Source organism: uncultured Desulfovibrio sp. (assembly GCF_902477725.1).
GTDB lineage: Bacteria > Desulfobacterota > Desulfovibrionia > Desulfovibrionales > Desulfovibrionaceae > Desulfovibrio.
The window spans coordinates 1-230,686 of record NZ_CABSIF010000004.1 but is presented as its reverse complement, the minus strand read 5'-3'; the positions used below and the strand labels follow the sequence as shown (position 1 = coordinate 230,686).

200 protein-coding genes, 6 tRNA genes and 1 riboswitch (1 of these 207 cut by a window edge) are annotated in these 230,686 nt (G+C 58.0%); of the genes, 138 read left to right on the top strand and 68 right to left on the bottom strand.

Annotated elements, in window-relative coordinates; genetic code table 11:
• The 12 genes from RDK48_RS05090 to RDK48_RS05035 all read left to right on the top strand — a co-directional run.
• Positions 1-55 carry the end of a 4Fe-4S dicluster domain-containing protein gene (locus RDK48_RS05090; protein WP_227117586.1) on the top strand. 1,271 nt of this gene lie to the left of the window's left edge, so the window shows 55 of its 1,326 coding nt (coding positions 1,272-1,326); its start codon lies off the left edge, out of view; it ends in the stop codon at positions 53-55.
• A gap of 17 nt (positions 56-72) precedes the next feature.
• The gene (locus RDK48_RS05085) at positions 73-624 is read left to right on the top strand and encodes a BMC domain-containing protein (RefSeq protein ID WP_298992712.1); all 552 of its coding nucleotides are present in this window, start codon (positions 73-75) and stop codon (positions 622-624) included.
• A gap of 138 nt (positions 625-762) precedes the next feature.
• Positions 763-1,110, top strand: a complete 348-nt coding sequence (locus RDK48_RS05080) for a BMC domain-containing protein (protein ID WP_022658518.1) — start codon at positions 763-765, stop codon at positions 1,108-1,110.
• A gap of 7 nt (positions 1,111-1,117) precedes the next feature.
• Entirely contained in the window at positions 1,118-1,549 is a 432-nt protein-coding gene (locus tag RDK48_RS05075) for a EutP/PduV family microcompartment system protein (protein WP_298992713.1), read from the top strand.
• A gap of 834 nt (positions 1,550-2,383) precedes the next feature.
• The gene (locus tag RDK48_RS05070) at positions 2,384-2,860 is read left to right on the top strand and encodes a cytochrome c family protein (RefSeq protein ID WP_298992714.1); all 477 of its coding nucleotides are present in this window, start codon (positions 2,384-2,386) and stop codon (positions 2,858-2,860) included.
• 13 nt (positions 2,861-2,873) lie between these two features.
• On the top strand, positions 2,874-4,916 hold the full coding sequence (locus tag RDK48_RS05065; RefSeq protein ID WP_298992715.1) for a methyl-accepting chemotaxis protein: 2,043 nt from the start codon (positions 2,874-2,876) through the stop codon (positions 4,914-4,916).
• A gap of 144 nt (positions 4,917-5,060) precedes the next feature.
• Entirely contained in the window at positions 5,061-5,411 is a 351-nt protein-coding gene (locus RDK48_RS05060) for a helix-turn-helix transcriptional regulator (protein WP_298992716.1), read from the top strand.
• A 74-nt stretch (positions 5,412-5,485) separates the two neighbouring features.
• Positions 5,486-6,628: a permease gene (locus RDK48_RS05055; protein WP_298992717.1), complete on the top strand. Its 1,143-nt coding sequence runs from the start codon at positions 5,486-5,488 to the stop codon at positions 6,626-6,628.
• Positions 6,629-6,646: 18 nt separating this feature from the next.
• On the top strand, positions 6,647-6,889 hold the full coding sequence (locus RDK48_RS05050; protein WP_298992718.1) for a thioredoxin family protein: 243 nt from the start codon (positions 6,647-6,649) through the stop codon (positions 6,887-6,889).
• A 150-nt stretch (positions 6,890-7,039) separates the two neighbouring features.
• Positions 7,040-8,071 carry an acyltransferase gene (locus tag RDK48_RS05045; RefSeq protein WP_298992719.1) on the top strand — a complete coding sequence of 344 codons (1,032 nt, stop codon included), beginning with the start codon at positions 7,040-7,042 and terminating at the stop codon, positions 8,069-8,071.
• A gap of 97 nt (positions 8,072-8,168) precedes the next feature.
• Positions 8,169-8,738: a hypothetical protein gene (locus tag RDK48_RS05040; protein WP_298992720.1), complete on the top strand. Its 570-nt coding sequence runs from the start codon at positions 8,169-8,171 to the stop codon at positions 8,736-8,738.
• Between the two features lie 186 nt (positions 8,739-8,924).
• On the top strand, positions 8,925-9,149 hold the full coding sequence (locus RDK48_RS05035) for a YgdI/YgdR family lipoprotein (protein ID WP_298992721.1): 225 nt from the start codon (positions 8,925-8,927) through the stop codon (positions 9,147-9,149).
• Between the two features lie 110 nt (positions 9,150-9,259).
• Here RDK48_RS05035 and RDK48_RS05030 read toward each other — a convergent pair whose 3' ends face one another.
• The 3 genes from RDK48_RS05030 to RDK48_RS05020 are packed head-to-tail and all read right to left on the bottom strand — an operon-like array spanning position 9,260 to position 11,760.
• Positions 9,260-10,036 carry a MetQ/NlpA family ABC transporter substrate-binding protein gene (locus tag RDK48_RS05030; protein WP_298992722.1) on the bottom strand — a complete coding sequence of 259 codons (777 nt, stop codon included), beginning with the start codon at positions 10,034-10,036 and terminating at the stop codon, positions 9,260-9,262.
• Between the two features lie 51 nt (positions 10,037-10,087).
• The gene (locus RDK48_RS05025) at positions 10,088-10,783 is read right to left on the bottom strand and encodes a methionine ABC transporter permease (RefSeq protein ID WP_022658505.1); all 696 of its coding nucleotides are present in this window, start codon (positions 10,781-10,783) and stop codon (positions 10,088-10,090) included.
• On the bottom strand, positions 10,780-11,760 hold the full coding sequence (locus tag RDK48_RS05020; protein WP_298992724.1) for a methionine ABC transporter ATP-binding protein: 981 nt from the start codon (positions 11,758-11,760) through the stop codon (positions 10,780-10,782). The genes RDK48_RS05025 and RDK48_RS05020 overlap by 4 nt, the downstream gene beginning before the upstream one ends.
• Positions 11,761-12,124: 364 nt before the next feature.
• Here RDK48_RS05020 and RDK48_RS05015 point away from each other — a divergent pair, with 364 nt between their 5' ends.
• Positions 12,125-13,183, top strand: coding sequence for a 4Fe-4S binding protein (locus tag RDK48_RS05015; protein WP_298992726.1), 1,059 nt, complete (start codon positions 12,125-12,127; stop codon positions 13,181-13,183).
• A 94-nt stretch (positions 13,184-13,277) separates the two neighbouring features.
• On the opposite strand, the gene RDK48_RS05010 is transcribed toward RDK48_RS05015, so the two are convergent.
• From RDK48_RS05010 to RDK48_RS04970, 9 genes are all read right to left on the bottom strand, one after another.
• Positions 13,278-15,347: a cytochrome c3 family protein gene (locus tag RDK48_RS05010; protein WP_298992727.1), complete on the bottom strand. Its 2,070-nt coding sequence runs from the start codon at positions 15,345-15,347 to the stop codon at positions 13,278-13,280.
• A 35-nt stretch (positions 15,348-15,382) separates the two neighbouring features.
• Positions 15,383-15,955 (bottom strand): hypothetical protein, encoded by a 573-nt coding sequence (locus tag RDK48_RS05005; RefSeq protein ID WP_298992728.1) that lies wholly within the window; start codon positions 15,953-15,955, stop codon positions 15,383-15,385.
• A gap of 13 nt (positions 15,956-15,968) precedes the next feature.
• Positions 15,969-16,094, bottom strand: coding sequence for a hypothetical protein (locus RDK48_RS05000; RefSeq protein WP_022658500.1), 126 nt, complete (start codon positions 16,092-16,094; stop codon positions 15,969-15,971).
• A 13-nt stretch (positions 16,095-16,107) separates the two neighbouring features.
• Entirely contained in the window at positions 16,108-17,286 is a 1,179-nt protein-coding gene (gene nrfD / locus RDK48_RS04995) for an NrfD/PsrC family molybdoenzyme membrane anchor subunit (protein WP_298992730.1), read from the bottom strand.
• Positions 17,280-18,290, bottom strand: coding sequence for a sulfate respiration complex iron-sulfur protein HmcB (gene hmcB / locus RDK48_RS04990; protein WP_298992732.1), 1,011 nt, complete (start codon positions 18,288-18,290; stop codon positions 17,280-17,282). The genes nrfD and hmcB overlap by 7 nt, the downstream gene beginning before the upstream one ends.
• 96 nt (positions 18,291-18,386) lie before the next feature.
• A complete protein-coding gene (locus tag RDK48_RS04985) occupies positions 18,387-19,385 on the bottom strand; it encodes a hypothetical protein (RefSeq protein WP_298992734.1) in 999 nt (332 codons plus the stop codon).
• Between the two features lie 13 nt (positions 19,386-19,398).
• Entirely contained in the window at positions 19,399-21,507 is a 2,109-nt protein-coding gene (locus tag RDK48_RS04980; protein WP_215647756.1) for an aldehyde ferredoxin oxidoreductase, read from the bottom strand.
• Between the two features lie 81 nt (positions 21,508-21,588).
• Positions 21,589-22,356, bottom strand: coding sequence for a 4Fe-4S dicluster domain-containing protein (locus RDK48_RS04975; RefSeq protein ID WP_240824696.1), 768 nt, complete (start codon positions 22,354-22,356; stop codon positions 21,589-21,591).
• 31 nt (positions 22,357-22,387) lie between these two features.
• Positions 22,388-23,278 carry a formate dehydrogenase accessory sulfurtransferase FdhD gene (locus RDK48_RS04970; protein ID WP_298992739.1) on the bottom strand — a complete coding sequence of 297 codons (891 nt, stop codon included), beginning with the start codon at positions 23,276-23,278 and terminating at the stop codon, positions 22,388-22,390.
• Positions 23,279-23,820: 542 nt separating this feature from the next.
• Between RDK48_RS04970 and RDK48_RS04965 the strand changes: the two genes are divergently transcribed.
• The 3 genes from RDK48_RS04965 (at position 23,821) to RDK48_RS04955 (ending at position 26,833) form a co-directional block, all read left to right on the top strand.
• Positions 23,821-25,110 (top strand): molybdopterin molybdotransferase MoeA, encoded by a 1,290-nt coding sequence (locus RDK48_RS04965; protein WP_298992741.1) that lies wholly within the window; start codon positions 23,821-23,823, stop codon positions 25,108-25,110.
• 94 nt (positions 25,111-25,204) lie between these two features.
• Positions 25,205-26,092 carry an AraC family transcriptional regulator gene (locus RDK48_RS04960; RefSeq protein WP_298992743.1) on the top strand — a complete coding sequence of 296 codons (888 nt, stop codon included), beginning with the start codon at positions 25,205-25,207 and terminating at the stop codon, positions 26,090-26,092.
• Between the two features lie 27 nt (positions 26,093-26,119).
• Complete coding sequence (locus tag RDK48_RS04955) at positions 26,120-26,833, top strand: LysE family translocator (protein WP_298992745.1); 714 nt, start codon at positions 26,120-26,122, stop codon at positions 26,831-26,833.
• A gap of 34 nt (positions 26,834-26,867) precedes the next feature.
• Here RDK48_RS04955 and RDK48_RS04950 read toward each other — a convergent pair whose 3' ends face one another.
• The 3 genes from RDK48_RS04950 to RDK48_RS04940 all read right to left on the bottom strand — a co-directional run bounded on the left by RDK48_RS04950 (position 26,868) and on the right by RDK48_RS04940 (position 29,326).
• Complete coding sequence (locus RDK48_RS04950) at positions 26,868-28,103, bottom strand: multidrug effflux MFS transporter (protein WP_298992747.1); 1,236 nt, start codon at positions 28,101-28,103, stop codon at positions 26,868-26,870.
• A gap of 8 nt (positions 28,104-28,111) precedes the next feature.
• Positions 28,112-28,714 carry a TetR/AcrR family transcriptional regulator gene (locus RDK48_RS04945; RefSeq protein ID WP_298992749.1) on the bottom strand — a complete coding sequence of 201 codons (603 nt, stop codon included), beginning with the start codon at positions 28,712-28,714 and terminating at the stop codon, positions 28,112-28,114.
• Positions 28,715-28,921: 207 nt separating this feature from the next.
• A complete protein-coding gene (locus RDK48_RS04940) occupies positions 28,922-29,326 on the bottom strand; it encodes a helix-turn-helix domain-containing protein (protein ID WP_298992751.1) in 405 nt (134 codons plus the stop codon).
• Between the two features lie 137 nt (positions 29,327-29,463).
• Here RDK48_RS04940 and RDK48_RS04935 point away from each other — a divergent pair, with 137 nt between their 5' ends.
• Together RDK48_RS04935 and RDK48_RS04930 are read left to right on the top strand one after the other, a co-directional pair.
• Complete coding sequence (locus RDK48_RS04935) at positions 29,464-30,072, top strand: NAD(P)-dependent oxidoreductase (RefSeq protein ID WP_298992753.1); 609 nt, start codon at positions 29,464-29,466, stop codon at positions 30,070-30,072.
• 24 nt (positions 30,073-30,096) lie between these two features.
• Entirely contained in the window at positions 30,097-30,564 is a 468-nt protein-coding gene (locus tag RDK48_RS04930; protein WP_298992756.1) for an ester cyclase, read from the top strand.
• Between the two features lie 118 nt (positions 30,565-30,682).
• Here RDK48_RS04930 and RDK48_RS04925 read toward each other — a convergent pair whose 3' ends face one another.
• The 11 genes from RDK48_RS04925 to RDK48_RS04875 form a co-directional block, all read right to left on the bottom strand.
• Positions 30,683-32,290, bottom strand: a complete 1,608-nt coding sequence (locus RDK48_RS04925; protein WP_298992759.1) for a DUF4139 domain-containing protein — start codon at positions 32,288-32,290, stop codon at positions 30,683-30,685.
• Between the two features lie 68 nt (positions 32,291-32,358).
• Positions 32,359-34,041 (bottom strand): energy-dependent translational throttle protein EttA, encoded by a 1,683-nt coding sequence (gene ettA / locus RDK48_RS04920; RefSeq protein ID WP_298992762.1) that lies wholly within the window; start codon positions 34,039-34,041, stop codon positions 32,359-32,361.
• Between the two features lie 504 nt (positions 34,042-34,545).
• Positions 34,546-35,820: a serine dehydratase subunit alpha family protein gene (locus RDK48_RS04915; protein WP_298992765.1), complete on the bottom strand. Its 1,275-nt coding sequence runs from the start codon at positions 35,818-35,820 to the stop codon at positions 34,546-34,548.
• A 116-nt stretch (positions 35,821-35,936) separates the two neighbouring features.
• Positions 35,937-36,257 (bottom strand): co-chaperone YbbN, encoded by a 321-nt coding sequence (locus RDK48_RS04910; RefSeq protein WP_298992768.1) that lies wholly within the window; start codon positions 36,255-36,257, stop codon positions 35,937-35,939.
• Between the two features lie 91 nt (positions 36,258-36,348).
• Entirely contained in the window at positions 36,349-37,263 is a 915-nt protein-coding gene (trxB, locus tag RDK48_RS04905; RefSeq protein ID WP_298992771.1) for a thioredoxin-disulfide reductase, read from the bottom strand.
• 126 nt (positions 37,264-37,389) lie between these two features.
• On the bottom strand, positions 37,390-37,575 hold the full coding sequence (locus RDK48_RS04900) for a hypothetical protein (protein ID WP_192111416.1): 186 nt from the start codon (positions 37,573-37,575) through the stop codon (positions 37,390-37,392).
• A 17-nt stretch (positions 37,576-37,592) separates the two neighbouring features.
• The gene (locus RDK48_RS04895) at positions 37,593-37,985 is read right to left on the bottom strand and encodes a PPC domain-containing DNA-binding protein (protein WP_192111415.1); all 393 of its coding nucleotides are present in this window, start codon (positions 37,983-37,985) and stop codon (positions 37,593-37,595) included.
• A gap of 49 nt (positions 37,986-38,034) precedes the next feature.
• On the bottom strand, positions 38,035-38,958 hold the full coding sequence (locus RDK48_RS04890) for a dihydrodipicolinate synthase family protein (protein ID WP_022658482.1): 924 nt from the start codon (positions 38,956-38,958) through the stop codon (positions 38,035-38,037).
• Positions 38,959-38,983: 25 nt separating this feature from the next.
• The gene (locus RDK48_RS04885) at positions 38,984-40,969 is read right to left on the bottom strand and encodes a TRAP transporter permease (protein ID WP_298992776.1); all 1,986 of its coding nucleotides are present in this window, start codon (positions 40,967-40,969) and stop codon (positions 38,984-38,986) included.
• On the bottom strand, positions 40,969-41,949 hold the full coding sequence (locus RDK48_RS04880) for a TAXI family TRAP transporter solute-binding subunit (RefSeq protein WP_298992779.1): 981 nt from the start codon (positions 41,947-41,949) through the stop codon (positions 40,969-40,971). Before RDK48_RS04880 ends, RDK48_RS04885 begins: the two co-directional genes overlap by 1 nt.
• A gap of 363 nt (positions 41,950-42,312) precedes the next feature.
• Positions 42,313-43,761 (bottom strand): sigma-54-dependent Fis family transcriptional regulator, encoded by a 1,449-nt coding sequence (locus RDK48_RS04875; protein ID WP_298992782.1) that lies wholly within the window; start codon positions 43,759-43,761, stop codon positions 42,313-42,315.
• A gap of 200 nt (positions 43,762-43,961) precedes the next feature.
• Here RDK48_RS04875 and RDK48_RS04870 point away from each other — a divergent pair, with 200 nt between their 5' ends.
• The 6 genes from RDK48_RS04870 (at position 43,962) to RDK48_RS04845 (ending at position 49,869) form a co-directional block, all read left to right on the top strand.
• Positions 43,962-44,900, top strand: coding sequence for a bile acid:sodium symporter family protein (locus RDK48_RS04870; RefSeq protein ID WP_298992785.1), 939 nt, complete (start codon positions 43,962-43,964; stop codon positions 44,898-44,900).
• 208 nt (positions 44,901-45,108) lie between these two features.
• On the top strand, positions 45,109-45,489 hold the full coding sequence (locus tag RDK48_RS04865; RefSeq protein ID WP_291442291.1) for a RidA family protein: 381 nt from the start codon (positions 45,109-45,111) through the stop codon (positions 45,487-45,489).
• Positions 45,490-45,682: 193 nt separating this feature from the next.
• The gene (locus RDK48_RS04860) at positions 45,683-46,444 is read left to right on the top strand and encodes a class I SAM-dependent methyltransferase (protein ID WP_298992792.1); all 762 of its coding nucleotides are present in this window, start codon (positions 45,683-45,685) and stop codon (positions 46,442-46,444) included.
• Positions 46,441-47,499: a translation initiation factor IF-2 gene (locus tag RDK48_RS04855; protein WP_298992795.1), complete on the top strand. Its 1,059-nt coding sequence runs from the start codon at positions 46,441-46,443 to the stop codon at positions 47,497-47,499. Before RDK48_RS04860 ends, RDK48_RS04855 begins: the two co-directional genes overlap by 4 nt.
• 118 nt (positions 47,500-47,617) lie before the next feature.
• Positions 47,618-48,364: a 6-phosphogluconolactonase gene (gene pgl, locus RDK48_RS04850; protein WP_022658474.1), complete on the top strand. Its 747-nt coding sequence runs from the start codon at positions 47,618-47,620 to the stop codon at positions 48,362-48,364.
• Positions 48,365-48,600: 236 nt separating this feature from the next.
• The gene (locus RDK48_RS04845) at positions 48,601-49,869 is read left to right on the top strand and encodes an MFS transporter (RefSeq protein ID WP_298992799.1); all 1,269 of its coding nucleotides are present in this window, start codon (positions 48,601-48,603) and stop codon (positions 49,867-49,869) included.
• Positions 49,870-49,989: 120 nt separating this feature from the next.
• On the opposite strand, the gene RDK48_RS04840 is transcribed toward RDK48_RS04845, so the two are convergent.
• Entirely contained in the window at positions 49,990-51,105 is a 1,116-nt protein-coding gene (locus tag RDK48_RS04840; protein ID WP_298992802.1) for a M15 family metallopeptidase, read from the bottom strand.
• Between the two features lie 59 nt (positions 51,106-51,164).
• Here RDK48_RS04840 and RDK48_RS04835 point away from each other — a divergent pair, with 59 nt between their 5' ends.
• Complete coding sequence (locus RDK48_RS04835) at positions 51,165-52,637, top strand: MiaB/RimO family radical SAM methylthiotransferase (RefSeq protein ID WP_298992806.1); 1,473 nt, start codon at positions 51,165-51,167, stop codon at positions 52,635-52,637.
• A gap of 126 nt (positions 52,638-52,763) precedes the next feature.
• On the opposite strand, the gene RDK48_RS04830 is transcribed toward RDK48_RS04835, so the two are convergent.
• A complete protein-coding gene (locus tag RDK48_RS04830; protein WP_192111406.1) occupies positions 52,764-53,345 on the bottom strand; it encodes a DJ-1/PfpI family protein in 582 nt (193 codons plus the stop codon).
• A 307-nt stretch (positions 53,346-53,652) separates the two neighbouring features.
• Here RDK48_RS04830 and RDK48_RS04825 point away from each other — a divergent pair, with 307 nt between their 5' ends.
• From RDK48_RS04825 to recJ, 7 genes are all read left to right on the top strand, one after another.
• On the top strand, positions 53,653-53,913 hold the full coding sequence (locus RDK48_RS04825) for a zinc ribbon domain-containing protein (protein ID WP_022658470.1): 261 nt from the start codon (positions 53,653-53,655) through the stop codon (positions 53,911-53,913).
• A gap of 114 nt (positions 53,914-54,027) precedes the next feature.
• Positions 54,028-54,909: a YicC/YloC family endoribonuclease gene (locus tag RDK48_RS04820; RefSeq protein ID WP_022658469.1), complete on the top strand. Its 882-nt coding sequence runs from the start codon at positions 54,028-54,030 to the stop codon at positions 54,907-54,909.
• A gap of 2 nt (positions 54,910-54,911) precedes the next feature.
• Positions 54,912-55,166: a DUF370 domain-containing protein gene (locus RDK48_RS04815; RefSeq protein ID WP_022658468.1), complete on the top strand. Its 255-nt coding sequence runs from the start codon at positions 54,912-54,914 to the stop codon at positions 55,164-55,166.
• Complete coding sequence (gmk, locus tag RDK48_RS04810; protein ID WP_192111403.1) at positions 55,166-55,774, top strand: guanylate kinase; 609 nt, start codon at positions 55,166-55,168, stop codon at positions 55,772-55,774. Before RDK48_RS04815 ends, gmk begins: the two co-directional genes overlap by 1 nt.
• Positions 55,775-55,946: 172 nt before the next feature.
• A complete protein-coding gene (pyrF, locus tag RDK48_RS04805) occupies positions 55,947-56,657 on the top strand; it encodes an orotidine-5'-phosphate decarboxylase (protein ID WP_298992821.1) in 711 nt (236 codons plus the stop codon).
• A gap of 19 nt (positions 56,658-56,676) precedes the next feature.
• A complete protein-coding gene (locus tag RDK48_RS04800; protein ID WP_034605299.1) occupies positions 56,677-57,531 on the top strand; it encodes a tetratricopeptide repeat protein in 855 nt (284 codons plus the stop codon).
• 31 nt (positions 57,532-57,562) lie between these two features.
• The gene (recJ, locus tag RDK48_RS04795; protein ID WP_298992833.1) at positions 57,563-59,269 is read left to right on the top strand and encodes a single-stranded-DNA-specific exonuclease RecJ; all 1,707 of its coding nucleotides are present in this window, start codon (positions 57,563-57,565) and stop codon (positions 59,267-59,269) included.
• 86 nt (positions 59,270-59,355) lie between these two features.
• On the opposite strand, the gene RDK48_RS04790 is transcribed toward recJ, so the two are convergent.
• Entirely contained in the window at positions 59,356-61,452 is a 2,097-nt protein-coding gene (locus tag RDK48_RS04790; protein ID WP_298992838.1) for a methyl-accepting chemotaxis protein, read from the bottom strand.
• 252 nt (positions 61,453-61,704) lie between these two features.
• On the bottom strand, positions 61,705-62,379 hold the full coding sequence (locus RDK48_RS04785) for a tetratricopeptide repeat protein (protein ID WP_298992841.1): 675 nt from the start codon (positions 62,377-62,379) through the stop codon (positions 61,705-61,707).
• A gap of 167 nt (positions 62,380-62,546) precedes the next feature.
• Here RDK48_RS04785 and RDK48_RS04780 point away from each other — a divergent pair, with 167 nt between their 5' ends.
• The 55 genes from RDK48_RS04780 (at position 62,547) to RDK48_RS04510 (ending at position 114,562) form a co-directional block, all read left to right on the top strand.
• Positions 62,547-63,155 (top strand): hypothetical protein, encoded by a 609-nt coding sequence (locus RDK48_RS04780; protein ID WP_298992846.1) that lies wholly within the window; start codon positions 62,547-62,549, stop codon positions 63,153-63,155.
• Positions 63,156-63,176: 21 nt separating this feature from the next.
• Entirely contained in the window at positions 63,177-63,452 is a 276-nt protein-coding gene (locus RDK48_RS04775; protein ID WP_298992851.1) for a GIY-YIG nuclease family protein, read from the top strand.
• Entirely contained in the window at positions 63,446-64,093 is a 648-nt protein-coding gene (locus tag RDK48_RS04770) for a LysE family translocator (RefSeq protein WP_298992855.1), read from the top strand. Before RDK48_RS04775 ends, RDK48_RS04770 begins: the two co-directional genes overlap by 7 nt.
• A gap of 43 nt (positions 64,094-64,136) precedes the next feature.
• Positions 64,137-65,117: a class A beta-lactamase gene (gene bla, locus RDK48_RS04765; protein ID WP_298992858.1), complete on the top strand. Its 981-nt coding sequence runs from the start codon at positions 64,137-64,139 to the stop codon at positions 65,115-65,117.
• 46 nt (positions 65,118-65,163) lie between these two features.
• Entirely contained in the window at positions 65,164-65,733 is a 570-nt protein-coding gene (locus tag RDK48_RS04760; RefSeq protein ID WP_298992862.1) for a DUF177 domain-containing protein, read from the top strand.
• A gap of 107 nt (positions 65,734-65,840) precedes the next feature.
• Positions 65,841-66,023, top strand: a complete 183-nt coding sequence (gene rpmF, locus RDK48_RS04755) for a 50S ribosomal protein L32 (RefSeq protein ID WP_022658456.1) — start codon at positions 65,841-65,843, stop codon at positions 66,021-66,023.
• On the top strand, positions 66,023-67,057 hold the full coding sequence (plsX, locus tag RDK48_RS04750) for a phosphate acyltransferase PlsX (RefSeq protein ID WP_298992866.1): 1,035 nt from the start codon (positions 66,023-66,025) through the stop codon (positions 67,055-67,057). The genes rpmF and plsX overlap by 1 nt, the downstream gene beginning before the upstream one ends.
• 15 nt (positions 67,058-67,072) lie before the next feature.
• Positions 67,073-68,059, top strand: a complete 987-nt coding sequence (locus RDK48_RS04745; RefSeq protein WP_298992869.1) for a beta-ketoacyl-ACP synthase III — start codon at positions 67,073-67,075, stop codon at positions 68,057-68,059.
• A gap of 166 nt (positions 68,060-68,225) precedes the next feature.
• Positions 68,226-68,990, top strand: coding sequence for a 3-oxoacyl-[acyl-carrier-protein] reductase (gene fabG / locus RDK48_RS04740; protein ID WP_298992874.1), 765 nt, complete (start codon positions 68,226-68,228; stop codon positions 68,988-68,990).
• 69 nt (positions 68,991-69,059) lie between these two features.
• Positions 69,060-69,293, top strand: coding sequence for an acyl carrier protein (gene acpP / locus RDK48_RS04735; protein ID WP_022658452.1), 234 nt, complete (start codon positions 69,060-69,062; stop codon positions 69,291-69,293).
• 63 nt (positions 69,294-69,356) lie between these two features.
• Positions 69,357-70,604: a beta-ketoacyl-ACP synthase II gene (fabF, locus tag RDK48_RS04730; protein WP_298992881.1), complete on the top strand. Its 1,248-nt coding sequence runs from the start codon at positions 69,357-69,359 to the stop codon at positions 70,602-70,604.
• Positions 70,605-70,696: 92 nt separating this feature from the next.
• Positions 70,697-71,935, top strand: a complete 1,239-nt coding sequence (gene glyA, locus RDK48_RS04725) for a serine hydroxymethyltransferase (protein ID WP_298992883.1) — start codon at positions 70,697-70,699, stop codon at positions 71,933-71,935.
• A gap of 454 nt (positions 71,936-72,389) precedes the next feature.
• On the top strand, positions 72,390-72,881 hold the full coding sequence (locus RDK48_RS04720; RefSeq protein WP_022658448.1) for a cytidine/deoxycytidylate deaminase family protein: 492 nt from the start codon (positions 72,390-72,392) through the stop codon (positions 72,879-72,881).
• Positions 72,874-74,016 (top strand): bifunctional diaminohydroxyphosphoribosylaminopyrimidine deaminase/5-amino-6-(5-phosphoribosylamino)uracil reductase RibD, encoded by a 1,143-nt coding sequence (gene ribD / locus RDK48_RS04715; protein ID WP_298992888.1) that lies wholly within the window; start codon positions 72,874-72,876, stop codon positions 74,014-74,016. The genes RDK48_RS04720 and ribD overlap by 8 nt, the downstream gene beginning before the upstream one ends.
• 9 nt (positions 74,017-74,025) lie before the next feature.
• Positions 74,026-74,706, top strand: a complete 681-nt coding sequence (locus RDK48_RS04710; RefSeq protein ID WP_298992889.1) for a riboflavin synthase — start codon at positions 74,026-74,028, stop codon at positions 74,704-74,706.
• Positions 74,707-74,780: 74 nt separating this feature from the next.
• Positions 74,781-75,251, top strand: coding sequence for a 6,7-dimethyl-8-ribityllumazine synthase (gene ribE, locus RDK48_RS04705; RefSeq protein ID WP_022658445.1), 471 nt, complete (start codon positions 74,781-74,783; stop codon positions 75,249-75,251).
• A gap of 3 nt (positions 75,252-75,254) precedes the next feature.
• A complete protein-coding gene (nusB, locus tag RDK48_RS04700) occupies positions 75,255-75,752 on the top strand; it encodes a transcription antitermination factor NusB (protein ID WP_298992890.1) in 498 nt (165 codons plus the stop codon).
• Positions 75,753-75,766: 14 nt separating this feature from the next.
• Positions 75,767-78,289: a leucine--tRNA ligase gene (leuS, locus tag RDK48_RS04695; protein WP_298992891.1), complete on the top strand. Its 2,523-nt coding sequence runs from the start codon at positions 75,767-75,769 to the stop codon at positions 78,287-78,289.
• A gap of 234 nt (positions 78,290-78,523) precedes the next feature.
• On the top strand, positions 78,524-79,567 hold the full coding sequence (locus tag RDK48_RS04690; protein ID WP_298992892.1) for a DNA polymerase III subunit delta: 1,044 nt from the start codon (positions 78,524-78,526) through the stop codon (positions 79,565-79,567).
• 186 nt (positions 79,568-79,753) lie between these two features.
• Entirely contained in the window at positions 79,754-80,446 is a 693-nt protein-coding gene (locus RDK48_RS04685) for a RadC family protein (protein WP_298992893.1), read from the top strand.
• A gap of 26 nt (positions 80,447-80,472) precedes the next feature.
• Positions 80,473-83,073, top strand: a complete 2,601-nt coding sequence (gene lon, locus RDK48_RS04680; protein ID WP_374042248.1) for an endopeptidase La — start codon at positions 80,473-80,475, stop codon at positions 83,071-83,073.
• Positions 83,074-83,078: 5 nt separating this feature from the next.
• A complete protein-coding gene (gene prmC, locus RDK48_RS04675; RefSeq protein WP_298992894.1) occupies positions 83,079-83,945 on the top strand; it encodes a peptide chain release factor N(5)-glutamine methyltransferase in 867 nt (288 codons plus the stop codon).
• Between the two features lie 135 nt (positions 83,946-84,080).
• A tRNA-Thr gene (locus tag RDK48_RS04670) sits at positions 84,081-84,156 on the top strand.
• 46 nt (positions 84,157-84,202) lie between these two features.
• Positions 84,203-84,288: transfer RNA gene (locus RDK48_RS04665), tRNA-Tyr, on the top strand.
• 100 nt (positions 84,289-84,388) lie between these two features.
• A tRNA-Gly gene (locus tag RDK48_RS04660) sits at positions 84,389-84,464 on the top strand.
• Positions 84,465-84,677: 213 nt separating this feature from the next.
• On the top strand, positions 84,678-85,871 hold the full coding sequence (gene tuf / locus RDK48_RS04655) for an elongation factor Tu (RefSeq protein ID WP_298992895.1): 1,194 nt from the start codon (positions 84,678-84,680) through the stop codon (positions 85,869-85,871).
• Between the two features lie 3 nt (positions 85,872-85,874).
• Positions 85,875-86,024, top strand: coding sequence for a 50S ribosomal protein L33 (rpmG, locus tag RDK48_RS04650; protein WP_298992896.1), 150 nt, complete (start codon positions 85,875-85,877; stop codon positions 86,022-86,024).
• 43 nt (positions 86,025-86,067) lie between these two features.
• Positions 86,068-86,144, top strand: a tRNA-Trp gene (locus RDK48_RS04645).
• Positions 86,145-86,166: 22 nt separating this feature from the next.
• Complete coding sequence (gene secE, locus RDK48_RS04640) at positions 86,167-86,406, top strand: preprotein translocase subunit SecE (RefSeq protein WP_022658436.1); 240 nt, start codon at positions 86,167-86,169, stop codon at positions 86,404-86,406.
• Positions 86,407-86,414: 8 nt separating this feature from the next.
• A complete protein-coding gene (gene nusG, locus RDK48_RS04635) occupies positions 86,415-86,987 on the top strand; it encodes a transcription termination/antitermination protein NusG (RefSeq protein WP_240824745.1) in 573 nt (190 codons plus the stop codon).
• A gap of 66 nt (positions 86,988-87,053) precedes the next feature.
• A complete protein-coding gene (gene rplK, locus RDK48_RS04630) occupies positions 87,054-87,476 on the top strand; it encodes a 50S ribosomal protein L11 (protein WP_022658434.1) in 423 nt (140 codons plus the stop codon).
• Positions 87,477-87,647: 171 nt separating this feature from the next.
• Complete coding sequence (gene rplA, locus RDK48_RS04625; RefSeq protein WP_298992897.1) at positions 87,648-88,355, top strand: 50S ribosomal protein L1; 708 nt, start codon at positions 87,648-87,650, stop codon at positions 88,353-88,355.
• A gap of 168 nt (positions 88,356-88,523) precedes the next feature.
• On the top strand, positions 88,524-89,048 hold the full coding sequence (gene rplJ, locus RDK48_RS04620; protein ID WP_298992898.1) for a 50S ribosomal protein L10: 525 nt from the start codon (positions 88,524-88,526) through the stop codon (positions 89,046-89,048).
• A gap of 51 nt (positions 89,049-89,099) precedes the next feature.
• Complete coding sequence (gene rplL / locus RDK48_RS04615) at positions 89,100-89,480, top strand: 50S ribosomal protein L7/L12 (RefSeq protein ID WP_298992900.1); 381 nt, start codon at positions 89,100-89,102, stop codon at positions 89,478-89,480.
• Between the two features lie 870 nt (positions 89,481-90,350).
• Positions 90,351-91,241: a formate transporter FocA gene (focA, locus tag RDK48_RS04610; protein ID WP_298992901.1), complete on the top strand. Its 891-nt coding sequence runs from the start codon at positions 90,351-90,353 to the stop codon at positions 91,239-91,241.
• A 183-nt stretch (positions 91,242-91,424) separates the two neighbouring features.
• Positions 91,425-92,054 (top strand): 4Fe-4S dicluster domain-containing protein, encoded by a 630-nt coding sequence (locus RDK48_RS04605; protein WP_298992902.1) that lies wholly within the window; start codon positions 91,425-91,427, stop codon positions 92,052-92,054.
• The gene (gene hyfB, locus RDK48_RS04600; protein ID WP_298992904.1) at positions 92,047-94,083 is read left to right on the top strand and encodes a hydrogenase 4 subunit B; all 2,037 of its coding nucleotides are present in this window, start codon (positions 92,047-92,049) and stop codon (positions 94,081-94,083) included. Before RDK48_RS04605 ends, hyfB begins: the two co-directional genes overlap by 8 nt.
• Positions 94,084-94,091: 8 nt before the next feature.
• A complete protein-coding gene (locus tag RDK48_RS04595; protein WP_298992906.1) occupies positions 94,092-95,069 on the top strand; it encodes a respiratory chain complex I subunit 1 family protein in 978 nt (325 codons plus the stop codon).
• A gap of 18 nt (positions 95,070-95,087) precedes the next feature.
• The gene (locus tag RDK48_RS04590) at positions 95,088-96,584 is read left to right on the top strand and encodes a hydrogenase 4 subunit D (RefSeq protein WP_298992908.1); all 1,497 of its coding nucleotides are present in this window, start codon (positions 95,088-95,090) and stop codon (positions 96,582-96,584) included.
• Positions 96,585-96,586: 2 nt separating this feature from the next.
• The gene (gene hyfE, locus RDK48_RS04585; RefSeq protein WP_227117667.1) at positions 96,587-97,246 is read left to right on the top strand and encodes a hydrogenase 4 membrane subunit; all 660 of its coding nucleotides are present in this window, start codon (positions 96,587-96,589) and stop codon (positions 97,244-97,246) included.
• Between the two features lie 3 nt (positions 97,247-97,249).
• Positions 97,250-98,890 carry a hydrogenase 4 subunit F gene (locus tag RDK48_RS04580; RefSeq protein ID WP_298992910.1) on the top strand — a complete coding sequence of 547 codons (1,641 nt, stop codon included), beginning with the start codon at positions 97,250-97,252 and terminating at the stop codon, positions 98,888-98,890.
• A gap of 1 nt (position 98,891) precedes the next feature.
• Positions 98,892-100,631, top strand: coding sequence for an NADH-quinone oxidoreductase subunit C (locus tag RDK48_RS04575; protein ID WP_298992912.1), 1,740 nt, complete (start codon positions 98,892-98,894; stop codon positions 100,629-100,631).
• Positions 100,632-100,648: 17 nt separating this feature from the next.
• Positions 100,649-100,783, top strand: a complete 135-nt coding sequence (locus tag RDK48_RS04570) for a hypothetical protein (protein ID WP_298992914.1) — start codon at positions 100,649-100,651, stop codon at positions 100,781-100,783.
• Positions 100,777-101,301: a formate hydrogenlyase complex iron-sulfur subunit gene (locus RDK48_RS04565; RefSeq protein ID WP_215647023.1), complete on the top strand. Its 525-nt coding sequence runs from the start codon at positions 100,777-100,779 to the stop codon at positions 101,299-101,301. The genes RDK48_RS04570 and RDK48_RS04565 overlap by 7 nt, the downstream gene beginning before the upstream one ends.
• A 2-nt stretch (positions 101,302-101,303) precedes the next feature.
• On the top strand, positions 101,304-102,122 hold the full coding sequence (locus RDK48_RS04560; RefSeq protein ID WP_240824755.1) for an NADH-quinone oxidoreductase subunit B family protein: 819 nt from the start codon (positions 101,304-101,306) through the stop codon (positions 102,120-102,122).
• The gene (locus RDK48_RS04555) at positions 102,115-102,534 is read left to right on the top strand and encodes a formate hydrogenlyase maturation HycH family protein (protein ID WP_298992918.1); all 420 of its coding nucleotides are present in this window, start codon (positions 102,115-102,117) and stop codon (positions 102,532-102,534) included. The genes RDK48_RS04560 and RDK48_RS04555 overlap by 8 nt, the downstream gene beginning before the upstream one ends.
• The gene (hycI, locus tag RDK48_RS04550) at positions 102,531-103,004 is read left to right on the top strand and encodes a hydrogenase maturation peptidase HycI (protein WP_298992920.1); all 474 of its coding nucleotides are present in this window, start codon (positions 102,531-102,533) and stop codon (positions 103,002-103,004) included. Before RDK48_RS04555 ends, hycI begins: the two co-directional genes overlap by 4 nt.
• 252 nt (positions 103,005-103,256) lie before the next feature.
• Complete coding sequence (locus RDK48_RS04545; RefSeq protein WP_298992922.1) at positions 103,257-103,763, top strand: 4Fe-4S dicluster domain-containing protein; 507 nt, start codon at positions 103,257-103,259, stop codon at positions 103,761-103,763.
• A gap of 108 nt (positions 103,764-103,871) precedes the next feature.
• Positions 103,872-106,070 carry a formate dehydrogenase subunit alpha gene (gene fdhF, locus RDK48_RS04540; RefSeq protein WP_298992925.1) on the top strand — a complete coding sequence of 733 codons (2,199 nt, stop codon included), beginning with the start codon at positions 103,872-103,874 and terminating at the stop codon, positions 106,068-106,070.
• Positions 106,071-106,138: 68 nt separating this feature from the next.
• Positions 106,139-106,852, top strand: coding sequence for a formate dehydrogenase accessory sulfurtransferase FdhD (locus RDK48_RS04535; protein WP_298992928.1), 714 nt, complete (start codon positions 106,139-106,141; stop codon positions 106,850-106,852).
• A gap of 1 nt (position 106,853) precedes the next feature.
• Complete coding sequence (locus tag RDK48_RS04530) at positions 106,854-108,137, top strand: molybdopterin molybdotransferase MoeA (RefSeq protein WP_298992931.1); 1,284 nt, start codon at positions 106,854-106,856, stop codon at positions 108,135-108,137.
• A 62-nt stretch (positions 108,138-108,199) separates the two neighbouring features.
• Complete coding sequence (locus RDK48_RS04525) at positions 108,200-110,431, top strand: sigma 54-interacting transcriptional regulator (RefSeq protein ID WP_298992934.1); 2,232 nt, start codon at positions 108,200-108,202, stop codon at positions 110,429-110,431.
• A 382-nt stretch (positions 110,432-110,813) separates the two neighbouring features.
• Complete coding sequence (locus RDK48_RS04520; protein WP_298992937.1) at positions 110,814-111,644, top strand: c-type cytochrome; 831 nt, start codon at positions 110,814-110,816, stop codon at positions 111,642-111,644.
• A gap of 3 nt (positions 111,645-111,647) precedes the next feature.
• Positions 111,648-113,000, top strand: a complete 1,353-nt coding sequence (locus RDK48_RS04515) for a cytochrome ubiquinol oxidase subunit I (protein WP_298992940.1) — start codon at positions 111,648-111,650, stop codon at positions 112,998-113,000.
• Between the two features lie 2 nt (positions 113,001-113,002).
• Entirely contained in the window at positions 113,003-114,562 is a 1,560-nt protein-coding gene (locus tag RDK48_RS04510; protein WP_298992945.1) for a c-type cytochrome, read from the top strand.
• A gap of 330 nt (positions 114,563-114,892) precedes the next feature.
• Here the strand turns inward: RDK48_RS04510 and RDK48_RS04505 are convergent, their stop codons facing one another.
• Both RDK48_RS04505 and RDK48_RS04500 read right to left on the bottom strand, forming a co-directional pair.
• Entirely contained in the window at positions 114,893-116,179 is a 1,287-nt protein-coding gene (locus tag RDK48_RS04505; RefSeq protein ID WP_298992948.1) for a glycoside hydrolase family 3 protein, read from the bottom strand.
• 11 nt (positions 116,180-116,190) lie between these two features.
• Entirely contained in the window at positions 116,191-116,772 is a 582-nt protein-coding gene (locus tag RDK48_RS04500; RefSeq protein ID WP_308587811.1) for a formylmethanofuran dehydrogenase subunit E family protein, read from the bottom strand.
• A 244-nt stretch (positions 116,773-117,016) separates the two neighbouring features.
• On the opposite strand from RDK48_RS04500, the gene RDK48_RS04495 reads away from it, so the two are divergent.
• The 5 genes from RDK48_RS04495 (at position 117,017) to RDK48_RS04475 (ending at position 121,403) form a co-directional block, all read left to right on the top strand.
• A complete protein-coding gene (locus RDK48_RS04495; RefSeq protein WP_298992950.1) occupies positions 117,017-117,565 on the top strand; it encodes a cysteine hydrolase family protein in 549 nt (182 codons plus the stop codon).
• A 106-nt stretch (positions 117,566-117,671) separates the two neighbouring features.
• Positions 117,672-119,303: a bifunctional UDP-sugar hydrolase/5'-nucleotidase gene (locus tag RDK48_RS04490; RefSeq protein WP_298992955.1), complete on the top strand. Its 1,632-nt coding sequence runs from the start codon at positions 117,672-117,674 to the stop codon at positions 119,301-119,303.
• A 150-nt stretch (positions 119,304-119,453) separates the two neighbouring features.
• Positions 119,454-120,395 (top strand): symporter, encoded by a 942-nt coding sequence (locus RDK48_RS04485; RefSeq protein WP_298992960.1) that lies wholly within the window; start codon positions 119,454-119,456, stop codon positions 120,393-120,395.
• Between the two features lie 65 nt (positions 120,396-120,460).
• Positions 120,461-120,519, top strand: a riboswitch (Fluoride riboswitch).
• Positions 120,520-120,671: 152 nt separating this feature from the next.
• On the top strand, positions 120,672-121,061 hold the full coding sequence (crcB, locus tag RDK48_RS04480) for a fluoride efflux transporter CrcB (RefSeq protein ID WP_298992963.1): 390 nt from the start codon (positions 120,672-120,674) through the stop codon (positions 121,059-121,061).
• Between the two features lie 9 nt (positions 121,062-121,070).
• Positions 121,071-121,403, top strand: a complete 333-nt coding sequence (locus RDK48_RS04475) for a DUF190 domain-containing protein (protein WP_298992967.1) — start codon at positions 121,071-121,073, stop codon at positions 121,401-121,403.
• A 98-nt stretch (positions 121,404-121,501) separates the two neighbouring features.
• On the opposite strand, the gene RDK48_RS04470 is transcribed toward RDK48_RS04475, so the two are convergent.
• Positions 121,502-122,773 carry a competence/damage-inducible protein A gene (locus tag RDK48_RS04470; RefSeq protein ID WP_298992973.1) on the bottom strand — a complete coding sequence of 424 codons (1,272 nt, stop codon included), beginning with the start codon at positions 122,771-122,773 and terminating at the stop codon, positions 121,502-121,504.
• Between the two features lie 235 nt (positions 122,774-123,008).
• On the opposite strand from RDK48_RS04470, the gene RDK48_RS04465 reads away from it, so the two are divergent.
• Positions 123,009-124,292 (top strand): O-acetylhomoserine aminocarboxypropyltransferase/cysteine synthase family protein, encoded by a 1,284-nt coding sequence (locus RDK48_RS04465; protein WP_298992978.1) that lies wholly within the window; start codon positions 123,009-123,011, stop codon positions 124,290-124,292.
• A gap of 238 nt (positions 124,293-124,530) precedes the next feature.
• Complete coding sequence (locus RDK48_RS04460) at positions 124,531-124,986, top strand: hypothetical protein (protein ID WP_298992983.1); 456 nt, start codon at positions 124,531-124,533, stop codon at positions 124,984-124,986.
• A 100-nt stretch (positions 124,987-125,086) separates the two neighbouring features.
• On the opposite strand, the gene RDK48_RS04455 is transcribed toward RDK48_RS04460, so the two are convergent.
• Both RDK48_RS04455 and RDK48_RS04450 read right to left on the bottom strand, forming a co-directional pair.
• Entirely contained in the window at positions 125,087-126,064 is a 978-nt protein-coding gene (locus RDK48_RS04455) for a glycosyltransferase (RefSeq protein ID WP_298992986.1), read from the bottom strand.
• Between the two features lie 49 nt (positions 126,065-126,113).
• A complete protein-coding gene (locus tag RDK48_RS04450; protein ID WP_298992989.1) occupies positions 126,114-126,812 on the bottom strand; it encodes a glutamine amidotransferase in 699 nt (232 codons plus the stop codon).
• Between the two features lie 474 nt (positions 126,813-127,286).
• Between RDK48_RS04450 and RDK48_RS04445 the strand changes: the two genes are divergently transcribed.
• From RDK48_RS04445 to der, 8 genes are all read left to right on the top strand, one after another.
• On the top strand, positions 127,287-128,057 hold the full coding sequence (locus tag RDK48_RS04445; protein ID WP_298992992.1) for a DUF4198 domain-containing protein: 771 nt from the start codon (positions 127,287-127,289) through the stop codon (positions 128,055-128,057).
• 127 nt (positions 128,058-128,184) lie between these two features.
• Positions 128,185-128,796 carry a cobalt transporter CbiM gene (gene cbiM, locus RDK48_RS04440; protein ID WP_298993009.1) on the top strand — a complete coding sequence of 204 codons (612 nt, stop codon included), beginning with the start codon at positions 128,185-128,187 and terminating at the stop codon, positions 128,794-128,796.
• Between the two features lie 17 nt (positions 128,797-128,813).
• Positions 128,814-129,515, top strand: coding sequence for a cobalamin biosynthesis protein CbiL (locus tag RDK48_RS04435; protein ID WP_298993012.1), 702 nt, complete (start codon positions 128,814-128,816; stop codon positions 129,513-129,515).
• Positions 129,516-129,524: 9 nt separating this feature from the next.
• A complete protein-coding gene (gene cbiQ, locus RDK48_RS04430; RefSeq protein WP_298993014.1) occupies positions 129,525-130,286 on the top strand; it encodes a cobalt ECF transporter T component CbiQ in 762 nt (253 codons plus the stop codon).
• Complete coding sequence (locus RDK48_RS04425; protein ID WP_298993016.1) at positions 130,279-131,022, top strand: energy-coupling factor ABC transporter ATP-binding protein; 744 nt, start codon at positions 130,279-130,281, stop codon at positions 131,020-131,022. The genes cbiQ and RDK48_RS04425 overlap by 8 nt, the downstream gene beginning before the upstream one ends.
• A 302-nt stretch (positions 131,023-131,324) precedes the next feature.
• Positions 131,325-132,689: a diguanylate cyclase gene (locus RDK48_RS04420; RefSeq protein ID WP_298993020.1), complete on the top strand. Its 1,365-nt coding sequence runs from the start codon at positions 131,325-131,327 to the stop codon at positions 132,687-132,689.
• Positions 132,690-132,756: 67 nt separating this feature from the next.
• The gene (locus RDK48_RS04415; RefSeq protein ID WP_298993023.1) at positions 132,757-133,932 is read left to right on the top strand and encodes an RluA family pseudouridine synthase; all 1,176 of its coding nucleotides are present in this window, start codon (positions 132,757-132,759) and stop codon (positions 133,930-133,932) included.
• Between the two features lie 186 nt (positions 133,933-134,118).
• The gene (der, locus tag RDK48_RS04410; protein WP_298993027.1) at positions 134,119-135,486 is read left to right on the top strand and encodes a ribosome biogenesis GTPase Der; all 1,368 of its coding nucleotides are present in this window, start codon (positions 134,119-134,121) and stop codon (positions 135,484-135,486) included.
• Between the two features lie 122 nt (positions 135,487-135,608).
• Here der and RDK48_RS04405 read toward each other — a convergent pair.
• Positions 135,609-135,702 (bottom strand) — tRNA-Sec (locus RDK48_RS04405).
• Positions 135,703-136,045: 343 nt separating this feature from the next.
• Between RDK48_RS04405 and ftsH the strand changes: the two genes are divergently transcribed.
• The 16 genes from ftsH to RDK48_RS04325 all read left to right on the top strand — a co-directional run bounded on the left by ftsH (position 136,046) and on the right by RDK48_RS04325 (position 155,302).
• Positions 136,046-138,058 carry an ATP-dependent zinc metalloprotease FtsH gene (gene ftsH, locus RDK48_RS04400; protein ID WP_298993030.1) on the top strand — a complete coding sequence of 671 codons (2,013 nt, stop codon included), beginning with the start codon at positions 136,046-136,048 and terminating at the stop codon, positions 138,056-138,058.
• The gene (gene folP, locus RDK48_RS04395; RefSeq protein ID WP_298993033.1) at positions 138,048-138,926 is read left to right on the top strand and encodes a dihydropteroate synthase; all 879 of its coding nucleotides are present in this window, start codon (positions 138,048-138,050) and stop codon (positions 138,924-138,926) included. The genes ftsH and folP overlap by 11 nt, the downstream gene beginning before the upstream one ends.
• A gap of 116 nt (positions 138,927-139,042) precedes the next feature.
• The gene (locus RDK48_RS04390; protein ID WP_298993036.1) at positions 139,043-140,305 is read left to right on the top strand and encodes a diguanylate cyclase; all 1,263 of its coding nucleotides are present in this window, start codon (positions 139,043-139,045) and stop codon (positions 140,303-140,305) included.
• Between the two features lie 44 nt (positions 140,306-140,349).
• Complete coding sequence (gene cdaA / locus RDK48_RS04385; protein WP_298993039.1) at positions 140,350-141,084, top strand: diadenylate cyclase CdaA; 735 nt, start codon at positions 140,350-140,352, stop codon at positions 141,082-141,084.
• Positions 141,071-142,003, top strand: coding sequence for a YbbR-like domain-containing protein (locus RDK48_RS04380; protein WP_298993042.1), 933 nt, complete (start codon positions 141,071-141,073; stop codon positions 142,001-142,003). The genes cdaA and RDK48_RS04380 overlap by 14 nt, the downstream gene beginning before the upstream one ends.
• A gap of 153 nt (positions 142,004-142,156) precedes the next feature.
• Positions 142,157-143,509, top strand: coding sequence for a phosphoglucosamine mutase (glmM, locus tag RDK48_RS04375; protein ID WP_192111350.1), 1,353 nt, complete (start codon positions 142,157-142,159; stop codon positions 143,507-143,509).
• A 134-nt stretch (positions 143,510-143,643) separates the two neighbouring features.
• Entirely contained in the window at positions 143,644-144,516 is an 873-nt protein-coding gene (galU, locus tag RDK48_RS04370; protein WP_298993046.1) for a UTP--glucose-1-phosphate uridylyltransferase GalU, read from the top strand.
• A 90-nt stretch (positions 144,517-144,606) separates the two neighbouring features.
• The gene (gene priA / locus RDK48_RS04365) at positions 144,607-146,988 is read left to right on the top strand and encodes a primosomal protein N' (protein WP_298993255.1); all 2,382 of its coding nucleotides are present in this window, start codon (positions 144,607-144,609) and stop codon (positions 146,986-146,988) included.
• Between the two features lie 130 nt (positions 146,989-147,118).
• A complete protein-coding gene (locus RDK48_RS04360; RefSeq protein ID WP_298993049.1) occupies positions 147,119-148,390 on the top strand; it encodes an OmpP1/FadL family transporter in 1,272 nt (423 codons plus the stop codon).
• Positions 148,391-148,682: 292 nt separating this feature from the next.
• Positions 148,683-149,360 (top strand): outer membrane protein, encoded by a 678-nt coding sequence (locus RDK48_RS04355; protein WP_298993052.1) that lies wholly within the window; start codon positions 148,683-148,685, stop codon positions 149,358-149,360.
• Between the two features lie 609 nt (positions 149,361-149,969).
• Entirely contained in the window at positions 149,970-151,544 is a 1,575-nt protein-coding gene (locus RDK48_RS04350) for a DnaA ATPase domain-containing protein (RefSeq protein ID WP_298993055.1), read from the top strand.
• A gap of 354 nt (positions 151,545-151,898) precedes the next feature.
• On the top strand, positions 151,899-152,651 hold the full coding sequence (gene modC / locus RDK48_RS04345; RefSeq protein WP_298993058.1) for a molybdenum ABC transporter ATP-binding protein: 753 nt from the start codon (positions 151,899-151,901) through the stop codon (positions 152,649-152,651).
• Positions 152,629-153,381 carry a molybdate ABC transporter substrate-binding protein gene (gene modA / locus RDK48_RS04340; RefSeq protein ID WP_298993061.1) on the top strand — a complete coding sequence of 251 codons (753 nt, stop codon included), beginning with the start codon at positions 152,629-152,631 and terminating at the stop codon, positions 153,379-153,381. The genes modC and modA overlap by 23 nt, the downstream gene beginning before the upstream one ends.
• Before the next feature lie 2 nt (positions 153,382-153,383).
• Positions 153,384-154,091 carry a molybdenum ABC transporter permease gene (locus RDK48_RS04335; RefSeq protein ID WP_298993063.1) on the top strand — a complete coding sequence of 236 codons (708 nt, stop codon included), beginning with the start codon at positions 153,384-153,386 and terminating at the stop codon, positions 154,089-154,091.
• Between the two features lie 115 nt (positions 154,092-154,206).
• Positions 154,207-155,073: a ModD protein gene (modD, locus tag RDK48_RS04330; protein WP_298993066.1), complete on the top strand. Its 867-nt coding sequence runs from the start codon at positions 154,207-154,209 to the stop codon at positions 155,071-155,073.
• Between the two features lie 22 nt (positions 155,074-155,095).
• Positions 155,096-155,302, top strand: coding sequence for a 4-oxalocrotonate tautomerase family protein (locus tag RDK48_RS04325; protein WP_298993069.1), 207 nt, complete (start codon positions 155,096-155,098; stop codon positions 155,300-155,302).
• Between the two features lie 83 nt (positions 155,303-155,385).
• Here the strand turns inward: RDK48_RS04325 and RDK48_RS04320 are convergent, their stop codons facing one another.
• Positions 155,386-156,210, bottom strand: a complete 825-nt coding sequence (locus tag RDK48_RS04320; protein WP_298993072.1) for a nitroreductase family protein — start codon at positions 156,208-156,210, stop codon at positions 155,386-155,388.
• Between the two features lie 572 nt (positions 156,211-156,782).
• Here RDK48_RS04320 and RDK48_RS04315 point away from each other — a divergent pair.
• From RDK48_RS04315 to RDK48_RS04295, 5 genes are all read left to right on the top strand, one after another.
• Entirely contained in the window at positions 156,783-159,203 is a 2,421-nt protein-coding gene (locus RDK48_RS04315; RefSeq protein WP_298993075.1) for a methyl-accepting chemotaxis protein, read from the top strand.
• 303 nt (positions 159,204-159,506) lie between these two features.
• Positions 159,507-160,145 carry a carbonic anhydrase gene (locus RDK48_RS04310; RefSeq protein WP_298993080.1) on the top strand — a complete coding sequence of 213 codons (639 nt, stop codon included), beginning with the start codon at positions 159,507-159,509 and terminating at the stop codon, positions 160,143-160,145.
• Positions 160,146-160,892: 747 nt separating this feature from the next.
• Positions 160,893-162,797 (top strand): response regulator, encoded by a 1,905-nt coding sequence (locus tag RDK48_RS04305; protein WP_298993084.1) that lies wholly within the window; start codon positions 160,893-160,895, stop codon positions 162,795-162,797.
• Between the two features lie 368 nt (positions 162,798-163,165).
• Positions 163,166-163,774: a rhodanese-like domain-containing protein gene (locus tag RDK48_RS04300; RefSeq protein ID WP_298993088.1), complete on the top strand. Its 609-nt coding sequence runs from the start codon at positions 163,166-163,168 to the stop codon at positions 163,772-163,774.
• A gap of 57 nt (positions 163,775-163,831) precedes the next feature.
• Positions 163,832-164,701 carry an MBL fold metallo-hydrolase gene (locus RDK48_RS04295; RefSeq protein WP_298993091.1) on the top strand — a complete coding sequence of 290 codons (870 nt, stop codon included), beginning with the start codon at positions 163,832-163,834 and terminating at the stop codon, positions 164,699-164,701.
• Positions 164,702-164,877: 176 nt separating this feature from the next.
• On the opposite strand, the gene RDK48_RS04290 is transcribed toward RDK48_RS04295, so the two are convergent.
• Positions 164,878-166,179: a serine hydrolase gene (locus RDK48_RS04290; protein ID WP_298993095.1), complete on the bottom strand. Its 1,302-nt coding sequence runs from the start codon at positions 166,177-166,179 to the stop codon at positions 164,878-164,880.
• Positions 166,180-166,333: 154 nt separating this feature from the next.
• Here RDK48_RS04290 and RDK48_RS04285 point away from each other — a divergent pair, with 154 nt between their 5' ends.
• Positions 166,334-167,428 carry an NADH:flavin oxidoreductase/NADH oxidase gene (locus RDK48_RS04285; RefSeq protein ID WP_298993098.1) on the top strand — a complete coding sequence of 365 codons (1,095 nt, stop codon included), beginning with the start codon at positions 166,334-166,336 and terminating at the stop codon, positions 167,426-167,428.
• Between the two features lie 137 nt (positions 167,429-167,565).
• Here the strand turns inward: RDK48_RS04285 and RDK48_RS04280 are convergent, their stop codons facing one another.
• The 15 genes from RDK48_RS04280 to RDK48_RS04210 form a co-directional block, all read right to left on the bottom strand.
• A complete protein-coding gene (locus tag RDK48_RS04280) occupies positions 167,566-168,177 on the bottom strand; it encodes a hypothetical protein (RefSeq protein WP_298993101.1) in 612 nt (203 codons plus the stop codon).
• A 160-nt stretch (positions 168,178-168,337) separates the two neighbouring features.
• Complete coding sequence (locus tag RDK48_RS04275; protein ID WP_298993105.1) at positions 168,338-169,471, bottom strand: sulfite exporter TauE/SafE family protein; 1,134 nt, start codon at positions 169,469-169,471, stop codon at positions 168,338-168,340.
• Positions 169,472-169,545: 74 nt separating this feature from the next.
• A complete protein-coding gene (locus RDK48_RS04270; RefSeq protein WP_298993108.1) occupies positions 169,546-171,054 on the bottom strand; it encodes an NADH-quinone oxidoreductase subunit N in 1,509 nt (502 codons plus the stop codon).
• Between the two features lie 293 nt (positions 171,055-171,347).
• A complete protein-coding gene (locus RDK48_RS04265; protein WP_298993111.1) occupies positions 171,348-172,841 on the bottom strand; it encodes an NADH-quinone oxidoreductase subunit M in 1,494 nt (497 codons plus the stop codon).
• A gap of 18 nt (positions 172,842-172,859) precedes the next feature.
• Positions 172,860-174,788, bottom strand: coding sequence for an NADH-quinone oxidoreductase subunit L (gene nuoL / locus RDK48_RS04260; RefSeq protein WP_308587808.1), 1,929 nt, complete (start codon positions 174,786-174,788; stop codon positions 172,860-172,862).
• Between the two features lie 2 nt (positions 174,789-174,790).
• The gene (gene nuoK, locus RDK48_RS04255) at positions 174,791-175,093 is read right to left on the bottom strand and encodes an NADH-quinone oxidoreductase subunit NuoK (protein ID WP_022658373.1); all 303 of its coding nucleotides are present in this window, start codon (positions 175,091-175,093) and stop codon (positions 174,791-174,793) included.
• Complete coding sequence (locus RDK48_RS04250) at positions 175,090-175,677, bottom strand: NADH-quinone oxidoreductase subunit J (protein ID WP_298993119.1); 588 nt, start codon at positions 175,675-175,677, stop codon at positions 175,090-175,092. Before RDK48_RS04250 ends, nuoK begins: the two co-directional genes overlap by 4 nt.
• A 165-nt stretch (positions 175,678-175,842) precedes the next feature.
• A complete protein-coding gene (gene nuoI / locus RDK48_RS04245; protein WP_298993122.1) occupies positions 175,843-176,532 on the bottom strand; it encodes an NADH-quinone oxidoreductase subunit NuoI in 690 nt (229 codons plus the stop codon).
• A gap of 14 nt (positions 176,533-176,546) precedes the next feature.
• On the bottom strand, positions 176,547-177,515 hold the full coding sequence (gene nuoH / locus RDK48_RS04240; protein ID WP_298993125.1) for an NADH-quinone oxidoreductase subunit NuoH: 969 nt from the start codon (positions 177,513-177,515) through the stop codon (positions 176,547-176,549).
• A 78-nt stretch (positions 177,516-177,593) separates the two neighbouring features.
• Complete coding sequence (nuoD, locus tag RDK48_RS04235) at positions 177,594-178,904, bottom strand: NADH dehydrogenase (quinone) subunit D (protein WP_209817762.1); 1,311 nt, start codon at positions 178,902-178,904, stop codon at positions 177,594-177,596.
• On the bottom strand, positions 178,897-179,457 hold the full coding sequence (locus tag RDK48_RS04230) for an NADH-quinone oxidoreductase subunit C (protein WP_298993131.1): 561 nt from the start codon (positions 179,455-179,457) through the stop codon (positions 178,897-178,899). Before RDK48_RS04230 ends, nuoD begins: the two co-directional genes overlap by 8 nt.
• Complete coding sequence (locus RDK48_RS04225; protein WP_298993134.1) at positions 179,439-179,981, bottom strand: NADH-quinone oxidoreductase subunit B; 543 nt, start codon at positions 179,979-179,981, stop codon at positions 179,439-179,441. Before RDK48_RS04225 ends, RDK48_RS04230 begins: the two co-directional genes overlap by 19 nt.
• Positions 179,969-180,343 carry an NADH-quinone oxidoreductase subunit A gene (locus RDK48_RS04220; RefSeq protein ID WP_209817766.1) on the bottom strand — a complete coding sequence of 125 codons (375 nt, stop codon included), beginning with the start codon at positions 180,341-180,343 and terminating at the stop codon, positions 179,969-179,971. The genes RDK48_RS04225 and RDK48_RS04220 overlap by 13 nt, the downstream gene beginning before the upstream one ends.
• A 163-nt stretch (positions 180,344-180,506) precedes the next feature.
• Positions 180,507-181,013 (bottom strand): 4Fe-4S dicluster domain-containing protein, encoded by a 507-nt coding sequence (locus RDK48_RS04215; protein WP_209817768.1) that lies wholly within the window; start codon positions 181,011-181,013, stop codon positions 180,507-180,509.
• 92 nt (positions 181,014-181,105) lie between these two features.
• Positions 181,106-183,223, bottom strand: a complete 2,118-nt coding sequence (locus tag RDK48_RS04210) for a molybdopterin-dependent oxidoreductase (RefSeq protein WP_298993141.1) — start codon at positions 183,221-183,223, stop codon at positions 181,106-181,108.
• Between the two features lie 515 nt (positions 183,224-183,738).
• On the opposite strand from RDK48_RS04210, the gene RDK48_RS04205 reads away from it, so the two are divergent.
• Positions 183,739-184,890, top strand: a complete 1,152-nt coding sequence (locus RDK48_RS04205) for an HD-GYP domain-containing protein (RefSeq protein ID WP_298993146.1) — start codon at positions 183,739-183,741, stop codon at positions 184,888-184,890.
• A gap of 87 nt (positions 184,891-184,977) precedes the next feature.
• Here the strand turns inward: RDK48_RS04205 and RDK48_RS04200 are convergent, their stop codons facing one another.
• The 4 genes from RDK48_RS04200 to RDK48_RS04185 all read right to left on the bottom strand — a co-directional run bounded on the left by RDK48_RS04200 (position 184,978) and on the right by RDK48_RS04185 (position 208,816).
• Positions 184,978-186,636 (bottom strand): GGDEF domain-containing protein, encoded by a 1,659-nt coding sequence (locus tag RDK48_RS04200; RefSeq protein WP_298993148.1) that lies wholly within the window; start codon positions 186,634-186,636, stop codon positions 184,978-184,980.
• A 70-nt stretch (positions 186,637-186,706) separates the two neighbouring features.
• On the bottom strand, positions 186,707-187,612 hold the full coding sequence (locus RDK48_RS04195) for an HDOD domain-containing protein (RefSeq protein ID WP_298993151.1): 906 nt from the start codon (positions 187,610-187,612) through the stop codon (positions 186,707-186,709).
• A gap of 856 nt (positions 187,613-188,468) precedes the next feature.
• Positions 188,469-192,002, bottom strand: a complete 3,534-nt coding sequence (locus RDK48_RS04190; RefSeq protein ID WP_298993154.1) for an alpha/beta fold hydrolase — start codon at positions 192,000-192,002, stop codon at positions 188,469-188,471.
• Positions 191,999-208,816 (bottom strand): non-ribosomal peptide synthetase, encoded by a 16,818-nt coding sequence (locus tag RDK48_RS04185; RefSeq protein ID WP_298993157.1) that lies wholly within the window; start codon positions 208,814-208,816, stop codon positions 191,999-192,001. Before RDK48_RS04185 ends, RDK48_RS04190 begins: the two co-directional genes overlap by 4 nt.
• A 237-nt stretch (positions 208,817-209,053) precedes the next feature.
• Here RDK48_RS04185 and RDK48_RS04180 point away from each other — a divergent pair, with 237 nt between their 5' ends.
• The 11 genes from RDK48_RS04180 (at position 209,054) to RDK48_RS04130 (ending at position 221,292) form a co-directional block, all read left to right on the top strand.
• Entirely contained in the window at positions 209,054-210,190 is a 1,137-nt protein-coding gene (locus tag RDK48_RS04180) for a KamA family radical SAM protein (RefSeq protein WP_298993160.1), read from the top strand.
• Between the two features lie 9 nt (positions 210,191-210,199).
• Positions 210,200-210,916: a thioesterase II family protein gene (locus tag RDK48_RS04175; RefSeq protein WP_298993165.1), complete on the top strand. Its 717-nt coding sequence runs from the start codon at positions 210,200-210,202 to the stop codon at positions 210,914-210,916.
• Positions 210,917-210,919: 3 nt separating this feature from the next.
• Positions 210,920-211,663, top strand: a complete 744-nt coding sequence (locus RDK48_RS04170) for a 4'-phosphopantetheinyl transferase superfamily protein (RefSeq protein WP_298993170.1) — start codon at positions 210,920-210,922, stop codon at positions 211,661-211,663.
• 278 nt (positions 211,664-211,941) lie between these two features.
• Positions 211,942-213,075 (top strand): ABC transporter substrate-binding protein, encoded by a 1,134-nt coding sequence (locus RDK48_RS04165; RefSeq protein WP_298993174.1) that lies wholly within the window; start codon positions 211,942-211,944, stop codon positions 213,073-213,075.
• 40 nt (positions 213,076-213,115) lie between these two features.
• Entirely contained in the window at positions 213,116-213,739 is a 624-nt protein-coding gene (locus RDK48_RS04160; protein WP_298993177.1) for a YcjF family protein, read from the top strand.
• Positions 213,740-214,022: 283 nt separating this feature from the next.
• On the top strand, positions 214,023-215,705 hold the full coding sequence (locus RDK48_RS04155; protein WP_298993181.1) for an ATP-binding cassette domain-containing protein: 1,683 nt from the start codon (positions 214,023-214,025) through the stop codon (positions 215,703-215,705).
• Complete coding sequence (locus tag RDK48_RS04150; RefSeq protein ID WP_298993184.1) at positions 215,702-216,193, top strand: hypothetical protein; 492 nt, start codon at positions 215,702-215,704, stop codon at positions 216,191-216,193. The genes RDK48_RS04155 and RDK48_RS04150 overlap by 4 nt, the downstream gene beginning before the upstream one ends.
• Positions 216,194-216,252: 59 nt before the next feature.
• Complete coding sequence (locus RDK48_RS04145) at positions 216,253-217,500, top strand: prohibitin family protein (protein WP_298993187.1); 1,248 nt, start codon at positions 216,253-216,255, stop codon at positions 217,498-217,500.
• 12 nt (positions 217,501-217,512) lie between these two features.
• Positions 217,513-217,680 carry a hypothetical protein gene (locus RDK48_RS04140; protein WP_298993190.1) on the top strand — a complete coding sequence of 56 codons (168 nt, stop codon included), beginning with the start codon at positions 217,513-217,515 and terminating at the stop codon, positions 217,678-217,680.
• A gap of 54 nt (positions 217,681-217,734) precedes the next feature.
• A complete protein-coding gene (locus RDK48_RS04135) occupies positions 217,735-218,880 on the top strand; it encodes an ABC transporter substrate binding protein (protein WP_298993193.1) in 1,146 nt (381 codons plus the stop codon).
• A gap of 9 nt (positions 218,881-218,889) precedes the next feature.
• A complete protein-coding gene (locus RDK48_RS04130; protein WP_298993196.1) occupies positions 218,890-221,292 on the top strand; it encodes an MFS transporter in 2,403 nt (800 codons plus the stop codon).
• On the opposite strand, the gene RDK48_RS04125 is transcribed toward RDK48_RS04130, so the two are convergent.
• Both RDK48_RS04125 and RDK48_RS04120 read right to left on the bottom strand, forming a co-directional pair.
• Positions 221,273-222,142 (bottom strand): formyltransferase family protein, encoded by an 870-nt coding sequence (locus RDK48_RS04125; protein ID WP_298993199.1) that lies wholly within the window; start codon positions 222,140-222,142, stop codon positions 221,273-221,275. The two genes, RDK48_RS04130 and RDK48_RS04125, sit on opposite strands and share 20 nt — an antisense overlap.
• A gap of 95 nt (positions 222,143-222,237) precedes the next feature.
• Positions 222,238-222,939 (bottom strand): M15 family metallopeptidase, encoded by a 702-nt coding sequence (locus tag RDK48_RS04120; RefSeq protein WP_298993204.1) that lies wholly within the window; start codon positions 222,937-222,939, stop codon positions 222,238-222,240.
• Between the two features lie 167 nt (positions 222,940-223,106).
• Between RDK48_RS04120 and selD the strand changes: the two genes are divergently transcribed.
• Complete coding sequence (gene selD / locus RDK48_RS04115) at positions 223,107-224,165, top strand: selenide, water dikinase SelD (protein ID WP_298993207.1); 1,059 nt, start codon at positions 223,107-223,109, stop codon at positions 224,163-224,165.
• A 246-nt stretch (positions 224,166-224,411) separates the two neighbouring features.
• Positions 224,412-224,495: transfer RNA gene (locus RDK48_RS04110), tRNA-Leu, on the top strand.
• A 108-nt stretch (positions 224,496-224,603) separates the two neighbouring features.
• Here the strand turns inward: RDK48_RS04110 and RDK48_RS04105 are convergent.
• The 9 genes from RDK48_RS04105 to RDK48_RS04065 all read right to left on the bottom strand — a co-directional run bounded on the left by RDK48_RS04105 (position 224,604) and on the right by RDK48_RS04065 (position 230,159).
• Positions 224,604-225,617, bottom strand: coding sequence for a site-specific integrase (locus RDK48_RS04105; RefSeq protein ID WP_298993210.1), 1,014 nt, complete (start codon positions 225,615-225,617; stop codon positions 224,604-224,606).
• Positions 225,618-226,219: 602 nt separating this feature from the next.
• A complete protein-coding gene (locus RDK48_RS04100; RefSeq protein ID WP_298993213.1) occupies positions 226,220-226,753 on the bottom strand; it encodes an antirestriction protein ArdA in 534 nt (177 codons plus the stop codon).
• A gap of 20 nt (positions 226,754-226,773) precedes the next feature.
• The gene (locus RDK48_RS04095; protein WP_298993216.1) at positions 226,774-227,451 is read right to left on the bottom strand and encodes a hypothetical protein; all 678 of its coding nucleotides are present in this window, start codon (positions 227,449-227,451) and stop codon (positions 226,774-226,776) included.
• Between the two features lie 158 nt (positions 227,452-227,609).
• On the bottom strand, positions 227,610-227,840 hold the full coding sequence (locus RDK48_RS04090) for a hypothetical protein (RefSeq protein ID WP_298993218.1): 231 nt from the start codon (positions 227,838-227,840) through the stop codon (positions 227,610-227,612).
• Between the two features lie 124 nt (positions 227,841-227,964).
• Positions 227,965-228,309, bottom strand: coding sequence for a hypothetical protein (locus RDK48_RS04085; protein WP_308587806.1), 345 nt, complete (start codon positions 228,307-228,309; stop codon positions 227,965-227,967).
• 187 nt (positions 228,310-228,496) lie between these two features.
• Positions 228,497-228,640 carry a hypothetical protein gene (locus RDK48_RS04080; RefSeq protein ID WP_298993221.1) on the bottom strand — a complete coding sequence of 48 codons (144 nt, stop codon included), beginning with the start codon at positions 228,638-228,640 and terminating at the stop codon, positions 228,497-228,499.
• A 50-nt stretch (positions 228,641-228,690) separates the two neighbouring features.
• Positions 228,691-228,882: a hypothetical protein gene (locus tag RDK48_RS04075; protein ID WP_298993224.1), complete on the bottom strand. Its 192-nt coding sequence runs from the start codon at positions 228,880-228,882 to the stop codon at positions 228,691-228,693.
• 263 nt (positions 228,883-229,145) lie between these two features.
• Positions 229,146-229,364, bottom strand: a complete 219-nt coding sequence (locus RDK48_RS04070) for a helix-turn-helix domain-containing protein (protein ID WP_298993227.1) — start codon at positions 229,362-229,364, stop codon at positions 229,146-229,148.
• Between the two features lie 294 nt (positions 229,365-229,658).
• Positions 229,659-230,159: a hypothetical protein gene (locus RDK48_RS04065; protein ID WP_298993230.1), complete on the bottom strand. Its 501-nt coding sequence runs from the start codon at positions 230,157-230,159 to the stop codon at positions 229,659-229,661.
• Positions 230,160-230,686 lie beyond the last annotated feature (527 nt).

Sequence of the window (230,686 nt, the reverse complement as noted above, 5' to 3'; positions counted from 1 at the left end):
CATTGACGGCGTGGTCACTGCCGTTGAAAACGGCATCATAACCATCAAGGCGTGAAGCAACAGGTGAGCGGCATGAAATTACGCACTATAGGCTGTGTGGAACTGAACAGCATCGGCGTGGGCATTCAGACGGCGGACGAAATGGTCAAAGCCGCCAATGTGGAGCTGGTTATCTCCCGCCCCACCTGCCCTGGCCGTTATCTTGTGGTCATCACCGGCGATACCGGAGCCGTGACCAGCTCCGTGCAGACCGGGTTGCACCTGGGAGCGGATCTGGTGGTGGATTCCTTTATCATCCCCAACGTGCACGAAAGCGTTATCCCTGCCATGAACGGCACCGCAATCAGGGAAAAGATCAACGCTCTCGGCATTATTGAAACATACACCGCAGCCTCCTGCGTGCTGGCGGCAGATGCCGCAGCCAAGGCTGGCGATGTGCAGCTTGTGGAGCTGCGCCTTTCTGCGGGCCTGGGCGGCAAAGCCTTTGTGCTCATGACGGGCGAGGTCAGCGCCGTGCAATCTTCTGTGGACGCTGGCGCTGCCAACGTGACGGACGGCGGCCCGGTGGTCAGCAAGATTGTGATCCCCTCGCCCAGCGACGATCTCAAAAAGCAGTTGCTCTAGAAGCAGATGAACTTTGAAATGTGAAGCATTTCAAAGTTGAAATGCTCTAACCAGTTTACTCTCGGGCAACCCCTTGCGCGGGGAGCCAGACTCCCCGCGCAAACATCACATTCCTTCAAGCAAACAGGCAGCCGCACCATGGAAGAAGCGAAACAGCGCGTCATACAGGAGTATGTGCCCGGCAGGCAGATCACTCTGGCGCACCTTATCGCCAGCCCCCAGCGCGACATTCCCCTCAAGCTCGGCCTTGACGAAAGCGCAACAGACGCCATCGGCATCCTCACCATCACGCCCAGCGAAGGCGTGATCATTGCCGCAGATATAGCCACCAAGGCCGCCGATGTGCAGATCGGCTTTCTGGACAGGTTTGGCGGCTCCCTGCTGCTCACCGGCGATGTTGCCAGCGTGGAAGCCGGGCTGCGTGAAGTGCTGCGCTATTTTGGCGATGTGCTCCACTACGACCTGACCGATTGCACCCGGTCATAGGCCTGCCGTGCGCCGCATTATGCTTATGGGCGAACGGGGGGTGGGCAGACGCACTGTTGCCCGCCTGCTGGGCTGCACCGTACCGGATCTGCGGCGTACCATGGCCGTGGAATACGCCGGAGAATTTGTTTTTCCCCCGCCGGAATTTCTGGAAAACCGCCGCTTCTACTGCGCCCTCATCACCCTGGCCACCGAATGCGCGGCCATTCTTTTTGTGCAGGACGCCACCCGCCCAACCTCCGCCTTCCCGCCGGGATTTGCCCGCATATTCAATCGCACCGTCGTTGGCGTCATCAGCAAGACAGACATGGACGCAGCCAACACGGAACGCGCACGGCGCTTTCTGCACAGCGCGGGGACAGCGCAAATTGTTGCGCTGAGCTCCGTCACCCTCGCTGGCGTGGATGAACTACGCGCCGCCCTGCCGTTCAAAGCCTGAATCCTTTAAAATACTGCCCGCCGCAAGTCCCGCGCGATCTGCCATTCCCCTGCATTATCGCCCCCCCGCAATATGCATTAATCCGGTCAATATTCATGAGGAGATTGTTTTCTCCAGCATTAGCTTGGCACGACCACGCACCCCCCTGCACCCATGATTTGAGATTTATACCTGCAACATAAAAAAATGAACAAAATTGACAATCATTTTCTTATTCATCAACAAAAAACATCAGTGTTCAATAAAAATTACATCTAAGACTCATGTATTGAAGTAAAAAAATATATTCAACTGCAACTACTATATACTGTTGCACAGGAGATGACCTTTCCTGTTTTCGTGAGCATATTCACTTTAAAATTTTTTTGTGCTAACCATCGAAATATGTGCCTGTTTTGTGGAAATTTTCGCAAAACAGCCGATACTTATTAAAAAGATATGGTTAATTAATCTTGGGCGCTCCACCTGTAAACAATACTATTATCGTTTTTAACCTATTCATTGCTTGATCAGTGAGTGCAATTCCAAATTTTTTGCGTATAACAACGTCAGGTCACAACTTTATAGAGTGCGTACTGCATCCCATAATTGGCGCGGCATTGGCCTGATCCTCACCCACGAAAGTGAGCAAAACAGCACAAATTCCAAACAAGGCATAATCATTTAATAAAACGTGCCGAAAGGCTCTGCGTTACTGCGGCATTGCCCTGCGAAGGATATAGGGTTTCCGCACTGATTCACGATTCATGGGTTTACGTTTTTTGAAGTGACAAAGTCTCCGTTCCTCACAGGCGCTACAGGCTGGCTACAAAAACAACCATCAAAGAGAACGTGATGATGCTGTATTTATCTAAAAAATGTATTCTTTCAGCCCTACTTTTCACATTTGTTCAGCTATTTTTTGTTCAAGCAGGCAATGCCGACAACTCAAAAACTTACATAGGCTCTAAAAACTGCGCTCCATGCCATGAAGAGCAGTATAATTCTTTTATCAAACACTCCAAAAAAGCCCACTCGTGGGATTCTGTAGCCATCATGAAGCCAAAGCTCAAGGAGCATGAGCTTCAAAAATGCTACGAATGCCACACTACAGGCTACAACAAGGGTGGATTCAAAAGCATAGAAACAACGCCCGAACTGGCCGATGTTGGTTGCGAGACATGCCACGGCCCAGGCAGCGAACATGCGGAAAATCAGGACCCTCAATCCATCAGCAGAAGGCCTGCCGTGGAAACCTGCACGGCATGCCATAATTCCGAGCGGATTCAGGATTTCAAATTCAAGCCACTGATCTTTTCCGGCGCGCACTAGTTCGGGGGTAGCAATGCTTTTATCCAGATCGCTTAATTTCAAGATTACGGTATCTATTGTCACCATTACGTTTCTCGTCATAAGCTGCATAATGTCCCTGGAATATGCCGGGGTTAAAAAGCTTATGACTGATGAAATCCGCTCCAGCGCGCACATGGAATCAGGGCTGATCTACATGGGCATTGAAAAGCCCATGATCGTGGGCGACAACAAGGGAACTGCCGACGAGTTCGGCAAGATCAAAAGTAAATTCGGGCATATTACCGCCTACATGACCTCATACACGGGCAATATCACCTACAGCACGGACGACACCACCCTGCGCAAGGATTTTGCCACCGTAGAAGCGGACAAGGAGCTGGCGGGCCTGCATGTGCGCGGCCTCAAACAGCCCATTGAAGAAGCCGTTTTTATTGACCAGAACGGCAAAAAAATTCTGGGCAGCGTTTTTTCCATCGCCAACCAGCGCAGGTGCCATCACTGCCACGGCGAATCTGAACCAATCCTCGGGCAGCTGGTGATGAAACTTGACGTCACCAATGCCTGGACTGCCATGGAAAACCAGTTGCTGCGCACGTCCATCATGGGGGCTGTGGGCCTGCTGGCCCTGATTGCCTTTACGGTGCTGGCGATCCGCCATTTTCTCATTGGCCGGATTTCGCGGCTTGTCGCCAATGCCGGGCAGGTGGCCGCAGGCAACCTTGCCGTGGAATTTGACCAGCAGGGCAAGGACGAGCTTGCCACGCTCTCCACCGACATTGGCAAGATGGTGGCGCAGCTCAAAGACAAGCTTGGCTTTTCGGAAGGCGTGCTCAATGGCATTGCCGCCCCCTGCCTGATCATTGGCGCAGACAAAAAAATTCTCTGGCTTAACCAGCATCTGTGCGATCTGCTGGAAAAAACCGCAAAGCCGCAGAGTTTTATCGGTCTGACATCGGGCAAATTTTTGTGGAATGACGAAAACCGCGAAACCACAGCCGTGCGCGCCGTGCTGCACCGCAAAAAATTTGTGGCAGAGCGGGAGCTCCCTACGGAGAAAGGCAACCTACGCCACGTTACGGTTACTGCCACGCCCTTTTTTGATATGGATAATACCCTCATGGGTTCGGTGACATTCTGGAACGACATTACCGAGATCAGAAAGAATCAGCGCCAGATTGAAAAGAACGGCGCCATGGTCGCCAGAGTGGCGGAAAATGCAGGCGAAATTGCCACCCACCTGGCCCACATATCCGACCAGTTGCTGGAACGCATCGGCCATACCAGCGAAGGTACAGCCAACCAGCAAAACAGAATACGCGAAACCGCCACCGCAATTGAGGCCATGAACGCCTCCATAGTGGATGTGGCGCGCAATGCTGGCGATGCCTCCGGCAACGCGGATCAGGCCCGGCAGCGCGCCCAGAGCGGCCAGAAGATCACCGACCAATCCATTGAGGCCATAGCCGACGTGCGCAGGCACACCACCACCATGAGCACGGGGCTGCACGATCTTGGCAGCAAGGCGCAGGACGTGGGCAAAATCCTTGGCATCATCAGCGATATTGCCGACCAGACAAACCTGCTGGCCCTTAACGCCGCCATTGAGGCCGCCCGCGCTGGCGAGGCAGGGCGCGGATTTGCCGTGGTTGCCGATGAAGTACGCAAACTGGCGGAAAAAACAATGCAGGCCACCATGGAAGTCTCCTCCGCCGTCAAGGGCATTCAGGACAGCGCTCACAGCAATATTGCGCTGATGGACGAAACTGACGCCAGCGTGCAACAGGGTGTGGAGCTTGTGACGCAGGCCGGGGAAGCCTTGAAGGAAATCGTCACCCAGGTCATGCAGACCGCCGACATGATCGGCATAATCGCCACCACGGCTGAAAAGCAGTCTGCCGCTTCTGAAGAAATCAACGGCAACATCGGCACCGTTGATTCCATTGCGCTGGATATTTCCAACGCCATGACGGAGCTTGGCGTCACCGCCCGCGAGGTGGCCCAGATGGCCGCCGACCTGCGCGAAACCATTGCCTCCATGAGCAACGGAAACGGCAACGGGCACAGCAGTTCCTAGCAGAGCATAACAACGCTGCCAGTGGCGCATCGGCCCACCACTGGCTCAGATACATCAATTCATTAAAAGCTGCGGCGAACCTTTGTTTGCCGCAGCTTTTTCCGTCCCCTTGACACTGATCAATTAATGTTGAAATATCATTTTATGGAAAGCAAAACTGCCGCCAGCATCTTTGAAGCCCTGTCGTCCGAGGTACGCCTCGACCTTTTCAGGCTGCTGGTCAAAAACGCTCCGCAGGGGCTGGTGGCGGGCGAAATCGCCCGTCAGCTTGATATTCCCTCCACCAACCTCTCCTTTCATCTCAAGGCCGTGGTGCATAGCGGCCTGGTGACGGTTGAAAAGGAGGGGCGTTTTATGCGCTACAAGGCCAGCATCCCACTGATGCTTGAGGTGATCGCCTATCTGACGGCAGAATGCTGCTCCGCCAACCCCGGTGAATGCCAGAAGTTCCGGACGGCAAGCGGCGTATTACCAGGCATCCTCCCGAAATTATGAATATAAGGGCGCTGCCCTTTTTTTCGCTTCAATAAGTCAACTATCCAACAAGCATCAAAATAAAGGCATTCGCCATGAACACGCCTCTTCAACAAAAATGCTGCTGCAAAAACAATGCGATGCAGACCCACAAAGCGCCAGAAGCGCGCGCCTGGAATCTCAGATACGCTGGGGCTATTACCGCCCTCGGCGCGCTGTGGTGGTTGGCCTATTCGGTCATTCAGCCTGCGGCGCACTGGCTGGCAGTGGGCCTCATAGGTTTTGCCCCTGGCTCGCCCATTGCGGAATCCGTGGAGTTTTTCTTTTACGACACGGCAAAAATTTTGCTTTTGCTGGTGGCGCTCATTTATGCCATTGCATGGACGCGGGCCGGGCTCAACGTGGAGCGGGTGCGCGACTATCTGAGCGGCAAGGCAAAGGGTGTAGGCTATTTTCTTGGCTCCTCCTTTGGCGCGATCACACCTTTTTGCTCCTGTTCAAGCATACCCCTGTTTCTTGGCTTCACCACGGCCAGCATCCCCCTGGGCATCACCATGTCCTTTCTCATCACCTCGCCGCTTATCAACGAACTGGCAGTGGTTTTGCTGTGGGGTCTGCTGGGCTGGAAGATCACCGTGGCCTACGTGGTTGTGGGCATGACCGCGGGCATCATTGGCGGCTGCCTCATGGACGCCATCAAGGCCGAGCGCTGGCTGCACCCCTTTATTCTTGAGGCCATGGCCAACATGCCCGCGCAGGCGGAAGAAGACAGCGGCACGGGTGCAGACCCGGCCTGCTCCCCGCAGATCACTCTGCGCCATCGGCACGATTTTGCTTGGTCTGAAACATCCACCATCTTTCGCCGCGTGTGGAAGTGGGTGATCATCGGCGTTGGGCTGGGTGCGGCCCTGCACGGCTTTGTGCCGGAAAACTGGTTTGCCGAGCATCTTGGCGCCGGGGAATGGTGGTCGGTGCCGCTTTCCGTCCTGCTGGGCATCCCCCTGTATTCCAGCGTGACGGGCATCATCCCGGTTATGGAAAGCCTGTTGACCAAGGGCTTGCCCATCGGCACCACTCTGGCCTTCTGCATGAGCACGGTTGTGGTCAGCCTGCCGGAAATGCTCATGCTGCGGCAGGTCATGACAGGCAAACTACTGGCTGTTTTTGTTGGCTATCTTTTGCTTATGTTCACCCTGGTGGGCTGGCTGTTCAACCTGACTGGGGCATTCCTGGCATAACTTTCAGGAGCAAAATAAATGGAAATCAAGGTATTCGGCCCCGGCTGCGCGCGTTGCGTAGAGGCGGAAAACGTGGTGCGTCAGGCTGCGGAACAGGATGGCGGTGAAATTTCGGTGCTCAAGGTATCTGATTTCAGAGAAATCATGGCCGCGCGCATCATTTCCACTCCGGCGGTAATGGTCAACGGCCAGATTAAATGCACGGGCAGGGTTCCCACCGTGGATGAGGTCGCCAGCTGGATTGCGGAGGCCAGTGCTTAATCCCTGGCTCTTTGCTGACACATGCTGACATGAGCGGACGTTTTCGGCCCGCCGCGCAGATGCAACCCGCTTGCCCTGCGCGGCGGGTCACGTTATTGTCGGGCATTGTTCCGGGTGCTATTTCGCATACTTCCACCAAGGCCGACCCCAATGCACTATCCCCACATTGCCCTGCTGAAAACCAAGTGCCTTTTTCTGGTTGTGGTCATGCACTGTGTCATGTTTTACGCCACGCCATTTCCGTTCTGGGAGCTCTATGCGGATACCCCGCAGCCCTGGGCAGATTTGTTCACGGCCATCTCCGGCTCTACCCTTATCCAGTGCTTCATGTTTGCATCGGGCTTTCTGTTTGCCGCCTCGTGGGATGCCGGCAAGCGCACCCCCCTGCAACACGCGCTGCACAGGGGGCGCAGGCTCCTGCTGCCCTGGTTTGGCGTGGGCATGCTCTGGGTAGCCCCGCTCTACACGCTCTTTTCCATCCCCGCGTTTGGACATCCGGCGGACGCAACACTGCTTGAAACATGGAAATCCGTTTCACTCGGCCTGTTTACAGACCACCTGTGGTTCTTGCTGGTGCTGTTCTGGATCACCCTGTTCTGGATTATCGCCCTGTGGGTGCTGCAAAAGCTGGGGCGCGACACGGCCCTTACTGGCGGCATGGTGGCCCTTGTGGCCGCGCTGTGCTTGCAGAACTATGGCGGCTGGCTCAAGTGGTATTGCCTGTGGGAAGCGCCTTCGTTCATTCTTTGCTACTACATGGGCATTGTCGCGTTCAGAAATCACGAGGCCCTCAATACCCTGTGCCACACCCGCCCGCTGGCACTTGGGCTTGGGCTCACGGCGCTGATCGTTCTGCTGTGGCCCTATGCGGGCACGCCTGTGAGCGGCTGGATTGTTTCATTGCTCTGCGCCCTGCTGGTGTATCATATGTTCTTGCTCACAGCCGGGCTGTACCCGCTGTTGCAGTCTTTTGCGCCTTTTGCATGGTTTGAGCGCAACGGCTTTCGCTTTTATCTTTTTCATCTGCCCACGCCCCTGCTGGTCTTCATGTGGCTTTACAAGCCTTTGCAACTGCCGCCTGTTGCCTTTGTACTGCTGAACATTGCCATTACCCTGACCGTAACAACGGTTATTGTTATTGCCAGCCGCAAGCTGGAAGAAAAACTTGGCATAAAATTATAAAAATTCAGTTAGTTATAGCACCCTCTGTTTTTTAGATCTGACTTTTGGGGCACTTTGTTGCGGCGCTGCGCGAAATCTTTGCTCAGGAGGGAATGCCATGATGGGGTTCTTGAAGCTGGTGTTGGCCTTTGCGCCCTGGCTGTCGTTTCTGATCATTGCGCACGGCAGCCTGTTTCGGTTGGAGCTTGGCCTTGGCATCGCTCTGGCCCTCAGCATCCTCATGGGCGTGCTCAAGCTGCACAGGGGGGTGATACTGTGGGTGGGGCTGGCCTTTTTCAGCGCCGCATCGGTGCTTGTGATCGGCTTCCAGAACATGTGGACAGTGCGGTACATGGGCGTGCTTGCCAATGGAGCACTGGCGCTTGGCACATGGGCAGGGGTCGTCATGCGCAAGCCTTTTACCCTCGATTACGCCAGGGATCACACCGATCCGGCGCTCTGGGATTCCCCTGTCTTTCTGCGCACAAACATGATTATTACTTCTGCCTGGGGTGGGGCCTTCACCTGCAACGCTCTGCTGGCATGGCTCAAAATGAAGGAGTTCTTTTTTTCAGAACTTACCTACGAGCTGATCTCCTACACCTTGCTCATCGGTGTGGCCGTATTTACCCAGTGGTACCCGGCCTATCTGCGGCAGTTGAGGGCAAAACAGGCAGAAACGGCATAAAATTTTTCCGAACACTGATCCGGCGTTCCCATATGCGCGTGGCATCTGCAGATATCACGCTTGCGCCCAATGCTCTCGCAGATTGCATATTGACAAGAGGGCAGAAGGGGAGCATGCGCTTTAACACATCATGTATGGGCCTGTTCGCAGGCCCGAATTTTTTGTAACCGTCAAGGATACCTAGCCATGAGAAAGAGCGCCATGATCTTTGCCCTGCTGCTGGTAAGCACTTTCATGCTTACGGCATGCGGCTCCAAGTACATCGCCGTTACCAAGGATTACACCATCTACATCGGCACCAAGAAGCCCGTTATCAATCCCGAAAATGATTCCGTGAGCTTTGAGGACGACACAGGCAAAACCCACACCATCCCCCGCGAAGACTTGAAGCAGGTTCGTCCCCTGCCCTAGCGTTTTTTTGCCTGACCGCCCAGCGCGGCAAGCGTGCAAAAGAGCAGCCGCCTTACAGCTCCATCTGGAACCGTAAGGCGGCTGCCTTAATTTATGCCGTAAAATGAATTTTAGAACACAGGCACGATGCCGCGTTCAAGCAGATTCTTCTGGATGTATTCCTTCACTTCAGGGGACTGCACGGCCTTCATGAGGGCCTTGGCCTTGGGGCTGTCCTTGTCTTCATTGCGCACAACAATGATGTTGGCGTAGGGGGATTCGCTGCCTTCCATCACGAGGGCGTCACGCGAGGGCACCAGACCGGCTTCGCCAGCAAAGTTGGTGTTGATGACCGAGGCGGTCACGTCGTCAAGGGTGCGGGGCAATTGGGCCGCGTCAAGCTCGTGGAACTTGAGGCCAAGGGGATTCTTGGTGATGTCGGCCACGGTAACGAGCGCGCCGGGCTTGATGGTGATAACGCCGTTGGCTTCCAGCAGGCGCAGAGCGCGTGCTTCGTTGGTGGGGTCGTTGGGCACGGAAACGCTGTTGCCCTTCTTGAGGTCGGCAAGCTTTTTGATCTTCTTGGAATACACGCCCAAGGGTTCGATATGCACCTTGCCGATGGAAACAAGGTCAAGCTTCTTTTCCTTGTTCATGTTGTCAAGGTAGGGTTCGTGCTGGAAGAAGTTGGCAAACAGCTGCTTGCTGGCCAGCGCCATGTTGGGCTGCACGTAGTCAGTAAATTCCTTGATGACCAGGTTGTAGCCTTCCTTGGCAAGCAGGGGCTTGGCCACCAGCATAATGTCCTTATGCGGGAAGGGGGTCACGCCGACAACAATGTCTTCAGCGGCGAACGAGGGGGCGGCCAGCGCCAGAACCATGGCCAGAGACAAAAGCAGACGTTTCATAAGCGCTCCTGCAAGGGTAAAGGGTAAAAAGGTTCACACGCCGCCGCAGGCCTACCGCAAAATCTTGTACAGGAAATTGCAGACGCCCTGAATGAGCAGCACGAGAAGGCAGAGAATAATGACCGAATACACCATGATATCGACCTGAAAGCGGTTGTAGCCGTATTTGACGGCCAGATCGCCCAGCCCGCCGCCGCCCACGGTTCCGGCCATGGCCGAATACCCCAGCAGCGTAATGGCGATAACAGCCACGTTCAGCACAATGGAAGGCAATGCTTCAGGAATCAGCACGCGAAAGATAATCTGCGTGTTGCTGGCCCCAAAAGACCGCGCAGCTTCAATAACGCCCCTGTCCACCTCAAGAAAGCAGGTTTCGATAAGCCGCGCCACAAAGGGGGCGGCCGCGATGGTCAGCGGCACTATGGCCGCCGCGCTGCCAATGGAGGTGCCCACCACAAAACGGGTAAAGGGAATGAGCGCGATGAGCAGAATGATAAAGGGGAAGGAACGCAGCAGATTGACCACAAAATCCACGGCCTGATACACCGAACGGTTGGGCTTGAGGCCGATGGGATTGGTGACGATCATGAGGATAGCCAGCAAAAAGCCCGAAATGAGCGAAAACAGCGTGGAGAGCAGCACCATGTCCAGCGTTTCCCACGTTGCCGTAATAATTTCCGGCAGCTTGTCCAGAAACCGCTCCCACAGCGGGTAGTAGGCCGCAAGGCCGCTCATGTTCTCAATCATGCTAGTTCACCCGCGTTTTCAGAATAGGCCAGAATCTCCCAGAACAGGTTCTGCGTTTTCAGATAATGCAGCACTGCGTCCAGGTCTTTGTCCTGCACGTTGATGATAAGAAAGCCGAAAACATCGTCGAGGTAGCGTTCAAGCTTGCCGCCAACGATGGAAAAATCAATGCCCAGGGTGCGCGCCATCTGCGTGATGACGCTCTGCTGCGAAATTTCGCGCGGGAACATGAGGCGGATGTTGGTGCCGCCGGGAATGAGCGTGTACTCATCCTCCACCATGGCGTGCATTTCCTTGGTGGGCGACAGAAAGAGATTCTCCGTCTTGCCCATGGCCACGGTTTTGCCGCCGTCGAGCATGAGCAGGCTGTGGCAGAGGCGTTTGACCACTTCCATCTGGTGCGTAACCATGATGATGGTGAGGTTGAGCCGCCGGTTGATGTCTTCCAGCAGGTCGAGAATGGACGAAGTGGTCTTGGGATCAAGGGCGGAGGTGGCCTCGTCGCACAGCAGCACACGGGGATTGAGCGCCAGCGCACGGGCAATGCCCACGCGCTGCTTTTGCCCGCCGCTCAGGTTCTGCACGCGCTGTTTGGCCCTGTCGGCAAGGCCCACAAGCTCCAGCAGTTCCATAACGCGCTCTTCGCGCTTGGCAACGCCCCACAGCGAAAGCGGAAAAGCCACGTTGTCGAACACGTTTTTGCGGGACATGAGATTGAAATTCTGAAAAATCATGCCCATTTTGCTTTGCAGCATACGCAGGGCCGTGCCCTCAAGGGAGGCAACTTCAACGCCCATGACTTTGACACTGCCCATCTGGTAGGGTTCCAGGCCGTTAAGGCAGCGCAGCAAGGTGGACTTGCCCGCGCCGGAATGCCCCACTATGCCGAAAATCTCCCCCTCGTGCACGTGCATATTGATCTCTTGCAGCACAAGGTGACTTCCGTAGAGCTTGCCAAGATTGGTTACCTGAATCATGCGATGGTTCCTGAGCCTGTTTTCGGTGTCGCCAGACAATGCGATATTTGTCCGCGAAAGTAAAGAATTCACGCAGGCACAGCATGAATAACCCGGCATTCTACCCCAAGGCGGCGTTCAAAATCAAGCTGCCAGCGGAGGCCCCGCCTGCGGCGGCGCGCAGGGGCAAACAAGGCCCGTAATGCATTTCTTCGTGCGGGCAGTATCCGCTCTCTCTCGCGCATTTCTGTTGCCGCCCCCATTGCCGCCCCTGCGCCGAGGGAAGGCAGCCAGCATGTGATGCCGGTCATGGACAGCCATACGAGATGATGACACAACCAGTGGCGCAATTGTTTACTTGAACAGTCTGAAAGGATATTCCGCCATGAACCAATCTGCCGATTCCGCGCAAAGGGCTGCACAGCCCACAGCGCCAGCGTATACCCCCCTCACAAGCAAGCCTCCCAAACGCCGCCTCACCCCCACCCTGCTGCGACGCGGCATACAGGGCGCATTCGCCATTTTTCTTGTTTGGGTGGGCTGGAATTTTTACCTCTACGTGCAGTGGGCCACGGGAAAAAGCCAGATCTTCACGCCCAAACCGCCCTCGGTGGAAGGCTTTTTGCCCATCAGTGAACTCATGGCCGCGCGCCGCCTGTTTGAAACCGGCATGTGGGACGTAGTGCACCCCGCCGGGCTGACGCTCTTTTTGGCCATCGCCCTCATGGCCCTGCTGTTCCGCAAGGGATTTTGCGGCTATATCTGCCCTGTGGGTCTTGCCTCCAACCTGTTGGGCCGCCTTGGCGAGCGCCTGGGCCTGAACCGCAACCCGCCGCGCAAGCTGGAGCTGGCGCTCCAGGCCATCAAGTATATTCCACTGGTATTGCTCTGTTATTTCAGTTTTTTTGCCATGAGCGTAGACGAAATTGATGCCTTCATGGGCGCGCCCTTCAATATGGTGGCCGATTCAAGCATGCTGTTTTTCTTTTTGCGGGCTTCAACCACCACCTTGATTGTGGTTGGCGTGATTGTGGCGGCCTCGCTGGTGGCGCGCAATGCGTGGTGTCGTTTTCTCTGCCCTTACGGGGCGTTTTTAGGCATTCTGGCATTGGCAAGCCCGGTGGCGGTGCGCCGCAATGCGGCGACCTGTACGAGCTGCCGCCGCTGCCAGCGAGCCTGCCCTTCGGCCATCGCCGTGCACGAAAAAACGCGCGTCAATTCGCCGGAATGCCTTGGCTGCACCGCCTGTATTGAAGCCTGCCCGCAAAAAGACTGCCTCCATCTTTCTGCGGCCCGCAGCCGCGTGCCCTTCTGGACAGTTGCCGCTGGCTGCCTTGTGGTGCTTTTTGCCGCGTACCTCTGGGCCGTGGGCACCGGGCACTGGGTTTCAGAAATTCCCCCGGCCATGCTGCGGCGCTTCCACATGATCCAGTTTGGCGGATAGACGGTCATTCGCCTCAGAGACTTATAAAAAAAGCATGGCGGCAAAGGTTTTTCCTTTGCCGCCATGCTTTCATTTATGATTGGGCTTTAGCCTTTTACCAGACCGGGGCTTCCGCCGGGTCGCGCTTGATGTGGCAGGCCTGACAATCCGTTGCACGGGGCTTTTCAAGCTTCATGCGCGTGTGGCAGTCCATGCAGCGCTGGTGATAGGCAGCCTTGAGCAGGGGCCTGCCGTCCGGCATGGTAGTTACGCCAGCGGGCAAGTTTGCGGGATGGCACGAAACGCAGCGCGGCGGCGTCATGCCCTCTTTAAGGCGCGGGCTGTTGTGATGGCAGGCGGCGCACTCCAGACCATCCTTGGCATGCATGCCTTGCAGGCCTGCGGCCTTGCGGCCAATGCCAGCCCGCAGCTTTTGCAGATGCTGTGCATGGGCAAAGTCCACCGGGCGGAATTCCTTGCTCATGAGCTCTATGCGCACCTTTTCGGGCAGGCCGTCAGAAACAGGCCCAAGCTTGGGCTCGTCAATCACCTCCGCGGCTGACTGAGAGCCTTGAGCAGGAGGCGGCGTTACCGCCGGTTGCAAGGCCTTGGCCGCAGCAGCGTTGGCTGCCGGGTCGGGCTTTGCAGTCTGATTTTTGTCCGGCGGCGGCAACAGGATGGCAGAAGACGCAAGCGCTGCTTCCGAGGCATCGGCAGACTGCTGCGCAGCCTTCACTGCGGCCTCCACGGGCAGCAGGATAGCCGCGGGCGCAAGCTTGGCGTTCTGCTGGGCATTCTGGGCGGGCAGGCTTTGCGGCAGGGCCGGGGCTTCCAGCCCAACAGTTCCGTTTGCCTTCTCTGCGGCCTGGGGCGAAGGCAGATTGCTGGGCAGCATCAGCCCCACAGTGCCCTTCACGCCGGGGGCGGCGCGGTGGCAGAAGGCGCAGTTGCTGCCGCTCTTGCTCACGGGCCTTGGCGTATGGCAACCCGCGCATTCCGGCGCGGAGGTGGTCAGGCTGGTGTGGCAGTTCACGCAGGAGTTTTTGGACGTAACAGAGTGCATGGCCTGCGCCAGCGGAATATTCTTGCCCTTGGGGTCTCCGCTGGGCGTGTGGCAGGTGATGCACGACTGCTTGACGCTGGTGTGGTGGCAATCCACGCAGTTGAGCGCCCTTTCGTGCAGGCCGTGGTCAAAAGGCACGGCAGGCATGACCGTAGGCCATTTGGGCCCCTGCGGATACAGAGGCGAAAGCGGCACCTGAGGCGGCGTGACCTTGTCGGTCAGCACCACGCCCGTGGGCCTGTTCATGGTCATGATGGAGGGGCTGGCCTCAAAGCGGGGCAAGGCCTCAAAGCGCGCCTTGTCATGACAGGTGGCGCAGTCCACAGGGCCGTGCGGCAGCTTCTGCTCCGCCAGCGAAGCGTGACACTTCATGCATACTTCATGCGCGGCGGCGCGCAGGGGCGGCGGCGTATAGGCGGCATCTTTGGTGGCAAGTGCCGAACCGGGGCCGCTTTCGTGACAGGTGCGGCATGAATCGATATTTGGCGGCAAGGTGGGTGAAAAATCCTTGGCATGGTGACAGGTGACGCAACGCTGGGGATCATTCTCTGCCAGTATTGCACCGGGGGCCAGACCGGGCTGCGCCTTTACAGGGAACGCGCCGGAGGTCAGATGCCGCTGGTGCAGGGAGGCGTCCATCTGCGGTTTGTAAGGCTTTTGCACGGGCAACTTTGCGGCATCGGCGATGGTGTGACAATCGCGACACTGCGCCAAGGACGGCCCAGCGCCCTTTTGCGCATGGCACGTGGCGCAGGCCGCATGAAAGGCTTCCTTGCGCGCGGCAGGATCGCTGGAATTCATGCCCGCAAAGGCGCTGAACACCGGCGTTTGCATAATATTGACCGGCAGGCCCGCGCTGTTCTTCTCCACGCCGGGGCCAGCCGCGTGGCAGCTCGCACAGGCGTTGGCCTTGGCATGGGCCGCATGGTCAAAGGCCACAACAGGCATTTTAAGCTCCTTGGCACGCTGACCGCCAAGGTAGATGGTGTTGCCCGCCAGAGGCGCAGAAGCTGCCTGGACACCAACAGCAGAAAAACACAGCGCCACGGCAAACACTGCACTGGCGGCCACAAACCGCATGGCGCAAGCAGAAACGAGGGCTGTACTACATATGGTTCGCATTAACTCCCCCTTGGGGACTTTGATCAGAAAAACCATCAGCGCAGCAACCGTGCAAACTGGCAACGGGGCGCACACCACAAAAAAACATGCCCGGCAACAAGGTGCAGCAAGAGCCAGAGTCCATACCCCGGTATGCCCGAGCGGGCAAGCAGGCCCGTAAACGGCAGCAGCACCAGCAGGGCCATAAGTCGCCAGTCCGCCTTGGTGGCGGCAACGCGCAGGTCGGCCAGCAGTAGGTGACGCAACGGCAGGGCCAGCGCCCCAAGCGTCAGCAGCACAGCAAGGCCGTCAGCCCAGCGAAAGGCCATGCCCGGCCAGTCAAAGCCCAGGCCGCGCCCGATAAGCACCGCATGGCCGGGGGCAAACAGCACCACCACCAGAGCCATAAACAGCAGCCAAAAAATGGCGTCGTTGACCAGCACGCGCACAGGCCACTGCCCGCGCAGCAGATCAAGCGGCACAAGGCGCGCGCGCCAGCGGGCCGCGAAATCCGCGGGATTGCAGCCGCTGGCCTTGCACTGGCGCAGGCGCAGCACGCACCCGGCCAGACATCCCAGCAGGGATATGAGCAGCCCCCAGCCAGTGAGAAAGGATATCAGCGTTGTCATAACGTGCTCCAGCCTAATCCTTGCCGTTCAGAAAGAGGTAAAAGCCCAGCAGGCCGAACAGGGCAAAGCAGATGAAAATAAACATCCAGCCCGTGCCGGACATCAGGGATGCGTAAAGGGAATAAAATACCGTTTGCATGGCGTCCTCCCTGTCAGGCTTCGGGTTTGTAGTCAGGGTGATCGCGCAATACGGGCATCTTGGCGCACACAAAGCGGTACACCGTCACAAGCCCCACCAGCATGAACAGTGAAAGCGTGATCTCGCCCAGCGAGGGAAAATACTTGAGGTGCGTGGGCAGATTGTAGTTGTAGGCCACAAGGCTCACGTCCATGCGGTTGAGCATGACCCCAAACACAGCCAGCCCCGCCGCAAGGCGGATCATGCCGTAACGCCGCTCGCGCACGCCTACGGCAAGCATGAAGGCAGGCACGATGACCAGGGCCATTTCCAGCAGCCACAAGAGGCCGTAACCGCTGAACACGTACTTCCAGCCATTGTCGAGCGTGAGGCCGCCGATCTTGATGACAAAATAGCCCATCATCACCAGCGAAGCGCCCCGCGCAAGGCTCAGGCTCACGCCGTCAAAGCTCTTGGCGTGGTTTTCGTCCATGTACTTGTGCATGCCCGCGTGGGCCAGCGTGCCTTCAAAGATCACCATGGAAAGCCCGGCGTAGAGGCTCGACACAAAGAAATACACGGGCAGCCATGACGAGTACCACAGGGGGTGCATCTTGGAGGGAACCATCACATACAGCCCGCCCAGCGAAGACTGGTGCAGGGTGGAAAGGATGATGCCCAGCGCCACCAGCGGCATGATCAGCTTCATGAGCATGGCGCGCAGCTTGTTCCACCCCAACCACTCGCAGGGGATCACAAACCACAGCACAGCCATGACGCAGAGGTAAAAGAACTCGCACACGCCCACGGTAAACAGGAGCGATGTGGTGCCCTGCGACACAAAGACGGGATACGGCAGCCGCCAGGGCTGGCCCACGTCGTACAGCAGGTCGGCGATGACAAAGGCGTAGCCGAAAAAAGCCGTGGTCAGCGCGGGCCGCCACATGGAACGCAGATTGTTGAAGCCGAAGATGTAGTAGCCCGCCGCCAGCGTAAAGCCGCCAGCAGCAAGGGCCACGCCGCACAAGAGGTCAAAGCCGATCCACAGGCCCCAAGGATAGTAATCATCAAGATTTGTGACTGCGCCGATGCCCCAGCCAAAGCGCATGACCGTGGCCACAGCTCCGCAGAACAATATGACGGCGGTGATGATGTTGCCCGGCGTGTTGAGCAGGCCAAGCGTATTTTTCAGCAGTTCCGAAGGCTTCAGCATTGTCCGCCTCCCTGGCCCTTTTCAGGATTATGGTCAGCGGGCTTGCAGCCGCAGGCTTGTGAATCGTTTTCTGCATGGGCGTCAGCGCAGCTCTGGCCTTTTGCCTGCTGGGCTCCCTCGCTGCGGGCCTGCTCCACCATTTTTTTGTAATGCTTGCTCATGGAATACGCACCGCCCAGGATCACCGGCCATATACCGGCAATAACGGCAATGGAGCCAAGCATGCCGCGCGTAAGTTCCGGCGCGGAAACAGCGGGCACATCCGGCTGCCCCAGATCGGCATGCGGCACGGGCGAGAGATACAGCCAGTTGGTGCCGCCCATCTCGTGCTCGCCATAGATGTGGTCTTCGTACATGCCGGGATTGTCCATGATGCGGCGGCGGGCCAGTTTGACAAGGTCGCTGCGCCGCCCAAAGACCAGAGCCTCCTTGGGGCAGGCCTCCACGCAGCCGGGCAACAGGCCCTGCTTGAGGCGCGGGGCGCACATGGTGCATTTGTACACCAAGGGGTTCCAGGCGTTGTTGTAGTCGTAGGCAGGCACGTAGAAAGGACAGGCCATCATGCAGTAGCGGCACCCCACGCAGAGCTTGGGGTTGTACACTACCGGGCCTTCCTCTGTTTTTACAAAGGCTTTGACAAAACAGGCCGAAGCGCAGGCCGGTTCCTGACAATGATTGCACTGCAACTTGCGGAACACGGGGGCATGCCCTTCGGGCTGATATTTGTTGACCACCGTATAGGCCTTGAATGTGGGCCTGCGGGTCTGCTCAAATACCGAGCTGTCGTCAACGGGCTTCTCCAGAGGCGGCAGCACGTCAGCATTGACCTTCTGGCAGCCTTCCTCGCACTTGCGGCAGCCGATGCAGCGCACTGAATCGTGCAGCACGCCCACGGCATCGGGGCTGCCGTCATAGACAAAGGGGGCTGCCCCGGCAGCACCGGGAAGCGCTGCTCCGGCCACGCCGCCGAGGCCCAATATTTTCAAAAACTGTCTGCGCCGCATGGCGATCCTCCCCTGCTTGCGCATTGCATCATTTCATGCCCCATGTCTGCCGTGGGGCAAGCCGCCAAGGCGGCGCCGTAAACACGCCCCTGCGGCCTATGGGCTGGCAATGGCCCCCACGTCCTCTTTTTCCGCCAGAAAGGCGGCGTAATCCTCATCGAGGTAGCGGGTGGAATACAGATACACCGTGCCCACGGAGCTTTCCGTAAACCTGATGTCCGCGTATTCCCCGGTTTCCGCCATATCGCGCAGGCACTGCTGCAAGGCTTCGGCCTCAAAAAGAAAAGGCGGGTATTCAAATATCTCAAGGGGCACAGGTCGGGGGTAGTCGCGCGAGCTGTCGCGCACCACGCTGGCGACCTGCACCATCCGGTTGTTGGCTGTGGAAAGAATACCCGCATACAGGCTGCTCATCTGCGGCTTGTAATGATAGTATTCCTTGCTGTCCCAGGCGGTAAAAGCCGCCACGTCTTCACTTTCGGCCAGCAGTTCGGCCAGCAGGGCCACCGCGTACTCGCGCTCCACCACGCGGGGAGCGGCAGCGGCCTCTGCGGGTTCCGCTACGGGTGCAGATTCCGTTGCCTGCGCCGGGTCAGCTCCTGGCTCCGCCAGCGCCTCTGCGGGATGCAGCAGCGAACTCAGCAACTGCCTGCGGCTCAGCAGACGGCGGGTTTTGCGCAGACCCGGCACTTCCGGGTCAGGGGCCGAGCCGGGCTGGGCCTTTTCCATGGCCTTGATGCGGGCCATATCTGCGGTCACGGTCTGGGAATCCGGCCCTTCAAAACGCGGGTCGGGCAAAGCTTCCAGCTCCTGACGCACCTGGGCAACGGTAACGGGCGGCGCAAGCGCCGCGCGTTCCATAAAAGCGGCCAGCAGTTCATCGGCGGTCACAAGGCGTTCATCACTGCTGAAATCGGCCAGTGTTTCCACCAGCAGCACCTTGTCGGCCTTGCGCTGATCCACCAGTCGGCGGCCTTCGGCCTCTTCTACCTGATGGGTGGTGCCGATTGGCTCCGTTTCCGGAGCGGCTACGCCGCCCCCGTCAAAGGGGGCGGCCGCCTGCGTCTGATTCTGGGCCTGATTCTGATCGTTCATAGGCTCTCCAAGGTTACGCGCCGGGGACCAGCTTTTCCTTGGTCATGGTATCGGCCACGTCATTGAGGCCCAGCGAACGGTAGTGGTTCGCGCTGGGCAGGCCGGATTTCACATCCCAGCCCTGCACTTCGTAGAACAGGTCGAGGCTCTTTTCGATATCGGCCTTGTCCATGCGGATGGTGCCCTTGGTGAAGGGAGCCTTGTTCTTTTTGTCTTCAAACAGCCAGTTGGGGTACTGGTCGTGCTTTTTGCGCATGTCCGTGGTCTGCATCTGGCGCGCGGTATAGGCGCGGTGCAGGTTAAAGGCGCGCTCTGCGCAGCGGTCCAGTTCCTTGACGTCCAGGTTGTGCCCGGTGAGGACGCGGTAGTATTTGCTCTCAAGGCTGTTGTCGCCCATGTAGCCATCCTGCTTGTTGGGTGTGGAAATCCACGGCCCCATCCAGTTGCAGAATGAAAGCATGTCGTGCAGTTCCTTGCGCTCGATGGACCACTTGGCGCGGATCATCTTGTACTTGTTGGTGGGCTTGTAGTCGCCGATGGCGTCCACCGCGTCGGCAGAACCCCAGAAGTGCTCGGCAAGGCGCTTTTGCACATCAATGGGCAGGCCGCTGCGCACAAAGTTGCAGTTGGAGTGGCACATGGGGTCGCGGTTGTACTGGGTGTTGATGACGCACCCGGTCTGGCCGTCGTCCTCGTTGGCGTGATGCTTGGGGTGCCCCATCTTCCAGTAGACTGTGCGGTGATCGTCCTTCCACTTTTCTTCGGGGATGCCCATTTTTTCAAGCATGTAGCCAGTGCCCATGCCCAGAAGCTGGCCGAACTCGCCTTCCTTGTAGGCAATGCGATGCACGGCTGTCTTGATGAATTCGGGATTGCAGGCGTCCACCATTTCCCAGGGTATGGACTTGTATTCGTCCGCGCCGAGCTTCTGCTTCCAGATGCCGTCTTCGTACATATTGCTGAAATCGCGGAACAACTGGCCGTAGTTTTCCCACACGCCCAGATCGTCCATGAGTTCAATGCCCACAAAACCGGCCTGCCGCGCAAGATCGCTCTTTTTGCGCGAAAGCTTGGGGAACCACTCACGCCCGCCAAACATGCCCACGCAGGTATTGAACTGAATGGGGCTGACGCCGAACTTGGCCGCCGTGTCTTCGTCCTTCATCACTGTATAACAGCGGATGGGGCAGGAAAAACAGCCGTTGTTGCGCACGGTGTACTGCCACACATTGTCGCCCAGAAAATAGGCGGCATTGTTGGTGCGGTACGAAATGCGGTTGAGCGAACGCACATCGTTTGTAAGGGTAACGGGGGCTTCAGATGCGCCCCAGCGCTTGCCCGGCGCGCCCACCCAGCGGGAACCGGCATCCCAGTACTCAAAAAGCGGACTGGGGAAGTTGGGAACCACATGCTGATTGTTGGCGCCGATGATGGTGCGATGGTAGTTGATGAGCTTTTCCCAGTCGGCCTTGTCGCCCGCAATGTGCACGGGCTGGCTGCCCTGAAGGGCAATGGCCTTGAGCATCTTGGAGCCCATGACGGCCCCGATGCCACAGCCTGCGGTGTGGGCGCGGCTGTTGACCACCACGGAATACGGAACCAGATTTTCACCGGCAGGCCCGATGGCGGCAACGGTACCGTCAGCCCCCACTTCTTCGCTGATAACGCGGGTGGTGCGGCGGGTGCCCTGGCCCCACACGTGGCTGGCATCCTTGAGCCACGCCTTGCCATCGCGCACATGCAACCACACGGGGCGCTCGGCCTTGCCCTCAATGATGAGGAAGTCGTAGCCCGCGTATTTCAGGTGCTCGGCAAAGTTGCCGCCCATATGACCGGAACCGATGAGGTGCTGCGGCCACGAAACAGGCATGATGGTGGTAACCGCCGTGCGTCCGCTGCACAAAGCGCCCGTACCGGCCAGCGGCCCCACGGCAAAAACTATCTTGTTGGCTTCGTCATAAGCCTTGGTCTTGGGGGGGACTTCGTCCCAAAAAACCTTGTAGCCAAGGCCCGTGCCGCCAATAAGGTCAAGATACTGATAGGTGTCTTCAACAGTGATGCGGCCCGTACTCAGATTGACCCGCAGGCCCTTGCCCTGATAACCGCCAAATTTCCTTGCCATAAATTCCTCCGGCTCGCTGATGGAGCGTACTTCCTGTGAATGCCCGCTGCGCCTCGCTCTGCAAGGTGCAAGGGGTGCGCGCTACTGCTCGTATTTGAGGTTACGCGGCCCGCCGGGCGATTCCACATGGCAGGCGTTGCAGGCGGCGCGGCGGTCATCGGGCACCATAAGCGAAAACGAACCGCGCGTGGTGGCCTCGCGGGTGCGGTCGCTCCACGGCACATAGCGCAGTGCGGCTGCCGGGCAGGCATCCACGCACTTGGGCGCGCCATTGCACAAAAAGCACTTGTCGGCCTTGCCCTGCTCTTCATCAAAGGTCATCACGCCCCAGGGACAGGCCTTCTGGCACAGGCGGCAGCCCACGCAGCGGTCTTTGAGCACCATGCGGGTGCCCGTGCCCTTTTGAGCGATAATGGCATTTTGCGGGCAGGCCGTGGCGCAGGGCACCGGGTGCGGACACTGCTTGCAGGTATCCTGAATCACCAGCGAACCTGAGCCGTAGATGCCCTTGGTGGTGTTTTCCAGCCCGCCCTCCGGCCCAAACATGGCATTGCGGCTTATTTTGATGCGCGCAAGTTTGGGGTCGGCCTTGCCGTCGTTGAATTCCGTACAGGCAAGCTCGCACCGCTGACAGCACACGCAGAGGGTGGGGTCGCCCACGATCATGCCGGCTGCTTTTTCCATAATCACCAGTGGCGAGGCCTTCATGGTGGCCAGAGCCTCGGAAGCTTGCAGCGTGGCCAGCCCAAGGGCCGCGCAGGAAGTTACCTTGATGAATCCACGGCGCGAAAGGTTTTCGAGCAGCATATCTTCATCGGCACGTTTCAGTTTGCTCAGCATATCAGCCATACAGCGCTCCTTGTCATGATCGACAACGGCATCACGGCAGCACAAGCTGCCCGTTTTCATGATATATGTGCATGCTGCCGGACTTTACATTGCCCAGCAGAGTCAACCCGGTTGCGCGCGCCATGTCCACAGCACGCGACATGGCACGAGAAAGAGAAGCAAAAACAGGCACGCCAATGCGCACCGCCTTTTGCGCGATTTCAGAGGCAATGCGCCCACTGCTGATTATCATATGATCAGCGGGGTTCAGCCCTTCCACAAGCATGTAGCCCACAAGGGTATCAATGGCGTTATGGCGGCCAATATCAAGGCAATAAAAAACCATGCCCTGCCTGTTGAGCAGAGCTGCGTTGTGGCAGCCACCAGTCTGGTGGAATACTTCGGAGCGTTCTTCCAGCTCTTGCGCGGCCCGCAGAATGACGCGCGGCTCCCAGCTGGGAACTTTCGCGCGCGGCATGCAGCGCAGTTTTCGGGCTGCCAGGGGAATGTTCCAGCCCATGGCCGAAGTGATGGTGAGCTTGGGGGCGGCCTGCTCCGTAGAACCAGCCGCCTTGCTACAGCAGGCCCCGCGCAGCAGCACGTCCACCCGCACTTCTTCCGCCCCATCGGGAGACGTTGCCCCTGAGGCGGCGACAGGCAATGGCGTTACGTCCACCCCGGCGAGATCATGCAGGCTTTCAATAACACCGCAGGAATAGAGAAATCCCGGCACAAGGTAGCGCAAATGCTGCCCCGAACAGGCCACGCGCACAAAGGGCACGCCGTTGACATGCATGGTCAGCGTCTGCTCACGGCACGACAAAAATACGGACGGCGCAACCTTGCCGTTGCTGTAGGTCAGGATATCGTAACTGCGCACCGTGGCTGGGGGAGAAGCCAGCGGCAGAACATCACCTGCAATTGTGTTTTTGAGCAAAGCCATAGCACCCCTTCCTTTACTATGCGGAGCCGCTGTTTTCACGGAGGCGGCAATTCCCGGCAATCCACAACGCCTGCCAGCGTGTGCCAAAGTTCATGGCAACCTGCGCCCTGGTCGGCCCGAGGCATCAGATTGTGGTCTAATACAAATTTGTTCTTTTTTTCACATCATTCCCGCAATGAACAATGTGCTCTTTTTAATTCTGGCTGATATTTTGTATGCTGGTAACAGGTGGAGAGGAAACCCTGAGCCAAATGTTGCCCGTAAACGGTGAGGGGGGATACCGCGTGGAAAACGTATTAACTCGCGCAACTGGTTGGCTCTGCGCAACAATTACCTGACAACCTTCATGGTTTTTATTGTTTGCGTGAACAAAGCTTAGGTAAATCGCTTTGTGCAGTCAAGCTCATGTGTTATTTTTCACCACGTTAAACATTTTTTAACATACTAAAATATAACAATATTTACAATTCCATTGTAAATTACTATAGTTACAAAAATAAAAAATCAGCCAGTGGAGTGCAATCCACAAGGAAGGTCACGGCGTGTCCCTGTATTTTTGCCTGCGGGAAACTGCGGATATTACCGCCTTTATTGCAGGAGCAAACCCCTTGCAGCCTGAACCTGTACCCGTAAACGCTGCCCTTGGCAGGGTGCTTGCCGCAGATATGCATGCGCCTGTTCCCTGCCCTTCCACGCACCGTTCCACACGCGATGGCTATGCGGTGTGCGCCGCAGACATTGCCGGTGCAACCCCCGTAGCCCCAGTGCTGCTACACATGACGGGAGAAAGCCGCATGGGCAGGCCCTGCGGCGGCACGCTGCAAAAAGGCGAGGCATGGCGCGTCTACACTGGTAGTACCTTGCCCAAAGGCGCTGACGCCGTGCTTATGCAGGAATTTGCAACGCTGGGGGATCAGCCGGCAGACTCAAAGGATGCTCCGCCAATGGTGGCAGTTTCCGCCCCGTGCGCAGTGGGGGAAAATATCCTTGCGCCCGGTGCGGACATGCCTCAGGGCGCGCTGCTGGCACAGGCGGGAACGAGGCTTGGGGCGCACCATATGGCCCTGCTTGCGCAATTTTTCAAAGAGGTACCGCTGCACCGCAAGCCCGTGCTGGGAGTTCTTTCCACTGGTGACGAGTTTTGCGATTCTGACCCGCAGAACGGCTTTGCCGCCTGCCAGAGCAATACCAATGCCCTGCTTCTGGAGGGACTGGCCACCTCTCTGGGCGCGCGCTGCCTGCACCTCGGCATTGCGCCGGACAATGCGCAGGCTCTGGGTCAGCATCTGCACGCGGCCTTGCCCGGCGGCCCCACGCCTTGCGACGTTATTGTGGTTATTGGCGGTTCCTCCGGCGGCAAACGCGATTTCAGCGCCCAGGCCATAGCAGGCCTGCCGGACTGCGAGATATGCGGGCATGACCAGAGGGTAAGCAGTGGCCGCCCTCTCACCCTTGCGCGTGTGGGGCAGACAGCCATATGGGGCTTGCCGGGGCATTCACTCAGCCTTGCGCTGGCTGCGCAGGTTTTTCTGGCACCGCTACTGCAAAGGCTCGCCGGGCAGCAGGCCTCGCCGCAGCATATGAACTTGCAACCAGTTGTGCTGGCACGCCTTGGCATTGCCCTGCCTGTGGAGGGAAACGCTCCAACCCACTACCCCGTGATGTTGGGGCGTGAGCATGGGCGCGTGACAGCCTGGCCCGTTGCCGCTGGCACTGGCAAAACCGCCGTGCTGCGCGACATGGACGGCTGGATAACCATGCCCGGCAGCGATGATATGTCCAAAGGCGGTTTGCGCCGTGGCGCAGCAGTGCGCGTGCGCCTCTTTGCCTGACCCCCTGCACGTATGCTCAGGGCGGCACCCGCTTGCCATGCCGTATGGCTATGACTACACTTGCAGGCACATCAACTGCAAACGGTGAAAAGCCATGCCCCCCCGCCCTTCTGCCCCACAGCAAACCTTCATTTCGCCGGACAAGTATCCGTATCTTGAGGTGCGCACCACGCTGCAAAGCACCCTGCCCTACGCCGAGCACTTCCATTCGGCTTTTTCTTTCGGCCTGATTCTTGAGGGCGGCACCTGCTTTACGCTCATGGGGCGAGCGCATGAAGCGCTCAAGGGCGACATCGCCCTGATTGCCCCCGGCCTGCCGCACAGTTGCAATCCTCTGCACGGCAAGGCGCGCAGCTACCTTATGGCCTATTTTGACGCGGCATGGTTTGCGCGCAACATTTGCCGCCCCCTGGGCATAGCCGAAGCGTATGAAGTAACGCCGCCCGTTGTGCGCGACCCGGCGCTTTTTCAGCAAGGGATGGCCGCCATGGAGGCTTTTTGCAACGGTGCGGACGATGCGGAAATACGCTTTGTGACGCTTTTCAGGCAGCTTCAATGGGGATACGGCTGCCTCGCCAACAGTGCTGAACATGCTGGTAAAAAGAGGGACTATCCCCTTGCCGCCACAAACATTCTGCTGGCCGCCGACAGCGCGCCCGTGGCAGAGGAAAACGGCCCGCATGAAACAGATCATGCGCCCGTTACATCTTTGGCCCGCAGGGCTGGCCTGCGGCGCGAGAGCTTTTCGCGCGCATTCCGCCGCACAGCGGGCTTGCCGCCCAAGGCGTGGCTGCACTGCCTGCGGCTTGAAAAGGCCCGCGCCATGTTGCGTCAGGGCAAAAGCATTGCCGATGCGGCCCTGGCGGCAGGCTATGCCGATCAAAGCCACTTTCACCGCATGTTTGTAAAATTTTATTCCGTCACGCCGGGCTGCTATCAGCGGGGGCGATCACATTCGTACAATACGCGCAAACAAAAATAGGGTGTGCTGTCCGCAAGGAGGCCACCCATGTCTGTTTCCACACTGATCCCCGCTGCGTTTCCTGCCCTTGCGCTGGCGCACTTTCTTGCCCTGCTCAGCCCCGGCCCGGATTTTTTTCTCATTATTGGTCATGCCGTGCGGCATCGGTTGCGCGGTTCTCTGTTTATCTGCATTGGTATCGCCCTGGGCAATGCCCTGTATATCTGCCTGGCGGTTTCCGGCTGGTCTGTCATGCGGCAAATGCCCGCCCTGTACCGGGTGCTGGAGCTTGCGGGCGCGGCCTATCTGGCATGGCTGGGCTTTTTGCTGCTGCGGGCCAGCCGGGAGGCTGCCAACAACAAGCCCGCGCCAAACCAGCCCACACCAGACCAGCACGCGCCAAGCCAACCTTCACATAACCAGACAGGCAGCCTCGCCACAGGCCATGCAAGCCCCCTCTCTCCCGGCAGGCAACTGCTCACGGGGCTTGGCTCTGCTCTGCTCAACCCCAAGAACGCGGTTTTTTACCTCACGCTCATGACGGTCATCCTCGGCCCCACCGCCACCCTGCCGCAGCAGGCCTTTGCCGGAGTGTGGATGACCCTGCTGGTCTTTGCCTGGGATGCCGCCCTTGCCGCCGCCATATCGCTGCCCGGCGCGCAGCGGGCGTTGGAAAAACGTATTCCGCTTATTGAAGGGCTGGCAGGGCTGACGCTTGCCAGTATTGCCCTCTGGCTGACGCTACGGCCCCTGTTTGGCTGATGACTGCAACATCACAAATGAACCTGCCGCGGAATCAGCAATTTCGTTGTTCCACGATAATTTTCTGATCTGTGTTTGCGCCTTTGTAATGTGCAAACAGACAAATGGCGCAACTCAACAAACCGCATATCAAAATTGCCAACGGCAACTGCATGGCATTTTGCGGCAGCATACTTGCGGCGTACCCTATCACGGCAGAAATCAGATACTGCGCTGCGCCCATAAATGAAGATGCAATACCAGCCTGCCCCTTGATGCTGTTCATGGTGAGCGCAGTCATGTTGCCGAATACGGCCCCCAATGCCCCCACAGCCAGAGCAGTCAGCGCCGCGTATGACCAAAGATCGGGCTGTCCAACCATGACAAAAAACAGCAGGGCCAGACCCGCAAACGTATGGATAGCCAGCCCGAAGAACATTATCGATTCCTCGCGAAACGCCCTTTTAAGCAGTATTGAACTGATTTGCCCCCCCAAAACCAGAGCCACGGAGTTTCCCGCAAAAAGATAGCTGAACTGGCTGGGAGTTAACGAAAAATGCCCGGTGAACACAAAGGCGGAGCTGCTGATATACGTAAACAGCGACCCAAGCACACACCCGCCAGCCAGAGTATATGCAACAAAAGCTGCCGAGCGGGTAATACCGGCATATCCCGTAATAACTGCATGCAGGTTGAAGGGCACGCGATTGTTTTGTGGCAATGAGTCGGGGAGCGTCTTCCATCCCCAGATGAATCCTGCAACAGATATGAGAGCCAGTGCTCCAAACACAAAACGCCACCCGCCATGCCCAAGCAAAAAACTGCCGATGATGGGAGCCATAATGGGGGCGATCATCATCACCTGCATCAAAATGGAGAATATCAACGCGGACTCGGTGACGCTGCACATATCCGTAACAATGGCGCGGGGAGTCACAAGACCCGCTGACGCCCCAATGGCCTGAATAAATCTGGCAACCAGCAACCACTGCAAACTAGGGGAAAGTGCTGCCAATATGGAACCAACAGCAAATATCCCTATCCCCGCGAGCAGCGGCGCGCGGCGCCCAAAACTGTCGAGCAATGGGCCGTAAATGGCTTGACCAAAGGCTAGACCGCAAAGAAAAACGGAAAGGGTCAATTGGATTTTTCCGGCAGAAACCGCCATGTGCTCTGCAATAACAGGCATGGCTGGCAGATACATGTCGATGGCCATGGCATCAAGCGCTGTCAACAATGCGAGAATTACAACCAGTGATGTTCCGAGTTTTTGACTCTGTCCTTTCAGCATATCTTTCTTCAATCCCGTAATCCGGCCAGACGGAGAGAATCTGAAAGCAGACGGAACATCGCCTGCAATCGGGAATCTATGCCCTGAGCGTCCGTGTAAATCAGTTTGACGTGCAGGCTGTCAACAATACCCAGATAGGCATGCCCGAACGTATTTGCCTCGGCTCTCAGCAGGTCTTCATCTTGCGTTTTGCCGCACAACAACCTCTGCACAAAGGCGGAAAAAATATTGCCCAGATACTCCTCGTACCCGGCATCAATATCCGCCCCAAGGCACACCGGTGGGAAATAGGCAGCCCTCAACAAAAAGCGTAATTCTGCTGACGAGATATAACGCGACTCTAGTTCAGAGCAATATCTGAATCCAGGTAAATCACGTGACGATTCTTCTCTGAATGACTGATTCACAAATTCTGTTTCAGATTTCAAGGCGTCCGCAAATACAATCATAAAAAGTTCATTTTTACCTGAAACATGAGAATAAAGCGAGGCCTTGCGTATGCCGACTTCTTCGGCAATGTCATTCAATGATGAAGCATCATACCCACGCCTTGCAAAATGCTCTACCGCAACCTTGCAGATTTTGTTCATTGATGGTGACTTGTCATTCATCACTTGCCCCCCGTTTTATCTGCTCATTTTTTCTGAGTGAGCAAAAATCTCACCATAAACTTGCCCTGACTGACTACCTACCGGAAGGTAGTCAGTCAAGCACAAATTAATCTCCGCATGGGCGGCCCATGCGGAGATTAATGGAGCAACTCGCGAAAAAATTTGTGTTCTCAAGGCTTACGGCAAAAATTCCGGCAGGATCAATCTTCAGCGAGGAGCATAGGGAGAGCCTGGATTGTTCTTTTCGGTGTGCATAACTCGCGCATTGCAGATAGCTCGGTGGTTTACTGCTGCCCAGGCTACTAACTGCTTCATGGGCACAAGAAACGACTTCCCGAGATCATCCAGATTGTATTCGACTCTTGGCGGCACTTCCGGGTAAACGGTTCGCTGAATGTACCCATCCTGCTCAAGGTGCTTGAGTGTTTTTGACAACATCTGTTTGGAGATGTCACCAAGCTCGCGGAGCAGTTCACTGAACCGCAAGGTTCTACCTTCCAGCGCCTCAAGAATCAGCAGACTCCACTGGTCGCCTATGCGATCAAGAACATCCCGGATTGGGCAAGGTTGTTCAAATTCGTTTGCGGTTGCGTGCGATCCAACCTCTTTCATAATTCCCCCCGCTGACAATGGTCACATTTTGATGACCTGATAATTTTGCCGTGACTTCTTGCGCGCTTTCTCTTTTCACGTATACCTTAGTCTCGAATGCATACCTTGTATCAAATCGAAACCATAAGGACAATATCATGAAAATCGCACTCATTGGCGCTTCAGGAAATGCAGGCTCACAGATACTTGCCGAGCTTTCCCGTCGTGGGCATCAGATCACGGCCATTGCCCGCCATCCGGAAAAAATCGCCCAGCTTCCAGGCGTTTCACCCGTTAAAGGAGATGTATACGATTCGGAAAACCTGCCCAATCTGTTGCGTGGGCATGACGTTGTTGCAAGCGCAGTCTATTTTTCTGCGAGCGACCCGCAACTGCTTATCAATGCAGTGCGCAGCGCGGGCGTTGCACGGTATATGGTAGTTGGTGGCGCTGGCAGTCTCGAAGTTGCGCCCGGCAAGCGGTTGATGGATCAGCCCGATTTTCCGGAGGCGTACAAGAAGGAAGCTTCAGGTGGAGCAAAATTTCTGCAACTCTTACGCGAAACAACCGATCTGGAATGGACCTTCCTTTCACCGTCGGCCATGTTCATCCATGGTGAGCGCACCGGAATTTTTCGTCTGGGTGAAGACCAGTTGCTGACCAATGCCAATGGTTCAAGTATTTCCTTTGAAGACTATGCCATAGCATTTGTTGATGAACTGGAACATCCACAACACGTGCGCAAACGCTTCACTGTAGGCTACTAACCCACTGACCGAACGGGAGACAACATGTTTCGCAGCATCATTATGACGTTTCTGCTTGCCCTGACCGCACTTACCGGCGGGCAGGCCGTAGCGCAGGATACCCGGCGCGACCTCGCGACAGAGGAAGCCAACCTCAAGCTGGTCGTCAACTTTTACGAGCAGTTTTTCAACGAACATGAAGTAGCCCGCGCTGCCGAGGTTGTCAGCGAAAACTACAAACAGCATAACCCTGAAGTGCCGGATGGCAAAAAGCCTTTTGTGGACTACTTCAGCCAGTTTTTTAAGGAAACGGCGCAGTCGAAAGCACGCATAGTGCGCACTGCTACGTCTGGTGATCTGGTCTGGTTGCAGGTCCACTCCACCAATTCCCCTTCGGATAGAGGACAGGCGGTTCTTGATATATTCCGCGTCAAGAACGGTAAAATCGTGGAGCACTGGGATATCATTCAGGATGTCCCAGCCCAATCTGCCAACGAAAATAGCATGTTCTAGACAACCGTTCTTGTAGCCGAGAGCGCAGCAAGAGCAACCAACAACCTGTTGCAGAGTAAAAGGCCCGCGTTACAGCAACGCGGGCCTTTATCATTAGTAATTTTTGATGGATATAACCCTAGGGCGCATCGGGATTCAACTCAATCTCCACAGGCGAGGTGATGGTCAGCTCATGCTTGACCTCGGCCTTGCCGCCCGCTGGCGCATCCACATTCCAGAACAGCAGATGTTCCTTGGCATCCTGCTGGGCCTGCGGCTTGTCGCGGTAGGTCACGGTAACGCCCTGATCCACCAGCATGGGCATGGGCCGCTCAAGGCGCACCGTCACGGCCCTGTCGCGGGTGTTGCGCACGGTATACGTCCAGCCCCATGTCCAGGTACGGCTCTTGCCGATAAAGCCCTTTTCGCCGCGCTGGCGCAAATCGGCAACGGCATTGACCTGTACGCGCGGATCCGCGCCAAAGTAGAGCGTAACCTCGTTGCCTTTGGGGCGGAACTGCCCCATGCCCACGCTCTGCCCGTCCACGCTGAATTCGGCCTGCCCGTCAGGCCAGGCTTGCCCCTCGGGCAGGGTGTGACGCGCCATGAGCCACACGCGGCTGTCGCCCACGGAGGGACGCGCCAGCCACTGCAAAGGAGCCTTCCATTCATCCGCCAACACCAGCAGGCGCGAGCGGCCTTCGGGCAAGCCCTTTTCTCCGGGCGTCCAGGCGGCGTACATACCGCTGGTATCGGCTTCCACTGGCGCAACAGGAGCGGGGGCAGCTTCGGGCATGGCGGCATCCGCTGCCATCAGCATGCGCGGGGCCGCCTTGGCAAGGGGCTGGGCCACGGGCTGAGGCTGCGAATCAATCACCCAGTGCGGCAAAGGCATGGGTTCACGCGGGCCTTGCCCGCGGGAAACAAGCGTCAGGCGCGTGTCTGTCCAGTCCATGCCGGAAAACTGCCACACCTCGGCCATAAAGCGCACGCTCACGGCATCGCCCTTGCCCTTGTCGGGCTGCACGTCAAAAACATAGGCGGGCCGCCAGCCGCAATTGCGCAGCGTATAACTGTAACGCACAGGCAGCGTTGTTGCGGATACCTGCTTTTGCAGGGTGATCAGCACTGTCTGCCCAAGCTCGGGGCTTGGCGGCAACTGCTGCAACTCCTGCTTCAGCAGGGCCAGACGGCGCTCCAGCTCGGCCTTTTCGTAGCTGAGGGCTGGCACTACCTCGGCCATGCGCTTTTCGCGCTGGGTCATATCCTGAAAGCTGCCCTCGGCGGGCGCGCCTTCCCACAATGCCAGCTGGGCCCTTACGGCCTCAAGCTTGCCCGCAAGGGTCATCAACGCGTGCTGGCGCTCTTCGCGCAGTTTGGCAAGATTGCCGCCCTGATCGAGTGTTTGGGGCAAAAATGCCCAGCGTACGATGGTATGGCCCGGTATGGATATCTGAAAATTTTCGGCCCCGGCGGGCAGGACCACGCGCACCTGACTTGCGCCATCGGCGGAAACCACAGGTGCCTGCTGCTCCACCTCAAGCAACCCGCCGGAAGGCGTGAGGCGCGCGGCCTGCGGCGCTGCTGGAGTGTTGGGCAAGGCTGCGGCCTGCGTGCTCAAAGGGAACAAACTGCTCAATAAACACAGCGCCAGAGCAGGCAGCGCATGTCGCCAGCTGGCAGATTTGCGGCAAATGCCAAGACTGGAAAGGAAAAAACGCAGGGGAGAAAGGACGGTGTACGACATTGGCCCTCCGGCGAAAACCGCCGCATACAAAGCCGCCGCGCCGCAAGATGCAGCGCGGCGGCGGGCGGCTAACGCGTCAGTTTGCGGTACTTGATGCGGTGCGGCGTGTCGGCATCTTTGCCGAGCCGCTTTTTACGGTCTTCTTCGTAGTCCGTATAGTTGCCTTCATAAAACACCACGCTGGAATCGCCTTCAAAGGCCATGATGTGGGTGGCCACGCGGTCGAGGAACCAGCGGTCATGGCTGATGACCAGCACGCAACCGGCAAAGTTGTCCAGTGCGTCTTCAAGGGCGCGCATGGTGTTTACGTCAATATCGTTGGTGGGTTCGTCAAGCAGCAGCACGTTTGCGCCGGACTTGAGCATGCAGGCCAGGTGTACACGGTTGCGTTCACCGCCCGAAAGCACGTCCACCTTCTTCTGTTGGTCAGCGCCGTGGAAGTTGAAGCGCGTGCAGTAGGCGCGTGCGTTGACTTCACGCCCGCCCAGCTTGATGACTTCTGCGCCGTCGCTGATGACCTCATACACGGTCTTGCCGGGGGTGAGGGATTCGCGGCCCTGGTCCACATAGGCAAACTGCACTGTTTCGCCCACCTTGAGCGTGCCGGTGTCGGGCTTTTCCTGCCCCACAAGCATCTTGAACAGGGTGGTCTTGCCCGCGCCGTTGGGGCCGATAATGCCCACAATGGCGCCGGGGGGGATGATGGCGTTGACGTTTTCCATCAGTTCCCTGTCGCCCATGCCCTTGCTGACGCCTTCAAGCTCAAAGACAACCTTGCCAAGGCGCTGCCCCGGCGGAATGTAGATTTCCAGATCGGGCGCGCGCTTTTCACTCTCGTGCGAGAGCATGGCCTCGTAGGCGTTAAGACGTGCCTTGCCCTTGGCGTGGCGGCCCTTGGCCGACATACGCACCCATTCCAGTTCGCGTTGCAGGGTCTTCTGGCGGTCGGCTTCGGTTCTTTCTTCGTTGGCAAGGCGCTTCTGCTTTTGCTCCAGCCAGGAAGAATAGTTGCCCTTCCACGGAATGCCCCGGCCACGGTCCAGTTCCAGAATCCAGCCCGCCACATTGTCGAGGAAGTAGCGGTCATGGGTAACGGCAATGACAGTACCGGGGAAGGTGGAAAGGAAGCGTTCCAGCCATGCCACCGATTCGGCGTCAAGGTGGTTGGTGGGTTCGTCAAGCAGCAGGATGTCGGGCGATTCCAGCAGCAGGCGGCACAGGGCCACGCGGCGGCGCTCACCACCCGAAATCTGGGCAACGGGCATGTCGCCGGGGGGGCAGCGCAGGGCGTCCATGGCCATTTCAAGGCGCGAATCCAGATCCCAGACGTTCTTGGCGTCCATGAGTTCCTGCACTTCGGCCTGACGGGCGATGAGGGCGTCCATCTCGTCCGCTTCCATTGGCTCGGCGAACTTGGCGTTGATTTCTTCAAATTCGCGGGCAATGGCGGTGAGGTCGCTCACGCCGTCTTCAACCACTTCGCGCACGGTGCGGGTTTCACCCTTGAGCGGCTCCTGTTCCAGATAGCCGATGGTGTAGCCCGGGGCCAGCACGGTCTTGCCGTCAAAGGCCTGATCCACGCCCGCCAGAATGCGCAGCAGGCTGGATTTACCCGCGCCGTTCAGACCAAGCACGCCGATTTTGGCCCCGTAAAAGTACGAAAGAGAAATGTCTTTCAGCACTTCCTTCTGGCCATGACGCTTGGTGACGCGGATCATGGAATAAATAATCTTGTCCGGTTCGTTACTCATGATGCTCCTCAAAATTTGGTGACGCTTCCGGCCCTGCGGCGTTTGAGATAACGCGGGGCGAAGCGCGCGCCAAATGGGCGCGCTGGATTGATGACAAACCCGGCCATGCAGGCCAAGGGTTTGCGCCGCCAAAACGGCAGCTCCGTCAGGCGGATAAAACGGGTGCCCTGTGCTGGCAGGCCGCAGACATATGCGGGTTGCCGCGCACGGCGTGCAGAGGAAGCCTTTGGTCAAACAGAGAGGCCCTCAGGCCCGCCAGACTCGCCAATGCACTGGGCGCTCGTGTAATATATGAGCCTATCCGTTAGCGGATTCTTTTTCAAGTGGCCTTGCGCTCCAACAAAGACGCTCCCTGTGCAGAACTGCGATCTGCGGCCCACCACCACAAAAGCAAGCGCGCCTGTCGGGCTCAAACCCGGCAGGCGCGGCAATGGCGCAGGCAAACACAGCATGGCTGTAGATATGGCGCAGGATCAGGCGCAGGACCAAGCCCAGGCCCGCCGCCTAATCAATCATGATATGCAGCACTTCAATATCCGTTTCGCGCATGCCCTCGCGGGCCAGACGGGAGACACTGCGGATGGTTTCTTCCACATCGCCCTTCACAATGCCCTCGCCCGCAGGAAAAACCTTGCCCTGCATGGAGAGATCGTGCGCGGTGATGGCGGCATCCACTGCCGAGGATATTTTGGCCGCGCAGGAGCTTTTGGCACCATCGCACACAATGCCCGACACATTGACCAGCGTATTGATGATGGTGTCGGCGATCTGCTGATAGCTGCCGCCGTGCATCCAGGTAATGGCCGCCCCGCTGCCGCAGGCTGCGCTGACCGCCCCGCAGTAGGCCGAAAGCCTGCCAATGCCCGACTTGTTGTGTATGGCCACAAGATTGCTGATGAGCAGCGCCCGGTAAAGCTTTTCGTCCGGCAGGCCAAGTTCGCGGGCGTATTCAATGACCGGCAGCGAAACCGTAATGCCCTGATTGCCGCTGCCGGAATTGATGATGACCGGCAGATCGCTGCCGCCCATGCGGGCATCGGAGCCAGCGGCTGCCACCGCCGTGGCCCGGGTGCGCACATCGCTGCCGCGCGAATCAAGCAGGGAGCGGCCAACACCCATGGAATACTGGTGGCTCAGGCCTTCAACGGCAATATTGCTGTTGCACAGAATCTGCTTGTCCAGAATATCGCGCACATCGTCGATATTGCAGTTCTCGGCAAAATCAAGAATTCCGGCGATACTCATGAAAGCGCGGCTTTCTTCATGACTCTGCACATCAGGCTTGTATTCCCCGCCCTCAAGAATCTTGCCGTTCTTTTCAATGCGCACCACGTTGGTGTGTTCTTCGGCAATTTCCACCACGGCGCTGCTTTCGCCCGCCGCCGCCGTTACCTGAATGTGCAGGTTAACAATGCTCTTGAGCAGCTCCACAGTGCAGAATCCCGCCGCCACAAGCTGACGGGCGCGCTCCGCATCCGCCGGGGTGACCGGGGTGAGCACCTGCAACTGCAAGTCGGGGTTGCCCCCCACCGCGCCGAGCGCGGCAGCAACAGCAATGCCCTTCTGTCCGCCGGAATTGGGCACAACAACGCTCTTGGCGTTCTTGATCATGTTCCCGCTGCAAGCCACTGTCAGGCGGTCGGGAAAGGTTCCGAGAACCTTTGTCGCCAGCGCTCCGGCAAAGGCAATGGCAATGGGTTCGGTGCAGCCCTGGGCCGGGATCAGCTCTTCGCGCAGGATTTCGAGATATTTTGCGTAGGTATCCATAGTATCCATCATGGTCATATGCGCCCAGTAAGCGAACGCAACTATGCCCCATGTCAGTTTGTATTGTCCTTGGTCTGCCTGCGGTCAGGGAGAAAACTCAGCCAGTACCGTTGCGCCGCCCTTTAAGGCTATTTAAGCAGGGATTCCGCCTTGGCACGGATGCTTTCCACGCTCAGATCCTGATTGGCGACGCGGTCAACCAGTTCGCCATTTTTGTAGAACAGGAACACAGGCACGGTCATGATTTTGAGTTCAATGCAGAGCCTGCGACTTCCGGCGATGGGTATCTTGCAGAACTTGACCCGGCCCTCAAAACTTTTTGCCAGTTCTTCCACTTCCGGCATCATGGCCACGCAAACGGAGCACTGCTCGCCCCAAAACTCCACAACTACCGGCTCGCTGCTTTGCAGCACTTCCTGTTCAAAACTGTCTCTGTCTATTGCAAGCATGGGAATCTCCTTGCCGATCTGCCGTACCGCAGACGGTGATTATTTTTACTGCACAGCCCAAGGCCACGCGGGCCGCAAGGCTGGAAATTCGCTAGCGGGATTGCAGCCAGTGATAGGCGGAAATGGCAGCCAACGCACCGTCTGCCGCCGCCGTGACAATCTGGCGCAAAGGGGTGTCGCGTACATCGCCCGCTGCAAAAACACCCAGAACAGATGTGCGCAGGTGGGCATCCGTAGCCAGCCAGCCGCCATCCGCGCGCTGGAAGCGCTCATCAAGAAATGCCGTATTGGGTTCAATGCCCACGCATACAAACACGCCCGCCACTTCAAGCTCGGTGCATTCACCGCTGGCCGTATTGCGCACGGTCATGCCCTCGACCATCTCGCTGCCGTTGATGCTTGCCACTGCGCTGTTCCAGACAGGAATGATTTTGTCATTGGCGAGGGCGCGGCCTGCCAGCACGCTGTCCGCTCTGAAGGCCTCCCGCCGATGAACAATATACACCTTGCTGGCAAAGCGTGTCAGATAGAGGGCTTCTTCCACCGCAGTATTACCGCCGCCCACAACGGCCACGGCCTCGCCTTCATAAAAGGGCGCATCGCAAACAGCGCAGTAGCTCACCCCCGCCCCGGTCAGCGTGTCTTCACCGGGGCAGCCCAGCCGCCGGTGGGTAGCGCCGCTGGCGATGATGACGGCTTGCGCCGCATAGTCGCCCTTGGTGGTGTGGATAATCTGGCGGTCGCCCTGCGCTTCCAGCCCGAGCACATCGCCCCTGGCAAAGGTGCAGCCCAGATGCCCGGCATGCTCGCGAAAGGATTTGTCCAGTTCCGGCCCGCTCACATTGGGCAGACCGGGCCAGTTTTCCACATCAAGCGTATTGCATATCTGGCTGCCGCCATTACCGCTTTCGAGCAGCAACACGTTGAGGCCAGCCCGGCGGGCGTATATGCCTGCGCTGGCTCCGGCAGGGCCAGCACCGATAACGACAAGTTCATGCTCCTGCATGGTATCCGCCAAATTTTGGTTTTTCAGGGCGCGCTCCCCCTGCCGCTGCGGTTTCCCGCAGCGGATATCCGGCAAATCCAAGGCGCCGGAAGGGGTGCGCCCATATTGAATGAAGAATGTACGCGCCTACAGTTTGGCGCAGGTTACCTGCTGGCCGCTGGCGGGCGCTGGCGAACCGGATGCAGATTTGCCGCCCGAAGTGATGGGCTTTTTGCAATGGGGGCAAAGAACCGTGCCGCGCACCTGCGAGGGGCGCAGAAAACGGTGAGATACCTTGTTGCAGTGTTCGCAGGTAAAGGTAAGAAAAGGCATGATCTTTCTCCAGAAATTTATTGTTCCAGCAGTCCCATGACCACCATCTCAACCTGAACCAGCACCTTGGCGCCATCGGCCATGCCGCCCCCAAAAAGCGTTTCGCCCTCGTGGGTTACAGAGCCGTGCAGGTGAACGCGCACCTGATTGTTCTCGCGCCACATTTCGCCTGTGATGCCGTTGACTTCCAAGAACTTTTCAATGGTTTTGGATTTCACCGGCGGCGGCATGGTTGTGCAGGTTACTGGATAGTTGCAGATAATTTTTTCAAGGGAGCCAATGCTTGAAAGAATAAAGGCCCGTTCAAGCTTCTGCTGCTCAAAAAAATCCCGCAGTCCCTGAAACAGGTCAGAGCCTGGGCCAAGGCGCAATTTGTACCATTTCGGCTGGGTCAGTTCGGTTACTTGCATGAAATCCTCGATGTTTGCCGCGATCGTTATAAGCTGTAACTACGAGGCATCACTTGAGGTTGTAGATTTTTTTGAGCTCAAATTCTTCAATCAGCCACTTCATGCCTTCCTGAATTTCGGGGCTTACATCGCGCATGGGGCGCTTGCAGTGACCGACAGGGAAGCCCAGCAGGCGCACAAAGGTCTTGACCGCCACAGGGTTGGTGGCTGCGTAGCAGGCCTCCATGATGGGCAGCAGCTCGTTGTAAATCCTGCGGGTGCGCTGCACGTCTTCAAAATTCTTCCAGGGGCGGGACATTTCAGCCATGGCGCGGGGGTGAATATTGCCCGTCACGTTGGCTGTTCCCGCGCCGCCAAAGGCCAGCACGGGCAGGGTCAGGGCATAGGCGGGCGAATCGCAGCACAGAATGGGCAGCTCGCCATGGGTGCCTTCCTGAATGGTGGCAATCTGGCCCACGTTGGGCATGGCTTCCTTGTCGGCCACCAGGTTGGGCACGGAATTGAACAGGGTGATGACTGTTTCCGCATTGACGTTGGCCACGACTCTGGCGGGGTTGTTGTACAGACCCACGCTGATATCAACAGAAAGGCAGACATCAATGAGGTATTCCAGCACGGATGCCTGATCCGGGCACAGATAGGGAGGCACCACCACAACGATGCCGTCCGCGTCCTGCTCCTGCGCGTAGCGCGCAAGCTCGATGGTTTTTTCGGTGTCGCCATGGGTCACGCCAAAAAACGCATGGATCTTGCCCTTGCAGTAGCGGGCCATGTCCTTGATGACGGTCTTTTTTTCTTCAATGGTCAGGGTTGTGGGTTCGCCGGTGGAACCCAGCACCAGCAGGGTGCTGGTGCCGTTGGCGGCGTGAAAATCCACAAGATCATGCATTACACCAAGGTCAATGGTGTTGTTTTCGGTAAAGGGGGTAACAATCGCTACCCAGGAACCTTCAGGATAAATCAACTTTCCCATCTTCAATCTCCTTTAATGCTCTGCCTCAGGCAACAGCACGGGCCTGCACGGCCTTGCTGCTCATTTTACAATATGCGCCGGTAACAAACACAATGCCAAGGCCAATCATGTCTGTAATGGTACCGGGGATAATCAGCAGACACGCGCCCACAATCAACAGCAGGGCCACCGGCAGCGGTATGGGGCGGAAAAACCAGCGTTCCATGCCGCCAGCCAGGGCAATGGTGCCAATGGTGGCGGTAACAAAAACCTGAAGGATGTTCGGCCACTCGCCCTGCATGAGCAGAGCCGGATCATACATGAAGAAGAACGGTACAATAAAGGCCACGCTGCACAGGCGCGAGGCGATCAGGCCCGTGCGCATCATGGAGGCGCCCGCCACTTCCGCGCCAGCGTAAGCGGCAACGGCCACCGGAGGAGTAACCATTGAGATCACCCCGAAATAAAACACGAAGAAATGCGAAGAAAGCACGCTGAAGCCAAGCTCGCGCAGGGCGGGAACCCCCAGGGTCGCCACAAGCACATAGGCTACGGTGGTGGGCGTACCCATACCCATAAGGAGCGAGGCAAGCATGATCAGAATCAGTGCGACTATGGTGCTGCCGCCGGATATGGAAATAACCACCGAGGCGAGGTTAAGCCCCACGCCTGTTAGCGACACAACGCCGATAACAATACCCGCGCCAAGGCAGGCAACCGCAATCAGGATCATGCGACGACCAGCGGTGGAAAGTATCTCAACAAAACGGCGCGGCCCGATGGCAAACTTTTTATCGCCCCACGAAACCAGCACGGCAGACGCAGCGGCGGCCATCGCGGCCCTGAAGGGCGTGTAGCCGCTCATCATGATCGCAAGCAGCACCACAATGGGCAGCAGAAGATAGAGTCTTTTGACAACATCCTTCATGCGGGGCAGTTCCTCCTTGGGAACCCCCAAAAGGCCCAGCTTGGCAGCCTCAAAGTCCACCATCATAAGGATGGAGAAAAAGTACAGAAAGGCCGGGATCACCGCCGCCTTGCACACCTCAAGATAGGGTATGCCCAGCGTATCCGCCATCAGGAATGCGGCTGCGCCCATGACCGGGGGCATGATCTGCCCGCCAGTGGAGGCCGCAGCCTCCACAGCGCCGGCAAACACAGGTTTGTACCCGGCCTTTTTCATCATGGGGATAGTGAACGCGCCCGTTGCGTAAACATTGGCAGCTGCCGAACCAGAAATGGTGCCAAAAAAGGCGCTTGTAATAACAGCAATTTTTGCAGGGCCGCCGCGATAGTGCCCCGTCAGCGCGCGGCCAAGATCCATGAGCACATCGCCCGCGCCGCAGCGCTCAAGAAAGGTGCCAAAAACAATGAAGGCGGCAATATAGGTGGCCGAAACACCGATGGCTGAAGAATACAGGCCCTCAAGCCCGAACCCCAGATAATCCACCACTTCGTTCCACGAAAACCCCTTGTGCGCGAGCATGCCGGGGATATGGTTCCCCCACAACGCATAGGCCAGGAACAGCAGGCAGACCACCAGCAACGACATGCCTACAACGCGCTGAATAAGCACCAGAACCAGCACCAGGGCAGTAATGCCGCTGATGGTCTGGCCAAGGGTCAGGTCGTCAACCATGACCAGCCGTTCCGCAATCTGGTCCGCCTGAATGGCTGGCAGCGCAAAAGCCGCCAGAGCCACCAGCGCCAGCACGAGATCAAGGGGCGCAGGCCCGCGCTTCTTGCTTGATGGATACACCAGAAAGGCCAGTGATGCAGCAAACATGACGTGGATGGGCCGATGCACATAGGCCACCGGCATTCCAAAAATGGTGGTGACGCAATGGTAGCCCGCAAACAGCAGGCAGCCAAAGAATATGAGGTATTGCACAAGCCTGGCAAAACCCTGCAGGCCTGCTACTTCGCCAAAGTCATTGCTGGCTTCGCCAGCAAGCTCTTTTTCCACAGCGCTGCGGGCCAGATTGACCTTGGTTGACGCGCCTGTGGCGTCCTTTTGCTCGGAAGAAGCCATTATTTCACCCAGCCCTTTTCCTTGTAATAACGCAGGGCACCGGGGTGAATGTATTGCACGGCAATATGATCAGCGCTTTTGCTGGGGTCAAAGACCGAATAGGTCTGGTGCACATTGCGGATCATCTCGGGCTTTTCGCAAAGCACCTTGGTCAGGGCGTACACGGCATCGTCCGGCAGGTTCGCACCTACGGGCAAAACCACGGTTTCGGCCATGTGCGGCGTATCCTTTGTGATAAAGTAATACTGCCCGGCCTTGATGGTGTAGGTCATGTAGCCATCGCTGCTCAGCTTGTCGAGAACCGCCTGATCAATGGGCAGCAGCTTCATCTTGACGGTGGTGATCAGCTCGTTGATGGACGAAACGATGGGGCCTACATAGGCGTCCGCGTGGCCGTCCTGAATAAGGGAGGAGGCTTCCGCATAGGAAACGTAGCTCACAGAGCCGCCCCATTCCTTGATGTCTTCAAACGAGAAACCGTACTGCTTGAGCATGTTCTCAGAGGCAACAGCAGGGGAGGAACCTTTTTTGGAGGTCAGCAGACGGATTTTGGGCTTGGTGCGGGCAATATCCGCAATGGAGGTGTAGGGGGAATCCTCACGCACAAGAAAGAAGCTCATGGGCATGGGCGCCACATACATCATGATTTTTACATTCTGCACGGGCTTGCGGTTGGCAAACACGCCTTCGGCCTTGAGGCTTTCCTGATAGAGCTTGATCATGCTTGTGCCAAGATCAGCCTTGCCCGCATCAATCTTCAGCAGATTTTCCACCGAGCCGCCAGTGTTGACGCTCACGGTAGTGCCGGGCATGACCCCGCGTGCAGCCTCGCCGATAACACCGCCAAGGGCGTAAAAATCGCCCCCAAGCGGGCCGGAGGTAATGGTAAACGTTTTCAGCTCCGCCGCCTGGGGCATCTGGGCCAGCCCAGCCGCCAGCATAACTACGGCAACCAACAGCGAAATCAAACCCTTTTTCATAGCATACTCCTGTATACGGTTTATTCCGGCCCTTAGTCAGGCACGGCAGCGTCGCTGGTCTCGGCAATACTCTGGGGGGGGCATAACCGTTAGCACCCTATCAAATTTTATACCAAAATCATATACCCACTCCCAGACCTTGCGTCTCTAGCATTTAATGCCCTCACCTACATCGGGGCAGAGAGCTGCCAGATGCAAAATTGAAAACACTAAGAACAAATATAGTTAAATTAGTTAGCATTTCAAGGCATTATTGCGTTCTCAAATATGAGAATAGATTTCTCAAATTCGAGAAAGAACTTGCCGCAACCGTATAGAAACGGTCTGAAAAGACGATGCTGGCTGCTGTATTATTTCGCGGAACTAATGCAGCAGATTATATTCCTGCAGTTTACGGTACAATGTGGCGCTGCTGATGCCCAGACGCTGCGCCAGAAGTTTTTTCTGCTCCGTGCTGGCAGCTACGCCGATCAGGCGCTCCAAAAGCTGTTTTTCGTGCGTTGCGAGCATTTCCTTGAGCGTTGTTGCAGACGATGTTCCTGACCGCCTGGCAAAAAAATGCTGCGGCAAATCATTGGCCCGTATCAGTGGGCCTTCAACAACGTTAACAAGATACTCAATGATATTGCGCAATTCACGTACATTCCCCGGCCAGTCATGGCCCATGAATGCGTCAAAAGCCACTGGGTCAAGCCCGCGTATGTCGCGGCGCAGCTCACGCCGGTAGCGGGCAAGAAAACTCTCGATAAAAACGGGGATATCCACACGCCGCTGACGCAAGGGCGGTATATGGATGGGGATGACATTCAGGCGATAGTACAGATCGTTGCGAAAGGTCCCTTGGGCGACCATTTCCTGTAAATTGCGGTTGCTGGCGCACACAATGCGCACATTCACCGGGATGGACGCAGAACCGCCCACGCGTTGCACGCATTTATCCTGAAGCACGCGCAGCAGTTTGGCCTGCACGGGCAAGGGCATCTCGCCCACTTCGTCCAGAAACAGGGTACTTTCATGGGACAGTTCAAACTTGCCCATGCTTCCGCCTTTTCTGGCGCCCGTAAATGCGCCTTCTTCGTAGCCAAACAGTTCGCTCTCAACCAGATTTTCAGGGATGGCCCCGCAGTTTACAGCCGTCATCAGCCGCTTGCCGCGCCCGCTCATGCTGTGAATGGTGCGGGCCAGCACCTCCTTGCCGGTGCCGCTTTCGCCGCTGATAAGCACGGTGGAATCCGATGCGGCGATCTTCTGCACCAGGGCCAGAATATCGCGAATGGCAGCGCTGTTGCCCAGCAGGGGGGTTTCTTCCAGTTGTTTGCGTTCACCGTTTACGACCGCATCAAGCTGGTGCTCAAGAATGCGCGAATGCTGCTGCGTGACAAGTTTGCTTTCAATCAGCATGCTCATATATTTGAGGAATTCCTGAAGCTTTTCCTGATTCCCCAGCAGCCGCCCACGCTCGTCCTCGTTAAACGCAACAATGCCAATAACGCCAGCCACCTTGTTGTTCAAAAAGATGGGGTAGGCCATGTCGGCGAGTTCATTGCAGTTCTCGCGGTTGGCGCACACACTGCAAGCCTGATCCTTCTGAACGTTTTTGACAAAGGCTGGCTTGCCGGTCTTGAATACTTTGTCGAAAAAAGCACTGTGCGCGATCTTCCGGCTGATGAGCGACTCATATTCCGCAGTGCCACCCACGCGCACCAGATTGCAGTCAACCACGGTAACGGGCGCGTCCAGAATGGAAGCAACTGCAAGCACGTAGGCCTGCACAAAAGGCTGGATTTGCATAAGGCTGGAAAGTTCTGCCATTCCTGCTGCTCTTGGGTATGAAACTGTCCGGAAGATGCAGAACGCATGGCGCGCCACGACGAATCAGCACCTGAAAGTACCTGAGCGATACCTTTTGCCCAGGCCAAGTGCAAGCCTTGCCTGCTTGCAACGGGGTACTCTCTCTGCCAGTATGCGCCTCACACCATCGCGGCAGAAAACCGCGCAACAGGAGACAAAGGTTGAGTATCTTACAGCGCGCTGGCAATGCACTCACCCGTTATATGGGTGTGCTTATTCTGACATGCTCGGCTTTGGCCTTATGGAAACCGGAGCTGTTCCGCTGGGTGGCCCCGCATGTTACGCCGCTCCTGGGGTGCATCATGTTTGGCATGGGCATGACCCTGAGGCTCAAGGATTTCAGTCTGGTATTTTCCCAGCCGCGCGCCCTGCTGCTGGGCCTGCTGGCCCAGTTCGGCTGCATGCCGCTGCTGGCCTTTGCGTTGTGCCATCTGTTCGCCCTGCCGCCTGATCTGGCAATGGGGGTCATCCTTGTGGGCACGGCCCCCGGCGGCACCGCCTCCAATGTGCTGACCTTTATTGCCAGAGGTGACGTGCCGTATTCCGTGGCGCTCACCTCGCTGACAACTGTTGTTGCACTGGCGCTCATGCCGGTGCTCACATGGTTGCTCGGCGGCGTGTGGGTTCCTGTAGACATGGGAGGCCTGTTCGTTTCCATCCTTAAAATCGTGGTGATCCCGGTTATTCTGGGCATTGCTGCGCACCGTTACTGCGGCAGGCTTACCGAGCGGGCCATCCCCTTTTTGCCTCCGGTCTCGGCGCTTACCATTACCCTTGTGGTGGCTGGCATCATGGCCATCAATGCCCGGAGCATCCTTGAGGCCAGCGCCGACATATTTCTGGTAGTCGTGTGCCACAACCTGCTGGGTTTGGCCTTTGGCTATGCCGTGGGCCGCATCTGGAAATTTGATGAGCCCCGCTGCCGCGCCCTCTGCTTTGAGGTCGGCACACAAAACTCCGGTCTGGCTACTGCCCTCGCACTGGCGCATTTTTCCCCGGTTTCAGCCATTGCTGGAGCGCTGTTCAGCGTATGGCAGAATATTTCTGGCGCGCTGGTTTCAAACTATTTTCACGGCAAAAAACTGAAACCGAACCAGTAACCGAATCCCGGAGCAGAGCCGCATCACCAAGCCAGAACGCCCCTCACACGAACTGCCGGGCTTTGACTCCGGCGCGGGGCTGTGCCAAGTTGTTCGCAGCCGCCCGCCGCTGGCAGGTTATGCCATTGGCTAACCATGCGCAGGCTTGCAGCAGGCCGACGGCCTAGTACCTTCAACCCTTACCAGCAATCTTGAAGAAGGAAGCGCCATGAGCAAGGAAGTCATCAGCACGAGCAAGGCCCCCGGGGCAGTCGGCCCTTACAGCCAGGGCATCAAGACCGGCAACATGTTCTTCTTTTCCGGCCAGATTCCCATTGACCCCGCCATAGGCAAGCTGGTGGAAGGTGATGTGAGCGCTCAGGCGGAACAGGCTTGTAAAAACGTTATGGCATTGCTGGAATCACAGGGTCTGACCGCCGCCAATGTGGTCAAAACCACCGTGTTCATCACCGATATGGGCAACTTTGCGGCTGTTAACGAAGTGTACAAAAAGTATTTCACGGCCCCCTGCCCCGCGCGTTCCTGCGTTGAGGTCAGCAAGCTGCCGCTTGGCGCGCAGGTTGAAATTGAGGCCATTGCCGCGCTGTAATTTTTAACGGCAATACGGGCGGCATGGCCCGGTCTTCAACCGCAACGCGGCTCTTGTTTGCAAGCAGCCGCGTTGCGGTTTGTTTGTGCCCTGGCGACGCGGCAACACCGCCGCATCAAGGCGCTTTGTCGATTTACAGATGCTGTAAAATAGTGGAATATGCAGAAGATTAACGGCAAATGCGAGGCGCGGTATGGATGACCGACAGTCGGATATCACAGGGCAGTATGCCCTGCATATGCAGAAGCAGCTTGTGCAGCACTGCCTTGCTCCCTGGCCTCGCCGTGGCCGCACCCTGCTTGAAGTGAACTGCGGACGCGGCGAACTGTTGCCCCTGCTGTGGGAATACGGCTTTGACATGACCGCCACGGAGCACAATCCCGAGTTGCGGGCCGAGGCAAGCCACATGGCTGACCGCGCCGAGGTGCTGGCCGCCGCTGATGATCACCTGCCCTTTGATGATGACGAATTTGACTGGGTTGTACTGCACCTTGTTTCACCCAGCGCCGAAAGCACGCGCAAGGCCATAGCCGAATCTCTGCGCGTGGCCTCCGCAGGCCTTGCCCTCACATTCTGGAACTCGGCTTCGCTTCCCTTTATGCTCCACCTGCTTGGCGGCCGTAAAACCGCATGGCCCGGCCCGACATTCTGCTGGTGGCAGATATGGCGGACGCTCAGGAGCCTTTCGGCTGGCCGCATCAGCGGGGCAAGCGTGCTTGCCGGGCCGCAGGGCACATGGAATGCATCGTGCGCCCTTTCCGGCTGCAACAGGGTCTTGCCCTGGCTGCCCATGGGAGCATGGGGCATTATCCGTATCGACATGGCAAAATCCCGCCCGGTCACGCCGCTGCCTTTACGGCTCGGACGCAGGCGCATGCGCCGCGCAGAGCCTGTTCTGGAATGCGGCCACAAATCTCAGGCCAAGGCTGCCGACACAGAGAGGAAAGCGCCATGAACCTGCCCTTTATTGCCCCCTTTGTGGCATTCATACGCCAACACTTGCTGGCGCTGGCCGCAGTGCTGCTTGTGATTCTGGCGGCGGTGGGCGGATTCAGCGGCTGGCGGTACTACCAGTACAGGCAGACTGCCGAATTTGCCTTTGCGCAGATAAAGGACGCCCTGCACCCGGCCAAACCCACAGAACTGGCGCAACGCATAAACTTTGACGCCATTTCCCTGCCCCTGGCCAAAGCCATTGCAGAGCATTACCCCTTTTTAAAAAAAGGGCCAAACCAGTTGCGTGATCTGAGCGACATGATTCAGGTTGGTCTGCTCAAGCAGGCGCGCGTCAAGGAAGAACCCCTCAAGGAAGAAACCGACGAACTGGTGCGCCTCAGAAGCCCCCTGTATGTTTTGCCGCCAAACTTTTTTACCCAGTTTTTTACAACCATGACCTTGCAGAACCCCACGGAGAATACAGCGCTGATAGCCGCGCAGATTCGCCACCCCGTGCTGAACAAACAGTTTTCAGTGCTGCTGCGCATGGACAAAACCCCAGAAGGCTGGAAGCTGGACGACATGGTCAATGCCGAGGAGCTGGTTCGCCAGTACCGCGAGTTCCAGATGGAGCGCATGGTCGCGCAACGGCAACTGCTTCTTGACAAAAATGCCAAGATAAAAAAACGCATGGAAGAGACACTTCCTCTCAAAGCCTGCACAGCCAGCGCAGGTTTGCTTTCAGACGGAAAGACGCTTCTTGTTGTGGTGGACGTACAAAGTAAGAACATCAGCACTATCCCCGTCAACAACGTGGATCTTTCGGTCAAAATTTTTGCGCCGGACGGCAAGGAGCTGATGCAGCGTTTTCTTAATGCCGTGCAGCCCACATTCCCGGGTGATACGTTTGAACGCAGATGGACAATTGAAGTTGACGGCACAAGCCCGCTTGGCAAATCCATTGTGGCAGCACGCAAACTCACCTGCGAAGCTTCGTGGAAGACTCTGGGCCTCGCCAATGGAGAGATGCTGCACTTTGCCATAGCGCCTGATCTGCTGGAAGAATTTCAGTAGTTTTCACAGTCACCTGTCCACTATGCCCTTTTCTCGCGCAGGTGAATGTGTCATAGTGTTGCGGTTGGCGGGCCGCACAACGCCCGTGCCAGCCTACATAAACTCAAGGAGCCGCAAAATGTCGGGCCTCAGCCGTTCCATACACCTTACGGTGCATATCCATAAAGATCCTGCCGCTATGGCCGAACGCGCCGCCCACATTCTGGCGGCAGCCTGCGAAGAAGCCATCGCCGACAGGGGTGTTTTCAGAATCGCACTCTCTGGCGGGCAGACCCCCACGCCACTTTTCCGCCTGCTGGCGGGCAAAGACTGGGCCGACCGTCTTCCCTGGGACAAAATGACCTTTTACTGGGTGGATGAACGCTGCGTTGGCCCTGATCATCCTGACAGCAACTACGGGCTTGCGCGCCGCGAACTGCTGAGCATGGTTCCTGCCATGCACTTTTTCCGCATGCGCGGCGAGGAAGATCCCGTTGAAGCCGCCGTCAAATACGAGCAGCAGATCCGCGCCGAATTCAATCTCGGCCCGCAGGAACTGCCCCGCTTTGACTTTATGCTGCTGGGCATGGGCGAAGACGGCCACACGGGTTCCATTTTCCCCAATTCGCCCGCCCTTGCCGAGCGCAAGCGCCTTGTCATTGACCAGTACGTGCCCGAACGCAAGGCCGACCGCCTCACGCTCACCCTGCCCGTCATCAACAACGCCCGCTGCTGCATGTTCCTCGTGACCGGCAAGGAAAAGCACGATGTGCTTTCGCGCGCGCTCAACCTGCTGGCCGAACCCACCCTGCCCGCACAAAAGGTGCGCCCCGGATTTGGCGAACTGATCTGGGTTGTGGACGAAGCCGCCGCCCGAGGCGTGTAAGCCACCCCATTCACGGATATCTCAATCAAAGCCACCCGCCATCGGGTGGTTTTGATTTGATCCCCCCGGCAAGCAGATGCAGGCTCCTGCGCATTCCATCAAATACAGCAAGATTCTTTGCAATCATTATACAATTTTTCAAAACTGCCCCAAGATGAGTTAACTCCTCCAGCATATGGCTGCTTGCAGCTTGTGGCCACAGCCCGCCCGTATCACGGCCAACAGAGAGCATTAATTTGAGCCTCCCCTGCAAAGACCGCCGCAACGAATTTTCGCTGGACTGGCTTAATTTCTTCCTTGCCGATGTCCGCGACGGACTCGGCCCCTATATGGCTATCTATCTGCTTGCAGTGCACAAGTGGGAGCCTGCGGCTATCGGGCTGGCCATGAGCCTTTCCGGAGTTGCGGCACTGCTGGCCCAGACGCCTGCCGGGGCGCTGATCGACCGGATACCCGCAAAACGGGCTGCCCTGGTTGTTGCAGCACTGCTGGTCACCGGCAGTTGCCTGCTGCTGCCGTGGGTTAGTTCATTCGGTTTAGTGGCACTGACGCAAACAGCCAGCGCCGCCGCCAGTTCCATATTTGCTCCGGCCATTGCAGCCATTTCCCTCGGCATCACGGGCCCGAAGGCTTTTACCCGCCGCACTGGGCGCAACGAAATTTTCAATCACGCGGGCAATGCCTGCGCTGCGCTTCTGGCTGGCGGCTTCGCCTATCTGTACGGCCCCACGGCAGTGTTCTACCTGATGGCCGTGATGACGATTGGCAGCGTGATTTCCGTCAGCATGGTCTCGCCACAGGCCATTGACCATGAAGCGGCACGCGGATTTGCCCCCGGCTCGGCAAAGAGGCACCAGCAACCGTCCGGGGCGCGGGTGCTACTCTCCAACCGCCCTCTGCTGCTTTTTGGCGTGTGCTGCGCCCTGTTCCATCTGGCCAATGCGGCCATGCTGCCGCTGGTGAGCCAGAAGCTCTCTCTGGTCAACCTGCAAATGGCCACGCCGCTCACATCCGCCTGCATTGTGGCCGCGCAGATGGTCATGATGCCCGTGGCCCTGCTGGCTGGCCTCAAGGCCGACAAGTGGGGCCGCAAACCCCTGCTGATGGCGGGATTCCTAATTCTGCCGTTGCGCGGCCTGCTCTATGTGTTATCCGACAACTCATACTGGCTGGTGGCCGTGCAGTTGCTGGACGGCATAGGAGCGGGCATCTTTGGGGTGTTGTTTCCGGTAGTGGTTGAGGATCTCACGCAGGGGACGGGCCGTTTTAATGTCAGCCTGGGTGCGCTTTCCACCGTGTTTGGTCTGGGCGCTGCGCTCAGTGCGGGTCTGGCCGGGATGGTGGTGCAAGCTGCTGGCTACGATGCTGCATTCCTGACCCTGGCTGCCATAGCGGGCGTGGCATTTCTTCTTCTCTGGCTGACCATGCCGGAAACCCGCAACAAGTTGGAGTGCGTGGCCTCCGAGTCTTTGCATGACCGCGCCGCGCCCAGTACAAACGAGTAGCCTCAGCCCCTTCCACGCCTTCAAGCGCAGCAAAGCTGAAACGCAAAAGCTCCTTTTTCAAGGAGCTTTTTATTATCAACCTGCAAGCTGTATGAGCGGAAAACGTCCTTTCTGCCTGTTTTACGGAGCGATGGCTGCATCGTCGCCAGCAGGCTTTGCCTCCACAGCAGGACTGGCGGGTTGCTGCTCTGAAGGCGGCGTTTCGGCCTTTTCCGGCTTCTGCACGGACTTCCGTACTGTCTTGTGCGCGGGCTTCCGCGCAATATCCGGGGCTGCCTCCTGTACGGATTCCTGCTGGATATCCTGTTTGGGCAAAGGTTCCTGCCCCTGCCACACGCGGGCCTTGCAGATGACTTCCGGCCTGTATTCAAAGTGCATCAGATCATATTCGTGCCATTTACCGCCCCAGATAAAGCCCTCGTTTTCAAAGGCTGCCACAATGGCGGAGGGATAGCTTTGCTGCAAGGGGTGCGGGCGCAGTTTGCTCCAGCGCCAGTAGGTGGCAATGCCGGGACTGATGTCAAAGGCAATGCCAAACGCGTGGGGGCTCAGGCGGTTCTCGCCCGCAATACGCCGCCAGGCGAACCCGCCGTCCATTTTCAGCAGGGTTTTCAGGCGAGGCTCCTGAGCGGCTTGCGGGGCAAGATTGGCGTTTGCCCTGTTCATGGCTTGCGCCGCTGCGGGTGAAAGATGCAGATGCTGCCCCAGCAGGCGGGCCTGGACCAGATGCCCCCCAACAGCCTTGGGCGTGGAGCCGTAGAGGGCTTGCAGCAGATCATAAGAGCGCCGCCGCCCCGGCGAAACGCCCTGTGGAGTATCGGGCCGCTGCGGCTCCAGTGGATAGGGCTCAGCCATGCTCGCCCGCACACTCACCACCCATTCGGATTCCTGCGAACCCGCCAAGGGGGCCGCACCCGGCGCAGCGTCATACAGCACACGGCGGCCATCGTTAAACACCAGCCACTGGCCCTGCGCGTCCGTCGTCATGCCTGTAATCTGCGGATAGGCCCGCCGCAGACAATAAAAATCTACCTGCGCGGCATCATCAAGCCCTGCGGGCAGATCTGCGGCGTCAATCAGGCCGTTGGCAACTGCCGCCCCGGTGGCTCCGCTTGCAGGCGCTGCATTGGCAGACGCAGTTGCGGGCGCGTTGGAGGGCGCACTGGATGACGTAGCCGTCTCGGCATGTACGACATGGGCACAGCACAAAAAAATAAAAAGCAGCAATATTGGCATGAAGGCACCCTAGCCGCCCCTGGCTTGTCAAGGCAAGCGCTTTTGCGTACATCTGCGCCATGTCTGCCTGGAAATTTTATCTGGTCACGTTCGGCTGCAAGGTCAATCAGTACGAAACCCAATCACTGCGCGAAGCCTGGCTTGCCCAGGGCGGCGTGGAATGCAGCGCCCCTGCCGAGGCGGATGTGGTGTGCGTCAACAGTTGCGCCATCACCTCCAAAGGCGAAAGGGACGCGCGCAATGCCGTGTTCCGCCTGCGCAGGGAGGCTCCGTCCTCGCGCCTGATTCTCACCGGTTGCGCGGCACGGCTGTTTGCCGATTATAAACCGCGCCCCGGCGCCATTTGGGCCGCCCCTGATCTGCTGGTGCCGCAGGAAGAAAAAAGCCGCCTGCTGCATGGCCCATGGGCCGACCTTGACGGCGAGGGCATCTCCTCACCCGCCGGGGTGTTGGAGGCTACCACACCTGCGGCCACAATTACCGTAGCAAGCCCTGCGCAGACCGCTGCGCAGACAAGTCCGCAGGCCTTTCCGCCGTTTCAAATTTCCGCCTTCAAACGCGCCCGCCCGGTACTGAAAGTGCAGGATGGCTGCGCCCACCGCTGCACCTATTGCATTGTTCCCTCTACGCGCGGCAAACCGCGCAGCCGCCCGGTGGATGAAATTGTTTCCGAAGCGCGCCGTCTGTTGCAGGCAGGCCATGCGGAAATCATGGTCTCAGGTATCAATCTGGGCCAGTATGGACGCGGCACGGATACGGGCGACTTCTGGAATCTGCTGCGCACGCTTGACGCTGCCCTTGCGCCGGAATTTGCCGGGCAGGCCCGCCTGCGCATCAGTTCGCTGGAACCCGGTCAGCTCGATCAGCAAGGGCTGGACGCCCTGCTTGCCTGCCGCATGCTTTGCCCGCACCTGCATATTTCTTTGCAGCATGGCAGTCAGGCGGTGCTCAAACGCATGGGGCGCGGGCACTACACCCCGGCCATGCTGGAGCATGCCGTGAGCGCTCTGGCCTCGCACTGGCCCATCATGGGCCTGGGCGCGGATATTATCGCGGGCTTTCCCGGCGAAACGGAAGACGACATGCGCCAGTTGCTGGAGCTGATCGACCGCCTGCCCATGAGCTACGCTCACGTGTTCCCCTATTCACGACGGCCCGGCACGGCGGCAGACCGCTTTGACGGGCAGATTCCCCACAGCCTCAAGCTTGAGCGCGCGGCTCGCCTGCGCGAAGCCGTGGCCCGCAAGCATCAGGCATTTCTGGCAGAGCAACTCAAACTGCCCCGCATGCTGGTGGCTGCGGACAATCCGCAGGCATTTGCGGACTCCCCAACGGATGCGGCACCCGCACCGGAATCTGCGGGCAAGACCAAGAAAAACTCCGTGAAGGGCGTGAATGAATACTACGCCGCCTGCTCCATCCGCCTGCCCGCACAAGGCAAAAGACCCGGCGCTGATACGGGGCTGTTGCCCGCACGGCCCGTGGCTCTTACCGAAAAAGGTTTGGTGGTGGAGCTGATAGAGCAAAAATAAATGCAGTGTCGCTGTGTCGCTGTGCACTTCATAAAAGAAAAGGAGAGCATGGCTCTCCTTTTCTTTTATCTGTATAAACCTGTGCTGCTCTTTCGGTGAACCCCTTACAGGCCCCCCGCAAGCAGGCTAGATGCTGATCTTCGCGCCCAGCAGCTTAACAAACTCGGCGATCAGGGCGGGATGGGCAGGCCACGCGGGGGCAGAAACAAGGTTGCCGTCCACAGTGGCGCTGGTGAGTGTTTCGTTAAAATCGCACCAAGTGGCCCCGGCGTCCACCACATCGGGTTTGACCGCCGGGTAGGCAGTGCAACTGCGGTTTTTCAGCACGCCAGCCGTCACAAGAATCTGCGGGCCGTGGCACACGGCGGCAATGGGCTTTTTGGCGTCGTTGAATTCGCGCACGATTTCCAGAATGCGGGGGTTCAGACGCAGATATTCCGGGGCGCGGCCACCGGGAATAACAAGCCCTGCGTAGTCAGCAGTGTTTACCTTGTCGAAATCGTAGTTGATACCGAAGTTGTGTCCGCGTTTTTCAGAATAGGTCTGGTCGCCCTCAAAGTCATGGATGGCCGTACGCACACTTTCTCCGGCCTTTTTCCCGGGGCAGACGGCATGCACTTCATAGCCCAGCATCTGCAACATCTGGAAAGGCACCATGATTTCATAATCCTCAACATAGTCGCCAGCCAGCACCAGAATTTTTTTCATATGATCCTCCAAACGGGGAGCGGCCCGTTAACGCGGTCGCCAAGACCGGTTGTTGCGCGGCGGCCGGGCGGCAAAACACCGCCCTTGCCTTGACCGTATATATACTTATATATGCACACAAAGCATGTGGGCAAGCCCCTGACGCCCCCAGGCCCGCACAATTGCGCGCCTGGGAGGCTGGTCGCTTTCTGACCGCAGCGGCCTGCGCAAGCTTCAGAACATTTTCAACAGTAATTATTCTGGCGCCCCCATGTTGCGGTATGCCACCGCAAGGGTTTCATTCTGGCAACGAATCAGGAGAATAATCATGCCCATGTACGATTTTGTCTGCACGGCCTGCGGCAATAAATTTGAAGATCTCGTTTTTGGCGACGAAGTTCCCGCCTGCCCCAAGTGCAGCTCCCCCGCCACAGAAAAGCAGATGTGCGTACCCAGCCCGCTGAAAACCGGGGCTTTCCCCTACAAGCCCGGCCCGGTGCGTCCTATGGGCAAAGGCATGCCCCCCTCCTGCGCGGCTGGCGGCGGCTGCGGCGGCTGCAGCGGAAATTCCGGCGGATCGCAGGCATAATACGCTGATTTTAAAAATAAAAAATGCATACCCGCAGCGCCGGGCCAAGGGCATTTGTTGCATTCGCAAGCCCCTTGCTCTACACTGACGCATATCTTTAGCAGGAAGGAAGCTATGCTCCGCAGCATGACCGGCTTTGGCCGCTGCCTGGTGGAAAACGACTACACCACCCAGCAGTGGGAGGTTAAAAGCGTCAACAGTCGCCATCTTGACCTCAAGTGGCGTTTGCCTCTCTCTATACGCAGCCTTGAACCGCGCCTTGAAAAAGTGGTGCGGCGCTATGCATCGCGCGGGCGCGTGGATGTGAGCCTGGTCTTGCAGTATGCGCCGGGCAACACCCCTGCCATGCGGTTTGACATGGTGCAGGCAGCAGCCATGCTTGATAATTTGCAGGCACTGGCTGATGCTCGCGGCGAGGCCTATGTTCCCGACTTCAACGCGCTGTTGCAGATCCCTTCCCTTTGGGGCGACAGCGGCGAGGAGCTGGACGAAGACACCGCCCGCTGCCTTGAAGAAGGTCTGGCCCTTGCGCTGGAAGACTGGAACGAGGCTCGCTCCGCCGAAGGCCGCTCCCTTGCCACCGACATGCACTCCCGCATACTGCGCATGGAAGAATGGACAGGCCTCATTGCAGACCGTGCCCCCAATATCAAGGAAGAACGCGCCAATGCCCTGCGTGAGCGCCTGAGCGAGGCCCTGTCCCAGAACGGGCAGGAGCTGGAAGAAGGCCGCTTTTTGCAGGAATCCGTCATTCTGGCAGACCGCCTGGATGTGAGCGAAGAACTCACGCGCCTCAACACGCATCTGGCGCGCCTGCACGACCTGCTGCAAACCGGCGGCGATGCCGGACGGCGGCTCGACTTTACCTTGCAGGAGTGCTTCCGCGAGATCAATACCTGCGGCAACAAGCTCCCTGATGTGCAACTTTCGCGCATGGTGGTTGATTTTAAAAACGAACTGGAAAAATGCCGCGAGCAGGTTCAGAATCTGGAATAAGCATGCCTCGCGAACGTCTTATCAATATTGGTTTTGGCAACTATGTGCTGGCGGGCCGGGTTGTGGGCATTGTCAGCCCTGCATCTTTGCCCATGAAACGCCTTCGTGAAGACGCGAGGGCTGAGGGAAGACTCATTGACGCCACCCAGGGGCGCAAAACGCGCTCCATTCTGGTGACGGATTCAAACCACGTCATACTTTCCTCCATCCAGCCGGAAACAATCAGTCAGCGCTTTGCGCAAGAGGAAGGGGACTGATGCCCCGCGAAGGCATAGCACTGGTGCTGAGCGCACCGTCTGGCGCAGGCAAGACCACTCTGGTCAAACGCCTGCTGGCGGAATTTCCGCATATTGGCTACTCGGTTTCGTGCACGACGCGGCAACCGCGTCAGGGCGAAGTGGACGGCAAGGACTACATTTTTCTAAGCCACGAAGAATTCGAGCAGCGGCGTGTGCAGGGATATTTTGCAGAATGGGCCGAGGTTCACGGCAATTTTTATGGCACACCGCTGGCACCGGTGAAGGAAAAGCTGCATCAGGGCCAGGACGTGCTTTTTGACATTGACGTGCAGGGCGCGGCGCAGCTCAAGCTTTCCCTTTCGGAAGCCACGTTTGCCTTTATCCTGCCCCCCAGCCTGCACGAGCTTGAAAACCGTTTGCGCGGGCGCGGGCTGGATGACGAGCCAACCATTGCGCGCCGCCTTGTCAACGCGCGCTCAGAGATTCTTCAGGCCCGCTGGTATGATTCTGTTATTGTAAACGACAATCTGGATCAGGCGTACGATACCCTGCGGGCGGTGTATGTGGCTGCGGGGCTTGCACCTGCGCGCAATCCGCACCTGCTGGATGAAATTCTCAACCGCTGATGCGCGCTGACCGGTACTGACAGATTCTGCTGTGGGCTGCTCCGCAGACCGCCAGCAAGAATGATACGCCCCCGCCGCAGCACGGCATGCGTGTTGGGGCAAAAGACCTGAAACCGCATATTTTGTTCGTACAGCCGGATTTCTGGCCGCGAGCAGCAGCACAGGAAGCAACATGCCCACGCAGCAGCACAGGCCGCAACTGGCGGTAGCTCTGGATTTGCCCGAAAAACAGCTTGCACTCGCGCTGGCGCGCAAACTGCGCGGCACGGTTCCCTGGTGCAAGGTGGGCATGGAGCTGTTCACCCATGCAGGCCCCGGCCTGCTGGAAGAACTGTCCGCAATGGGCTTCAGCGTTTTTCTTGACCTGAAGTTCTACGATATCCCCAACACCGTGGCGCAGGCTGTCAAAGCTGCGGCGGCGGCAGGGGTAAACATGCTGACCCTGCACTGCCAGGGTGGCGAGCGCATGTGCCGCGCAGCGGCAGAGGCGGCAGCCGGGGTTTCCGGGCAGCGCCCCCTGCTCTTTGGCGTGACAGTGCTTACAAGTTTTGCGCCCGGCGAAATGCCCGGCATCGAGGCCTCGCCCGCCGATTTTGCTCTGGCTCTGGCCCGTCAGGCGGGGCCGTGGGGGCTTGACGGCGTGGTCTGCTCAGGGCATGAGGCTACAGCCATCAAGGCCAGTTGCCCCGGCCTGCGCTGCCTTTGCCCCGGGATCCGCCCTGCGGGTTCCGCCGCTGGCGACCAGCGCCGCGTTATGACGCCCGCTCTGGCCATTGCGGCAGGAGCTGACTATCTGGTTGTGGGCAGGCCCATCACGGCTGCGCCGGACCCGCTGGCAATGGCCCGGCAGATTACGGAGGAAATGGCCTCCTCGCACACATAAAGAAGTATTGAGGATGAACATGGCCGGTCAAACGCCCAAAAGCGCGCAAGGCGATTCCCACAACAGCGGAAAAACCGATGTTCGCGGGGTCTTCTCCACTCAGGAAGTCCGCAGGGTGGGTACTGGCACGACCACGCGCAAGACCGTGCAAAAAACCTTCTGGTTCATAGAGCAGCACGGCAAGGAAATTGACTGCCAGCCGCTCAATACCAACTATGTGCCCAGCGGCCCCAAGCGCAAAATCACCCTGGACGAGCTTATTTCCAAATTCTCGCCCGAGCCGGAATTTTACCTCAATTCCGTTTTCCCCAAAATGCAGGAGATGCAGCGCAGCATTGATAACGGCGACGAACATCGCGAAAATGGCGAAAACTTTGCCGCCGAATTTGAATACACGCGCGCCCTCAAGGTCGATGAAGAAAACGTGCGGGCCAACTTTGGCATTGGGCTGACCTATCTTGAGCGGGGCGACAACGCCAAGGCGCAGGACATTTTTCAGCGCCTGGTAAAACTCGAAGCCGCATTCGAGCCAGAGCACAAGCACCTGTTCAATGAATTTGGCATCAATCTTCGCAAAAGCAAGATGTTGCAGGAATCGTTTGAATACTACCAGCGCGCTCTTGAACTTTCGCCCACTGACGAAAACCTGTACATGAACATGGCCCGCGTGCTGCTTGAACTCAAGGATATCGGCCAGTGCGTTGATTATCTGCTGAAAGCGCTTGAGCTGGCCCCACGGCACGAAACCTCGCTCAAATTTCTGGCATGGCTTATTCAGAAACAGCTCGTACCCGCCGACCGCTTAGAAGGTGTACGCGCCGCACTTCAGGCCGCACAAAACGGGGCCGCGCAGAAACCCAAAACGGCGGGCTAACGCTTTGAAAAACTGGCTGATCCGCGAGCCTATGCAAAACATCTGCCCCACGCCGCCCCGGCAATGGGCAGATGCTCTCTCCATCTCGCCCTTTCTTCTTGAGATTCTCTGGCGGCGTGGCCTTTCCGAAAGGGATGCCATGGACGCCTTTTTGTCCGCCCGGCTTGATTCGCTCACGCCCCCTGACCGCTGGCCCCAATTGCCCGAAGCATCCAGCCTGCTGGCATCTGAACTGCTGGCCGGAAAAAAACTGGCAGTCTGGGGCGACTATGATGTGGACGGCGTGACAGCCGCCACCTTGGTGCTGGATGTGCTTGAAAGCCACGGCATCCACGCGGACTGGCATATTCCTGACAGGCGCAGCGAGGGCTACGGCCTTAACGTGCCGCATATTGAGGCGCTGGCCGCCCAGGGCTGCGGCGTGCTGCTCACGGTGGACTGCGGCATTTCAGACGTGCAGGCAGTGCAGCGCGCTCGGGAGCTTGGCATGACGGTGGTGGTTTCCGACCACCACCTGCCGCCCGAAGAACTCCCCCCTGCCCACGCCATCTGCAACCCCCGCATCCTCGCCGCAGAAGATCTGCCCTGCCCGCACCTTGCTGGCGTGGGCGTGGCCTTTTACCTTATGGGGGGCGTCAACGCCGCCCTTGCCCCGCATACGGGCAAAAAGCACAACATGGGCGATTGCCTTGATCTGGTGGCGCTTGGCACCCTTGCGGACGTCATGCCCCTCACCGGAGAAAACCGCGTGCTCGTGCGCGGCGGGCTTGCCCGCATTGCGCGGGCGGAACGACCCGGCATGGCGGCCTTGAAAGTTGCCAGCGGAATGAACGCTGCGGCGGCGTTAAGCGCCGGACAGGCGGTTTTTCGCCTTGCGCCGCGCATCAACGCAGCTGGGCGCATGGGCAAGGGCGAGCTGGCCCTGCGCTTGCTGCGCGAAAAAGATCACGTTGCCGCCGCAGGCATGGCGCAGGAGCTGGACGAACTCAATCTGGCCCGCCGTCAGGAAGAAGAACGCATCTACGCAGAAGCCAAGGCGCAGGCATCAGACATACTGTCGCGCGGGCCGCGCGCAGGCCTTGTGCTCTACGGCAAGGACTGGCACCCCGGCATCGTGGGCATCGTGGCCTCGCGCATTGTGGAAGATTACTACCGCCCCACCATCATCGTATGCGACGATCAGGGCAGCCTCAAAGGCTCGGGCCGCTCTGTGCGCGAATTTGATCTGCACGGCGGTCTGACCCGCACGGCAGACTGCCTGCTGAACTTTGGCGGGCACCGTCAGGCGGCAGGGGTGCGCCTTGCGCCGGAAAGGCTGGAGGAATTTCGCGCCCGATTCGACGCTGTGGCGGAAGAAGTGCTTGGCCCCAACCCGCTGCTTCCCAGCATCACACTGGAATGCGAGCTGGGCTTCAAGCTGGCAGGTGATCACAACTTTCTCAAGGAACTTGAACTGTTGCAACCTTTTGGGCCCGGCAATCCCGAGCCGGTATTCCAGTCGCCCCCGCTGCTGGTCAAGGAACGCTCTTTTCTTGGGCGCAGCAGGGAACATGTGCTTTTGCGCCTGACGGACAGCGCCAGCGGCATTACCCTTTCTGCAAAAGCCTGGCGTATGGCTGACGAACTGCCCGCCTCCCTCATCAACAAGCACATTCTTGTGGCCTACACCCCGCGTATCGACACCTACAACGGCATCGCTTCGGTGGATATTGCCATCAAGGACTGGCGGCCAGCCTGATCGTCCAGCCTTCTTGTAATAAACGCATAAAGGGGCAGTCTGGCACCAATCAGCCGGGCTGCCCCTTCTTCAGTATGTGAGGCGCGCTATCCCCGCTTCATTTCTGCAATCAAATCGCTCAGGGCCTTGGCCTGACGCGTAAGATCCGTCACGGCCTGAGCGGCTTCGTCCATGGCTCTGGCGGTTTGCATGGAAATATCGTTGATCTTCACAATGGTCTGGTTGATTTCTTCGCTGGTGGCAGACTGCTGTTCGCTGGCGGTGGCAATGGCGCGTACCTGATCTGCCGCAAGCTCCACACTGTCGACAATGTGGGTGAGCGCTTCGCCAGACTGCCCGGCGAAATCGGAGGCAACCTCCACCTGCCGCAAGGCAACTTCCATAACATCCACGCTCTTGGCCGTGCTGGTCTGGATGGCCTTGATGGCATTGCCCACATCGTGCGTCGAGGCCATGGTTTTTTCTGCCAGCTTGCGCACTTCGTCAGCCACCACGGCAAAACCGCGCCCGGCATCGCCCGCACGCGCGGCCTCTATGGCGGCGTTGAGGGCCAGAAGGTTGGTCTGGTCGGCAATATCAGAGATCACGTTCATAATGCGGTTAATGGCCTGAGCGTGGTCATTCAGTTCCGCCATGTCGCTCTTGAGCCCGTGCGAAATCTCGCGCACCTGTCCTATGCTTTGCAAGGACTGCTGCACAATGCTTGAACCATTTTCAGCGCTGCTGCGCGTCTCCTCGGATGTGGACGAAGCAGCCGAAGCATTGCGTGCCACTTCCTGCACCGTGGCGTTCATCTGATTCATGGCTGTGGCCGCTTCGGTAAGGCGTTGCGCGGATTCGGAGGCAGCCTTCTCTGACTGCCCTATCTGCTCGGAAAGCCGCGCCGAAGCCGAAGCAAGAATATCCGCCACGCCTTCAAGCTGCCCCGCAGCAGCAAGCATGCCCTCTTTGCGCGCATTTTCCGCCTCAATGGCGGCCTGCTCTGCGCGCTCCGTTGCCTGACGGGCCTGTTCTGTGGCCTTATGCGCCGCAGCGGTTTTTTCCTCGCTCTCGCCCAGCAGGCGCTTGATGTTGCCCATCATGCGTTCCATGCCAAATGAAAGTACGCTGAACTCGTCGCCTCTTTTTTCAGAGGTTCGCAGCAGCCGCTCCTCCTCCGTGGAGCATTCGAGCCTGCCGCCAGCAATGGCCTCGGCAATGCCGGAAAGCCCGCCCAGCAGGTGCACGATACTTCGCACACTCAAAAAGATGACGATACCTACCACAAGGGCGCAAGCCACTGCCGTCAGCACATTATTGACCAGCATATCGCTGATGGGCTCGTAAAGAAGGGTTTTGTCCAGCTCCAGACACAATATCCAGCCTTCATCGGGCATATCTGTATAATACAGAATCTTTTCAAGCCCTTCAGCATTCACAAATTCAAGACGGCCCTTTTTGTTTTTAAGAACTTCCGCGACCCAGGCCGAGCCTGTTGCTTTTTGCCCGATGCGCTTCAGGTCGGGGTGTTGTACAATCACGCCTTCCGTATTGATAACAAAAGCCAAGCCCACCTCACCAAGATTAATCTTGTTTGTGGTGGCTTCGGCCAGCTTGTCGTTGTCTGTGCCCCCGTAAATAACGCCTACGATCTTGCCTTTATCCTTAACGGGCATGCCGATGATGGTGGTCATTTTTTTGGTGGCCACGCTGACCAGCCCGACAGAACTGATCTGTCCCTTCATACCGTTGATAAAATAGACGCGCTTTGAAAAATCTTCGCCAATGGTGCTGCTGAACTTCTGCGTATCGCCCCTTTTGCTGTGCATGATGACTTTGCCGTCAGGAGCAATAAGACCACATGTGGCAATATTGCTGTTCACATCGGTAAAGTTCTTGAGAGCGTCATGGGCGTGGAGAAAAAGCTCGTTGTTGTGGTCAATGGGAGCGCCATTGGCATAAGCTTCAAGGAAGAGACGAAGACGACGATTTTCGGCAATCTGGGCAAGGGCTTCCTTCATGGATACAAAGACTGCGTTCAGGCCCACTTCCTGACCTTTCAGAATGGCCGCAATATCCTGGCGGGTTTGCTTTCGCAATGCGTCTTCAGACATACGATGACTTATGCCAGCCACAAGGGCCAGACCAAGCATGGATGGAATAAGAATGTACAGCGACATCTTCGTCAAAAGACCCAGCTTCATAGTGCCTCCCGGTACCTGACGCCCGTTCTGAAAAAGGAGTAGTTTTCAGTTTTATCGTCATGTTTCGGATATGCAATAGGGCAAAGCGCACTCATGCCTGTACAAGCCAAGACTAACGGATACCTCAACATGAACGATTCTGATCTTTATGGCAATGGGCAGAGTCTGTTTCGTGATTGCTTTCAAAAAAACAAGATGCCCCCGGTCAAGATAACTCGGGGGCATCGTCTTGCAATAAAGAAGCGTTACCGGTTACGGCATGGTGTATACGCGTTCTGTGTTAAAGATATTGCCTTCCTTTTCAAGCCCCTGAGCTGCGGCCTTGCTGTACCACGCAGCGGCTTCTGACGGATTTACAGGCACACCTACGCCAAATTCATAGCATGCGCCCACATAGCGCTGCGCCTGCGCAAACCCCTGATCGGCAGAACGCTTGGCCCAGACAAAGGCCTGATCCGGATCCTTGGCAAAGCCATACCGCCCCTGGCTGTGATAAAGCGCAAGGTTGAACTGGGCTTCCGCATTGCCAGCATTGGCGGCGCGGCTCATAAGATCAACCACTGCGGTATCGTTTTTGGGAACCCCGGCACCAAGTTCGTACAGATAGCCCAACTGCACCTGCGCTTCGGCGTAATTCTGCTCCGCAGCCAAACGGAACCACTTGGCGGCGGTTTCCATATCCTGAGGTACGCCAAGGCCATTTTCATAACAGCGTCCCAGCAGTACCTGAGCGCGGGGATTGCCATCGCTGGCCAGAGGCTGCACCATCTTCACAACTTTATTATATTGTCCGATATTGTACGCAGTCCATGCTTCATCCAGCGTCTGTTCGGTGTTTTTGGCTGGACTCGCCTGAACCGTGCTGATCATTCCATATCCCACAGTCAGCATTGCGGCCAAAAGGATTGCAGAACCTAAATTTTTCATAAACGTCTCCTTTGCGTCCGAGCATGTTGCCGGAGGTGCAATCTATATAATAGTACTGGCAAGGGAGGATGACAAGGCCGCCCCTTGACGCCGTAGCTGGCAGAAGGCACAAACACAGCAGGCGCAGGGCTTGCCCAACCTTTTGTTGCGCTCCGAGGAGATTTTGCATGATTGTTCCCCCAAACGGCCCGCGACACGACCAACCCGACACCTCTGAACAGGCTGCACTGCCCCAGGGCGGTGCGGACAAGGCGGGTGCGCCGCGTGTGGTTGATGTGGAAATTCTGCACGACCACGAAGACCCCCGCAATGCCAGCCAGAATGCTACTGGGCAAGGCAATGCCAGAGCGCAGGGCAACGGGTGGAATAGTGCCTCCGGCTTCGGCCCCTATGAGGATAGAGCGGGCACAGGTTCAGGCCAAGCGGAGTCGGGGCGTCAAGAGTACCGTAGCAGATTTTTCTACCGTGGAACCTTCGGTCAGTCCGGAGGCCTAGGCGGCATGAACCTTGGCCGCGTGTGGATGGGCGGCAACGACCAGACAGGTTGCCTTGCTGCCAGCGTGACCTTTGCCCTTTTTATGGTCTGCCTTGCCCAGTTTGGTTTTCTTGCGGGCATCGGCTTTATCTTCTTCCATATATTAGGCGCGGTCATGGGCGTTATGCGCGATCTGCGGCAGTTCAGCACGGGCCGCCTGCCCAATCCGTGGACATGGCGCATCGGCAACTGGGCTGTTTCCTTCCTGCTGACGGCTTGGTTTGCCGGAGCCTTTGACTGAGCCGCGCCGAGGTTACGCGCAATGACTGACAGCCCTTGGCTAGTCTACCTGCTGGAGTGCGCTGACGGCACGCTGTATTGCGGCATCACCACAAATATGGAGCGCCGTCTGGGCCAGCACAATGGGCAGGTTCCAGGCGGGGCGCGCTACACGCAGGGGCGGCGGCCCGTGCGGCTCATTGCCAGCCGGGCCTGCGGCTGCAAAGGCGATGCGTTACGGCTTGAGCTGGCCGTCAAATCACGCCCGCGCGCCCAAAAACTACAATTTCTGCTTGCTGGAGAGAGTGTTTCATGCTGACACCGGATGCAATGATGGCCTTTTTTGCCGCCGCCCTGCTGCTTGGCATTGCGCCTGGGCCGGACAATATCTTTGTGCTCACCCAGTCAGCTCTTTTTGGTGTTGGCGCTGGCATAATCACCACGTTAGGGCTTGTTACGGGCCTGTGTGTTCACACTACGGCAGTTGCGCTGGGCGTTGCCGCCATTTTTCAGACCTCGGCTCTGGCCTTTACCCTGCTCAAAGTAGCGGGCGCGGGCTATCTGCTGTGGCTTGCCTGGCTCTCGTTTCGCGCCGGGGCATCCACAACCGATGTGGCAGATGGAGCCGCCAGCAGCACTGGCAGCAACTTCCCCGGCTACATGACGCTCTATCGCCGGGGAATAGTGATGAACGTCACCAACCCCAAGGTTTCACTCTTTTTTCTGGCCTTTTTGCCGCAGTTTTGCGACCCCGCTCGCGGCAGCGTGGCCTTGCAGGTGTTGAGCCTCGGCGGGCTCTTCATGCTGGCTACCATCGTGGTTTTCTGGACTGTGGCCGCCCTTGGGGGCCGTCTGGCCGTATGGTTCAACCGTTCAAAGCGCGGGCAGATCATGATGCAGCGCGTGGCGGGCTGCGTGTTTGTGGGGCTGGCTTCTGCCCTGCTGCTCACCGGGCGCTGATGCGTAACGCGGGCCGCTCGTTTATAACTTTACAGGTACGCTGATGAATTCACGCTCCCGCTACTCTCGCCGCGCTGTTCTGGCCGGTCTTTGCGCCCTGCCGGTTGCCATGTTTGGGGCCGTGATGGGCGCGCCTGTCATCAATTGCGCGCTGGCCGCTGCCAGCCCCGAAATCAGCGCAAAAGACCTGCAAAAAATGCTGGCCGAGCTTGAGGCGTCAAGCGGCGGCAGGCTCGGCGTGGCAGCCAGCGTCAGCGATGGGGGCAAGGTTTTGTCGTACCGTGGGAACGAACGCTTCCCCATGTGCAGTACCTTCAAAGTGCTGGCGGCTGCAGCCGTTCTGCGGGACAAACCGGATATTCTTGAACAGAGAATCCATTTTGCCAAAAGCGACATCCAGCCCTGGTCGCCCGTTTCGGAAAAGCACCTTGAACACGGCATGACTGTAACAGAGCTGTGCGCGGCCATGCTCCAACACAGTGACAATACGGCTGCCAACCTTGTGCTTGCCCAGTTGGGCGGCCCTGAGGGCCTGACCTCCATTGCCCGCAGCTTTGGCGACACTACTTTTCGCCTTGACCGCTGGGAAGTAAAGCTGAACACGGCCATTCCCGGCGATGCGCGCGACACCACAACGCCCCTTGCCATGTGCCGCACCCTGAACGGCCTGCTCTGCGGCAATCTGCTGAAAGTGCCAGCAAAAAAACAGCTGACAGACTGGATGCTGGGCTGCGCAACAGGGGCCGGGCGCATCCCCGCTGGAGCGCCCCAGGGCTGGCGCTCGGCGCACAGAAGCGGCAGCGGAGAAAACGGCACCGCCAACGATGTGGGCTTACTGTTGCCGCCGAGCAATCCCGAGCAAGCAGCCAAGGCCCGCAATGGCAAAAACAAACCGCTGACTGTGGCCCTCTACCTCACGGGATCGCGCCTGACCCGACCGGGAAACGACAAAATCCTTGCCCAGGCAACTCGCTTGGTCTGCGCCGCAGAAGGGCTTGCGACGCCGCTTGACAATATGTATTGACATGATTGACCAGCAAAGGTATGAAGTCCGACTTTCGAGGTATCACATGCAGAACTATCGTATTTCTCTCAATGACCTTTCCCCCGAGGGCAAGGAATTTACTCTGGACGACCCCGCCATCTGGCAGGAGCCCATGGAGGAATTCCACCTGGAGTGCCACGTGAGCAAACCACTGTGCGCACGCATTCTGGTTTTGCCCACGGACGGCGGTTGGCTAGTGCGCGGCACGCTTGAGGGAGAAGTTGTTCTGCCTTGCAGCCGTTGCGCGGAAGATTCCACCGAAACCATTGCCGCGCGCTTTGAAGATTTTGAGAGTCTTCCTGGCGGCAGCGATGATGAAGACGAAGAAAAAAATTACGCCCCCATACCCGATATGGATGGCGTGACCGAAGGCCGCATCGTGTTTGAACGCAACTCTCCCATGCTGGATCTTGCCGCCATTTGCTGGGAAGAATTCATGTTGGCCTTGCCCCCGACACCCCTTTGTCGGGAAAATTGCAAGGGCATGTGCGCCGGATGCGGGGTTAATCTTAATGAAGGCATGTGCGCCTGCACAGAAGAAGAAGGCGACCCCCGCATGGCGGCATTGCGCGGCCTTGCTCTGCACAAAAACTAGACAATCACAATTTTTTTTACTAATCTGCTGTGTCTTGCGGGCGGGCATGTGCGCCAAGCCGCCCAACCCCGCACAAACATTCCGCAAGACAGGAAAAGGAGACTACCATGGCCGTTCAGCAAAACAAGAAATCTCGTTCCCGCAAGGGCATGCGCCGCTCCCATGATCGTGTGGCCGTGCCTGCCGTTATCTACTGCTCCTGCGGCGAACCCACCGTTCCGCACAGCGTGTGCCCCAACTGCGGTACCTACAAAGGCCGCCAGGTGATCGCCAAAAGCGAAAACGAATAATGAACGAGCGCCCCATCATTGCCGTGGACGCCATGGGCGGGGACTTTGGCCCCTCTGTGGTTGTGCCGGGAGCTATAGAAGCTGCAAGGCTTTATGATCTGCATGTCCAGCTTGTGGGCGACACCCCCAAGCTGGAGGCCGAGCTCGAAAAGCTCGATCTTACCAATGTGCATTTCGACATAGTTCAGGCCGATGATGTGGTGCATATGAATGAAAAGCCTTCGGACATTCTGCGCCGCAAGAAAAACGCGTCCATCCAGGTGGCCTGCCGTCAGGTCAAGGATGGCGCGGCGGATGCTGTTGTCAGCGCCGGGCATTCCGGCGCTACGGTGGCTTGCGGCATGTTCATCATGGGGCGTTTGCCCGGGGTGGAGCGTCCTGCTCTTGCCACCTTGCTGCCCACGGAAAAAAATCCCGTGGTCGTGCTTGATGTGGGAGCAAATGTGGATTGCCGCCCCTATCATCTGTTCCAGTTTGGCCTCATGGGCGATGCGTTTGCCCGGGACCTGCTGGGCTATGCCTCCCCGCGTGTGAGCATCCTCAGCATTGGCGAAGAAGAGGGCAAGGGCAACAGTCAGGTCAAGGAAGCCTACGACCTGCTTAAAATGGCCCAGAACCTCAACTTCGCGGGCAATGCAGAAGGGCGCGACATCTTTATCGGCAATATCGACGTAGTTGTCTGCGATGGTTTTGTCGGTAACGTGGTCGTTAAGATGAGCGAGGGGCTGGCGACCTCTCTGGTGCGCATGCTCAAGAAGGTGTTTACGTCCGGCGTGTTGCCCGCTATTGGCGGCATGCTGGCCAAAGGTGCTTTCAAACGCTTTGCCCGCACCATTGACTATGCAGAATACGGCGGCGCTCCCCTGCTGGGCCTTCAGGGCCTGGCCATTGTCTGTCACGGGCGCTCCAGCGCCAAGGCCATGACAAACGCCATCAAGATGAGCGGGACCTTTGTGCGCAAGGGAACCAACAGTCGCCTCGGTGAAACCATTCTTGCCAACGAGGAACTCACACGTTTCTCCCGCGCTATATAACTATACGGTATTTCTATGAATCCACTTTGTCATCTGCTCGCCTTGAGCGCCTATGTGCCGGATACGGTGCTGACCAATAGCGATCTCGCCAAGGTGGTGGACACCAATGACGAATGGATTGTTTCCCGTACCGGCATCAAACAGCGCCACAGGCTGGACGATGCGGAAAACGCCTCGGATCTCGGCCTTAAGGCCGCCCGTAAGGCGCTTGTGGAAGCCGGAATGGACGCAGGGGAACTCACCCATATAGTGGGCGCGACCTGCACCCCTGACATGCTCTCTCCCTCCGTGGCCTGCATCATTGCCGGGCAGCTGGGCGCGGGCAAGGTCATGGCCTTTGACATCAGCGCGGCTTGCTCCGGCTTTCTGTACGGGCTTTCCATCTGCCGTGCCCTGCTGGCGCAGGATCCTGACGCCAAAATTCTTTTTGTCTGCACAGAGGCGCTTACCCGCCGCGTAAACTGGGCAGACCGTTCCACGTGCGTGCTTTTTGGCGATGCGGCCACGGCCTGCATTGTGAGCAGCGCTTCCAACAATGCCATGTCTTGTGTTGAAGACGTGGTTTGCCACAGCGACGGCGTGCAGCGCGACCTTATTGTGGTCGGCGGCGGCACCCGCTGCCAGTATGGCCTTGGCGAACCTGTTGGTGAAGACTTTTTCATCACCATGCAGGGCCGCGAAACATACAAGCATGCTGTGCGCAACATGGTGCACGTGTGCGAGGAAGTACTCGCGCGCAACGGCCTTTCGGGCGCAGATGTGGACCTGCTGGTGCCGCATCAGGCAAACATGCGCATCATTGAAGCCGTGGGCAGCCGCCTTGAATTGACGGGCGATCGCGTGTTCACCAATGTGGAAAAATACGGCAACACATCTTCCGCCTCCATTCCCCTGGCACTGAGCGAAGCTCGTGCCCAAGGCCGCATTCGCCCCGGCAGCCGCGTTCTTATGACGGCTTTTGGCGCAGGCCTTACCTGGGGCGCCGCATTGTTACGCTTTTGAGGCAATGCGCCTGCGGGATTGCCCCGCAGCACAGCGTCATGTATACTGAATTTCAGTCAGGCCAGGCCGTAAGCCGGGCAGCGCCGCTGCCCAAATAACGCAAAAAGGCGATCCAAGGGATACGGTCTCCTTTTTTTTACAGGACTCAGACAAAGGCGATATAAGCATGAGCACAGCGCAATCCTCCCCTGCAGCCGGACTGCCGACAGCCCTGGTTACCGGCGGTTCGCGCGGCATTGGCCGGGCCATTGCCCAGACCCTTGCCCGTGACGGCTTTCAGGTATTTCTCACCTATGTCAGCAAACCCGAAGAAGCGGAAAAAGTCGCTGCCGACATCTGCGCCGCTGGCGGCAAGGCCAAGGCCTTTGCACTTGATGTCAGCAACAGCGAGGCTGTGACCGACTTTTTCGCAACCCAGATCAAAGACAACGTTGATCTGGCGGTGCTGGTCAATAATGCTGGCATCACCAAGGACGGCGTTCTTATACGCATGAAGGACGAAGACTTCGACCGCGTAATTGCCGTCAACCTTCGCGGCGCGTTCGTCTGCACGCGCGAAGCCGCAAAAATCATGAGCAAGTCCCGCAAGGGGCGCATTGTTAATATTTCTTCCGTGGTGGGGCAGATGGGCAACGCGGGGCAGGCCAACTACGCTTCGGCCAAAGCCGCTCTGCTGGGGCTTACCAAGTCCTGCGCCAAAGAACTGGCCGCCCGCCAGATTACGGTTAACGCCGTAACGCCGGGTTTTATCGAAACGGACATGACCGCAACACTCAATGACGACGTGCGGGCGAGCTACACAGACAGCATCCCGCTCAGACGCATGGGCAGCGCCGAAGATGTGGCAGAGGCCGTGGCTTTTCTTGCTTCGGACAAGGCGGCCTACATCACCGGGCAGGTGCTGGGGGTGAACGGCGGCATGTACTGCTAGGCATTTACTACGGAAGACACCCGGCCAGGGCCGGGGTTAAGCAGACCACTAATTTATCTGGAGGATACCATGTCTGACGTTACTGAAAAAGTTACAAAAATCATCATTGACCAGCTCGGCGTGACCGCTGAAGAAGTGAAGCCCGCTGCTTCCTTTGTGGAAGACCTCGGTGCCGACTCCCTTGACCTGACCGAACTGATCATGGCCATGGAAGAAGAATTCGACATCGAAATCGCCGACGACGACGCCCAAAAGATCCTGAAAGTTCAGGATGCCATCAGCTACATCGAAAACAAGCAGTAACAGAGCTTGTTATAGTATATGCAGCGCGGGGGGGGGCTGCCCCCCCGCCTCAAAGGAGCATGCATGACCCGTCCCCGCGTAGTAATCACCGGCATAGGCGGCGTTACGCCCCTCGCCAATGATATTGAGAGCACCTGGAAAAAACTGCTCGCAGGCGAGTCGGGCATCGCGCCCATCACGCTTTTTGACGCCTCCGCCTACGATTCCCGCATTGCCGGTGAAGTGAAAAACTTTGTCGCCGAAGACTATATGCCGATGAAGCAGGCCCGGCGTATGGATCGCTTCACCCAGTTTGCTGTGGCCTCTGCCAAGATGCTGCTTGAAGACGCCAAGTACGAAATCACCGATGCCAACGCCTACGATACGGGCGTGATCCTCGGTATCGGCCTGGGCGGTCTGCACACCATCGAAACCTACCACGCCAAGCTGCTGGAATCCGGCCCCCACAAAATTTCGCCCTTCATGATCCCCATGCTGATTTCCAACATGGGGCCGGGACAGATTTCCATCTTCACCGGCGCCAAGGGTTCGAACATCGTCACCACAACGGCCTGCGCCTCTGCCATTCACGCTCTAGGCACCGCCTACAGCGAAATGGTTCTGGGCCGCGCGACCGCTGTTATTTCCGGCGGTGTTGAGGCCACGGTTACACCTCTTGGCGTGGCCGGATTTACGGCTCTCAAGGCCCTCTCGACCCAGTTCAACGATGAGCCTTCCCGCGCATCCCGGCCTTTTGCCGCCAACCGCGATGGCTTTGTCATCGGCGAAGGCGCTGGCCTGCTGCTGCTGGAAACGCTGGAATCCGCGCAGGCGCGCGGTGCCAAAATTTATGCGGAAATGGTGGGTTACGGCGCGTCTGGCGATGCCTACCACATGACCGCGCCCCGCGACGATGGCGAAGGCATGGCCCGCGCCATGCAGAACGCCCTGCGCGAAGCTGGCATCGATGCTTCGGCCATTGGCCACATCAATGCCCACGCCACGTCCACCATGCTGAACGACAGCACGGAAACCAAGGCCATCAAGATCGTTTTTGGCACGCATGCCAAGAAGGTCAAAATTTCGGCCACCAAATCCATGACCGGGCATCTGCTCGGCGCGGCTGGCGGTATTGAATCCGTCTTCACGGCCCTTGCCCTGCATGACGAAATACTGCCTGGCACCATTAACCTTGAAAACCCCGATCCCGCATGTGATCTCGATTACATGGCCGACGGTTCCGAGCGCATCGCCTGCGAATACGCCATGTGCAACTCCTTCGGCTTTGGCGGCACCAACGCCAGCGTGATCTTCAAGAAGTGGCAACAGTAGCCGACAGTTTTTACTCGGCCTCTGCCCTCCCCGTTTGATAATCATCTGCCCGCCGTTGTGGCGGGCAGAACATTTCAAAAGGATGCGACGTCATGGACGAAATCCTGCTGCAAGACCCGGAACTGGCGCGAGCCATCACGCTTGAATCCAACCGTCAGATGAGCAAACTTGAGCTCATCGCTTCTGAAAACTTTGTTTCCCGCGCCGTGCGCGAAGCTCAGGGCAGCGTGCTGACCCACAAGTACGCCGAAGGCTATCCCGGTAAGCGCTACTACGGTGGCTGCGAATATGTGGATATCGCCGAGACCCTGGCTCAGGATCGCGCCAAGCAGCTTTTCAATTGCGAATACGTGAACGTGCAGCCGCACTCCGGCTCGCAGGCCAACATGGCTGCCTACCTTGCTTTTATGAAGCCCGGCGACACCATTCTTGGCATGAACCTTTCGCACGGCGGGCACCTTACCCACGGCAGCCCGGTGAACTTTTCTGGCCGGCTGTTCAATATTGTTTCCTACGGCGTGCAGCGCGAGACGGGCCGCATCGACTATGACGAAGTCGCCGCCCTGGCGCGCGAGCACAAGCCCAACGCCATTGTTGCTGGTGCAAGCGCCTACCCCCGCGCCATCGACTTTGCCCGCTTCCGCGAGATCGCTGACGAAGTCGGCGCCAAGCTGGTGGTGGATATGGCGCACATCGCTGGCCTTGTGGCCGCCGGTCTGCACCAGAGTCCGCTTTCTTACGCCCACATCACCACCACGACCACACACAAAACACTGCGCGGCCCCCGTGGCGGCATGATTCTTTCTACTGAAGACATGGGCAAAACCCTGAATAGCCAGATTTTTCCCGGCATTCAGGGCGGCCCCCTCATGCACGTCATTGCGGCCAAGGCTGTAGCTTTTGGCGAAGCCCTGCGCCCCGCCTTCAAGGTTTACCAGCAGCGCGTTGTCACCAACGCCGCCGTACTGGCCAAGTTCCTGATGGACGCCGGGTACGATCTGGTTTCTGGCGGTACGGACAACCACCTCATGCTGGTTGACCTGACCAACAAGGACATCACGGGCAAGGATGCGGAACACGCTCTTGATCTGGCGGGTATCACCGTCAACAAGAACACCGTGCCCTTTGAAACCCGCTCGCCCTTTGTTACCTCGGGCGTGCGCCTCGGCACGGCTGCCCTTACCACGCGCGGCATGAAGGAAGACGACATGCGCACCGTGGGCGCGTTTATTGTCGAAGCCATTGAAAAGCGCACCGACGAAGCCGCCTTGGCAAAAATCAGCAAGAACGTTGAGGAATTTGCCCGCCAGTTCCCGCTATTCGCCTGGTAACGGGCTGATTTTCCGGCGGTTTTTCTGACGCCTCGGCCCCGCTGGCAACTTCGGGGCTGGTGCCGGAAAAACCGCCAGATATAATCATAGAGGGGCTGCGCCCCCTTTGACAAAGCCCCGGTTTTGAGAAAAACAGGGGCTTTGCCTTGCGCAGACAGGCAGATAAAAACAGCTGTTTCGCAGCAGGAATGCACCGGCGATGCCGCTGGCGACCGGAACCGCAAGTGCTGCCTGACGCAGCATCACGGCAAAATAGCCCCAACCCTGTCTGTCGCGGATATTTTGACGTCAGGCAAGGAAGGCAAGGGCGCGGTGATGGGAGCGTACTCTTCTGGTACGCGACCGGAACCGCAAGTGCTGCCTGACGCAGCATCACGGCAAAATAGCCCGACAGGCAACTTGGCATTTTCACCAGCCGCCTGTACACTACCACCAATCAACATACGGGTGTGTTATGCAGCGAATGCCGTGGCCGGAATATTTTATGAACATCACGTACCTGGTGAGCGGGCGTTCTACGTGTACGCGGCGCAAGGTGGGTGCGGTGGCGGTTAAGGACAAGCGCATTTTAGCCACGGGGTACAACGGGGCTCCGGCGGGGGTTCCGCACTGTCTTGAGGTGGGGTGCCTGCGAGAGCAACTGGGCATTCCTTCGGGGCAGAGGCACGAGATATGCCGAGGCCTGCATGCGGAGCAGAATGTCATTATTCAGGCTGCCGTGCATGGCATCAATATCAGTGGCGCAGAGATTTATTGCACGACGCATCCTTGCGTGTTGTGCAGCAAGATGTTGATAAATTGCGGCATACGCCACATTTATTATGCGGAATATTACCCTGACGAGCTTGCGGAGCAAATGCTCAAGGAAGCCGGGGTCATTGCGGAAAAGCTGGATTTTGCACCGCCTGTTATCAGCGCCCAAGCCGGAGTAGACTACCATGTCTGAACTGGATTTTGTTCCCTTTATGCGTGAAGCCATTGGTCTTGCAGAAAAAGGTCGATGGCATGCCTGCCCCAACCCCACGGTGGGGGCGGTGCTGGTGCGCGATGGGCAGATTGTGGCTCGGGGCTGGCACCACGCCGCCGGAGAGGATCATGCAGAAGTGGACTGCATCAAGGATGCGGCCTCGCGCGGCATAAATCCGGCGGAGTGCACCCTGGTTGTCACACTTGAACCGTGCTGCCATCAGGGCAAAACACCCCCTTGCACCGAGGCCATCAAGGCTGCGGGCATCAAAAAGGTGGTCGTGGGCCTTGCTGATCCCAATCCTGTTGCTTGCGGCGGCGCTTGCCAGCTGCGCGAAAGCGGCGTTGAAGTGATTGAAGGCGTCTGCGAGCAGGAATGCCGCGACCTTGTGGCCGATTTTCTGATCTGGCAGCAGCACAAGCGCCCCTATGTAATGCTGAAAATGGCCGCCACCCTTGACGGACGCATCGCCACCCGCAAGGGCCAGTCCAAATGGATAAGCTGCGATAAATCCAGAGAAGAAGTGCAGGAGCTGCGCGCGGGCATTGGCCTGTGCGGCGGCGCAATTCTTGTGGGCGGTGGCACCTTTCGCACCGATAACCCACAGCTGACCGTGCGGGGCGAAAATGCCGGGCCGCAACCCCTGGCCTGTGTGCTTACCTCACGCCTGCCCCAGCCAGATGCGGATTTTCACCTGCTGAAAGACCGCCCGGAACAGACCGTTTTTATGGTTTCGCCCGCTGCGGCGGCCTCCACCACGGCCAAGGCCCTGCGCGACATCGGCGTGAGAGTTCTGGCGCTTGGCCCCGGCATGCACGGTGGGCCGGACTTTCCCAATCTGCTGCGCGCAGTGTGGGAAGAACTAAACTGCCCCTACATGCTTTGCGAGGGCGGCGGGCATCTGGCCCTGAGCCTGCTGGAAGCGGGCCTTGTGGACGACTTCCGTCTGCACCTTGCGCCTATGATTCTGGGCGACGAAGACGCCCTGCCGCTCTTTTCCGGTCGCGCGCCCCTGAGCCTGGAAGACGCCCTGCGCATGCGCGTGAGCAATACGCACCTGTGCGGCGAAGATATACACATCCACCTGCGGCCTCTTGAAGCCGTCAGGGCATAGGCGGGCGGCATGTTCACCGGCATTATTCAGGGCCAGGGAGAGGTTCTCGCCCTGCGCGACACCGGCACGGAACGCAGGTTCACCCTGCGCCCCCTGTTCAATCTGAATTCCATAGTCGATGGCGAATCCATTGCCGTCAACGGCGCATGCCTTTCGGTGGAAAGCCACGGCGAAGGCGTGTTCACAGCCTATGCCTCCACAGAAACCCTCTCGCGCACCACGCTGGGCAGGCTCAAAACCGGCGACAGCGTGAACATGGAGCGGGCACTGGCCCTGGGCGACCGCCTTGGCGGGCATCTGGTGAGCGGGCATGTGGATTGCCTTGCCACGGTGCGCAGCGTTACGGGCGCGGGCCAGTCGCTGTGCTGCCGCCTTGCCTTTCCCAAGGAATACGGGGTGGAGGTCATTGCCAAGGGCTCCGTGGCCCTTGACGGCATCAGCCTTACCATCAATGATTGCGGGCCTGATTTTCTTGAGGTCAACATCATTCCCGATACGCAGAAGCGCACCACCATGCGCAACTGGCGGCCGGGAACTCTGGTGAATATGGAAACCGACCTCATCGGCAAATATGTACGCAGCCTTTTGGGGGCCTGGGCTCCCGGCGGCAAGAGCGCGGCAGAGCATACTGCCGCCACCCAGACCAGCGGGTTAAGCCGCGAGATGCTCTTGCGCAACGGCTTTATCTGAACATTTCCGCTTACAGAAATATTACAAAAAACGCGTTAGCGCGGGCAGTTGCGCAAACGCGCCAAGGAGTTGCCATGAGCACTGTTACCACCATCGCCGGACAGTTGGACGCCAAGGGCCTCAAAATCGCCATTGTGGCCACCCGTTTCAACGATTTTATCGTAGATCGCCTTGTGGGCGGCGCGCAGGACTATCTGGAACGTCACGGACTTGATACCGCCAACATCACCATTGTGCGCATTCCCGGCGCATTTGAAATGCCGCTGGTCTGCCAAAAGCTGGTCAATTCCGGCAAGTATGACGGCGTGTTGGCGCTTGGCGCGGTTATTCGCGGCGGCACCCCCCACTTTGACTACGTGTGCGCCGAGGCCAGCAAGGGCATTGCCCAGGCCATGATGCATTCCGGCGTTCCCATCGGCTTTGGCCTGCTGACCTGCGACACCATTGAACAGGCCATTGAACGCGCAGGTTCCAAGGGCGGCAACAAGGGCGTGGAAGCAGCGGCAGCCATGCTGGAAACCATCCGCGTTATGGAGCAGTTGTAACCCATGGCAAAAGCCAAATCAGCTACACGCCGCGGCGAACGCGAACTGGCCTTTCAGATTCTGTACGGCCTTTCCTTCACCCCGGCCCGTGATATTGACGATCTGCGGCGCTTTTTTCGCATTTCTCCTGACTATCTTGCCCGTTGGGAAGGTCAGGAACCGCCCAGCCATCCCTCTGGTTTTGCCTGGGAACTGGTGGCAGGCGTATGGAGCAAGAGCGACGAGCTGGACGCAGCCATCACCAATTTTTCTCGCAACTGGCGCGTTGACCGCATGGGTCGTGTAGAACTGACCCTGCTGCGCCTTGCCGTTTTTGAAATCATGTACCGTAGTGATGTGCCGCCCAAGGTTGCCATCAACGAGGCGCTGGAACTCAGCCGCCAGTTTGGCGAAGGCAACGCCAAAAGCTTTATCAACGGCATTCTTGATGCCGTGGCCAAGGCTCTGGAAACCGGCGGAATCTCCCGGCCCGCTGCCGATCCTTCAACCATATCCGAGTAATCCGGTAAAGCCCCATGACGCACGAACGCTATAATCCGCAAGCTATCGAAGAAAAGTGGCAGTCTCGCTGGCAGGCCGAAAACGCTTTTGCCTGCACCCACAAGAGCAACAAGCCCAAGTATTATGTGCTTGAAATGTTCCCCTATCCTTCGGGCAATATCCACATGGGCCATGTGCGCAACTATGCCATCGGCGATGTGGTGGCGCGCAGCAAGCGCATGCTGGGCTTCAACGTCTTGCATCCCATGGGGTGGGACGCCTTTGGTCTGCCTGCGGAAAACGCGGCCATCAAAAACAATACCCACCCCGCCAAGTGGACATACGCCAACATAGACAACATGCGGGCGCAGTTGAAACGCCTTGGCTATTCCTACGACTGGGATCGCGAAATCGCCACCTGCCGCCCCGAGTACTACCGCTGGGAGCAGATGTTCTTTTTGCGCCTGCTGGAAAAAGGGCTCGTGTACCGCAAAAAGGCGGCGCAGAACTGGTGCCCCTCGTGCCACACGGTTCTCGCCAACGAGCAGGTAGTCGATGGCCTTTGCTGGCGTTGCGACAGCCGCGTGGAGCAGAAGGATCTGACCCAGTGGTTCCTCAAGATCACGGCTTACGGCGATGAACTGCTGCAAGACCTGCAAAGCCTTGAAGGCGACTGGCCCGACCGCGTTATCGCCATGCAGCGCAACTGGATTGGCAAATCCACAGGCGCGGCCATCACTTTTGGTCTGGAAAACGCGGCCCTCAAGGCAGAAGGCGTCACGGGCATAGACGTGTTCACCACGCGGCCCGACACGCTCTTTGGCGTGACCTTCATGACGCTGGCCCCCGAGCATCCGCTGGTGGAAAAGCTCATTGAAGGCTACGAAAAAGCCGATGAAGTGCGCGCTTTTGTTGAGCGCATCCGCAATATGGACCGCATCGACCGCCAGTCTGATTCGCTGGAAAAAGAAGGCATCTTCACCGGCGCCTACGCCGTGCATCCCTTTACCGGGCAGCGTGTGCCGCTGTGGCTGGGCAATTTTGTTCTGGCCGATTACGGCACTGGCGCGGTTATGGGCGTTCCCGCCCACGACCAGCGCGATTTTGAATTTGCCCGTAAATACAATCTGCCCGTGCGCGTGGTCATCAGCCCCAAGGATGAGCAGATTGCTCCTGAAACCATGACCGAAGCGTACACCGCTGAAGGTTTCATGGTTAATTCCGGCCCCTTTGACGGCACCGCCAACGAAGACGGTAAAAAAGCCGTGGCGCAGGCGCTGGAAAAGGAAGGCAAGGGCAAGGCCACCACGCAGTTCCGCCTGCGCGACTGGAATATTTCGCGCCAGCGCTACTGGGGCGCGCCCATCCCCGTCATTTACTGCGACAAGTGCGGCGTGGTGCCTGAAAAGGAAGAAAAATTGCCCGTGCTGCTGCCCATGGACGTGAAAATCCGCGAAGACGGGCGCTCTCCCCTGCCGGAAACACCGGAATTCGCCTCGTGCACCTGCCCCAAGTGCGGTGGTACGGCCCGACGCGAAACAGATACCATGGATACCTTTGTGGAGTCTTCGTGGTATTTCGCCCGCTACACCAGCGCCCGCAAGGAAGACGGCCCCTTTGACGCGGAGGCCCTCAAGTACTGGCTGCCCGTTGACCAGTACATCGGCGGCGTGGAGCACGCCATTCTGCACCTGCTCTACTCGCGCTTTTTCACCAAGGTGCTGCGCGATCTGGGCTTTTTCCCTGCCGAGCTCAATGAGCCTTTCGCCAACCTGCTCACTCAGGGCATGGTGCTGAAAGACGGCAGCAAAATGTCCAAATCCAAGGGCAACGTGGTCGCGCCTTCCGACATGATCGCCAAGTACGGCGCGGATACGGTGCGGCTGTTCTGCCTCTTTGCCGCGCCCGCCGAGCGCGACTTTGACTGGTCGGACTCGGGCATTGAAGGCGCGTCGCGCTTTATTGGCCGCGTGTGGCGTCTTTTTGATGAAGAAAAAGACCGTCTGCTGCCCCTCAAGGCCTGCCAGTCCACGGCTGAGGACGCTCAGAGCGAGGAAGCCCGCGACCTGCGCCGCCGCGAACACCTTACGGTCAAGAAATGCAGCGAAGACATGGGCGACCGCTTCCAGTTCAACACGGCCATTGCCGCCGTTATGGAGCTGGTCAACGCCATGTATCTTTCGCGCGAAAAGCTCGGCGTCACAGAAGGCGATCGCCGCGTGTTCTCTTCGGCCATGGCCTCCGTGCTTACGTTGCTTTCGTCCATCACGCCCCATGTTTGCGAAGAACTCTGGCAGCACCTGGGGCACGGCACCCAGCTTGCCAGCGAGCTTCTGCCCAAGTGGGACGATGCCGCTACCGTTCAGGACATGCTCACCGTGGCCCTTCAGGTCAACGGCAAGCTGCGCGGCACGGTGCAGATTCCCGCAGCCGCGGACAAAGCCGCCATGGAACAGGCCGCACTGGCTGATTCCTCCGTGCAGCGCCACATTGACGGCCTGACCGTGCGCAAGGTGGTGGTGGTTCCCGGCAAACTGGTCAACATCGTTGCCAACTAATTGATTATCATGGTGGAAGGGGCTGTTTTTCGCAGATGAAAAACGCCCCTTCCGCCTGTATACCCCTTCCCCGTTCCCCCTTTTGTACCTATACTGACTGCGTTGGCAGTTTTACCAGATGACAAACCTGAATTTACGGAATTTATTCCGAGGCGGGTTTTATTCCGGGCGGGATTTATCCCAAGGCTGCTACGGCAGTCTTTTTTTTATCAATTTTCAGAACCACGGAATATCATGAGCGCGGCACATCCCGGATTCAGTTTTCTTGTATGCCCTGACGGGCAGTTGCTGCGCGCGCGCATGGAGCAGCTGCTTTCTTCCTTTCCGCCCGCCAGCGGACAGTGGGAACGGCACGTCTACTGGGGCGACGAGGAACCCTCGCCGCGCTTCTGGGAGCAGCTTACGCTGCAAGGCCTGTTCGGCGCGCCGCGTGTGCTGGTAGTGCGGCAGGCCAACCTGTGGCCCGCAGCGGTGTGGAAAAAGGTTTCGCATGCGCTGGCCCGGCCCTCAGAACAGTGCTGGCCCTTTTTTTGTATGGAAGTGGCCTGGGACAAAGGTCAGCCCAAAATTCCCGCGCATATTGCCAAGTTGCGCTGCATGGCCTTTGCCGATCAGCAGGGCTGGATATGGCGGCAGGACGGCCTCAACGAACGAGCGGTCAAAAAGCACGTGTTGCAACGCTCGCACGAGATGGGACTGCGCTTTGAACAGGACGCCCTGGAGCAGTTCTGCGCCTCTGTGCCGCCCGATGCCATGGCCATTGAAAATGAGCTGATCAAGCTGCAACTGCTGCGCAATACCGCGCAGGATGCTGCCCGGGAGAAATCACAGGCAGATTCTCACGGGGCGGATCAGGTTCCCGACCAGGGCACCATTACCCTGGCCATGACCGCCACGGCTTCGTGGAATCCAGAGTGCAACGTCTTTGACTGCATCCGGCACATGGAGGCGGGCAACCTCACCGCCGTGTGGAAAGAACTTTCGCGCAGCCAGGACGGCGACAGCCTGCTGTTTTCTTTGCTGGCCCTGCTGGCGCGCGAGTTGCGCCTGCTCTGGCAACTGTGGGCAGGGGAAAAGGTGCGCGTGCATCCCAACGAGGCCGCCTTCAAAAAACAGTTGGCAACCCGGCTCGGCCCCGCAGTGCTTGCGGAGTGCATGTCCACTGTTATGGATGCGGAGTTGCAGGTAAAGAGCGGCCGCCGATCGCCAAGCCAGAGCCTGGACTATCTAGCGGCCCGCATGACAGACCTGTTTGCCGCAGGCCGCACCCGCGCCTGACGCAATCCGCCGGGCAGAACATTCCCGCGCCAGCCTTGAGCGGCGCAAGTGCGTTTATTGCTGCCCATATTTCATTGCGGCCTGCATTTATCATTTTCGCTCACGTAAAAAACGGCTAAGGATTTGCGGGATGCATGCGCCTTTATCCGCCCGCCCCCTTGCGCAACCTCCAAGACTGCTTATTTTATGACAGCAAAGCCAACATCCACCCCGCCCACAAGCCTTGGGCATCGCGAACGGCTGCGGCAAAGACTGGAACTGGAACCCACAGCAGTGGCGGATTATGAAGTGCTGGAGCTGCTGATGGGCTATGGTTTGACCCGCAAGGACACAAAGCCCCTCGCCAAGGAACTGATACAGAAGTTTGGCAGCATTCGCGGGGCGCTGGACGCAAGGCCCGAAGAGTTATTGCAGGTGCCTGGTTTCGGGCCGGGCTTGCTGGCCTTATGGCGGGTTTTGAGCGAAACGCGGGCGCGCTACGCCGCAGCAGAGCTGCGGCAAAAGGAAGTTCTGGCAACCCCGGAGGCCGTGGCCCGCATGGCACAGGCCCGGCTTGGCACAAGCCCCCACGAGGAATGCTGGCTGGCGCTGGTAGACAGGCGCAACCGCCTTATGGCCTGGGAGCGTCTGCGCAAAGGCGGCATTGCAGAAGTTTCAATCTACCCAAGGGACGTTCTTGAAGCGGCCCTGTTCCGAAAGGCAAGCGGCATAATTCTGGTACACAACCACCCCGGCGGCAACCCGGGGCCTTCGCAGGAAGACCGCCTGCTGACAGAAGAACTGCAAAGACTGGCGCCCCGCATGGGGCTGCGCTTTCTGGATCACGTCATCGTTACTGATGGAGACTGCTACAGCATAACGCAATCGCAACGCATTTGAATCGAAAGCAGTCGGGGAGAATATATATGGCTGACATCAATGAAAAAGACATTTTGCTGCATCAGGAAGGGCCCGCTGAGGCAGAACCTGCCATCGACAGCGAAACGGACAAGGCGGAAATGAACGCGCCCGAAACACTGGATCACGAGGGCAGCCTCAATACGGCGGCGCAGAGCATTCCCGACACGCTGCCCGTGTTGCCAGTGCGCGATGTGGTTATCTTCAACTATATGATCCTGCCGCTCTTTATCGGGCGCGACAAATCCGTGCAGGCCGTGGACGCAGCCCTGAAGAACGGGCGGCATCTGCTTGTGTGCGCGCAGAAAGAAGAATCCACCGAAGATCCCAAGCCAGAAGACCTCTACGAGGTTGGCACCGTGGTGCAGGTCATGCGCATGCTCAAGATGCCCGATTCGCGGGTGAAAATTCTTGTGCAGGGCGTCAGCCGAGCACGGGTTACGGGCTACCGTCAGGTGGAGCCCTTCCTTGAAGCGCGCATCGAAACCCTGCCCGAGCAAATCCCTGTGGTGGACGCCACTGTGGAGGCCCTGTTGCGCTCCGTGCGCGAGCAGAGCGAAAAGGTGCTGACATTGCGCGGTCTTTCCTCGCCAGACGTGCTTGCTGTCTTGCAGGGCGTGGACGATCCGGGCCGCCTGGCCGACCTTATCGCCGCAAATATGCGCATGAAAACCGCCGATGCACAGCGCATTCTCGAGGCGGAGAATCCCATTGACCGTCTCATGCTGGTCAACACCCAGTTGCAGCGCGAGGTGGAAGTCGCCACCGTGCAGGCTCGCATCCAGAGTTCGGCCCGCGAGGGCATGGACAAGGCGCAGAAGGATTACTTTTTGCGCGAGCAGCTCAAGGCTATCCGCACTGAACTTGGCGACAAAGGCGAAGACGGCGAGGAAGACCTTGAAAACCTCAAGCAGGCCCTTGAAAAAGCAGGCCTGCCCAAGGACGTGCGCAAGGAAGCCGACAAGCAGCTGCGCCGCCTTTCGGGCATGCACGCCGATTCTTCCGAGGCCAACGTGGTGCGCACCTACCTTGACTGGCTGGTGGAACTACCGTGGAAAAAACTCTCGCGCGACAGGCTGGATATTGTCCACGCCAAGGAAATTCTTGACGACGACCACTGCGGGCTCGACAAAATCAAGGACCGCATCCTTGAATTTTTGAGCGTGCGCAAACTCAATCCGCAGTCCAAGGGGCCGATCCTCTGCTTTGCGGGCCCTCCCGGCGTGGGCAAAACCTCGCTTGGGCGCTCCATTGCGCGGGCGCTGGGCCGCAAATTCCAGCGGCTTTCGCTGGGCGGCATGCACGATGAGGCGGAAATACGCGGGCATCGGCGCACCTACATCGGTGCCATGCCGGGGCGCATCATTCAGGCCCTCAAGCAGGCCGGTACGCGCAACCCCGTTATCGTGCTGGACGAAGTGGACAAGCTGGGCGCGGATTTCAGGGGCGATCCCTCATCCGCCCTGCTGGAAGTGCTTGATCCGGAACAGAACTACACTTTCAGCGACCACTACCTGAACGTGCCCTTTGATCTTTCAAAGGTTATGTTCCTCTGCACGGCCAACCATCTGGAAACTATCCCGGCGGCCCTGCGCGACCGTATGGAAGTCATTTCCCTGCCCGGTTACACCTTGCAGGAAAAGGCCCAGATCGCCCGCAAACATCTGCTGCCCAAGAAGGTGGAAGACAACGGCCTTGCACCCAAGGATGTGGAACTGACGGAAGAAGCCCTGGAAAAGATCATCCGCGAATACACACGCGAAGCCGGATTGCGCAACCTTGAACGCGAGCTTTCCTCCATCTGCCGCAAACTGGCCCGCCGCAAGGCCGAGGGCAAAAAACCGCCCTTTATGGTTGATGTGCCCGATGTGGAAAAGCTGCTGGGCGCGCCCCGCTTTATTGAAGATGAAATGGAAAAGAAGCTCATGCCCGGCATGGCTCTGGGCCTGGCCTGGACGCCTGCTGGTGGTGAAGTGCTGACGGTTGAAGCCACGGTCATGAAGGGCAAGGGCGGCCTTACCCTCACCGGGCAGCTTGGCGATGTGATGAAGGAAAGCGCCCAGGCGGCCTTGAGCTACATCCGCAGCCGCGCAGAAGAGCTTGGCGTTGACCCCGGCTTTGTGTCGCAATACGACCTGCACGTACACGTGCCTGCGGGCGCGACGCCCAAGGACGGGCCTTCGGCTGGCGTTACGCTGACCACAGCCCTCATCTCCGCCCTGAGCGGGCGGCGTGTGCGCGCAGACCTGTGCATGACCGGCGAGATCACCCTGCAAGGCCGGGTGCTGCCTGTGGGCGGCATCAAGGAAAAAATCCTTGCGGGCGTAACGCGCGGCCTCAAGCATGTGGTCATCCCGCACCAGAACGTCAAAGACCTCGAGGATGTGCCCAAGGAGCTGCTCAAGCGCATCACCGTGCACCCTGTGCACCATTATGACGAGCTGCTGCCCATCGTGTTTGAAACCAAGGGCGGGCGCGGCAGTTCCACAACGGGCAAGGGCGGCAAAAGCAAGGTGGAAGAATCAACAGGCGTAGCTGCCAAGGGAACGGAAACAGGCAAAACCGCTGGCGCCAGAAAGCCCAAGCGCCCCGCAGAAGCCGGAGCCTGACATTCGTGCGCCTCAAGCAATGTATAGATAACGCAACTGAGCAACTGACAAAGGCGGGGGTGGACAGCCCCCGCCTTTGCGCAGAAGTGCTGGCGCGCGAAACGTTCAAGGGCGATCCTTCCGGCTCTGCCCGCCTGTTTTGCATTCTTGAGGCCGGGCGGGAGCTGACTGCCAGTGAAGAAAATGCGTTTCTGGCGCTGGTTGCCTGCCGGGCCACGGGGCAACCCCTGGCCCAAATCATCGGGCGCAAGGAATTTTATGGCCGCGACTTTGCGGTTACGCCACACACTCTCATCCCTAGACCAGAAACGGAACTCATTGTGGACAATGCTCTGGAGCTGCTGCCGGAAGAGCGCCTCAGCTTTGCTGATCTGGGCACTGGCACGGGCTGCATCGGCATCACTCTGGCGGCGGAGCGCCACGGCTGGCGTGGTATTCTGCTGGATATCTGCCCCAATGCCATTGCCGTTGCCGCGCAAAATGCGGAGCGGCACTGTGTGGACAGCCGCATCACGGCGCTGCGGGCAGACATGCGTACCCCGCCGCTCAAGCCGGAATCGCTGCGTCTGCTTGTGAGCAATCCGCCATATATAGCTGATGCAGAGCGGCACATGGTTATGGATGAGGTGCTGCACAACGAACCGCACAGTGCCCTGTTTTCTGAAAACAACGGCCTGTTCCATCTGAAAGCTGCCGTGGATGCAGCCGCGATTGCATTGCAAAATGGCGGTTGGGTTTTGCTGGAACACGGCGCAAATCAGGCGGATGCCGTGCGCGATCTGTTGACTGACACAGGAATTTTCAAAAAAATTGAAAATAAACGGGATATTGCCCAACTTAACCGTTGCACATTGGCGAGGAAAGGGCTATAAGGCCAAATCGTTTCCGCGCAAAAGCGCAAAAAACGGTAAAAAGCAACACGGCTCACTGTAATTTGAAAAAATTTGAGCCAAAGCGAATTTTTTGCTTGCCAAGCAGAGTGAAAATCGCTAATAAGCTGTGTTGCCGCTGGCGTAGCTCAACTGGCAGAGCAGCTGATTTGTAATCAGCAGGTTGCGGGTTCGAGTCCCATCGCCAGCTCCACAAGAAGCTGAACGAAGGTCGGACTTTCCGACTTTTCGGCAAGTCTGGAGGGGTTCCCGAGTGGCCAAAGGGAACAGACTGTAAATCTGTCGTCGTAAGACTTCGGTGGTTCAAATCCACCCCCCTCCACCACCACTTTTCCGTCGCCAAATACTGGACGGTTGGTGGCTGGCTTGAATAAACTGCCTTGGCTGTAGGAGACAGGAAGCCTGTCGGGGAACTACGGTAGCGTGCGGGAATAGCTCAACGGCTAGAGCATCAGCCTTCCAAGCTGAGGGTCGCGGGTTCGAATCCCGTTTCCCGCTCCAAAATCCTGCCTGAATCCGCCTCCCCTCAGTCATCTTGTCCGCCAATGCACGTTCCCTGGTGTCCAGGGACTGAATGCGGATAGCGGGCCGCCCAACGGAACATCCCACTGCCGCAGCCGTTACGCGAGGAGCAGGCGTTACAGCTCTACGAATTCAATAGAATTTAGTAACGCAGGTAAAACGCAAACATTTTTTTCTCCAGGGAGACGTACAATGGGCAAGGAAAAATTTGAACGCAAAAAGCCCCATGTAAACATTGGCACTATCGGCCACATCGACCATGGCAAGACCACCCTTACCGCCGCCATCACCAAGATCGCCGGCCTGAAGGGTTCGGGCAAGTTCATTTCGTATGACGAAATCGACAAGGCCCCCGAAGAAAAGGAACGCGGCATCACCATTTCGACCGCCCACGTGGAATACGAAACGGCCAACCGCCACTACGCCCACGTTGACTGCCCCGGCCACGCCGACTACATCAAGAACATGATCACCGGCGCTGCTCAGATGGACGGCGGTATCATCGTTGTGGCCGCCACCGACGGCCCCATGCCCCAGACCCGTGAGCACATCCTGCTTGCCCGTCAGGTCGGCGTGCCCCAGCTCGTGGTGTTCCTGAACAAGTGCGACCTGGTTGACGACGAAGAACTGCTGGAACTCGTGGAACTTGAAGTTCGCGAACTGCTCTCCAGCTACGACTTCCCCGGCGATGACGTTCCGGTTATCCGCGGTTCCGCCCTCAAGGCTCTGGAATGCGATAACCCCGACGCGCCCGAAGCCAAGTGCATTCTTGACCTTCTGCAGGCTTGCGACGATTTCATCCCCGAACCGCAGCGCGACATCGACAAGCCCTTCCTGATGCCCATCGAAGACGTGTTCTCCATCTCTGGCCGTGGTACTGTTGTTACCGGTCGTGTGGAACGCGGTATTCTGAAGGTCAGCGACGAAGTGGAAATCGTGGGTATCAAGCCCACCCAGAAGACCATCTGCACCGGCGTGGAAATGTTCCGCAAGCTGCTTGACCAGGGTCAGGCTGGCGACAACATCGGCGCCCTGCTTCGCGGCACCAAGCGTGACGACGTGGAACGCGGCCAGGTTCTTGCCGCTCCCAAGAGCATCACGCCCCACAAGAAGTTCAAGGCTGAAGTGTACGTTCTCTCCAAGGAAGAAGGTGGCCGTCATACCCCGTTCTTCTCTGGCTACCGTCCTCAGTTCTACTTCCGTACCACTGACATCACCGGCATCATCAACCTGCCCGAAGGCGTGGAAATGGTTATGCCTGGCGATAACTCCCAGTTTATCGTTGAACTCATCGCCCCCATCGCCATGGAATCCGGTTTGCGCTTCGCCATTCGTGAAGGCGGCCGCACCGTTGGCTCCGGCGTGGTGACTGAAATCATCGAGTAGTATATGCGAATTAATATCATACTGGCCTGCACCGAGTGCAAGCGCCGCAACTACAGCACCCGGAAGAACAAGAAAAACACTACCGGTCGGCTGGAAATGAAAAAGTATTGTCCCTGGGATAAGAAGCACACATTGCATCGCGAAACCAGGTAAATAAACTTCCGCCGGGGGGCGATAAGCCCCCCGGACGGTGTGCAGGGCAGTAGCTCTAACGGCTAGAGCGGCGGTCTCCAAAACCGCATGTTGGGGGTTCGAATCCCTCCTGCCCTGCCATTTTTTATCTCCGGATTACACCATGGCAAAAAAACAAGCTCAAGCTGCCGACCTTAAGGCGGACAAAGGCCCGAATCCAGTCGTACGGTTTACTCGCTACGTTGAGGACGCCAAGGCCGAATTGCGCAAGGTCACCTGGCCTACGTTGCAGGAAACGCGCAAAGCCACCTTGGCCGTTTTGGGCTTTGTAGCCGTGATGGCTGTCATCCTGGGGCTGGTGGACTTTGGTCTGTCTTCCCTGATCAAGACCCTATTGTCCTGAAGGCCGATATGAAAGACCCTGTTATCGACGAAACTTCCGAGCTCTGCAAAAAGGCTCGCTGGTACATCGTGCACACCTACTCAGGTTTCGAGCAGCGTGTGCAGAAGACCATTAACGAGTTGCGCCGCACCGGGCAGGATGAAGGGCTTATTGAGGAAGTTGTTGTCCCCACTGAAAAGGTTATTGAACCTACCAAGGGTGGACAGCAGCGCACCTCTACGCGCAAGTTCTATCCCGGGTATGTCATGGTGCGTATGACCATGACGGATCTTTCCTGGCATCTGGTACAGTCCATCCCCAAGGTCACCGGCTTTGTGGGCGGCAAAAACCGTCCTACCCCAATGCGTGAGAGTGAAGCACAGCGCATTCTCACCCTGATGGAGTCTCGCCAGGAAACGCCAAGGCCCAAGTTTAACTTTGACCGCGGCGACGAAGTACGCGTTATTGAAGGGCCGTTTGGCGGCTTCAATGGCGTTGTGGAAGACGTCAACTACGACAAGGGGAAACTGCGCGTTTCCGTTTCCATTTTTGGTCGTCAGACCCCTGTGGAACTGGATTTCGTGCAGGTATCCAAAGGTTAATGACTTGCCCCCCGCGCGACAGGGCTTTGCCTTGAACTGCGCGAGCAGCGATGAAGGATAACTCAAATGGCCAAGAAAGAAGTTGCCAAAATTAAACTGCAGATCCCCGCTGGCGCGGCTAACCCCTCGCCGCCGGTTGGTCCTGCCCTCGGTCAGCACGGCCTGAACATCATGGGTTTCTGCAAGGAATTCAATGCCCGCACCATGGAACAGAAGGGCACGATCATTCCTGTGGTCATCACCGTGTACGCCGACCGCTCTTTCACCTTCATTACCAAGACCCCCCCGGCCTCGGTGCTGATCATGAAAGCCGCCAAGATCGAAAAGGGTTCCGGCGAACCCAACCGTAACAAGGTTGGTAGCCTGAGCATGGCGCAGATTGAAGAAATCGCCAAGCTGAAGCTGCCCGATCTGAATGCTGCAAGCATTGAGTCTGCGGTGAAGTCCATCGCTGGTACCGCTCGCAGCATGGGCATTGACGTAAAGTAAGGCCCATTTTAAAGCCGTGAGCGCCCAAGGGCGCTCGTTGCATATACGGCACATTGGTCTTACGGCTGCAAAAGCTTTAATATGCTTGGCAGCCATCGTTGAAATCAATTGTACTGCCGTCTTTGCGCAAGACAAAGTACGGCAGGAGATGCAAAACGAAAGGATTATCTCATGCCCAGACATGGCAAGAATTTCCGCAAGGCGCTTGAAGGCAGCAACCTTCAGGACCGCTTCAGCATTGAAGACGCCATCAGCAAATCGCTTGGTGCTTCCTTTGCCAAATTTGACGAAACTGTTGACGTGGCCGTGCGCCTTGGCGTTGACCCCAAATATTCCGACCAGATGGTTCGCGGCGCTGTGACCCTGCCCCATGGGCTTGGCAAGACCGTTCGCGTGGCCGTGTTCTGTAAGGGCGAGAAGCAGGCAGAAGCCCGTGAAGCCGGTGCAGATGTTGTGGGTGCCGAAGATCTGGTCGCCAAGGTCAAGGAAGGCTGGCTCGAATTTGACGCCGCCGTGGCTACCCCCGACGTTATGGCTCTTGTGGGCCAGATCGGTCGCGTGCTTGGCCCCCGTGGCCTTATGCCCAACGCCAAGACCGGCTCCGTCACCTTTGATGTGACCAAGGCCGTTACCGAACTTAAGGCCGGTCGCGTGGACTTCAAGGTTGACAAGGCTGGCGTGCTGCATGCCCCCCTTGGCAAGGTCTCCTTTGGCCCCGAAAAGATTCTGGGCAACCTCAAGGCCCTGCTTGACGCCGTGAACCGCCTTAAGCCTTCCGCCGCCAAGGGCAGCTACATGCTCTCCATGGCAGTGTCCACCACCATGGGCCCTGGCTTCAAGGTTGACATGACTCAGGTTAAAAAATTTCTTGAGGGCTAAGCTCTCAAGGCTGTGGGCGCGCTGTATGTCAGTGCGCCCACAATCTGTCTAAGGATACGGAATTCGAGTCGAAGACGACAGGTGGGCGCAAGCTCTTAATACCCTGTCCAGACACTTCTTCTTTGGCTCGGCATTCCACCTGGCAACCCCGAACGTGAGAGGTATCACGTGAACAGGTCTGGAAAAGCCGTAATTATTGAAGCCGTTAAGGCCCGCGCCGACAAGGCTTCTTTTGCGGTTATCACGGACTTCAAGGGCATGACGGTGGAAGAGCTGACGAACCTGCGCGTTTCTCTGCGTAATGCAGGCGGCGAATATCTCGTCGTTAAAAACACGCTTGCCCGTATTGCTCTGACCGACGGTACGCACAACGCTATCAAGGATAATTTCCATGATAACTGCGGCGTAGCCTTTGGGTTCGATGACCCCGTGGCGGTGGCCAAGGCGCTCAGCGATTTTGCCAAGCAAAGCAAGCTCTTTGAGCTTCGCTGCGCCAGCCTGGACGGCAAGGCTATGGATGCCGCCCAGATTGACGCACTGGCCAAGCTGCCCGGAAGGGAACAGCTCCTCGGTCAGTTGCTCGGCACCATGAACGCCGTGCCCACCAACTTTGTTTCGCTGTTCGCCAACGTGGTGCGTGGTCTGCTTTATGCCCTCAAGGGCATCGAAGATCAGAAATCCAACGCCGCATAGCAAGCAACCATCGAATTATTTGCACTAAAGCCAAAGATCAGGAGACTTATCATGGCCGTTACCAAAGAAGAAGTTGTTGAATTTATCTCCAATATGACCGTTCTCGAACTTTCTGAGTTCATCAAGGAACTCGAAGAAAAGTTCGGCGTTTCCGCCGCTGCGCCTGCCGCCGCCATGATGATGGCTGCCCCCGCTGCCGCTGCTGAAGCCGCTGAAGAAAAGACCGAGTTCGACGTTATCCTGAAGGAAGCTGGCGCCAACAAGATCGGCGTCATCAAGGTTGTGCGCGCTCTGACCAGCCTGGGCCTCAAAGAAGCCAAGGAAAAGGTTGACGGCGCCCCTGCTACCCTGAAGGAAGGCGTGTCCAAGGAAGAAGCTGAAGACGCCAAGAAGCAGCTGACCGAAGCCGGCGCCACCGTCGAAGTGAAGTAAGTTCGGTTAATACCGTGCTTTTGAGGCGGAACCTTAGGGTTCCGCCTTTTTTATTGCTTTTGACAAGCGCTAGAGTTGCCTCACCTATGCCCTGATGTCTGCCAAGCTCAGTCCCCTTCAAGGCATACCTCCCAAACAGCCCTGTTTCCCTGCTCAGTATAGGCACCAGCAAACCAGGATGGGCATCCAAGTAATCCCCTCCACGCAAATGCAGTTATCCTTCTGTTTTTGTGTCAGTTCCCAGTCATTCCCCCTCAGTGAGTACCTACAAAATATCGCCGCTGGAACGCGTCCCATCACATAAATTCTTCCACATGTGGCTCTCGCAGTTGCTGATGCCGCATTACTGAATATTTGCTGCCACAAATCCAGCTTCGAGTTTTTTATTCGCTTGCCTGCCGAAATCTGAATATGCCATCCAGCATTCAACGCTCAGACAGTATTTTCACTCCAGATTGGCAGTCAGGACATCACGAGCACGTCGCCTCCGAGCTGACAGAGCTGCTGTAGAACCTCCCTAGCGCGGGCAGCTACGCCGCAATCCATTCTCAAAGTCCTACCACGTTTGCACCAAGATTCACGACATTGTCATTGCCTCTGCCTGAACCTGTGATGCATATCTCTGTGTAATTCAGCTCCGCCATCTTCGTAACTTCCTTGCTTTACATAATTTCATACAAAATTTGTATGTTTGCCCGCACTCATAATTGTTTGCGATCTCAATTGTGCGCTTCGACACATTTGCCCAAAATTGCGTGTACAAAATATCACCATAATATATTGAAATATTTTTATTTTATTTGGCACCTACTTTGCACTATGTGTAAAAATTCCCAAGCTCAACAATTAACCCATGCAAAGGAGAATACTATGGCTGACTCTTCCTCCTTCGAAGCGCTGAATCCGTATCAGATGTGCGACAAGGCGGCTGCTGTCATGGAGGGCAAGGCGCTCAAACCCGCGCGCAAGGCTTTTCTGCTTGCCGTTATGGCTGGTGTGTTTATCGGTCTGGGGTTTGTTTACTGCGCCATAGCCAATGCAACAGGTGCTGGCAAAATTGTTGGGGGGCTGGTGTTCAGCCTGGGCCTCATGCTGGTTGTTGTTCTGGGCGCGGATCTTTTTACCTCCACCACCATGACGCTCATCCCCCGCGCCAGCGGCAAGATCAGCTGGGGGCAGATGTTCTCCAACTGGGGCGTGGTTTACGCGGGTAATTTTTTGGGCAGTATCTTTCTTGTGGCGCTGATCCTGCTGAGCGGCCATCCGTGGGAAAACGGCGGCAGCATTGCACTCTTCTACATCAACACCACAGAGCACAAACTCACCCACACCTTCATTGAAGCGGTCTTTCTGGGGGCCATGTGCAACCTGATGGTCTGCCTGGGCGTGTGGATGAGCTACGCCGGGCGTTCGCTGTTCGACAAAATGATCGCCTGTCTGTTCCCTGTGGGCCTCTTCATCGCCTGCGGCTTTGAGCACAGCGTGGCGAACATGTTCATGATTCCCATCGGCATATTGTGCAGCAACATGATGCCCCCCGAAGTAGCCGCCAAACTGGCCGATCCCGCGCATATCGCCTCTGTGCTCAACTGGCAGAACTTCATCTTCAAGAATCTCATTCCTGTGACGCTTGGCAACATCCTTGGGGGCGGCGTTTTTGTGGGTCTGTTCCACTGGCTCATCTATCTGAAGCACGGTCATGATGACCATCAGGCTGCCAGCAAGCCTGCGCCGCAAAAGCAGTCTCCGACCATCGGCTAAAATGTCGAAGCTGTCGAAGCCCTTCGTCAAAAGTGTCGAGCACGGCTTTATGGATACCCCGCGGCACGGGCAGCGGGCAGATATATTCCCCAAAATGCGCATGAATACTAGGTTTGTGCATAATGGCACGTATTCTGCTGAACAGGGGCCATTATCACGATCCCTTGCGTAACGAGGAAGGTTATGAACCATTTCATTTTTGCGGACCCGGTCAAGTGCATCGGCTGCTACACCTGCATGGCGGCATGTTCGCTAGCGCATGAGCAGCAGGGGCTGCTCAGCAGGCCACGGCTTGAGGTCATGCGCTACGGCAACGGCACAGCGCCTGTGAGTTGCCGCCATTGCGAAGACATGCCCTGCGCCAAAGTCTGCCCGGTGAACGCCATCACGGCCACGGGGCATTCGGTGCACATCAACGAAAGCAACTGCATAGGTTGCAAACTGTGCGGCCTTGCCTGTCCTTTTGGGGCCATCACCCCCGCTGCCGACAGACCAGCCGGGCACCCGGAAGTATACGAGCATTACGTGCCGGAAGAAGAACTGGCCGACGCTCCGGGCAGCAATTACTCCATGCCTCCTTTTCTGGCCTGGAATGTTGGCCGCCGCACCATCGCCGTTAAGTGCGACCAATGTTACTTCCGCTCGCGCCCGGCCTGCGTGGAGGCCTGCCCCACCACAGCCTTGCAGCTTGTGGATGAAAAAACGCTGGCAGAACTGCAAAACAGCAAACGCGTTGCCGCGCTTGAGCAGGAAAAACAAGGCGATGATGCCGCCCCGGCGGCAATAACCATGTCGGGGGTGCAGCATGCGTGATCCACTTGAAATCCTGCTCTGGGCTGTGCTGGCCTACATGGCGGGTGGCGTGCTTTCCCTGCTGCTGGGCCGCAACGAGCGGGCCGCCATCACCATCAACGGCCTCTTTGGTGCGCTTGGCGGCGCACTTGGGCTGTACGCCGTTTTGCCCTTTTTGCTGCAACGTGCAGATGCCCTCAACCATGTTTACGCAGGGCCGTTCCCCTTTGCGCATCTGGCCGTGCGGCTGGATATGCTGGGAGCCTTCATGACGGGCGTCATATCCCTGCTGGCGGTTGCCGCTTCCATCTATTCCATTGCCTATGTGCGGGAATATGAGGGCAAGGGCGCGTCTGCCATGGGATTTTTCATGAACACCTTCATCGCCTCCATGGTGGCGCTGATGGTCATGGACAACGCCTTTTACTTCATCATCTTTTTTGAAGTCATGTCGCTTTCTTCCTACTTTCTGGTCATTGCCGATCAGGAAAGCGAAGCCGTCAGCGCTGGCTTGCTCTACTTTTTCATCGCGCATGCCGGATCTGTGCTGATCATGGCATCGTTCTTTATCATGTACTGCCACACGCCCAACAACAGCCTTGATTTTGCGGCCTTCCGTCAGGCGCAGATTTCGCCTCTCATGGCATCAATCGCCTTTTTGCTGGCATTTTTCGGCTTTGGCGCAAAAGCGGGCATGCTGCCCCTGCACGGCTGGCTGCCCCGGGCGCACCCGGCTGCCCCCTCGCACGCTTCGGCCATGATGTCTGGCGTGATGGTCAAAATTGGCGTGTTCGGCATCATCAAGGTGGGCGCCGACCTGCTGGGCGGCGTGGATATGCCGGTCTGGTGGGGTGTTGTGGTGCTGACCTTCGGCGCTGTTTCGTCCGTGCTGGGCGTTATGTACGCCTTGGCGGAACACGACATCAAACGCCTGCTCGCCTACCACACGGTTGAAAACGTGGGCATCATCCTCATGGGCGTGGGCGTGGGCCTCATGGGTCTGGCCCTCAAAAACCCGCTGCTGGCCGCGCTGGGCTTTCTGGGCGCACTCTATCACCTGCTGAACCATGCCGTGTTCAAGGGCCTGCTGTTCCTCGGCGCTGGCGCCATCATCTACAAGGTGCACACCAAGGACATGGAAAAGATGGGCGGCCTTGGCAAACGCATGCCACGCACGGCCCTGGCCTTTCTGGTTGGCTGCATGGCCATTTCGGCCCTGCCGCCCCTCAATGGTTTTGTCAGTGAATGGTACACATATCAGGGCCTTGTGAGCATCAGCCAGCATTCATCCGCCATTGCCCGCCTTTTCGGCCCTGTGGCAATCGTGATGCTGGCCATCACCGGCGCATTGGCCGCCATGTGTTTTGTAAAGGTCTACGGCATCAGCTTTTGCGGGCAGGCGCGCAGCGCCAAGGCTGCGGAAGCCACGGAAGTTCCCGCTGCCATGACGCTTTCCATGCTTGGGCTGGCCGCGCTGTGCGTGGTGCTGGGCGTGGGCGCGGCCTGCGTGGCCCCGGTCATCAGCGCCGTGGCCGACTCTCTCGCCGCAGGTCAGCAGCACTTTGAGGCCGTGCGCCAGGGTGTGCTTGTTCCCGGTGTGGATGCCGCCACCGGGCTTTCGCCCACGCTGGTGATGCTCCTGCTGCTCGGCGGCATGCTTTTGCCCGTGCTCCTCTTTATGGCTGGCAAAGCCGACCGCCTGCCCATGCGCCGCAAAAACGATCCCTGGGCCTGCGGTTATGGTTACGAAGAACGCATGGCGCTCTCTGCCGGGAGCTTCACCCAAGGCCTGCGCCACGTATTTGCGGGGCTGTACCGCCTGCGTCAGGCGCTTGATCCGGCCCCGGCCATGTCGCGCGCGCTTGACTCGGTCATCCGCACTGCCCGGCGTGTGGAACCCATGTGGGACGACGGCATCCTTGCCCGTATCGTCCGCGCCGTACAAAAGATCGGCATATGTGTGCAGCGGCTGCAGCAGGGCGATTTCCGCGTCTACTGCCTGTATATCATCATCGCGCTTATCGCGCTGCTTCTCATCAAAGCCGCCTAGGGGGAATCATGTTTACCATGCAATCCTTGTCCTGGCCGGTATCCTTGCTGCTGGCCGCAGCGCAGACCTTGCTTCTGCTTTTGCTGGCCCCTCTGCTGTCCGGCATTTCGCGTAAAATCCGGGCCAGAATGCACTCGCGCCTTGGCCCTCTGGGTGCCGCTGGCGTGTTGCAGGACTACCGTGACCTGGCCAAACTCATGACCCGGCAGGAAGTGGCCCCTGCGCAGTCGGGCATCATTTTCCGCATCATGCCCTTTGTGCTCATTGCCAGCGCAGCGGCCATCGCCATGACGCTGCCGCTGATGGTGACCGGCTCCCAGATGGCGAGCGCGGCAGATCTGATAACCCTGCTGTACCTTTTTGCCCTCTACCGCTTTTTCTTTGCCCTTTCCGGGCTTGATTCCGGCAGTCCCTTTGCGGGCATGGGCGCAAGCCGCGAAATGCTGCTGGGTGTGCTGGTGGAGCCTGTGCTCATGCTGGCCCTGCTGGTGGCGGCCCTTATTGCGGGTTCGACCAACCTTGGCATCATCAGCGAGATATTCCGCCAGAACTGGGGCGGATCCATGCCCACGGCGGCGGCATTGGCCATGGTGGCCTGCGCCTTTGCCGTGTTTATTGAAATGGGCAAAATCCCCTTTGACTACCCCGAAGCGGAACAGGAACTTCAGGAAGGCCCGCTGACCGAGTATTCCGGCCCCGGACTTGCCATGGTCTGCCTTGGCGTGAAGTTCAAGCAGGCGGTTGTGGCCAGCGTGTTCATCAGCGTGTTTCTGCCCTTTGGCAATGTAACGCCCGAGAGTCTGAGCGCTGTATCCGTGCTGGTCGCCACAGTCATATTCGTTCTGAAGCTGCTGGTCATCTTTGTGCTGGCCTCGCTGTACGAAAACAGCCTTGCACGCGGGCGCTTTTTGCTTACCCCGCGCGTCACCTGGTCCGGTTTCGGCGTGGCGGCCCTGGCATTCGTCTTTTACTTCAGCAAGCTCTAGGGCGTCGAGGAAGAAGTCATGGATAAAATTGCACTGGCAACAATCCTGATACCGTTCATCGGCGCGTTGCTCGCCGCCTGTTTGCCGTATCGCGCGGCACGGGCGCTGGCGCTGGTGGTTGCCCTTGCCGCTTCGGCAGGCAGCGCGGCCCTTGGCCTGGCATACGTCAACGCAGGTATGCCCGAAAACTGCACATTCAACCTTGTGAGTTACAACTCCGCCATGTTTGGCGGGGCTGGGCACACAGTGGAAATATTCGGCGTACTTGTAGACAGGGTAAGCACGCTCATCTGCTTTGCCGTGGTTTTTCTCGGTTTTCTGGTGGTGCTGTATTCCACAGCCTACCTGACCAAGGGCAACCGCGAGCATCCGCATGAAGGCACCACCCGCTTTTACGCCATCATGCTGGCCTTTATCGGCGCCATGGCAGGGCTTACGCTGTCCTCCACCCTCTTTGGCCAGCTGCTGTTCTTTGAAATCACCGGTGGCTGCTCGTGGGGTCTGATCGGTTACTACCAGACACCCAAATCGCTGCGCTCGGCCATGAAGGCCCTGCTGGTGACACACCTTGGCGCTCTGGGCCTGTATGTGGCTGCGGCATGGCTGTTCCATGAAACAGGCTCCTTCGCCCTCTCCGGCATTGCCGGGCTTGGCGACACCGCCAAGATCATCGTCGTGGGCGGCGTACTCTTTGCGGCCTGGGGCAAGTCCGCCCAGATTCCCATGCATATGTGGCTGCCTGACGCCATGGAAGCGCCCACCCCGGTGAGCGCCTACCTGCACGCGGCATCCATGGTCAAGGTGGGCGTGTTCATCTTTGCCCGCGCCGTCATGGCCGCCGGGGACATCCCCCCGGTTGTGGGTCAGGTGGGCATGGTCATGGCCGTGATAACCCTTATCTACGGCTTTATCATGTACCTGCCGCAGACCGACATGAAGCGGCTGCTGGCCTATTCCACCATCACCCAGCTTTCGTACATCTTCTTTGCCATTTCTCTGGCCGCCCTGTGCACGGACCCTGTTCTGCGCAACACGGTGCTGCTGTTTGGCGCGATCGCATACATCTTCAACCACGCTTTTGCCAAGAGCCTGTTTTTCCTTGTTGCTGGCGCGCTCAGCTACACGTGTGGCACGCGTACCCTCACCCAGTTGCAGGGAATCCTGTCACGCCTGCCTCTGCTGGGCGTGGGCTTTTGCGTGGCGGCACTGGCCATCACCGGCGTGCCGCCGCTCAATGGCTTTTTCAGCAAGTACCCCATCTTCACCACCGGTTTTGCCCTTGGCTCAACTCACTGGCTGGTGCTGGTGCTGACGGTGCTGGTCATGATCGAATCCGTGGGCAGCTTTGCCTGGTTCCTCTACTGGTTCGGCAAGACTGTTCCCGGCAAACCCTCTGAGGTTGTGGCGCAGGCGCAGCCTGTGCCCGCCGCCATGAAGCTGGTGCTGGCCATCCTTGTTTTCATGTCGTTCTGTTCCAGCATCATGGCCGTTTACTGGTTGAACCACGGAGGCTAAGCATGTTGAGTTCAAGCATAATCATCAACAATCTCGCGGGGCTTCTGGTGGTCACATCCCTGATGGTGGTCACCTGCAAAAAAGCCACAACATCCGCCTTGCTGTACGCCGTGCAGTCTGCCGTGCTGGTGCTCTCGTTCATAGCGCTGGGCGGCCTGATGCAGGCGCACGAACTGTACACCTGGGCCGGAACCGCTGTTCTGACCAAGGTCATCCTTGTGCCGCTGATAATGTACAAGGCCCTCGGCAAGATGAGCGACCCTGAAGCGCAGGGAATGGTCATTCCCACATCTGTGGTCGTCATACTGTCAGCCGTTCTGCTGCTCTTGTGCCACTTTGTGGTGAGCACGGTTCAGGTGCCCATCATCACCCAGCACGGGCTTGAGCCTGTGCTGGCCGTATCGCTTGGTCACTTCATGATCGGTGTTATGTGTATTGTGGTGCAGCGCAACATCATCAAGCAGATATTCGGTTATTGTCTGATGGAAAACGGCGCGCACATGACCCTGGCCCTGCTGGCCAACCAGGCCCCGCATCTTGTGGAAATAGGCATTTCCACAGACGCCATCTTCGCGGTTATCATCATGGTTTACATGGTGCGCCGCATCTTCACCACCATGAACACGCTGCGCGCGCATGATCTTTCCGCGCTGAAGGGGTGAGCCATGAATGTCATGACCAACAGCAACCCCATGCTTTTTTACCTGCTGCTCGCCGCGCCATTGATCACGTCGCTGCTGTGCTTTGCCTGCGCCTTCTGCGGGCGCGGCATACGCGGGCTTGTCAACATCATCAATACGGCAGGCTGCGCGGCCCTTCTGGTCACGGCCTATGGCGTTGTAAGCAGTGTATATGAGCATGGCGCTCTTTTTGCCGCTGGCAAATGGCTGTACCTCGACAGCCTTTCAGCCATGTTTCTGGCCGTGCTGGCCGTGCTTGGCACCATTACCGGCCTGTATTCCTATGGATACATGAAGCAGGAAGTGGACCACGGCGAAGTCTCCGTGCCCACGCTCTGCAACTATTACGGTTTTTTCCACCTGTTCATCTTCACCATGGTTTCGGTGATTACCACCAACAACCTGATCCTCATGTGGGCTGGCGTGGAAGCCACCACCCTGGCCTCGGCCTTTCTGGTGGGCATTTACGGGCAGAATTCCTCGCTTGAAGCGGCCTGGAAGTACATTGTCATCTGCACCGTGGGCGTCGCCTTTGGCCTCTACGGCACGGTGCTGGTGTACTCCAACGCCTCCGCAGCCATGACCGCCCAGGGGCTCGACCCCTCGGACGCCATCTTCTGGACCGAAGCCCTCCGCTATGCGGGCGGCCTTGACCACACCCTCATGTACCTGGCCTTTGTGTTTGTGCTGATCGGCTTTGGCACCAAGGCCGGGCTGTTCCCCATGCACGCATGGCTGCCCGATGCTCACAGCGAAGCCCCAAGCCCCACCAGCGCCCTGCTTTCCGCCGTGCTGCTCAAGGCGGCCATGCTGGTCATCCTGCGTTACTACATCCTCATCAGCCGCAGCATCTCAAGCGCTGTGCCGCAGAACATGCTGCTGGTTTTCGGCCTGCTCTCCATACTCGTGGCCGCGTTCAGCATGATCTCGCAAAACGACATCAAGCGCCGCTACGCCTATTGCAGTGTTGAAAACATGGGCATCATCGCCGTGGGCCTTGGCTTTGGCGGCCCGCTGGGCATCTTTGCCGCCCTGTTCCACGTTATCAGCCACAGCCTTGCCAAGGGTCTGGTGTTCTGCGTGTCGGGCAACGTGCTGCTCAAGTACGGTACGCGCGACATGGCCACCGTGCGCGGCATGCTCAAGGTCATGCCTGTTTCCGCCGTGTTTCTGGCAGCGGGAACCCTGGCTCTGGGCGGCCTGCCGCCGTTCAGCGTGTTCCTGAGCGAATTCATGGTGGTCGTTTCCGGCATCACCGCCGGTCATATATATCTGGTTGCGGTTCTGGCCGTACTGCTCATGGTCGCTCTGGGTGCGCTGGTGCATCTGGTGGCGGTGACGCTCTCCGGCCAGGCGCCGAAATCCATCGCAAAAGGCGAACAGGGCAGCATGACCCTCATCCCCGCCGCTGTGCTGCTGGGCCTGCTGCTTGTTATGGGCACCTGCACGCCCGCCCCTGTGGTGAACATGCTCAACGCAGCCACCAGCATCGTGCTGGATAAAAATACCGCCACAGCCCAGGTGCAGCCCGCCCTGCGCGACATGGTACGCGCCGCATCCCACGATACGGCGGATGCAGCGGAAGCCGAAGACGCAAAGCAAACTTCTTCCCGTCAGGAGATATAACGTGAGCACGACCACGGAACAGACCCAACACCCCGCCAGCGGCAATCGCGGCGCCGGGTATGTGGCAAACGTGCGGCAGCGCTTTCCCTATGCTGTTCTTGATGAAGAACGGCAAACCAGCAACCAGCTCACCATCACGGTCAAGCTGGAGGCTCTGCCCGATGTTGTTTCCTACCTTTATTACGATCAGGGCGGCTGGCTGCCGGTGGTTTTTGGCAACGACGAACGCACGCTCAACGGCAGCTTTGCCATCTACTACGCCCTTTCCATGGAAGAAGGCGAAAAATGCTGGATAGTTGTGCGCGCCTTTGTGGACGCTGACCGGCAGGAATTCCCTTCCGTCACGGCCAGGGTGCCCGCCGCCGTGTGGGGCGAGCGCGAAATCCGCGACATGTACGGGCTTACCCCTGTGGGCCTGCCCGATGCGCGCCGGCTGGTGCTGCCCGATGACTGGCCGGACAACCTGCATCCCCTGCGCAAGGACTGCATGGACTACCGCCAGCGCCCCGCGCCCACCACAGACACGGAAACCTACGACTTCATCAACGAGCTGGGCAGCGAGAAAGACCGCATCCTGCCCGTTGGCCCCATGCACGTCACTTCTGACGAACCCGGGCACTTCCGCCTGTTCGTTGACGGCGAAAACGTGGTGGATGCCGACTACCGCATGTTCTATGTGCACCGTGGCATGGAAAAAGCTGCGGAAGTACGCATGGGCTACCACGAAATCACCTTTCTGGCCGAACGCGTGTGCGGCATCTGCGGCTATGCCCACAGCATCGCCTACGCCAACTCGGTGGAAAACGCCCTGGACATCAACGTGCCCATGCGCGCCCGCTGGATACGCACCCTGTTGCTGGAGGCGGAACGCCTGCACAGCCATCTGCTGAACCTCGGCCTTGTCTGCCACTTTACGGGTTTTGACTCTGGCTTCCAGCAGTTCTTCCGCGTGCGCGAAAAATCCATGACCATCGCCGAGCTGCTCACCGGATCGCGCAAGACATACGGGCTCAACCTTATCGGCGGCATCCGCAACGATATTCTGGCCGATGCGCGCAAAACCACCACTGCCCTGCTCAATTCCATTGAAAAAGAAGTGGCCGAGCTGGTGGACATGCTCCTCAGCACCACCAACTTTGAACAGCGCACCAAGGGTGTGGGCATTCTCGACCGCAAGGTGGCCCGCGACTACAGCCCCGTTGGCCCCATGATTCGCGGCAGCGGCTTTGCCCGCGATGTGCGCGCCGATCATCCCTTTGAAGGCTACGCCCATATTCCCGTCAACGTCTTCTCCTTTGACGGTTGCGACATCTTTTCCCGCGCGCTTGTGCGGGTAAAAGAAGTGTTCGACTCAATCGCCCAGTGCCGCTACGTGCTGGACAACATGCCCGGCGGCCCGGTGCTGACTGAAGGCTTCACTTACACGCCCCACAAGTTCGCTCTGGGCTTTACCGAGGCCCCGCGCGGCGAAGACGTGCACTGGAGCATGACCGGCAACAACCAGAAGATCTTCCGCTGGCGCTGCCGCGCGGCCACCTACGCCAACTGGCCGGTGCTGCGCTACGCCCTGCGAGGCAATACGGTTTCGGACGCCGCCCTCATCATCGGCAGCCTTGACCCCTGCTATTCCTGCACAGACCGCGTCACCCTTGTGGATGTGCGCAAAAAGAAGGCCAAGACCGTGTCGTATCAAGACTTTGAGCAGTACGGCATTGACCGCAAACATTCACCTCTGCCCTGAAGCATGTGGCAACGCGTATGAAAACCACGAACATTCACCAGAACCGCGCGCGGCAGCGCAGTACGGCCCCCGTCATATGGGCGGCCCGAGGTTGCACCGCTGCGGCGGCCATGCACATGCGCAACATGCTTGAGGAGGCGCTGTCATGCTGAAATTACTCAAAATAGTCCGTGATGCAGGCGAGGTAACGATCAAGTACCCCTTCGCGCCTGCCGAATTCACGCCCACATTCCGTGGCAAGCCGGAATATGATCCCAAGCGCTGCATTGCCTGTGCGGCCTGCGCCATCGCCTGCCCGCCCAATGCCCTGACCATCGAAACCGATCTGGAAAAGGGCGTGCGCACCTGGCAATTCTGCGCCGGACGCTGCATCTTTTGCGGCCGTTGCGAAGAGGTTTGCCCCACCAGGGCCTTGCGCCTCTCGCAGGAGTTTGAACTTGCCGTCATGCGCAAAGACGACCTTTATGAACGCTGCACCTTCAGCCTGTGCCACTGCCGCCAGTGCGGCACCCCCTTTGCCCCGCAAAAAGAGGTGGACTACGCGCTGGCCCTGACCATGCAGGCTGACGGCGTTACAGAAGAAGACCCCGACCAGCGTCGGCAGTTTGAAACCTGCCCCCAGTGCAAGCGCAAGCAGACCCTCGGCCTCAAGCCCCGGCAGGAGGTATAGCCATGTCCATCGTTCCCTATGCCTACGCGCCCGGTATCTCGCACTACAAAACCGAACCCGTCAGCGTTGAGGATTCCATAGCCGCGCTCAAGGGTGCGCTTTTGCAGCGCATTCAGCGCTCGGCCTATGTCTACCGCATTGACTGTGGCGGCTGCAACGGCTGCGAAATTGAAATCTTCGCGTCCATCACGTCCATTTTTGATGCCGAGCGTTTCGGCATCAAGGTGGTTCCCTCGCCCCGCCATGCGGATATTCTGCTGTTCACGGGCGCTGTTACCCGCGCCATGCGCATGCCCGCCCTGCGCGCCTTCCACAACGCGCCTGACCCCAAGATATGCGTCTCTTACGGTGCCTGCGGGTGCAGCGGCGGCATCTTCCACGACATGTATTCCGTGTGGGGCGGCAGCGACAAGATTGTGCCCATTGACGTGTACATTCCCGGCTGCCCGCCAACCCCGCAGGCCACCATCTATGGCTTTGCCATGGCCCTTGGCCTGCTGGATCAGAAACTCAAGGAACGCAATCATGAGGAATCCGGCGCAGCCGCGCCAGCGCCCCTGCTGCCCGATGCCCCGCTCGACATCCGCGTGCGGATTGAACGCGAAGCGCGTCTGCTGGCTGGCTACCGTCAGGGCAGGGAAATCAGCGACAGGTTCTTCCAATGCCTTGAGGCCGGAAGCACCGCCGCCCTTGAAGCCAATCTGCAAAAATGGATTCGCGATGCCGAAGACCCCCGCCTGACGGAAATTCTCTTCCGCCTGCGCGAAGTGTTTTTCGACAGCCTGAACGTTGGGCAGGATCAGGGGATCTACCATGACTGAGATGGTCAGCTTCCACGCACTGCGGCGAAAGTTTCTGGATACGCAGAAGGATCTCCCCGAGTCTGACGCCACCAAGCAGGTCATGTACTACTCCCTTGCCATCGGGCATCACGTGGGGGTTATCGACTGCCTTGTCAAAGTGCTGGAATGCCCCAGGGACGCCTATGAAGCATGGGTGGGCCTGCTGCCCGAGGGCGAGGCCCGCCGCAAGATGAACGGATTGCTGACCTTTGGCGAAATCCATATCGATGCGAACCATGCGGGCATGCTGGGCAAGGCTTTTGCCGAGGCCATGCCCGGCATGGAAGAGCCGTACAAGGGCTGGAGCGCGGTACTCATGGAGCAACTGGCCGCCATTCAACGCGAGCCTGCGCTCTACTTCATGGTGCAGCTGCCCCGGAGGATGGAATGACAGCCCCCGCCCTACAAGACCGCAACGTGGTGCTGACCGTGGGCAACAGCCTCATGGGCGATGACGGCGCAGGTCCGCTTTTGTGCGAACGCATGGAGGCAAGCCCTGTGCCGGGCTGGACTGTGGTGGACGGCGGCTCCATGCCCGAAAACGTCACCTACGCGGTCAAAGCCATGAAGCCCCGGCGTCTGCTTATTGTGGACGTTGCCACGTTGGAGCTTGCCCCCGGTGAAATACGCTTTGTGGATAAGGAACGCATCCGCTCCATGGGCATAGCCAGCACCCACAACATGCCCCTCTCCTTTATTATGGACGAACTGGAACGGGAGATTGAGCAGGTTGTGTTTCTGGGCATCCAGCCGCAGGAAGTGGGCTTTTGCCTGCCGATTACCGATGCTGTGCAACGTGCTGTGGAGCGTATCCACGCGGGCCTGGCGGAGGGCCTTGGCGACATCCCCTGGCTGGCCTGAAACTTCGTCAAAAATGACGAAAAAGGATAAACCCAGCTAACCGTCTGGAGTAATAGTGGTTGTTATAAATTTCACACATGTTTGCCATTCGACAGTTCGACATTTTTGACGAACACGCGCGAACACGGTTTTTACAGCAATCGTAACAATACAGAATGCCAGATCATTTTTGCAACATACTGGCATCCTTGTTGCAATTTAACGAATACTGGCCGGCCCCACGCCGAGCCGTAAAACAAGCAAGGGCTTTCTATGAAAAAACGCATAGCGGCCAATCCAGGGCGCTGCATAGGCTGCCGCACCTGTGAGATAGCCTGCGCCCTGGCGCACAGTGAACTGCGTATTGAAGACATGACCGCCTCTGACTTCAAAGCCAGAGTCGCCATCCTGAAGCACGAAGACATCAGCACTCCGGTTGCCTGCCGACAGTGCGAAGACGCCCCCTGTGCATCGGCCTGCCCCTGCGGAGCCATTGTTGCCGACAGTGAGAGCGTCACCGTGCTGCGGCATAAGTGCATAGGCTGCAAGGCCTGCATCATGGCCTGTCCTTACGGGGTCATGCGGGTCACAAGTCACAAGGTGCGCCGCACCGTATGCGGCAAACCGCTGGGATTCAGCCACAAGGCCCTGGCGCAAAAATGTGATCTGTGCGCCAGCGTGCCCGAAGGTCCCTCCTGCGTGCGGGCCTGCCCCACCGATGTGTTGTTTGTGGTGGAGGATGAAACAGTGCAGCCCGAGGGAACAGCAGCATTTCAGTAAGCGGGCCTTGGTGCTTACGGCACCTGCCCCCGGTTTGAAATGCGGCGCTACATGCCTGCCAGAGCAGCGGAGTGCTCGCCGCTGTTAAAATGAATACAAGAGGTTATCATGAAAAAAGTAATAGAAGTCTGCCCATACTGCGCTTCGGGCTGCAAGATCAACCTGCTGGTTGAGAATGGCCGCGTGGTTGGCGCAGAAGGCGCCAACGGCCTGACCAACCAGGGGGCCTTGTGCCTCAAGGGTCTGTATGGCTGGGATTTTATCAACGACACCAAAATCCTGACTCCCAGAGTCAAAAACCCCATGATCCGCCGCAAGCGTGGCGGTGAGTTTGAGGCTGTCTCTTGGGATACGGCCATCGACTACACCGCATCGCGTCTTACGGCCATCAAGGAAGAATTCGGCCCCGATTCCATCATGGTTTCCGGTTCTTCCCGCTCCACCGGCAACGAAACCAACTACATAATGCAAAAATTCGCCCGCGCGGCTCTCGGCACCAATAATGTCGACTGCTGCGCGCGGGTTTGACACGGCCCATCAGTTGCAGGTCTGCAACAATCGGTCGGCAATGGCGCAATGAGCAACTCCATTGTGGAGATTGAAGATACTAAATGCTTGTTCATCTTTGGGTGGAATCCGGCAGATTCGCACCCCATTATCGCCCGCCGGGTGGTAAAGGCGAAAGAAAAAGGGGCAACCATCATTGTCTGTGATCCGCGCAAGATTGAAACTGCGCGCATCGCCGACCTGCATGTTCCCCTGAAAAACGGTTCCAACGTGGCCTTCGTCAATGCCTTGATGAACGTCATTATTAACGAGGGACTCGCGGACAAGGAGTTCATAGAAAAGTACACGACTGGCTTTGCAGAACTTAAAGCCATTGTGGACAACTATCCTCCTGAAGCGGTTACGGAAATCACGGGCATTGATGCCGAAACCATCCGCAAGACCGCCCGTATGTATGCCACTGCCCCAGAGGGCGCAGGCATATACTGGGGCATGGGCGTTTGCCAGTTCTATCAGGGTGTGGAGACCGTACGGGCACTGACCTCCATGGCTCTGATTACCGGCAACATAGGCAAACCTCACACCGGCGTTGCTCCGGTGCGTGGGCAGAACAACGTGCAGGGCGCCTGCGACATGGGCGCGTTGCCCAACGTGTTTGTGGGCTACCAGAGCGTGACAGACCCGGCCGTGCGCGAAAAATTCGCCAAGGCCTGGGGTGTTCCCGTTGAAAAAATGTCCCCCAAGGTGGGGCATTTCCTGAGTGAAGTCGCCGCGAGCGCTTCTGCTGGCAGGCTGAAGGCATTCTACTGCATGGGTGAAGACCCCTTGCAGACAGAACCCGACCTTTCCGGCGTGCGTAGCGGCTTCAGCAAGCTTGACCTGCTCATTGTGCAGGACTGCTTTATGACCAAGACAGCAGCCGTGGCCGACGTGATCTTCCCTACCACCACGTGGGGCGAACACGAAGGCGTATACTCGGCTGCCGACCGTGGCTTCCAGCGCTTCTACAAGGCAGTGGAACCGCAGGGCGATGTAAAGGTGGACTGGGACATCATCTGCCGCCTGTCCACAGCCATGGGCTATCCCATGCAGTACAACAACACCAGAGAGATCTGGAACGAGCTGATCTCACTCTCGCCCAAATATGCGGAAGCGACCTATGAAAAGCTCGATGCAAACGGCGGGCTTGGCTACATCCAGTGGCCCTGCACCAAGGATGCCCCCAACGGCACCCAGGTGCTTTACGCACAGCCCGACGGCAGCATCAGGTTTGAAACCCCGGACGGCCTGGGCCACCTCTTTACGGTGGAATGGGTCCCGCCTGTGGAAAAAATCAGCTCCGAGTTCCCGCTGGTGCTTTCTACCGTGCGCGAAGTGGGCCACTACTCCTGCCGCTCCATGACAGGCAACTGCAAGGCGCTGGCAGCACTGGCGGACGAACCCGGCTTTGTGCAGATGAACGACAAGGATGCGGAAGCCCTCGGCATCCGCGATCATGAGCTTGTGTGGGTGCAGTCGCACCACTCCAGGGTCATCACCAGGGCGCAGATCAGCCCGCGCACCAACAAGGGTGCGGTGTACATGACCTACCAGTGGTGGATCGGCGCATGCAACGAATTGGTGGGCGAGGTCTTGAGCCCCATCACCAAAACGCCGGAATACAAATATGTGCCTGTTCGAGTTGAAAAAATAGAAGATCAGACATGGGCTGAAAGCCATGTGGTGCAGGTGTACAGCGAATTGAAGCAACGCCTGCGCAAGGAAAAGGCCAACGGCTCCGCGCAGAAAATCCCTGCCTGACTCCGGTAACCCTTAACAATCCCCCGCGCGGGCACTCCCAAGGTGCAACCGCGCGGGGAACCACAAACATGAAACAGCCGCCGGATACTTCCATCAGTATTGAACGCGCCATTACCCGCATCGGGCCTCAGGGCCGCCGCGAGGTCATGGACGTGCTCCTGCGCGAAGAATGCTACGAACTCGTCTGCAACGGCAATTCCGTGACCGAGCTGCACTGCATGCCCAGCCTGCTGCGTGAGCTTGCCGTGGGGCGGCTCCGCACCCTGGGGCTTTTGCATGAAATCTCCGCGCTGCGGGCGCTTTCCATTGATGAGCAAAACCGCGTCATAGCGGCATCTGTTGCGGAATTTTCCGCGACAGCCGTGAACGCCCCAAGCGATGTGCGGCTTGCCGCCGCGCAGGTGCATGCGCTGCAACTGGCTTTCAACGAGCGCTGCGATCTTTTCCGCGCCACAGGTGCGGCCCACAGTTGCGCCCTTGCGAGCCCAGAAGGCCTGCTGCTTTTCTGCGAGGATATCGCCCGCCACAACGCGCTGGACAAGGTCATAGGGGCCATGCTGCTGCAAGGGCTGAGTCCGGATGGAAAAATCCTCATTTTCAGCGGGCGGCTCGCATCTGACATGCTCTCAAAGGTTGTGGCCTGCGGTGTGAAGCTGCTCATCGCACCGGGGGCCCCCTCGCTCACCTCCGTAGAAATGGCCGAGGCTCACGGCATCACCCTGCTGGGATTTGTACGCCGCGACAACATCAATATTTACACCTGCCCGCAAAGGATAAGCTGAGATGAACCGCGCTCTGCACTCCTTTGCGGCTGACGCACAGCCCCATATTTCTACCCCGCCAGAACGGGAAAGTCTGCCGCTGGAGGAAGCTCTGGAGCTTCTTTTGCAGCACACGCACACAGTTGCAGAGTCGGAAGAAGTACCGCTTTTTGACGCCGATGGCCGCATATGTTTTGCCCATATGCGCGCCGAGTTGCCTCAGCCGCCCTACAACCGGGTTCAGGTTGATGGATATGCCCTGCGCAGTGCCGACATTGCCAGCGCCACGGCGGAACATCCCGTCATGCTGCTGGTAACGCAGCACCTCTATGCCGGTGATGCACCAGGCCACCGCCTTGAACCCGGTCAGGCGGCACGCGTGACTACAGGAGCAGTCCTGCCTCCGGGCGCGGACTGTGTGGTGTGGCAGGAGGACACGCTGGCCGATGGCCAGACCGTGGTGATTTCCCGCAGTCTTGCGGCCATGCGCAACTGCCGCATGTGCGGACAGGATATGGAGCGCGGCAGCATGCTGGCCGAAAGCGGCGGTGTGCTGCACAGCGGCACCCTCAGCCTGCTGGCTGGTCAGGGTTACACCCATGTACGCGTATTCCGTCGCCCCAGGGTCAGCCTGCTGGCAACGGGCAGCGAGCTTGTGCTTCCCGGCGCTCCTTTGCCGCAGGGCGGCATTTACAACGTCAGCAGCACCCTGCTGGGTGTGCGTCTGCGCAAAATGGGCGCGCGCATACTGCGCATGATGACCAGAGGCGACAACCGGCAGGCATTGCAGGAGCATCTGGCAGAAATGCTGGCCGAGAGCGATCTTGTCATCACCACGGGCGGGGCTTCTGTGGGGCCCAAAGACCTTGTGTCCGCCATCGCCTCAGAAATCGTGGCGGAACAGGGCGGCAGCATGCTTTTTCAGAGCCTGCGCCTCAAACCCGGATCCATGACCTTGGCCGCTGCCCTGCCACAAACCCTGCTGCTGGGCCTTTCGGGCAATCCTGTGGCTGCTGCCGCGACCTTTGGCCTGCTGGCGGTTCCGGTGCTGAAAAAAATGAGCGGCGCAAAGCGCTTTGCGCCCCTGCGGCAAAAGGCCGTGGCCCGCAATGATTTTGGTTCCTGCCGCAAGGACGAGCGCCGCATTGTGCTGGCGCGCCTTGAAGGCAGGGATGTGTATTTTGCGCGCGATGCGCAACGCATGGGGCAACCAGCCCTGTGCGACGACTGCAACTGTTTTGTGGATATTCCCGCAGGCAGCGCTCCTTTGCGCAAAGGCATGGAGGTAGACGTCATTCTTGCCTGACCCCTCAGGCAAGCTCGGTAGACAGTCCTATAATCCTGCCCTATGGTGCATGGAGAAAAGTTGTGGATATCCCTTCCAGAATCCCCCCCGGATGCACGCCGCCAGCCGGGTTTTTTACAGCCAGCGCCTCAGAGATGGTAAAAAGTACAGCTATTGTCTGGCAGGAAGCCCTGCTCGCAGCCAGCCGGGTGCTGCCCCTGCAAAAAGACATTCCCAGCCTTTTGCGCATGCTGAAAAACTGCTGTGATCCGCTCATGGCCTTTCAGCGCATACACATCGTTATTGCCGCGCCCATGCAGGAAAAGGCGCGGCTCTACATGCTTGACGCGCACGCTGACCGCTCTGCCGTTTCAGAACAAGACCTGACACCCCAGCAGGGCCTGCGCCAGTTCTGGAGTCAGACCGAGGTGGCCTGCTTTGAAGGCGAGCACCTGCGGCGGGAATTTCCCGACATTGCTGATCTTGACCAGTACCGCAATGCCAGCGGCTGCCTTTTTGTTCCCATTTCCACGCAGGGCGGCTGCCACTGCGCCATGGACTTTGTCAAAACAGACGGCAGCGTGTTCAGCGACGACTCGCTTGTTTTTTTCCGTGTACTTGCCGGGGTGGTGACGGCTTCCATCACAGCCATCCTCTGCATGGACAATGTGCGGCAGGAAACTGAACACCTGCGCCGCGAACGCGACCACTTCAGCATCCTTGTGGATGTGACCAACACGGCTATCGGCACCCTTGAAATGAACGACATGGTGGCCGTTGTTGCGGGCGAGATACGGCGGTTCTTCGGCATACGCGATTTTGCCCTGCTGCTGCACGAAACGGACGACACATATTCCTTCCACTGCGCCCGCCCGCCGCAGTCTACTGAAAATCCGGTGCTGCCAGCGGGTACTTTTTCGTTGTCCAACACCCTGCTCAAGCGCTGCCACGACATCAATGCCCCCTTGCTGGCACGGCAGGGCGATCTAGCCAGACTTTCGCGCAAAGATCCGGCCTCGGAATTTATTCTTGGCAACGGCAATCAGGCAGCGGGGCTGTTTCCGCTGCATTTCGGCCAGCACTGCCTCGGGGCCATGCTGCTTGCCCACCGCCACCCCGATGTCTTTACCGATGAATCCGTCAGCCTGCTCGCCCAGATAGCCTCGCGCGTGGCCATTGCCGTGCGCAATGCTCTGGACTACACCACGATCTCTGTGCAGAAAAACGATCTTGCACAAGAAAATCTCTATCTTTCTGAACAGATACAAAGCCAGTCGGACATGGGCGTCATCATTGGGCAGAGCGATGCCATCATGCGTGTTTTGCAACAGGTGGACATGGTGGCCGCCAGCGACAGCACCGTGTTGCTGCTGGGCGAAACCGGCACCGGCAAGGAGCTTTTTGCCCAGGCCATCCACAACCGCAGCCCGCGCAAATCCAAGCGCATGGTCAAGATGAACTGCGCCGCAGTGCCTGCGGGGCTTATGGAAAGCGAACTTTTCGGGCACGAAAAAGGCGCCTTTACCGGCGCTGGCGCGCAACGCAAGGGGCGCTTTGAACTGGCCCACGGCAGCACCCTGATGCTGGACGAAGTTGGTGATATCCCGCTGGAATTGCAGCCTAAACTTTTGCGCGTTCTGCAATCGCGCGAGATTGAACGCCTTGGCGGGCACAAAGTCATTTCCGTGGATGTGCGTCTGGTAGCAGCCACTAACCGCAATTTGCAGGAAATGGTGCTCGACGGCACGTTCAGGGATGATCTGTTCTATCGGCTCAATGTCTTTCCCATTGCCATTCCGCCGCTGCGCGAACGCCGCGAAGATATTCCCCTGCTGGCAAAGCATTTTACGCAACAGATGGCGCGGCAGATGAAGAAAAACATCACCAGTATTCCCTCCGCAGCCCTGCGCTGGCTTTGCGACCAGCCCTGGCCCGGCAACGTGCGCGAGCTTGCCAATGTCATCGAGCGCGCGGTCATTCTTTCCAGCGGCCCCAGCCTGAATATCTGCCCGCTGGAGGTTCCCGCCCCTGTTGCGGCCATTTCCCAGCGCAAGCAGGAGGCCAGCGCGCCGCCCGCGCCCGCGCAGTCCACCCGGCCCGTGTATACGGATGCCCACCACCAGCCCGGCGAAACCCTCAGCGAGCGAGACCGCATAGTGGCCGCCATTCTGGCCTGTAATGGCGTGATGGCGGGTTCGCGCGGGGTGGCCGCCATGCTGGGCCTCAAGCGCACAACCCTGCTCTCGCGCATGCAGCGCATGGGCATAGACATCAAGGATGTGCTGGAAACACGCGGTCAATCCCTGCCAGCCTAAATTCTACAGGCATTTCATGGCGGGATTCCCGCCAGTCGACGCTCTCCCTCCCGTCCACTGTCCCTTGCCAACTTGGCCCCAGATTTCAGGCAGATATAAAAAAAACGCTTGTCCCGCCTTGTTGACATAGCGGGAAGTTCTGATACCCATTACAATATATCTTGAAAATTCACGGCCCCAGCCTGTGGCCGGTCTGCCCTGTTTTTGGCTTCAAGCTGGCCTGTTTCTGTCACGGTCACCGCTGGAGCAGATCAACATTGAACATGTTTGTCTGTTCTGCATGGATTTTTGCAAAAGTCCGCGCTGCGAAGTGCCTGCATGACAAGGATAATCTATCGTCACGCAAGCATTTCAACGTGAAAATGCTCTAACCGGAGCCGCCATGAACAACCGCACTCTGCTTTACGCCCTGACGCTCACCTGTATTCTGCTGATATTTGGCGCGTGGACGCTGGCCTTTTTCCATTACGGGGCAGCCGTGCGGCAAAGCCCTGCGCCGCAGGCGCTGGCAACACTACAAGCAGGCCCGGCAGCCGAACCGCAGTTCAATCCGCCCAAACCCCAGGACGCGCCGGAAGATATCCGAGAAGCCGTCATGCTCGGCTACAATATTATCAACGATACGGCGCAGTACGCCCCCGAACATGTGAGCAACGAACTGGCCTGCGCTACCTGCCATCTCGAGGGCGGCACCAGCAAGGTGAGCATCACCCTTGTGGGCGTAGCGGCAACCTATCCCCGCTTTCTGCCCAGCCACGGCTACAGCGCCGATCTTGCCCAGAAAGTGCAGGATTGCTTTGCGCGCAACCTCAATGCCGCGCCCCCGGCCCTCGACAGCCGCACCATGCAGGCTGTGCTCGCCTACCTGCACTGGATTTCAAAAGATATCCCCGTCTATGCCAAGCTGCCGTGGGCCCTGCCCGCAAAGCTCGACAGCAACCACAAGCCCGATGCCGGCAGCGGGGCCAGCGTGTACGCAGACAGTTGCGCCTCCTGTCACGGCGATGCGGGCGACGGTTCCCCCCCGCTCTGGGGCAACGGCGCATACACTGATGGTTCCACAATGCACGACATCAATACCTTTGCCGTGTTCACCCATCGGTTCATGCCCCCGGAGGCAGCCAACCTCACGCCGGAACAGGCCCTTGACGTGGCAGCCTATGTGGACGGCCAGCCTCGCCCCCACTTCACGCCGGAACGGCAGGGGAAGTAGACCATGAACTTTCCCATCCTGCATATTCCTGTGGTGGGCGATGGCATGACCATTGCCCTCAATGCGGTGCTGCACGTCTGTATCAGCCACGGGCTGGCCATTGGCCTCATGACCATGCTGGTGATCTTTCAATCCCTCACGTGGAAGGGCAAGGGCGCTTTCTGGGCCGACATTGCCCGCCGCCTGCTGGGGCCGCTGGTGGTTGTTACCACCTCTGTGGGCGCGGTCACAGGCGTGGGCATATGGGTTCTGACAGGGAGCCTTGCGCCGGAAGGCATCGGCGCGCTCATCCATCTGTTTTTCTGGCCCTGGTTTATTGAATGGTTCGCCTTCACCGCCGAAGTGATTTTGCTGCTCTGCTACTACTACATGTGGGATCGGCTGATAACGCGCAAACCCGGCACACTGGCCGCTATTGGCTGGGGCTATGTGGGTGCATCCTTTATCTCTGCGGTTCTTATCACAGGCATTCTGGGCTTCATGCTCACCCCGCAGGGCTGGCCATGGGCCAGAAGCTTTACCGAGGCCTATTTTAACCCCACCTTTGTGCCGCAGTGCTTTTTGCGTGTCGGCGGCGGCATGGCACTGGGCATACTGCTGCTCATGAGCTGGATTGCCTGGCGCTTCAAGGGCACAGCGGAAGAACGCGGCAAGGCCCTGCGCCTCTGCGGCTCGGCGCTGCTGCTCTCTCTGGTTGTGACGGCAGCGGCGACCTACGTGTATTTTTTGCGGGTGCCGCAAACCTACCTCACGCACTGGAAGTTCTCTGTCGCCACATCCTACCTCTCGCAAATGCCGGACTTTCTGCCAGCGGCCAACGCGGTTGCCGCGCTTGTGCTCCTGCTGGCGGCCCTGGCGGCACTGGGGCGCTCACGGCTGGCATGCCGGTTGCTGTGCTTCCCGGCCCTGATCATGAGCCTGTGCTTTGTCATGGAATTTGAGCGGGTGCGCGAATTTATCCGCGGCCCGTACCTGATGCCGGGCTATATGCATGCCAGCCAGATAACCCTTGTGGAAAGCGAGGCGCTGGCTGCCCAGAACGCCCCCCTGTTGCCCCGGCTGCGCTGGGTCAACACCAGCGGCAATCTGCCCCCGGCAACCCAGGCCGCCAGAACGCTTTTTGCGGCCAATTGCGGCGTATGCCACGCAGAAAGCGGCATCAACGGCATTGATCAGCGCCTTGCGGGGCGCTCGGCAGACGGCATCAACGCCATGCTGGGCATTACGCAGAGGCTGGCCCCCTACATGACGCCCTTTGTGGGTTCGGAGCAGGAACGCGCCATGCTCACGGAATATTTGTTCCAGCTTTCCTCCAACTATTCCCGCCGCGCCCAACAAGCCGCCAGGGAGAAGTAGCCATGCAGCAGTGGACTGACCTGTTTCTCAACAAACCCTTGCCCGAAGGCTGGATGCAGGGGCTGCTCTTCATCACTTTTGGCCTGCATCTGCTCTTTGTGCTGCTCATGCTTGGCACGGCCATACTGAGTCTGCTGTTCTTTCTGCGTGATCTGTTGCGGCAGCCCACGCCCGATCAGCACTGGAACGAACATGTGGCCCATTCGCACATGGGCCTCAAAAGTCTGGCCGTGGTGCTGGGCGTTGGCCCGCTGCTGCTCATGCAGATAAGTCATCCGCATGCCTTTTTTACGGTTACGGGACTTTTTTCGTACACGTGGCTGGCCATTATTCCGCTGCTGATCGCGGCATTTCTGCTGTTTGACGGATTTGCGCACAAGCTGGCCACCAGCGCGTGGCTGGCCCTCATCTGCGGGCTGTTGGGCGTTGCGGCCCTCATGACCGTGCCCGCCATCTTTACCGGGGCGCTGACCCTCATGGAACGCCCTGCGGATTGGGCCGACTTTGCCGCCCACGGCTTCCGCTTTGACGCGCAGTGGATGCCCCACTGGGTGCTGCGTTACCTGCACGTTCTGGGCGCGGCTGTGGCCTTTGGCGCGGCCTTTCACCTGTTTTTCTCTGCGAGAAATGAAAAGCAGAAGGCCCCTCTGCTGCGCAAGTGGCTGCTTGGCGCTTTGGCGGCTCAGGCCGTCATAGGGCTGGCCCTGCTGATAACCATACTGCCGCAACTGTCCGTCCCGGTGCTGTCGCTCATAAGCCTGGGGGCCCTGGCCCTTGGCGCGGCGGTCTGGATTCTGAGGCCGGAATCGTCAACCGCCGATTACCGTTTGCTGGCCCTGCTGCCCCTTATCTTCGTCTCCATGCTGCTGGCCCGCCAGCTCATGCAGAACGAGGCGCTGGCCCCCGGTGAGGCCGAGGCTACGGCTCAGCGCGAACAGCGCGTTCAGGAACTGGCTCCCTTCAGCCAGAAAGCTCTGGACGCCTTTGCCGTCAAGCTGCGTACCGTGTACGACAATGGCGACACCATCTATGACGGCGCTTGCGAGCCGTGCCACGGCCTCACCGGGCGCGGAGACGGGCCGGAAGCCCCACGCCTGCGCATCCCCGCCACAGACCTGACCACCATGCGTACCGACCGGGATTATGTGTATGAAATGGTGCGCGACGGCATCCCCGGCACAGGCATGCCCTATTTTCGCATGTTCGACCGCGAAAAGCTGGAGAGCCTGCTGGATGCAATGGGCAAGCGCTTTGACATGTATGCGGCCACGCCGCCGCCCCCGCGTGATATCAGCCCTGTCTCGCTTGAAGTATGGATAGGCACCTGCGCCAAATGCCATGCGGCCAACGGCAGTGTCAGCCCCGCAGGACGGGCCATGCAGCCCCCGCCGCCCGATTTTGCGCGCAGCAGCCTGACCCACGAGCAGGCCCTGAAAATCATTACCGAGGGCTATCCCGGCACAGGCATGCCCGGCTACCGTAACCAGCCTCAGACTGTGCGCGAAGACCTCGCCATCATCTGCAACAGCTTCCGCGCCGCGCATAACAAGACCGGGAAATAACCCGCGTGGGCTGGCCCCTGGCCTCGTTGCGCCACGATGGATTTTCTGATCAATTTCTGAGAATGCCATAACAAAGCCCCCGTTCCATGAAGGAGCGGGGGCTTTGATTTCAATCAGTTACTTGCACTGTTTGCGGGCGGCTTTTCTGGCCTTGCTGCGCAAACGCCGTTCTTCGTCATCAAGCAGGGCACGCTGCTTGTCAAATGGTATTCAACCGCAGTTCAGGCGGTCTGTGGGCAGCCAGCCTTTTTTGAGGGCAAGCAGGTATATGGCGGCAATGCCGCCAAACACCAGCAGAAGAATCAATGTATCCATAAAACCTCCGCCGCTTTATCTGGTCCAGGGGTAGAGCGCCGATGACCCATCGGCGGCCGCCCTGGCGGCAGTGGCGCGGCTTGCGTACAGGTTAGTGATGCGCAGCCATGATTCCATGATCCGCTGGCGCGAAATGCGCCCGCTTTCCACAAGCCCGCGCAATGTCTCAAAAGCCTTGCGGGGCAGGGTTTCGTCCCAATACAAGTTATTGCCGAACAGCAGAATGTCCACCCCGGCGTTGACGGCCAGCAGCATTGCCTGCTCCATGCCGTAATGGTCGGTGATGGCCTTCATCTGCATGTCGTCGCTGATGATCACGCCCTGCCAGCCCATGCGTCCGCGCAACAGATCGCCAACAACAGCGTGGGAAAGCGTGGCAGGATACTGCGGATCAAGCCCCTTGTGGTACAGGTGCCCAAGCATCACCATGCCGGGCCAGCCCTGGGCAAAGGCCTGCGCGTAGGGCGCAAGGTCAACCTTGGCATTCCAGCTGCGGGTGATGTCCGTCAGCCCCAGATGCGAATCCTTCTGCGCGCCGCCCTGACCGGGAAAATGCTTGAGCGCGGGGATGATGCCGCTCTGCGCCAACCCCTGCCCAAAGGCCAGTGCGTGCGCGGCCACAAGCGCCGGATTGGGGCTGAAGCTGCGCTCCAGGGCGCCGATGGCCGGATTGGCGGGGTTGCTGTTCACATCCGCCACCGGGGCCAGATCAACAGAAATTCCCAGCGAAGCAAGTTCCACGCCCAGTTGCCGGGCAATGGCGCGGGTTTTCTCCGGGCTGGCCGCGCCCATGCTCTGGGCGGAAGGCAGATCGGCAAAACCGCGTTGCGGTTTGAGCCGCCGCACCCGTCCACCCTCCTGGTCAACCGCTATGAGCAGGGGGCAGGGGGACGCCGCCCGCAATGTAGCAGTGAGCCGCCGTACCTGCTGGGGCGAAATGATATTGCGTTCGCCGCCGGTGGTAACATCCCGGTCAAACAGGATAATATGCCCCACATGCCCGACGCGCACCTGCGCAAGAAAGGCATCGCCCTGGGGCAGATCCGCTCCGCGAAAGCCCAGCATGAGCATGGAGCCGATCATGACGTCCAGCGATGGCGCGGCACTGCCCGTGCTTGTCTTGGCGGACGCGGCCTGCGCAGCCGAGGCCCCGGATCGCAGCAGGGGCGAAAAACAAAAAATCAGCGCCAGCGCAAGCAGACACAGCGCTGCCCCACCCTTGCGCGCGGCAACAAAAAAAATCTGGCTGGCGGAACAGCGCCACACTGAGGGGAATTTGCCCCTGTTTACAGCATCGGACACGGTTTTTTGCCTCAACTTTCAGGATCAAGCGTTGTGTAGGGGGCCTGCCCCTGGCAGCCAAGGCACTGCGGGCCATGATCCAGCGGATAGGCCTCGCCGCAGCGGGGGCAAATGCCGATGGTGCCCATATGACCATGCCCCAGAAAAATCTTGTCCACCTGCACACGCTGCACCTTGCAGATGCTGTGTCCGGCTTCTTCAATTTCCCGCTCTAGCTCCACAATATCCTGCGCATGCTTGGGCTTTTCTTTCATGAACCAGCCCTGGATTTCAGGATAGGCGTACAACTTGGCCGGGTCTATACTCACGCGCACGCCCAGGCCCGTTTTTTTGTCGTACAGCGAAACCGCGTAAAGCCCCAGGTCGCGCACATGCAGCCGTTTGTTGCCCGTGCTGCAAAGGCTGAGCAGCTGCACCGCGTCCGGCAGGCATTTGCTCGTTTCCGCCAGTGCTTCAAAAAGGGTTCCTTCGGGCAGCATACCCTTGGCAAGCTCGACCATATAGCCGCCGATAAGCAGGCCGGGAGCCGCGCAACCGTGAAACTCTTCTGCAATCCCGTGGAATTGCGAAAACGTATACGCGCCGATATTCATGAATATTCCGTCGTGCTGTCCGCCGTGTGCGGAAGGTAAGGTGGGATGCGCAGGCAGGGGGACCGCGCCGAGGGGCAAAATGCCTTCCGTCACTTGGCATCATTTGCCGCCCAGCGTCAAGTGCGCGCGGCAGCTGTGCTTGACCCGGCAGAGCGCGGACTGCTATCGGTTGAGCACGGTCAGATTCATGCATCAGCATTCCGCGCTAACCTTTCGGGCGGCATAACCGCATGAGGCACCTCACATGCAGGCTCTTATAATCATAGATATTCAGAACGATTACTTCCCCGGCGGCAAGATGGAGCTTTGCGGCAGCGAGGCAGCGGCCAGTAATGCCGCACTGCTGCTCAAGGCCTTTCGCAAGGCAGGAAAACCCGTTTTTCATGTGCAGCATATTTCTCTTGCGCCTGCGGCCACGTTTTTTCTGCCCGGCACCACAGGGGCGCTCATTCATGGCAGCGTTGCCCCGCTTGCGGGCGAAGCTGTGGTGGAAAAGCACTTTCCCAATTCCTTCCGCGACACTACCCTGCTCGGCCTGCTCCAGGCACAGAACATCACGGACATCGCCATAGCGGGCATGATGACCCACATGTGCGTGGACACCACGACCCGCGCCGCCTTTGACCTTGGCTTCACCTGTCATCTTGCCCACGATGCCTGCGCCACCCGCGATCTTGAGCACGACGGCAAAACCGTATGCGCCGCCCAAGTGCAAACAGCCTACATGGCTGCCCTTGGACAGGTCTTCGCCCAGGTGCGCAGCACGCAGGAACTTTGCGCGGCCATCAGCTAGAGCAGTTAGGTCATTGCATCCATAAACTGCCCTAAGCCGGGCAGTACTCCGTTTACACTGCCAATCAACGCCGTTGTGCGCTGTACACTCCATCGGGGGACAAATCATGGCGTCATTCCTGTTGCGATTCCGTTTTTCCGCACTGGCCCTGTTTTTATGGGCCAGCCTGTTTACAGTTTTTTCGCTGGTTTCCCTGCCCTGCCAAGCGCAGGAAAAGGCAGGCCTGGAGCTGCTCTTGCTGCACACAAACGACCTGCACTCCTATCTTGCGGGCAGGGATACCCACGGCAACGCCTGCCTGAAATCCGAGAGTTGCACGGGCGGCTTTGCCCGCCTTGCCACAGCCATGAAGCGCGCCCGAGCGGAACACGACAACGTGCTGGCCGTGGACGCGGGCGACCAGTTTCAGGGCACCCTGTTTTTTACCGCCAACAAGTGGCCCATGCTGGCCGACATCAACAGCCTGATGCCCTATGACGCCATGACGCTGGGCAACCACGAATTTGACGATGGCTGCGAGGCCACAGCCGGATTTGTGAGGGCTCAGCCTTATCCCGTGCTGGCCGTCAATCTGGATGCCCGCCCCGGCTGCCCCCTGCGCGGAACGCCGTTCCGCCCCTGGATCATCAAGGAGGTGCGCGGGGTCAAGGTGGGCATTGTGGGGCTTGCCAACCCCAGCGTGCGCACGCTTTCTGCGGCCTGCCCCGAAACGTGGTTCTACAAGAGCGAAACCGCACTGAAAAAAGCCGTGGCGGAGCTGGAAAAGCAGGGAGTGCGGCACATCATAGCCGTGACGCATCTTGGCCTGCAAAAAGATCTGGAGCTTGCCCGCAAGGTGGATGGCGTGGATATCATTGTGGGCGGCCACACCCACGACTACCTTGGCCCCAAATCATCCAAAGGCCCGTACCCTATTGTGGAGCACTCGCCCTCGGGCAAGCCTGTTCTGGTGGTCACTGCCGGGGCGCTTGCCAAGTATCTGGGCCAGCTTGACGTGACCTTTGACGCACAGGGCGTCCCGGTGCGCTGGCAGGGCGAGGCCCTGCCTCTGGATGCCTCCATTCCGCCCGACCCGGCTGTGGAAGCCAAGATTGCCCAGTATGCCCAAAAGCTGGAAGCCTTCACCTCTGTCACCGTGGGGCAAAACAACCTGAATGCACCTGACGGCCTGCACCAGTGCCGCATAGGTGAATGCCTTTCCGGCCTCATCGCCACCGACTCCATGCTGGATTATGGCCGCGCCTACGGAGCGCAGGCCGCCATTATCAACGGCGGGGGACTGCGCGCACCCCTGCGGCAGGGCGCGTTGAACCTTGGCGACATGCTGGCCGTGCTGCCCTTTGGCAACAAGGTCATCATCCGCGATTTCAGCGGCGAACAACTGCTGGCAGCGCTGGAGCACGGCGTGGCTGACTACAAGGGAGTGGGATCGCCCCTGCTGCACACGGCGGGGCTGCGCTACGTGTATAATCCTGCCCTGCCTTCCGGCAAACGCATTGTGCGCGCAGAGCTGCTGGACGCGGGCGGAGCCGCGCGCGCCCTTGACCCTGCCGCCCGCTACCGGGTGGTTCTTGTGGATTATCTGGAACGCCGGGGCGATGGCTACGCCATGTTTGCCAAGGGATCGCCCGTGGAAGCCCCTGACCCGGTGGATGTGGACGTGCTGGCGGCATACATCAAAAAATTCAGCCCGCTGACGGCCTTGCCGCCTGACCGCCTGATCCGCCAGACCAACTGATTGCTGCATGCAGGCTGAACCGCCGCGCGGCTCCCGGCCCGCTGCAACCTGACCATGCCCGAGAGAGTCTGAACATGCCGGAACATGCCCGCCCTTGGGACTTGCCAAGGGCGGGCATGTTGGGCAGTGTGGCGAAAAAGTTGAGGCCTTATGAATTCCCGCGACCTTATCATGGTCCTTTCTTCGCTGCTTTCCATGGCGGCGGGGGTTTTTCTGCCCCAGGCGGCAGAGCCGCTTGCCGCAATGCCGCGCCTTATTCTCATTTTCATGCTTTATATGAGTTTTCTGGCTGTGGGCATGGAAGCCCTGATGCGCGAAATACGCCACATGAAGGGCACACTCTGCTTTCTGGTGGCCCTGCGGCTTGCGGTGCTGCCGCTGCTGTGCCTTGCAGTCTTCCGCCTGCTCATGCCCCAGTTTGCGTTGGGGGCCTTTCTGCTGGGCGCTGCGCCCGTGGGGGTCATGGCTGCTGTTTTTTCGCTCATGGTGGGGGCCAACACGGCGCTTATTCTTGTGGCCAACATCGCCACGTCCCTGCTGCTGCCCGCAAGCCTGCCCGCCGTGCTTTCTGCTACCGATGCCGCGCTGCGCCTGCTGGGGCTTGAGCCGCTCAACATGCCCGCGCATCTGGAACTGGGGCACATGAGCCTGTCGCTCTGCGTGACCATTCTTGTGCCCTTTGCCGCCGCGCATATTACACGCATTCACCTTGACGGGCTGCGCAACCTGCTTTTGCGCTGGCAGTTCCCGCTCATAACCGTGTCCATCGTGGTTTCCAATATTGCCATTTTCAGCCACTACGGCGACCTGCTGCGCCAATCGCCCGAACTGCTGCTCAAATCGCTGGGCGCGGCCTCCCTACTCTGCCTCGTCATGACGCTTGCCGCCATCCCCATGGCCCGCCGCATGAGCAGGCAGGTGGGCATGGCCTTTCAGATTTCATTTGGCGTTATCAACAATGTGCTGGTGATGATCGTCTGCATGGAATTTTTCAGCGCCACAGAGGCGATCATGGCCGCCGCCTATCTGGCCCCCCTCTATGTGCTGCTGTTTTACTACCGCCTGTGCAGCCGGGATAAAAAGCAGGGCTGACATGGCAGTGAATGCGGTGCCCTGGCGGCGAAAACGGGTTTACTTGCAGCCCCGGCAGATGTAGAAATCGCTCAGGGGATGGAGTTCCCCTTGAACCGCATTTGCTGATAACTCCTACCAGGGCCAGGGCGTTGGTAGACTATTTTGCGACCGCGCCCAAGCGCGGTTGCTTTTTTTATTCAACGCCGGGGCATTACCGCTGCCATCGGCAAGCATGAAAACGCGGGCAGCGTGGGCCTTTAACAGCCGTACTTGCACCGCATAACGGATTGACGCATGGTCAAAAACGTTCTTGTCATCACATTGGGGGCCGGGGCCGGGGCCTGCCTTCGCTGGGTGCTTTCAATGCTGCTCAATTCCATTTTTCCGGCTATCCCCCTTGGCACGGTGGCAGCCAATTTCATCGGCGGGTTCGGCATCGGGCTTTCGCTGGGCGTGTTCAACTCGCTGCCCGGCCTGGCCCCCGAGTGGCGGCTGTTTATCATCACCGGTTTTCTGGGCGGCCTCACAACCTTTTCCACCTTCACGGCGGAGATCGGCACCCTGCTGCAGGAACAACGCATAGGCATGGCCGCCGGGGCCATAACCCTGCACGTCTGCGGCTCGCTGATCTGTTTTTTCATGGGCCTTGGCGCGGTTTCGCTTCTCAAATCCCTCTTTCGTTAGGAGCAGGCCATGAACGGCTACAGACTGACATTTTATACGCAGCAGGGGCGCTCGCACGGGCACATGAGCATTGCGGAATGGCTGCTTAAGGAAGCAAAGGCCATCGGCGTTGAGGGCGCGACCTTTGCCTCGGCGCAAGGCGGTTACGGGCGCGACGGCAAATACCACAGCGCACGCTTTTTTGATGTGGGCGAACAGCCCATGGAAGTGACCATGGCCGTGAGCCCGGAACACAGCGAGCAGCTTTTTGCCCGCATTGAGCAGGAAAATCTGCAAATCTTCTACATGAAAATCCCTGTGGAATTCGGCATCACCTGCTCGGAAAAAAATCAGCCCGCCTGACCGCAGGCGGAACCACCCCTCCCAATAAAGAAACCCCCGGCGGAAACGGCCTCTCAGACCGCATCCGCCGGGGGTTCACAACTTCGTCAGGCAAAAAACTAGGCCGGATCCAGACTCCACTGGTCTTCCACCGGCAGATCGGCAAGACGGCGGCGCAGCATGTCCAGCGCATGACTTGAGGCCAGGCGGCGCGTCCATTCGCGCCCAAGATAACGCCCCTGCGGGCGCATGACGCGCAGCCAGACATGCTCCGCATCGCTCAGGGCAATATACACAAGGCCCACAGGCTTTTGCGGCGTACCGCCGCCGGGCCCTGCCACGCCCGTGATGCCAATGCCGTAATGAGCGCCGCTGTATTCGCGCACTCCCTGGGCCATGGCCCGCGCCACCTCCGGGCTGACAGCCCCGTGCGCGCGCAGCGCATCGTGCGGCACACCGAGCAGCCGCTCCTTGGCCTCGTTGGCGTAGGTTACCATGCCGTAACCAAACACATCCGATGCGCCGGGCTGGTCAGTGATGCGCTTTGCAAGCAGGCCGCCAGTGCAGGATTCCGCAGTGGCAAGGGTTTTGCCCTGACGCGCCAGTTCCTGCACCACCACAGTCTCCAGCCCCGCAACATTCACGCCGTACACAAAGTGCCCCAGCAGTTTGCGCACCTCCGCCACCATTGGGGCAGCCAGAGCCTCGGCAGCGGCGGCATCCTGCGCCTTGGCCGTTACCCGCACAAACATTTCCGCATCGCCCGCATAGGTGGCCGCCGTTGGGTTGGCCCCGCCGGTCAGCCCCGCAATGCGCAAGGCTGCCACGCCCTCGCCTATGCCAAAGGTCTTTACCATAAACGATGAGATGGCCGCCCCGCTCATGCGCCGCAAAAAGGGCACGGCGCTGTCGTGCAGCATGGGCAAAAGTTCGGAAGGAGGCCCAGGCAGCATGAGCACCCAGCGCCCCTCGCCAGCAGGTGTGGCACAGCCGGGGGCAGTGCCCGCCAGATTTGGAAAAGCCACTGATCCGCGCGGCAGCATGGCCTGTTTGGCCTGATTGCCCGACATGGGGCGCGTGCCGAAATACTCCTGCAACCGCGCCATGCTGTCCGCATCTTCCTCAAGCGGCGCTTCGGCCACCAGAGCTACTGTTTCCTTGGTCAGATCGTCTTCCGTGGGGCCAAGGCCGCCGGTGGTTATAACGATTTCCGCGCGTTCCAGCGCCTCGCGCAGGGCTTTCTCCAGCCTTTGCGGGTTGTCGCCCACCGTGTGCACCTGTAAAAGATCCATACCCAGCGCAGAAAGCTCCCGCGCCACATGGGTTGCATCCGTATTGACCGTATGCCCCAGCAGAAGTTCTGTGCCGACCGATATTATTTCCGCCTTCATGCGGCCTCCGTTTTGCTTGATGCACTTTGCCGCCTGCTTACGCAGTCTCAGTGCCGTTGAGCATCCTAGTCTCCCAGCCTGCACGGCGCAAGACCGACCCACCCTGCGCGCGAGATTTCCCGGCAACGATCGCTTGACAAGCCCGAATATCTGGGTCAATCATTTCTTACCAATTTACTAAGAAATGATTTGTCGACTAGAAACATATAAACTGCAAAAGAATCAGGGGACTGAAATGAGCGAAAAAAAGAAACCACGTTTTGAAACCCTGCAAGTTCATGCAGGGCAGGAACAGCCGGATCCGGCTACCGGTGCGCGTGCCGTACCGATCTATCAGACAACATCCTTTGTTTTTGACGACTGTGCGCACGCTGAGGCGCGCTTTAACCTCAGCAATGCCGGCAACATTTACAGCCGCCTGACCAATCCCACGCAGGACGCCTTTGAACAGCGCGTTGCAGCACTTGAGGGCGGCGTTGCGGCCCTGGCCACGGCCAGTGGCGCAGCAGCCGTTACCTATGCCCTGCAAAATCTGGCCGAAGCGGGCGACCACATTGTGGCCGAAAAAACCCTCTACGGCGGCACCTACAACCTGCTGGCGCACACGCTCAAGGCCTGGGGCATCGACACCACCTTTGTGGACCCTGATGAACCCGGCGCTTTTGAGCGCGCCATCACACCACGCACCAAGGCCATCTTTATTGAGACCCTCGGCAACCCGCACAGCAATATTGTGGATATTGAAGCGCTGGCGGATCTGGCCCATAAAAACGGCATCCCCCTGGTGGTGGACAATACCTTTGCCACGCCCTGGCTGCTGCGCCCCATCGAACACGGGGCGGACGTTGTTGTGCATTCGGCAACCAAGTTTATTGGCGGCCACGGCACAACCCTTGGCGGCGTGATTGTGGACGGCGGCAAGTTTGACTGGGAGGCCTCGGGCAAGTTCCCCCGGCTGTGCGAGCCGGAACCGAGCTACCACGGCCTGAGCTTTACCAAGGCAGTGGGCGCGGCGGCCTATGCAGTGCGCGCCCGGGCCATCCTGCTGCGCGATCTTGGCGCGACGCTTTCGCCCTTCAACGCCTTTATGCTGCTTCAGGGGCTGGAAACCCTTTCGCTACGGGTTGAGCGCCACGTCAGCAACGCGCTGGCAGTGGTGGAGTATCTGACCAAGCATCCCAAGGTTGAGCGGGTCAACCACCCGTGCCTCGCCAACAGCCCCAGCCATGCACTGTATCAGCGCTACTTCCCCAGGGGGGGCGGCTCCATCTTTACCTTTGAGGTCAAGGGCGGCGCGGCGGAGGCCAGGGCATTCATCGACAGGTTGCAGGTTTTCTCCCTGCTGGCCAACGTGGCGGATGCAAAATCGCTGGTCATTCACCCCGCCTCCACCACACATTCGCAGCTCACCGCCACAGAACTTGCCGAAACGGGCATCCGACCCAACACGGTCAGGCTCTCCATTGGCATTGAACACGTGGATGACATTATTGAAGACATTGCACAGGCCCTGAGCTAAGACCGCCCGCTGCACGGCGCGCACAGCGCACCCGGAACCGCAGCACTGTTTCAAAGGCCCTGCCGCTACACGCGGCGGGGCCTTTTTAGCATGCAGCCTCGAGTAAAAGGCATTGTCTTTTCAGGGGCCATTGCATACAACTGGCTGATACATTGTAATGCTCTGCGAACGGGATAGCCTGCCCCCTATGGGCAAGCCGCCCGCCGTTAACTGTGCGCTCTCAAGCAGGAGAATTTTCATGTTCAGAAAATTTGTGGTTCTTCTTTTTGTCATGCTCCTGGCCACGCCCGTGCTGGCAGATGAGGTGAGTACAAAGTATATTTCCGTTGACCTTCCCGACAACTGGAAAGCCGTTATGGCTCCCACAGAAAATCAGGGAACAACCACCGTTATCTTTTCAAATGCTTCGGGCAATTCCACGGTGGGTTTTGTGACCGGGCCCAACGGCGGCGCGGACACCAAAACTGTTGCCGAAATGTTCGCCAACCAGTTCAAGGCGCCCAAGCCCCCGGTGGAAAAAAACGGACAATACACCTTTGCCTTCACCCAGCAACAGACCCCCTGCCAGTCCTGGGTGGCGGCGTCTGGCGATATTTTTATGGTCACAACAATCACCGGCGACCGCAAGCTTGGCCTGGCTTTTATCAAAAAGTATGTAAAAAGTGCGGAATACGCCAGCCTGTTGCCTAAATAGGCAAATTCTCCCGGTCAATTTTAAGCGTTGATAAAACATCAGGGGCTGTCGGCATTGCTGACAGCCCCTGATGTTATTTACTGACGCCCCCAACGTGCATTCACAAGGGGGCGCATTCCTGCCCGCAATCCTTCCAGATTCTTTTAAGGCGGTTCACCACGGCATCTGAATACATGTCGTTATTGCGACCTGCCGCAACCAGATTGTTCAACAGATCCTTGCTGCGGCCCAGGGCATGTTGAATGGGCGCATAGGCGGGATCTTCCTCCAGCACCACGTTATAGCCATCCATATCCTTGATGCGGTAGCGCAGCGGCACTTTCCAGTTGCGAACACACATGTTGTACAGATAGTAATTCACTAAAAACATTCCCATGCCGCCGGATTCATCCTTGAAAAGCCGGGCGTGTTCCTTGCCTTTATTCAGGTCTGTATCTTCGTATTCCGAATTGTCGTACTTGCCGCCGTTTACAAAAAAATCATTGGCGTCATAATAGTATTGCGTTAACCCGGCACAGTTCACGCGTGAGCCGTAATCCCCGTCATCCGCTCCATACAGGCCGTAATCTTCGCTCCAGTAGCCCAGCATGTCTGAAACACATTTGGGGATGATAATGGCGCTTCCCATAAGCGTGGATGTGCAGATGCCAAGTATGCCGTCTTCACTGGTGATCGTGCCTGGATTTTTCACCATGTCATGCGCTTTGAATGTTGGCCCCAGTGTAGAGACAGGGGCCCCGTGCGCCCACAGCCTGAAAAGATTTTCAAGCCAGTGGGGCGTTATGACCGCCATATCGTTGTCGAGCTTCATGTAATAGGGAGCGTCTACAGCGCGCCAGCCGATGTTGCAGGCGCAGGATATGCCCATATTGCGCGGCAGCAGAAAGAGATTGTCGATAATCCCGTCTTTGTGCAGTTCCACCAGCCGATCACGCAGGGATTGCTCGCTGCCGTTATCAACCACCGTAACCGCAAATGAAATGCCTGGTGTTGTTTTGCGCAGAGCCAGCAGCGTCTTCTGCGTAAGATGATATCTGTTAAAAACAGGTATGGTGATGTTTACAACAGGATTGGCCATCTGAACACTCCTGTACCGACAGTGATTCAGAATGATGTGCGGACTTACTCTAGCGAACCTCTTCCATCAACCAGCGGCGCATAAAGGCCAGCCCTGCGGCCCGCGCCTGAGCGCCGAGCCTCTGGGCGTCTTCGCGTATGGCGCGGGGGTCAAAGCCGTTGACGCCAAGTTCGCAGCAATGGCCCACAAGCCATGTTTCCATCAAGGCCGCGTCCATTTCCGCATGAAACTGCAAACCGAGCTGCCCCGGCCCGGGCCGGAAGGCCTGATGCGGCGCGATGGCCGTTGAGGCAAGCAGATCGCTGCCCCGGGGCAGATCAAACGTATCGCCATGCCAGTGCAGCACAGGCGCGCCCGCAAGCTCTGCCAGAGGGCCGCTCAATCCCGCCGGGGTGAGTTCAACCTGGCCCCAGCCAATCTCTTTGGCGGTTCCGGGGTACACGTCAGCATCAAGGGCGCTGGCCATAAGCTGCGCGCCAAGGCAGATGCCCAGCAGCGGACGGCCCGAAGCAAGACGGCTCGCCACAAGCACCTTTTCATCGGCAAGGAAGGGATACAAATCTTCCTGATACACGCCAATGGGGCCGCCCAGCACCACGGCAAGGTCGGCATCCTTCCACAGTTCCGGCTCCAGGGGCACAACCCCGGCCTGCACATAGCTGATCGCAAAACCCGCTTCTTCAAGCGGCTGCACAAACACACCCAGATTTTCAAAAGCCACATGCTGAATAGCAACGCAACGCTTCATGCTTTCTCCCGATGCTGAAATACCTTTTACTCTGAATGCCATATGGACAAATACGGCAAGCAGCGCTTGCGCCCGCCACTCTGCGGGCATTCTGAACGCCACGGGGGGGAAGTAGTACGCGCCCAGGAAACCAAATTGGAGCAATGCAACTGAACGTGCACAGGCCCTGCATTCTGCACCGCAGTTCCTAAAGGCACACGCGCGACCATACTGCGCCTGCGCCTTTTTGCTGCGTCTACCCGCACAATCTTGAGGGCAATTGCAAAACATCTCTGCCCTGAATGAGTCAGGCCAACAGTCTGCACCAGCAGTTTTCCATCTCACATAGTACGCAGCTTGTGGATGAAGCGCAAGAATGCCGCTGCCTGCCCGGCAAAAATATCTTGCTACAAATTTATTTTTTTTGTTACTAAACATTCAGCCACGTCATGACACAGCGGCAACCCCCTCCACCTCAACCAACAGGAACTTTCTATGTGGAAAATTTGCTGCGCCAGCCTTGCTCTGCTGCTCATGTGGGGAACCCAGGCCCAGGCCCATTTTGGCATGGTCATTCCCTCCACCCCCACGGTTGCCGACAAGAAGGACGCCAACGTGCAGTTGGAGATTTCCTTTGTCCACCCCATGGAGATGCAGGGCATGGATATGGCCGCGCCTGCTGCGGCTACCGTCACCCATGACGGAAAAACAGAAGACATCAAGGCAACGCTCAAGCCTGCCACGGTGCTGGGCCACAAGGCATGGCAAACCACCTACGGCATCAAAAAGCCCGGCGTGTACCAGTTTGCCGTTGAGCCCGCCCCCTATTTTGAACCTGCGGAAGACAAGTTCATCATCCATTACACCAAGACCGTGATCGCCGCCTTTGGCGAAGAAGAAGGCTGGGGTACCCCCCTTGGCCTGAAAACGGAAATCGTGCCCCTTACCCGCCCCTTTGCCAACTACACAGGCAATGTATTCCGTGGCCGCGTCCTGCTTGACGGCAAGCCCGTTGCCGGGGCGGACGTGGAAGTGGAGTGCTACAACAAGGGCAAGGCGCACACCGCCCCCAACGATTTTTATGTCACCCAGGTAGTAAAGACCGATGAAAACGGCGTCTTCAGCTATGGCATTCCCTGGGCGGGATGGTGGGGTTTTGCGGCCCTGAACACCTCCGCCGAAAAAATGGAATACAAGGGTGAAGCCAAGGAAGTGGAACTGGGCGCTGTTATGTGGGTGAATTTTGCCGCACCCAAGACCAAGTAATACTGCGCCAAGTATGGCTGCGGCAGGCCGGGCCGGAAATTGCCCCTTCCGGTTCGGCCTCTGCGCCAGCGGCCCCGCAAGGTGAAGCCAGGCAAAGGCCAAGCAAAGGCCCATCAAAGGATTGATCATGCATATTGCCGAAGGCGTTCTTTCCCCTGCCGTGCTTGCCACGGGCTACGCCCTTACCGCCGCCGGAACGGCCCTGGGCTTGAAAAAACTCGACTATGACCGGCTCATGACCGTGGCCATTCTGGCCGCGACTTTTTTTGTGGGTTCGCTTATCCATGTGCCCATCGGCATTACCAGCGCGCACCTTATTCTCAACGGCCTTCTGGGCGTGATACTCGGATGGGCGGCCTTTCCGGCCATTCTGGCGGCTCTGGCGCTACAGGCGCTACTGTTCCAGTTTGGCGGCCTTGTGGTGCTTGGGGTCAACACCTTCACCATGGGATTTTCAGCCGTCGTGGCGGGTTATGTGTTTCGCGGCCTGTGCCGTGTGTGGCCCACACCAGCAGGGCAAAAAATTGCCGCTTTCTGCGGCGGTGCGCTGGGCGTTTTGGGCGCGGGCCTGCTGACGGCGGTGGCTCTGGCCTCCAGCGATGAAGGCTTTGCCACGGCTGCACGGCTGCTGTTTTTGGCGCATCTGCCCATCATGCTGGCCGAAGGGCTTATCACCATGCTGACCGTAGGTTTTATCGCCAGGGTGCGCCCTGAAATGCTGCGCCTGAGCGCGGCTTGAGGCTAGAAGGAGGCTCCATGCTTTCCATTTGTTCGCGCAGGTCATTCTCGCCCATGTTGCCCGCACTGTTGTCCACGCTGTTTTTGCTCTTCACGTTGGCATTGCCCCATGCGGCTCAGGCCCACCGGGTCAATATTTTTGCCTGGACAGAAGGGGATCAGGTTGTTGCGGAATGCGGCTTTAACGGTGGCAACAAGGTCAAGCAGGGACAGGTTGTGGTGTATGATGCTGCCACTGGTGCAAAACTACAGGAAGGCCGCACCGATGATCAGGGCGTGTACCGTTTTCCCGTTCCCGCTGAGGGCAAGGCCCACGGCCTGCGCATTGTCGTCAAGGCTGGCGAAGGCCATCAGAATGAATGGATGATGGATGCCGCCGAACTGACGGCTATCCAGACGCCCACCATACCCGCCAGTGCACCTGAAGCAAAAGACACGGCGCAGGCTGCGGAAAAAACGTCTCCGGCTGCACACGCAGTATCCACGGCAACCCCAGGAGCAAAAGGCGCGGCTGCGCCCACCCCAAGTGCTGTCGGCGTCAGCTCCGGGGAGCTGCAAACCATTGTCAACGCGGCGCTGGACGTCAAGCTTGGGCCCATCCGCCGGGAACTTGCCGAAATGCGCGTGTCCCGCCCCAGCTTTTCTGAAATCTTCGGCGGCATCGGCTGGCTGGTGGGTCTGGCGGGCATTGCCCTTTACTTCAAGGGGCGTCGGGGGTAATGGCTGGGAGTGTTTGACCAGCCCTTTGTTCGCCCCTCGCTCATACAGAGCATTGACCCCCGCGTTCGCATGGCCTTCGCAGGGGGGCTTGCGATATGCATATCGCTGCTGCACAGCCTGATCGCGTGCGGCATGGCCTTTGCGCTGGGTCTGGCACTGCTGACGGCGGCCAATCCACCTGTACGCGCACTGCTGCAACGCCTCGGCGCCATCAATATCTTCATTGTTTTTCTGTGGTGCGTTACGCCCCTGACCACGCCGGGAACTCCTCTTGCACAATGGGGAATGCTTACAGTGAGCGCTGAAGGCGTGCGCCTTGCGATGCTGGTAAGCATCAAGTCCAATGCCATTGCCTGCGTCTTTCTGGCGCTTGTCGCCACCATGAACGCCCCCACCGCCGGGCATGCGCTGGAGCGGCTGCACTGCCCGCCCAAGCTCGTTTTCCTCTTTCTTTTCACAGCCAGATACGTTCACGTCATCGCCCAGGAATGGCACACCCTGCTGGTGGCTGCCCGGTTGCGGGGTTTTCGCCCGCGCACCAACATGCATACCTACCGCACCCTGGCATCCTTGCTGGGCCTGTTGCTGGTGCGCAGCTACGAACGCTCGCTACGGGTGCGCGAAGCCATGGTCTTGCGGGGATTTTCCGGCCATTTCAGATCGGTGACGGTATTCCATGCCCAAAGGGGCGACTGTCTTTTTGCACTGTGCCTGCTGTTGTGCATGGCGGGGATCATCGCGGTTGAATGCCTGGGAGGCCTCAATGTCTGACCACCATCACGATGCAGCCATTTTCAGCCTTGAGGGCATCTGCTTTGCTTACGGGCAGGGCAACTCGCCGCGCGCGGTGCTGTGCGATGTGGATTTTTCACTGCATCCTGGTCAGCGCATCGGCCTCTATGGACCCAACGGAAGCGGAAAGACAACGCTTTTCCGCTGCATCACGGGGCTGGCGCGCCCTCAGGCAGGTCAGGTGCTGTTCCACGGCTCGCCCCTCAAGGAAGAAAAGGATTTCTACGATCTGCGCTGCAAGGTGGGCTTTGTGCTGCAACATGCAGAAGACCAGCTCTTTTTCCCCACCGTGCTGGAGGACGTGGCCTTTGGCCCGCTGAATCTCGGCTTTTCAGCCGACGAGGCAAGAGACTGCGCCCTGGACACCCTGCGCGATCTCGGCCTTGCCGGGTTTGAAAACCGCCTTACCCACCGGCTTTCCGGCGGCGAAAAAAAGCTCGTATCCTTGGCTTCAGTGATGGCCATGAAGCCCGAGGCGCTGCTGCTTGACGAACCCACCAACGGCCTCGACAACGATGCCCGCCAGCGCATCATCGACATTCTGGGCAGCCTGAACACGGCGCGCATAACCATTTCCCATGACTGGGATTTTCTGGCGCAAACATCCACCCAGTACCTCACCATCACCAACAATCAGCTGAGCGCCTGCGCCCCCTCCTTTGCCCATGCCCACATGCACGCCCACCCCTTGGGCAACGAACCCCACGAACATTAGCCGCACACAATTTTGCTGGCGGCAATCGTCAACAATGCAAGGGCAATACGCCCGCAGCTATCTGCTATAAAATAATTTTCCGGCCTGCCGCCTCGCCCCGCACTTCTATAACGCCGCGCTGGCATTGCCCGCTGGCTCGCCTCCGGCAGCCCCGGCCTTTAATTTCCGCACCTAATATCTATTTACATATATAAAATGATAGTAGCATTCTTTCCTGAACAGTAGTAAGGTCGCGCAGCAATTTATGCTCTGCGTCAGATTCCTATCTTTTGGCACCATATCTTGGCCTCCCAAGGATTGCCATGCGCGAACCCCATCCCAGCCTCCCCCTGCCGCTTATTCAGACGGACACAACCGATGCCGTGCTGGAATGGCGCGTTGCCTCAGACCTCCTCAGCTTCAGCGTTGGGGCCGGGAGGCTGCTTGGCATTGAGGCAAATATTCCTTGCAGCATGGCGGCATTCCTTGGCGCATGCCATGAAGATAAAAGGGATATACTCGGACAATCGTTGCAGACGTTTCTCGAAGGCCACATCGGCGCGCATATGGAAATATGCTTCCCCATCAACGGTCTTGTAGCGCGAACCCAGCTTATAACCCTTGCGCGCAACAGTGCAGGGCAGGCAGAGCATGTGGTTGGCTGCATCAGTGCGGTGGAACGTCAGGCGCAGCAGATTTTGCCGTCCGCGCGCTTTTCCATGCAGCACCTTGCCACGCCGCACTCCACACAGGATGCAGCCCGCCTGATGCTGGCGCTCAATGCTTCCGGCGATGGACTGTGGGATTGGGACGCAAATACCAATACCGTCTACTACAGCTCCCGCTACATCGAAATGCTGGGCTACACGGCCGAGACATTCCCCGCAACGCTACGAAGCTGGGAAGAAAAAATTCATCCGGAAGATTACGCCCATGTGGTGCCCATACAAAAAGACATCATAGCCTCGCCCTCCCACGGAGATACCTTTGAATGCACCTACCGCATGCGCAGGGCAGATAATACCTGGGCCTGGATTCTTGGCCGCGGCAACGTTACGCAGCGCGATGCCAACGGCTGGGCCACGCGTGTGGTGGGCCTGCATACCGACATCAGCGCAAGCCAGGCCGACAGAGCCCACCTTGAGGACATGGTGCGCAACGACCCGCTCACAGGTTTGCGCAGCCGAACTTTTTTTACCATGACCGTGGAGAAGCTGGAGCAAAACGCCGTTCGCCCAGTGGGGATAATCGTTGCCGATGTCAACGGCCTGAAAATGATTAACGATTACCTCGGGCACGAAGAAGGCAATACCGTGCTTTGCCAGGCGGCCCTGCTGCTGCGCGGCGGGCTGGATTCCGCAGCCTGCGTGGCGCGCATGAGCGGCGATGAATATACCGTGCTGCTGCCCGGATGCGACAGACTGAAGGTTGCCGAAATTTTACATGAACTCATGCAGCGCTTTGAAAGGCACAACAACCAGCAAAACCGCCCCCCGGTCTTGCTGGCAATGGGTTCCGCCTGCGCAGAAAACATGCAAACCAGCATTGCCAGCGCCATGGTGGACGCAGACCGGGCCATGCTGCGAAACAAACTAACCACAAGGGCTGAGTCGCGCCAACGCGTTCGGGACTGGATTGAGCGCCACACTTTTGCCAAGGTTTCCATGAACGACTGCCGCTATCTGTAATACGCAGCAGGCAGACCGCGCCCCCGCCTCTCTTGACGCAAGGCAGGCTTTGCGCCAGAGTATTTGCATGTCGGACGATAACCCTCCCCCTACGCAGGCCCAGGACTCTGGCATCGGCATCAGCAGGCAATCGCCGCTGGAACAGCCGATAGTTCAGGAGACCGAAAGCGGCCAAAAGTTGTTACAGTTCCTGCAAAGGCGGCTGAACTTGCCCCCCACCCTGCTCCACCGCTGGGTGCGTACTGGACAGGTGCGCATTAACGGCGGCAGATGCAAGCCCTTTGCCCGTGTGCAGACAGGCGACATTGTTCGCCTTCCTCCCTTTGCCTTCAAAATGGCGGAAGAAAGCGCGTCAGAAATGGCCCCCCAGCCGCTGGCGGATACAGTATTTGACCCGCAGCCTGGCGATTCGCCTCCGCTGCCGCCCATGATCGGCACAGACGGTTACCTGTGGGCTTTCAACAAACCCGCAGGCCTGCCAACACATCCCGGCACCGGGCATGACGACAGCCTCAGCTCTCGGCTGGCCGCCTACTTCGCAAACGCGCCCTTCAAGCCCACGCCCGTGCACAGGCTGGACAAGGAAACATCGGGCGTACTGTTGGTGGCTGCCTCGTACGAAGCCCTTGCCAAGGCTCAGGACGCCATACGCGATGGAACGCTGGCCAAGGAATATGTGGTCTGGGTGCAGGGGCGCTGGCCATTTGCCGAAACGCAGATGCTGCGCCACTTTCTGCGCAAGGATACAGCCCAGGGCTACGAAAAGGTGCGCCCGGTCGCGCCCGGCGAGGCAGACAGCCGCGAGGCGTTGTGCATGGTACGCCCCCTGAGGGTGGAGCAAGCGCAAAGCCTGCTGCTTGTGCGCCTGCTAACAGGCCGCACGCATCAGATCCGTGTGCAGCTTGCCGCTGTGGGCTATCCTGTGATTGGCGACACCAAGTACGGGCAGGCTGCGCCCCCGCGCCGCCATGTGCCGCGCGGGGCCTACGCCCTCCCGGCCCCGGCCCGCATGGGCACTACAGAAAAATCGGCCCCGGAGCCGGAAAATTTGATGCTGCATGCCCTGCGTGTAACCATGCCCTGCGGACACGTGTTTTCATGTCTTCCGCCGTGGTCTGGCACGCATGCCCTTGAGCAGATGCCAGAGCCTGTCGCCGTCATGGCAACCCCGGAACATGGGGACGGGTGCGGGGTCTTCCCTTTGGCGGAACAACGTGCTAAAAATAAATTTTTACGCCAGTAAAACAGTCCTAAAACCCAGCTGTCCTGGCAGCCGCGCGGTCTGCGCGACACTACACGCCAGACGCCTCAGAGAGCATATGCTCCAGGCGCTTTCTTTTCATCGGAGCGCATGACCGAATGACGGCGCACTCCGCTTCACGCTTGCAATCTCGCCTGGCAAATCCCAGGCGTACACTAAGGTATTCTCATGGCAGATACATTGCCCCGCGTCATTCTGGTGGGTCGCCCCAATGTGGGCAAATCCACCCTGTTCAACAGGCTTATCCGCAGCAATCGGGCCATCACCCATGACCGCCCCGGCGTGACCCGCGACCGTATGGACGGCGTGGTGCGCCGCAAGGACACCCCCGTTTTCGGTATCGTGGACACGGGCGGCATCACCCTTGACGCCCACTCCGCCGTGGTGGAAGGGCCCGAAGGCATTCGCGGCTTTGAGCGCGACATTCTTGCGCAAACCGAGACGGCGCTGGTCGGCGCCGCAGCCGTGGCCTTTGTGGTGGATTCGCGCGATGGCCTGCTGCCCCTGGACGAGCATCTTGCAGCCCATGTGCGCCGCAAGGGCCTGCCCACCATCTGCGTGGTCAACAAGGTTGACGGCGTGGAGCGCGAAGATGAGCTCATGGCCGAATTTCATGTTCTGGGCTTTCCGCTGCTTGCGGTTTCCGCCGAGCACGGGCACAACATCACCGCCCTGGTGGAAGATCTGGTAGCTCTGCTGCCGGAAGAAACCTCCACCGAACCGCCCGCGCCGCCGACCCTCAAGCTTGCCATGCTTGGCCGCCCCAATGCGGGCAAATCATCGCTCATCAACGCCATTTCCCGCACTGACCGCATGATTGTTTCCGATGTGGCAGGCACCACGCGCGACAGCGTTGACGTGCGCTTTGCGAGCGGTGGGCGCGACTATGTATTTGTGGACACGGCTGGAGTACGCCGCCGCACCAAGATCAGCGACAGCCTGGAAAAGTATTCCGTCAACTCGGCCATCAAGTCGAGTACCAAGGCCGACGTGACCCTGCTGACACTGGACGCCGCCGAAGGCGTGAGCCAGCAGGACAAGCGCCTCATGGACATGCTGAACACACGCAAAACGCCCTTTATGGTGCTTATCAACAAGTGCGATCTGGCCCCCCGCGACTCTCTGGACAGGCTCAAAAAGAACATATCCGAAATGCTGGCCTTCTGCCCGCATGTGCCGATCCTGAATGTTTCTGCCCTCAAGGGAACCGGCCTGAAAAAAATCCTGCCCCTGGCAACCCAGATTCACGAAGAATGCAGCGTGCGCATTTCTACCGGCAAGCTCAACCGCGCCATGGAAGAAGTGCTCGACAAGCACCAGCCGCCTGTGGTCAAGCGTGTGCGCGCCAAGTTCTTCTACCTGACCCAGGCGGAAACCTCGCCGCCGACCTTTGTATGTTTTGTGAGCGATGCCACCCGTGTTCCTGAAAGCTATACCCGCTATCTTGAACGCGCGTTGCGCAAAATATTTGGCATCACGCACGCCCCCATGCGCCTGCACCTGCGTTCAAGCCACAAGAAAAAATCTGAAAAATAGCGGCAGGCCTGGCTGAAACCAGGCTGCCCACTGAGCAAAAAAATCCCCCGGTCAAATCGGGGGACAAAACGTCAGTCTGCAAAAGACGGCAAGCCAACTGAGCCTAGCTAAAAGCGTTTGAATGGCGGAGACGTATAGGGGTCGAACCTACCACAGACCGCAAGGCCTGCCACCGGTTTTGAAGACCGGGCGCCACACCGGTGACGAAACGTCTCCGCATGGGCGCACCATAGGGCAAAAGCCCCTTGCCCGCAATAGGGCAAACTTATTTGGCCTTTGCAGCACAGCAAAAGCAGCAAAGCCCGCAGCACAGTTTGAGCATGCGCAACACGCACCCGGCATGCTGTTTTGACTTCTGAACGTCAAACCTCCATTGCCAAGTGTTTTTTGCGCATTATTATGAACAAGACAAGCGCAGCCGAAACCCTGTTGCCTGAACTGCAAATGCCCACAAACATTTGACACCAGACACATACAGGTAGTAATTTCTTAACTGTGCTGGCCATATATCCGGCCTGGCCGTGCGCCCCCGCGCACGGAAAACGTAACGGAGGCAGTGTTGAATCAGATAAGTCGCAACCTGATGCTGTGGGCGATAATCGTCCTGGCGATGGTCATGCTTTTCAATATGTTCCAGCAACCGCAGGGGATCACCCAGCGGGTGCCCTACTCAGATTTTCTCAGTCAGGTGGACAACGGGCAGCTCCTGTCCGTGACCATTCAGGGCCATACCCTCATCGGGCGCACTGCTGACGGCAAAACCGTGCAGTCCTACGCTCCGCAGGACATCGGCCTTGTAAACCGACTTATCGAAAAAAAGGTTGAAATCAAGGCCGAGCCGCCGGAAGAACAACCCTGGTACATGACCCTGCTGGTTTCATGGTTCCCCATGCTGCTGCTGGTGGGCGTGTGGATTTTCTTTATGCGCCAGATGCAGAGCGGTGGAGGCAAGGCCATGAGCTTTGGCCGGTCGCGCGCCCGCTTGCTCAATCAGGACAGCACCCGCGTTACCTTTGCTGACGTGGCTGGTGTTGACGAAGCCAAGGACGAACTTTCGGAAGTTGTGGAATTTCTCTCCAACCCCAAAAAGTTTACCCGCCTTGGCGGGCGCATCCCCAAGGGCGTGTTGCTCGTGGGCCCTCCAGGCACGGGTAAAACCCTTCTGGCCCGCGCCGTTGCTGGCGAGGCCGGGGTGCCGTTCTTCTCCATTTCCGGCTCAGACTTTGTTGAAATGTTTGTGGGCGTGGGCGCTTCGCGCGTTCGCGACCTTTTTGTTCAGGGCAAGAAAAACGCGCCCTGTCTGATATTTATTGACGAAATCGACGCCGTTGGCCGTCAGCGCGGCGCTGGCCTTGGCGGCGGACATGATGAACGCGAGCAGACTCTGAACCAGCTGCTTGTGGAAATGGACGGCTTTGAAAGCAATGAAGGCGTTATCCTCATTGCCGCCACCAACCGCCCCGATGTGCTTGACCCCGCCCTGCTGCGTCCTGGCCGTTTTGACCGTCAGGTGATGGTGCCCACGCCCGACCTGCGTGGCCGCCGCCGCATCCTTGAAGTGCACACCAAACGCACGCCTCTTGCTGGCGATGTTGATCTGGAAGTGCTGGCTCGCGGTACACCTGGCTTTTCTGGAGCTGACCTTGAAAACCTGGTCAACGAAGCTGCCCTTCAGGCCGCCAAACTCAATCAGGATCGCCTGGACATGCAAGATTTCGAGTATGCCAAGGACAAGGTTCTCATGGGCCGCGAACGCCGCAGCCTTATCCTCTCTGAGGAAGAAAAGCGCATCACAGCCTACCACGAAGGCGGTCACGCCCTGGCTGCCCGCCTGCTGCCCGGTTCCGACCCCGTGCACAAGGTTACGATCATTCCGCGTGGGCGCGCCCTGGGCGTGACCATGCAGCTGCCGGAAGAAGACCGACACGGCTATTCGCGCACCTTCCTGCGCAATAATCTGGTGGTGCTGCTGGGTGGCCGCGTGGCGGAAGAAATTATTTTTGACGATATCACCACTGGTGCCTCCAACGACATTGAACGCGTCACCCGCATGGCCCGCAAAATGGTCTGCGAGTGGGGCATGAGCGAAGCCGTGGGTACACTGGCCATCGGCGAAACCGGCGAAGAAGTTTTTATTGGCCGCGAATGGGTTCAGAACAAGAACTTCAGCGAAGACACGGCACGGCTTGTGGATTCGGAAGTGAAGCGCATTGTGGAAGACGCGCACAGCCGCTGCCGCAAGCTGCTTGAGGAAAATCTGGATGCCCTGCACCGCATTGCCCAGGCCCTTCTTGATCGCGAAACCATCACTGGCGAGGATCTTGAGCTGCTCATGGACAACAAGGAGCTGCCTCCGCTCGACAGCAACGGCAAACCCGTACCCGCCAGCGCTGCCGCCAAGGGTGGCAAGGCTGCCAAATCCGGTGCTGAATTTGTAATTGAACCAGATACGGACGCTCAGGCCCCAGAACAGAAGGCAGAGCAGAAGCCGGAGCAGCAATCGGCGCAGGCGGAATCCAAGCCGTCCGAAGCCGAGAGCACCCGGAACAACAGTAAAGAAAATGACCGATAGCATTTGCCCAGCCGCTCTTTCCAGGGGCGCAGATTGGCATATTCTTGGGGGGCGGGCGTTGAAGACGCCCTCCCCCTTTGGCGTCATGGGCATTGTAAATCTGACCCCGGATTCCTTTTATGACGGGGGCCGCCACAATGCCCCGGCACCGGGCCTCAACCATGCACTGACCCTGCGCAACCAGGGTGCAGATATTCTTGACCTTGGCGCGGAATCGTCGCGGCCCGGAGCCGCGGAATTGCCCCCCCAGCAGGAAACCGAGCGCCTGCTGCCAGTTCTGACAGGACTGCGTCAGGCTGCTCCCGGAGCCGTAATCTCTGTTGATACCTACCATGCCGCCACGGCTGCCGCTGTGCTGGACATGGGGGCAGCCATCATCAATGATATTTCGGCCTGCGCCTTTGATCCCGCCCTGCTGGATGTACTTGTGCAGTACAAGCCTGGCTATGTGCTGATGCACAGTCAAGGCCGCCCGCAGACCATGCAGCGCGATCCGCGCTACACAGATGTACGCCGTGAAGTGCTGGAATTTTTTGAGCACGAGATGTCGCGTCTGGTGCGGGCGGGCCTGCCGGAAGACCGCATTGTGCTTGACCCCGGCATCGGTTTTGGCAAGACGCTTGAACACAACCTCACCCTGCTGGCGCACCCGGAAGACTGGCTCGCGCTTGGGCGGCCCGTGCTCATGGCTCTGTCCATGAAATCGGTTTTTGGCGGGCTTCTGGGCCTGCCGCCGCAGGAGCGCGGTCTGGCAACAGCCACGGCCACAGCAATACTGCGCGGCAAGGGCGTGTTCTGGCATAGAGTGCACGATGTTGTTGCGGCCCGTCAGGCCATGACTGTTGCTTTGGCTCTTGAAGCCAACTAGGGATTCAAACCGTCAACGATTGCGAGTCTGCCGGTATGGTGCGATCTTTTTCAACGCGCCCATTCACTGGAATGCTGCTCATCACGTTGGCCTTCAACTTACTTTTGACCTGGGTTTTGATTGACCGCAAACAGCAGATTGAACGGGTCAAACTTGAGAGCATCGCCCGTTCACAGCGCGATAACCTCCAAAGCGATCTGTTGCGCCTGATATTCAAAACGGAAACTCTGAACGCGCTTGTTATTGACAATAACGGGAACATTCAGGAATTCGAGCGTGTTGCCGCTGCCTTGCACGATGAAGATACCATTCAGGCCTTTGTGCTCGCCCCCGGCGGCACCATAGACAAGGTGTACCCATATACGCCTGCCAACAGCCTGCTGGTGGGGCAAGATATGCTGGACGGAAATCTGGGCAGCCACGAGGCTGTCACGGCCCGCCACGGCGCACCGCTGACCCTGGCCGGGCCGATACTGCTCCCCAACGGGGACGCGGCTCTGGTAGGGCGACTTTCCATATTTCTTCCCGATGCTCATGGACTTCCGCGTTATTGGGGTATTGCCGCAATATTGCTGCGTTTTCCTGACGTGATGACAGCCTCGGACCTTTACATGCTGGACAGCATGAATATCGATTTTGGCCTTTGGCGCACATCTCCCCATAAAGGCGGGGCGTTGCTTATTGCTGGCAGCGCAGATTCAGAAAAAGACGCCAGCAGCATAGACATGCCTGTGACAATTCTTAACGCTCACTGGCTGATCCGCATGTCGGCGGGCCTTGCGTGGTACAAGTCGCTGGAATCATGGCTCTATGTGGGCACGAGTGTTCTTCTCAGCCTCTTTCTTGCAACTCTCGTTCAAAGGAATCATGACCTTACGCAAATTCGCACCTATCTTGAGGCCATCGCTTATAGAGACGCCCTCACGGGAGCGCTCAACAGACGTGGACTCTTTGAGGAGCTTCAACGGCGCATAGCCGCACCAATTTCAAAAAATTTTACTTTATATTACGTTGACTTAAATAATTTTAAAGGCATTAACGACACCTATGGACATGAGGCGGGCGACCGAGTATTGCAATTCTTCGCAGAGGTTGTTCGCGCTCATGCCCCGGTGACGCATATTCTGGGGCGTATGGGCGGCGATGAATTTGTGTTGCTGCTCAACGGCAACCCGTCCAAGGAGAGGGACAAGGCCGCCTTTGCCCGAATGCGCGCCGATCTTGCAAAGGGTTTGCCCGAGCTGAACATACCGGGGCCGATCACGTTCAGCATGGGCAGTGCAGTGTACCCTGATACGGCCCTCACAGTGGATGCGCTGATCTCCTGCGCGGACACTGCCATGTACCAAGATAAGGAACGCGCCAAGGCCCTCGGCTGACAGCGCTGCGGTTGCCCGATACACTTTGCTGCAAGGAACACACCGTGTTTGACCATATTGCCATAGACTGGCGCGATGTAATGGATATAGCCGTGGTCAGCATTCTGCTGTACCAGGTTATCCAGATGCTGCGGGGTTCGCGGGCGCTGACAGTCCTTACGGGGCTGGGCCTGCTCACGCTGCTGTATTTCTTTTCAAACGCTCTCGGCCTGTACACGCTTACCTGGCTGTTGCAGCACATTTTCAGTTCCCTGTTCATCCTCATAGTCGTTATTTTTCAGGCCGACATCCGTCAGGCTCTGGGCGAAATGGGCGCACGGCCTATCTTTCGCCGATCCAGCATAAAGAATATCGGCGTGGAAGAAGTGGTGACCGCATGTGTTGAAATGGCCCGGCTGCGGGTGGGCGCACTTATTGTTATTGAGCGCAGCATGCGCCTTGGCGACATGATAAAACGCGAAGGCGTGCGTATTGATGCGCAGCTTTCACGCCAACTGCTCATGAATATCTTTTACCCCAAGGCCCCCCTGCACGATGGCGCAGTAATCATCAGCCGAAGCAGAATCACCGCTGCGGCCTGCATTCTGCCGCTGGCCGAAGCCAAGGGGCAGAACTTCGGCACACGTCACCGCGCGGCACTGGGTATCGCCCGCGAAAGTGATGCTCTGGTCATTGTTGTTTCTGAAGAAAGAGGCGAAATTTCCGTAGCCCTCAAGGATGAGCTGATGCGCGCCCTTGACGCTACCCGCCTCAGGCAGGTGCTTAATGAAATCCTCTGATCCCTCGCGCCGCCCCCCGCACCTGCTCTCCATGCTGCTGGCGATGTTTATCGCCGTGAGTATGTGGTACATGGTCAGCGTTCGCGACAGGCTGGAAGCGCAGATTGAAGTAAACCTTGATTACTTTGGCATCCCTGCCAATCTTGTGGTGACTGACGGCCTCATCAACAAGGCGGTTGTGCGCCTGCGCGGGCCGGAAACTCTGCTGCGCTCGGTCACGCAACGCAAGATCATTCAGGCGGTGGATCTTTCTTCCATAAAAAAAGGCACCACAGTGGTGCCGCTCTCGGCGGAGCATCTTGGCGCGCGTTTCCGCGCCTTTGAGCTCATTGATGTGCAGCCCCCGCGCATTGTGGTCAAGGCCGACAACGTGCAGGAGCGCAGCGTGCCCGTTAAGGCGGTTGTGGATTCGCCCCTGCGCAGCGGCGCCCTGACTGTGGAAAATGTCAGTGTAACCCCGGCCACCGTGGTTTTGCGCGGCCCGGAATCCGTTGTCTCCGCCATTGCCAGCGTGCCGCTGACCATCATGCTTGATCCCAAGGCGGCAGGCACAACAACGCAGCAGACCATCACGCTGGACACGCCGGGCATGGTCACGGCCACGCCGCCTTCCGTCAAGGTGCAGTACACCATCACCAGTGGGCGCACCGTCATCTCGCGCCGCTGCAAAGTGGAAATTGCCAAGGAAAGCCGCTTGACCTACACGGTGAATCCCGATGAAATTGCCGTGCTGGTGGAGGTGCCCGAGGCTCTGGCAAAGAACAGCCATTACCTTGGCGAGATGGAAGTTTCTTTCGTCACGCCTGAGATCCAGCCGGGGGAGAGCGTTAAAACCCCCCTGCACTTCAAACTGCCGGAAGGAATGACTCTCTTGAACCCGGTTACGGAAGAAGTTACGGTAACAAGAAAAAAGAAATAAGCGCCGCCCTCAGCTGCCGCATCCGGCAGCCTGAACGGAACGCAACCGAGCATTGCCCCTTGCGGCCGGGCACGGCACATACGACAAAACCCAGCAACAGCGCCCACGAAACGCGTCTGCGTGCTGCAAAAGAATTAGAGGTAAGGAGTTTTCATGGCTGAGCGTCTTTTCGGCACAGACGGACTGCGCGGCACGGTCAACAACTATCCCATGACCGTGGATGTAGCCCTGCGACTTGGTCTGGCGGCGGGTGTGCGCTTTCGGCGCGGCGACCACCAGCACAAGGTGGTCATCGGCAAGGATACGCGCCTTTCAGGCTATATGTTTGAATCTGCGCTCACTTCCGGCCTGTGCGCCGCCGGCATGCACGTGATCATGACCGGCCCGCTGCCCACCCCGGCCATATCCTTTCTTACCCGCAGCATGCGGGCCGACCTTGGGGTGGTTATTTCCGCCTCGCACAACCCCTTTCACGACAACGGCATCAAGTTCTTTGACGCCGATGGCTACAAGCTGCCCGACCTGACTGAAGACGAAATATCGGCCATGGTGCTGGATTCGGACTTTAAATGGCCCTACCCCGAAGCGCGCGGCGTTGGCCGCGCCACCAAGATTGAAGACGCAGGGGGCCGCTATATTGTTTACACCAAGAGCTGCTTCCCTCCCCAGCTGACGCTTTCGGGCCTGCGCATTGTGATTGACTGCGCCAACGGCGCCAGCTACAAAGTTGCCCCTCTGGCTCTTGAAGAACTTGGAGCCGAAGTTTTCCGCATCGGCACAAGCCCTGACGGCACCAACATCAACGAGCACTGCGGCTCGCTCTATCCCGAAGTGGTGGCAGCCAAGGTGCGCGAGGTTCGGGCCGATGTGGGCCTTGCGCTGGACGGCGACGCCGACCGCCTCATTGTTGTGGACGAGCACGGCGACATCATTGACGGCGACCAGCTCATGGCCATGTGCGCCCAGGCCATGATGGCCAGGGGCGAACTGCCGGGCAATCTGCTTGTGGCAACCGCCATGAGCAACATGGCCCTGGAAATTTTTATGAAGGATCACGGCGGTTCGCTGCTGCGCACCAAGGTTGGCGACCGCTACGTTATGGAAGCCATGCGGCGCGAGGGCGCCATGCTGGGCGGCGAGCAGTCGGGCCATCTTATTTTCCACAAGTACAGCACCACGGGCGATGGCCTGCTGGCGGCCCTGCAAATTCTGCGCATCATGCGCGAAAAGGACAAGCCTCTCTCCGAACTGGCAGGCAGGCTCAAACCCTTCCCGCAGAAGCTTATCAACGTGCGGGTGGAAAAACGCCTGCCCTTCGAGGAACGCCCCGCCATTGGCGAGGCTGTTGCCAAGGTCGAGGCGGAACTGGCCGGGCGCGGGCGTGTGCTCTTGCGGTATTCCGGCACGGAATCTCTTTGCCGCGTCATGGTGGAAGGCGAAAATCCCGAAAAGGTCAAAACATTCGCTGAAGATCTGGCCGTTGTGGTTGAGCGCGAACTGCGCTGATTTGACTGTTGAACTTCGCGGCGGCACTCCCGGATCGGGCAGGTACTGCTTGCAGTACGGCTGCTATCCGTTTATTGCTTACATCGGTTTGCCGCTAATAAAAATTGTTTTGTCTACCCCCCTTGGAGGCATGCATGAAGGATATTCGTAAAGTCGTCATTCCCGTGGCCGGATGGGGCACCCGTTCCTTGCCTGCAACAAAGAATATTCCCAAGGAAATGCTGCCCATCTACAACAAGCCCGTCATCCAGTATGTGGTTGAAGAAGCGCAGCGCGCCAATATCGAAGACGTGATTTTCGTCACCAACCGCGACAAAACGGTTATTGAAGACCACTTTGACTACAACCTCCAGCTTGAGGCCGTGCTTGAACGCGCTGGCAAGCTCGATAAGCTGGCTGAAGTGCGCAAGGTGGCCGAGATGGTCAACATCATGTCCGTGAGGCAGAAGCGCCAGCTTGGCCTTGGGCATGCGGTGCTGTGTGCGCGCGAACTTGTGCGTGATGATCCCTTTGCCATCATGGTGGGCGATGACCTCATGTTTGGCGGCGCTCCCGGCATCGGCCAGCTCATTGAAGTGGCCATGGCCGAAAAAATGCCGATCATCGGCGTGATGGAAGTACCGTGGGAGAAGGTCAGCCGCTACGGTATCATTGATGGCGACGAAGTGACCCCCGGCGTGTTCCGCGTCAAAAACATGGTGGAAAAACCCGCCCGTGAAGACGCTCCCTCGCGCATGGCTATTGTTGGCCGTTATGTACTCACGCCTGATATTTTTGACTATCTTGAAAAGGTCGAACCCGGTCACGGCGGCGAAATCCAGCTTACCGACGCACTCCAGGCCATGGCTCAGGAAAGGGGCATGATGGCTGTGCGCATGTCCGGCATGCGCTTTGACGCTGGCGACTGGGCGGAATTTCTCACCGCCAACATCTACTTTGCCCTTCAGGACGAAGAACTGCGCTACGATCTGCTCAAGCTGCTCAAGAATTTTGTGCAGTTCCATTAAAACCCGCTGCGCATACGTATTGCCCCAAGCCTCCTCTGGTTCGCCAGAGGAGGCTTGCCATTGGTGCCGTATTACGTAACTCTGCCCTACATGTACGCCACAGTCGCCCTGCTCACTCCGCCCTACGCCAGCCTTACCTACACGCTGCCGCCCGAATTTCCCGCCGATTTCTGGCAGCCCGGATTGCGCGTGGCCGTGCCGCTGGGCCGGGGCGAGCGCACCGCCCTGCGCGCCGCAGTGCTTTTGCGCGTCAGCCCAACCGCCGACGTGCCGGAAGGCGTTGACTGCAAAAGCCTTGGCTGGCCGCTGGAAAACGCCCCCCTGCTCCCCGCGGTACTGCTGGAACTGGCTGAAGATCTGGCCCGCCGTCAGGGGCTGCACCCCGGTCATATTCTGGGGCATGTGCTGCCACAGGGCCTGCGCCTTGCGCGGGTGCGGCTGCGCAATATCGAATCGGGCAAGGCTGTGGCCTGGACTCTGGCGCGCATCCGTGAAGCCCTGCCCGAACAGCGTCAGGCGCTCGCAGCGGCCCTTTGCAAAGGCACGGCCCGCATGCTGCCCCCCGGCACAGACGCCGCCAGTGAAGAATTTTGCCTGCTGCGCGTTGATCCGCCCTGGCCTGTGCGGCCTTCGGCCAAACGCCAGATCGAAGTTCTGGACTATCTGCACCAGCACGGCAGCGTGAGCCGCAGGCGGCTGGTGCAATCCCTTGGGCAGGCCGTCACACCAGCCCTCCATACCCTGCTGGAAGCCGGGCACGTCAACCTTGCGCGAGACAACGGCGTTGACGATGATGACGCCCTGGACGCCACAGAGCAAAGCCTGTTGCCGCCCCCGCCTGCCCCCTTTACCCTCAACGATGAGCAGGCGCTTGCGCTTGAAAGCATGCTGGAGGCCCTGCGGGCGGACGAGGCTTCCTCCCGCCTGCTCTTTGGCGTGACCGGCAGCGGCAAAACAGCAGTATACCTTGAACTTGCCAAGGCCTGCCTTGCGGCGGGCAAAAGCGTCATGCTGCTCGCACCCGAGGTGGCGCTGGCCCACAAACTGCGGCGAGATGCCACCTGCGCGCTGCCCGATGCTCCGTTATTTTTCTACCACGGCTACCAGTCGCCCGCACGGCGGGAAGCGACCTTTCGCCAGATGGCGCAAAGCGACACCCCCTGCATTGTCGTGGGTACGCGTTCGGCACTGTTTCTGCCTGTGCCGCATCTGAACTGCATTGTGCTTGATGAAGAGCACGACGGCTCTTTCAAGCAGGACGAAAGCCTGGCCTATCAGGCCAAGGAAGTGGCGTGGTTCCGTGTTGCCCAGGCAAAGGGGCTGCTGGTGCTTGGTTCTGCCACACCAGACCTCAAAACCTTTTATGCGGCTGAAAACGGGCACCTGCCTATCCTGCGGCTGCCGCACCGCGTGGGCGGACGCGAACTGCCGCCGGTCGAACTGGTGGACATCAGCTCCCTCGCGCCCGGCTCAACCAGCATGGATGGCCTGCTGGCCCCACAGAGCGAAGCCGCACTGCGCGAGACCATTGAGCGCGGCGAGCAGGCAGTGGTACTGCTGAACAGGCGAGGCTACGCCCCCCTGATGTACTGCTTGGACTGCAACCGCACCCTGCGCTGCCCGCACTGCGAAATTGGGCTCACCTACCACAAGGGGCTGGAAAAACTCGTCTGCCACTATTGCGGCTATAGCCGACCATTTCCCTCGCCCTGCCCAGAGTGCGGCGGCATGAACTTTTTGCCCATGGGCGAAGGCACGGAACGCCTGGCCGAACGCCTGAGCGTACTGGCCGGGGGGCCTGTGCTGCGGCTTGACAGGGACAGCACCCGCAGGCCTGGACGCATGGAAGAAATCCTTGCGGCCTTTTCCCGGCAGGAGGCCCCCATACTGGTGGGTACGCAAATGCTCTCCAAGGGACATCACTTTCCGCTGGTGACGCTGGCCGTCATCGCGGATGCTGACCTTGGCCTGAATCTGCCGGACTACCGCGCCGCCGAGCGCACATTCCAATTGCTGGTGCAGTCCGCCGGGCGCGCGGGCAGGGGCGACAAGCCGGGCCGGGTGCTTATCCAGACGCGTGATGTGGAGCACTACTGCTGGCAGTACGTGCGCACCGCAGACTATGAGGGCTTTTATCAGGCAGAGCTTGCCAAACGGCGGCTGCGCCGTTACCCGCCCTTTGTGCGTCTGGCGCTCATTCGCATATCCTACGCGCTGAACGAACAGGGCGGCCCCCCTGCTCTCAACGATCTGGCTCAGGCGCTGCGCGGCAAGGCTGCGGAACTGGGCGTGCAGCTTCTTGGCCCCGCTCCTGCCCCACTGTCCCTGCTCCGTGGGCGCAAACGTTTTACATGCTTGGTAAAAGGGCAGGACTGGCAGGCGCTGCGCTCGCTCTATTTCTTTGCTTTGTCACAAAAAGCTTCAAGACACTTGCGACTTTTCCTTGACCTTGATCCGATAAATATGTTGTGACATCCCATTACTGTTGTCGAGGGCGGCCATACAGCCGCGTCCGTTTCTGCGACATCGCAACCGTACCAGCGTGCTAAGGTATGCCGGGATGGGCTGTTGTGCGCTTTTTTTGCATCTTAGTGGAGGGGTGATGAAGGTTTTTCGTGCTGTATGTCTGGCGCTGGCTCTGGTGGCCTGCTGCGCGCCCGTAGCCTGGGGCGAAGGTTTCGCCCTGAATGAATGGAGCGCCAGAGGTGTTTCCCTGGCTGGCGGCATGGTGGGCCGCGCTGATGATGTTTCGGCCATTGCCTATAATGCCGCTGGCATCACGCAACTGCCCGGCACGCGCATGATGGGCGGCTTTGCCCTCATCAGCCCCTCAGGCGGCATAACCACCAATGCTGGCAGCCGCCAGACCGATACCTACACAAAACCCGCGCTCTGGAATGCTCCGCATGCCTATCTGAGCCATCAGCTGAGCGACAACGCTTGGGTCGGTCTGGGCGTTTTTTCGCGTTTCGGCCTTGGCAACAGTTATGCGGGCGACTGGGCGGGCAGGTACAATGTCTATGACATCGGCGTGCAGACCATTTCCTTCGTGCCTACCCTTGCCATCAAGCTCAACGATACAGTTTCCTTCTCCGTAGGCGTGGAAGCCATGAACGCCCACATGTACATGGGCAACAAGATTCCTACCTACAACAACGGCAAAAAATTTGACAACGACATGCAGATCGAGGGCAACGGCTGGGGTTACGGCGCTCACCTTGGCCTGCACATGCGCCTCAACGACCAGTGGTCGGTTGGCCTGTCCTACAAGAGCCAGGTGACCATGAACATCAATGGCGATGTGGAATTCGCCTATCAGGGCAACAACGCCATCAGCGCCACCAAACACCTGCCCGAGGCCAGAAACTGTGACGCAAACACTGTGCTTCAGTTGCCAGACTCGGCCGCGCTGGGCGTTACCTACAAGCCGCTGGACAATCTGAGCTTTGAAGTGGGCACGGTCTGGACCCGCTGGTCCACCTACAATGCCCTGAATATCTATATGGATAACGGTTACAGTTCCATCAATAACAAGGAATGGCGCGACGGCTGGAACTTCAACGGCAGCGTTGAATACAAGCCCCTTGACTGGTGGACCCTGCGCGCGGGTTTTTCGTATGAAACACCTGTGGTCAATGAAAGCCATGCCGACTTCATGATCCCCACCAATGGCCGCAAAACGCTCAGCGTGGGCACCGGCTTTAACTGGAATAACTGGACTGTGGATCTCGCGTACTCCCACTTGTGGATCAACTCGCTCGACTACGGCAACACCGATGCCAAGGGCATATCACCCGATGTGGGCATTACGGGCGGCAACTCCAAGGATGTGTCTGCAAACATCTACATGCTTTCAGTGGGTTACACCTTCTAAAAAGTCACATTGCCCAAATACGCGCAGCTGTTGTTGCGTAGGCGGCGGGCGTTTGCCGCAAAAACATATGAACCCGGTTGTTAAAAAACAGCCGGGTTTTTCTTTTTTGTACAGAATACATTCGGTTTCCAGCCGAATCAGCGCGTTGCAATAAACTGTTTTGAAATATTAATACAGTTAATATGCGTCATTACTGCTGCCAATATAGAAAAAATATTGACATTTTCTAATGATTGTTTCAACTTTAAAGCTGCCTTCATTTTTTTGGAGGAAAGTACCTAGGAGGACTGTCATGAAACGCTTTATTCTTGCGTTGGCGCTGGTGCTGAGTTTGGCACTGCCCAACATTGCCGCTGCTGAAGGCAACGGCATGTATCTGGCCCCCAAATTCCTGATGAGCTTTCAAAATACCGGCCAAATTGAACGCTCCCGCGCCCTGGCTGGCTCAGGCGTAGACCAGTACAGCCAGTTCACCCTTGGTGGCGCCCTGGCCCTGGGCTATGACTTCTGGCCCCAGCAGATGCTGCCCCTGCGTGCCGAACTTGAATTCGCCATGCGCGGCAACAATGAAAAGACCTGGAGCGATGGCGGCGCGGCCATCAAGCAGGTCAAGGGCACCTGGAACTCCTCGACCCTGTTTGCAAACCTGTTCTGGGATTTCCACAACGACAGCATCATGACCCCTTATGTGGGTGGTGGTCTTGGCATGGCCTTCAACTACGCTGGCTATGACTTTACCGCCAACAACGGCGACAAGTTCAGCGGCGATCAACGCACCACCAACTTTGCCTGGAACCTGGGCGCTGGTGTTGCCTTCAACATCAACGAGCACTTCGCCATTGATGCTGGCTACCGCTTTGTAAGCCTTGGCTACAACGAAGTGAGCGTCACCTCTGCTGGCAACAAGTACAACGTTGGCAACCGCCCCTACGAAAACGAGTTCATGCTCGGCCTACGCTACGGCTTCTAAGCCGCAGATAAGCACCGCGGCCTCCTAGGAGGCACAGCAACGTGCTGTGGACGGTAGCTTCAGCGCGGGCACTGCTTGCGCTGCCCGTCCCTCAGGAACAAAACCCCGGCTCAGGCCGGGGTTTTTTGCATTCTGGCGTCAGGCGTATTCACCTGCTGCCCGCATGCACCGGGCATGCCTGGATATTTTCTTAACTTTCTTTAATATCAACAGTTTTTATATAATTTTCGTGGAAATTTCGGTCCAAATATGCGACCTGAAACCACCGAAAATTTCTTTTTCCCCCTTGACAATCTGCCTTGCCTTACAGTGCGCATAGTTTGCTGATGCCTAGTTAAAAAATGAAGAATACATGAGAAAAACAGAGTAAAAACAAATTATATTTGTGCAAAACTTTTTGACACTATGTTTAAAATGTCAAGACATCCCATGAAAGCCGTGCGTTCAAAGGATATCCCATCATAGGGACTACAGGCCAAGTAACTAAAAAACATTAAAATTCAGGCCTATTAGATATAAACAAAGTTGGGGATAAGAAATTGGCCTCATGTCTCAAACAGCTCGGAATCATCAATTGCCCCAAAATCTGATTTTGGGCTACAAGGCTGCATGCGCGAACAATGGTCGGAAATTTCTGAAAATCTCAAGAAAATGCTGCATTCCGGCGTTTTCAAGGTTTGGATTGCGCCCTTGCAGGCACAAGTGCACGCGGGGGGGCTTTTGCTTACCGCGCCCAATGCTTTTGTGGCCAGCTGGCTTGAAGGCAAGATGCTCTCCACCTTGCGTGAAGCAGCAGCCCCGGTGCTGGGACTTGACCCAGCTTCTGTTGACGTGCGCATTACCGCTGCAGGCGATACCGCCCACAGCAGCAAGCCTGCTAACCTGCCAGCCCGTGACAGCCGGGATAACTCGGCCTTTGCGGCCAGCCCTGTGCAACAGCCCGCTTCTTTTGCCCTGGCCCATAATGCAGAAGCCCCCGCCAAACAAGCTGACACGGCAGAGCAGTGCGCGCACTCATCTTCCATACTGAACGCGACATTTTCCGGTTTGGCGGCCAACGCCACGGAAGCTGCCAACCGTCAGGACACTGCCGCACAGCAGATGGCGCGCCCGCCGTTGCAGGCCACCCTGCCCATCAGCAGCACCCCGGCCTATCGTCTGGCGACCAACTGGCGCTATGCTTTTGCGGACTTTGTAGTTGGCCCCACCAATAATATGGCTGTTGCGGCAGCTCAGGATGTAAGCCGTAGCAGCGGCTGCGTACGCACCCTGTTCATGAACTCTGCCCCTGGCCTTGGCAAAACCCACCTGGCACAAGCCGTTGGCCGCGCCATTGCAGAAGAACGCAGCGGCGCGCGCGTGGGCTACCTGACGGCAGAAGATTTTGCCTCGCGCTTTGTGGCTGCCCTGCGCACCCACGACATCGAAAATTTCAAAACCCGTTTCCGTGATCTTGACGTGCTGCTGCTTGAAGACGTGCATTTTTTCCAGGGTAAGGAAAAAATGCAGGACATGGCGCTTGCCGTGGTTAAAAACCTTCAAGCCAAGGGCGGACGCGTCATTTTTACCTCATCGTTTTCGCCGCGCGAACTGCAACGCGTAGACAGCCAGCTTGTGTCGCATTTCTGCTCGGGCATCCTCACCGATATTGGCCGCCCCACAGAAGACATGCGCCGCCACATTCTTGAGCGCAAGGCCAAAAGTTATCAGGTGCTGCTGCCCGACTCCGTTTGCGAACTGCTGGCCCGCCGCCTTGACGGCGATGTACGCCAGATGGAATCGTGCCTGAATAGCCTCATCTTCAAGGCGCGTCTGCTCAATTGCGGTCTGAACCTTGATCTGGCCATGGAAGTGCTCAGCCAGTATGCCGAGATCAGCTGCGGGCCGGACATGCCCACTATCGTGCGTCTGGTCTGTGAAAGCTACGGCCTCAACGAGCGCCAGCTCAGCTCCCGCTCGCGCCGCAAGGAATGCGTGCTGGGCCGCAACACAGTGTATTATCTCGCGCGCAAACACACAGAACTGACTCTTGAAGAAATCGGCGAAAAATTCAACCGCCGCCATTCCACGGTTATCAAGGGCATCACCAGTGTGGAACGTGAACTTTCCAAAGAAACCAGCCTTGGCCGCCAGATTGCCAGGGCCGTCAAACTTATCGAACGCAATGCAGGCATGGGCGCATAAGCGCCCTTGGCCCTGCTGACGCCCTCTTTCCTCCGCCCCGTCTGGGGGCGCAGAACACCTTCTGCCTTCCATACCCAATTTTTTCGTTTCGTATGCTTGCCTGAGGTGAGGCCCCTGGCCTTGCAGGCCTCTAGCTGCGTGCAACACAGCAAACGCACAAGTCTGCTCCGCCTCATCCCTCAAGGCATGCTGATTGTCCCTGCGATCGCGCCCAAACATTCACGCTTATGATATAAACCGTGTATTTATTGATACATGGCTTCACTCTCCGTATGGTCTTGATGATCGCTGGATATGACGCAACTAGCCGCGCAAGGCGTCTGGTCATGCCCCACCCCGCCTTCAGGACAGACCATGCTACACGTAGATATCCATAAAAAACACGGCGATTTTGAATTGCAACTTGCATTTACGCTTGCGGAGTGCGGCATTGCTGTCATTTTTGGCCCTTCAGGTTCCGGGAAAACAAGCCTTATCAATTGTATTGCAGGGCTGGAAACACCAGATGCAGGACAGATACTCTGCCATGGCATCACCTGCTTTAACGCGGATCAAGGCATAAACCTGCCGCCAGAAGCCAGACGCCTGGGCTATGTTTTTCAGGACGCCCGCCTGTTTCCCCACCTTTCTGTCCGCGAGAACCTGCGTTTCGGCCTCCGGTTCCATGCCGCTCACGCCAGCAAGGATGCGCCCAACATTGATGACGTTGCCGACCTGCTCGAAATTGCTCCGCTGCTGCACAGACGCCCGGCACATCTTTCGGGCGGCGAAAAGCAGCGCGTAGCCATTGGGCGCGCCCTGCTCTGCCGTCCGAGCCTTCTTCTTATGGACGAACCCCTTTCATCGCTGGATATGAGCCTCAAGGATGGCCTTATGTCCTACATTGCGCGCATTCCGCAGCAGTGGAACGTGCCAGTGCTGTACGTCACCCATTCGCCCGATGAGGCCTTGGCCCTTGGCAGCAGCATGCTGCTGTTGCGTCAGGGCCGCCTTGAAGCCCAAGGCATGGTTGAGGATACCCTGCGCAAAGCGCACAATCTGGGCCTGTTGCCTTACCCCACCTTTTGTCTGTCAGGAGCCGCACATGAAGCCTCTGGTATTGCCTGAACGTTTTCGCCTTTTGCTGATACTGACTGCCTGCATCCTTGTTTTTGCGCAGTCGGCCCATGCCGACGGGCCATCCATCACCACCGGGCTTGGATACAAACCCATGGTGCAGCAGTTGTGCGCGGCCTATGCACAGCAATCGGGCGTAAAACCCACAGAAATGTACAGCGGCAACATCGGGCAGATAATCGAACAGGCTAAGGCGGGGAGCGGCGTCAGCATTATTGTTTCGGAAAAAGGCACCTTGCAGGATTCCGGTCTGGCCTTTGCCGCCTATGAACCGCTTGGCGAAGCCGTGCTCGTGCTGGCGTGGCGCAAAGGGCTGCACCTTGCCTCGGCGCAGGATCTCACCAAGCCGGAATTTGCCAAAATCGGCTATCCCGATGCCCAGGCGGCCATTTACGGCAGAGCGGCAGTGGCCTTCATGAAGGGCAACAACCTGCTGGAGCCGCTCAAGGCAAAGCTTTCCATGCTTTCCACAGTGCCGCAGGTCTTTTCCTACCTTGTTTCCGGCGATCTTGACGCCGCCTTTGTGAACGAGGCCATTGCCCGCAAGCAGGGCGACAGCGTTGGCGGCTGGATGGAAGTGCACGAGGGCTATACGCCCATGCTGCTGGTGGCAGGTGTCGTGGCCGGACAGGAGAACAAGGCTGAAGTGCGCTCGTTCATGCAGTTTCTGAAAACTCCTGAAGCGCAGCGAATCCTTGCCGGCAGCGGCCTGCGCCTGTAACCATGCAGCTGCATGAACTGCATGAACTGGGGCGCGCCCTGTGCGCGCCTGAGGTCAGCTTTTCCGTGCTGCTGACCCTGCGGGTCTGCTGCGCCTGCCTGATATTGCACGCGCTGACGGCCATTCCTCTTGCCCGGCTGGGCATGGCGAAAAATCCGCATCTGCGGCGGGTGGTCAATTTTGTCATCACGCTACCGCTGGTTTTTCCGCCCATGGCCCTGGGCTTTTTGCTGCTCCTGCTCTTTGGCCGCAACGGCTGGGGAGGCATTGCCCTGCGGGAGACATTGGGCGTCAGCCTGGTGTTTTCGCAGGGGGGCATCATCCTTGCCTCGTGGCTGGCCGGGCTGCCCCTTGTGGTCAAGCCCGTGCAAACAGCGCTGAACAATCCAGAATTGCTGCGCTTTGAGCAGGCGGCGCGGGTGTGCGGCGCAACGCCCCGCAAATGTTTTTTTCTTGTGACCTTGCCGCTCATCCGGCATGGCCTTGCCGCCGGGCTGCTGCTGGGCATCACGCGGGCCATGGGCGAGGTGGGCATCAGCCTCATGCTCGGCGGCAACATCGCGGGGCGCACCAATACGCTCTCGCTGGAAGTGTTCAACGCCGTATCCACAGGCGAATTTCAGCGGGCAGCCCTGCTCTGCGCCATACTGGCGATAATCAGTCTTTTGCTGTACCTTGGCATCGACTGGTGTCAAAAACGGTCATTCTAGAGCATTATCACTCCGCTGCTTCAGCGCAAATGCACGGTTCTGCGCCGTTGACGGAACATTCTCAAGCGACATTGCTCTAGCCTGTATAGTGTTCTGCATCTACAAGGAGCATGTCATGCACTTTCCCTGTTCCGATACATGGCTGGAAGGCCTGCTGGCAGATGACTGCCCCGGCCTTGACCTTACGGTAGAACTGCTCGGCATTGCCGCGACTTCTGGCGTCATGCGCTTTGCGCCCAAGGTGGATTGCACCATCAGCGGCGTGGAAGAAGCCGGAATGCTCCTGCGCAAATGCGGCCTTTCTGTCAGCCGCACCGCCGCCAACGGCGGCAGGCTTGCAGCGGGCCAGCAATGTCTGGAGGCCACAGGCCCCGCCGCCGCCCTGCACCGAGGCTGGAAGCTGGCCCAGACCCTGATGGAATACATGACAGGCATTGCCACGCGCGCGGCGCACATGGTGGAGCAGGCCCACACCGCAAACCCCGCCGTGCGCGTTGCCGTGACACGTAAAAACTTTCCCGGTGCCAAGGCCATCTGCCTGGAGGCGGCCATGAACGGCGGGGCCATCATTCATCGGCAAAACCTCTCGGACAGTATCCTCATTTTTGACCAGCACAGAGTTTTTCTGCCCGGTGAGCAACAGACCTCGTTGCGCAGCGTGGCAGCCATGATGGACAAATTGCGCGCGCGAGCGCCTGAACGCAAGATCAGCGCCGAGGTGGACACCTTTGACGATGCCCTGCTGGTGGCAGAAGCAGGCATTGATATTGTTCAGTGCGAAAAATTCGATTGTGAGACTCTTGCCGCAACTGTGGGTGCCGTGCGCGCCCTGCGTGACGACATCGTCATTCTGGCCGCTGGCGGCATCAACGACGGCAACGCCGCCCAGTATGCGGCCACAGGCGTTGACGTGCTGGTCACAACCTGGCCCTACTTTGGCAAACCGGCAGACATCAAGGTCGTTATGGAAAAGGCCCCCTAGGACAATAATCGCGGAGGTACAGATGCCTTTTGTAAATATCAAGGTAACAGGCGGTGCAGAAGCCCCCACTGCGGAGCAGAAAGCAGAACTCATCCGCGGCGTCACGGAACTGCTGCAAAGGGTACTGAACAAAAACCCCGCAACCACCGTGGTTCTTATTGAAGAACTCTCCACGGATAACTGGGGCATCGGCGGCGAAAGCGTTACAGTACGCCGACGCAAACAGTAACAGCCAGCAAATGATAAGCAAGGCGGCAGCCCGGGCATGAAACCCGGGTCGCCGCCTTTATTTTTTGCTACGGGGATAAAGCCTTACAGCCAGGTGACATCCAGCGCCTTGCGCGGCGGTCTGAAATGGGGGGCAAGCAGTGGAAAGCCCATCATCTGCGCGGCATAGACCTGCTCATCGTCCTTAACGCCCGCAAAGGCCCGCAGAACGTGGGCAGAGGGATGCCCCATGGCAAAGCACACGTAGCCGCCCCAGCAACAGCCCACATTGTGTCCGTGGGCCAGCAGCTCCAGATAGGCAGCGGCAATGGAGGCATCTGACGGGCCCCAGTGTCCCTTGGGGGCAATAATCAGGGCAAGATGCGGGGCCGTACGGGTGATGACGTCATACCCGGCTTCCCATGCCCGCACGAGGCTTTCGGCATGCACGTCCCTGGCAGTGGCAGGGTCAATTTCCGGCAGGGCGCGCATCCAGTCAATGACCAGAGCTGCCAGCTTTTCCGTCTGCTCGCGGGTTTCCAAAACAATCCAGCGCAGCTCCTGCGTGTTTTTAGCCGTAGGGGCAAAGCGCGCGCCGTCAAGGATCCTGTGCAGCAGCTCGCGCGGAACAGGTTTATTTTTGAAATTCCGCACAGAGCGCCGTGAAAATACGAGTTCTTCAACCTGATCGGCCGAAGGGATCAGTTCACGCCGCAAGGGGCGGCTGTCTTGCGATGAAAGCCCCGGCGCAGAACAGGCATTGGCTGGGCAAAAGGCCATGCACTGCCCGCACCCAATACATACCCTGACCTTGTGCGAAGACATGGAGGGGTATTCGCCAACATTGCCATCAATAATCTGAATGGGGCACACTTTGGCGCAAATTCCGTCCTTGCGGCACAATTCTGTATCTACTATAAAAGAGTTCATAGGCTCCCTAGCGCTATAACGCGTGGTCAAAAATGCAAAATGCCGCCTTTGCAGGCATGGGGCTGCTCAGGGGCTTGTATCCTGTACATAAAAGCGGCGGCTTACAGGCTGCCGCAGGTGCGAATACTACGTTAATGCCTGTCAAAAGGCAAAAATCTGCCTGCACGCCCATGGCTCTGCCCGCAGCGCGGGCACAGATAGAACTTGCGCCCCTGCTGCCTTCTCTGCTTTCTCAGCGAGCCGCTGCCACCAGTTGGAATCTTCGACTATCAGTTTCCTGCTTTTAGATTTCCACTCCCTGTTTTCAAAAAAAACGATCCCGCAAAATTATCGGAATGGCAATTTTGAGAATAATTTCTCATTATTAAACGATATCATCTGGGAACTTGTTTTTTTCACACTGCTATGGTATCATTTCTGCTTGTGTTCTGAACAAAGATACTCCGCCTCATGCTATTTATTAGTAAATAGTTGTGCTTGAGTCTTTGTCTTTTTACACAACCTGTCCCAAGCCTAAAGTTTTTTCACAAGCACGCGATAGTATTTTAAACTATTGCATATGGAGAACTCTGATGCAATTACGTGCAAAAGTCTGCATCCCCATAGCTGGCATAACACTTGCTATCGGTATTTGTTGTTATTTTGTCATTCAAAAGCAATTTGAGAGACTTAACGAAACAAATATACAGACTTTGGTTGAAGCCCGCTCCTCGCAGATGAAGCAGGCCATTGAACTGTGCAGCGAACAGGCCATGCGCATGGCCGCGCTGGTGAGCAGATTGCCCGAGGTTGAGGCCGCCTACAGAACTGCCATGGAAGGCGATATTAATGATGAAAACAGCGCCACCGCCCAACGAGGGCGGGAAATGTTGCGCGCTTCCCTCGCTCCCATGCTGGACGGATTCAAGGCGGTTATCGGCGAAAAGCCGCAGATACACTACCACTTTCCTCCGGCCCGGAGCTTTGCGCGCCTGTGGCGCGACAAACAGACCAAGCGTGGGGACAAGTGGGTTGATATTTCAGACGATCTTTCGACCTTCCGCCCCACAGTGCTTGAGGTAAACAAGAACGGCAAAGCCCTGTGCGGGGTCGAAATCGGCAGCGGCGGTTTTGAAATCCGGGGGCTTGCACCTGTCACAAGCCTTTCGGGCAGCCAGTTGGGTTCTGTTGAAGTGCTGGTGAGCTTTACGCACGTGCTGAACGGCCTGAGTTCTGGAGAGGGAGAATCCTCGCTGCTGTACATGAATGCCGAACACCTTAAGGTTGCAACGGGCCTGCAAACCAAGGAAAAGCACCCCATTGTCGCCGATTCATATGTTCTTGTGAGCGGCACCAAGGACGGCAACGTTGAGGGATTACTGGACAAGAGCTTTCTGGACGCCACCCGCAAGGGATCGACTACCCGAATTGTCGGCTCCACTCTGCTTTCCGGCATGCCCATTACAGATTTCAAAGACAAGCAGATCGGCGTGCTCGTGTTCAGCACGGATCTGTCTGAACAGCAGGGCATCATGAGCCGCGCGGGGATCATCCTTGCGGCAGCCTTCATGACCCTGCTTGTGGTGCCGCTGGTCATGACGTTCTTTGTGCTCAGCATAACAGTGCTGCGGCCTGTGCAGAGCATCCGCCAGACCATTCAGGAAATTGCAGAAGACAGAGCCGTGCTGGCCAATCGCCTGAAGTATTCCTCCGAGGACGAAATCGGCGCGCTGGCGTCATGGTTCAACCGGCTGCTGGACAAGATTGAAAGTATGCTCACAGAGGTGCAGGGGTACAGAAATCTGCTGGATTCCGTGCCCGATCCCATCTTTGGCGTGGATGACGACTACCGCATTATCATCGCCAACAAAGCCACAGAAACCTTGCTCGAGAAGGATATCAAAAAACTTCGCGGGGAGTTCTGCCACGACAACTTCAATACCGAAGTGTGCCAGAGCGACGACTGCCCCATTGCGCAGTCCAAGCGCAGCGGCAAATCTGTGGTGGCGCGTATACTTGATATCGGCACTGCGGAAAATCCGCATTATATTCAGCCATTCAGTGATGTGCTGCGCGACAACCAGGGCAATAAAATCGGCTATGTGGAAATTGCGCGCGATGTGACCACCCTGGTGCTGAAAGAGCGCGAAATTGAAGCCACCATGAAGCATATGCAGGAAGTGAATACCTCCATAAGCTCGGCGGCTGACAGCCTGACAGAAGCCGTAGGCCTGATGAAGGACCGCTTCCAGCAGGTTTCGGACGGTGCGGATGCGCAAAACGGCCGCGCGCAGGAAACCGCCACGGCCATGGAAGAAATGACTTCCACCGTGCGCGAGGTGGCGCAAAATGCTTCTTCCGCAGCTGACCAGACGGAGGACGCACGGCAAAAGGCCCGGCATGGCGCAGAAATTGTTGATGAGGCTGTTTCTGCCATTGCAGAGGTCAGCAGCCACACTGGTGCCCTGCTCAAGGAAATGGAATCCCTTGAAACCCACACCGAGGGCATTGGCAGAATCATGGGAGTTATCTCGGATATTGCCGATCAGACCAATCTGCTGGCCCTTAACGCGGCTATCGAAGCTGCCCGCGCGGGCGATGCAGGACGCGGTTTTGCCGTAGTTGCGGACGAAGTGCGCAAACTCGCGGAAAAGACCATGCAGGCCACCAAGGAAGTCACAGAAGCCATTACCACCATTCAATCTGTGGCAAAGGGCAATATGCAGGAGATGCGGGACACTGCCGACACTGTCACCAGGGCCACGGAAATGGCCAACCAGAGCGGCGCCGCACTTTCCCAGATAGTGGAAATTGTCGCCAGTGCCAGCAACAGCGTGCAATCCATCGCCACGGCAGCGGAACAGCAATCCGCCACAAGCGAAGAAATCAACCGCGCCATTACAGATGTGAAGCATGTTGCAGAAACCACCAACACCCTGACGCGTGAACTGCACGGCACGGTTGCCGAACTTTCACGCCTTGCCGCGCAGTTGAAAGCACTGTCGCAAGGGTAAGTTACTGTAGACTCCGAACAGGCTCAGATATCACAGGGCCCGCATCAGTCATGCTGTTTGCGGGCCCTGTGCCCTCTTCTTGACGTTTGGTACAAGATGCCCTACCCACTGGCTATGGAGCGTTTGCGGCAAGGGCTTGTTCAAGCGCCAACCTTACCAGACACCAGCGCTGACCAGGGCAGCAACTGCCAGCCGAGCAGCCAAAGCAAAGAAGCCCTACTACGATTGCAGACAATCCAGCAGCCCAAAAAAAATCCCGCAACTGCGCACGCCCCAACCCATCAGGCTCATTGAGGTTATTTGATGAAGAACGTTGAACGCTTGCTTCAGGGAAATGAATTTTTCCAAAAAAACTACTTCTGCAAGCATGAAAATGAGCTTCTGGAACTGGTTTCCAGCGGCCAGCACCCTAAGGTGCTCTATATCGGCTGCGCCGATTCCAGGGTTATTCCATCGCTTATCACCAACACTCCTCCCGGCCAGCTCTTTGTGCTGCGCAATGTGGGCAACTTTGTGGCTCCTTACAAACCGGACGAGGACTATCACGCCATGGCCGCAGGCATTGAATATGCCGTAACAGCCTTGAATGTTGAAGAAATCATCATCTGCGGCCATACCTATTGCGGCGCTATCGCAGCACTGTACAAGGACATTCGCGACGAGGCCTTTGTGCACACGCAAAGATGGCTTTCGTTGGGCAAAAAAGCCAAGGAACTTGCCACACTGGCACTTGGCAAAGAAGTTGGACAGGATAAACTGCTGCGCCTGACAGAGAAACTCTCCATCATTTTTCAGATAGAAAACCTCATGACTTACCCGTGTGTGCGCGACAGAGTAAAATCGGGCGATCTGCACGTTCACGGCTGGCTCTACTATATTGAATCTGGCGAAATCAAATATTACGACCCTGACGAGCACGATTTTCTGGCCCTGAAAAAATAACGGCCAGCGTGCAGGCCAAATGCGCTGATTTGTGTTGTGGCATGCAGTGACAGCGGATTTTCCAGGCATGGAAAATCCGCTGTTTTTATATACCTTCTAGCATTTCGCATTCTGTGCTGCGGATGCAGGCATTGATGCCATTTGCCAAATGTCTGCCCTTATGTTCGCAAGACATCTGTAATCTGTTTTGAAGGCGCACTGCTGTGCGGGTCTTTTATTATTCATACGGGTCTGCCAGCAATCGCAGTCATATATTTATAAATTTACAACGATACAGAGATATTGATTTATAAGAAAAATTAACATTTACACCAGATAAATTTTATATTTAACTAAGTTGAAATACATTCCAAGTTAGTCAGCCTCAATCAAGGGACTACTTCCATGAACAAAAATCTGACAGATCAATTCATGAAGTGGAATAGTTCAACAAATATTGCTTGCTGTCTTTTAACTCGGATTGAAGGCAATACATTTTCCATCAGTGCCGCCAACACAAGATTCACTGAATTCCTAAAAATCATCGAATTTGCAGCATTGGAAAAAATTATTGTAAACAAGGAGCATCTGAACAAATCGCTCTCCCAGAATTTTGTGGAAGAATGGACTGTATTTTGCGCAACTATGCATTGCTTCCTTGATTGCCGCTGCCAGCGCATTGAAGACAACGTTTGCGTATTGTGGATTTCTTTCGCAGAGCAGCAACCAATCGATGCTCTGTCTGATATTCCAATTGGCATCATTCACATGAAGGTCACGCAGGGGCCTGCCACGCATCACTGCACCTACATGAACAACGAGGCGCTGGCCATGACAGGCACATCGGGGCGCGAGGCGAGCAAGTGCTTCCACGTCAGTGAGCTCATGCATGTGCACAGTGCCGACGTGTGCAGGGTAGAACACCTGCTGGCAATGTTCATATCCGGCAAGACGGTGCAGCCTCTGGAGTGCAGACTGCACCCGCAAGATGGCCACGTCAGATGGATTCGCGTCAGTCTCTCCTGGGTTATCCCCCAACAAGTTCTGCAACTGGCATTTGTCAATATTTCTAGGGAAAAAGAGACCCAAGCGCACAACCGGCAAAACCTGGTTCTGCTGCAAAAAATTCTGGACACTACGCAGGCTGCAATCTTCTGGAAAGATACTGAAAGGCGTTTTATCGGCGTAAACAAGGCATTTCTGGAATATTACGGTTTTGATTCCGATCAGGTGCTCTTGGGCAAGAATGATGAAGACATGGGCTGGCATAGCGACCCGGACCCGTACAAAAATGATGAACTGCGAGTGTTGCGGGGCGAGAGCACCACGCGGGTTCCCGGCATGTGCTTTTGCAAGGGCGAAAACCGCCACATTGTAGCCAGTAAAAGCCCGCTTTATGAAGACGGTAAAATTGTAGGCCTTGTGGGCAGTTTTGAAGATGTCACAAGTGAATACATGCTGCGCAAAGACGTAGTGGATCTCAATGCCAATCTACATACAGCGCTGAAGAAAGAACGCCAGGCCAACCGCGCAAAGTCTGACTTTCTCTTGCGCATGAGCCACGATATGCGCACTCCCCTTGCCACCATTATGGGCTTTTCAGACCTTGAACTAAAAAAACACCAGGATCCTGACCTCACCAAGGTCTTCGCCACCATAAAGGCGTGTTCAAACTTTCTGCTTGCCATTCTTTCCGACATTCTTGACCTGCAAAAGCTTTCCAACGGAAAGATGGACGTTGTACCGACAATTTGTACTGGCGCGCATAGTGCAAAAATTATTGAATCCATCATCAGGCCTCAGGCGGAGGCAAAAAACATCACATTCATAACGCATTTTAACTGCACGGCAACCAACTGCTATGCGCAGATCGATACGCGCAAGGTTCAGCAGATTATCGTGAATCTCTTGAACAATGCCGTCAAATACACGCAACCCGGCGGCACCATAACATGGCGCAATGACATCTGCGGTGAAAATGCCGACAGTCTTGTTGTAACCCATGTCATTTCTGATAACGGGCCGGGAATCAGCGAAAAATTTCAAGCCAGCATGTATTCACCGTTCACGCAGGAAGATCATGTGTCCAGCTCTGGCAGCGGGCTTGGGCTGGCTATTGTGAAAAAGCTGGTCGATATTTTGGGGGGCAACATTACCTGCAAGTCTGCGCCGGGCCAGGGAACAACCTTTACGGTGATTTTGCCCCACAAAAAAGCTACCGCCGCAGATATTGCCGCTTTCCACAAAAAAAATTGCTCACAGCGCGCCGCCGTCTCACTTAAGGGAAGGAATATCCTCATCTGCGAAGACAACGTCATCAACAGTGAAATCCTGAAAGAAATGCTCGAAAGTGAAGGCGTGGTGTGCGAACAGGCGTTCAACGGCAGCGAGGGAGTGGGAAAGGCCAGAAGCCGCAATTACGACATCATCATGATGGACATCCGCATGCCTGTGATGGACGGCTATCAGGCCACCCGCGAGATACGGGAGTTTGATGTGGACACCCCCATTGTGGCGCTTTCTGCCAATGTTTTTGCCGATGAAATACAGAACGCCTTTGAATCCGGCATGGACGAATTTCTGGAAAAACCGGTTATTATGAGCAAGATGTTTTCAGTCCTTGGTCAGCTTCTTTCCACCAGGCCGGACGCACCTTCGCAGGGGCCGGATTAAAAATCCGCCAGACCGTCAGAAGCCCTCTTTTCAGAAAGAATTCTTCATTCCTCCCTTACACCTTGCCCCTGAACTGTTTTCCACCAGCAACGCAACCGTAAATGACCTTGTTGCAAATATCACAGCCCTGCAGGGCGCATTATATAAATGCAACCTTTCCAAGCAGGCCTTGCACCCGCCGGAAACATGATTACCTGAAAAGAACTTACGGTAGCCAACTACTATGTGCACTCTTCTTGCTGCTTTGCAGTCTGCCCATGGTGAGGTATCATGTACAGGACTGCACCATATGCGGCAAGCCACAGATACGGCTATGAACGGCTCTTCATCCCCTTCCAACCGGAGGCTATCCACCGAAGGAGGCCATAATGACAACTATCAAGAGCATCAGCGCGCAAGCCCTGCGGCAAAAAGACCTCAAGCAGGCGCTCATTGTGGATGTGCGCACCCCCATGGAATTTGCGGAAAAACGCCTCGTCCTTCCGACCACACTGGCCCCGGTGACGGAGCTTGATCCTCACATGGTTGCCCTGCGCAGCGGGGCATTGGCAGATACCCCCATTTATACCCTTTGCGCCAGCGGCAGACGTGCGCAAACAGCGGCGGCCAAATTTGCCGAAGCCGGATTTGCGGACATAACCGTTATTGAAGGAGGCCTTGCGGCCTGCAAGGAAGCTGGCTTCCCCACGGCAGGGCAGGCGCTGCCCAAAACAGGCGAAACCTCACCCACGCTGGACAGGCAGGTACGCCTTGTGGCCGGGGCGCTCACGGCTCTGTTCGTTTTGCTGGGTTTTTTTGTACACAAGGCTTTTCTGCTCGGCGCGCTCTTTATTGGCTGCGGGCAGGTATTTTCCGGTCTTACCAACTGGTGCGGCCTGGCCCTTCTGCTCACGCGCGCACCCTGGAACAAAAAGGGCTGCTCTGGCGGCGCTTGCCCCATTGGAGATGGCAAAAGCCCCGGCGCAAGCTGCCAGTAATGCGCCTTCTCTTGGTGCCGGAACTTTCACCCTAGCTTTTTTGCAAAGGAGTTCGCCATGTCTGCACCCAATGTGCGCGGATTTTTTGATCCCGTTACCGCTACCTGGACATATGTGGTCTGGTCTGCAACCGATGCCCAGAAGCGTTGCGCCATTATAGACAGCGTGCTGGATTTTGACCTCCACGCCTGCCGCACATCCACTGTTTCTGCCGATGCAGTTATTGATTTTGTCCGCCAGCAGGGCTTTGTGGTGGAGTGGATCCTTGAAACCCACATCCATGCCGACCACGTCACCGCAGCCAGTTATATCAAGGAAAAAATGGGCGGGAAAATAGCCATCAGCAAACACATGCTGGATATCATCTCCACCTGGACGCCCATTTTCCAAACGCAGGAGGACACACCCGCAGACGGCTCTGCCTTTGACCATCTGTTTGAAAATGATGAAGAATTCACCATTGGCGACATGCCCGCAAAAATAATCCACACGCCGGGGCATACCCCCGCAGACACCACCTATATTGTGGGCAATGCGGCCTTTGTGGGCGACACAATCTTTTTGCCCGATGTGGGTTCGGGCCGGTGCGACTTTCCTGGCGGCAGCGCCGAGGATTCGTATGATTCCTCCCGCAAGCTCTTTACACTGCCAGACGACCTGCGCATCTATGTGGGGCACGATTACCCGCCTGAGGGTGTGCGCGGTCCGCAGTGCATGGCAACGGTTGGCGAGCAGAAAACCGCCAACGTGCGGCTGAACCTGCAAGTGGGCAAGGCCGAATTTGTGGCAAAGCGCAAGGCAGACGACAGCGGCAAGGCCGTGCCGCCGCTCATATTGCCCTCCCTTCAGGCCAACATGCGCACAGGAAAATTCGGCAAGGCCGTCAATGGCCTGCAATTTGTAAAGCTGCCCGTGAACCGCATGTAAGGCCAAGGGTAAACAATCCGCAAGCAACAAAAGCCCCTTCTTCCACCAGCATTGCCGGAGTGGACGAAGGGGCTTTAAAAAGATGTGTCAATGCAGGATGCCGTATTACAAAAAAGGGAAAACTCAGTAGCAAAAATACTTGCGCTAGCGTGCATGCCACTGGCTTCATACCCTGGCTACTTTTTGCCGTACACTGCCCGTGCGAGGTCAACCGCAAACGGCCCAGCCATACCCGTAGGCGTGGTATTGGTAAGCGCCACAAAGGATATCCCGTTGGCGCGATCCATGAAAAAATGGCTCCCGTATGCGCCGCTCCAGCTCCAGGTATTCTGGCCCGCGGGGTATTCCGCCTTTTCAGGGCGCAGCAGCACAGCGCCGCCAAAACCAAATCCCCAGCCCGGCGCTACAACCTCATTGGTTTTACCTGCGGTTACGCTCAGCCTTTGCGACAATATGGGACAGACCTGATCGGCAGTCATGGCCTTCGCGGTATCCGGTTTGAGGATGGAGCCGCCGTTTTCGCGCACGGCCTCGAGAAATTTCAGGTAGTCTGCCGCAGTTCCAACCATCCCCGCCCCGGCGGAGGGAAAGGCCTGTTCGTCCAGCGCCCTCCCCGGCTGAAAACGCGTTGCGGAAACAGCGTTGGGCACAATTTCAGTCTCGCCCATGCGCTGGGCCTTGCCATTGGCCCACACATAGGGTGCGGCAAGCAGGTCAGGATCATCTGCCATAAAGCCTGTGTGCGTCATGCCCAGCGGCCCGGTTACAAGCTCCTGCACCACGTTGGGCAGCTTGTCCCCGCCAGCCCGTGACACGATTTCGCCCAGCACATCAATGGCAAGGGAGTATTTCCAGTCCGTACCCGGCTCATAATAAAGCGGTACCGTGGCAAGCCGCCAGATGTTTTCTTCCAGCGTGATGGGCGGGTCATCCAGTCCATCGGAAACTTCGGCCAGCGCCATGGGGCCATCGGGCGGCTCCGAAAATCCATAAGAAAGCCCGGCAGTGTGCGTGAGCAGGTGCCGCACGGTAATGACCGGATCCGCCTTGCCCGCAAGCGCAGGGGTAAAGGAGGGGATCCAGCGGGTTACGGGATCGTCCAGAGCGATCATGCCCTTCTCCGCCAGAGCAAGTGCTGCGACGCTCGCAATGGGCTTGCTCATGGAGGCCAGCCGAAAGCGCGTATCCGGGCTCATGGGGGTGGATTTTTCCGCATCGGCCATGCCCACAGCCCGCGCATAGACCACCTGCCCCTGACGGGCAACCATGACCACAGCCCCCACGATGCGGCCCTCGGCCACTGCCTTGTTCAGCACGGCATCAAGCCGCTGGGCCAAAGCCGCATCGGCGGGTTTTTCTGCGCTGGCCGCGCTGCTGCCAGCCGAAACCAAGGCGCAAAGGGCAACAATCAGCAGGGCAACAAACCGGGACGCCAGTTTGCCCGCAAACAGATTCATTATTTTTTTTATCTTCTGCACGCATCCTCCCCGCAGGCAAACCTGCCCTGCCCTATTTCTGCTGATAGAGCCATTTTTGCTCACAGATGTAAATACCGGGCACGCTTTTCACAAACATTGGGCGCTTAACAAAGAAAAAGCATTCCGCTAGGATTAAATCAAGCAGGAGGACACCATGAATCCACTCTTTTCTCCCATCAAACTCAAAGGGCTGACACTGCCCAACCGGATAGTCGTCCCCCCCATGGATCAATACTCGGCAGAAGAGGGCCGCCCCGTACACTGGCATGCCATGCACTACGGCACTCTTGCCGTTTCCGGAGCCGGGCTGCTCATTGTGGAAGCTACGGCAGTGGAAGCGCCGGGGCGTATATCCCCGCAGGATCTCGGCCTGTGGAATGAGGAGCAGGAAGCCGCCCACAAGGCCATGCTCGATTCCATCCGTGCCTATTCTTCCACGCCAATCGGCATTCAGATCGGACATGCCGGACGCAAGGGCGCTACGGGCCTACCTTGGCAAGGTGGCAAGCCGCTCATGCCCGCAGATGGCGGGTGGGAAATATGCGCGCCTTCCGCCCTGCCCTATGCGCCGGGCCATCAAACACCAACCGAACTCACGGCGGCAGACATTGCCCGCCTTACAGAATCTTTTGTAGCTACGGCCAAACGCGCCGTACGCGCCGGGTATGACTCCATTGAGCTGCATGCGGCCCACGGCTACCTGATGCACGAATTCCTCTCGCCCCTCAGCAATGCCCGCACCGATGCCTACGGCGGCAGCCTCGAGAACAGAATGCGCTTTCCGCTGGAAGTGCTGGCGGCAGTGCGCGTAGCTGTTCCGGCCAATTACCCGGTGGGTGTACGCGTTTCAGGCACCGACTTTGCCGAAGGCGGCTGGAATGTGGAAGAATGCGCTGTCTTTGCCAGGGCTGTTGAAAAGGCTGGTGGCGCGTACATACACGTTTCCGGAGGCGGCCTTTCGCCCGACCAGAAGATTACCCTTGCGCCCGGCTATCAGGTGGCGCTGGCTGCTGCGGTCAAGGCCGCAGTGAGTGAGCTTCCTGTTATTGCCGTGGGCCTCATCACAGAGCCGGAACTGGCCTCAAGTATTGTGGTTACAGGGCAGGCCGACATGGTGGCCATTGGCCGCGCAATGCTGTACGACCCGCGCTGGCCCTGGCATGCCGCTGCCGCACTGGGGCAGACCATTGCCGGGCCGTCGCCCTATCTGCGCAGCAAGCCGCACAACGTGAAGGAACTCTTTGTGTAGGTCTGATTTCTGCAACCTGCATGCTTAAACACAGAAGGCCCCGCGATCTTTATTTGATGCGGGGCCTTCTGCATTGACCAGCCAGATCAATGCCGCGCGGGGATTGCTCCCGGCGCAGAATCTCGGAACATATCCGACTAGGGAGTGTCCACCTTGTGGGCCTGCGCTTGCGGCTGGGCCTGAGGTTTTGCTCCGGCATTGGCCTCGGTGCTGTTTACGATCTGGGTTTCCAACGGTGCCGCCCCGTGACGCAACTGCCAACGAGTGATGGTCTTGGTGCTGAACATCCGCAGCGGGATATAAAAAAGAATGAACCAGAAAACCATGCTCGGCTGATTGCCAAACAGCGGCAAAGAAAAAGGCAGCTCAGGGCTGATCATGCCAAAACGCAGCTGCATCCAGGCCAGCATAATGGGAACAGGCCACAGCGAAGCCACAAACAGGGCGTTGCTGAGCGAAAAATAATAGCCAAACGCCTCATGCCCCTGACGGTTCACGGCCTTGAAGGCTTCCTTGCCAGAGTTTTGCAAGGCTGATTCGCTCAGTTCATGGTAGTGCCGCATGTCATCCTGCAATTTTTTCAGACGCTTGCGGTGCATACGTTGGGCCATGCGCAGGGTGGCAATGCCTATGAGGCCCGCAATCAGCGCAAGAATAGCTGTTCCCCAAAAGTAGGCTGCCTCGGGCTGCGGCACCATGCGGTACGGCAGCACAAAAAAAGGATCAAGCCAGACCAGAAGTTGTTCCATATCTCAGCGGCTCCGTTTTTCGCACAGGGCGATTCTACGCCCTTGCGCACGGACAGATTAGCATTCTGTTGTAAAAAGGAAACACTGCATCCCCGTGGGCAGGCCAGGGGGATGCAGTGTTTTTCATGTTTTCAGCATGTTCCGGACATTGCCGGAAATACTAGCCGAACATCTTGATGTTGAAGAAGCCGCGCAGGATGTAGTCGGTGCCGACATACAGGGCCAGCACGATGAACAGGCGCTTCAACCAGATTTCGGAGAAGAAACGCGAGGTGTAGGGGCCAACGATGGAGCCCACGGCAATACCGACCAGTTCAAGACCAACCAGATTCCAGTCCACCAGCGCGCCGTGCAGCATGAGGGTGGTGATACCGGTGATCATGCTGAGCAGCACGGCCAGAGCGGAGGTACCGGCAGCCAGGTACATGGGAAGCTGGGTCACGCTGGTGATGAAAGGCACCAGCAGGAAGCCGCCGCCCACGCCCAAAAAGGCCGCGATGCTGGCGATAACCACACCGCCGCAGAAGGGCAGCAGGGGGTTGAAGGCAAATTCCACGCCGCAGAAGGTGAACTGGCAGGTGGTAAAGGTAAACTTGATGAGCTTCACGCCCGTGGGGGCGGCAACACCTTCGGCCTTGTATTGGCAAGCAGTCTCAAAAGCCTTGGCGGCTTCCTTGGCTTTGGCCTTGGAGCGCTGACCGGCGGGGGAGGTTTCCCACATCAGGTACAGGCCCAGCAGCAGCACGAAGAGGCCAAAATAGCCCTGGTAGGAAGAGAAGTTCAGCTTGCCGGCGGTCAACGAAACTGCACCAAAAGCACCTACGATGGAGCCAAGGCCCAAGGCGAAGCCCAGGGGCAGCACAAGGCGCTTCATGCGGTAGTAGCTGAACGTGCTGATAACAGCGGAAAGGCCTGCGAGCATCTGGTTGGAGGCGCGCACGGAGTCGGTGACGGACTTGTTAAGGGGCGTCTTGCCAAAAGATTTGGCATACGCGCCAAGGCCGTGCACGGTCATGTGGCCCACGCCAGCCATAACGCCGCCAAAAGCGCCCACGGTGGAGAAAATCCAGCCCACCCACAAGGCCCAGCCAAAGGCCAGAATCATGTTGACCTTGGGGCCGCCGGGGATGCCGAGATAGCCGGGTTCAGCCTGCATATTGAGGGTATTGGGAGCCGTTTCCACCTGTTTGGCGATGGCATTGGCAAGCACACTGCCGTCAGCGGCAAGGGCGACACTGGCGGTCAGCACCAGAAGTGAAGCCACCACGCCGAAAAGTACCCACTTGTTTCTCATTCCAACTCCTCCCGATCAACGTCGCACAAGCGAACGGATAATAATGCCGGAAAACGCGCTGTTGAGGCGACTTCCTAAAAAAACACATGCACCCACGAAAGCAGCGTCTGCGGGAACACGCCCCACAACACCACACCTGTCAGACAGCACAGAAGTACAGCCCTCACGCCCGCACCGCCCGAAGCTGCCTGTATGGGTGCGGGGTGATTTGCCGGGGCCTCCTGCATGTACATGCGTCGTGCCACTCCAAGATAATACCATGCGGAAATGGTGCTGCTGATCACAGCCACAAGCACCGTTACCGTATACCCTGCCGAAAAGGCTTCTTTAAAGAGCATGAATTTGCCCATAAAGCCCGCAGTCGGCGGAATGCCCGTCAGGGAAAAAAGAAAAACCAGCATGGCCGCAGCAAGAGTGGGATGCCTTGTGGCAAGACCTGTATAGTCATCCAGGTCTTCACCCGCATCAGCCAGAGGATTATTTCCCTGTTTTTTCCCGTACACGGCAAGGTAGCCCATGATGGCAAAGGCACCCATGTTCATGCACAGGTAAATGGTCAAATACGCCGCCGTGGCGCGCAGGCCGTCGGCTGTGCACGCGGCAAGTCCCAAGAGGGCATAACCCGCGTGAGCTATGGCCGAGTACGCCAGCATGCGTTTAAGGCTTGTCTGCATTACGGCAGCGATATTGCCCAGAAGCATTGTCAATGCGGCCATCAAGGCCAACGCCCCGCTCCACTGAGCGCCCAGTTGCGGCAAGGCCATGACCAGTACGCGCGCAAGCACGGCGAAACTGGCCGTTTTGGCCGCCACAGACATAAAGGCGGTCACGGTTGTGGGCGCGCCTTCATACACATCAGGCACCCACACGTGGAAGGGCGCGGCAGCCACCTTGAACCCCATGCCTGCCAGCATGAGCGCCAAAGCAACTACCAGGGCGGGCAAGGTCTGCCCGGTTGCGGCAACAGGCAGTGCCGCAGCGATCTGCACAAGCTCGGTATGCCCGGTAAGCCCGTACAGCAGGGACATGCCAAAAAGCAAAAGAGCCGACGCGAAACTGCCCATCAAAAAATATTTGATGGCCGATTCGCTGCTGCGCGGATCGCCAGTGCGCAGGGCCGCCATCGCGTAAATGGGCAGGGCCATGAGCTCAAGCCCCAGATAGAGCACAATGAGATCACCAGCCGAAGCCATCACGCACATGCCCAGTGTTGAACATACTGCAAGGCAGTAATATTCGCCCTGACGCATTTGGGCATGTGAAAAAAAACTTTCGCTCATTAACGCCGTAAAAGCAAGTGCTACTACGCAAATCGCTTTAAAGAGCGCTCCAAAACCGTCAGCGCGGAACATTCCGTCAAAAGAAACACTCCCGCCGCCCGCAGAAACTGCTACAATTGCTGCAAAAGCCGTTATTGCACCAACTACAGTCAGCCATTGCAGAAAAGCCCGCGCCCTTGGAAAAAACATATCGGCGCACAGCAGGCCAATGGCCGTGACCAAGAGCGTCAGTTCCGGCAGCAGGGCCGGAAGTTCTTTCAGCAATGGCAGGGCAGAAAGAGGCGCTACGGATATGGCTGTCATGATAGCTCCTATGGTGTTCCTCGTGCCGCAAGACACGTTGTCCGCCAGCTGTCGGGGCCATGCGCTGGCCTGCGGCGGGGGCGCAAACATTTATTGCCTGTGCGCGGGCCGGAACAGCGTCGTGCCGCCCTGCCCGCGATGTCGTCTAGACCAGATTACCTTTGAAATGCTTCACATTTCAAAGGTGTCATTCTACCGAAAAATGCGATTTTCGGCAGAATCCACGCCACGTTGTGGCGCGCTGCACTCTCGTGCAGCGGTAGAGCATTTAACCTTTTCAAAGTTGAAATGCTCTAGTTTGCGGCAAAAACCGCAAAGGCCTGCTGGGTATCTGCCACCAGATGTTCCACCGTAGCGTGCATGTATTCCAGCAGCACGTTGGGGAAGATGCCGATGCCCACAATAAGCAGGCTCATGGTCAGCAAAATGGCTATCTCGCGCCCGTCAAGTTTTTCCCCGACCAGGCCGCGCACGGTTTCAGACACCTGGCGGAAAAACACGCGCTGATACAGCCAGAGCATATACCACGCGCCCAATATCAGGCCCGAAGACGCCACCACCGCGGCCCAGGGCGCGCGTTCAAAGCCGCCGAGCAGAATCAGGAATTCGCCCACAAAACCGTTGGTGCCGGGCAAGCCGACAGCCGCAAGGGTAAAGACCATGAAAAAGGCCGCCAATAAGGGCATGACCGAGGCCAGCCCCCCGTATACCTTGATCTCACGCGTGTGGGTGCGGTCATAGAGCATGCCCACGCCCAGAAAGAGCGCGCCCGTCACTATGCCGTGGTTGATCATCTGCAAAATGGAACCCTCCACGCCCTTTTGGGTCAGCGCAAAAAGCCCCAGAGTCACAAAGCCCATATGGCTGACGGAACTGTAGGCGATGAGCCGCTTGACGTCCGTCTGCGCAAGGCAGACCAGCGCTCCGTACACGATGGCGATGACGGAAAGCACCAGCATGGGCTTGAGCAGCACCCATGCGGCATAGGGAAACAGCGGCAGCGAGAAGCGCAAAAAGCCGTATGCCCCCATTTTGATCAGCACGCCAGCCAGAATGACCGAGGCCGCCGTGGGCGCTTCGGTATGCGCGTCTGGCAGCCACGTGTGCACGGGCCACATGGGCACCTTGACCGCAAAAGCGGCAAAAAAGGCCCAGAACAGCAGCAGTTGCAGCCGGGGGTCAAAGTTGTTGCGCGCCAGCGCCATGATGTCGAAGGTATGCCCGCCCTTGAGGTACAGCAGGATGATGCCCAGCAGCATCAGCAAACTGCCCAGCAGGGTGTAGAGAAAGAACTTCACCGTGGCGTAAATGCGGCGCGGCCCGCCCCACACGCCAATGAGCAGGAACATGGGAATGAGCATGGCTTCCCAGAAAATGTAAAACAACATGAGGTCAGTGGCGCAAAACACGCCCACCATGGCGCTTTCAAGCAGCAGCAGGCTGATGAAAAACTCCTTGGCCTTGACCTTGATGCTTTTGTACGACACCGCCACGCCCATCAGGGTTATGAGGGCCGTCAGGGGCAGAAACAGCACGCTTATGCCGTCCACGCCCAGAGCGTAATTGATGTTCAGGCTCTCAATCCACGCGCAGTTTTCCACCAGTTGCATCTGCCACAGGCTTTTATCAAAGCGGCCCAGGGCCACAAAGCTCAGGCACAGCTCAAGCAGGCATACGGCAAGCGCGCCCAGCTTGATGGTTTCTTCGTTGCGGCGCGCAACAGCCAGCAGGGAAAGCCCACCCGCCAGAGGCACAAAGATGAGCAAGGAAAGAACAGGTACAGACATGCGATCTCCCCGCCGTTGTTAGGAAAAAAAGCCCAGTTGCAATACCAGCAGGAGCGCTGCCGCGCCCCCGGCCAGCCATGTAAGATAATGCGCCACCTGCCCGTCCTGAAGCCTGCGCAGGCTTGTGGACAGTCTGCCGATAGCGCGCGGCACACCGTTGACCACGCCTTCAATACCGCGCGTGTCCACCACGCCCAGCAACAGGTTATCCGCCAGCCACAGCGTTGGCCGCACAAGACAGGCCACATAGATTTCGTCCACCCAGTACTTGCGCGAAAACAGTCGGTACAGGCCGCTGAAAGCCCCCGCCACCTTGCCCGGAAGTTCCGGGCTGCGGCAATACATGAGCCAGGCCAGGCCGATGCCCGCAAAGCCAGCAGCTACGGAAACAGCCATCAGCCCAAGCTCCACCGCGCCGGATACATGCACGTGCGGGTGCCCCGTCACCGGAGCGAAAAACTCCGCCCAGTGGTTGGAGCCGCCCAGAACATGCGGAATGCCCAGCCAGCCCGAGGCCACAGCCCCCACGGCCAGCACCAGCAAAGGAACAGTGACCACGCGCGGCGATTCGTGCAGATGCTCGCGCTGGTGCTCCGTCCCCCGAAACTGGCCCGTAAACACGCTGAAATACAGACGGAAGGAGTAAAAAGCCGTCATAAAGGCCACCAGCACGCCCACGGCCCAGGCCAGATAGCCCGTGAACGTGCCCGCGTTGAAGGCCATGAGCAGGATTTCGTCCTTGCTGAAAAAGCCAGCCAGCCCCGGCACACCGGCAATGGAAAGCGAGGCCAGCAAAAAGGTGGCGCTGGTAATGGGCATATACCTGCCAAGCCCGCCCATGGAGCGCATGTCCTGCTCGTGGTGCATGCCCAGAATCACCGAGCCGCAGCCAAGGAAGAGCAAGGCCTTGAAAAAGGCATGGGCACCCCGGTGGAACACGCCAGCGCCGTAGGCTCCCACGCCGCAGGCAATGAACATGTAGGCCAGCTGGCTGATGGTCGAATAGGCCACCACCCTCTTGATGTCGGTCTGCGTGAGCGCAATGGTGGCGGCAAAGAGCGTTGTGACCGCGCCTACTACCGTAATGACGGCCAGCGCCGTGGGCGACAACGCAAACAGGGCATTGCAGCGCGCCAGCATAAACACGCCCGCCGTCACCATGGTGGCCGCGTGGATAAGCGCGCTCACCGGGGTGGGGCCTTCCATGGCATCGGGCAGCCACACATGCAAAGGAAGCTGGGCCGACTTGCCCACCGCGCCGCAGAACAGCAGCAGGCAGACAAGCGTGGGCGCGCTGACCGTATAGCCGCACAGGGTAAAGGTCATGCCCTCAAGCATTCCAGCCTGGGGCAACACATCCGCATAGTGCAGGCTGCCAAAAATGGTAAAAATGCAGAACAGCCCGAGCAGGAAGCCAAAGTCGCCGAACCTGTTGACGATAAAGGCTTTCTTGCCCGCATCCGAGGCGGAATCCTTTTCATAATAAAAGCCGATGAGCAGATAGGACGAAAGCCCCACAGCCTCCCAGCCAAAAAAGAGCTGCAAAAAGTTGTTGCCCATGACCAGCATGAGCATGGAAAAGGAAAACAGGCCAAGATAGGCGAAAAAGCGGTAATAGCCCTTTTCGCCCCGCATGTAGCCCACGGAATAAATGTGCACCAGGCTACTGACACTGGTAACCACGACCAGCATGACCGCCGTGAGCTGGTCCACCAGAAAGCCAAAGGTCACGCGCAGGTTGCCGGAGGCTATCCATGTATGCACATCGGCATTGACGATATTGCCCGCCAGCACATCCCGCAGGGCAAGCAAGGAGCAGACAAGGGAGATGCCAATGGCCGCAATGGGCAGCCAGTGGGCGCGCTCGCCCCATTGGCGGCCGCAGATCAGGGTGAGCACAAAGGCCAGCAACGGGCACAGAGGAATAAGCAGCAAGTATATTGGCATGTTTACCCCCGCATCGTGGTTATATCTTCGTTACGCACACTTTTGTGGCTGCGGAACAGACAGATGACAATGCCAAGCCCCACTGCGGCCTCGCAGGCGGCAACGGTGATGATGAAAATGGTAAAAGCCTGCCCGCGCAGAGCGTCCATGAAATAGCTCATGGCCACCAGATTGAGGTTGACGCCGTTGAGCATCAATTCAAGCGAGAGCAGCATCACAATGATGTTGCGGCGCGTCAGAAACCCGGCCACACCTATGCAGAAAAGCACTGCTGCCAGCGCCATGTACCAGGAAAGGGGAATCACGCCGCGCCTCCTTGGTCTTTGTTGCCGCTCGCGCAAGGGCAGGCATTGTCTTGGGCCTGCGCCGGGGCGGGTGTGCACACGGGCTGCCTGCGCGCAAGGGTCAGGGCAGCCACCAGAGCCACCAGCAGCAGCACGCCCGCAATTTCCAGCGAAAGAAAATGGTTGGTGAACAGCTCGCGGCTCAAGGCCTTGGTGTGCGTGACCTCGCGCAGGGCTTCAAGGGGCCATTGGCCCTTGCCCCCCGGTACAAAGCCAGCCACGCCCCAGAGAATGCCGCCGCACAGGGCAGCAGCCAGCGCATAGCCCACAATGGGCTTGGGGGTCAGGGCAGGCAGCCGCAACTCGCGTTGCAGGTTCACCAGAAAGAGCACAAAAAGGTACATGACCAAGATGGCCCCGGCATAGACGATGATCTGTATGGCTGCCAGAAATTCGGCCTGCAAGGTCAGGTAGACCGCCGCCATGTGGAAGAACAGCAGCAGCACCAGCAACACGCAGTGAATGGGATTGCGCAGGCTGATAGCCAGCACGCCGCACACGGTTATGACAAAGGCGCAGTATAGAAAAAATATTTCACCAAACACCGTTCCACCTCCGCAGTGGACTTGCGCTCTGTTCCGGGATGCCTCCGCAAGGAGGCCTGTCATCCACGCTCACCGTCCGTTCTGCCGAGCATGCCTTTTCCGCTACGGACAGGGAGGCCTGCAACGGACGGGCATTGCCGCAGATCAGCACAGATTTTTGGCAGATCATTGCGCAGCACCGTCCTGATTTGTCTGACCGTGGCCGGACGCGCTCGAGGCCGGCTCTGCGCCTTGCGTTCGAGTGCACGCAGCTCGGTGATTCTTGCCCACCCACTGCTCCGCTCCGCTCCATTCCGCATCCACCGCCACCCGCTTGGCATGGGCAAGCGCGCCTTCGGGCATGTTGCGGGGGCGGCACAGGGGGTTCACATAGCCTTGCATGTCGCCCTTCTGCGCTGCAAAGTCGTCCCAGTTGTCCAGCAGGGCCTGCTTGTCAAACTTGAAGGCCGAACGCCCGTTGGCTGCGTAGGCATAGACTTCTGTCAGCACAATGGCGTTCACCGGGCATACCTCTGCGCAGTAGCCGCAAAAAATGCAGCGCAGGGCATCGATATTATAGGCATCCACCACGCGGCTGTTATCTGCGGCGCGGCTCCAGCGAATGCGTATGCAGTGCGAGGGGCACACCCGCGCGCAGCGCATACAGGCAACACAACGGCTCTCGCCGGTTGCGGCATCGCGCACCAGGGCGTGCCGCCCGCGGAAACCAGCGGCGACCACAGGTTTTTCTTCCGGGTACTGCCGCGTTATGGGGCGGTTGAACATGCGCCGCAAAGTCAGGGCCATGCCCTGGGCTATTTCTGTCTGCAACAGGGTTTGCAGCCAGTTGCGGGGCGCTTTGTACTGAATCTGCATGTCTGCTCTCCTCATCAAGAGGCTAGGGCCTTGCCCAGAGCCGTAATCACAATATTGAAGAGCGCCAGGGGGATAAGCACCTTCCAGCCAAGGGCCATGAGCTGGTCGTAGCGGTAACGCGGCAGCGTGGCCCGCACCCAGAAAAAGAAAAACATGACGCCATACACCTTGAGCACCAGCCAGAACGGCGGGAAAAAGTCCACTTCCACCGGGCCGCGCCAGCCGCCCAGAAAGCAGACCACACCCACCGTGGCCATCACAAACATGGACGTGTATTCGGCCATGAAAAACAGGGCGTAGCGCATGCCGCTGTATTCCGTGCAATAGCCGGAAACAAGCTCACTTTCCGCCTCGGGCAGGTCAAAGGGCACGCGGTTGGTTTCCGCCAGCATGGCAACGCAAAAGATGAAAAAGCCGATGCACTGACGGAAGGCGAACATGCCAAAAAACGAATCACCCTGCGCTGCCACAATGTCGCCCAGATTGAGCGAACCGGAGAGCAGCATCACGCCCACAAGGCTGAGGCCCATGGCGATTTCATAACTGATTACCTGCGCCGAGGCCCGCAACCCGCCAAGAAAGCTGAACTTGGAGTTTGAGGCCCAGCCCGCCAGCACAACCCCGTAGCCGCCAAGGGAACTCATGGCGAACACAAAAAGCAGGCCGATATTGATGTTGGACAAGGCCCAGCCCTCGGCCCACGGCAGGATCGCCAGCGAGGCAAAGGCGGGCACCAGACAGATGATGGGAGCAAGCATGAAGATGGGCTTGTCCGCCGCAGAGGGGATGATGTCTTCCTTGAAAAAGCTCTTGATGCCATCCGCAATGGGTTGCAGCAGCCCAAGCCAGCCCACGCGGGTGGGGCCCATCCGCATCTGCATATGGCCGATGACCTTGCGCTCAAAGTATGTGGCATAGGCCACATGCAGCAGCACGACCACCAGAAGCACAAGAAGTTGCAGTACAATTACCAGAACATTCATGGTTTCCCTGCCAGATTGGTTGTAGCCGTAAACCCGGTTGCCCTGCGCAGCCATCGGCCTTGCAGTCTGCCCCTTGGTTTACCGGTCAGATTCTCCCAGCACCACGTCCATGCTGCCGATATTGGCAATAAGGTCGGCAATAAGCCCGCCCGGGGCGATGCTTGCCAGCGCGCCGATATGGATAAACGACGGCCCGCGCACGTGCATGCGGTAAGGCCTGCTGCTGCCGTCGCTCACAAAGTAGAAGCCAAGCTCGCCCTTGGGAGCCTCGGTGGCCACGTACACATCGCCGGGCATGTAGATATTGTTGTCGTGCATGACCTGCCGCAGACTGCCGCCAAAAAGCGCTGTTTCAGCCTCGCTGCGCCACGCCCTGTAGGGCATGAGCAGATCGGGGGCATCTGCCGCAAGGGTCGCGCCGGGAGGGAGCTGATCCACGCACTGTTGCAGAATGCGCACAGACTGGCGCATTTCTTCCATGCGGCAGCGGTAGCGGGCGTAAATATCGCCATCGCTGCCCAGCGGCACTTCAAAATCCACCAGATCATAGGCATCGTAGGGTTCGTGCTTGCGCACATCGTAATCCACGCCCGAACCGCGCAGGCAAGCCCCGGTGAGGCCGAGAGCAAGAGCTTCCTCGCCGCTCAGCACGCCAACGCCCACCGTGCGCTGCAACCAGATACGGTTGGTATCGAGCAGGGTTTCGTACTCAAGTATGCGCTTGGGGAAGATATTGAGAAAATCCTGCAAACCTTCCATGAAGCGCCCTGTCACGTCCTGCCGCACGCCGCCGATGCGCGGATACGTCAGGGTGAGGCGCGCGCCGCAGAGGTCTTCAAAAAGATCCAGCAGCATTTCGCGTTCGCGGAAGCAGTACAGAAAGACGGTCATGGCCCCGATATCCAGCGCGTGGGTGGCAAGCCAGAGCAGATGCGAACACAGGCGCGACATCTCGCAGGCAATGGTGCGGATGTAACGCGCCCGTAGCGGAGCCTGCACGCCCAGCAGCTTTTCCACCGCAAGGCAGTAGCCCGTGTTGTTGGACATGGCGGCGATGTAGTCCAGCCGGTCAGTGAGGGTGAGGGCCTGCGCGTAGGTGAAGGTTTCGGCCATTTTTTCAAAGCCACGGTGCAGATAACCCACCTGCGGGTCGCAGCTCAAAATGGTTTCGCCCTCAAGCTCAAGGTCGAGGCGCAGCACGCCGTGCGTGGCGGGATGTTGCGGCCCGAGGCGCAGGCTGGTGCGGTCCTCGTCGCTTTCGTCAAAGCAGTCAAAGTCGTCAGCGTTTTCTGGCAGTTCCCTGCCCAGCAGTTCCTGCACGTTCTGACGCCCCACAGGCTGACCGTGACGCACAGGGCATTCAAGGCTCTGCTTGCGGATTTCACTCATGCTTTTCTCCCCCCTGCCAGCTCAGAGCGTCCGCCGCCCTGGCGTGTTCGCGCAATTCGGTCAGGCCAGACCATTCAGGTACACCGCGCGAGGGGATGCGCACAGGATAGGCCTTGCGCAGGGGGTGACCCTGCCAGTCACCCGGCAACAGGATGCGGCGAAGGTCAGGGTGCCCCTTGAAGTGTATGCCCATGAGGTCAAAGACTTCGCGCTCAAGCCAGTTGGCCACAGGCCACAAGGGCACGGCGGAATCAATGCCCGCATCGGGATCGTCCAGTTGGGCGCGCAGACGCAGGGCAATGCGCTGATTCACGGAATACAGGTTATAGACGACCTCAAACGCGCCAAGGCCCTCCTGCTTGCGGCGGCTGTTGTCCACCCCGCAGAGCGAGCGCAGGTGCATCATGTCAAAATGCTCCCTGGCGTAGACCAGCACATCAAGGATGCGCCCGTGGTGCAGCAGCACTGCCGTCTGCCCACGAAACTCCTGTATGTCGAGCACTTCCTGCGGAAAAGCCTCACGCAGCAGACGCGCTATCTCCAGGGACTCCATCGAAATTGCTCCTTGTTAATTTTCTCCTGCAACTTGATAAAGCCGTCAAAAAGCGCTTCCGGACGCGGGGGGCAGCCCGGCACATAGACGTCTACCGGAATAATCTGATCCACGCCCTGAGTTACGGCATACGACTGAAAAAGCCCGCCGCTGCATGCGCAACTGCCCATGGCGAGCACATAGCGCGGCTCGGGCATCTGGTCATAAACCCTGCGCAGCACCGGGGCCATTTTTTTGCTCAGGGTTCCGGCCACCACCATGCAGTCTGCCTGTCGGGGGCTGGCGCGAAAGATGATGCCAAAGCGGTCAAGATCGTGCGTTGACGCGCCTGTGGCCATCATTTCGATGGCGCAGCAGGCAAGGCCAAAGGTCACCGGCCAGATGGAGCCGCAACGGCCCCAGTTGACCAGGGAGTTGAGTGGCCCGAGCACGGCGTTGGCGCCGGGGAAAAACCGCAGGCCGTCCTTGTGCACCACAAGCGGCTGGTTGCCATGCGCGGCGGTGCGAGTTTCTACTTCACCCATTCAAAGGCCCCCTTTTTCCAGGCATAGGCATAGGCCAGCACCAGCAGGGTCATGAAGGTCAGCATTTCCGCCAGCCCAAGGCTGCCCAGACGCACAAACTCCACTGCCCAGGTGTAGAGGAAGATGGCTTCCACATCGATGATGACAAAAAGAATGGCAACGTAATAAAATTTGATGGAAAAACGCGTGCGTGGCTCGGCGGTTGGCTCGTTGCCGCACTCATAGGGCATGAGTTTTTCGCGGTAGGGCCGACGCATGCGGAAAAACCGCCCGAAAAACAACGTAAGCACGCCAAAAAGCAGCGCAATAACAAGCAGCAGCAGAATGGCAAGATACTCTTCTCCGGCAACCGTAGGCACCATAAAAAGCCACCTTGTTGAATGTCTTCGTCATATTCCGGGCGAGCAGGGCCGAACAATCGCACGGCCCTGTTCCGTCACCGGCGTCTCCTGCCAGAGCAGCCGCCAATCAACCTGAACATTCTGCCGCAAGCACTGTAAGGCCCGGCAGAAAACAAATCACGTTCTAGCGGACAACAGGCCTGTTGCGCTGCAACTGCTCGGCAAATTCCTGCCGCTTTTCCTGACTGGCCGCATCCGGCGTGGAGAATTGCAGGCAGCTCATGGCGCAGGTGGTTACGCAGGCAGGCTTGAGGCCCTGATCAATGCGGTCGCGGCACAGGTCGCACTTATCCACCTTGCCGGTCTGGGCGTTCCACTGGGGCGCGGCCCAGGGGCAGGCGGTGATGCAGGCCTTGCAGCCCACGCAGGCCGAGGTTTCCACATAGACAATGCCATCATCCCTGCGGCGCATGGCCCCTGTGGGGCAGGCCTTGACGCACCAGGGATTTTCACAGTGAAAGCACGAGGTGTACACAAAACCCAGCGCGGGCTTGGGTTCGGTCTGCTCCACGGAAAGAACGCGGCAGAAAAAAGCCCCCGGCCCGCCGTTGTGCAGGCTGCGGCACTGAACCTCGCAAGCCTTGCAGCCTATGCAATCCGCCGAATTGTGCATGACAATATATTTGCTCATAACCATCCTCCCACGCGGCTCGGTGGGTTGTTCCCGTAAATTTCCTTGCAGTATCAGGCCATGCCTTTGACAATATCCGGAGCAGAGTCCGTCTAGGCAGCGCCGGAAGCGGCCACTTTCTCCAGCGTGACAAAATGCTCCTGCATGGCAAGACCGCCACCGCCCATGTCCTGCATGTCCAGACCACCGCGCAGGCACTTGCTGTCAGAGATTCCCTTGTGGAAAGCCCGGCTTTCGCAAGGCAGATCGTGGCCAAAGCCATGCACCACAAAGATGGCCTCGGGATGGATGGCAGAGGTGATCTTGACCCCGGCCTCGCCCATGGCATTGCCCGCAGCATCACGCACGCGCACCCTGTCGCCGGGGTTGATGCCAGCGGCCTTGGCCTTTTTGCTGTTGATCCACACGGTATTTTCAGGAACCTGCTCAAGCAGCAGAGGATTATTGATGGTATGGCCCTGGGTATGCACGGCCACGCGTCCAAAGGTAATGCGGTAGGCCCCCTCGGGCGGTGCAACGGGCGGCGTGTAGGGGGGGAGCATGTTTTCGCCGCAGCCCTTGCCGTAGCCCTCGCTGGTCAGCTCAACCTTGCCCGAGGCAGTGGGGAAGGAATAATTTGCCAGATCCACGTACAGAGGATCACTGGTGAGCGAGACAAAGCCTTTTTCGGTAAAGTCCGCGCTGGTGAGGCCTGTTCCTTCAAGCTGAAAACGCCACACGTCCTCCGCGCTTTCAAAAACCAGCGGATCAAGCCCGAGGCGCTTTGCCAGACCGCCAATGATTTCCCAGTCGGCCTTGGTGTCGTAGCGCGGCGGGATAACGCGGTTGCGCACAAAGAACTGCGGCTTGAGGCCGTTCTTGGTGGCAATGATGCTTTCGCGCGAAAGGTAGGTGGAGAGCGGCAGCACCACGTCTGAATACCAGGCGGTGTCTGACCAGGAGAACGTGACGCTCACAAGCAGGTCAAGGCCGTCAAAGTGTTTGCGCAGCGCATCGGGATCGGGATAGCCCTGCAAGGGGTCGTGCCGCCAGCACATGTAAGCCTTGACCGGAGCTGCCCCCTGCGGAGGATTGCTGATGGCTTCAAAAGCCTTGTGCAGCAGCCCCTTGCCGGGGTCGAAAGCCTTGTTGTCAACGCCAAGGCCGTCGGCGCGCAAGCCCTTGGGCGCGGGAAAAAGATCCGTAAACTTTTTGAGCCCGGCCTTGCCGCATTCCTTTGGGGTACGGCCCGGCACTATGCCGCCCTTGACGCCCACGCCGCCCAGCAGGGCCGTAATGACCAGGGCCGTGCGTGCAACCTGAAAAGAATCCCCATACCGCGAGGTCATCCAGCCGGGATGCCAGATCACATGGGGGGCGGCGGCGGCAAGCGATTGCGCAAGGCGCACAATGGCCTGCGCATCGACCTGACACTGCTCTGCCGCCCATTCCGCCGTATAAGGAGCCACAAATTCGGCCAGTTCGGCAAAACCCGTGGTGTGGGCGTCCACATAATCCTTGTTGTACAGCTTGTGAGTAATAAGCGTGTTGATGATGCCCAGATTGAAGGCATAGTCCGTACCGGGACGGACAAGCAGAAAATCATTGGCCTTGGAGGCCGAAACGTTGTGGCGGATGTCAATGACCGTCAGCTTGCAGCCTTTGCGCAGGGCCTGCATGACGGTTCTGGCCTCGCCAAGGTTGATAGCTTCAAAAATGTTGCGCGTTTGCAGCACGATGTGCTTGCAGTTGGCAAAATCGTTGACGGCCATGCCGCGCCCGAGGCCCATGACGGCCTTGCAGGCGTGGTGGGTATTGAGGTCGCACGAGGTGCTGTGCGTACAGACGTTGGGCGAACCTATGCCGCGCATGAAGGCGCGGTACAGGTCGGTAAAGGGGCCGTCGCGGTCAGACCACAGCACGGCTTCCCTGCCGTATTGCTGCTGCACTGCGGCAATTTTTTGCGCAACATAGTCAAAGGCTTCTTCCCACGAAACCTTTTTCCACTTGCCCTCGCCCCGCTCACCCACGCGAATAAGCGGGCTCTGCGGGCACTCCGACTCGCGCTCAAGGGCCTTGCCAGCCACGCCGCGCGCGCACAAGGCACCCTTGAGGGGACTGTGCGGATTGCCGTAAATCATACCCACGGCACCATCTTTTATTTCTACAGAAATTGGACACCTTGCGGTGCACATTCCGCATACACTCTGAACCAACTGCATACTGCCCATAGTGCTTCTCTCGTGCGAGTAAGGGATATTGCCATCTGTCTGCGGCACATCGCGCCAATCCAGCAATCAGCCTGAAGTGAAAAATTCTTCAGTTGTGCCGTTGCAAACATTTCCAAGCCACCGCAACTGTACTAATCTTGTCTGATAATTTAATTAGGAAGCATTGTCGCTAGCACAGTTTTTTTTTAATTTCCAGCCAGGTTCCTGTTTTCACACACTTTCTTTAAACCCTAATTTAATTGTAGTTTTTATAACTTGAGTGCATACTCAATTTTTTTTATTTATAATTTCAATCTATTGGAAATCACATTTTTTATACAAGAGTGATAAAATATTAATTTCACATTGGTGCGGTGCTACCAATCAAACTGAGAATTGGCGCGAAAAGAAATTTTGAACAATCCAATCAGTCAGTTGCAAAAACGGCGCGTTTTATCCCTTTACTCCTAAAATTTTGAAGTGTTATATTATTGTAGTGAAAATCAACGCAAATGCCTGCCAAAGGATCCACCAGCATGCCTGCGGAACGGATACCTATAGCAAACCTGAAGCCGGGAATGTACGTGCTCAATCCGGGCATTTCCTGGATCAATGCCCCGCTGCTCTACATGCGCGAGGGTCTTGTGGCCGATCAGGCAGAAATTGACGGGATCATCCAGCAGGGCTTTACCGAAGTAATTCACGATCCGGAGAGCGCCGTTCCCGCCTACGAACCAAGCTGCGGGCTACCGCGCGTGTTTTCACGCCATCTTGCGCAGGCGCAAAGAGCGCACGCTGCCGCTTACGCTCATGTAAAAGCCACCATGACTTCCGGCGTGTGCGGCAGCGCCGACATTGCAGGGGCGGAGCCCTGCGTTAAATCCATCATCCTTGCCCTCAAGCGTAATGCCAACGCCATGCTGACACTCGCCAACCTGAAAGGGCGTGACGAATACACCTACAGACACAGCGTCAACGTGGCCATTTTCGCCGTTGCCTTCGCCCGGCATCTGGGCCTCACGGATCAGCAGCAGCAACTTGCCGGTATGGCCGGGCTGTTTCATGATTACGGCAAGGCACTCGTGCCGAGAGAAATCCTCAATGCGCCGCGCACGCTTTCCCCGCCAGAATTTGCCGTTATGCGTTCGCACGTGCTGCTCGGCTATGACGCTTTGCGCAAGATACCCAATATCGCACCAGAAATTCTTGAGGGCGCAGCCCAGCACCACGAAATGTACGATGGCCTGGGGTATCCTTACGGACTCAAAGGCTCTGCCATCGGCCTTTTTGGACGTATCATCTCTATCTGCGATGTGTATGACGCGCTTTCATCCAGGCGCGTATATAAAGAGGCCCTTTGCCCCAGTCATGCGCTGGCAATCATGTACAAAATGAACGGAACGGCATGGCCGCGCGGCTTTGCGGATTCTTTCATAAGGATGGTGGGGGTCTTCCCGCTAGGAACGGCGGTCAAGCTTTCAGACGGGCGCATGGGTCTCATAAGCAGCAGCAACCCCGATTTTCCAACCCGACCAACTGTGATCATTGTCAGAAAATCCAGAGGGGTAGCCTACATGGAAGACAGGCTTGACCTGTCGGCGGCAAGCAAGATTTTCGTGAGCCGCGCGCTTTCATTCAAAGAGACGGAAGACTGGGATATCCCGCGCCTTTTGGGCATAACGGAATGAAAGGAATGGGAATGGACGGGGGGTAGTCAGCTTGCAGGCGGAGCAGGCAGGAAACAGGGAAAATGGAGATGGAGGAGAATAACAGAATCAAACTGTGCGCTTGAGCGCGGTGATTTCTTCAATCTGGCTTGGCGCAAGTTCTTGGAGGGCGAATTCCGGCCTTGCCAGATAAAAGCCCTGCGCTAGATCAAAACCCAGAGCAACAACGCTGGCAAGTTCCTCGTGGGTTTCCACACCCTCCGCCACGGTGAGAATGCCCTTTGAACGGCAATATACAAGGATATTGGAAAGAAATTCCCTCTTGGATGCGGGTGCCTTGTGGATGGCGCGGATAAAAAAACTGTCGATTTTGAGAATCTCGGGCGAAATATTCAAAAGCCGCAGCGCATTTGAGTGGGCGCAGCCAAAATCGTCAATGGCGATAAAGGCCGCCAGCTCCGAGCGCAGTTCGCGCACCTTTTGGGCAAGGCCCTCCTCGCTGCTGGCGGTTTCTATGATTTCAAACACCATGTTGCGGCTTATGTCTTCATAGCGCGGGTGCAGATTGCGCAGCTCCCGAGCATCCAGATACTGCGCGGAAATGGCGTTGAAAAATATCTTTCTGGCGCCGAGCGAAGGGAGATTTTTGCCCATCCAGTCAAAAATCATCCTGAAGGTCATATACTCCAGCTGGGGCAGTTTTGACTGCGCCTCTGCCAGTTGCAGCACATCAAGCGGCGAGGCAAAATGCGGGGTTGTGGAGCGCATGAGCGCCTCATAACCGTAAATTGAGCCCTCTTTCAGGCTCACAATGGGCTGAAAGGCAAAGCGGATCAGCTGGCCTTCAAGCAATTCGTCCAGACGTTCCTGCCGGCTCAAGATATTGGCCTTGGCCCGGTAAACTTCGGGATTGAACCGCATGAGCGTGCCTCGATTGAAATTCTGCACTTCAAACATGGCGTGGCTGGCATAATTCATGAGCACATCACCAGTCATGGCATCGCTGGGATACACGGCCACCCCAAGCGAGGCGCGTATGCGCACAACTTCATTGGGCAGCTCGATGGTGGTGTTCAGCAGGGTTTTGCGGTTATCCTGCGCAAAACGCAAGGCGCTTTCTTCATTATCAAAACCGTGGGCAAAAACTGCAAATTCGCTGCCTGCCGTGCGGGCCAGCAGCACTGCGTCATTTTCGCACATCTGCAAGGCTTCAACCACCTTGCTTATGTACAGATCGCCCCCATCGTACCCATGCGCCTCATTTACGTACTTGAGATTATCCAGACCGCACGAAAGCAGTACGCCAAATTTGCCGGGCTGCATCTGCAAGGCTTCGCGCACGCCGCGAACAAAGGCCCGGCGGTTCATGAGGCCGGTTTCAACATCGTGATTCTGGTCGTGCTCGACCTGCTTTTTGCAGGTCTGCGCCTGATTGATAAGGAAGGTCAGCCCGTCAGAGAGGTCGCCCATATCGTCAACCGCAGGCATGGGGTACCCCGCGCTGAATATGAGCAGTTGCCGCGCCAGACGTTTGAGCTTGGCGTGCAGGCTTTCAAGGTGCGTGGAAAAGTGCCGGCAGGATTTGGGCGGGCGCACAGACAGATCCCCTTCTGCCAGTGCCGCCGCATAGGCAGAAAGATCAGCGCAGGCCCGCGTGAGCTCGCACAGTTTCTCTGCTGTGGGCTGCTGCCCGCAGCCTTCAAATTCGGCCAGCGCAGCGTCGAATTGCCCGCGCAGCAGATTATCAAGGCCGGTTTCAATATCCATGTGCGCGCCTCAAATGTGAGCCTCAAGAAAAGTTGAAAAAAACAAATGCGGCATCAGGCCCACGCACGGGCTATGCATCAAGCTCAGCAAAACCGGCTTCCTGTATTCTGACCATACTTTCAAGCACAGCCGCGCTCACGGCATCAAGATCGCACCCATCGGGCAGGTGTTCGCCCGCCTTGCTCCTCAGCATGAGCGCATCATGGCTGCAATGCGCCAAGGCGTTAGCCGCAGCAAGCAGGCGCGCCTCCATTTTATACGTTGTGGCAAGTTCGGGCGAATGGTGCAGGTTTATGGGTTCGGTAAGCACCAGAGGCAGCTTCCACTGGTGCATCACTGCCGCCCCAATAAGCCCGTGGTCCATGCCGAGCTGAGCGGTTTCAGCCTCGGAACTGCCGCAATCTTCGGCCTGTTCCATTTCTGCCGTCTTTTCCCAGAGGTCTGGCCGTGCGGCAGCAAAAAAAATCTTGCCCACATCATGGAGCAAGCCAGCTATGTATGCCTCATCCGGCACCATAACCAGGCGCTCGCCAGCACAGGCGCAAGGCCCACATACGCCGTTATCTCCGCCGAGCACATCCGCCAGGGTTCGGGCAATGGTTGCCACAGAAAGCAGGTGCTTCCAGAACGCCGCAGTATCAAAACTTTTGGGAAGCTGCGCCTCGCGTATAAACGACGACATACCCACCATAAGCACCAGCAGACGCACTTCGCGCAGGCCCATGATGCTGATGGCTCTTTGCAGGGTAGAAACCTTGAACTCAAGCCCGTATGCAGCCGAATTTGCCACTGTGAGCACACGTGTTGCGAGCCGTGGGCTTTTTTCAATCAGTGCAACGACCGAGCGCACCGAGGCATTGGAGCCTTCCTGGGTAACCGCAAACAGCAGGGGAAGCAGCTTGGGTTCAAACGGCAGCGCGGGCGGATTTTGCAAAAGCTTTTGCAAAAACAGCCTGGACTCTTTTTGAGATTGCATGGCAAAATCCTGAGCTAGGGTTTGCACTGCCCCTGCACACGGTAACACAACTTGCCCAGGCAGATGCCTGAACCCAAAGCCTGTCATATACGAAAAACCAAAGCAAAGACAATAGCGTGTAATCCTTGATAACTAATACCAAATTAGCCGTAAAATCGGCACAGCATGATATGAAAGTAGATATTTATTTATTGGCAACAAGAAGATATCAACACGAGATCAACCCCCTGCATGCCACAAATCGCAACGACCAGACGAAAGAACTGAATAAAAATAGCAAGATCGATGTAAAATAAAAATAAAACCCTACAGCGTATATAAAACGATTACATGTATACTGCCATGTAAAAATAAATAATCACAATTACGCACCAATATATACAGCGAGCACTTCAACACGGCGCGTGTACCAGTGAGGCAAGCCTCCAATATGCACTTACCAAAACAGATGCGCGCAAAATGCATCGGTATATTTCTGCTTGCCTGACAGGCCCTTGCCTCAACAGGCATTTGGAGCTCAAGGGGCAACGTTGGCGGTCTGCCGCACACTATCCACACCTGTGGGCGACAAAACAAAAAAAATACCGGAAAAAAACAGCCTTGCGAGCGTAAGGACGACTGTTTCATTCCGGAACATAAAATTCAAGCAAAAACTTTAGGGGAAAATGAAAAAAAAATTTACCGAACCTGAAAAGATAATCTTTAGCGCAAATGCCGTGTAAAAGCAGTTCGCAAGACAGGTATCACACCTTCTCTAAATAGAAATAACTCTCATTTTTTACCAACAACAGTTTTACAACATTGTTAAGAAATACCCTAAGAACATGTCTAGACTTTTTATAGACAATGTTTTCGACTACCCTTCACCTTCAAGATACTCCAGGATGAGCTGTGCCACGTTTGCGGCGAGGCCAGCAGAAAGCATGGATTCGTGGGTGCCTTGCGTCCAGCGCAACGTGATGTTTTCCTTTTTCAAAAAGCGGCCCCAGCCCTGGTAGTCATCATTCATTATTATCTGCGGGTTGCTTGCAAAATCCAGCGCGCGCACCAGCAGCAGTTTACAGTCTGAAGGGTTTGGCCGCTCATAGCGCGCAGCCGCCAGGGTGTTGCCGCGATAGGTCAGCAGCAGGTTGTCCATCTGCACGGCGCTGAACCCGGCAGGCAGCAATCCGCTTTTCTCCCCGCATTCCACAAGGTAGCCCAGTTGCTGATCGCGCGACATGGCGCGCAGCTTTACGGGGTCAAAGGCCATACCTTGCTGCAAAATGAGCTGCAACAGTTCGATGTCGTCCTTGGCCGCCATCTGTTTTGCGCGGGTATTGTCGGCCACGGTATCAAGAATGATGACAGGCTCGCTGCGGTTGCCCAGTGCCGCATACCGCCGGGAGCATTCATAGGCCAGTAGACCGCCAAAACTCCAGCCACCCCAGATGATATCGCGGCTCTCGACCTTGAGTATTTCGTCCAGATAATACTCCGCCAGGCTTTCAACCGTATGCAGCTCTGTGGTAAGCGACGTGCGCCTTCGGCTGAAGCCAGCCGCCTCAACAGCATAGACCGTATATTTGCCGCCAAGCAGGCGCGCAAGGTCGCTGTAGCAGAACACACTGCCGCCAACAGGATGAAACAGCACAAGATTCTTGCCGCCCTCGCAGTGTTGCAGCTGGATAACAGGGCTTTCGCGCTTTTCGGTCTTTCCGGCCAGCAGGGCCGCAAGCTGCGCAATACTCGAATGCGTGACCAGCTCATTCACAGCCACATGCACGCCCATTTCCTTTTCAATCATGGCAATAAGCCTGATGGAAAGAATGCTGTGACCGCCCAGACTGAAGAAACCAGCATCGGCATCGGTGATTTCACAGCCCAGCAGGCGCTTCCATATCCCGGCCAGTTTTTCTTCTACAGGCCCGGCAGGCATGCGTCCGCGCTGAATTTCCACCCCGCCCAAGGGTGACGGCAGAGCCTTTTTGTCTACCTTGCGGTTGAGCGAAAGCGGCAGCTCCATCATGGGGACAAAATAAGCGGGCACGCAGTACGGCGGCAGGTGTTGCTCTAGGTATCCGCGCAGTAGGGCCATATCCACATCGCCCACCACATAGGCGGCGAGGGTCTTTTCCTCCCCGGCGCGAAAGGTATCCGCCACCACCGCCACCTGACGCACGCCGGGAAAGCCCGCCACGGCCTTTTCCACCTCGCCAAGCTCCACGCGGTTGCCGCGTATTTTCACCTGCTGGTCTTCGCGCCCACGGTAAAAAACAAGGCCGTTCTGCACATAACCGTTGTCACCCGTGCGATAGCAGGGCTGGCCGTCTTTTTCCACAAACGCGCCGGGGCTGGCGTTGTTCAGGTAGCCGCGCGACACCCCATCGCCAAAAATCCACAGTTCGCCAGTGACGGAATCAGGCAACTCCTGACAATTTTTGTCCATCGCGCAGATGTGCACGCCTTCAAGCGGCCTGCCAATGGGATAGGCGGTAAAATCCTGATGGTTGCCCATATCTATGCGAAAGGCGCTGCTGTCCACCGTGCATTCCGTAGGGCCGTACACATTGAACAGCACCACGCCCTCGTTGCCGGGGATGGCGTAAAATTTGCGGATCACATCGGGCCGCAGCACTTCACCCGCCAGCAGCAGGGCCTTGAGCGGCAAGGGTTGACGCTGCTCGGCAAGCCAATCTGTAAGCACGTTGAAAAATGCGGGCGTCATGTCGCACAGGTCAAGCCCGCGCTCACGCGCGCAGGCGCAGAAAAGCGAGGGATTCTTGCGTTCTTCGTCCGACAGCACGTGCAGGCTTTTGCCACTGAAGACAGACACAGCCAACTGCTGCACCGAGGCGTCAAACGACAGGGGCGCAACCAGCCCCACGCTCTCGCAGCCCGCCGCATAGGGCCGCAGGGCGCGCAAAATATGCATGAGGTTGCGGTGCTCTACCACCACCCCCTTGGGAGTGCCTGTTGAACCGCTGGTATACACGATGTAGGCAGCCTGAGATGGCTCGCATGGAGGCAGGGCTTGTCCGCCCGCAGGCGGCAGATACTGCGCCCCGAACCGCGAAACCGGAACCTGAGGACAGCTGCCGCCGGGACGGATGATAACATCATAGCGGAAGGACTGCGCCCCGTGCTGCGCGCCGCCATCTACACGGCTCTGCTCATAGGTTTGGCCCAGCACGCAGGGCGAGAACGTCACTTGCACCGGCACAGGGCAGCGCGCCGCCCACTCGGTAAAGAGTTGGCGGGGAACAAACAGCTCGGCAGAGGCATCAAGCCGCAGCAGGCCTGATTGATCGCCAGTGGCAAGGGCATGGGCCTGCAAGGCGGCCCGCAGATCATCGCGGCAATCCAGATCGCGCACCGCCCCCACAAAAACGAGGCCGTCAGGCGTGAGCATCTCCACGGCGTGATTCAGCACCCTGCGCAGATAGTTGTAGCCGGGGAAATTTTCCACCACGCCATTTATGACCACCACGTCAAAGGCCTGACCTTCAAGAAAATGAATGTCCGCCGCTTCCATACGATACGGCGTCACCCTGGCGGCAGCGTCAAAACGGGCAAGGCGGCTGAGTTCATTGCGGGCCAGATCCACCGCCGCATATTCCTGCGCGGCCCCGGCAAGCGCCTGCGCTACGCAGCCAGACCCGCTGCCCACATCCAGCACCTTGCGGCCTGCGCGGGAATCCTCCGCGCCATGGGCCTCTGCACTGTGAGCCAGCCCGCATTTTTCAAGCACGGCAGCGGCCAAGGCCGCGAGTTCGCTTTGCGGGCAGGGGGCGGCGTCAAAGTCACTCTTCCAGCCCATGTCGCTGCCTGCCTGCGCCACCTGCTCCCAGTATTCCGTGCTTACAAGGCCTGTGCCTTTTTCGGCGGCATCGTCATAGTCCTGCGCATCAAGGCAGAGCACGTGCCGGATGCCGGGATTTCTGTAGTGAAAATACTCGGCCTCGCGCAGGCAGGCACTGTCGGCAATAATCAGGCTTGCAGGCCGCAGCATGGCCTCTTTGCGGCTTTGCGGCTGCTCGCGCTCCACGGGCAGATACACTGCTCCAGCCCGCATGACGCCAAGGGCCGCAGCCAGATACACCGCACCGCGCGCGCACAACACGCCCACCACAGCTTCATGCCCATAACCTTGCGCAAGGATGAAACGGGCAATGCGCTCCGAAAAAACGTCCAGCTCCCTGAAACTCAGCCCAGGGCCGCCCCCGGTCAGGGCTTGGGTTTCTGGCCGTGCGTCAGCAATGCTGCGGAACAGGTGCTCAAGGCTGGCGAACTCCCCCCCCGCCTGCATGACGTCCGCAGTTAGCGGGCCGGAGCCGGAAATACTGGCAGATTCGTGTGTTGCAGACTTTTTTGCAGGAACAGCAAAGGAAAAATCCGATAACTTCATCATGCCGCCCCTTCAATTATGCCTTCAAGAAAATTCCCGTAGTAGGTCAGCCAGTCCTGAGCGGTTTCCGCTACAACCTGCTGTGGATCATACGCAAAATACAGGGCCAGACCTTCCTTCTGTTCCCGAACCGAGCAGAACAGGCCGTAACCATTGCCTTGCGCATCGGGTGTGGGGGCCCCCCCCCGCGCAAATGCAAAACCTAAACGCAGGGCGCTTTGCATGAGGGGCATGCCATCATCAGCAAGGCCAGAGTCCCCGTGGTCAGCATCGCCCATACCAGCCTTATCCGCCAGCCCCTTTTGCGTGAAGGCCAGCAGTTCTTCAAACTCCATATTGTCGTCAATGCTGAACCTGATGGAGCGCTCTGGCGGCACCTCCACCACAAATTGTTCCTGTTGGGTCACCTTGCCCATCAGCACGGCAAACACCGCCAGCAACACAGCCTCGGCAGATGCGCCCTTGCCCGTCGCCACTGCCTCAATGCCTTGCCGCACGGCTGCCGGGGCCAAGGCCTCGCACTGCTCAAGGCTGACCGTGCGGCCAGCGGCGCACGGCAGGTCAGTGGGTGTAAAGCCCAGCGGCGCATCCCCAGGTGCGGAAGTCATGAGTTCAAGAATGCGCACATAATCGCGGGCCATGCGCAGCACATCGGCCTCGCTGAACAGGTCTGCGTAGTATTCAAGGGCAATGCTTATGCTCTCGCCAATATCGCTCACAAAGATGGAAAGATCCGTCTTGCTGGAGAATTTGCTGAACCGCAGGGATTCAAACAGGCCCTGCCCTTCAGCGGCAAATTCAAAGTTCATGTACGAGAGAATGATCTCTGACAGGGGCGATCTGTCCGGCCATGCGGTCTGCCTGAGGTCGGCCAGCAGGCTGTTAAGGATGTACGCCCGGTGGCGCATACCCTCGTTGCTCACCTGCCGTGTAGCGCGCAACAGGGCGGAAAGCGGCTGGCAGGGGTCCACGCTGAAACGCAGCGGCAGCACTGATGCCAGCATGCCCGCCGTGTTGAGATGTTCGCCGCGCGCGTCCATTGAAACCGCGACCACAATATCCTGCAAGCCTGTGTAGGCCTGCGCCAGCAGGCTCCAGGCGCAGAGCGAAACCTGATAGTTGGTCAGCCCTTCCCGGCGGGCCAGGCCCTTGATGGCCTGCACAAGCGCCGGCGCGAGGTCAAATTCATACGTGCCGCCCCTGCCCGTATGCACCCGGGGGCGGGGATGCGATGCGGGCAGATCCAACCGGGGTAATTCGCCCTTGTAAATATTTTGCCAGTAGGCTGCGGCTTCGGCATCGGGATGCGTGACCTGTTGCCAAGCGATATCCTTCATCTGCGCGGTTACAGGCGCAAGCTCCAGCCCATGATATAGGCGGTACAGCTCCACATTGAGCAGCGACATGGTTCTGCCGTCGCCAAGGGCGTGGTGCACATCGAGGAACAGCACTTTTTCACCCGCATCAGTCACAAGCAGACTGGCGCGAAAGCCCGTTTCGTTCCGCAGGTTAAAGGGCCGGATAATGTCATCCTTGTGCGCAAGATCGGGGATGCGCCTTTCTTCAAGGGTAAACCCGGTGAAGGGATGAATAATCATGGCCGGGCGCTCGGCCTCAAAATCGCAAAAGCTCGTGCGTAGCGCCTCGTGCCGCTCCACAAGCTGGGCAAGGGTCCTTTCAAGCCGCGCCGCATCCGCATCGGGCGGCATCACAAGGAATGCTGGCAGGTTGAAACCCAGATCGCCCTCGCTGACCATGTCGGCATACAGGATGGCAAGCTGCTCGTTGCCCACGGGGTATTTATCCAGAACTGGCGTTGTTTCCTCGGCTTTTTGCAGCGGCTGCGCTGGTTTGCGCGAGGCAAGGGCGCAGTCGACAATATCGCCGAGGGTGTCGCTTTCCAGCAGATCCGCCACAGCGAGGGCAAGCCCCGCCTCCTTGTCCAACCGGTTCACGATGCGTGTTGCGGCAATGGAATCACCGCCCAGATCAAAAAAGTCGTCCTCTCTGTTCAGGGGCCTGTCATAGCCAAGGCAATCGCGGATAATCTCAAGCAGGGCTGCCCCATCGAAATGATCGGCATTGCCCATGGGCTGCGCCTGCGTGGCGTTGCCCTTCGCCGCACTGCTGCTGATTGACGCGCTGCCGGGCAGGCCGTTAAGGGCGAAATCCTCTGCGTTTTCGCCCGTCATGCCTACAGCCACAAGCTCCTCGCCGCTGGCAAGCGCGGCCTCTAGCACGGCAAGGGCCTGCGGCGGCGCAAGCATGGTTGCGGCCTCCGGCCCGTTGCCAAGCCCCTCGCGAACAGCCATGCCCACACCCGACCATGTGTTCCAGTTGATGGAAAGTGCGGGCAGCCCAAGGCGGCGGCGATACCGGGCAAAAGCATTCAAAAAGGCATTGGCGGCGGTATAGTCGCTCTGCCCCGGCGCTCCCACAAGGGCCGTGCGCGATGAAGCCAGCACAAAAAAGGCCAGATCATCGCCAAGGGTTGCCTTGTGCAGGTTCCAGGCGCCAGCCACCTTGGGGGCCAGCACGGATTCGTATCCCTGCCTGTCGCTGGTCAGCAGGTAGCCCCTGCCAGCCACGCCAGCCGTATGAATGACGCCCTGCACCGGGCCGACCTCGCTCCGAATTTTTGCAAAAACCTCTTCAACCTGCGCGGCATCCGTGACATCGCAGCGGAAGGCGGCAAAGGGCATGCCCTCCAGCGCATGGGGCGGCAACTGGCTGCTTCTGTGCAGCAAAACCACGTGCGCGCCGTGGCGCTCATGAATCTGGCGCGCCAGCGTCTGGCCCATGCCTCCGAGGCCGCCGGTAATCACCACGCAACCGTTCTTTGTGATGGCAGGCGTGGCAGCAGAGGCAGGCGCAGACGGCAGCTTGACCAGTTCGCGCACACGCACCGTGCCGTCGCAATCCGCCACATATGGCCCGTCAACCAGCCCGAGGCTGGATACAAGGGCCGCTACGGAAGCTGCGTTCTGCTCCTCAAGCTCCACATAGGCGCAGGAAATCCTGGGCTCTTCCCACGGCAGGCAGAGCAGCGGCCCCATGTATAACGCGCCCTGCGGCAAAGACTCCTGATGCGGTTCATGGGCAGGGGCATCCGGCGCAAAAGCCCCGCGGCCCACAACAGTGACGCGCAGGGGGCGGCGCAGCCCGCCGCTGCAAATCTCTTGCAGCAGGGCGCAGAGCGGCCACGTGTCGTTTTGCACACCGGGCTCTAATGCAGGCAGCCAAAGCAGATGATCTGTGGGGCCAGCCAGAATTTCACGCGCCAGAGCGCGGGCTTCATCCGCCTGCAAGGGCAAGGGGCGGCGCGCGTGGGCAAGCGGCTCCAGGGCTTCACCCAAAAGGCTACCCTGACCGCCAAGCAGCATGATGTTTTGCGGCCCGGCAACACAACCTTCCAGATCGGCCTGTTTCCAGCCAATGGCGTACAGTTCCGGCTGCGGCTGCTCACCATGCAAAGGATGAACCTGCGGCGTATCCGGGCCGGATTTGCCAGCAGTTTGCCCCTTGCGCAGGGCCATAAAGGTCATCCCTTCAAGTTCCGCAACAATCTGGCCGGAGGCGTCCGTCACCGTACAGTCGGCCACAATCATGCCCTGCTGGCGGTCAGTGATGCGCACCAGCGCAAAGGCCTGCGCGGTCAGGGGGCTGTAGAGCCGCGCCATGCGGCAACCAGCGGGCACAAAACCGTAAGCATCGCGCAGGGCAAGGCTCGCGGCGATGTCCATCATGGCCGGATGCCAGCGGAAGGTATTGAAATCCGCACGATAGGCCTCGGGCAGACACAGCTCTGCCAGCAGAGTATTGCCGTCCTCCGCTCCCCAGAGTGCCTTGCGGCACTGCCAGCGCCCGCTGACCATGAGCGGCGAATCTTCCGGCGCATCTTGCTGCTCTATTTCGTGCAGGCTTTCGCGCACTGTAGCCAGATTCAACGCCGCAGGGCGGGCAATCCCGCCGCGCACCAGGCCGCTGGCGGCCACGTTCCATGTGCCTGTGGACAGTCCTGTCGTGGAAGCCTCACCAGAATTGCGGGGGGCAGGTTCAAAGTGGTGCAGCTCCACGGCAAGGGCATCGCCCTGCTCCTGCGCCAACAATACCGCGCGACAGCCGGGGCCGCAGGTTACGGGCTTGCGCCAGCGCAGATCATGCAGGCTCAGGGGAGCGGCTCCGCCAATCCATCCCAGACAATCCAGCAGGCTCATGCCCACCAGCAAGGGAGTGCCTTCAAGCCTGTGCTCCGCCGCAGGCCAGAAATCCGGCCTGTCCACGGCAAGGGCAAAGGCCTTTCCGGCAGGCGTCATGACAGGCTCGGAAAGAAAATGCGCGGCAAAACGCGGCCACAATGTAGCGGCGGCGAGAGGAGCTGCGGGCAGATGCACCCTGTAGACGGGCCTTTCTGCGGGCCACGCGAGGCTTGCCCCGGCAAGATAGGCGCTAGCGGCTGCCTGCGCCGCTTCCTGCGAAACAAAGAATGCGCCGGGGAGCGAATTTTCCATGCTGTCCCGGCTGTCATGGCGTGCCGCATTACCCACGGCAATGCCCGTGACCTCTGCGTCCAGTTGTTCAAGCAGTTCCTGCCGGGAACGCACTACAAGGGCCGCGCGCACAGGCAGGGCATCCCGCCCTGTCATGAGGGTGGCGGCAACGGCATGCAGAGCCCAGCCCTCGTTGCGCGCCACAGCCGCCGCGATCGCCCTGGCGTAGTCCTGCAACGAGGTTTCGTCCGGGGCGGAAAACACCACGCACTGCCAGTGGCCGTCGTCCTGCGGCAAAGGCTCCGCCTGATGCTCCGCCACAATCACATGGGTGTTTACGCCGCTAAGGCCAAAGGAACTGACGCCGCAGCGCCAGGGCCGCTCCTGTGGGGGCAGCGGCTCAAGCATCTGCGCCACGCGCACGGGCGCGGCCTCAAAATCAATATGGGGATTGGGCCGCTCAAAATGCGGCTGCGGCGGCACAAGGCCGTTTTCAAGGCAGAGCACGGCCTTGGCAAGGCCAGCAGCGCCAGCGGCGGCATCCAGATGCCCCAGATTACCCTTGACTGAACCGATAAGCGCCTTTTGCTCCCGCCGCGCGCCCTGCCGGGCAAAGGCCCTGCGCAGGCCCTCGATTTCCACAGGGTCGCCCAGAACCGTCGCCGTGCCGTGGGCCTCAAAAAACTGGATGTCCGCCAGCGAGACGCCCGCGTTCCGTACAGCGCGGTCAATGACCTCGGCCTGCGCCTCGGGATTGGGCGCGGCCATGCTGGAGGACTTGCCGTCCTGATTGACGGCGCTGCCGGGGATCACCGCATGTATGGCATCATGATCGCGCAGTGCGGCATCCAGCGGCTTGAGCAGGAATACCGCCGCCCCTTCGCCCGCGCCAACGCCTTCGGCCCCGGCGTCAAAGGTTCTGGTACGACCAGAGACAGACTCAATGGCAAAGGCCGCATCGGCCTTTACAGGCAGATCAATAACATGCGCGCCGCCCACAAGGGCCACGGCGCACTCGCCCTCGTGCAGGCTGCGGCAGGCCTGATGCAGGGCCGCAAGCACGGACGAGCAGGCCGTATCAACGCTGGCCGCTGGGCCGTGCCAGTTTTTCATGTAGCTCAGGCGGGCCAGCACGTTGGAAGGCACATTGAGCAGGTAGGTCTGCTCCGCCAAATCGGGAAAGGCCCGCGTTACGGCAGTCTGGAACAGACGCACCGGGCTTGCGCCCACAAAAACGCCCACATCTGCGTTTTCCAGTGCGCTGCCGCCGTAGCCCGCATCGTCCAGGGCACGCAGGGCTGTTTCAAGAAACACGCGCTGGGCCGGGTCAAGCAGGCTGGCATCGTTGGGTGAAAGCCCGAACCGCCGGTAATCAAAGGATGAAATATCCGAAAGATAGGCCGCCTCACGCAGGCGGGCATCGTCAAAGGCGAGACCCACGGCATCAAATATCTGCCGCGTTTCGCCGCGCCGTTTTTCGGGCATGGGGATATTCTTGTCCGCGCCTCTGGCAAGATCACGCCAGAAACTCTGCACATCGGCATAGTCGCCAAGGCGCACGGCCATACCGATAATGGCTATGGGCGCGGTGGTTGCGCGGCAAGTTGCAATGCTGCTGCCAGCATGCTGCGCCCGCGCAATAAAGGCGGCCTGCGCGCGGATGGTGCTTTCTGAAAAAAGCCCCGCCAGCGTGAATACTCCCGGCCACTGTTTGTCCAGCAGGGTGTGCAGCCGCACCAGCAGGAGCGAATTGCCGCCCGCGTCAAAAAATCCCAGATCAGGCCCCGCTTCCACTTCCGGCATGACCTGCCGCCACACCTCGCGCACGGCCTCGATCTGTGCGGTGGAGACGCCGGATTCCGAGCCAGTTTCCTCGCCTGTTTGCGAACCTGCCTGCAATGCATCCGGGCCGTGTGCAGCGGGGGCGGCGCTCTTTTCTCCACCCGCCAGCAGGGGCTGGCCCTGCAAACGTTTGCGGTCGGCCTTGCCCGAGGGACTCAGCGGGATATCTTGCACCACAAAAAAGCGGGAGGGGCACATGTAGTTGGGCAGCAGGGCAGCAAGCTCCGCGCGGATGCCAACCAGATCAAGGCGTGCGCCGCCCTGCGGCAGCAAAAAGGCCTCAAGCGCCGCGTATTCGCCAATGCGCCCCATCCGCACCACGGCCTGCGACACGCCCCGGCAGCGCCCAAGCGCCGCCTCGACCTCGCCAAGCTCAATGCGGTAGCCGCGAATTTTCACCTGATCATCGTTGCGCCCGAGGTATTCAATGCTGCCATCGGCCAGCCAGCGCCCCAGATCGCCCGTGCGGTACATGCGGCTGCCGGGGGCAAAAGGGTCATCCATAAAACGCTGGGCCGTGAGGTCTGGCCGGTTCAGATAGCCTCTGGCAACCTGAATGCCCGAAATATAGATCTCGCCCGTTACGCCCAGCGGCACAGGGAACTTGCAGGCATCCAGCACGTACAGCCGGGTATTGCTGACCGGGCGGCCAATGGGCACAGCTTGGGGCGGCGTGTTCAGGCAGGGCTGCCACGATACGTCCACGGTCGCCTCGGTGGGCCCGTAGAGATTGTGCAGCTCCACCTGCAACTGATCCGCGTGCGTCAGGGCATTCCACCGTGCCACCAGTTCGCGGGGCAAGGCCTCGCCGCTGGTGAACACATAACGTAATGACCGCAGCCTGCGCACATCGCCGGGGTGCGCCTCCAGATGATCCAGAAAAGCCCGCAGCATGGACGGCACAAAATGCAGCACCGTGACCCGGCGGGCCTCAATGGCCTGCACGATGAGGGCGGGATTTTTCTCCGCATTCGGCTCCAGCAGGGCAATGCCCGCGCCCTGCCACGCCCACCAGAACAGCTCCCACACCGACACGTCAAAGGTGGTGGTGGTTTTTTGCAGCACCACATCGCCCTGCCCGATGGGAAAGCGCGACTGCATCCACAACAGGCGGTTGGCAACGCTGGCGTGTTCGATAGGCACGCCCTTGGGCCGCCCGGTGGAGCCGGAAGTAAAGATCACGTAGGCCGGAGAATCCGGCGGCAGCGGTTCCGCTTCATAAGGAGGAACGCCGCCCGGCACCTGCGCGCCAGCAGTCAGCGCCTCAAAATCAGGCGAGAGCACGCGCTGACCGCACTGCCCGCACTGCCCATTCTGTCCATTCTGTCCATTCTGGCAGAAGGCTTCCGCAAAGCGCGCCTCGCACAGCACCACGCACTGCCCGAGGTCTTCAAACACAGACCGCTTGCGCTCGGCGGGCAAGGTGGCGGCAAGCGGCACATAGACGGCCCCAAGCCGCAAAACGGCAAAAATGCAGGCCAGCATCGCGGGCGAGCGCTCAAAGCACACGCACACATACTGCCCGCGCTCCACGCCCTGCCCTTGCAGCCATGCACACACGGCATCCACCTGCGCGTTGAACTGCGCGTAGGAAACAGTCGTGCCTGCGGCGTCCAGTACTGCCGGAGCATGGGGGGTGCGGGCAGCCTGAGCGCGAAAACGGCTGTCCATGTCGGCGGCGATATCCAGCGGTTCCGCCGTATCATTAAAGCTGGCGAGTTCTGCGCGCTCCTGCGCCGGCAGAATATCCAGTTCTGCCAGGGGCTTTGCATCATCAGCCAGCACGGCGTCCGCAAGGGTCAGCAGGCGCTCGGTCATGCGGCGGACTGTCTGCGGGCTGAAAAGCTCGGTGCAGTATTCCACATCCACCGTATAGCCGCCGTCTGCCCGCTCCCTGAAGTAAAAACTCAAGTCAAACTTGCTACACTGGTGCGGCAAGGGCAGAGGTTCCATGCACAGAGGCGTGCGGCCAAAATTGTTCCAGCTTGCGTCTTCCAGCGCGGCAAATACGTCAAACACGGGATTGCGCGCGGCATTTCTCTCCACCCCCACGGCTTCGATAACTTTTTCAAAGGGACAGTTTTGCGCGGACAATGATTTTCTGAACGCGGCGTCCACCGTGCCTGCCAGCTCGGCAAAGCCGCCCTGCGCGTTCATGCGCGCCCGCACTGCCAGCGTGTTGACAAAGAGGCCCACAACTCCCTGAACCTGCTCATGCTCCCTGTTTGCCGCGGGGCAGCCCACAATAATGTCGTCCTGCCCGGTATGGCGGAGCAAAAAGGCATCCACCAGAGCAAGCAGCACGGGAAATACCGTCACCCCGGCCCGCAAGGCCCAATCCTTGAGGGCGTGGCTGCGTTCAAGGCCCAGATCAAAGCTCTGCACGGCCCCTTCAAAACGCTGCACCGCCGGGCGGGGGTAATCCAGCGGCAGGCGCAGACGCTCCGGCAACGGCGCGAGGTCGCTGCATATCTGTTCAAGACCTTCCGCCTCCCGCTGCGATTCCCACAGGGCGTAGCTTGCAAAATCCAGATCCAGAGGCCGCCACTGCGGCACGCTGCCTTGCAGCACGGCGCCGTAGGCTTCGTTGAGTTCGCGGGTGATAACTTCCGCCGACCAGCCGTCAAAAATGATGTGATGGAAGCAGAACACCAGCGCATGGCTGCCGTCTTCCTGCCGGAACAGGGCCACGCGCACCAAGGGCCTTTCCGGCCCCAGAGGCAGGCTCATGCCCAGATAGACGGCATCGGTAAGGGGCGTGTCGTAGCATTCAAGCCGCAGGCCGCCAGCAGGTGCAAATCTTTGCTCCGGCGCATCCAGCGCCACGCGCAGGCGGAGGGCATCGTGCCTTTCTTCAAGCAGGGTAAGGGCCTTTTGCAGGGCCACGGCATCCACGGGGCCGCGCAACCGGGCCGCAAACGGAATAACATAAACCTGACCGCCCTCATGCAGCTTTTGCAGAAACCAGATACGCTGCTGGGCTGGCGACAGGGGGTAGGCTGCAAGCCCTTCCACTCGCGGAATAACAGCATCCGGCTTTGCCAGACTGCCAATGCGGGCCGCAAGGGCGCGCGGGCTGGGATAGCCCATCACATCCTCTATGCCCACCGCCACAGAGAGGCTTTTGCTCAACTGCGAGAGCAAGCTCATGGCTATGAGGCTGTGCCCGCCAAGCTGGAAAAAGTCCGCATCCACAGAATCCACGGGGCAACCAAGCACGGCGGCATAGGCCGCGCGCACGGTTTCCGCCAGAGCCGCCACATCCGGCCCCTGCGGGACCTGGGCTTGCACGGCTGCAGCGGCAGCGTTATCGGGCGCGCTTTCTGCAACGCACGGCTCTGTCCCGCACCGCTCTGCTCCGTCATGCTCTGCGATGGGCCTTTCTGCGGTCAGCCCCGCGTTGCTCGCCGCTTCTTCCAGCGCAAGGCAGGTACGCCCGGCCCCTGAGGCCGCTGCCGCAAGCACGGCATGCAGCCCGTTGCGCAGGGCAAGCGCCCTCTCCTCTGGCAAACGCTCGGGATCATACAAAAAGCGGAAACGCAGATTTACGCCGGGAATAACCGAAATGCCCAGGGCGTAAGGCAGCTTTTCAAAACCGCGCATGTCGCACAATTCAACGCGGTTGTGATCAAAACACGTATCAACAGGATAATTTTCAAAGACCATCAGGTGGTCGAGCAGATTTCTGCCCAGTGTCGCCAGGGGCACATAGCCATAGCGCATCTGCTGCAGATTCTGCTCTTTCACATGGGCCAGCAGCGCGCCGAGGGAGTCGCTGGTTGTCCAGCGCGCCCGCAGGGGCAAGGTCTGGATGAACAGCCCCACGGCGGACTCAATACCCGCCAGCTCCGCCGGACGACCGGAAGTAACCACGCCAAAGACCACATCGCGGCAGCCACTGTTGGCATTGCCGAGCACCACGGCCCACAGAGCCTGAACAAGGGCGGAAAGCGTCACCGCCTCTGTTTTTGCCAGCTCTTGCAGGCTGGCGCTCTGTGCGGCGTCCAGTTCCAGTTCCACTGTCTGCGGTTCGTCAAATTCCCCGGAGGTGGCAGCGCGGGGAGCCGATTGCGCCAGCTCAACCCCGGTCGGCCCGCTGAAATCCTGCAACAATCCGGCCCAGTAGGCCCGCGCCGCGCGTTCATCAAACTGCGCGCGCCAGCGGGAATAGGTCTCCAGCGGGAAAGGCTCCGGCAAACGGCTGTTTTCTGGCCCGCCCTTGGCCCCGGCCATGGCAAAAAGTTCCCGCAACAGCACGCCCATACACCAGCCGTCCATAAGCAGATGGTGGAAGCACCAGCTCATGACCACGCGGTCGGCACCCCGGCGGAAAAACCGCGCCCGCAGCAGGGGGCCGCGCTGCACGTCAAAGCCGCGCTGCCGTTCCGCGCGCAGCAGGGTCTGTGCTTCCGCCTCGGCCTCGGCCTCCGGCAAGTGAGAAAAATCGTGAAATTCAAGGCTGGTGCGGCCCTTGCGCAACACCACGCGGTAAAACTCGCCTTCCACCGGCATGGGAAAGAGGGAACGCAGGCTTTCATGCCGCGCGGTGAGCGCTTCCCACGCGCGCATGAGCCCAAAAATATCCACCGGGCCGCGAAAATGAAATTCAACCTGCTGGGTGTAAACCCCTGATTGCGCAAGCAGAGACTGATACAGCAAGGGCGCATGCCCGGCATCCGGCTGCGCGATGCGCTCCACATCGTCCGCATGGCAGCCGCAGGCGGCAAAAATGGCGTCCAGAGTTTGCTGCGGCAGATAGGCGGGCAGGGTTTTCAGGGCGGCAAGCCAGTTCTGGAGCAAACCGAAAACCCAATCCTGCGTCAGACAGTGCGGGCTGAACCACGCCCCGAGGTGCAGGATGCCCTTCTGGTCAAAAAAGACCGAAAGTTCCAGCGGGGCATCCGCCTCCATGTCGGCATGGACAAGCTCGGGAACAAGCCCCGGCGCCAGAGCCGAAATCATCAGGGAGGCCTCTTCGTCTGGCAGGCCCGTCACACGCCCCAGATAGTTGAAGGCAATCTGCGCCGTGTAGCCAAATTCAACGGGATCTTCCTGCCGCAGGTACCCATAGGCATTGCAGTTTTCAGGGCTGAAATGCTGCGCCAGCCACGGGCCAAGGGCTTCGCGGGCCTGCGCGCAGTTCAGGGCAGGCTCAAGAGGCATGGGGCAAACTGCCGTAAACCAGCCAAGGCTGCGGCTGGCGTCAAATCCGGGCAAAAGTTCATCGCGCCCGTGGCTTTCAAGCGTTACGCGTACCGCCGCCTTCTGCCCTTGGGCGTGCAGGGCGCAGGCAAGCGCGGCTAACAGATCGGCCTTGGCAGCGGTGCTGTATTCCAGCCGAAAGCCCTCAAGCTGCGCGGACAGACGGGCACGGCTGACGGCCCTGTCCCGGCCCCTGCCCTGCGGCAAAAGGGCACGCAAGGGTTCGCATGGTTCTGCGCAGGCAGCCCGCCACAAAACGCGCTGTTCCGCAGACGGGAATGCCCCGCCAGCGCGCAGCCGCTCAACCTCGCGGGCGCGCAGGGCAAGGCCGTGCGCTTCGCGCTGGACTTTCCCCGTACGGCAATAATGGAGCAAGCCCTGGCGCAGGGTTTCAAGCGAGAGCGCGTCCAGCGCAAGGTGATGCCCCACCAGCAACAAGAAGCGCCTCTCGCCCTGCCGGGCCAACATGGTACCCAGAGTTTTGCCGCATGCCGCATCAAGGCCCGCCGTGATCTCCGCCACAGCTTCGCGCAGCAGGCTTGTCTGCTCCACAGTGTCGGCGAAATCACGGCAGTGCAGGGTTATTTTTTGCGGTTCGGCCAGCAGCACGGCATGATCCGGCGCAAAAGCCATGCGCAGGGATTCGTGATGTTCCGGCAGGGTTTGCAGCCAGGCTTCAATGGTCGCCGTTGGCACATCCGCGCGGATTTCCAGCGGCAGCAGCATGAAGAACTGCTGCCAGTGGCTGGGGTGCGCTTTCAGGAAATAGCGGGCAAAAGGCAGCAGGGGAACCCGCTCGCCAGGGGCGACAGGCGTATAGTCCATAGCCTGCGTTACAGATGGGTCGCTGACAGCGCTTTCCAGCAGAGTGCAGAGATCGCCAAAGCGGGGCTTACGCAAAAAATCCGGCGCGCTCAAGGCAGTTATGCCGCTGCGGCGCAGAATGCCCGTTATCTGGATAGCCTTGATGGAATCGCCGCCATCGCGGAAAAAGTCGTTTTCTTCCTGCACAGCGCTGGAACTGCCGGGGTGCAGAATCTCGCGCCAGGCATCGGCCAGTACCTGCCGGGGATTGCGGCGGGCAAGCCCTTCGCAGGCACGCCGCATGCTCTGCGCCAGATCATCCAGCAGGGCCGCGGCATCGGCGATGCAACCCGCGTCATACTCCAGCACAATGCGCGAAGCCGTGCCCGTTACGAGGGTAAAGCTGGCTGTGAGCTTGCTGGCCCGCAATTCCAGCTCCAACCTGTTCAGTTCAAGCCCCGGAACTCCCACAGGTTCAAAATGCGCATGCGTTGCCAGAAATTCGGGCACAATATCCGCAGCGCAGTAACGGCTGTGCTCAATGGCCTGCCGCATCTGCCGGGCGGCATCGGCCACGGCGGCGCTGTCTTCAAGGCCGTCAAGGCGCACACGCAGGGGGACGGTGTTGACGTAGAACCCGGCAGCGCAGAATTCGTCCTGCGTTTCGCGCAGCCCCATGGGCACACCCAGCAACAGTTCCTTTCTTTCAAAGCGGCGGCAGAGTGCGCGCCCCGCCAAGGCCACAAAGCAGGCCAGCACGCTCGCGCCAGAATTTTTTGCCAGAATTTCAAACCCCTGCGCGGTTTCCGCATCAAGGTCAACGCCGATCATGGCGCCCTTGCGGCTGGCGGCTCCTGCGGCCGGATTCACCGTGGGCACTGGCGGCGTGAGCACCTCTTGCCAGTAGGCAGCATCATCGGCGCAGGCTGGCGATGCCGCATAAGCGGCCTGCCTGCGGCAAAAAGCCTCCTGCACAGCCAGCAGACCACGCACGGGAGGTTCGCCGCGCAAATAACGCAAGGCATTTTGCAACAGGATTTCAAGGGTTTCGCCATCGCCCGCCACATGGTGCACCAGCACCAGCACCTGAACGCATTGCGGCAAAACTGCGGCCACAAGGCGCACGGGCGGCTCCACACGCAGATCAAAGGGCGTGTGTATCTGCTGGTCAAAAAATACCGCCGCTTCGCGCGCATCGGCAATGGCCACGCTGCACAGGTAGACCTCGCCCTTGCCCCTCGCAAAATGGGGATTGTCTATATCGCCCGTCACGGTGCAGTGAAAAAGCTCCTGCGCGTTGGCAGCCCTGCGCAGGCCTTCCAGAAAATCCGCAGTTTTGTCGCCCCGCAGTTCAAGCAGCAGGGGCATATTGTAGTCAATGGAGCCTTCGTTCACCTGCTGGTAGGCCCAGATGCGGAACTGCCCGGTGCTGAGCGGCGCGCTTTCAATGCCCGCAAGGGCCGACTCCGCACGAACACCGCCAAGCAGGGCTTCCACATCAAACAGCGTTTCGCAGCTGACAAAACTGCGAAAGGAAATATCAACGTCAAAAGTTTTGCGGATGGCATGCAGCAACGACATGGCGTTAAGGCTGTTGCCGCCCTGGGCAAAAAAGCTTTTTTCAGGATCATAGGCCCGGCCGAGCACGCGCTCAAAAATCTCCAGAAGCCCAGCATGGGGCTTACGGTCACTGCCGCCCTGCGCTTCGCCGCGCCGTGCAATGTGTTGCAGGGCCTTGCGGTCTATTTTGCCCGTAGGGGCAAGGGGCATGGCTTCCAGCACGTGCCAGGCCGAGGGCACCATGTAGAGCGGCAGACTTGTTCTGCTCCACGAAACCACCGTTTCTATGGATGCGCCGGGCCGCAGCACAAAAAATGCCGCAAGGCTGACCTGACCGCCCGCATCCTTGACGGCCAGCACCGCCGCCTGACTGACGCTTTCACAGCTTTCAAGCAGGCAGGCCACCTCGGCCAGCTCCACCCGGTTGCCGCGTATTTTAACCTGATCGTCAGCCCGGCCCAGCAGCAGGATTTCGCCCTTGTCCGACCACAAGGCCAGATCGCCGGACGCGTAAAAGCGGGCGTTTCCTTCCTGCGTAAGGTGGATAAAACGCTGCTCCGTCATTTCAGGCTTGTTGTGGTAGCCGATGGCAAGGCTGGCCCCGCCTATCCACAGTTCGCCCGCCATGCCTGCGGGCAGCTCGCGCCACTCGGCATTGCGGATGGAAAGCGTCACGTTGGGGATGGGCCTGCCCACACCGATGGGTTGCGGCTCAAAGGGCGAAACTTCCTTCATGGCCGCGCAGACGCACGTTTCCGTAGGGCCGTAGGCGTTAAAATAACGCAGGTCCTTGGCATAGTGCAGGGCATCGCCCACCACAGGCGGCTCGCCCGCTGTTATGAGCACACGCAAACCGGGGAACGGCTCTCCCTCAAAAAGGTTGAGGTACGAGGGCGGCAGGGTGACAACGGTGATGTCGTTATCAATCATGTACTGCCGCAGCGTCCAGGGCGCGTTGCGGCACTGGTCGCTCACCGGATACAGGGCGGCCCCAGCCAGCAGAGCCATGAACATTTCCGACAGCGAGGCGTCAAAAATGGGCGGCGCAAACTGCAACACATGGTCATCAGCCTGCACACCAAAAAGCTCGATCTGCCCCTGAATCATGTTGGCAAAGCCGCCGTGCGGGGCCAGTACGCCCTTGGGCTTGCCCGTGGAGCCAGAGGTGTAGATCAGGTAGGCTCCATCCCCGGCCAGAGGTGCTTGCGGCAAGGGCGTTATGGGGGATTGGCGGTAGGCAAGGTCGGCCAGATCAAGCGTGATGTCTGCCCCGGCGTCTTCCACAATATAGGCCATGCGGTCGGGTGCGGCCTTGGGGTCTATGGGCAGATAGACTGCTCCAAGCCTCTGGATTCCCAGAACAACTTCTGGAAGATTGGCTGTGCGCTGGGCAGCCACCGCCACAATGCCGCCCCGCGCAACGCCCTGCCCGGCCAGCCACGAGGCGCACCTCAGGGAATTTTCGCGCACCTGCGCGTACGAAAGGGCATTGCCCCATTCGTCCTTGACGGCAACGCGTCCGGCAAAGGCATCCGCCGCCGCGTCAAAAAGTTCGGGCAAGGAACGGATATCGTACATTCTGGCAGGGCCGCTGCGCCATTGCGCGAGTTCCCGTTTTTCTTCATCCAGCAGGTAGTCAAGCTGCGGCGGCTCAATGCCAGCGGCAAGCTGGGCCACTACGCTCTCAACGCGGGCGACAAAACGCTCCACATCCCTGTCACTCAGGTGGTTGCGGCTGTTGCGCACCGTGAGCGAAAAACAGCCCGAGCGCAGCTCCTGCATGACCAGTGTGCCGAAAAGAATCGGCTCCTTGGCGCTGTGCCTCTGCTCCGCCTCGACAATGGGGAATTCCGGTGTGCCGGGAGGCGTATTGGGCAGAAAATTGACAAAGGTATCTGCCAGAAAGGCAAAATTTTTGCCTTCAAGCTGGCGGGCAGCCAGTTGGTAAGGCGTGCGCACATGACGGTAAAACGAGCCGTTCTGCGCGCTGACGGCCTCCAGCAGCCCGGCAAAGGTATCGTGCGCGGCCACGTTCACCAGCAGGGGCGGCAGCGACATCATGGCCCCCTGCCGCCGGTATAGCACCTTGCGCTCCCCATAGGCCACGGGGGCAAGAGCCACGATGTCCTTTTCTCCGCTCATGAACGACACAATAAGTGCATAGATGCCCGTAAAAAACACCGCGGGGCTGACCTTGTGGGCGGCAATGAGCGCGGACGTTTCGCGCGAGGCTTTTTCTGACAGCACAAACTTCTGGTGACGGCTCTCGCCAAGCACATCGGGGCGCCCCGGCAGGGCGCGCAGCAGGCGTTTTTCTGGCAGGCGGGAGAGGTGTTCTTGCCAAAAGGCCATGTCTTTCTGAAAACGCGGCGAGGCGCAGTGCGCCTGATCTTCAAGGTAGGCTTCTTCGCAGGAGCACGGCTCGCCAAGGTCTGGCGTTTCTCCGCGCGCGAGGGCTGTGTAAACGTCCGCAATAACAGCTATGTGAAAAAAGAATGCCAGCCCGTCCAGCACCACGTGCGAGCACTTCATGGCAACGATGCAGCTTGCCTCGCCAGTGATGACAAGGGCGTAGCGCATAAGGGGATTTTCGACCGGTTCTTCAAAAAACTCGTCGATCATGCAGTCGGCAGCAGCGGCGGGGTCCGGCTGCGCAGCGGCGTCCAGAACCCTGAAATCAGGCTCCTGTGGTTCGCCCACAAGAAAATACGGTTCGGCTTCATCCTGGCACAGGGAGGCGGCGGGCAGAGGCGTGAAATGCAGCGTGCGCTTGATGGCCTGACGCAACAGATCGGGATCGAGCAGGGCGTCAATGTGATAACAGCCCCGAATAGAGGTTTCGGCATAGTCGGACAGCGCCGCTTTTGCAGAGAGCCACAGTTCTTTTTGACACCCGGTTAAAGGCACAATCTTTGCCATTCCGTCCCCCACTGCGGCTTTAATGCGCTTAGTGCAACATGGTGGGCAAAATAGCTCACAGCCTGCATATTAGCAAGTTTTACATATACTTTGGACAGTTTTTGCCGTAAATTCATGAGTAGAACGCAATCCGGATATTGAATGCATTTCCTCAACAACAACTCTATATCCGGGTGTTCAGGCACATACAAAACACCTGAACAACAGAAAATCCATCCGCAAACAGAGGCCGGGATAATGGACGCTGAACCTTGCTGGGAATGCCTTGATTGGAAAAAGGAACTTGCCAACAATGTCGTCACCATCGACCAGTTGAAGCAATACGCCACCTTCAGTCCACAAGAGGAAGCAACGCTTCGTGAAGTCGCCGAGGTGCACCCGGTCAACATTCCCCGCTATTATCTGAGCCTTATAGATAAAAACGATCCCAGCGATCCCATACGCCGTATGTGCTTCCCTGATGCGGAAGAACTGGTGGTTGCCGGATCCATGGGCGCGACAACTGCCGACCCCTACGGCGACGACAAGCATGACAAGGGTAATGGCGTACTGCATAAATACGACTGCACTGCACTGCTGGTCACGACAGAATGCTGCGCCATGCATTGCCGCCACTGCTTTCGCCGCCGCATTGTAGGGCACTCCAGCCAGCAGACCTTGCGCAACTTTGCCGGGGCGCTGCAATACATTGCCGACCATCCAAAGATCAACAACGTCATTCTTTCCGGTGGCGACCCCCTGACCCTAGCAACCCCGGTGCTGCAAAAAATGCTGGAGGGGCTGGCCGAGATCGACCATGTGGATTTTGTGCGCATCGGTACGCGCATTCCCGTCACCTACCCTCTGCGCATCTTTGACGACGCCCTCATAGATGCCCTGCGCGCCTTTGCCGAGCGCAAGGCTCTGTACATTGCCACGCACTACAATCATGCGCGCGAGATCACGCTCACCTCGGCCGAGGCCATCAAGAGGCTGCGCCTGTGCGGGGCCACCATCAACAATCAGGCGGTGCTGCTGCGCGGCGTCAACGACAGAGCAGAAGACATTGTCGAACTGATGAACCGCCTGCTTTCCATTGGGGTGAACCCGTATTATCTGTACCAGTGCATGCCGGTCTCACGAGTGCGGCACCATTTTCAACTGCCGCTCAAGCAGGGCATTGCCATTGTGGACAAGGCCAAGGCGCAACTCAGCGGCTATGGCAAGCGCTTCAAGTACATAATCGGTCATGACATCGGTAAATTGGAAATCTGCGGCATCAGCGAGGGCAACATTGTTCTCAAGCAGATGCATGCCCGCATCGGGCACGAAGAACAGGCCTCGCGCATCATCATCCAAAAACTTGATGACGATGCCGGATGGGTTGAACTGTAGGCGCAACACATGCAACACACGGCTACAACACTTTTCTGCATTCCCCACGCCGGAGGCAATACCGCCTTTTATGCAAGGTTCAACGAATTTTTTCCGGCATGGATCACCATAAGACCTCTCGAACTGCCAGGCAAAGGCCGCCGCTGCCGGGAACGGCTGCTTACCAGCATGGAAAGCATGGGGCGCGACCTGCTGGAGCAGATCCGCTCTGCCGCCCACACTGGCCCCTATGCCCTGTTTGGCCACAGCATGGGCGGGCTGCTGGCCTTTCTTTGCGCGCGCTTTGCCTGCGATGCGGCGCTGCCCTTGCCCTCGGCCCTGTTCATTTCGTCCGCCACCACGCCAGGCCGGATGCGCACCGGGATTTCATGCCCTGTCGATCAGCTTCCCAAAGGCGCGCTGTGGGACTACGTGGCCCGCATGGGCGGCATTCCGCCCGAGATTGCGCAGTCGCAGGATTTCAGAAACTACCTTGAACCAATGCTCCGCGCTGATTTTATGGCCATAGAAGGATGGCAGCCCGCCCCCTACAGCCCATTACCCTTGCCCATCCACACAACCATTGGCAGCCATGATCTCGTTACCGAGGCTGACGCCCTGCACTGGCAAACCCTGACAGATGCGCAATGCACGGTACGCACCTTCAGCGGCGGCCATTTTTACGTTCAGGATCACTGGCAGGAACTGGCAGACCACATGACGCACACCCTCCAGCCTGCGGATTAGGCGGTGCTGGCGCAACATTTTTACAACTGGCGCGCGCCTTCCGCCCCAGAAAAGTCCATTTTGTGCGTTGGTCTGGAGCTTGAAAATATTGCTGAATGGCCCAGCCATTGCGAAGCCCACACCACCCCGCAGGAACAGCAGGAGGCCGGGCGCTATGTGCACATCGAAGATGCGGCGCGGCATCTGGCTGGCAGGGCGCTGGCGCGGCGTCTGCTGCGCGCCGCCTTTGGGCAGGACAGTGCCGCAGAGTTTGCCCGCTCCCCATACGGCAAGCCCTTTTGCCCCGGAGTGTCCGCTGATTTTTCCATCAGCCATTCGGGCAGCATGATATGGGTGGCCCTTTGCCGATGCGCAGGCGTGGGCATTGATGTGGAAAGAATACGCCCCCTGCCCGATGCGGCGGAACTGACCAGCCAGCTGCACCCGCAGGAGCAAAAAGACCTGCTGTCCCTGCCCCCGGCGGAGCTGCAAACGGCCTTTTACCGCTGCTGGACGCGCAAAGAGGCCGTAATCAAGGCCGTGGGCATGGGCCTGAGCATGCCCTTGCAAAGCTTTAGCGTAAACACCGGGCCGCAAGAGAGCGGCTGGATAGCATCCTTCACTGCAAACCCTGCCCAAGGCACAGCTACAATGCTTGATGAGGGCGGGCAGTGGACAAGCCGCGACATCAGAACAACAGACGGCTACCTGTGCAGCGTGGCGGCTCAAAGCCCCTGCCGTGACGTCGTGGTCTGCCTTGCCTGTTGATCCCTACAACCCGCCAAAAAACATGCAGAAATGCCGATGCGCGCCCCAAATTCATGTGGACGATACCGCTTTTCCTCTGATATGTTAAAACCTGCGCGCATGCTTTGCGCCCGCGTAAAAATTCGTGTGGCCCAACGCCGCCAATAGCACAGATTGCCATAAAAAAGATTGTCTGCTCCACACGGATTTTGGAAAAAATCCACTCAAGTTTTTGGGCAGAACCGCCGAGCGGCGGACACACTGTGTCACCAAGAACGCATCATAGGGTATTTTGTTCCATGAGCAGCCGCCTCGGATCGTTCTTCGCCACACTTGCCGCAGCACTTTGCTGCGCAGTATGCCTGTGCGCAAACGTACAGGCGGCCCCCCAGCGCGAGCCTGTGGAACAGATGACAGCGTCAGCCCCGGCGCCCTCCCAGCCCAAACCCTCGCGCCCCAAGGTCGCGGCCTATTTTGAAGCCGGACCGTACTGGGAATTTACCCTGCTGCAAAAAGAAATCATCAAAGCCCTGCGGCAACGCGGGGTTGCCGACCGCATTACCCTGCCGGGCGAACTGTACATCAGCCCCGGCTGGGATGCCTCTGAGAGCGTCTACCGCGCAGAGGCCCGCAAACTGATGCAAAATCCGGATATCGACGTCATCATCAGTATGGGAACAGAGGCCACCAAGGCCCTGCTTGCCGAAAACAACGGCAAAACGCCCATCATGAGCGTTGACGTGGCCGACCCGGCAGGCGCTGGTATTGTGGATCGCGTCACCGGCAAGGGCGCCGCCAACCTGACCATCCGCTACACCAAGGACAAATGGTTCAAGGTCTTTGCCCTGTTTCATGAGGCGCTGCCCTTTCTTCGCCTTGGCATCATGTATCACGACAGCCCAGAGGGACTTTCATACTCCAACGTGCGGGAAGCGCGCGAGGTTGCGCGCGAGCGCGGCTTTACCCTTGTGGAGTACCCCTTTCTGGACAAGGCGGAGAGCATGGAATCGTGCACCAGGGGCGTAGACAAGCTGATGAGCGCGGGCGTGGATGCCTTTTACATTTCGGCCCTCAACTGCTTTGACTGGACGCAGGCCAATCCTCAGGCCATCTTTGACACACTCAACGCCCACCACATCAAGACCTTTGCGCGCGACGGAAGCGTCCATGTGCGCAGGGGCGCGCTGATGGGGCTTTCGACACTTGATTATGTTCCTCTTGGCAAATTTTATGCTGACCATATTGCCGCACAGCTTGGCCTGTTGCCGCCCAATACCCAGCTTGAAACAGCGGCCTACACGCCCAAGATTGCGCTGAATCTGGTAACTGCCCAGAAGATGGGCATGGATCTGCCGCTGATTCTGCTCATTTCGGCAGACGAACTCTTTGACGTCACACTGGCGGGCGTTGATAAAACGACCGTTGCCCAATAAAATTCCCGTAACCCTGAAACCGGTCACAACGAGGTTGCACATGACTAAAGATACGTTGGAAAACAAAGTCGACGGCGTTGAAGATCAGATGGTCGCCCAGGCAGAAACCGCTGCTGAAACGGAAACGTGCGAACGCGCCTGCCCTTCGGAAGAAGTGGTGGACGCCATCATCCGCAAGCGTGTGTACGGCGCTATCGGCCTTGGTTTTGTGCCGGTGCCTCTTGTAGATTTTCTGGGCCTTTCTGCCCTCCAGATTGAGCTTATTCACGCACTGGCCAAGGCCCACGGCGTTGAATTCAAAAAGGAACGCGTCAAATCCATTATTTCTTCGCTGTGCGGCGGCCTTCTGACCACGGCAAGCGTGCCCCTGGCCGCCTCGCTGCTGAAAAGCATTCCGGTCATTGGCTTCACCGCGGGCGCGGCCACCATCAGTATCATGGGCGGCGCCAGCACCTATGCCCTTGGCTGGGTTTTTGACCGCCACTTCAGAAAGGGCGGCAACCTGATTGATTTCAATGCCGAAGAAGCCAAGACCTACTTCAGGGAAAAAGTTGAAGAAGGCAAAACCTTCGTCGGCAAGATCAAGAACAAGATGAAAAAAGGAACCAAGGACGAAGCCGCAGCTGAAACTCCCGCCAAAGAAGCGGGCACAGACGCGGCCTAATATCGGCGATCTCTGACGGTTTCGGGAATCGGAGCCTTCCGTAAGGGCCAGGCAACTGGCCCTTACGGAAGTGTTGGCTGTTACGCCCGCCGCTTCCAGCCGCGCGAATGCCGAAACTGGCTGTCAGAGCATACATTACAGGCCTTGGCAAAGGCCACTTCTGCCATTGCGGCAGCGTTGACTATTGATTTACCAGAGCCCCTGCACTGCAAAGGGGCGCATACAAGACCGCCGGGCATGCTGTAATGCGCGGCGCACCTGAACACCGGGGCCACAGAACCACATGCTGCAACTGAAAGAATCGCTTTTTCTGAAACTTCTGTGGGAACAGGCCGGCGAGGAAGGCAAAAAAATTGCCGCCGCGTGCCTCGGCTCAGGCATCATGCAGGGACTTGCCGTTTTTTCGGTGCTTCAGGGCTTGCAGCAGCTTTCTGAAGACGGGCTGGAATTCAGCACCTTTCTTGCTTTTCTGGTGAGCCTCGCCTCCTTTTATTTTCTCTTCCGCTACATAACCGGGCGCTCGGCGCAGATTGCCCTGCGCGGCATCATGGAATGGCGCATGCGCATTGCCGCCAAGCTGCGCGGCGTTTCCCTGCTGGAATATGAAAAACTGGACAAAAACCGCATCCAGTCCGCTTTGCTTGACGGACGCGAAATGGTTGTTGAAGCGGCCCGCATGCTGGTGGCGGCCTCGGCCAACACGGTGATGGTGGTGCTCTCTTTTGCCAAAATGGCAACTGTGTCCATTCCCGGTACGCTGGGTGTTTTTCTTTTTCTTGCTATGGGGTTCTGGATTTTTCTGCACCTTATCAACAAGGTGCATGCGCACATGGGGCCAGCCATGCAGGCCGACCAGCGCTTTTGCGCAGGCCTGCGCGACCTTTATGCCGGTCTGCAGCAGCTCAAGATGCACAAGCCCAAAACTACGGCGCTGTTTGGCGAACAGATCATCCCTGATCTTTCTGTGGCATCAGAAGCCCGCGATGCTACCGAGCACAGACACGCCCTTGGCATATCATTTTTTGCCATGTTCAACCTGCTGATTCTGGGGCTGATACTTTTTATCATGCCCAAGATTCTGAACCTCGAAACGTCGGAAACATCCTCGCTGCTGGTGTTGTGCATGTTCAGTCTGAGCCCGCTCATCAGCCTGATTACCTCGGTGCCCATGATGGCAAAGGTAGAAATGAGCCTGCAGGAACTTGCAGCGGTGGAAGCGCAGATAGACGCCGTGACGGAACCCTTTGAAAACGCAGGCGTCAAGGCGCGCTGGCAGCAGGCCGACCCCATAGTGCCATCTTTTGATTCCATTGCCCTGCGCGATGTGCGTTTTGACTACCACGACCGCAACGGCATGCGACTTTTCGGCATTGCGGTAGACAACTTTGAGCTGCGCAAGGGCGAACTGCTGTTTATTCGCGGCGGTAACGGGTCGGGCAAGTCCACCTTCATGAAGGTGCTGGCCGGGCTGTACGCGCCCGAGAGCGGAGAAATGTTCCTGAACAACGTCATGCTTTCCGACGTTAACATGGAATCCTACCGCAACCTCTTCACCATTGTGCCTACAGACTATCACCTGTTTTCCCGCCCCCTCGGCCTGAACATCACCCCGGCCCAGCTCACGGACGTGTTGCGCACCCTGCACATGGAAACCAAGGTGAGCCTGCTTGAAGACGGCACGTTCTCCACGCTTGATCTCTCTGCCGGGCAGCGCAAACGTCTTGCCCTGGCCTGCGCGCTGCTTGAAAAGCGCCACATCTACCTGTTTGACGAAGTGGCCGCGGATTTCGACCCTGTTTTCCGCCGCTACTTTTACGAGGAGCTGCTGCCCGACATCATCCGCCAGGGCGGCACAATCCTGGCCATATCGCATGACGACCGCTACTTCCATGTGGCCGACAGAGTACTGACCATGCGCGAAGGCGGCTTTGTGGAAGAACCCGCAGGGGAAGGGGCACAGGCATGAGCAGCCATTTTCTGCGGCCTGCCCTCTTCCTGACGGCCCTGCTGTGCCTGTGCGCCACGCCCAAGGCAGAGGCCAAAGACCTTACAGGCAATACAAACATCCAGTTTGTGCGCGAACTGTACAACAATGTGCGCGACACCCTGCCCTCTGAAGTGAATGCTGCGGAGAACATGCAGACCATTCAGAACAGGTTGAAATGCTACGAAGAAAACCACGATTACGGGCAACGCATTCAGGTTTGCAATAACAAATACGTCAAGAGCCTCGTGCACCACGCCCGCAAGGGAATCCATTCTCGCCCCAATCTTGGCGAATTTGTGCTCAATGTTGATATGTGCCCCATTCTTTACAATATCTGCATGGGTCAGACGGAAGACGACAAAGAACGCTGCATTCTGTTTGAAAGGCAGTGCATAGACTATACGCTTGATATGTTCTGGCGCGGCTCCGCGCAATATACACAGCAAACCTATCGGTTGGACCAATGAAAAGCGTCTGTGCAAATATACGGGAAATGTTGCGCCGCAATCGCCTGCGGTTGATAATCATGGGTGCTGTTGCAACGCTGCTGCTCATCTTTCTCTGGCCGAGCATCGTCATTTCCATCAAGCCCGGTGAGCTGGGCGTTCTGTATGCGCGCTTTCGCGGCGGCACACAGTTGCAGCACACCTACGAGGAAGGCATACATTTCATCCAGCCGTGGAACATCATGTACATCTATGATGTGCGCGTGCAGGAAGAAACCCAAAACATCGATGTGCTGACCGTGGACGGCCTGACCATCAACGTGCAGATTTCGCTGCGTTTTCAGATCATCCGCGACCGCCTGCCCAACCTGCATCAGGAAATCGGGCCGCACTACCGCGACAAGGTCGTTATCCCCATCATGAATTCCGCCGTGCGGCAAACCATCGGCAGTTACCGGCCAGACGACCTCTACTCCACGGCGCGGCAGGAACTGCAAGACCAGATGCTGGTGGACGCAGTGGAAGAAATGGGGCGCATCCCCGTTCTTATTCAGGGCTTTGTGGTCAAAAGCATCACCCTGCCCGAAGTGCTGCGCGAGGCCATTGAACGCAAGCTCATAGCGGAGCAGGATTACCTGCGCTACAAGTACATTCTGCTTGAAGCCCAGCAGGAAGCCCGCCGCAAGACCATTGAAGGCGAAGGCATCAAGGCCTACCAGACGCTTGTCAACGAGCACATGACGCAGAACTTTTTGCGCTACGAAGGCATTCAGGCCACCAAGGAGCTTGCGGGTTCGTCCAACGCCAAGGTGGTTGTGATCGGCGGCAAGGATGGCCTGCCTGTTATTCTCAATGCAGATTCGCCCACTGGCGCAAGCGCGCCTGATGCCGCCAATACAGCAAAAACGCCCAATCAGGGGGCGGCCCCCAAGACTCCCGCGCAGGGAAACCAGCAGACGCCTGTCAAGCCGGATATGTCGGGAACAGATGCGGAAAGTCCAGACCAGAAGCGGCCCGATGGCGTACGGCCTGGCCAAGTTCAGCCAGGGCAGATGCGGCCCGAACCCGGCAAAACGCCCCCGGTCCGCCCCAATTCACATTCCGGCCTGCGCCCTCAAATCCAGCACGAATCCCAATCCGGAGCGCAGTATGCGCCGAAGTACGGGTCGCGTAACGACTCCGCAAGGCAGGATTCTGCCGTGTCTGCCGAAGCCCAAGCGCCCGCCGGGGTAGGCTGGATCGCCCCCGGAGAAAATGTATCGGATTACATCCAGAGGTTGAATAAAACACTGCTGCAACCGCACCGTGGCGGCGCTGTCAGACAGTAAGGGAGGCCCGCTGTGCTATTGTTCGCTCTCATACTGGGCATGAGCCTGCTGATCGGGCTTTTGGGCATCAATTCCCGGCTGGGATTCTGGGGCAACTTTTTTGCCAGTGTTCTGCTGACTCCCTTGGTGGGTTTGCTGCTTGTCATCGCCTCAAACCCCAAAAAGCCCACTCGCTGCTAGGCTGCATACGGATACTATTTTGATGAACGCTCTCTTTCACGCGGCGCAGTAGGCATGTTTTTTCCAATTACAGCCCATGGCTCCAGCCTTTTGCTGCGCCCGCAGCAAAACCAGGGGCAACGCCCTCATGCAGCCGCACTTTTGCCACACTTGCGCACGCTGACTCTGGTCATGCTCTGTCTGGGCGGCCTGTTTTTCGTCTTCTGCCAGCCCGCCTGCGCCAATCCGCCTGTAAAACGCATCGGCTATCTTGAGGCCGGGCCGTTCTGGCTGTTTGACAATACCTGGAGCGCCTTTCGCGATGGTATGGGCAAGTATGACGACATCCGTTGCGAATACCCTGCCGATGCGCGCTTCAGCCCCGGCTGGGAACCAGCACAGATGCGCCGCCTGCCTGAAATGGCAAAACAGCTTTTGCAGCGCAAGGACCTTGACCTTGTGGTGGGCATGGGCACGGCGGCGGTCAAGGCGCTGCTGGCGGTCAACGATGGCCGTTTGCCCATTCTGGGCATGGGCATGGCTGACCCTGTGGCTGCTGGCGTTGTCAAAAGCTCACAGGATTCCGGCGTGGACAACTTCACCTGCCGGGTGGAAGTTGACCGCTGGTCCTCCATGTTCCGCGTTTTTTACGATGTGGTGCGCTTTCACAAAATGGGCATCATGTTCCAGAACAATCAGGAAGGCCGCGTCTACGCGGCACTTGGCGATGCCCAGGCCATTGCCTCGGAGCTGGGATTTTCTCTTGTGCTCTACGATGGCCTCTCCTCTGCCGAAAGTACGGAGGAATGCCGCAAGGGGCTGGACGAACTGCGCAAGCAGGGCATGGACGCCTTCTTTATCGGCCCGCTGAACTGCTTTGATATCGGCGGCGAAGGCATGGCCCCGCTGCTGCAAAAACTGAATCAGTGGAAGATCCCCACCTTTGCGCGTGACGGGTCGGAATATGTCAAGGCCGGAGCGCTCATGGGCTTTTCCACATGGAATTTCGGCCCCAGCGGCATAGCTCTGGCCGGGCAGGCCCACGCCATACTGGGCGGCACGCAGCCGCGCACATTGCCCATGCTTGACCAGTCCGAGCCTTCCATTGCCCTGAACCTTGCCACCGCCAAGGCCATCGGCTTTGATTTTCCCTTTGACGTGCTGGTAACGGCGGACGAACTGCACGAAACCATCAGCCAGCCGCACCCCGGTACACCCTAAGGATTTCCCGTGCTTATCCGCGCCACGCGCAAACTGCGCATCAATGCCCTGCTGCTCGGGCTTGGAGTTCTGCTGGTTACTCTGGGCTTCAACGTGCTGCTCTCGGTTTCCACGCTGAATACGCTGGCAACCGACATGGTGCTTTCCGGCTATCGCAGCGGTGCTGAACGTCTGGCCCGCGATATTGAACGCGGCATGCGCTTTGGCAAGCCGCTGGCTTCGTTCGCCGGAATGGACGAAATGCTGGCGGAACTGGGTCAGAGCGCGGCGGGCATCAAACGTGTGGCCATTATTGATGCCAGGGGTTCCACGCTCTATGCGCAGCCAGCCCAGGGCTCAGCAGCGGAAAGCATGTTGCCTGCCGGTACAGCCTCCCAGACCAGCGCGGGCAAAGACGGCCCGCAAGGCGCAATCAAAACCGCCGATGGCTACCGCCTGAACATTCCCCTGAGCTACAAGACGCCTGTGGGGCACCTGCTGGTGGACATTGACGGCAAACCCATCAATGCGGCTACAGAAGATTTTCTGCGGCTGTCATGCTTGCTGCTGGCAGCGGCCTGCCTTGTGGCGGGGCTGATTCTGGCAGGGCGTCTTGGCCTGCTGACCGGGCAACGCGCGGTTGGCACAAGCCTTTCGGGCATGACCAGAATGCTGCTCATCATCATTGGCACATCACAATTGCTCTACGCCTGCGGCACGCTGGTACTGTTCGATACCTTCGTCAAGCAGGCCATACGCACCAAGGCCGACATCCTCGCCGAAGGCACCGGGCGCGATTTTGAATACCTCATCCACAAAGGCGTGGATATCGCCAGCCTGCGCGGCAAGGATCAGGCACTTGAACAGTTGCTTGCAGCCAACAGCGAGCTTGCGGGCGCGCAGCTGCTGACGCCTGAAGGCAAGGCTGTGGCCTCTGCCGGGAACGTGCCCGACCCATCGCTCACTGTCGAAAAATCACTGAACACTTACTGGCCCAGCCGCTTCCGCCAAAAGCAGGAAGTGCTGCGTCTGCAACTGGCCGTGCAGCCCCAGGCCATCACAGCCCGCATATCGGCGCTGGCTCTTGACCTTGGAGCCTCGCTGCTCATCAGCTTTTTGCTGCTGCTGGAGCTTTCAAAACTACTGGGCCTTATCGCGCAACGCAACCTGCCGCCAGATGCTGCGGCGAACGCCCTTATGGGCAGCCATCATTCCCTCGCCGTGCAGGCATTGCGGGCAGCGGGCTTTGTGTTCTTTTTGGGCTACGACATGGGCATATCGTTCATTCCCCTGCTGGCCCGCCAGTTGTATGAGCCGTTCATGGGCCTGAGCCGCGATGTGGCCATCGGCCTGCCCATTTCGGCAGAGATGGTCAGCGCGGGCTTTGCCCTGCTGTTTTCTGGGGGATTTTCATTACGTTACGGCTGGCGAAAGGTCTTTGCCGCAGGCACTCTGGCTGCGGCTGTGGGGCTGATGATGGGCGGCATGGCCAACAGTCTGCCCCTGCTCATTCTGGGGCGCGTTGCCACAGGCTTCGGCTTTGGCCTTGTGCTCATGGCAGGGCAGATCGGCACACTGGGCAAGGCTAATGCCGGGGCGGGGCTCACCAGTGTATTCGCGGGCATTTTTTCCGGCAGCATCTGCGGCTCTGCGGCGGGGGCCATGCTGGCGGATCATGTTTCGTTTCAGGCGGTGCTGGCGACCGGGGCCTGCACCATATTGCTGGCGCTGTTCACAGTGATGCTTGGCAAAGAACCTGCGGAGGACGCAGCAAGCAGTTCCGATAACGCGGCCTGTCAGGGCTCTGGTGCGCAGACCGCCGCGCAGGGGCATATGTTTTCAGGCTGCATGCAATTGCTGCAAGACCCGCGCATGCACATGATACTCTGGCTGGTGGGCATACCCGCCGCCATGTGCCTGACCGGATTTTTGCACTATCTGCTGCCGCTGAGGCTGGCAAACGCCCATGTGGATCAATCGGATATCGGCCGCATATTCATGCTGTACGGCCTGTGTTTTATTACGGCGGGGCCGCTGCTCGGCAAGTGGATAGATCGCAGAAAAGACAAATCCCTGTTTCTGACGCTCACGGGCCTGCTCTCCGGCATTACGCTGCTCATTGCGTCTACGGCCACAAACATGGCTGGAGCGGCCGCTGCGGTCATCTCTCTTGGGCTGGCCCAGTGCCTGGCTGCCCCGGCATCAATGATCTGCGTTCTCACTCTTGCTTCGGCGCAAACTCTGGGCCGCGAAAAGACAGCTTCGATTTACCGTGGCCTGGAGCGCATGGGGCAGGTGGCGGGGCCTGTGGTATTTGGCATTGCCATAACCGTCATGGCTCCTGCCAGCGCGCTGTTGCTCATGGGCGGCATCGTCTGCGCGCTTTCCTTGCTGTTCCACCTGATGTGGCGGCTCAGGACTCCAGCGAACTGACCAGCGCCCGCAGCTCGGGCATGGCGGGATCACTCAGGCCGCCGGGCAGAAACCAGGACAGGACTTCGTAATAATCTTCGGGCAGAACGATATGCCCGCCCTTCTGGATAAAACTGCGGAATTCGTCTTCGGTAGGATAGCTGAAGTATTTTCGGCCTTCGCTGCTCTGCATATGGGTTGTCAGCTCGCGCCCCGCCTCCAGTTCCGGCAGGTGCCGCAACAGGGCGTCTATACCCGCAAAATAGGTATGCACAAAGTTCCACAGCAGGGAGCGGTCGTAGTTGATGGGCCACCAGCCGATCTCCACTATGGGGCCGGTATCCAGCCCTGCATCAAGGTGGAAAAGCGTGCAGCCAGAGCGCTCATTGCCATGCTCCATAGCCCGAAAAGGGCTGCACAGGCCTTGCAGATCAGGCAGCGCGCCTGGATGCATGCCATAGGTGCCAAGCCGGGGCATATCAATGACTTCCGTAGGAATAACGTAGTCGTACCGGCACGATATAACGACATCTGGCGCAAGGTCGCGCATGGCTTGCCGGGAGGCTGGCGACCGCATGGGCCCCCACATCTCCATATCAATGCCGTAACGCTTTTTCAGGCCCGCATAGGTCTGACACTGCGCCTCATTTCCCTCAGGAAAGCGGTCTTCCAGCCAGGGCAGAATGTGCTCAAGCACCATGTCCCGCTCGTGGGCCACAAGGCTTGCCGCGTAGGCATTGCTGCACTCCGCGTCCAGCACGTAATCGGAAAGGACCACAAAAACATCGTGCCTGGGGGCAATGGCTGCCAGCAGTCTGTTAAGGGCGACACATCCTGCAAGATCCTTCTTGGCGCAAACGACAACTTTCACGGCATATCCTTTCGTGGAACATTGCCCAGCATGCTACGCCGCAAGGTCCTGCATGAAAAGAAGAAATCTACCGTAGTTATGCGCGGCACCTCAGTTTATTCCACCGCAAAATTGAAATAGGTATCCGTGTAAGGCTCATTTTTAAGCGTGTAGTGCCACCACTCTTCTTCATAACGCTTGAACCCGGCATTTTCCATAAGGCCCAGAAGCACAGCCCGATTGGCCTCCTGCTGCGGGCTCAGCCCCTTGGCCCCGTGGTGCGAGGCCGCGCCAAAAAAGTCAAAGGGGGTGCCCATGTCCGCCTCTTTGCCGCTCAGCCTGTCAACGAGGGTGAGGTCTACCGTGCTGCCGCGCGAATGCCCGGAGCGCGTGGCAACATAGCCCAGATCAAACACCCGCGCCTTGTCCACCTGCGGGTAAAAAATCGCCTTCATGCGCGTGTCGGCGGCGTTCATGCCCCAGCGCACAAAATGATCCACTGCCGATTGCGGGCGGTAGGCGTCATAAATTTTCAGGGTATAGCCCTTCTCTTCCGCCGCCGCTGCGGCCTTGCACAGGGCATTCGCCGCTGGTTCGGTCAAGATTGCCTGGGGTGCAAGATATCCATTGATGCGCTCTCCCACAAAGTTGTAGGAGGAAAAATAGCGTATTTCCTGAATAATATTCTGGCATTGGTCGCTTACATGCACAAAGCCATCGTGCATGGCCGCCTGCGCGTGCCAAGGAAACAGCATCCCCAAGGCCAGCACCAACATCTGCAAAAAAAGAAGCGGATCGCATTTACGGCGCGCAATCATGGTCGTCTCCTCAATTTTTTCAGCACCCTGCGCTGACGGCAAAACCCAGTACACCAGTTCGGTATTGCACATTATAATGGTTCGGTCGTCAATATGTCATATTTTGACCTTTTACCTTCAAGAAGGCATACTTGGCAGATGGACACAAAAATACCAGGGAGCGCAGCATGAAACTGCTGGAAAAAGCCCGCGCGGCCGGTTGAGCCGCCAAGCTGGCTCCAGGGGCCCTGGAGCGACTTTTACGCGGTCTGCCGTCTGATACGCGCCCTGACCTTGAGGCCAGGGTTCTGGCTGGTCGCGCCCGGAACGAAGACGCCGTTGTGCTGACCGTTCCCCCTGGCTGCGCTCTGGTGCAGACCGTGGATATACTTGCGCCCATTGTCAATGATGCCTTTGCCTTTGGCCGCATTGCCGCCGCCAACGCGCTTTCGGATGTATACGCCATGGGCGGCCAGCCGTGGAGCGCCATGAACGTGGCCTTTTTTCCGCAGGCTCTGGCAGAGGACGACCCGCAGCACATACTGGAAAACATCCTGCGCGGCGGCCTTGACGCCATGAACGAAGCCGGGGCCGTGCTGGCTGGCGGTCACACGGTGCAGGACGAGGAACTCAAATACGGTCTGGCGGTCACGGGCATCATAGATCCCTCCCACATGGCCCGCAACGATGGCCTGAAAGCAGGCCAGACCCTGCTGCTGACCAAACCGCTGGGCACGGGAGTGCTCGCCACTGCGGTCAAGGCCCGCTGGGACGGTGCCAAAGAAAGCGAGGCCGAGGTTACACGCTGGTGCTCCCGCCTCAACAGTGTTGCCGGGGGCGTTGTGCGCGACCTCAAAATCGCCGCCGCCACAGACATAACAGGCTTTGGCCTTGGCGGGCACGCGCTTGAAATGGCCCTGGCCTCGGGCGTTACCGTGGTACTGAATGCCGAGGCCCTGCCCCTCATGCCGCGCGCCCTTGAATATGCGCGCGATGGGCTTATACCCGCAGGCAGCCACCTGAACAGAAAATACTGGGCCTGCTCCACCCTTGTGGAAGACGGCGTGGACGAAGCGCTCACGAGCCTCGCCTTTGACGCGCAGACCTCAGGCGGGCTGCTGCTGGCCGTGCCGCCAGAGCTGGTGCCGCAGGCGCGCGAAATACTGCTGGCTGGCGGCGATCTGGCCTGCGTCGTGGGCGAGGTTGTTGCGCCACGGCCTGACGGCGCAGCCCTGGTGCTGCGCTGATGCCCCACGTGCACGGCCGGAGGCAGGGCTGAACATACGACGCATGCCGTCCCCACGCAGCGCGCTCCGCACCGGGTTGGTGATTTCGGACAGTTTTTTTTAAAAATTGCTTGCCGTACCGCCATTGCGACTTATTTATGACGGAGATTTTCGGTTAACGCCCTCCCGCCCGGCACAGCCCACGGCAACAGACGCGCTGCTCACGGCTTGCAGCCCACCGGCAAGTGTGCTATGGAAACACGCTTTGCGAGAGTGGCGGAATTGGTAGACGCACTGGACTTAGAATCCAGCACCTTTGGTATGGGGGTTCAAGTCCCCCCTCTCGCACCAAAAGCCGCAAATGCTTGATACACAAGCGAAACATAAAGCCCCCCATGAGTTTTTCATGAGGGGCTTTCGTTATGTGGGTTGCAGAATCATGATTTAAGGAATGCAACCTCATAGGCTGAGTGCTTTGGCAGCATTCGTAAGATCAGAGGGTGCAAAGTGTGCATACCTCATGGTTGTTTGAATGCTGGCGTGACCCATCCATTCTTTTACAACTGGCATTCCAATACCAGCACGGGCAAGCCGGGTTGCGCAGGTGTGCCGCAGCATGTGAGGCACAAACTGTTCATCATCTGACAATCCCATAATCTCCCGCACTCTGTCCCAGCGGGTGCGTATCCACGGGTTATCATAAGGGAACAGACGCCCTTCTCCTGCGACCTCCTGACATCTGCGGGCAATCACAGGCTTGATCTTGTCGGCAATTGGGATTGACCGGGGCCGGTGGCTTTTGGTCTTCCAGGTGGTCAGTGTGTTGTTGACCAGATCAACGTCCCTGACCTCCAGCCTCCACAGCTCACCAAGCCGAAAGCCTGTATAGAGCAGACACAGAACCACGTCAGACAATTCCTGCCCATAGCCGAGGGCTTCTATAGCCTCCAGAAGCCGCTTTTCCTCCTCAGCAGAAAGGAAGCGAATCCGGTGTTCACCCTCGCGCCGCTTGGGCATCTTGGGCAGAGTCTCAAGCTTTCCATGCTCCTGAGCCGTCCTGAGGCAGCGCGAGAGCGCCGAAAGCTTTCTATTGACCGTGCTACCAGACAGGCCGGATTGCATGAGGTGGACAAGGTAATCGCCTACGCGTTCCGGGGTGATCGCTTTTACAGGCGTGTCGGGGCCGAAGAAATCCATTGCAGTTCTGGCGTTAATCGTAGCCGCCTGCTCCCCTCCTGTGTCCTGCCAATGCATTGCGTGGGTGCGGCTGTAGGCGTCAAACAGCGTCCAGCCAACGCGAGGCTTGGGCGCTGCCTGCGCAGCCTCCATGAGGGCAAGGCGGCGGGCTATGGCCTCCTCTGGTGTCTTGCAGACTATGGTTTTCCTTTTGCCGTCTCTGGTAAAATCAACAATAAAGCCCCCAGATTTGTGGGGGCGTATTCCTTTGGGGAGGTCTGAACCTGCTTTAGTCATTTTCTATTTCCTCAGTGGCATATCTGTTGAACCCCTCAACTATGGTTGAGAGCGGTTGATCTGTGATTGACTGTGCAACATCAAAAGGCAGGGAAATATTATATGAGAGTTCCATATTAAACTCCTTTTCGTATTACATGCGACAAAGAAGCCATGCTTCAAAGAGTAGGAAGCCATAAACAAAGATTGCGCCTATTACATTTTTCAAACTTCCCCCTAGTGAGGCTGGAAGAGCATGCAACCAAACAGCCCCAAAAACAGAACTGCCCCCAAAAGGAGGCAGTTTGAAAATGTAGTGATGATTTCACGCATATACTTTCTCATGCTCCTATGCGACCAGAGCAGCGGTGCTGCCATGTGGTTTTAGTTGAGGTGGTGTGTAGGCAGTCACAATGCCGCCCAAGGGTGTTGGCTATGCCATAAAAGTATTCAAATTTGCTCTTAGAGACCCGCTTCCCATTCAAGAAGAAAGCGCAAGGCGTGTCTTCTGTCTTTCGCACGATGGTCATAAACTCCATAAGGCGCTCCTTTGAAAAAACAAAAAACCCGCCAAGGTGTTTCCAAGGCGGGCCATAGTTGTGGCTGGTGGTTTAATGCTCAGGTTAGTAGTTTCTGAACACAAAGCCATCAGTATACACATAGTCAGTCATGAACAGGTCACGGGAATACTTCTTCATATCAAAATATTGCTGCGCCCAATCAGGCAGAGAAGAGAGCACCCCGGTATCTTCAAGGAGATTTTCTGCAAAAGCTTCTTCTGACTCCCATTCTCCCTCATAACAAGCATCGAACCTATTTACTGCATCAGCCAGTGTTCCACCAACCCAGTTTACATAGGCTATCAAGGCATTTTCATTGTCGGTATGTTCTTCAAGCAGAGCATGGATTTCCCAGACATCAGACAGGCTTGAATACTCCTCAATCAAACCATGAAAACCTTCATGATCGTGAATGGCGCATTCTTCGGCAAGTGCCCCCGTCTCTTTCATTATCGGGGATTCTTTGAGCATGTTGTCGACAGCCTCTTGCAGGTCTTCAAGGTCTGTGAAGTCGTCAAGGGTAAGCCATTTGCCATGCAAAATTCCTGAATTGTAATCAGTCAAGGAAGCAACATATATGCGGCGTTCTTCGCTCATTTTCGTTCTCCCTTTGTGGTTTATACCCAAGCAGGGCTAACGGTTGTCTCAGGACGCATAAACAACCACTTTAACGAATCAGCAGGAATTTCCTTAGCGGTCAAATCATTTAGATGATACTGCTTCCAGATGTGTACAAACATGAGCGTAGATGCTTCGTCCCATCCTTCGGCGTATGTTATCTTTTGGGTGTCATTGTATTCTTCAAGGGTATCTGCAATTTGCCCACAACCTCCCTTGCAATTTCCATTACGCTGTGGCCCTTCAACCCCTACGATACTCAGGAAAACGCCTTTTTCTTTTGTGCGTACTTTGATGCGGCAGAATATAGAACCATCTAGCCCCCGACCTATATTCACAATATGGGTAAAACTGTTCGGTGTTTCTGGCTTCTGAAGAAACTCACGGGCAAGCGCCATAGCAGCGCATACACAGCAAACATATTGCGATTGTGACGGACGCCAGCCTTTTTTGTCGTTCAGCTCTTGCCAAGTATTCAACGGAAAAGTGCAAGAGGTGAGAGCCGCCGCCCGGTCTTTTTCAGCCAGCGGGATATTGTTGAAGGAGTCATTTTCACACTCCAACACTTTATCCCTGAAGTTATCAATGCAATATTCAATCATTGAGCGCGTAACAAACTGTTTCCAATATTCGGAGTGGGTGCATTCACCCGCCAGCATTTGCTTTTCAGTGTACATTTTTCAAACTCCCCCAGAGAAACGCAAAAAGCCCGCCTAGGGACTAGCTAGACGGGCTGCGGCGTTCTGGTTTATGCTTTTGGTGTTTTGTGAAAGTGTGGTCTATTTCAATAGACCGGGGCTTGTCTGAAGGTGGTGCTTTAGGCAAGCCTTTTTGTTTAGGGAAGCTGCTCTTGGAAGACTTCAGCGAGATCGTGCCAGCTTAAAGCTCTTTCAGACACATCAGCACAAAGAGCAATTATATTATCATCTCTTAGTGCCTTTGGCCCATACTGGTGCAGCATAGCAACATAATTTTTGTATTGTCTTGTTTCGTTGTCGTACATACAACACAGAATTTCTTCTGCCTGTTCTTTTGTAAGATCAAGCGTGATTGTTATTTTTTCCATAGCCTTCTCCAGAAAAACAAAAAGTCGCCCCGGATTTAACCAGAGCGGCCTTTCAATTTCGTTTGTTTATCTTCTGCTAGTTACTTTTCACGTTTAGCAACATACATACCAAGAGCGAACAGGGTCAAGCCGAGTGTTGAAGGAAGTTTTTCACTTTCTCCTGCATCTGTCCTTCTGATATAGGTTCTATGTAAGTATATCCATCGGTAGGAATGATGCAGTTTTTCAAAAACCAAGGGATAAACAACCAATCAAACGGAACAAAATGCTGCTGCGTGTCAGGCACCATACTTTGCCAAAGACATTCACACGCATGTATTAAGGGGTAATGCCTTAGGAGTAGCCTAAGCTGCCCTGTACCATGCTTCTCTTGTATCGCCTGAAGAGCTGGAAACGCCTTTGGGACATTTAAATACTCTTCCCAAAAGCATTGCGCTATCTCAACATCACCACTAGTAAACATTTGCATTTTAATTTCCCCTTAGAAAAACAAAAAAGCCGCCCCGGATTTAACCAGAGCGGCCTTTCAATTTCGTTTGTTTATCTTCTGCTAGTTGTGTGTCTTCTTTTCCTGACGTTCTTTCTTGGCTACATACAATCCAAGGCAGGTAACGGCAATAATCAAGAGTGTTGTTAAAACATAAGCTGCCATTTAATTACCCCCTTTTCTTTGTCAGCCATAAGCAACCGAGCAAGGCGAGAACACCCACGGCTACGGCTGCGGTTTTACCCTGAAACAAGCCCACGGCAAGGGCCGCAACGCTCAATTTTTCAAGCCAGTCTGCAAGGCGTTTTAGCATGGCCTTTGTGCCTCATATGTAAGCCCTATGCGGGCTGTTGTCAAAATCGGCTAGTAGCCAAGCCATGCCCTTACGGCTGCCAAAGTTGGTTCTATTTCTTCCCAGCACCGATGAAATTCTAGCTTGCCGTCTTTGCTTTCGGTGTAAACATGCAATGCACGAAGCTTTCCGTCAGCATAGCAAGCAGCAGCATCGTGCCTTTGCGGGTACTCAAGCAGAAAAAGAATGTGCGTATCAATCATATGCAAACTCCTGTGTGCGAGTGTGTTTCGTTGTTTTTCTTTCGCTCTCTATAGGCCCGCCCTGTGTCCGTTCCTTTCGGTGTCAGCGGTGGGGCGTGGTGGTCTTTGGTGAACCGTGTGCCCTATGAGAAAGAACTTTAGCCTGTATCGGCTAAATATGGAGAAAAGAAAAAGGGAACCAGCTTTGGGCATACTCCCCTTTGCGTGATTCCCTTTTAGCCGATATCGGCCATTCAGATCAAGAACTTTTTAGCCTTTATCGGCTATTTTCTTGCAACACCCCTGTTTCCTTGTGGTTTTATGTCTAATTTAAGTTGCTCTTCGACCCACTCTTCCGGTATTAGCCACGTTTTGGCTACCTTATACGCAGGCACCTTGCCGCTTTGGCAACCGTTTTTTATCGTGCTTGGTGAGGCGTAGCCAAGGACGTCAGCGGCTTCCGCTACTGTGTAGTAATGAGGAAGGGCGGTTTTATGTTCCATAGCGTTCTCTAGTTTAATAACCCGTCTACTGATTTTCGATAAGTATCTAAACGTGGGGCGATTAGTTTGCTTTGCTTTGCTGCCTCGTCCCTCGCGTCCTCTTCTGTTAGTCTGTCCCAGAGGTCTTGAGGGAAGCCATCAGGAGCAGGAGAGTAAACAACCTCTATATCTTGTGGCGCTTCTGGTGGTGGTTGCATTACGTCTGCTTGCGGCTGCTTAGTGCTTGGAATTATGAGGAGCAGAGAGCAAGCTAAGGTTAGTATTAGTTGCCTCATTGTATGCGCCCCCTTTAACTTATTTTATGCTTACATCTTGTCCCCATGCCTTATCCACCATAAGTGCTGTATTTTCAAAAATATGACCGGACATAGGCGGGCAGTTTTCCGAATATCCACTATCACTATATGACGCTACTATTTCGTTAGTCCTTGTATCAATCAGTGAAGCTGTTATATAATCAAACTTGAACCCACCCCCGAAACACCTATTCATTGCATCAGTGTAGTAGTGGGCATCTATAGAAAGAATATATCTTGATTCACTGACATTGAAGCTATCCACAGCTTTTCCAGTGTCGTCTAGTTCTTTACGTTGAACTTTTGAGGCTACATTTAGAACTTTATAGCCGTGCTTCATTAGCTCTTGTTGAATCTTCGGTTTCCATGGAGCATTAAAATCAAGTGCTATTACCTTTGGTTCTGTGCTCTCAACACGACCGAAATAATCAACTTGCTTATGGCAGCCCAAGAGCATTAACACCGAGAGAGCAAGAGTAAGGCCAAAAGAAAGCCGCATAAATCCCCCATGAGTGGCTCAAATAGATAAATCAAAAGGTAACACGAATTAAAAAACTCGTAACACGTCGTAGCATCTTTTAGCAAATTCATGCCATTAAATCCAACCCCCAGCCTACCCTTCCGCCTTCCCATTAGATTAATTATCCAATGTAGACTGTGGAACCACGGCGCTTTGCTGGCATTGGTTGCGCTTCGGCCTGCATTAGGAAGGGAAAAGACGGCCCAAAGGCTGCCAGGGATAGCATTATGGACGGCGCTATAGTGTTGGCTAGAGGGTATGGGGGGAAAGACAACGGACGAGAGACGTCTAAGCCTTTCACATTTTTCACCCTAAACTACCCGGCCACCCTTAGCCACCCTATAGCCATCCTTTTGCTACCCTTTCATCTTACCATTCCATTCCCTTATCGGTCAACGCTAGCTGCCTGCTGTAGGGCTGGCTTATGAATAGCTTTAGAGAGCAAGAGAGGATATGGAGATAGCTATGGTTGTCTTTAGATTTTTAAAATCAGAGTTTTTAAATTA

What these genes read in the sequence shown, in the direction of transcription:
- RDK48_RS05085 (WP_298992712.1), top strand. Translation starts at nt 73, where the DNA reads ATGAAATTACGCACTATAGGCTGTGTGGAACTGAACAGCATCGGCGTG.
- RDK48_RS05080 (WP_022658518.1), top strand. Translation starts at nt 763, where the DNA reads ATGGAAGAAGCGAAACAGCGCGTCATACAGGAGTATGTGCCCGGCAGG.
- RDK48_RS05070 (WP_298992714.1), top strand. Translation starts at nt 2,384, where the DNA reads ATGATGCTGTATTTATCTAAAAAATGTATTCTTTCAGCCCTACTTTTC.
- RDK48_RS05065 (WP_298992715.1), top strand. Translation starts at nt 2,874, where the DNA reads ATGCTTTTATCCAGATCGCTTAATTTCAAGATTACGGTATCTATTGTC.
- RDK48_RS05060 (WP_298992716.1), top strand. Translation starts at nt 5,061, where the DNA reads ATGGAAAGCAAAACTGCCGCCAGCATCTTTGAAGCCCTGTCGTCCGAG.
- RDK48_RS05055 (WP_298992717.1), top strand. Translation starts at nt 5,486, where the DNA reads ATGAACACGCCTCTTCAACAAAAATGCTGCTGCAAAAACAATGCGATG.
- RDK48_RS05050 (WP_298992718.1), top strand. Translation starts at nt 6,647, where the DNA reads ATGGAAATCAAGGTATTCGGCCCCGGCTGCGCGCGTTGCGTAGAGGCG.
- RDK48_RS05045 (WP_298992719.1), top strand. Translation starts at nt 7,040, where the DNA reads ATGCACTATCCCCACATTGCCCTGCTGAAAACCAAGTGCCTTTTTCTG.
- RDK48_RS05040 (WP_298992720.1), top strand. Translation starts at nt 8,169, where the DNA reads ATGATGGGGTTCTTGAAGCTGGTGTTGGCCTTTGCGCCCTGGCTGTCG.
- RDK48_RS05035 (WP_298992721.1), top strand. Translation starts at nt 8,925, where the DNA reads ATGAGAAAGAGCGCCATGATCTTTGCCCTGCTGCTGGTAAGCACTTTC.
- RDK48_RS05030 (WP_298992722.1), bottom strand. Translation starts at nt 10,036, where the DNA reads ATGAAACGTCTGCTTTTGTCTCTGGCCATGGTTCTGGCGCTGGCCGCC.
- RDK48_RS05025 (WP_022658505.1), bottom strand. Translation starts at nt 10,783, where the DNA reads ATGATTGAGAACATGAGCGGCCTTGCGGCCTACTACCCGCTGTGGGAG.
- RDK48_RS05020 (WP_298992724.1), bottom strand. Translation starts at nt 11,760, where the DNA reads ATGATTCAGGTAACCAATCTTGGCAAGCTCTACGGAAGTCACCTTGTG.
- RDK48_RS05015 (WP_298992726.1), top strand. Translation starts at nt 12,125, where the DNA reads ATGAACCAATCTGCCGATTCCGCGCAAAGGGCTGCACAGCCCACAGCG.
- RDK48_RS05010 (WP_298992727.1), bottom strand. Translation starts at nt 15,347, where the DNA reads ATGCGAACCATATGTAGTACAGCCCTCGTTTCTGCTTGCGCCATGCGG.
- RDK48_RS05005 (WP_298992728.1), bottom strand. Translation starts at nt 15,955, where the DNA reads ATGACAACGCTGATATCCTTTCTCACTGGCTGGGGGCTGCTCATATCC.
- RDK48_RS05000 (WP_022658500.1), bottom strand. Translation starts at nt 16,094, where the DNA reads ATGCAAACGGTATTTTATTCCCTTTACGCATCCCTGATGTCCGGCACG.
- nrfD (WP_298992730.1), bottom strand. Translation starts at nt 17,286, where the DNA reads ATGCTGAAGCCTTCGGAACTGCTGAAAAATACGCTTGGCCTGCTCAAC.
- hmcB (WP_298992732.1), bottom strand. Translation starts at nt 18,290, where the DNA reads ATGCGGCGCAGACAGTTTTTGAAAATATTGGGCCTCGGCGGCGTGGCC.
- RDK48_RS04985 (WP_298992734.1), bottom strand. Translation starts at nt 19,385, where the DNA reads ATGAACGATCAGAATCAGGCCCAGAATCAGACGCAGGCGGCCGCCCCC.
- RDK48_RS04980 (WP_215647756.1), bottom strand. Translation starts at nt 21,507, where the DNA reads ATGGCAAGGAAATTTGGCGGTTATCAGGGCAAGGGCCTGCGGGTCAAT.
- RDK48_RS04975 (WP_240824696.1), bottom strand. Translation starts at nt 22,356, where the DNA reads ATGGCTGATATGCTGAGCAAACTGAAACGTGCCGATGAAGATATGCTG.
- RDK48_RS04970 (WP_298992739.1), bottom strand. Translation starts at nt 23,278, where the DNA reads ATGGCTTTGCTCAAAAACACAATTGCAGGTGATGTTCTGCCGCTGGCT.
- RDK48_RS04960 (WP_298992743.1), top strand. Translation starts at nt 25,205, where the DNA reads ATGCCCCCCCGCCCTTCTGCCCCACAGCAAACCTTCATTTCGCCGGAC.
- RDK48_RS04955 (WP_298992745.1), top strand. Translation starts at nt 26,120, where the DNA reads ATGTCTGTTTCCACACTGATCCCCGCTGCGTTTCCTGCCCTTGCGCTG.
- RDK48_RS04950 (WP_298992747.1), bottom strand. Translation starts at nt 28,103, where the DNA reads ATGCTGAAAGGACAGAGTCAAAAACTCGGAACATCACTGGTTGTAATT.
- RDK48_RS04945 (WP_298992749.1), bottom strand. Translation starts at nt 28,714, where the DNA reads ATGAATGACAAGTCACCATCAATGAACAAAATCTGCAAGGTTGCGGTA.
- RDK48_RS04940 (WP_298992751.1), bottom strand. Translation starts at nt 29,326, where the DNA reads ATGAAAGAGGTTGGATCGCACGCAACCGCAAACGAATTTGAACAACCT.
- RDK48_RS04935 (WP_298992753.1), top strand. Translation starts at nt 29,464, where the DNA reads ATGAAAATCGCACTCATTGGCGCTTCAGGAAATGCAGGCTCACAGATA.
- RDK48_RS04930 (WP_298992756.1), top strand. Translation starts at nt 30,097, where the DNA reads ATGTTTCGCAGCATCATTATGACGTTTCTGCTTGCCCTGACCGCACTT.
- RDK48_RS04925 (WP_298992759.1), bottom strand. Translation starts at nt 32,290, where the DNA reads ATGTCGTACACCGTCCTTTCTCCCCTGCGTTTTTTCCTTTCCAGTCTT.
- ettA (WP_298992762.1), bottom strand. Translation starts at nt 34,041, where the DNA reads ATGAGTAACGAACCGGACAAGATTATTTATTCCATGATCCGCGTCACC.
- RDK48_RS04915 (WP_298992765.1), bottom strand. Translation starts at nt 35,820, where the DNA reads ATGATGGATACTATGGATACCTACGCAAAATATCTCGAAATCCTGCGC.
- RDK48_RS04910 (WP_298992768.1), bottom strand. Translation starts at nt 36,257, where the DNA reads ATGCTTGCAATAGACAGAGACAGTTTTGAACAGGAAGTGCTGCAAAGC.
- trxB (WP_298992771.1), bottom strand. Translation starts at nt 37,263, where the DNA reads ATGCAGGAGCATGAACTTGTCGTTATCGGTGCTGGCCCTGCCGGAGCC.
- RDK48_RS04900 (WP_192111416.1), bottom strand. Translation starts at nt 37,575, where the DNA reads ATGCCTTTTCTTACCTTTACCTGCGAACACTGCAACAAGGTATCTCAC.
- RDK48_RS04895 (WP_192111415.1), bottom strand. Translation starts at nt 37,985, where the DNA reads ATGCAAGTAACCGAACTGACCCAGCCGAAATGGTACAAATTGCGCCTT.
- RDK48_RS04890 (WP_022658482.1), bottom strand. Translation starts at nt 38,958, where the DNA reads ATGGGAAAGTTGATTTATCCTGAAGGTTCCTGGGTAGCGATTGTTACC.
- RDK48_RS04885 (WP_298992776.1), bottom strand. Translation starts at nt 40,969, where the DNA reads ATGGCTTCTTCCGAGCAAAAGGACGCCACAGGCGCGTCAACCAAGGTC.
- RDK48_RS04880 (WP_298992779.1), bottom strand. Translation starts at nt 41,949, where the DNA reads ATGAAAAAGGGTTTGATTTCGCTGTTGGTTGCCGTAGTTATGCTGGCG.
- RDK48_RS04875 (WP_298992782.1), bottom strand. Translation starts at nt 43,761, where the DNA reads ATGGCAGAACTTTCCAGCCTTATGCAAATCCAGCCTTTTGTGCAGGCC.
- RDK48_RS04865 (WP_291442291.1), top strand. Translation starts at nt 45,109, where the DNA reads ATGAGCAAGGAAGTCATCAGCACGAGCAAGGCCCCCGGGGCAGTCGGC.
- RDK48_RS04860 (WP_298992792.1), top strand. Translation starts at nt 45,683, where the DNA reads ATGGATGACCGACAGTCGGATATCACAGGGCAGTATGCCCTGCATATG.
- RDK48_RS04855 (WP_298992795.1), top strand. Translation starts at nt 46,441, where the DNA reads ATGAACCTGCCCTTTATTGCCCCCTTTGTGGCATTCATACGCCAACAC.
- pgl (WP_022658474.1), top strand. Translation starts at nt 47,618, where the DNA reads ATGTCGGGCCTCAGCCGTTCCATACACCTTACGGTGCATATCCATAAA.
- RDK48_RS04840 (WP_298992802.1), bottom strand. Translation starts at nt 51,105, where the DNA reads ATGCCAATATTGCTGCTTTTTATTTTTTTGTGCTGTGCCCATGTCGTA.
- RDK48_RS04835 (WP_298992806.1), top strand. Translation starts at nt 51,165, where the DNA reads ATGTCTGCCTGGAAATTTTATCTGGTCACGTTCGGCTGCAAGGTCAAT.
- RDK48_RS04830 (WP_192111406.1), bottom strand. Translation starts at nt 53,345, where the DNA reads ATGAAAAAAATTCTGGTGCTGGCTGGCGACTATGTTGAGGATTATGAA.
- RDK48_RS04825 (WP_022658470.1), top strand. Translation starts at nt 53,653, where the DNA reads ATGCCCATGTACGATTTTGTCTGCACGGCCTGCGGCAATAAATTTGAA.
- RDK48_RS04820 (WP_022658469.1), top strand. Translation starts at nt 54,028, where the DNA reads ATGCTCCGCAGCATGACCGGCTTTGGCCGCTGCCTGGTGGAAAACGAC.
- RDK48_RS04815 (WP_022658468.1), top strand. Translation starts at nt 54,912, where the DNA reads ATGCCTCGCGAACGTCTTATCAATATTGGTTTTGGCAACTATGTGCTG.
- gmk (WP_192111403.1), top strand. Translation starts at nt 55,166, where the DNA reads ATGCCCCGCGAAGGCATAGCACTGGTGCTGAGCGCACCGTCTGGCGCA.
- pyrF (WP_298992821.1), top strand. Translation starts at nt 55,947, where the DNA reads ATGCCCACGCAGCAGCACAGGCCGCAACTGGCGGTAGCTCTGGATTTG.
- RDK48_RS04800 (WP_034605299.1), top strand. Translation starts at nt 56,677, where the DNA reads ATGGCCGGTCAAACGCCCAAAAGCGCGCAAGGCGATTCCCACAACAGC.
- recJ (WP_298992833.1), top strand. Translation starts at nt 57,563, where the DNA reads ATGCAAAACATCTGCCCCACGCCGCCCCGGCAATGGGCAGATGCTCTC.
- RDK48_RS04790 (WP_298992838.1), bottom strand. Translation starts at nt 61,452, where the DNA reads ATGAAGCTGGGTCTTTTGACGAAGATGTCGCTGTACATTCTTATTCCA.
- RDK48_RS04785 (WP_298992841.1), bottom strand. Translation starts at nt 62,379, where the DNA reads ATGAAAAATTTAGGTTCTGCAATCCTTTTGGCCGCAATGCTGACTGTG.
- RDK48_RS04780 (WP_298992846.1), top strand. Translation starts at nt 62,547, where the DNA reads ATGATTGTTCCCCCAAACGGCCCGCGACACGACCAACCCGACACCTCT.
- RDK48_RS04775 (WP_298992851.1), top strand. Translation starts at nt 63,177, where the DNA reads ATGACTGACAGCCCTTGGCTAGTCTACCTGCTGGAGTGCGCTGACGGC.
- RDK48_RS04770 (WP_298992855.1), top strand. Translation starts at nt 63,446, where the DNA reads ATGCTGACACCGGATGCAATGATGGCCTTTTTTGCCGCCGCCCTGCTG.
- bla (WP_298992858.1), top strand. Translation starts at nt 64,137, where the DNA reads ATGAATTCACGCTCCCGCTACTCTCGCCGCGCTGTTCTGGCCGGTCTT.
- RDK48_RS04760 (WP_298992862.1), top strand. Translation starts at nt 65,164, where the DNA reads ATGCAGAACTATCGTATTTCTCTCAATGACCTTTCCCCCGAGGGCAAG.
- rpmF (WP_022658456.1), top strand. Translation starts at nt 65,841, where the DNA reads ATGGCCGTTCAGCAAAACAAGAAATCTCGTTCCCGCAAGGGCATGCGC.
- plsX (WP_298992866.1), top strand. Translation starts at nt 66,023, where the DNA reads ATGAACGAGCGCCCCATCATTGCCGTGGACGCCATGGGCGGGGACTTT.
- RDK48_RS04745 (WP_298992869.1), top strand. Translation starts at nt 67,073, where the DNA reads ATGAATCCACTTTGTCATCTGCTCGCCTTGAGCGCCTATGTGCCGGAT.
- fabG (WP_298992874.1), top strand. Translation starts at nt 68,226, where the DNA reads ATGAGCACAGCGCAATCCTCCCCTGCAGCCGGACTGCCGACAGCCCTG.
- acpP (WP_022658452.1), top strand. Translation starts at nt 69,060, where the DNA reads ATGTCTGACGTTACTGAAAAAGTTACAAAAATCATCATTGACCAGCTC.
- fabF (WP_298992881.1), top strand. Translation starts at nt 69,357, where the DNA reads ATGACCCGTCCCCGCGTAGTAATCACCGGCATAGGCGGCGTTACGCCC.
- glyA (WP_298992883.1), top strand. Translation starts at nt 70,697, where the DNA reads ATGGACGAAATCCTGCTGCAAGACCCGGAACTGGCGCGAGCCATCACG.
- RDK48_RS04720 (WP_022658448.1), top strand. Translation starts at nt 72,390, where the DNA reads ATGCAGCGAATGCCGTGGCCGGAATATTTTATGAACATCACGTACCTG.
- ribD (WP_298992888.1), top strand. Translation starts at nt 72,874, where the DNA reads ATGTCTGAACTGGATTTTGTTCCCTTTATGCGTGAAGCCATTGGTCTT.
- RDK48_RS04710 (WP_298992889.1), top strand. Translation starts at nt 74,026, where the DNA reads ATGTTCACCGGCATTATTCAGGGCCAGGGAGAGGTTCTCGCCCTGCGC.
- ribE (WP_022658445.1), top strand. Translation starts at nt 74,781, where the DNA reads ATGAGCACTGTTACCACCATCGCCGGACAGTTGGACGCCAAGGGCCTC.
- nusB (WP_298992890.1), top strand. Translation starts at nt 75,255, where the DNA reads ATGGCAAAAGCCAAATCAGCTACACGCCGCGGCGAACGCGAACTGGCC.
- leuS (WP_298992891.1), top strand. Translation starts at nt 75,767, where the DNA reads ATGACGCACGAACGCTATAATCCGCAAGCTATCGAAGAAAAGTGGCAG.
- RDK48_RS04690 (WP_298992892.1), top strand. Translation starts at nt 78,524, where the DNA reads ATGAGCGCGGCACATCCCGGATTCAGTTTTCTTGTATGCCCTGACGGG.
- RDK48_RS04685 (WP_298992893.1), top strand. Translation starts at nt 79,754, where the DNA reads ATGACAGCAAAGCCAACATCCACCCCGCCCACAAGCCTTGGGCATCGC.
- lon (WP_374042248.1), top strand. Translation starts at nt 80,473, where the DNA reads ATGGCTGACATCAATGAAAAAGACATTTTGCTGCATCAGGAAGGGCCC.
- tuf (WP_298992895.1), top strand. Translation starts at nt 84,678, where the DNA reads ATGGGCAAGGAAAAATTTGAACGCAAAAAGCCCCATGTAAACATTGGC.
- rpmG (WP_298992896.1), top strand. Translation starts at nt 85,875, where the DNA reads ATGCGAATTAATATCATACTGGCCTGCACCGAGTGCAAGCGCCGCAAC.
- secE (WP_022658436.1), top strand. Translation starts at nt 86,167, where the DNA reads ATGGCAAAAAAACAAGCTCAAGCTGCCGACCTTAAGGCGGACAAAGGC.
- nusG (WP_240824745.1), top strand. Translation starts at nt 86,415, where the DNA reads ATGAAAGACCCTGTTATCGACGAAACTTCCGAGCTCTGCAAAAAGGCT.
- rplK (WP_022658434.1), top strand. Translation starts at nt 87,054, where the DNA reads ATGGCCAAGAAAGAAGTTGCCAAAATTAAACTGCAGATCCCCGCTGGC.
- rplA (WP_298992897.1), top strand. Translation starts at nt 87,648, where the DNA reads ATGCCCAGACATGGCAAGAATTTCCGCAAGGCGCTTGAAGGCAGCAAC.
- rplL (WP_298992900.1), top strand. Translation starts at nt 89,100, where the DNA reads ATGGCCGTTACCAAAGAAGAAGTTGTTGAATTTATCTCCAATATGACC.
- focA (WP_298992901.1), top strand. Translation starts at nt 90,351, where the DNA reads ATGGCTGACTCTTCCTCCTTCGAAGCGCTGAATCCGTATCAGATGTGC.
- RDK48_RS04605 (WP_298992902.1), top strand. Translation starts at nt 91,425, where the DNA reads ATGAACCATTTCATTTTTGCGGACCCGGTCAAGTGCATCGGCTGCTAC.
- hyfB (WP_298992904.1), top strand. Translation starts at nt 92,047, where the DNA reads ATGCGTGATCCACTTGAAATCCTGCTCTGGGCTGTGCTGGCCTACATG.
- RDK48_RS04595 (WP_298992906.1), top strand. Translation starts at nt 94,092, where the DNA reads ATGTTTACCATGCAATCCTTGTCCTGGCCGGTATCCTTGCTGCTGGCC.
- RDK48_RS04590 (WP_298992908.1), top strand. Translation starts at nt 95,088, where the DNA reads ATGGATAAAATTGCACTGGCAACAATCCTGATACCGTTCATCGGCGCG.
- hyfE (WP_227117667.1), top strand. Translation starts at nt 96,587, where the DNA reads ATGTTGAGTTCAAGCATAATCATCAACAATCTCGCGGGGCTTCTGGTG.
- RDK48_RS04580 (WP_298992910.1), top strand. Translation starts at nt 97,250, where the DNA reads ATGAATGTCATGACCAACAGCAACCCCATGCTTTTTTACCTGCTGCTC.
- RDK48_RS04570 (WP_298992914.1), top strand. Translation starts at nt 100,649, where the DNA reads ATGAAAACCACGAACATTCACCAGAACCGCGCGCGGCAGCGCAGTACG.
- RDK48_RS04565 (WP_215647023.1), top strand. Translation starts at nt 100,777, where the DNA reads ATGCTGAAATTACTCAAAATAGTCCGTGATGCAGGCGAGGTAACGATC.
- RDK48_RS04560 (WP_240824755.1), top strand. Translation starts at nt 101,304, where the DNA reads ATGTCCATCGTTCCCTATGCCTACGCGCCCGGTATCTCGCACTACAAA.
- RDK48_RS04555 (WP_298992918.1), top strand. Translation starts at nt 102,115, where the DNA reads ATGACTGAGATGGTCAGCTTCCACGCACTGCGGCGAAAGTTTCTGGAT.
- hycI (WP_298992920.1), top strand. Translation starts at nt 102,531, where the DNA reads ATGACAGCCCCCGCCCTACAAGACCGCAACGTGGTGCTGACCGTGGGC.
- RDK48_RS04545 (WP_298992922.1), top strand. Translation starts at nt 103,257, where the DNA reads ATGAAAAAACGCATAGCGGCCAATCCAGGGCGCTGCATAGGCTGCCGC.
- RDK48_RS04535 (WP_298992928.1), top strand. Translation starts at nt 106,139, where the DNA reads ATGAAACAGCCGCCGGATACTTCCATCAGTATTGAACGCGCCATTACC.
- RDK48_RS04530 (WP_298992931.1), top strand. Translation starts at nt 106,854, where the DNA reads ATGAACCGCGCTCTGCACTCCTTTGCGGCTGACGCACAGCCCCATATT.
- RDK48_RS04520 (WP_298992937.1), top strand. Translation starts at nt 110,814, where the DNA reads ATGAACAACCGCACTCTGCTTTACGCCCTGACGCTCACCTGTATTCTG.
- RDK48_RS04515 (WP_298992940.1), top strand. Translation starts at nt 111,648, where the DNA reads ATGAACTTTCCCATCCTGCATATTCCTGTGGTGGGCGATGGCATGACC.
- RDK48_RS04510 (WP_298992945.1), top strand. Translation starts at nt 113,003, where the DNA reads ATGCAGCAGTGGACTGACCTGTTTCTCAACAAACCCTTGCCCGAAGGC.
- RDK48_RS04500 (WP_308587811.1), bottom strand. Translation starts at nt 116,772, where the DNA reads ATGAATATCGGCGCGTATACGTTTTCGCAATTCCACGGGATTGCAGAA.
- RDK48_RS04495 (WP_298992950.1), top strand. Translation starts at nt 117,017, where the DNA reads ATGCAGGCTCTTATAATCATAGATATTCAGAACGATTACTTCCCCGGC.
- RDK48_RS04490 (WP_298992955.1), top strand. Translation starts at nt 117,672, where the DNA reads ATGGCGTCATTCCTGTTGCGATTCCGTTTTTCCGCACTGGCCCTGTTT.
- RDK48_RS04485 (WP_298992960.1), top strand. Translation starts at nt 119,454, where the DNA reads ATGAATTCCCGCGACCTTATCATGGTCCTTTCTTCGCTGCTTTCCATG.
- crcB (WP_298992963.1), top strand. Translation starts at nt 120,672, where the DNA reads ATGGTCAAAAACGTTCTTGTCATCACATTGGGGGCCGGGGCCGGGGCC.
- RDK48_RS04475 (WP_298992967.1), top strand. Translation starts at nt 121,071, where the DNA reads ATGAACGGCTACAGACTGACATTTTATACGCAGCAGGGGCGCTCGCAC.
- RDK48_RS04470 (WP_298992973.1), bottom strand. Translation starts at nt 122,773, where the DNA reads ATGAAGGCGGAAATAATATCGGTCGGCACAGAACTTCTGCTGGGGCAT.
- RDK48_RS04465 (WP_298992978.1), top strand. Translation starts at nt 123,009, where the DNA reads ATGAGCGAAAAAAAGAAACCACGTTTTGAAACCCTGCAAGTTCATGCA.
- RDK48_RS04460 (WP_298992983.1), top strand. Translation starts at nt 124,531, where the DNA reads ATGTTCAGAAAATTTGTGGTTCTTCTTTTTGTCATGCTCCTGGCCACG.
- RDK48_RS04455 (WP_298992986.1), bottom strand. Translation starts at nt 126,064, where the DNA reads ATGGCCAATCCTGTTGTAAACATCACCATACCTGTTTTTAACAGATAT.
- RDK48_RS04450 (WP_298992989.1), bottom strand. Translation starts at nt 126,812, where the DNA reads ATGAAGCGTTGCGTTGCTATTCAGCATGTGGCTTTTGAAAATCTGGGT.
- RDK48_RS04445 (WP_298992992.1), top strand. Translation starts at nt 127,287, where the DNA reads ATGTGGAAAATTTGCTGCGCCAGCCTTGCTCTGCTGCTCATGTGGGGA.
- cbiM (WP_298993009.1), top strand. Translation starts at nt 128,185, where the DNA reads ATGCATATTGCCGAAGGCGTTCTTTCCCCTGCCGTGCTTGCCACGGGC.
- RDK48_RS04435 (WP_298993012.1), top strand. Translation starts at nt 128,814, where the DNA reads ATGCTTTCCATTTGTTCGCGCAGGTCATTCTCGCCCATGTTGCCCGCA.
- RDK48_RS04425 (WP_298993016.1), top strand. Translation starts at nt 130,279, where the DNA reads ATGTCTGACCACCATCACGATGCAGCCATTTTCAGCCTTGAGGGCATC.
- RDK48_RS04420 (WP_298993020.1), top strand. Translation starts at nt 131,325, where the DNA reads ATGCGCGAACCCCATCCCAGCCTCCCCCTGCCGCTTATTCAGACGGAC.
- RDK48_RS04415 (WP_298993023.1), top strand. Translation starts at nt 132,757, where the DNA reads ATGTCGGACGATAACCCTCCCCCTACGCAGGCCCAGGACTCTGGCATC.
- der (WP_298993027.1), top strand. Translation starts at nt 134,119, where the DNA reads ATGGCAGATACATTGCCCCGCGTCATTCTGGTGGGTCGCCCCAATGTG.
- folP (WP_298993033.1), top strand. Translation starts at nt 138,048, where the DNA reads ATGACCGATAGCATTTGCCCAGCCGCTCTTTCCAGGGGCGCAGATTGG.
- RDK48_RS04380 (WP_298993042.1), top strand. Translation starts at nt 141,071, where the DNA reads ATGAAATCCTCTGATCCCTCGCGCCGCCCCCCGCACCTGCTCTCCATG.
- glmM (WP_192111350.1), top strand. Translation starts at nt 142,157, where the DNA reads ATGGCTGAGCGTCTTTTCGGCACAGACGGACTGCGCGGCACGGTCAAC.
- galU (WP_298993046.1), top strand. Translation starts at nt 143,644, where the DNA reads ATGAAGGATATTCGTAAAGTCGTCATTCCCGTGGCCGGATGGGGCACC.
- priA (WP_298993255.1), top strand. Translation starts at nt 144,607, where the DNA reads ATGTACGCCACAGTCGCCCTGCTCACTCCGCCCTACGCCAGCCTTACC.
- RDK48_RS04360 (WP_298993049.1), top strand. Translation starts at nt 147,119, where the DNA reads ATGAAGGTTTTTCGTGCTGTATGTCTGGCGCTGGCTCTGGTGGCCTGC.
- RDK48_RS04355 (WP_298993052.1), top strand. Translation starts at nt 148,683, where the DNA reads ATGAAACGCTTTATTCTTGCGTTGGCGCTGGTGCTGAGTTTGGCACTG.
- RDK48_RS04350 (WP_298993055.1), top strand. Translation starts at nt 149,970, where the DNA reads ATGCGCGAACAATGGTCGGAAATTTCTGAAAATCTCAAGAAAATGCTG.
- modC (WP_298993058.1), top strand. Translation starts at nt 151,899, where the DNA reads ATGCTACACGTAGATATCCATAAAAAACACGGCGATTTTGAATTGCAA.
- modA (WP_298993061.1), top strand. Translation starts at nt 152,629, where the DNA reads ATGAAGCCTCTGGTATTGCCTGAACGTTTTCGCCTTTTGCTGATACTG.
- RDK48_RS04335 (WP_298993063.1), top strand. Translation starts at nt 153,384, where the DNA reads ATGCAGCTGCATGAACTGCATGAACTGGGGCGCGCCCTGTGCGCGCCT.
- modD (WP_298993066.1), top strand. Translation starts at nt 154,207, where the DNA reads ATGCACTTTCCCTGTTCCGATACATGGCTGGAAGGCCTGCTGGCAGAT.
- RDK48_RS04325 (WP_298993069.1), top strand. Translation starts at nt 155,096, where the DNA reads ATGCCTTTTGTAAATATCAAGGTAACAGGCGGTGCAGAAGCCCCCACT.
- RDK48_RS04320 (WP_298993072.1), bottom strand. Translation starts at nt 156,210, where the DNA reads ATGAACTCTTTTATAGTAGATACAGAATTGTGCCGCAAGGACGGAATT.
- RDK48_RS04315 (WP_298993075.1), top strand. Translation starts at nt 156,783, where the DNA reads ATGCAATTACGTGCAAAAGTCTGCATCCCCATAGCTGGCATAACACTT.
- RDK48_RS04310 (WP_298993080.1), top strand. Translation starts at nt 159,507, where the DNA reads ATGAAGAACGTTGAACGCTTGCTTCAGGGAAATGAATTTTTCCAAAAA.
- RDK48_RS04305 (WP_298993084.1), top strand. Translation starts at nt 160,893, where the DNA reads ATGAAGGTCACGCAGGGGCCTGCCACGCATCACTGCACCTACATGAAC.
- RDK48_RS04300 (WP_298993088.1), top strand. Translation starts at nt 163,166, where the DNA reads ATGACAACTATCAAGAGCATCAGCGCGCAAGCCCTGCGGCAAAAAGAC.
- RDK48_RS04295 (WP_298993091.1), top strand. Translation starts at nt 163,832, where the DNA reads ATGTCTGCACCCAATGTGCGCGGATTTTTTGATCCCGTTACCGCTACC.
- RDK48_RS04285 (WP_298993098.1), top strand. Translation starts at nt 166,334, where the DNA reads ATGAATCCACTCTTTTCTCCCATCAAACTCAAAGGGCTGACACTGCCC.
- RDK48_RS04280 (WP_298993101.1), bottom strand. Translation starts at nt 168,177, where the DNA reads ATGGAACAACTTCTGGTCTGGCTTGATCCTTTTTTTGTGCTGCCGTAC.
- RDK48_RS04275 (WP_298993105.1), bottom strand. Translation starts at nt 169,471, where the DNA reads ATGAGAAACAAGTGGGTACTTTTCGGCGTGGTGGCTTCACTTCTGGTG.
- RDK48_RS04270 (WP_298993108.1), bottom strand. Translation starts at nt 171,054, where the DNA reads ATGACAGCCATATCCGTAGCGCCTCTTTCTGCCCTGCCATTGCTGAAA.
- RDK48_RS04265 (WP_298993111.1), bottom strand. Translation starts at nt 172,841, where the DNA reads ATGTCTGTACCTGTTCTTTCCTTGCTCATCTTTGTGCCTCTGGCGGGT.
- nuoL (WP_308587808.1), bottom strand. Translation starts at nt 174,788, where the DNA reads ATGCCAATATACTTGCTGCTTATTCCTCTGTGCCCGTTGCTGGCCTTT.
- nuoI (WP_298993122.1), bottom strand. Translation starts at nt 176,532, where the DNA reads ATGCAGATTCAGTACAAAGCGCCCCGCAACTGGCTGCAAACCCTGTTG.
- nuoH (WP_298993125.1), bottom strand. Translation starts at nt 177,515, where the DNA reads ATGAATGTTCTGGTAATTGTACTGCAACTTCTTGTGCTTCTGGTGGTC.
- nuoD (WP_209817762.1), bottom strand. Translation starts at nt 178,904, where the DNA reads ATGAGTGAAATCCGCAAGCAGAGCCTTGAATGCCCTGTGCGTCACGGT.
- RDK48_RS04230 (WP_298993131.1), bottom strand. Translation starts at nt 179,457, where the DNA reads ATGGAGTCCCTGGAGATAGCGCGTCTGCTGCGTGAGGCTTTTCCGCAG.
- RDK48_RS04225 (WP_298993134.1), bottom strand. Translation starts at nt 179,981, where the DNA reads ATGGGTGAAGTAGAAACTCGCACCGCCGCGCATGGCAACCAGCCGCTT.
- RDK48_RS04220 (WP_209817766.1), bottom strand. Translation starts at nt 180,343, where the DNA reads ATGGTGCCTACGGTTGCCGGAGAAGAGTATCTTGCCATTCTGCTGCTG.
- RDK48_RS04215 (WP_209817768.1), bottom strand. Translation starts at nt 181,013, where the DNA reads ATGAGCAAATATATTGTCATGCACAATTCGGCGGATTGCATAGGCTGC.
- RDK48_RS04210 (WP_298993141.1), bottom strand. Translation starts at nt 183,223, where the DNA reads ATGGGCAGTATGCAGTTGGTTCAGAGTGTATGCGGAATGTGCACCGCA.
- RDK48_RS04205 (WP_298993146.1), top strand. Translation starts at nt 183,739, where the DNA reads ATGCCTGCGGAACGGATACCTATAGCAAACCTGAAGCCGGGAATGTAC.
- RDK48_RS04200 (WP_298993148.1), bottom strand. Translation starts at nt 186,636, where the DNA reads ATGGATATTGAAACCGGCCTTGATAATCTGCTGCGCGGGCAATTCGAC.
- RDK48_RS04195 (WP_298993151.1), bottom strand. Translation starts at nt 187,612, where the DNA reads ATGCAATCTCAAAAAGAGTCCAGGCTGTTTTTGCAAAAGCTTTTGCAA.
- RDK48_RS04190 (WP_298993154.1), bottom strand. Translation starts at nt 192,002, where the DNA reads ATGATGAAGTTATCGGATTTTTCCTTTGCTGTTCCTGCAAAAAAGTCT.
- RDK48_RS04185 (WP_298993157.1), bottom strand. Translation starts at nt 208,816, where the DNA reads ATGGCAAAGATTGTGCCTTTAACCGGGTGTCAAAAAGAACTGTGGCTC.
- RDK48_RS04180 (WP_298993160.1), top strand. Translation starts at nt 209,054, where the DNA reads ATGGACGCTGAACCTTGCTGGGAATGCCTTGATTGGAAAAAGGAACTT.
- RDK48_RS04175 (WP_298993165.1), top strand. Translation starts at nt 210,200, where the DNA reads ATGCAACACACGGCTACAACACTTTTCTGCATTCCCCACGCCGGAGGC.
- RDK48_RS04165 (WP_298993174.1), top strand. Translation starts at nt 211,942, where the DNA reads ATGAGCAGCCGCCTCGGATCGTTCTTCGCCACACTTGCCGCAGCACTT.
- RDK48_RS04160 (WP_298993177.1), top strand. Translation starts at nt 213,116, where the DNA reads ATGACTAAAGATACGTTGGAAAACAAAGTCGACGGCGTTGAAGATCAG.
- RDK48_RS04155 (WP_298993181.1), top strand. Translation starts at nt 214,023, where the DNA reads ATGCTGCAACTGAAAGAATCGCTTTTTCTGAAACTTCTGTGGGAACAG.
- RDK48_RS04150 (WP_298993184.1), top strand. Translation starts at nt 215,702, where the DNA reads ATGAGCAGCCATTTTCTGCGGCCTGCCCTCTTCCTGACGGCCCTGCTG.
- RDK48_RS04145 (WP_298993187.1), top strand. Translation starts at nt 216,253, where the DNA reads ATGGGTGCTGTTGCAACGCTGCTGCTCATCTTTCTCTGGCCGAGCATC.
- RDK48_RS04135 (WP_298993193.1), top strand. Translation starts at nt 217,735, where the DNA reads ATGTTTTTTCCAATTACAGCCCATGGCTCCAGCCTTTTGCTGCGCCCG.
- RDK48_RS04120 (WP_298993204.1), bottom strand. Translation starts at nt 222,939, where the DNA reads ATGATTGCGCGCCGTAAATGCGATCCGCTTCTTTTTTTGCAGATGTTG.
- RDK48_RS04105 (WP_298993210.1), bottom strand. Translation starts at nt 225,617, where the DNA reads ATGACTAAAGCAGGTTCAGACCTCCCCAAAGGAATACGCCCCCACAAA.
- RDK48_RS04100 (WP_298993213.1), bottom strand. Translation starts at nt 226,753, where the DNA reads ATGAGCGAAGAACGCCGCATATATGTTGCTTCCTTGACTGATTACAAT.
- RDK48_RS04095 (WP_298993216.1), bottom strand. Translation starts at nt 227,451, where the DNA reads ATGTACACTGAAAAGCAAATGCTGGCGGGTGAATGCACCCACTCCGAA.
- RDK48_RS04090 (WP_298993218.1), bottom strand. Translation starts at nt 227,840, where the DNA reads ATGGAAAAAATAACAATCACGCTTGATCTTACAAAAGAACAGGCAGAA.
- RDK48_RS04085 (WP_308587806.1), bottom strand. Translation starts at nt 228,309, where the DNA reads ATGCAAATGTTTACTAGTGGTGATGTTGAGATAGCGCAATGCTTTTGG.
- RDK48_RS04080 (WP_298993221.1), bottom strand. Translation starts at nt 228,640, where the DNA reads ATGCTAAAACGCCTTGCAGACTGGCTTGAAAAATTGAGCGTTGCGGCC.
- RDK48_RS04075 (WP_298993224.1), bottom strand. Translation starts at nt 228,882, where the DNA reads ATGATTGATACGCACATTCTTTTTCTGCTTGAGTACCCGCAAAGGCAC.
- RDK48_RS04070 (WP_298993227.1), bottom strand. Translation starts at nt 229,364, where the DNA reads ATGGAACATAAAACCGCCCTTCCTCATTACTACACAGTAGCGGAAGCC.
- RDK48_RS04065 (WP_298993230.1), bottom strand. Translation starts at nt 230,159, where the DNA reads ATGCGGCTTTCTTTTGGCCTTACTCTTGCTCTCTCGGTGTTAATGCTC.